Source organism: Rhodococcus sp. NPDC055024 (assembly GCF_053608585.1).
This window is the reverse complement of sequence record NZ_JBSGVT010000011.1, coordinates 1-230,686: the sequence shown is the minus strand read 5'-3', so window position 1 is coordinate 230,686 and position 230,686 is coordinate 1. Positions and strand designations below refer to the sequence as shown.

At 59.5% G+C, this 230,686-nt stretch carries 183 protein-coding genes and 10 pseudogenes (1 of these 193 cut by a window edge); 93 read left to right on the top strand and 100 right to left on the bottom strand.

Annotated elements, in window-relative coordinates:
- From ACWF6P_RS22800 to ACWF6P_RS22780, 5 genes are all read left to right on the top strand, one after another.
- Nucleotides 1-718: the 3' portion of an alpha/beta hydrolase gene (locus tag ACWF6P_RS22800; protein ID WP_452622591.1), read on the top strand. The gene continues 197 nt to the left of window position 1, outside the view; only the last 718 of its 915 coding nucleotides appear in the window; its start codon lies off the left edge, out of view; the stop codon is at nt 716-718.
- Between the two features lie 542 nt (nt 719-1,260).
- The gene (pabB, locus tag ACWF6P_RS22795; protein WP_452622590.1) at nt 1,261-3,402 is read left to right on the top strand and encodes an aminodeoxychorismate synthase; all 2,142 of its coding nucleotides are present in this window, start codon (nt 1,261-1,263) and stop codon (nt 3,400-3,402) included.
- A 1,031-nt stretch (nt 3,403-4,433) separates the two neighbouring features.
- Entirely contained in the window at nt 4,434-5,390 is a 957-nt protein-coding gene (locus tag ACWF6P_RS22790; RefSeq protein ID WP_452622589.1) for an AraC family transcriptional regulator, read from the top strand.
- Between the two features lie 194 nt (nt 5,391-5,584).
- Nucleotides 5,585-6,742, top strand: a complete 1,158-nt coding sequence (gene solA / locus ACWF6P_RS22785) for an N-methyl-L-tryptophan oxidase (protein WP_452622588.1) — start codon at nt 5,585-5,587, stop codon at nt 6,740-6,742.
- A 47-nt stretch (nt 6,743-6,789) separates the two neighbouring features.
- Nucleotides 6,790-8,271 (top strand): amidohydrolase family protein, encoded by a 1,482-nt coding sequence (locus ACWF6P_RS22780; RefSeq protein WP_452622587.1) that lies wholly within the window; start codon nt 6,790-6,792, stop codon nt 8,269-8,271.
- Nucleotides 8,272-8,403: 132 nt separating this feature from the next.
- Here the strand turns inward: ACWF6P_RS22780 and ACWF6P_RS22775 are convergent, their stop codons facing one another.
- The 20 genes from ACWF6P_RS22775 to ACWF6P_RS22680 form a co-directional block, all read right to left on the bottom strand.
- A complete protein-coding gene (locus ACWF6P_RS22775; RefSeq protein WP_452622586.1) occupies nt 8,404-9,600 on the bottom strand; it encodes a cytochrome P450 in 1,197 nt (398 codons plus the stop codon).
- 63 nt (nt 9,601-9,663) lie between these two features.
- Nucleotides 9,664-10,818, bottom strand: coding sequence for an FAD-dependent oxidoreductase (locus ACWF6P_RS22770; RefSeq protein ID WP_452622585.1), 1,155 nt, complete (start codon nt 10,816-10,818; stop codon nt 9,664-9,666).
- A 5-nt stretch (nt 10,819-10,823) separates the two neighbouring features.
- On the bottom strand, nt 10,824-12,326 hold the full coding sequence (locus tag ACWF6P_RS22765) for an amidohydrolase family protein (protein WP_452622584.1): 1,503 nt from the start codon (nt 12,324-12,326) through the stop codon (nt 10,824-10,826).
- A 63-nt stretch (nt 12,327-12,389) separates the two neighbouring features.
- Nucleotides 12,390-13,400, bottom strand: coding sequence for an alpha/beta hydrolase (locus tag ACWF6P_RS22760; protein WP_452622583.1), 1,011 nt, complete (start codon nt 13,398-13,400; stop codon nt 12,390-12,392).
- A 41-nt stretch (nt 13,401-13,441) separates the two neighbouring features.
- Entirely contained in the window at nt 13,442-14,926 is a 1,485-nt protein-coding gene (locus ACWF6P_RS22755) for an aldehyde dehydrogenase family protein (RefSeq protein WP_452622582.1), read from the bottom strand.
- A 416-nt stretch (nt 14,927-15,342) separates the two neighbouring features.
- Nucleotides 15,343-16,110 (bottom strand): IclR family transcriptional regulator, encoded by a 768-nt coding sequence (locus ACWF6P_RS22750; protein ID WP_452622581.1) that lies wholly within the window; start codon nt 16,108-16,110, stop codon nt 15,343-15,345.
- Between the two features lie 136 nt (nt 16,111-16,246).
- Nucleotides 16,247-17,236, bottom strand: a complete 990-nt coding sequence (locus ACWF6P_RS22745) for a PDR/VanB family oxidoreductase (protein WP_452622580.1) — start codon at nt 17,234-17,236, stop codon at nt 16,247-16,249.
- Nucleotides 17,233-17,736 carry a hypothetical protein gene (locus tag ACWF6P_RS22740; RefSeq protein WP_452622579.1) on the bottom strand — a complete coding sequence of 168 codons (504 nt, stop codon included), beginning with the start codon at nt 17,734-17,736 and terminating at the stop codon, nt 17,233-17,235. Before ACWF6P_RS22740 ends, ACWF6P_RS22745 begins: the two co-directional genes overlap by 4 nt.
- Nucleotides 17,737-17,796: 60 nt before the next feature.
- Nucleotides 17,797-19,032 (bottom strand): Rieske 2Fe-2S domain-containing protein, encoded by a 1,236-nt coding sequence (locus ACWF6P_RS22735; RefSeq protein WP_452622578.1) that lies wholly within the window; start codon nt 19,030-19,032, stop codon nt 17,797-17,799.
- A 163-nt stretch (nt 19,033-19,195) separates the two neighbouring features.
- Nucleotides 19,196-20,608, bottom strand: coding sequence for an aldehyde dehydrogenase family protein (locus tag ACWF6P_RS22730; protein WP_452622577.1), 1,413 nt, complete (start codon nt 20,606-20,608; stop codon nt 19,196-19,198).
- Nucleotides 20,609-20,672: 64 nt separating this feature from the next.
- Nucleotides 20,673-21,527, bottom strand: a complete 855-nt coding sequence (locus ACWF6P_RS22725) for an alpha/beta hydrolase (RefSeq protein ID WP_452622576.1) — start codon at nt 21,525-21,527, stop codon at nt 20,673-20,675.
- A gap of 27 nt (nt 21,528-21,554) precedes the next feature.
- On the bottom strand, nt 21,555-22,910 hold the full coding sequence (locus tag ACWF6P_RS22720) for an MFS transporter (protein ID WP_452622575.1): 1,356 nt from the start codon (nt 22,908-22,910) through the stop codon (nt 21,555-21,557).
- A gap of 49 nt (nt 22,911-22,959) precedes the next feature.
- Entirely contained in the window at nt 22,960-23,472 is a 513-nt protein-coding gene (locus ACWF6P_RS22715; RefSeq protein WP_452622574.1) for an aromatic-ring-hydroxylating dioxygenase subunit beta, read from the bottom strand.
- The gene (locus tag ACWF6P_RS22710) at nt 23,469-24,848 is read right to left on the bottom strand and encodes an aromatic ring-hydroxylating oxygenase subunit alpha (RefSeq protein ID WP_452622573.1); all 1,380 of its coding nucleotides are present in this window, start codon (nt 24,846-24,848) and stop codon (nt 23,469-23,471) included. The genes ACWF6P_RS22715 and ACWF6P_RS22710 overlap by 4 nt, the downstream gene beginning before the upstream one ends.
- 263 nt (nt 24,849-25,111) lie before the next feature.
- Complete coding sequence (locus ACWF6P_RS22705) at nt 25,112-26,044, bottom strand: IclR family transcriptional regulator (RefSeq protein ID WP_452622572.1); 933 nt, start codon at nt 26,042-26,044, stop codon at nt 25,112-25,114.
- 54 nt (nt 26,045-26,098) lie between these two features.
- Nucleotides 26,099-27,301 carry an amidohydrolase family protein gene (locus ACWF6P_RS22700; RefSeq protein WP_452622571.1) on the bottom strand — a complete coding sequence of 401 codons (1,203 nt, stop codon included), beginning with the start codon at nt 27,299-27,301 and terminating at the stop codon, nt 26,099-26,101.
- Nucleotides 27,302-27,344: 43 nt separating this feature from the next.
- Nucleotides 27,345-27,644, bottom strand: a complete 300-nt coding sequence (locus tag ACWF6P_RS22695) for a hypothetical protein (protein WP_452622570.1) — start codon at nt 27,642-27,644, stop codon at nt 27,345-27,347.
- Complete coding sequence (locus ACWF6P_RS22690) at nt 27,631-28,023, bottom strand: Rieske (2Fe-2S) protein (RefSeq protein ID WP_452622569.1); 393 nt, start codon at nt 28,021-28,023, stop codon at nt 27,631-27,633. The genes ACWF6P_RS22695 and ACWF6P_RS22690 overlap by 14 nt, the downstream gene beginning before the upstream one ends.
- A gap of 466 nt (nt 28,024-28,489) precedes the next feature.
- Entirely contained in the window at nt 28,490-29,425 is a 936-nt protein-coding gene (locus ACWF6P_RS22685) for a 3-carboxyethylcatechol 2,3-dioxygenase (RefSeq protein WP_452622626.1), read from the bottom strand.
- 49 nt (nt 29,426-29,474) lie between these two features.
- Nucleotides 29,475-30,323, bottom strand: a complete 849-nt coding sequence (locus ACWF6P_RS22680; RefSeq protein WP_452622568.1) for an alpha/beta fold hydrolase — start codon at nt 30,321-30,323, stop codon at nt 29,475-29,477.
- Between the two features lie 823 nt (nt 30,324-31,146).
- On the opposite strand from ACWF6P_RS22680, the gene ACWF6P_RS22675 reads away from it, so the two are divergent.
- The 6 genes from ACWF6P_RS22675 to ACWF6P_RS22650 all read left to right on the top strand — a co-directional run bounded on the left by ACWF6P_RS22675 (nt 31,147) and on the right by ACWF6P_RS22650 (nt 37,888).
- Nucleotides 31,147-31,452 carry a hypothetical protein gene (locus ACWF6P_RS22675; protein WP_452622567.1) on the top strand — a complete coding sequence of 102 codons (306 nt, stop codon included), beginning with the start codon at nt 31,147-31,149 and terminating at the stop codon, nt 31,450-31,452.
- A gap of 220 nt (nt 31,453-31,672) precedes the next feature.
- Nucleotides 31,673-33,172 (top strand): aldehyde dehydrogenase family protein, encoded by a 1,500-nt coding sequence (locus ACWF6P_RS22670; protein ID WP_452622566.1) that lies wholly within the window; start codon nt 31,673-31,675, stop codon nt 33,170-33,172.
- A gap of 26 nt (nt 33,173-33,198) precedes the next feature.
- Nucleotides 33,199-34,296: an NAD(P)-dependent alcohol dehydrogenase gene (locus ACWF6P_RS22665; RefSeq protein ID WP_452622565.1), complete on the top strand. Its 1,098-nt coding sequence runs from the start codon at nt 33,199-33,201 to the stop codon at nt 34,294-34,296.
- 414 nt (nt 34,297-34,710) lie between these two features.
- Complete coding sequence (locus ACWF6P_RS22660) at nt 34,711-35,016, top strand: AMP-binding enzyme (RefSeq protein ID WP_452622625.1); 306 nt, start codon at nt 34,711-34,713, stop codon at nt 35,014-35,016.
- A 169-nt stretch (nt 35,017-35,185) separates the two neighbouring features.
- Entirely contained in the window at nt 35,186-35,455 is a 270-nt protein-coding gene (locus ACWF6P_RS22655) for a hypothetical protein (protein WP_452622564.1), read from the top strand.
- A 54-nt stretch (nt 35,456-35,509) separates the two neighbouring features.
- Nucleotides 35,510-37,888, top strand: coding sequence for a bifunctional salicylyl-CoA 5-hydroxylase/oxidoreductase (locus tag ACWF6P_RS22650; protein ID WP_452622563.1), 2,379 nt, complete (start codon nt 35,510-35,512; stop codon nt 37,886-37,888).
- Nucleotides 37,889-38,314: 426 nt separating this feature from the next.
- Here ACWF6P_RS22650 and ACWF6P_RS22645 read toward each other — a convergent pair whose 3' ends face one another.
- Together ACWF6P_RS22645 and ACWF6P_RS22640 are read right to left on the bottom strand one after the other, a co-directional pair.
- A complete protein-coding gene (locus ACWF6P_RS22645; protein WP_452622562.1) occupies nt 38,315-38,680 on the bottom strand; it encodes a hypothetical protein in 366 nt (121 codons plus the stop codon).
- 535 nt (nt 38,681-39,215) lie between these two features.
- Complete coding sequence (locus ACWF6P_RS22640; protein WP_452622561.1) at nt 39,216-39,965, bottom strand: hypothetical protein; 750 nt, start codon at nt 39,963-39,965, stop codon at nt 39,216-39,218.
- 1,654 nt (nt 39,966-41,619) lie between these two features.
- Here ACWF6P_RS22640 and ACWF6P_RS22635 point away from each other — a divergent pair.
- On the top strand, nt 41,620-41,814 hold the full coding sequence (locus tag ACWF6P_RS22635) for a hypothetical protein (RefSeq protein ID WP_452622560.1): 195 nt from the start codon (nt 41,620-41,622) through the stop codon (nt 41,812-41,814).
- 76 nt (nt 41,815-41,890) lie between these two features.
- Here ACWF6P_RS22635 and ACWF6P_RS22630 read toward each other — a convergent pair whose 3' ends face one another.
- Entirely contained in the window at nt 41,891-42,355 is a 465-nt protein-coding gene (locus ACWF6P_RS22630) for a hypothetical protein (RefSeq protein WP_452622559.1), read from the bottom strand.
- A gap of 933 nt (nt 42,356-43,288) precedes the next feature.
- On the opposite strand from ACWF6P_RS22630, the gene ACWF6P_RS22625 reads away from it, so the two are divergent.
- The 4 genes from ACWF6P_RS22625 (at nt 43,289) to ACWF6P_RS22610 (ending at nt 46,889) form a co-directional block, all read left to right on the top strand.
- The gene (locus ACWF6P_RS22625; protein WP_452622558.1) at nt 43,289-43,612 is read left to right on the top strand and encodes a hypothetical protein; all 324 of its coding nucleotides are present in this window, start codon (nt 43,289-43,291) and stop codon (nt 43,610-43,612) included.
- Complete coding sequence (locus ACWF6P_RS22620; protein WP_452622557.1) at nt 43,609-44,130, top strand: hypothetical protein; 522 nt, start codon at nt 43,609-43,611, stop codon at nt 44,128-44,130. Before ACWF6P_RS22625 ends, ACWF6P_RS22620 begins: the two co-directional genes overlap by 4 nt.
- The gene (locus ACWF6P_RS22615) at nt 44,123-46,378 is read left to right on the top strand and encodes a hypothetical protein (protein ID WP_452622556.1); all 2,256 of its coding nucleotides are present in this window, start codon (nt 44,123-44,125) and stop codon (nt 46,376-46,378) included. The genes ACWF6P_RS22620 and ACWF6P_RS22615 overlap by 8 nt, the downstream gene beginning before the upstream one ends.
- A gap of 64 nt (nt 46,379-46,442) precedes the next feature.
- Nucleotides 46,443-46,889, top strand: a complete 447-nt coding sequence (locus ACWF6P_RS22610; RefSeq protein ID WP_197940463.1) for a hypothetical protein — start codon at nt 46,443-46,445, stop codon at nt 46,887-46,889.
- A 110-nt stretch (nt 46,890-46,999) separates the two neighbouring features.
- Here the strand turns inward: ACWF6P_RS22610 and ACWF6P_RS22605 are convergent, their stop codons facing one another.
- Nucleotides 47,000-47,368, bottom strand: coding sequence for a hypothetical protein (locus ACWF6P_RS22605; RefSeq protein ID WP_452622555.1), 369 nt, complete (start codon nt 47,366-47,368; stop codon nt 47,000-47,002).
- A gap of 474 nt (nt 47,369-47,842) precedes the next feature.
- Between ACWF6P_RS22605 and ACWF6P_RS22600 the strand changes: the two genes are divergently transcribed.
- The gene (locus tag ACWF6P_RS22600; protein ID WP_234552687.1) at nt 47,843-48,337 is read left to right on the top strand and encodes a helix-turn-helix domain-containing protein; all 495 of its coding nucleotides are present in this window, start codon (nt 47,843-47,845) and stop codon (nt 48,335-48,337) included.
- 173 nt (nt 48,338-48,510) lie between these two features.
- Here ACWF6P_RS22600 and ACWF6P_RS22595 read toward each other — a convergent pair whose 3' ends face one another.
- The 4 genes from ACWF6P_RS22595 to ACWF6P_RS22580 all read right to left on the bottom strand — a co-directional run bounded on the left by ACWF6P_RS22595 (nt 48,511) and on the right by ACWF6P_RS22580 (nt 51,292).
- The gene (locus ACWF6P_RS22595; protein ID WP_452622554.1) at nt 48,511-48,816 is read right to left on the bottom strand and encodes a histone-like nucleoid-structuring protein Lsr2; all 306 of its coding nucleotides are present in this window, start codon (nt 48,814-48,816) and stop codon (nt 48,511-48,513) included.
- A gap of 124 nt (nt 48,817-48,940) precedes the next feature.
- A complete protein-coding gene (locus ACWF6P_RS22590; RefSeq protein WP_452622553.1) occupies nt 48,941-49,942 on the bottom strand; it encodes a 3-oxoacyl-ACP synthase III family protein in 1,002 nt (333 codons plus the stop codon).
- Complete coding sequence (locus ACWF6P_RS22585) at nt 49,939-50,334, bottom strand: hypothetical protein (RefSeq protein ID WP_452622552.1); 396 nt, start codon at nt 50,332-50,334, stop codon at nt 49,939-49,941. Before ACWF6P_RS22585 ends, ACWF6P_RS22590 begins: the two co-directional genes overlap by 4 nt.
- A gap of 541 nt (nt 50,335-50,875) precedes the next feature.
- Complete coding sequence (locus tag ACWF6P_RS22580) at nt 50,876-51,292, bottom strand: hypothetical protein (RefSeq protein WP_452622551.1); 417 nt, start codon at nt 51,290-51,292, stop codon at nt 50,876-50,878.
- 248 nt (nt 51,293-51,540) lie between these two features.
- On the opposite strand from ACWF6P_RS22580, the gene ACWF6P_RS22575 reads away from it, so the two are divergent.
- Nucleotides 51,541-51,879 carry a hypothetical protein gene (locus ACWF6P_RS22575; protein WP_134930169.1) on the top strand — a complete coding sequence of 113 codons (339 nt, stop codon included), beginning with the start codon at nt 51,541-51,543 and terminating at the stop codon, nt 51,877-51,879.
- Nucleotides 51,880-51,924: 45 nt separating this feature from the next.
- On the opposite strand, the gene ACWF6P_RS22570 is transcribed toward ACWF6P_RS22575, so the two are convergent.
- Nucleotides 51,925-52,320, bottom strand: a complete 396-nt coding sequence (locus ACWF6P_RS22570) for a hypothetical protein (RefSeq protein WP_452622550.1) — start codon at nt 52,318-52,320, stop codon at nt 51,925-51,927.
- Nucleotides 52,317-53,279, bottom strand: a complete 963-nt coding sequence (locus tag ACWF6P_RS22565) for a helix-turn-helix domain-containing protein (protein WP_452622549.1) — start codon at nt 53,277-53,279, stop codon at nt 52,317-52,319. Before ACWF6P_RS22565 ends, ACWF6P_RS22570 begins: the two co-directional genes overlap by 4 nt.
- A gap of 901 nt (nt 53,280-54,180) precedes the next feature.
- Between ACWF6P_RS22565 and ACWF6P_RS22560 the strand changes: the two genes are divergently transcribed.
- Complete coding sequence (locus ACWF6P_RS22560; protein WP_452622548.1) at nt 54,181-54,456, top strand: hypothetical protein; 276 nt, start codon at nt 54,181-54,183, stop codon at nt 54,454-54,456.
- Between the two features lie 750 nt (nt 54,457-55,206).
- Here the strand turns inward: ACWF6P_RS22560 and ACWF6P_RS22555 are convergent.
- Complete coding sequence (locus ACWF6P_RS22555; RefSeq protein ID WP_452622547.1) at nt 55,207-55,548, bottom strand: hypothetical protein; 342 nt, start codon at nt 55,546-55,548, stop codon at nt 55,207-55,209.
- Between the two features lie 332 nt (nt 55,549-55,880).
- Here ACWF6P_RS22555 and ACWF6P_RS22550 point away from each other — a divergent pair, with 332 nt between their 5' ends.
- The 10 genes from ACWF6P_RS22550 (at nt 55,881) to ACWF6P_RS22505 (ending at nt 69,943) form a co-directional block, all read left to right on the top strand.
- Nucleotides 55,881-56,828 (top strand): phospholipase D family protein, encoded by a 948-nt coding sequence (locus ACWF6P_RS22550; protein ID WP_452622546.1) that lies wholly within the window; start codon nt 55,881-55,883, stop codon nt 56,826-56,828.
- Between the two features lie 768 nt (nt 56,829-57,596).
- Nucleotides 57,597-57,854, top strand: coding sequence for a hypothetical protein (locus ACWF6P_RS22545; RefSeq protein ID WP_007733695.1), 258 nt, complete (start codon nt 57,597-57,599; stop codon nt 57,852-57,854).
- 4,236 nt (nt 57,855-62,090) lie between these two features.
- A complete protein-coding gene (locus tag ACWF6P_RS22540) occupies nt 62,091-62,873 on the top strand; it encodes a ParA family protein (protein ID WP_007733691.1) in 783 nt (260 codons plus the stop codon).
- A complete protein-coding gene (locus ACWF6P_RS22535) occupies nt 62,870-63,184 on the top strand; it encodes a hypothetical protein (protein ID WP_452622545.1) in 315 nt (104 codons plus the stop codon). Before ACWF6P_RS22540 ends, ACWF6P_RS22535 begins: the two co-directional genes overlap by 4 nt.
- Nucleotides 63,185-63,824: 640 nt before the next feature.
- The gene (locus ACWF6P_RS22530) at nt 63,825-64,799 is read left to right on the top strand and encodes a DUF2637 domain-containing protein (RefSeq protein ID WP_452622544.1); all 975 of its coding nucleotides are present in this window, start codon (nt 63,825-63,827) and stop codon (nt 64,797-64,799) included.
- Between the two features lie 109 nt (nt 64,800-64,908).
- On the top strand, nt 64,909-65,535 hold the full coding sequence (locus ACWF6P_RS22525) for a TetR family transcriptional regulator (RefSeq protein WP_452622543.1): 627 nt from the start codon (nt 64,909-64,911) through the stop codon (nt 65,533-65,535).
- 1,196 nt (nt 65,536-66,731) lie between these two features.
- Entirely contained in the window at nt 66,732-66,968 is a 237-nt protein-coding gene (locus ACWF6P_RS22520) for a YlcI/YnfO family protein (RefSeq protein WP_452622542.1), read from the top strand.
- Nucleotides 66,968-67,267, top strand: coding sequence for a type II toxin-antitoxin system PemK/MazF family toxin (locus tag ACWF6P_RS22515; RefSeq protein ID WP_452622541.1), 300 nt, complete (start codon nt 66,968-66,970; stop codon nt 67,265-67,267). Before ACWF6P_RS22520 ends, ACWF6P_RS22515 begins: the two co-directional genes overlap by 1 nt.
- Before the next feature lie 28 nt (nt 67,268-67,295).
- Nucleotides 67,296-69,146, top strand: a complete 1,851-nt coding sequence (locus ACWF6P_RS22510) for a hypothetical protein (protein WP_452622540.1) — start codon at nt 67,296-67,298, stop codon at nt 69,144-69,146.
- Complete coding sequence (locus tag ACWF6P_RS22505; RefSeq protein ID WP_452622539.1) at nt 69,146-69,943, top strand: hypothetical protein; 798 nt, start codon at nt 69,146-69,148, stop codon at nt 69,941-69,943. The genes ACWF6P_RS22510 and ACWF6P_RS22505 overlap by 1 nt, the downstream gene beginning before the upstream one ends.
- 126 nt (nt 69,944-70,069) lie before the next feature.
- Here the strand turns inward: ACWF6P_RS22505 and ACWF6P_RS22500 are convergent, their stop codons facing one another.
- Nucleotides 70,070-71,140, bottom strand: a complete 1,071-nt coding sequence (locus ACWF6P_RS22500) for a PDDEXK nuclease domain-containing protein (protein WP_452622538.1) — start codon at nt 71,138-71,140, stop codon at nt 70,070-70,072.
- 262 nt (nt 71,141-71,402) lie between these two features.
- Here ACWF6P_RS22500 and ACWF6P_RS22495 point away from each other — a divergent pair.
- Nucleotides 71,403-73,383: pseudogene (locus tag ACWF6P_RS22495) on the top strand (cutinase family protein).
- 544 nt (nt 73,384-73,927) lie between these two features.
- On the opposite strand, the gene ACWF6P_RS22490 reads toward ACWF6P_RS22495, so the two are convergent.
- The 3 genes from ACWF6P_RS22490 to hutI form a co-directional block, all read right to left on the bottom strand.
- Nucleotides 73,928-74,641: an IclR family transcriptional regulator gene (locus ACWF6P_RS22490; protein WP_452622537.1), complete on the bottom strand. Its 714-nt coding sequence runs from the start codon at nt 74,639-74,641 to the stop codon at nt 73,928-73,930.
- A gap of 61 nt (nt 74,642-74,702) precedes the next feature.
- Complete coding sequence (locus ACWF6P_RS22485; protein WP_452622536.1) at nt 74,703-76,136, bottom strand: aromatic amino acid lyase; 1,434 nt, start codon at nt 76,134-76,136, stop codon at nt 74,703-74,705.
- On the bottom strand, nt 76,129-77,427 hold the full coding sequence (gene hutI / locus ACWF6P_RS22480; RefSeq protein WP_452622535.1) for an imidazolonepropionase: 1,299 nt from the start codon (nt 77,425-77,427) through the stop codon (nt 76,129-76,131). Before hutI ends, ACWF6P_RS22485 begins: the two co-directional genes overlap by 8 nt.
- Nucleotides 77,428-77,537: 110 nt before the next feature.
- Between hutI and ACWF6P_RS22475 the strand changes: the two genes are divergently transcribed.
- From ACWF6P_RS22475 to ACWF6P_RS22445, 7 genes are all read left to right on the top strand, one after another.
- On the top strand, nt 77,538-79,172 hold the full coding sequence (locus ACWF6P_RS22475) for a urocanate hydratase (RefSeq protein ID WP_452622534.1): 1,635 nt from the start codon (nt 77,538-77,540) through the stop codon (nt 79,170-79,172).
- 4 nt (nt 79,173-79,176) lie between these two features.
- Nucleotides 79,177-80,136: an arginase family protein gene (locus ACWF6P_RS22470; RefSeq protein ID WP_452622533.1), complete on the top strand. Its 960-nt coding sequence runs from the start codon at nt 79,177-79,179 to the stop codon at nt 80,134-80,136.
- Complete coding sequence (locus ACWF6P_RS22465; protein ID WP_452622532.1) at nt 80,133-81,197, top strand: ABC transporter ATP-binding protein; 1,065 nt, start codon at nt 80,133-80,135, stop codon at nt 81,195-81,197. Before ACWF6P_RS22470 ends, ACWF6P_RS22465 begins: the two co-directional genes overlap by 4 nt.
- Nucleotides 81,194-81,841 carry an ABC transporter permease gene (locus tag ACWF6P_RS22460; protein WP_452622531.1) on the top strand — a complete coding sequence of 216 codons (648 nt, stop codon included), beginning with the start codon at nt 81,194-81,196 and terminating at the stop codon, nt 81,839-81,841. Before ACWF6P_RS22465 ends, ACWF6P_RS22460 begins: the two co-directional genes overlap by 4 nt.
- Nucleotides 81,838-82,536, top strand: a complete 699-nt coding sequence (locus ACWF6P_RS22455) for an ABC transporter permease (RefSeq protein ID WP_452622530.1) — start codon at nt 81,838-81,840, stop codon at nt 82,534-82,536. The genes ACWF6P_RS22460 and ACWF6P_RS22455 overlap by 4 nt, the downstream gene beginning before the upstream one ends.
- Entirely contained in the window at nt 82,533-83,435 is a 903-nt protein-coding gene (locus ACWF6P_RS22450) for an ABC transporter substrate-binding protein (protein WP_452622529.1), read from the top strand. The genes ACWF6P_RS22455 and ACWF6P_RS22450 overlap by 4 nt, the downstream gene beginning before the upstream one ends.
- 103 nt (nt 83,436-83,538) lie before the next feature.
- Nucleotides 83,539-84,867 (top strand): Glu/Leu/Phe/Val family dehydrogenase, encoded by a 1,329-nt coding sequence (locus ACWF6P_RS22445; RefSeq protein ID WP_452622528.1) that lies wholly within the window; start codon nt 83,539-83,541, stop codon nt 84,865-84,867.
- A gap of 303 nt (nt 84,868-85,170) precedes the next feature.
- On the opposite strand, the gene ACWF6P_RS22440 is transcribed toward ACWF6P_RS22445, so the two are convergent.
- The 8 genes and pseudogenes from ACWF6P_RS22440 to ACWF6P_RS22405 form a co-directional block, all read right to left on the bottom strand.
- Nucleotides 85,171-85,536, bottom strand: a complete 366-nt coding sequence (locus ACWF6P_RS22440) for a hypothetical protein (protein ID WP_452622527.1) — start codon at nt 85,534-85,536, stop codon at nt 85,171-85,173.
- 1,429 nt (nt 85,537-86,965) lie between these two features.
- A pseudogene (locus ACWF6P_RS22435) lies at nt 86,966-87,073 on the bottom strand (IS481 family transposase); the annotation flags it as partial.
- A 168-nt stretch (nt 87,074-87,241) separates the two neighbouring features.
- The gene (locus tag ACWF6P_RS22430) at nt 87,242-88,072 is read right to left on the bottom strand and encodes an SDR family NAD(P)-dependent oxidoreductase (RefSeq protein ID WP_452622526.1); all 831 of its coding nucleotides are present in this window, start codon (nt 88,070-88,072) and stop codon (nt 87,242-87,244) included.
- Nucleotides 88,069-89,403: an MFS transporter gene (locus ACWF6P_RS22425; RefSeq protein ID WP_452622525.1), complete on the bottom strand. Its 1,335-nt coding sequence runs from the start codon at nt 89,401-89,403 to the stop codon at nt 88,069-88,071. The genes ACWF6P_RS22430 and ACWF6P_RS22425 overlap by 4 nt, the downstream gene beginning before the upstream one ends.
- A 110-nt stretch (nt 89,404-89,513) precedes the next feature.
- The gene (locus ACWF6P_RS22420) at nt 89,514-90,350 is read right to left on the bottom strand and encodes a polysaccharide deacetylase family protein (RefSeq protein WP_452622524.1); all 837 of its coding nucleotides are present in this window, start codon (nt 90,348-90,350) and stop codon (nt 89,514-89,516) included.
- Nucleotides 90,347-91,495, bottom strand: a complete 1,149-nt coding sequence (locus ACWF6P_RS22415) for a C45 family autoproteolytic acyltransferase/hydolase (protein WP_452622523.1) — start codon at nt 91,493-91,495, stop codon at nt 90,347-90,349. Before ACWF6P_RS22415 ends, ACWF6P_RS22420 begins: the two co-directional genes overlap by 4 nt.
- A gap of 2,043 nt (nt 91,496-93,538) precedes the next feature.
- The gene (locus tag ACWF6P_RS22410) at nt 93,539-93,979 is read right to left on the bottom strand and encodes an acyl-CoA thioesterase (RefSeq protein WP_452622522.1); all 441 of its coding nucleotides are present in this window, start codon (nt 93,977-93,979) and stop codon (nt 93,539-93,541) included.
- Between the two features lie 895 nt (nt 93,980-94,874).
- On the bottom strand, nt 94,875-95,273 hold the full coding sequence (locus ACWF6P_RS22405) for a RidA family protein (RefSeq protein ID WP_452622521.1): 399 nt from the start codon (nt 95,271-95,273) through the stop codon (nt 94,875-94,877).
- A gap of 164 nt (nt 95,274-95,437) precedes the next feature.
- Between ACWF6P_RS22405 and ACWF6P_RS22400 the strand changes: the two genes are divergently transcribed.
- Genes ACWF6P_RS22400 through ACWF6P_RS22390 form a run of 3 tightly spaced genes read left to right on the top strand, consistent with a single transcriptional unit; the run spans nt 95,438 to nt 97,630 of the window.
- Nucleotides 95,438-96,310, top strand: coding sequence for a fumarylacetoacetate hydrolase family protein (locus ACWF6P_RS22400; protein WP_452622520.1), 873 nt, complete (start codon nt 95,438-95,440; stop codon nt 96,308-96,310).
- Between the two features lie 14 nt (nt 96,311-96,324).
- Nucleotides 96,325-96,765, top strand: a complete 441-nt coding sequence (locus ACWF6P_RS22395) for a cupin domain-containing protein (RefSeq protein WP_452622519.1) — start codon at nt 96,325-96,327, stop codon at nt 96,763-96,765.
- 10 nt (nt 96,766-96,775) lie between these two features.
- Nucleotides 96,776-97,630 (top strand): acyl-CoA thioesterase, encoded by an 855-nt coding sequence (locus tag ACWF6P_RS22390; protein WP_452622518.1) that lies wholly within the window; start codon nt 96,776-96,778, stop codon nt 97,628-97,630.
- A gap of 427 nt (nt 97,631-98,057) precedes the next feature.
- On the opposite strand, the gene ACWF6P_RS22385 is transcribed toward ACWF6P_RS22390, so the two are convergent.
- From ACWF6P_RS22385 to ACWF6P_RS22320, 14 genes are all read right to left on the bottom strand, one after another.
- Nucleotides 98,058-98,966 carry an alpha/beta hydrolase gene (locus tag ACWF6P_RS22385; protein WP_452622517.1) on the bottom strand — a complete coding sequence of 303 codons (909 nt, stop codon included), beginning with the start codon at nt 98,964-98,966 and terminating at the stop codon, nt 98,058-98,060.
- A 126-nt stretch (nt 98,967-99,092) separates the two neighbouring features.
- On the bottom strand, nt 99,093-100,190 hold the full coding sequence (locus ACWF6P_RS22380) for an NAD(P)-dependent alcohol dehydrogenase (RefSeq protein ID WP_452622516.1): 1,098 nt from the start codon (nt 100,188-100,190) through the stop codon (nt 99,093-99,095).
- Between the two features lie 37 nt (nt 100,191-100,227).
- Nucleotides 100,228-101,727, bottom strand: coding sequence for an aldehyde dehydrogenase family protein (locus ACWF6P_RS22375; RefSeq protein WP_452622515.1), 1,500 nt, complete (start codon nt 101,725-101,727; stop codon nt 100,228-100,230).
- Between the two features lie 190 nt (nt 101,728-101,917).
- Nucleotides 101,918-103,864: an alkyl/aryl-sulfatase gene (locus ACWF6P_RS22370; RefSeq protein ID WP_452622514.1), complete on the bottom strand. Its 1,947-nt coding sequence runs from the start codon at nt 103,862-103,864 to the stop codon at nt 101,918-101,920.
- Between the two features lie 135 nt (nt 103,865-103,999).
- The gene (locus tag ACWF6P_RS22365; RefSeq protein ID WP_452622513.1) at nt 104,000-104,674 is read right to left on the bottom strand and encodes an RraA family protein; all 675 of its coding nucleotides are present in this window, start codon (nt 104,672-104,674) and stop codon (nt 104,000-104,002) included.
- A 64-nt stretch (nt 104,675-104,738) separates the two neighbouring features.
- A complete protein-coding gene (locus ACWF6P_RS22360; protein WP_452622512.1) occupies nt 104,739-105,551 on the bottom strand; it encodes an ABC transporter ATP-binding protein in 813 nt (270 codons plus the stop codon).
- A 33-nt stretch (nt 105,552-105,584) separates the two neighbouring features.
- On the bottom strand, nt 105,585-106,436 hold the full coding sequence (locus ACWF6P_RS22355; protein WP_452622511.1) for an ABC transporter permease: 852 nt from the start codon (nt 106,434-106,436) through the stop codon (nt 105,585-105,587).
- A 107-nt stretch (nt 106,437-106,543) separates the two neighbouring features.
- The gene (locus ACWF6P_RS22350) at nt 106,544-107,548 is read right to left on the bottom strand and encodes an ABC transporter substrate-binding protein (protein WP_452622510.1); all 1,005 of its coding nucleotides are present in this window, start codon (nt 107,546-107,548) and stop codon (nt 106,544-106,546) included.
- Nucleotides 107,549-107,630: 82 nt separating this feature from the next.
- A complete protein-coding gene (locus tag ACWF6P_RS22345; protein ID WP_452622509.1) occupies nt 107,631-108,635 on the bottom strand; it encodes an ABC transporter substrate-binding protein in 1,005 nt (334 codons plus the stop codon).
- Nucleotides 108,636-109,198: 563 nt separating this feature from the next.
- A complete protein-coding gene (locus ACWF6P_RS22340) occupies nt 109,199-110,059 on the bottom strand; it encodes a carbon-nitrogen hydrolase family protein (RefSeq protein ID WP_452622508.1) in 861 nt (286 codons plus the stop codon).
- A 31-nt stretch (nt 110,060-110,090) separates the two neighbouring features.
- The gene (locus ACWF6P_RS22335) at nt 110,091-110,729 is read right to left on the bottom strand and encodes a GntR family transcriptional regulator (RefSeq protein WP_452622507.1); all 639 of its coding nucleotides are present in this window, start codon (nt 110,727-110,729) and stop codon (nt 110,091-110,093) included.
- Between the two features lie 195 nt (nt 110,730-110,924).
- Nucleotides 110,925-111,266: a DUF202 domain-containing protein gene (locus tag ACWF6P_RS22330; protein WP_452622506.1), complete on the bottom strand. Its 342-nt coding sequence runs from the start codon at nt 111,264-111,266 to the stop codon at nt 110,925-110,927.
- Entirely contained in the window at nt 111,263-111,616 is a 354-nt protein-coding gene (locus ACWF6P_RS22325) for a YidH family protein (RefSeq protein WP_452622505.1), read from the bottom strand. Before ACWF6P_RS22325 ends, ACWF6P_RS22330 begins: the two co-directional genes overlap by 4 nt.
- A gap of 475 nt (nt 111,617-112,091) precedes the next feature.
- Nucleotides 112,092-112,664: a lipid II flippase MurJ gene (locus tag ACWF6P_RS22320; RefSeq protein ID WP_452622504.1), complete on the bottom strand. Its 573-nt coding sequence runs from the start codon at nt 112,662-112,664 to the stop codon at nt 112,092-112,094.
- Between the two features lie 869 nt (nt 112,665-113,533).
- Between ACWF6P_RS22320 and ACWF6P_RS22315 the strand changes: the two genes are divergently transcribed.
- From ACWF6P_RS22315 to ACWF6P_RS22290, 6 genes and pseudogenes are all read left to right on the top strand, one after another.
- Nucleotides 113,534-115,192: an AMP-binding protein gene (locus ACWF6P_RS22315; protein ID WP_452622503.1), complete on the top strand. Its 1,659-nt coding sequence runs from the start codon at nt 113,534-113,536 to the stop codon at nt 115,190-115,192.
- 294 nt (nt 115,193-115,486) lie between these two features.
- The gene (locus ACWF6P_RS22310; protein ID WP_452622502.1) at nt 115,487-117,880 is read left to right on the top strand and encodes a bifunctional salicylyl-CoA 5-hydroxylase/oxidoreductase; all 2,394 of its coding nucleotides are present in this window, start codon (nt 115,487-115,489) and stop codon (nt 117,878-117,880) included.
- 373 nt (nt 117,881-118,253) lie between these two features.
- Nucleotides 118,254-119,105: a PaaX family transcriptional regulator gene (locus ACWF6P_RS22305; RefSeq protein WP_452622501.1), complete on the top strand. Its 852-nt coding sequence runs from the start codon at nt 118,254-118,256 to the stop codon at nt 119,103-119,105.
- 376 nt (nt 119,106-119,481) lie between these two features.
- Nucleotides 119,482-119,727 (top strand): annotated as a pseudogene (locus ACWF6P_RS22300) (amidohydrolase family protein); the annotation flags it as partial.
- Between the two features lie 112 nt (nt 119,728-119,839).
- Nucleotides 119,840-120,364, top strand: a complete 525-nt coding sequence (locus ACWF6P_RS22295; RefSeq protein ID WP_452622624.1) for an IclR family transcriptional regulator — start codon at nt 119,840-119,842, stop codon at nt 120,362-120,364.
- A complete protein-coding gene (locus ACWF6P_RS22290) occupies nt 120,328-120,657 on the top strand; it encodes an IclR family transcriptional regulator domain-containing protein (RefSeq protein WP_452622623.1) in 330 nt (109 codons plus the stop codon). Before ACWF6P_RS22295 ends, ACWF6P_RS22290 begins: the two co-directional genes overlap by 37 nt.
- Before the next feature lie 561 nt (nt 120,658-121,218).
- On the opposite strand, the gene ACWF6P_RS22285 is transcribed toward ACWF6P_RS22290, so the two are convergent.
- A complete protein-coding gene (locus ACWF6P_RS22285) occupies nt 121,219-122,337 on the bottom strand; it encodes a M24 family metallopeptidase (RefSeq protein WP_452622500.1) in 1,119 nt (372 codons plus the stop codon).
- Nucleotides 122,338-122,446: 109 nt separating this feature from the next.
- Here ACWF6P_RS22285 and ACWF6P_RS22280 point away from each other — a divergent pair, with 109 nt between their 5' ends.
- Together ACWF6P_RS22280 and ACWF6P_RS22275 are read left to right on the top strand one after the other, a co-directional pair.
- A complete protein-coding gene (locus ACWF6P_RS22280) occupies nt 122,447-123,058 on the top strand; it encodes a helix-turn-helix domain-containing protein (RefSeq protein ID WP_452622499.1) in 612 nt (203 codons plus the stop codon).
- Between the two features lie 1,026 nt (nt 123,059-124,084).
- Nucleotides 124,085-125,470, top strand: coding sequence for an MFS transporter (locus ACWF6P_RS22275; RefSeq protein ID WP_452622498.1), 1,386 nt, complete (start codon nt 124,085-124,087; stop codon nt 125,468-125,470).
- Between the two features lie 97 nt (nt 125,471-125,567).
- On the opposite strand, the gene ACWF6P_RS22270 is transcribed toward ACWF6P_RS22275, so the two are convergent.
- A complete protein-coding gene (locus ACWF6P_RS22270) occupies nt 125,568-126,326 on the bottom strand; it encodes a FadR/GntR family transcriptional regulator (protein WP_452622497.1) in 759 nt (252 codons plus the stop codon).
- A 989-nt stretch (nt 126,327-127,315) separates the two neighbouring features.
- On the opposite strand from ACWF6P_RS22270, the gene ACWF6P_RS22265 reads away from it, so the two are divergent.
- Nucleotides 127,316-128,485 carry a hypothetical protein gene (locus ACWF6P_RS22265; protein WP_452622496.1) on the top strand — a complete coding sequence of 390 codons (1,170 nt, stop codon included), beginning with the start codon at nt 127,316-127,318 and terminating at the stop codon, nt 128,483-128,485.
- A gap of 400 nt (nt 128,486-128,885) precedes the next feature.
- Here ACWF6P_RS22265 and ACWF6P_RS22260 read toward each other — a convergent pair whose 3' ends face one another.
- Nucleotides 128,886-129,836, bottom strand: a complete 951-nt coding sequence (locus tag ACWF6P_RS22260) for an alpha/beta hydrolase (protein ID WP_452622495.1) — start codon at nt 129,834-129,836, stop codon at nt 128,886-128,888.
- Between the two features lie 446 nt (nt 129,837-130,282).
- On the opposite strand from ACWF6P_RS22260, the gene ACWF6P_RS22255 reads away from it, so the two are divergent.
- The gene (locus ACWF6P_RS22255) at nt 130,283-133,573 is read left to right on the top strand and encodes a protein kinase domain-containing protein (protein WP_452622494.1); all 3,291 of its coding nucleotides are present in this window, start codon (nt 130,283-130,285) and stop codon (nt 133,571-133,573) included.
- 880 nt (nt 133,574-134,453) lie between these two features.
- Here the strand turns inward: ACWF6P_RS22255 and ACWF6P_RS22250 are convergent.
- From ACWF6P_RS22250 to ACWF6P_RS22240, 3 genes are all read right to left on the bottom strand, one after another.
- A complete protein-coding gene (locus ACWF6P_RS22250; RefSeq protein WP_452622622.1) occupies nt 134,454-136,055 on the bottom strand; it encodes an alkyl/aryl-sulfatase in 1,602 nt (533 codons plus the stop codon).
- A 754-nt stretch (nt 136,056-136,809) separates the two neighbouring features.
- Entirely contained in the window at nt 136,810-137,598 is a 789-nt protein-coding gene (locus tag ACWF6P_RS22245) for a gamma-glutamyl-gamma-aminobutyrate hydrolase family protein (RefSeq protein ID WP_452622493.1), read from the bottom strand.
- A gap of 351 nt (nt 137,599-137,949) precedes the next feature.
- Nucleotides 137,950-138,705, bottom strand: coding sequence for a FadR/GntR family transcriptional regulator (locus tag ACWF6P_RS22240; RefSeq protein ID WP_452622492.1), 756 nt, complete (start codon nt 138,703-138,705; stop codon nt 137,950-137,952).
- Between the two features lie 1,376 nt (nt 138,706-140,081).
- Between ACWF6P_RS22240 and ACWF6P_RS22235 the strand changes: the two genes are divergently transcribed.
- The 3 genes from ACWF6P_RS22235 to ACWF6P_RS22225 are packed head-to-tail and all read left to right on the top strand — an operon-like array spanning nt 140,082 to nt 142,726.
- Nucleotides 140,082-140,996: an ABC transporter substrate-binding protein gene (locus ACWF6P_RS22235; RefSeq protein WP_452622491.1), complete on the top strand. Its 915-nt coding sequence runs from the start codon at nt 140,082-140,084 to the stop codon at nt 140,994-140,996.
- 12 nt (nt 140,997-141,008) lie between these two features.
- Nucleotides 141,009-141,950: an amino acid ABC transporter permease gene (locus tag ACWF6P_RS22230; protein WP_452622490.1), complete on the top strand. Its 942-nt coding sequence runs from the start codon at nt 141,009-141,011 to the stop codon at nt 141,948-141,950.
- Nucleotides 141,951-141,973: 23 nt separating this feature from the next.
- Nucleotides 141,974-142,726, top strand: coding sequence for an amino acid ABC transporter ATP-binding protein (locus ACWF6P_RS22225; RefSeq protein ID WP_452622621.1), 753 nt, complete (start codon nt 141,974-141,976; stop codon nt 142,724-142,726).
- A 786-nt stretch (nt 142,727-143,512) separates the two neighbouring features.
- Here ACWF6P_RS22225 and ACWF6P_RS22220 read toward each other — a convergent pair.
- The 12 genes from ACWF6P_RS22220 to ACWF6P_RS22165 all read right to left on the bottom strand — a co-directional run bounded on the left by ACWF6P_RS22220 (nt 143,513) and on the right by ACWF6P_RS22165 (nt 156,033).
- Nucleotides 143,513-143,866, bottom strand: coding sequence for a DUF418 domain-containing protein (locus tag ACWF6P_RS22220; protein ID WP_452622489.1), 354 nt, complete (start codon nt 143,864-143,866; stop codon nt 143,513-143,515).
- A 744-nt stretch (nt 143,867-144,610) separates the two neighbouring features.
- Entirely contained in the window at nt 144,611-145,309 is a 699-nt protein-coding gene (locus tag ACWF6P_RS22215; protein ID WP_452622488.1) for a GntR family transcriptional regulator, read from the bottom strand.
- 823 nt (nt 145,310-146,132) lie between these two features.
- Nucleotides 146,133-146,330 carry a fumarylacetoacetate hydrolase family protein gene (locus tag ACWF6P_RS22210; protein WP_452622487.1) on the bottom strand — a complete coding sequence of 66 codons (198 nt, stop codon included), beginning with the start codon at nt 146,328-146,330 and terminating at the stop codon, nt 146,133-146,135.
- A gap of 138 nt (nt 146,331-146,468) precedes the next feature.
- On the bottom strand, nt 146,469-146,777 hold the full coding sequence (locus ACWF6P_RS22205; RefSeq protein ID WP_452622486.1) for a helix-turn-helix domain-containing protein: 309 nt from the start codon (nt 146,775-146,777) through the stop codon (nt 146,469-146,471).
- Between the two features lie 221 nt (nt 146,778-146,998).
- Nucleotides 146,999-147,160: a hypothetical protein gene (locus ACWF6P_RS22200; protein WP_452622485.1), complete on the bottom strand. Its 162-nt coding sequence runs from the start codon at nt 147,158-147,160 to the stop codon at nt 146,999-147,001.
- Between the two features lie 580 nt (nt 147,161-147,740).
- Nucleotides 147,741-148,751 carry an ABC transporter permease gene (locus ACWF6P_RS22195; protein ID WP_452622484.1) on the bottom strand — a complete coding sequence of 337 codons (1,011 nt, stop codon included), beginning with the start codon at nt 148,749-148,751 and terminating at the stop codon, nt 147,741-147,743.
- A 9-nt stretch (nt 148,752-148,760) separates the two neighbouring features.
- On the bottom strand, nt 148,761-150,269 hold the full coding sequence (locus ACWF6P_RS22190; protein ID WP_452622483.1) for a sugar ABC transporter ATP-binding protein: 1,509 nt from the start codon (nt 150,267-150,269) through the stop codon (nt 148,761-148,763).
- Nucleotides 150,266-151,219 carry a sugar ABC transporter substrate-binding protein gene (locus ACWF6P_RS22185; protein WP_452622482.1) on the bottom strand — a complete coding sequence of 318 codons (954 nt, stop codon included), beginning with the start codon at nt 151,217-151,219 and terminating at the stop codon, nt 150,266-150,268. Before ACWF6P_RS22185 ends, ACWF6P_RS22190 begins: the two co-directional genes overlap by 4 nt.
- An 82-nt stretch (nt 151,220-151,301) precedes the next feature.
- Nucleotides 151,302-152,786 carry an aldehyde dehydrogenase family protein gene (locus ACWF6P_RS22180; protein ID WP_452622481.1) on the bottom strand — a complete coding sequence of 495 codons (1,485 nt, stop codon included), beginning with the start codon at nt 152,784-152,786 and terminating at the stop codon, nt 151,302-151,304.
- Between the two features lie 54 nt (nt 152,787-152,840).
- Nucleotides 152,841-153,701 (bottom strand): alpha/beta hydrolase, encoded by an 861-nt coding sequence (locus tag ACWF6P_RS22175; RefSeq protein WP_452622620.1) that lies wholly within the window; start codon nt 153,699-153,701, stop codon nt 152,841-152,843.
- A gap of 54 nt (nt 153,702-153,755) precedes the next feature.
- Entirely contained in the window at nt 153,756-154,856 is a 1,101-nt protein-coding gene (locus ACWF6P_RS22170; RefSeq protein ID WP_452622480.1) for an NAD(P)-dependent alcohol dehydrogenase, read from the bottom strand.
- Between the two features lie 73 nt (nt 154,857-154,929).
- Nucleotides 154,930-156,033: a cupin domain-containing protein gene (locus ACWF6P_RS22165; RefSeq protein ID WP_452622479.1), complete on the bottom strand. Its 1,104-nt coding sequence runs from the start codon at nt 156,031-156,033 to the stop codon at nt 154,930-154,932.
- 327 nt (nt 156,034-156,360) lie between these two features.
- Between ACWF6P_RS22165 and ACWF6P_RS22160 the strand changes: the two genes are divergently transcribed.
- The 6 genes from ACWF6P_RS22160 to ACWF6P_RS22135 all read left to right on the top strand — a co-directional run bounded on the left by ACWF6P_RS22160 (nt 156,361) and on the right by ACWF6P_RS22135 (nt 163,222).
- A complete protein-coding gene (locus ACWF6P_RS22160) occupies nt 156,361-157,380 on the top strand; it encodes a carbon-nitrogen hydrolase family protein (protein ID WP_452622478.1) in 1,020 nt (339 codons plus the stop codon).
- 51 nt (nt 157,381-157,431) lie between these two features.
- On the top strand, nt 157,432-158,334 hold the full coding sequence (locus ACWF6P_RS22155; protein WP_452622477.1) for a fumarylacetoacetate hydrolase family protein: 903 nt from the start codon (nt 157,432-157,434) through the stop codon (nt 158,332-158,334).
- Between the two features lie 2 nt (nt 158,335-158,336).
- Nucleotides 158,337-159,098 (top strand): maleate cis-trans isomerase family protein, encoded by a 762-nt coding sequence (locus ACWF6P_RS22150; protein ID WP_452622476.1) that lies wholly within the window; start codon nt 158,337-158,339, stop codon nt 159,096-159,098.
- Nucleotides 159,098-159,799 carry a GntR family transcriptional regulator gene (locus tag ACWF6P_RS22145; RefSeq protein WP_452622475.1) on the top strand — a complete coding sequence of 234 codons (702 nt, stop codon included), beginning with the start codon at nt 159,098-159,100 and terminating at the stop codon, nt 159,797-159,799. Before ACWF6P_RS22150 ends, ACWF6P_RS22145 begins: the two co-directional genes overlap by 1 nt.
- A 13-nt stretch (nt 159,800-159,812) precedes the next feature.
- Nucleotides 159,813-160,424: a flavin reductase family protein gene (locus ACWF6P_RS22140; protein ID WP_452622474.1), complete on the top strand. Its 612-nt coding sequence runs from the start codon at nt 159,813-159,815 to the stop codon at nt 160,422-160,424.
- Between the two features lie 2,213 nt (nt 160,425-162,637).
- Nucleotides 162,638-163,222, top strand: a complete 585-nt coding sequence (locus ACWF6P_RS22135) for a hypothetical protein (RefSeq protein WP_452622473.1) — start codon at nt 162,638-162,640, stop codon at nt 163,220-163,222.
- 11 nt (nt 163,223-163,233) lie between these two features.
- Here ACWF6P_RS22135 and ACWF6P_RS22130 read toward each other — a convergent pair.
- The 3 genes and pseudogenes from ACWF6P_RS22130 to ACWF6P_RS22120 all read right to left on the bottom strand — a co-directional run bounded on the left by ACWF6P_RS22130 (nt 163,234) and on the right by ACWF6P_RS22120 (nt 165,421).
- Nucleotides 163,234-163,592, bottom strand: a pseudogene (locus tag ACWF6P_RS22130) (MFS transporter).
- A gap of 89 nt (nt 163,593-163,681) precedes the next feature.
- Nucleotides 163,682-164,158, bottom strand: a complete 477-nt coding sequence (locus ACWF6P_RS22125; RefSeq protein ID WP_452622472.1) for a hypothetical protein — start codon at nt 164,156-164,158, stop codon at nt 163,682-163,684.
- 759 nt (nt 164,159-164,917) lie between these two features.
- Nucleotides 164,918-165,421, bottom strand: coding sequence for a hypothetical protein (locus ACWF6P_RS22120; protein ID WP_452622471.1), 504 nt, complete (start codon nt 165,419-165,421; stop codon nt 164,918-164,920).
- A 950-nt stretch (nt 165,422-166,371) separates the two neighbouring features.
- Here ACWF6P_RS22120 and ACWF6P_RS22115 point away from each other — a divergent pair.
- Nucleotides 166,372-166,725, top strand: a complete 354-nt coding sequence (locus ACWF6P_RS22115; RefSeq protein WP_452622470.1) for a histone-like nucleoid-structuring protein Lsr2 — start codon at nt 166,372-166,374, stop codon at nt 166,723-166,725.
- Nucleotides 166,726-167,004: 279 nt separating this feature from the next.
- On the opposite strand, the gene ACWF6P_RS22110 is transcribed toward ACWF6P_RS22115, so the two are convergent.
- A complete protein-coding gene (locus tag ACWF6P_RS22110) occupies nt 167,005-167,226 on the bottom strand; it encodes a hypothetical protein (protein ID WP_452622469.1) in 222 nt (73 codons plus the stop codon).
- Between the two features lie 1,033 nt (nt 167,227-168,259).
- Here ACWF6P_RS22110 and ACWF6P_RS22105 point away from each other — a divergent pair.
- From ACWF6P_RS22105 to ACWF6P_RS22075, 7 genes and pseudogenes are all read left to right on the top strand, one after another.
- Nucleotides 168,260-168,946 (top strand): GntR family transcriptional regulator, encoded by a 687-nt coding sequence (locus ACWF6P_RS22105; protein ID WP_452622468.1) that lies wholly within the window; start codon nt 168,260-168,262, stop codon nt 168,944-168,946.
- The gene (locus tag ACWF6P_RS22100) at nt 168,943-169,743 is read left to right on the top strand and encodes a LamB/YcsF family protein (RefSeq protein ID WP_452622467.1); all 801 of its coding nucleotides are present in this window, start codon (nt 168,943-168,945) and stop codon (nt 169,741-169,743) included. Before ACWF6P_RS22105 ends, ACWF6P_RS22100 begins: the two co-directional genes overlap by 4 nt.
- Nucleotides 169,740-170,387: a 5-oxoprolinase subunit B family protein gene (locus tag ACWF6P_RS22095; protein WP_452622466.1), complete on the top strand. Its 648-nt coding sequence runs from the start codon at nt 169,740-169,742 to the stop codon at nt 170,385-170,387. Before ACWF6P_RS22100 ends, ACWF6P_RS22095 begins: the two co-directional genes overlap by 4 nt.
- A complete protein-coding gene (locus ACWF6P_RS22090) occupies nt 170,384-171,298 on the top strand; it encodes a 5-oxoprolinase subunit C family protein (protein WP_452622465.1) in 915 nt (304 codons plus the stop codon). The genes ACWF6P_RS22095 and ACWF6P_RS22090 overlap by 4 nt, the downstream gene beginning before the upstream one ends.
- Nucleotides 171,299-171,370: 72 nt before the next feature.
- On the top strand, nt 171,371-172,075 hold the full coding sequence (locus ACWF6P_RS22085) for a VOC family protein (protein WP_452622464.1): 705 nt from the start codon (nt 171,371-171,373) through the stop codon (nt 172,073-172,075).
- Nucleotides 172,017-173,462, top strand: coding sequence for an aspartate ammonia-lyase (locus tag ACWF6P_RS22080; RefSeq protein WP_452622463.1), 1,446 nt, complete (start codon nt 172,017-172,019; stop codon nt 173,460-173,462). Before ACWF6P_RS22085 ends, ACWF6P_RS22080 begins: the two co-directional genes overlap by 59 nt.
- Nucleotides 173,463-173,873: 411 nt before the next feature.
- A pseudogene (locus ACWF6P_RS22075) lies at nt 173,874-174,737 on the top strand (IS110 family transposase); the annotation flags it as partial.
- A gap of 910 nt (nt 174,738-175,647) precedes the next feature.
- Here ACWF6P_RS22075 and ACWF6P_RS22070 read toward each other — a convergent pair.
- Nucleotides 175,648-176,598, bottom strand: coding sequence for a transporter substrate-binding domain-containing protein (locus ACWF6P_RS22070; RefSeq protein WP_452622462.1), 951 nt, complete (start codon nt 176,596-176,598; stop codon nt 175,648-175,650).
- A 614-nt stretch (nt 176,599-177,212) separates the two neighbouring features.
- Between ACWF6P_RS22070 and ACWF6P_RS22065 the strand changes: the two genes are divergently transcribed.
- From ACWF6P_RS22065 to ACWF6P_RS22035, 7 genes are all read left to right on the top strand, one after another.
- Nucleotides 177,213-178,127 carry an amino acid ABC transporter permease gene (locus ACWF6P_RS22065; protein WP_452622461.1) on the top strand — a complete coding sequence of 305 codons (915 nt, stop codon included), beginning with the start codon at nt 177,213-177,215 and terminating at the stop codon, nt 178,125-178,127.
- Nucleotides 178,128-178,207: 80 nt separating this feature from the next.
- Nucleotides 178,208-178,993 carry an amino acid ABC transporter ATP-binding protein gene (locus ACWF6P_RS22060; protein WP_452622619.1) on the top strand — a complete coding sequence of 262 codons (786 nt, stop codon included), beginning with the start codon at nt 178,208-178,210 and terminating at the stop codon, nt 178,991-178,993.
- Nucleotides 178,994-179,856: 863 nt separating this feature from the next.
- Nucleotides 179,857-181,248 carry an amidohydrolase family protein gene (locus ACWF6P_RS22055; RefSeq protein ID WP_452622460.1) on the top strand — a complete coding sequence of 464 codons (1,392 nt, stop codon included), beginning with the start codon at nt 179,857-179,859 and terminating at the stop codon, nt 181,246-181,248.
- A gap of 78 nt (nt 181,249-181,326) precedes the next feature.
- The gene (locus ACWF6P_RS22050) at nt 181,327-182,448 is read left to right on the top strand and encodes an LLM class flavin-dependent oxidoreductase (RefSeq protein WP_452622459.1); all 1,122 of its coding nucleotides are present in this window, start codon (nt 181,327-181,329) and stop codon (nt 182,446-182,448) included.
- Between the two features lie 7 nt (nt 182,449-182,455).
- Nucleotides 182,456-182,959 carry an NADPH-dependent FMN reductase gene (locus ACWF6P_RS22045; protein WP_452622458.1) on the top strand — a complete coding sequence of 168 codons (504 nt, stop codon included), beginning with the start codon at nt 182,456-182,458 and terminating at the stop codon, nt 182,957-182,959.
- A complete protein-coding gene (locus tag ACWF6P_RS22040) occupies nt 182,956-183,444 on the top strand; it encodes a flavin reductase family protein (RefSeq protein WP_452622457.1) in 489 nt (162 codons plus the stop codon). The genes ACWF6P_RS22045 and ACWF6P_RS22040 overlap by 4 nt, the downstream gene beginning before the upstream one ends.
- Before the next feature lie 95 nt (nt 183,445-183,539).
- Complete coding sequence (locus ACWF6P_RS22035; protein ID WP_452622456.1) at nt 183,540-183,953, top strand: hypothetical protein; 414 nt, start codon at nt 183,540-183,542, stop codon at nt 183,951-183,953.
- An 810-nt stretch (nt 183,954-184,763) separates the two neighbouring features.
- On the opposite strand, the gene ACWF6P_RS22030 is transcribed toward ACWF6P_RS22035, so the two are convergent.
- Together ACWF6P_RS22030 and ACWF6P_RS22025 are read right to left on the bottom strand one after the other, a co-directional pair.
- Nucleotides 184,764-185,420, bottom strand: a complete 657-nt coding sequence (locus ACWF6P_RS22030; RefSeq protein WP_452622455.1) for an SDR family NAD(P)-dependent oxidoreductase — start codon at nt 185,418-185,420, stop codon at nt 184,764-184,766.
- A gap of 46 nt (nt 185,421-185,466) precedes the next feature.
- Entirely contained in the window at nt 185,467-186,126 is a 660-nt protein-coding gene (locus ACWF6P_RS22025; RefSeq protein ID WP_452622454.1) for an SDR family NAD(P)-dependent oxidoreductase, read from the bottom strand.
- Between the two features lie 292 nt (nt 186,127-186,418).
- Here ACWF6P_RS22025 and ACWF6P_RS22020 point away from each other — a divergent pair, with 292 nt between their 5' ends.
- Entirely contained in the window at nt 186,419-188,440 is a 2,022-nt protein-coding gene (locus ACWF6P_RS22020) for an oxidoreductase (RefSeq protein WP_452622453.1), read from the top strand.
- Between the two features lie 96 nt (nt 188,441-188,536).
- The gene (locus ACWF6P_RS22015) at nt 188,537-189,415 is read left to right on the top strand and encodes a PaaX family transcriptional regulator (RefSeq protein ID WP_452622452.1); all 879 of its coding nucleotides are present in this window, start codon (nt 188,537-188,539) and stop codon (nt 189,413-189,415) included.
- 29 nt (nt 189,416-189,444) lie between these two features.
- Here the strand turns inward: ACWF6P_RS22015 and ACWF6P_RS22010 are convergent.
- The 3 genes and pseudogenes from ACWF6P_RS22010 to ACWF6P_RS22000 form a co-directional block, all read right to left on the bottom strand.
- A pseudogene (locus ACWF6P_RS22010) lies at nt 189,445-190,246 on the bottom strand (IS630 family transposase); the annotation flags it as partial.
- Nucleotides 190,247-190,538: 292 nt separating this feature from the next.
- Nucleotides 190,539-191,507, bottom strand: a complete 969-nt coding sequence (locus ACWF6P_RS22005) for a hypothetical protein (RefSeq protein ID WP_452622618.1) — start codon at nt 191,505-191,507, stop codon at nt 190,539-190,541.
- 38 nt (nt 191,508-191,545) lie between these two features.
- The gene (locus ACWF6P_RS22000) at nt 191,546-192,016 is read right to left on the bottom strand and encodes a hypothetical protein (RefSeq protein ID WP_452622451.1); all 471 of its coding nucleotides are present in this window, start codon (nt 192,014-192,016) and stop codon (nt 191,546-191,548) included.
- Nucleotides 192,017-192,389: 373 nt separating this feature from the next.
- On the opposite strand from ACWF6P_RS22000, the gene ACWF6P_RS21995 reads away from it, so the two are divergent.
- From ACWF6P_RS21995 to ACWF6P_RS21975, 5 genes and pseudogenes are all read left to right on the top strand, one after another.
- Entirely contained in the window at nt 192,390-192,818 is a 429-nt protein-coding gene (locus ACWF6P_RS21995) for a hypothetical protein (RefSeq protein WP_452622450.1), read from the top strand.
- 415 nt (nt 192,819-193,233) lie between these two features.
- Nucleotides 193,234-193,527, top strand: coding sequence for a hypothetical protein (locus ACWF6P_RS21990; protein WP_452622449.1), 294 nt, complete (start codon nt 193,234-193,236; stop codon nt 193,525-193,527).
- Nucleotides 193,528-193,529: 2 nt separating this feature from the next.
- Nucleotides 193,530-194,456: a hypothetical protein gene (locus ACWF6P_RS21985; RefSeq protein ID WP_452622448.1), complete on the top strand. Its 927-nt coding sequence runs from the start codon at nt 193,530-193,532 to the stop codon at nt 194,454-194,456.
- A 668-nt stretch (nt 194,457-195,124) separates the two neighbouring features.
- Nucleotides 195,125-195,526: pseudogene (locus tag ACWF6P_RS21980) on the top strand (BPL-N domain-containing protein); the annotation flags it as partial.
- A 3-nt stretch (nt 195,527-195,529) separates the two neighbouring features.
- Complete coding sequence (locus ACWF6P_RS21975; protein ID WP_452622628.1) at nt 195,530-195,916, top strand: hypothetical protein; 387 nt, start codon at nt 195,530-195,532, stop codon at nt 195,914-195,916.
- On the opposite strand, the gene ACWF6P_RS21970 is transcribed toward ACWF6P_RS21975, so the two are convergent.
- The 4 genes from ACWF6P_RS21970 to ACWF6P_RS21955 all read right to left on the bottom strand — a co-directional run bounded on the left by ACWF6P_RS21970 (nt 195,888) and on the right by ACWF6P_RS21955 (nt 203,453).
- Nucleotides 195,888-197,123 (bottom strand): heparan-alpha-glucosaminide N-acetyltransferase domain-containing protein, encoded by a 1,236-nt coding sequence (locus tag ACWF6P_RS21970; protein WP_452622447.1) that lies wholly within the window; start codon nt 197,121-197,123, stop codon nt 195,888-195,890. The two genes, ACWF6P_RS21975 and ACWF6P_RS21970, sit on opposite strands and share 29 nt — an antisense overlap.
- Complete coding sequence (locus ACWF6P_RS21965) at nt 197,120-197,860, bottom strand: BPL-N domain-containing protein (protein ID WP_452622446.1); 741 nt, start codon at nt 197,858-197,860, stop codon at nt 197,120-197,122. The genes ACWF6P_RS21970 and ACWF6P_RS21965 overlap by 4 nt, the downstream gene beginning before the upstream one ends.
- Entirely contained in the window at nt 197,857-201,921 is a 4,065-nt protein-coding gene (locus ACWF6P_RS21960; protein ID WP_452622445.1) for a Pls/PosA family non-ribosomal peptide synthetase, read from the bottom strand. Before ACWF6P_RS21960 ends, ACWF6P_RS21965 begins: the two co-directional genes overlap by 4 nt.
- A gap of 1,316 nt (nt 201,922-203,237) precedes the next feature.
- Entirely contained in the window at nt 203,238-203,453 is a 216-nt protein-coding gene (locus tag ACWF6P_RS21955) for a hypothetical protein (protein WP_452622444.1), read from the bottom strand.
- Between the two features lie 1,169 nt (nt 203,454-204,622).
- Between ACWF6P_RS21955 and ACWF6P_RS21950 the strand changes: the two genes are divergently transcribed.
- Both ACWF6P_RS21950 and ACWF6P_RS21945 read left to right on the top strand, forming a co-directional pair.
- Nucleotides 204,623-205,933 carry a hypothetical protein gene (locus ACWF6P_RS21950; RefSeq protein WP_452622443.1) on the top strand — a complete coding sequence of 437 codons (1,311 nt, stop codon included), beginning with the start codon at nt 204,623-204,625 and terminating at the stop codon, nt 205,931-205,933.
- 221 nt (nt 205,934-206,154) lie between these two features.
- Nucleotides 206,155-206,368: pseudogene (locus ACWF6P_RS21945) on the top strand (transposase); the annotation flags it as partial.
- A 401-nt stretch (nt 206,369-206,769) separates the two neighbouring features.
- On the opposite strand, the pseudogene ACWF6P_RS21940 reads toward ACWF6P_RS21945, so the two are convergent.
- The 3 genes and pseudogenes from ACWF6P_RS21940 to ACWF6P_RS21930 all read right to left on the bottom strand — a co-directional run bounded on the left by ACWF6P_RS21940 (nt 206,770) and on the right by ACWF6P_RS21930 (nt 208,134).
- A pseudogene (locus tag ACWF6P_RS21940) lies at nt 206,770-206,975 on the bottom strand (toxin).
- Between the two features lie 27 nt (nt 206,976-207,002).
- A complete protein-coding gene (locus tag ACWF6P_RS21935) occupies nt 207,003-207,263 on the bottom strand; it encodes a ribbon-helix-helix domain-containing protein (RefSeq protein ID WP_452622442.1) in 261 nt (86 codons plus the stop codon).
- A gap of 511 nt (nt 207,264-207,774) precedes the next feature.
- On the bottom strand, nt 207,775-208,134 hold the full coding sequence (locus ACWF6P_RS21930; protein ID WP_452622617.1) for an alkyl sulfatase C-terminal domain-containing protein: 360 nt from the start codon (nt 208,132-208,134) through the stop codon (nt 207,775-207,777).
- A 798-nt stretch (nt 208,135-208,932) separates the two neighbouring features.
- Here ACWF6P_RS21930 and ACWF6P_RS21925 point away from each other — a divergent pair.
- Nucleotides 208,933-209,544 carry an FUSC family protein gene (locus tag ACWF6P_RS21925; RefSeq protein ID WP_452622441.1) on the top strand — a complete coding sequence of 204 codons (612 nt, stop codon included), beginning with the start codon at nt 208,933-208,935 and terminating at the stop codon, nt 209,542-209,544.
- 425 nt (nt 209,545-209,969) lie between these two features.
- On the opposite strand, the gene ACWF6P_RS21920 is transcribed toward ACWF6P_RS21925, so the two are convergent.
- The 4 genes from ACWF6P_RS21920 to ACWF6P_RS21905 form a co-directional block, all read right to left on the bottom strand.
- Nucleotides 209,970-211,349, bottom strand: coding sequence for a glutamate decarboxylase (locus ACWF6P_RS21920; RefSeq protein WP_452622440.1), 1,380 nt, complete (start codon nt 211,347-211,349; stop codon nt 209,970-209,972).
- 84 nt (nt 211,350-211,433) lie between these two features.
- Nucleotides 211,434-213,419 carry a YhgE/Pip family protein gene (locus ACWF6P_RS21915; RefSeq protein ID WP_452622439.1) on the bottom strand — a complete coding sequence of 662 codons (1,986 nt, stop codon included), beginning with the start codon at nt 213,417-213,419 and terminating at the stop codon, nt 211,434-211,436.
- Nucleotides 213,420-213,422: 3 nt separating this feature from the next.
- The gene (locus ACWF6P_RS21910) at nt 213,423-214,160 is read right to left on the bottom strand and encodes an ATP-binding cassette domain-containing protein (protein ID WP_250888054.1); all 738 of its coding nucleotides are present in this window, start codon (nt 214,158-214,160) and stop codon (nt 213,423-213,425) included.
- A 138-nt stretch (nt 214,161-214,298) separates the two neighbouring features.
- On the bottom strand, nt 214,299-215,579 hold the full coding sequence (locus ACWF6P_RS21905) for a metal-dependent hydrolase family protein (protein ID WP_387482726.1): 1,281 nt from the start codon (nt 215,577-215,579) through the stop codon (nt 214,299-214,301).
- A gap of 170 nt (nt 215,580-215,749) precedes the next feature.
- On the opposite strand from ACWF6P_RS21905, the gene ACWF6P_RS21900 reads away from it, so the two are divergent.
- The 6 genes from ACWF6P_RS21900 to ACWF6P_RS21875 all read left to right on the top strand — a co-directional run bounded on the left by ACWF6P_RS21900 (nt 215,750) and on the right by ACWF6P_RS21875 (nt 222,799).
- Nucleotides 215,750-216,391 (top strand): hypothetical protein, encoded by a 642-nt coding sequence (locus ACWF6P_RS21900; RefSeq protein WP_452622438.1) that lies wholly within the window; start codon nt 215,750-215,752, stop codon nt 216,389-216,391.
- Nucleotides 216,392-216,519: 128 nt separating this feature from the next.
- Nucleotides 216,520-216,756 (top strand): DUF1049 domain-containing protein, encoded by a 237-nt coding sequence (locus tag ACWF6P_RS21895; protein ID WP_452622437.1) that lies wholly within the window; start codon nt 216,520-216,522, stop codon nt 216,754-216,756.
- Between the two features lie 666 nt (nt 216,757-217,422).
- Nucleotides 217,423-219,189: an oleate hydratase gene (locus tag ACWF6P_RS21890; RefSeq protein WP_452622436.1), complete on the top strand. Its 1,767-nt coding sequence runs from the start codon at nt 217,423-217,425 to the stop codon at nt 219,187-219,189.
- Nucleotides 219,190-219,324: 135 nt separating this feature from the next.
- Complete coding sequence (locus ACWF6P_RS21885; RefSeq protein ID WP_452622435.1) at nt 219,325-220,314, top strand: linear amide C-N hydrolase; 990 nt, start codon at nt 219,325-219,327, stop codon at nt 220,312-220,314.
- A 239-nt stretch (nt 220,315-220,553) separates the two neighbouring features.
- On the top strand, nt 220,554-221,513 hold the full coding sequence (locus ACWF6P_RS21880) for an FUSC family protein (protein WP_452622434.1): 960 nt from the start codon (nt 220,554-220,556) through the stop codon (nt 221,511-221,513).
- A gap of 926 nt (nt 221,514-222,439) precedes the next feature.
- On the top strand, nt 222,440-222,799 hold the full coding sequence (locus ACWF6P_RS21875) for a histone-like nucleoid-structuring protein Lsr2 (RefSeq protein ID WP_452622433.1): 360 nt from the start codon (nt 222,440-222,442) through the stop codon (nt 222,797-222,799).
- Between the two features lie 226 nt (nt 222,800-223,025).
- Here ACWF6P_RS21875 and ACWF6P_RS21870 read toward each other — a convergent pair.
- Nucleotides 223,026-223,407, bottom strand: a pseudogene (locus tag ACWF6P_RS21870) (SHOCT domain-containing protein).
- A 666-nt stretch (nt 223,408-224,073) separates the two neighbouring features.
- Here ACWF6P_RS21870 and ACWF6P_RS21865 point away from each other — a divergent pair.
- From ACWF6P_RS21865 to ACWF6P_RS21855, 3 genes are all read left to right on the top strand, one after another.
- Nucleotides 224,074-224,412 carry an asparagine synthase-related protein gene (locus ACWF6P_RS21865; protein ID WP_452622432.1) on the top strand — a complete coding sequence of 113 codons (339 nt, stop codon included), beginning with the start codon at nt 224,074-224,076 and terminating at the stop codon, nt 224,410-224,412.
- A 14-nt stretch (nt 224,413-224,426) separates the two neighbouring features.
- On the top strand, nt 224,427-224,549 hold the full coding sequence (locus ACWF6P_RS21860; protein WP_452622431.1) for a hypothetical protein: 123 nt from the start codon (nt 224,427-224,429) through the stop codon (nt 224,547-224,549).
- Nucleotides 224,550-225,466: 917 nt separating this feature from the next.
- Nucleotides 225,467-226,594, top strand: coding sequence for a wax ester/triacylglycerol synthase domain-containing protein (locus ACWF6P_RS21855; protein WP_452622430.1), 1,128 nt, complete (start codon nt 225,467-225,469; stop codon nt 226,592-226,594).
- 336 nt (nt 226,595-226,930) lie between these two features.
- Here ACWF6P_RS21855 and ACWF6P_RS21850 read toward each other — a convergent pair whose 3' ends face one another.
- The 3 genes from ACWF6P_RS21850 to ACWF6P_RS21840 are packed head-to-tail and all read right to left on the bottom strand — an operon-like array spanning nt 226,931 to nt 229,631.
- Nucleotides 226,931-227,509 carry a hypothetical protein gene (locus tag ACWF6P_RS21850; protein ID WP_452622429.1) on the bottom strand — a complete coding sequence of 193 codons (579 nt, stop codon included), beginning with the start codon at nt 227,507-227,509 and terminating at the stop codon, nt 226,931-226,933.
- Complete coding sequence (locus ACWF6P_RS21845) at nt 227,506-227,847, bottom strand: hypothetical protein (protein ID WP_452622428.1); 342 nt, start codon at nt 227,845-227,847, stop codon at nt 227,506-227,508. The genes ACWF6P_RS21850 and ACWF6P_RS21845 overlap by 4 nt, the downstream gene beginning before the upstream one ends.
- Nucleotides 227,844-229,631 carry a TIGR03767 family metallophosphoesterase gene (locus ACWF6P_RS21840; RefSeq protein WP_452622427.1) on the bottom strand — a complete coding sequence of 596 codons (1,788 nt, stop codon included), beginning with the start codon at nt 229,629-229,631 and terminating at the stop codon, nt 227,844-227,846. Before ACWF6P_RS21840 ends, ACWF6P_RS21845 begins: the two co-directional genes overlap by 4 nt.
- Between the last annotated feature and the right edge of the window lie 1,055 nt (nt 229,632-230,686).

Here is a 230,686-nt window from a genome sequence, read left to right as displayed (position 1 = left end):
GCCGCTCGACGCCCGCCAGCTCCCCGTCCTCGTGTATTTCCACGGTGGTGGGTGGTACATGGGCGACCTCGACATCGCAGATACCACCGCGCGTGACATCGCTTCCGCAAGTGGTGTGGTCGTAGTCAGCGTGGATTACCGGCTCGCGCCCGAGAATCGGTTCCCAGCAGCGCTCGACGATGCGCTGAGCGTAACTTGCGCGGTGTTGAGTGGTGATCTGGACGACGTCGATCACACGCGAGTGGCGGTCGGCGGTGACAGTGCCGGCGGAAACCTGGCCGCGGTGGTGGCGCAGGAACTGCGAGGAGAAGAGGGCCTGCGCCACCAGGTGTTGATCTACCCGGCGACACGCACCGATGTAGGGGCGACGGAGAGCAGTCGCCTGTTCGCCGAGGGACACTTCCTCACCGCTCGCGATATGCAGTTCTACATCGACACCTACGCCGGAGACGCGGATCGCTCGGACCCTCGACTCGCTCCGTCGGTCGCCAAAAACCTGAGCGGCCTCCCCTCCGCAACCGTGATCACTGCGGAGTTCGACGTGCTGCGAGACGAAGGCGAGGACTACGCGCGGGCCATGCGGGAAGCGGGCGTGCCGGTCACGCTTCGTCGTTTCGAAGGTCAGGTACACCCGTTTGTCTATATGGCCGGTGTCATCGATGCGGCCGCTGAGGCAAGATTATTCATCGGGGAAGAGCTTAAAGCTGTACTGGAGTGAGGCGTCCCTCCGAAACCCGCGGCGACCCTGGTGGGGTGCCACCGGTCAAGGCGCGGGGGTGAATGAGCGCGGATGCATACTCCCCCGCGTTGGCCTCAAAATTTCGTCTCGTCGAAGTCGCGGAGGATCTGTGGTTGCGGCGTTCCCGTGGCAGAACTGCGGGACCGCCGGCGCTGTGTCCGCAGGTTATTCGTGGCTGGACGTCGGGCCTGACCTGTCGGGTCAGGCGGTGTCTATGAGCTGGTTGTGGTAAACCGTCCTGGACGAGGGTGGAGCTCCTGATCCACCAAGAAGAATGCTGGTCGGGGCCGCGCTCCCGCGCGGCTACTTCGCGCTGCGGTGGCCGGGCGAAACCCTGACTGAGCACTGGGCGAACCTCGCTGGTCCGGCCCACAACGTACTCGCCCAGCAGTCCGCCGTGCGACGTCGCGCCCGCCTACTACAGCGAAAGACCTAGCTGTTAAATAGTTCGAACTCCGGCCAGGGACCGCCTTGGTTCGCCGGGATGGATACCACGTCGGCTGAGGAGTTCCTCGACCGACTTGACCGGATCACACCCGGCCTACCAGTGGGAAGTGAGTGAGCCTGTGCGCACACTGCTCATCGACAATTACGACTCCTACACGTACAACCTGTTCCACCTACTCGGCCAGGTAAACGGTGAAGCACCCGTCGTCATAGCCAACGACACAGCCGATCTGCCCGACCTCCACGCCTTTGACAACGTGGTGATCTCCCCCGGCCCCGGGCACCCTGCTTGCGCTCGTGACTTCGGGATATCCGCCGACTTGCTGAGCAAGTCGGCGGTGCCTGTACTCGGCGTCTGCCTCGGGCATCAGGGCATCGTGATTTGCGAGGGCGGCGAAGTCGTTCGAGCGCCTCGGGCACAGCACGGGCAAGTGGCCCGCGTGACTCATACCGGCGATCCCCTATTCGCGGGTATCCCAGAGGAATTCGGCGCAGTCCGCTACCACTCTCTGAGCGTCGCCGAGCCGCTGCCGGACGTCCTAGAGGTCATCGCACGGGCCGAGGACGGCGTCGTCATGGCGATACGGCACAGGAAGCTGCCCCGCTGGGGTGTCCAATTCCACCCCGAATCCATCGAGACCGAGCACGGACTACAGATGATGGCGAACTTCCGAGACCTCACACGCGAGGACCGGGCCCGCACTGGTCGGCCCGCGGCCCGTCGCGCCGCAGGACCCGTCAACCAGTTGATCGACAGCGACTCCCACAACGTACAAGTGCATTACACAGTCCAGATGCGTGAGCTGAACCATGCAGTGGACACTGAGGCCGCATTCGCAATGTTGTACTCGAGCTCCACTGCTGCGTTCTGGCTGGACAGTTCACATGTCGAGCAGGGCTTATCACAGTTCTCCTTCCTGGGGGACGCCAGCGGGCCGCTCGCTGAGGCCGTACGCTACTCAGTCGAAGACGGTCTGGTGACGGTGTCGTCAGCGACGCCTTCGACACATCGCGAGTCAGTGTTCGACTACCTCCAGAGGGAATTGAGCCGCCGCATCATCGACGCACCCGAGCTACCCTTCTGCTTCACCGGCGGCTACGTCGGTTGGTTCGGCTATGAGCTAAAAGCCGACTGCGGCTCGCCGAACAGCCACGCCGCCGAAACTCCAGACGCCGTTTGGCTATTCACGGACCGTTTCCTCGCAGTCGACCATGAGTCGGACCGCAGTTACCTTCTCGCACTGAGCGACGGTCCAGTCACCGCCGAGGCCGCGAGCCGATGGCTAGACGACACCGAGGTCCAGATCTCCAATCTCCACCCGCTGCCAGCACCCGATGCTGTCGAGCCCGCATCCGTCGAGCGCTTCCTGATTCGGCAGCGTGACGACTACACCCGCGACGTCGTCACCTGCCAGAACTACCTGCTTCGGGGTGAGAGCTACGAGATTTGCCTCACCAGTTTCGCTGATATGCCCGGTGGCGACATCGGCTGGGACGCCTACCGTCGGCTGCGCCGACTCAACCCGGCGCCGTACGCCGCCTATATGCACGTCAACGACATCGATGTGGCCTGCTCCTCCCCAGAACGGTTCCTCAAGATCGACGGGCAAGGCCTTGTCGAGACCAAGCCGATCAAGGGCACTGCCCCTCGGGGATCCACCCCGGATGAGGACAGAGCTATCCGGCAGGGGCTAGTTTCCAGTTCCAAGACCCGCGCTGAGAACCTGATGATCGTCGACCTTCTCCGCAACGACCTCGGGCGGGTCTGCGAAATCGGCAGCGTACACGTCCCGGTCCTGATGAACACCGAGAGCTACGCCACCGTCCATCAGCTGGTGTCAACCGTCCAGGGCCGCCTCGCCCCGGGCAACGACACCATCGACTGCGTACGTGCATGCTTCCCCGGCGGATCGATGACCGGTGCGCCCAAGCTGCGCACCCTGGAGATCATTGAATCACTCGAACAGCGCGCCCGCGGCATCTACTCGGGCTCGCTGGGCTACCTCGCCTGCAACGGCAGTGCCGATCTCAACATCGTGATCCGCACGATGGTCCGTACCGCTGGTCGCTGGCAGCTCGGCGCAGGTGGCGCGATCGTTCTCGACTCCGATCCGGACGACGAGTTCGACGAGATGCTCCTCAAGGCCGCCGCATCCGCCCGCGCCCTGGGGGTGCCCGCGGTCCCTACCGTCTCGCCTGCCGAAGTACGGAAATGAACCGCTATGACCTTCTGATATCCATAGATGCGCCTTCCTTGGTCAGTGCGATGACTCTGCGCCAAATTCCGAGGAAGGTGCCACGCGATCAACGGCTAGCTACTCACCTGCAACGACTACATCACCACGACATTCTCCCGAGACTTCGTCGCGGAAGGTATCGCCGAAGATGCGTCGAAACGCACCCATCGGGGTGAAGATCAGTAACCGGGTTCGTGCGTCTAACGTGATCGGGCCGTTTCCCTAACCCGTCGTCTCGAATCCTCCTCCGCTGAAAGGCACATTCTCCCTGCGTCAGGTCAACGTGTTCTCACCGGGCCAAGTCCGTTGACCACCGCGAATCGCTACCGAAGGCGCGAGCCACACGGCATCAGTTCAGCGAGGCCGTGCTACCAGGATTGGGAAGGTTCGAACGTGGCGAGATGGTCTTCACGGTGCTGTGCTTACGCAAGAAGGTGACAGCGATCTGGACGTCATCCCCGACGGACAGATATGTCAGCTGTGCATGATCATGGTCTGGGTGCGGTACTGCGGCCGCCCCTGCGCCGTCCGTTCTCCTTCGTCGAGCCCGCATACCAATGCGCGCACATGGAGCATGTGTTGGATGCGAATCCTCACCTGATCAGAGACCACGCAAACTCTTGCTATCGCCCCTATGGCGATACCGTCACCATTGAGACATACTCAAGACTTGTCCGGAGACATCCGCACGATCCCTATCGCATCTCTGACGCATGGATCCCTGTAGCTGCCCGCACCGTCGTCACGCGGGCGAGAAGGAGCTCGCTTCAAGCGTGTGCCGCCCGGCCCACGCACCACCTTCATTCGCTTGGCGCAGCCTGACATTGATATCGGCGTACTCGGTCCTCGGAGCTGAAACGGTCAAACTTTCGCAAGGAGGTCGACGTTCTCACGGTAGCGGCCATCCGAGCCACTGTCGGCGCCACATCCGTTCCCAAGCGATACTGCAGGCAAGGCTTGCACCCACCCTGACCAGTCTTCGTCAAGGAGTAAGCAAAAAAATGATCTGTGTGGACACCACTGACCCAGACGAGGCAGTCGCCGCCATGACACAGCTACTGTGCAGCCACGAGCTTTCCGTCAACACGAATAGTCGATTCGTCGCGCGCCTCAGGGCAAACCCCCGGCCCGCGCTCGCAAGTCTAACCATGGGATGCGGCGCGCAAGTTGCAGTGGATGCAGGCACCCTCGACAACGTAGCCCTAGTCTTCCACGCAGTACAGGGGTCGGCGGCAGTTCGCCAGCGAAAAGGTTCAACAACCTGGTCCGATAGGCAAACCATAGTCGTGTCGGGGAACCTGCCGACCACATTCACCTTCGACCCCCGCTCTATCCAGTCCGCAATACGGCTTCGCCCGGATCACATCCGGCAACGCTGCGAACAGCTGGTGGGCAGACCGGTCGACCGTGACGTCCGGTTCGCGCCCCTCCCTTTCTCGCCGGAGCTCGAGTCTTCCTGGGCTCAGATCTCTGCCCTCTCGTCCGCCCAAGATCGACTTCCCGCCCCAGCACTTGAGCACCTGCAGAAGCTGGCAATCGATCTCCTACTGCACCAATGCCATCACAATTACTCTCATCTGGTTGCTGCAGCGGGGGTGCCCGTTCCTCGCGTCGCATCCACCGCGGTCGACTATCTGCAGTCACTTCCCGACTACGAGCTCCCGACAGTCTCCGATGTTGCGTCGCGGCTCGGCGTGAGCACGCGCACCCTCGAACGTGCGTTCCGCAACGCATACGGCATCGGGCCCGCCGAACACATGAGAAACATGAGGCTGGACCGCGTCCGCCGACGGTTTGAGCTCCACGAGCCCGGCGTCACCGTATCCGAGATTGCTGCAGCACATGGGTTTTACCACGCTGGCCGGTTCGCCAGATACTACAGATCACGATTCGGAGAGCCGCCCTCGGCGACGTTAGGGGTGGCGATCCGCGACGACGCCACGCCGGCCAAACATAGCCCCGGATGACGACCTGTGAGAAGTGTCGAATTCCGGATGGTGTTGACGCGGAGTGGATAGCCCCCCGCACCCGGAGGGTGCAACTATTCCTCCACTGATGCAACGCTTTTCGGGGTGTCCTGCATCGGCTCGTTCGCGACGGTTGCGTACTCCCTGAGCGCTACCTGCTGTCGCATGCCGAATCAGGGCACCAGGAGGATTTGATGGACGCTGACGTTATCGTCGTGGGCGTAGGAACCATGGGTTCGATGGCAGCATGGCAGCTGGCGTCGGCTGGGGTGGACGTTATAGGCATCGACCAGTTCGGTATCGGTGATCGTCGCATCGCAGCTGGGGGCGAGTCCCGTGGACTCGTCCGGTCACTGATTCACCGGCCCGGATCATTCACGGTCTCCGCCCGGGCGATCGAGCTGTGGCGCCAACTGCAGGAGGAGTCAGGCAAGTCCCTGTACGTAGAATCGGGCTCACTACTGATCGGGCACAAGTCCGCCGCGAGGATGCAGCAAGTGATCGGCATGGCGCGCACGGCGGGCCCCGACTTCGAAGTCCTCGATCACCGGGACCTCGAACACCGCTATCCGGCCCACGTCGTCGGTCCCAGCGACGTCGGCGTCTACGAGCGCGAGGGCGGTGTTCTCCGATCGGATCTCGCTGTCATCGCAGCTGCGCAGCGAGCAGTCGACCTCGGCGCGAGGATGGTGACCGGGCACGCCGTTGACCGAATCGAGTCGGACAGCACCGGCGTGACAGTCGAGGCGGGAGGCACCACGTACCGCGCACGCAAGGTCGTGGTCACTCCCGGACCGTGGACCAGCGCGCTGCTCCCGGAGCTCGCCGCCATCGTCGCCACCTACCGGATTATGATTGCGTGGTACTCGGTGAACGAGCCCGCACTCTTCACGCCAGAACGCTTCCCGTCGTTCGTGCGCGGGGATGACGACACCACCGGATCCCAGGGAGTGCTCGGCGAGAACTACTTCGGCTTCCCGTCTCTCGACGGGGGCTCGATCAAGTTCGCGAAGCTCAACGTGTGCGGTCCGGTGACTCCGACCGACCGTCTGGACCAGTACGTCGAGGACGAGCTCATCCGCGCCGACCAGGAGCGCCTGCGCGCCACCCTTCATGGGGTTCATGACCACCCGCACCGCACGCTGATCGCGATGGAGGGTTTCACAGCCGACAGCAACCCCGTCATCGGATCGCTGCCGTCGAGGGAGAACGTGATCGTGGCTGCCGGCTTCTCCGGCAGCGGGTTCGGCTACGCCTCGGCCGTCGGCGAGATCCTCAAGGACCTCGCAACGACCGGCAGGCAGCGTGAGCACATGGCAGAGCTCGCCGTCGACCGATTCGCCACGGCGTAAGCGCCACTGACCGACACACCACACCACACCACAGGAGATTCCGCACATTGAACGCCTGCCTCATCGCCGATGGATTCCTCTGTACCGCCGACCCAAGCGAGACCGTCGTACCGCGCGGTTCCGTCCTAATTGTTGACGGTGTCCTCACCGCTGTCGGCCCGTCGGCCAACGTCGCCGAGGAGGTGGCCCGGCTTCCCGAAGACGTGCGCGCGACAATGGAGGTCATCGACGCCCGCTCGATGATGATCCTGCCCGGCTTCGTCAACGCGCACTGGCACGACATGTACGCCATGACCGTGCCGATGCGCCTGCTTCCCCCTCCGTCCGACCGGAACGACCCACCGCACATGCTCGCGTGCGGGGGCGACATGTCGACCGTCTCGACGATGTTCGACTCGTTCGACGACATGATCGACAAGATGCTGCCCGACGAGGCGTACGCGATCGCGCAGTACTCGATGCTAGGACAACTGCGCGGCGGCGTAACGACCCTCGGGGACACCGGGTCGCTCGGCCGACCGGAGTCCATGGTGTCCGCGGCCAGGGACCTTGGCATCAGGTTCAGCGCGACAACGTGGGCGTCGGACGCCATCTGCCCTGCGGATCAGAGCACTTTCGTGCGCACCCGCGACGCGGACGTGGTTCTGGCCGGTATCGAGGACCTGCTCGAACTCTGCGGCAAGGACACCACCGGGTTAATCCGGTGCCGCCCCAGCATCGCCTACGTCACCAATATGACGGACGAGCTCGGTGCGGGTTTCGCGGAACTGGTCGCCCGGCACGGGACAGGTCTGGCCACCCACGTCGGCGCGGTCGCGAACGAGCCCGACATGATGACGACCTACTACGGCACCACCGGACTGCGGCGCCTCGACGCCTTCGGTCTCGTGACCGACAAGACCCTGGCAGCGCACTGCTCATTTGTCGACCCCCACGAGCAGGAACTCCTCCTGTCGCGGAAGGTGCACGTCAGCCAGTCCCCGGCCAAGTACGGAGGGTCTGGTGAAACGAGCGTGTCCGGCTCGGGGGTCATCCCCCACCTGCGTCGTCGCGGTCTAGAGGTGTCGCTGTCGACCGACGGTGCCGCTGGCCCTCAGGCCGGAATGCCGGAGGCCATGCGCGCGGCATGGCAGATGTACAACGAAGTGGTCGGCGACAACACCGCACTGCTGCCCACCGACGCGCTGGCGATGGCGACGCGTGTCGCAGCCAAGGGCGCGCAGTGGGACGACGAGGTTGGCAGTTTGGTGGCCGGGAAGAAGGCCGACATCGTCCTGGTTCGCACCGACTCCTGGCGTTACGAACTGAACTCGAGGCCGCTGGAGGCGTTCCTCTGGCTGGGTGGATCACACGACGTGGACACGGTGATCGTCGACGGACGCGTGATCATCCGGGACGGCGACGTCGTCGGCACCGACGCAGGAGAACTGCGCAGCCGCTACCTCGACGCCTTGCGGTCGTTCAGTGCGCGATGCCTCGGAATTCCCTCCGAGGCAATCGATCACGCCCTCGGCACGACAACTCACTGACCGTCCGCTCCCAATCGGGCGGCCTGGTTCCCCAGGCCGCCCGTTCGCGTCTTCGGAAACCGATCCGGAGTTCGCGTAGCGGCGTGCGCGGAGCGGCCGGGTGTTCCGCACGCCCGGCCGCTCCGGTTTCCGTCACCAAGACACGGGCAGGCGGTGCACTCCGTAGACGGCGGCGTTGTTCTTCATCGATACCTGGTCCGCGGGCACGGCAAGGCGCATGGTGGGGAACCGCTTCAGCAGTCCCGCGAACGCCAGCCGCAGTTCGGATCGCGCCAACTGCTCACCGATGCATCGATGGATTCCGTGACCGAACACGAGGTGTCCATGCGCCGCCCGGGTCAGGTCGAGGGCGTCGGGATCGTCGAAGCGTTTCGGATCCCTGTTGGCCGCGGGCAGCGACATCAGCACCGACTGTCCCTTCCGCACGAGATGTCCGTCCACCTCGACGTCCTCAAGTGCGGTGCGTTGGGGTCCGAGATGCGTGATGGTCAGGTATCGCAGCAGCTCGTCGACGGCGTTGTTCATCAGCTCGGGCTCCCTCCGGAGCTTCTCCATCTGATCGGGATGCTGGAGGAGCGCGAAGGTTCCGAGGCCGAGTTGGTTGGCGGTCGTCTCGAATCCGGCGGCGAAGAGACTCAGCCCGATGCTCGATAGTTCCTGATCGGTGAGATCACCTGCGTTGACGAGGTCACTGAAGAAGTCATCCGTCGGCTGGCTGCGTTTAGCCGCGATGAGTGGAGGAAAGAACGCGTACATCGTCCCCATCGCCTGCTCCAACTCGTCCTTGGACCGGGTGGTGTCCACCGCCGCGTCCACGGCGAGCTGAAAGTCGTGGCGGTCCTCGTACGGGATTCCTAGCAGCTCGCAGATCACCAGCAGGGGAATCGGTGTCGCGAAGTGTTCGACGAGATCGACGCCGGGACCCTCCTCCTCTACGACGTCGAGCCGTTCCACCACGATCTGTTCGATCCAGTCCTCGAGTTCCTTGATCCTGCGGGCGGTGAACTGGGTGATCAGCATCTTGCGGTAGCGGGTGTGGTCCGGCGGGTCCATCCGCAAGAACATTCCAGGCTCGGCAGGCTGCCCGGCGAGGTCTTCGGCGATGGAATGCCCGAGAGCCAGGTGCGCTAGCTCGCGCCGATTGCTGAACCGGGGATCGGCGAAGATGGCCCGGCAGGCGTCATAGCCGGTCGCCAGCCACCCTACGTGTCCGTCGACGAAGGTCATCGGGGTCAGTGAGCCCTCCGCCCGGAGCAGGCCGAAGACCTCGGGCGGGTCGAATGGGGTGGTTCGCGGGTTGCGCGGGTAGGTGATCGGAGTACAGGCCATGTCGGTTCCTCCTTGGTTCAAGGGTGCACGAGATGTGGTCCGGGTTTCCGGCACAGGGGTGGGTCACGCGGCGGAGAACCGCTTCGGGGACAGCTCCGAGACGATGGGCGGGGCGTCTCCCGAGACGACCAGATTCGCCAACACCTCGCCCCATCCCGCGGCCGGTCCGAACCCGCTGCCAGAGAACCCGGTCGCGACGATCACGTTCTGGTCACCAAACATCGGTCCGATGATCGGAAGCCCGTCCGGTGTGAAGCCCTCCATCGCCACATGGGTGCGGTGAGGATGGTCATGTAACCCGGTGAGGTAGGCGCGCACCCGCGCGGAGTCTGCCGCGACGAGTTGGTCCTCGACCAGCTGGCTCAGCGGTTCGGTGGGGGTGACCGTCCCGCACGTGTTCAGCTTGGCGAACTTGATCGACCCACCGTCCACCATCGGGAACCCGAAGTAGTCGTCGCCGAGCACCGCCTCGCCCGTGGTGTCGCTGGACCCTCGGACGAACGACGGGAAGACCTCGGGGGTGAACAGACTCGGATCGCGCACCGCCCACCAGGCGATCATGATTCGCTGGGCGACCACGTACGGCGCCAGTTGCGGGAGGAGGGCGCTTGCCCACGGGCCCGGCGTGACGACGGCCTTGCGGGCGGTGAACACACGGCCACCAGCCTCGATCTCCACGCCTTCCGCCCGCGTCTCGATCCGGTCGACCGCGTGTCCGGTCACCATCCGTGCGCCGTGGCGCTGGGCCACCTCGGCTGCCGCGATGACGGCGAGGTCCGACCTGACCACGCCTCCCGCGCGTTCGAACAGGCCCACGTCGTCAGGGCCGACGAGATGCGCAGGGTAGCGTCGCCCGATCTCGTGGTGGTCGAGGATCTCCATGGCCAGGTGGCCACTCTCGACGGTGTCGATGAGCTGCTGGGTCCGGGCCGACGACCGCTTGCTGATGAGCAGCGATCCGGAATCGACATAGAGGGAGCGGCCCGACTCGGCCTCCAGGTGCTTCCAAAGGTCGATCGAACGGTCCACGATGGGACCGAACTCGGGACGCAGGTGCAGCGCCCGCACGACGCCCCGCGACTCACCGCTCGCTGCCGTCCGCTGGTCGCCGATCTCGAACTGGTCGAAGCACAGCGTGTCGACCCCCGCTGCCGCGAGGCGCCACGCTGTCATCGATCCGATCGAGCCCGTGCCGATGACGGCCACGTCTGCATCCATGATGTTCAAACTCCTTCGAAGTCGTTGTGACGTACGCCGGCATCGAGGACACCGTTCACCACGTCGGAGGGGATTCCCAAGCACCGCGACGAGAAGGAACCGATCGCGTCGAAGCACCGGCTGCGGACGGCGTCCAGGTCAACGACCGCCGTCTCCTTGCCACTGATCAGCACCTCGCCGTCGACGATCACGGTATCCACGTCGTGTGAACCACCAAGCCACAGCAGGCTTTCCAGGGGTCGGGCACTCAACTCGAAACGCCAGTCGTCGACCCTGACCAACGTCAGGTCGGCCTTCTTGCCGACCTCGATGCTGCCGATCTCGTCGGCCCACCCCAACCCGTTCGCGGCAGTCCGTGTGGACATCGCGAGGGCGTCGGTGGCGCGCACCACGGTGTTGTCCACTTCTGCCTCGTTGTACATCTGCCACGCGGCCCGCATCGCCTCCAGCATTCCCGCCTGAGGCCCGGGGGTGGCGTCGGTCGACAGCGACACCTCGTGCCCGTCGCGGTGCAGCCGAGGCACGACACCCGTCCCGGTCACGCTCGAGACTCCCGACGGACCGTACGACGCGGGCGAGTGGCAGATGTGGACACCGCGGCCCCGGATGATCGCCTCCTCCTCGTCATCCATGAAGGAGCAGTGCGCGGCGACGGTGGAGTCGGTCATCAAGCCCAATGCCTCCTGCCTGCGAATCCCGGTGGCGCCGTAGTAGTGCAGCACTCCGTCGGATTCGTTCGCGAGCGCGCCGACGTGGGTGGCCAGACCTGTCCCGTGACGGGCGACCAGCTCCGCGAAACCCGCACCGAGCTCGTCCGTCATGTTGGTGATGTAGGCGATGCTCGGCCTGCACCGGATGCGCCCGGACGTGTCGCCGGCGCAGAGGCGAACGAGGTCTTCGATCCGAGCCAGCACCGCGTCGGTATCCCGGGTCCGCAGGAACGTGTCGGCGCCGGGCGGGCACACCGCGTCAGCCGCCCAAGTAGTTGCGCTGTAACGAATTCCGAGATCACGGGCCGCTGCGACCATCGCCTCCGGTCGCCCGAGCGACCCGGTGTCGGCGAGCGTCGTCACTCCGCCCCGCAGCTGTTGCCACATCGAGTACTGCGCGATCGCGTACGCCTCGTCCGGAGTCATCTGCTCGATCAGGTTGTCCAGTGAATCGAACATCATCGTCACTGCCGGAATGTCGCCCCCGTTCGCGAACATGTTCAACGCGTCGCCGCGGTCCGAAGGGGCGAGGAGGAGCTTCTGGGGGACGGTCATTGCGTACATGTCGTGCCAGTGCCCGTTCACCAGCCCCGGCAGGACCATCATCGATCTCGCGTCGATCCGGCGGAGTGTGTCCCGGACGTCCGAGGGCAGCAGGTCCGCGGCTGCCGCGACGTCCGCCGCAGGTCCAACGGCGACGATGTGTCCGTTCACCGCCAGCACAGAGGTGGACGGCAGCACCGAGTTCTCGGCATCGGCCGAATACACGAATCCGTTCTCGATCAGTAGAGCACTCAAGGTGTCAACTCCTTCTCGGCAGCGTGCAACTGCCGTCGTGTCCGTGTGGACGGGATGTAGTGATCAGCCGAGCTCGATGCGACGCTGCGCCGGCGGTCTGGCCTGCTCGATCTGCCCGGCGGTGCGCGTCTCACCGAGCCGACCCAGGATCGCTCGCGCGATGGGCGGCCAGGCCGGCCCCCACGGATCTGGGTAGTCGAAGTGTTGAGCGCCGTTCATGACGGTCAACGTCACGGTGTCGCCTGCGGCTGCTGCCGCGTACGCGTACCGCTCGCTGTTTCCGGGAAACGCACCGGTGCCGGTGACGATGTCGATCGGAACGCCGATCGGGAGCAGCTGCGTCGGGGAGACTCCGTCGGCCTCTATCCGCTGGACCGCGTCTTCCGGCGTCGTCGCGCCGAGGAACTCCATGAGCCAGCTGCGCTGAGCGCTGTGCGAGTCGACCTCGTTGGCCATGTCGTGGTGCATGTCCAGTGCCCACGGGTCCAGGGCGACGACACCGAGGACGGGCAGGGGATCGGGAGCGTGCAGTGCGCTGCTCTCCGGGAGTTTGTGGCGGGAAGCGATCCACGCCGCCAGGTGACCGCCCGCGGAGTGGCCGGACACGACCACCCGACGGGGATCCAGGGGCAACGCGGTGGCGAGCCGGCGAACGAAGTCGGTCGCGTGCGCCACGTCCAGCGCGGGGGTGGGCCATGCGCTGCCGAACTGGCCGGGGCGTCGGTACTCGATGCTCCAGGTGGCGAGACCCAGCCTGGTGAGCGACTCCGCGAACGGTTCCATGTAGTCGCAGCTCCAGTCCGAGGTCCACGCGCCCCCGTGGATCACGACGACAACGGGATACCCGTCGGGCCCCGGATCGGTCGACGGCAACCGCAAGTTACCGAAGGTGAGGCCGGTAGATTCTTCGATTGCGCTGCGGTCGTATGCGATTCGGTAGTCCGGCGGGTACACCGGAAGCCACTGCGCGGTGGCTCCGATGGACGGATTTCCGAACGCTTCCTCGATGTGCACGATGTCCGGGGCGGCGTCCGGACCGGTGCGGACGTCTAGTGGTGTCGATGGCTGGTTCATGCGTCTGCTCCCGTGTTGTCGAACTTGGATCCTGCTGCGATTCAGGCGTCGAAGATGCCAAGCGGGCCTTCATCGAGAGCCACGATCACGCTCTTCGTCTGGGTGTACGACGCAAGGACCTCGTGGCTGAACTCTCGCCCGAATCCGCTTTCCTTGCGTCCACCCAAAGGCATGTTCGCCATGAAGTTGTAGTAGCGGTTGATCCAGACCGTCCCGGTCTGGAGGTCCCGCGCGATGCGGTGCGCACGGGTGAGGTCCCGCGTCCACACACCGCCCGCGAGTCCGTAGACCGAGTTGTTGGCTTGCTCGAGCATCTCGGACTCGTCGCTCCATGACAGGACCGTCGTCACCGGCCCGAACACCTCCTCTTGGGCGATTCGCATCCGGTTGTCGACATTCGTCACCACGGTCGGCTCGATGAACAGTCCGTCCTCCAACCCGGACACCTTCGCCCGGCATCCCCCGCGGGCGATCGTCGCGCCTTCGTCGCGGGCGATGTCGAAGTAGTCGAGGATCTTGTCGGTCTGCTGGCGTGATGCCTGGGCTCCCAGTTGGGTGGCGGGATCGAGGGGATCGCCGATGCGCACCGAATCGAGGGTCCGCACGAATTTCTCGAGGAACTCGTCCAGGACCTTCTCGTGTACGAACACGCGACTACCCGCGAGGCACACCTCGCCCTTGTTGACAACGGTGGACATCGCGGCGCCCTCGACCGCGGAATCGATGTCCGCATCGGCGCAGACGATGTTCGCGGACTTTCCGCCCAGTTCCATCACCTGCGGGATGATGTGCGTTGATGCGTACTGCATGATCTTGCGAGCAGTGGGGCGGGAGCCTGTGAACGAGACCTTGTGCACCCTGTGATCGGTGACCAGCGGCTCACCCACATCGGGCCCGTAACCCGTCACCACATTGACCACGCCGGCGGGGATCAGGTCCTTCATCTCGTCGAAGAACTCCAGTACCGACAGGCAGGCGATCTCGGAAGGCTTGAGCACGATCGTGTTTCCTGCGGCAAGGGCAGGGGCGATCTTGCTCGCCAACGCCGTCATCGGGGCGTTCCACGGAATGATCTGCGCGCACACACCGAGCGGCTCGCGCAGGACTATGCCGAGTTGTGTTGCGTTCGAGCGAGTCTCGCCCGAGATTGACCACGCGGCGCCGGCGAAGAGGTCGAACTGCCCGATGACCATCGGCAGGTCGAAGGCCCTCGCCTGCGTGATCGCCTTGCCGCAGTTGAGAACTTCGTACAGGACGTAATCGTCGATCCTGGCCGTGAGTCGCCTGCTGATCTCCTGGAGGATGGCCTGTCGCTCCTCCGGACGGGTGGCTGCCCACGACGGAAAGGCAGACGTCGCGGCGGTCACGGCCCGCTCCACGTCGCGCTTGTCGCCCGCCGCGATGCGGGTCAGAACCTCGCCGGTGGCGGGGTTGTACAGGTCGATCGTATCGGCGGATGCGCCGGGCACCCATTCGCCGCCAATGAAGTGACCGTACTCCGGGCGAATTCTCAATCCATTGCTCATTGCTTCTACCGCTCTTTCGATCCACGCGATCCCATTCGGGTCCGTGGCCTGGTTTCGGTTGCGGGACGGGTGATACCGGACGTGTGCGAGCAGTCGACGGAAGGCATGGAGACAACGAGAGGGTGGCGACGACCCCGGTGGTGACCGGGGACACTGCTCGTTTGATCAACTGCGAGGTGGCGCAATCTTGGCATCGACGGCGACGCAGTGGCTATCCGAATTACGACAATGTTGGCCGTAATCCGGTGTGGCGAAACACCGCAACCACAAACCATGCAGCGGAAGATCGCGGGGTGAGTTCCGCGCGGCCGCCCGGGCGACGAGTCGCGGACCAACTGCGTCACGCGGGGCTACCGACAGAATGGTGCGGATCGCCTCGGAGGACGAGAGCCGATGCAGCAGGCAGCGCCGAATGCTCAGCCCTGGGCGAGTCGTACGGGTGTCAGGGCGTTGGAGACGTCGGCAGCACCCTTGCGAACAGATTCGACGATCGCCTGCTTGCGCTCCTCGTCGAGTCGGAAAGCCGGACAGGGCGTCGAGAGGGCCGCCACCACGGTCGAGCCCTCGTACACGGGTGCGGCCGCCGCCCACACGCCGTCGTCGATCTCCTGATTGCTGATCGCCCAGCCGCGAGCGATGTCCCGTTCGATCTCGGCGAGGAAGTGCTCACGGCCGCCGACCGGCGGGGTCGCCCCGAGTGCCAGCGCCTCGTCGACGTACCGTCCGCGCTCCGCCGGACTCATCGCGCCGAGGAGCAGCCGAACGCTGCCGCCGCGCAGGCGTGGGGCGGGCTGCCCCTGTTCGAACGAGACGCGGAACAGACTCGGCATGTCGACCCTGTGCATGCACACCGGTTGTCCCTGCACCATCCGCATGAGCATCACGGCCTCGCCGATCTCGTTCGCGAGCAGTCGCATGTGCGGTTCCGCTAGATCGACGATCGGCGTCGCCTTGCGCGCCGATCGTCCCAACGCCGCGGTGCGCATGGTCAGGTGATACCTGCCGGTGGCGCCCTCCTCGACCAGACCCATCTCCCGCAGCATTGCGACGTACCGGTGCGCGGACGGCACCGGAACGTCGAGCGCGTCGGACAGATCCCGCACGGACAGGTTCGGGCGCTGCTCCGTGAATGCAAAGAGCATCTCGATCGCTCGTCGGGCGCTGTCCGGTCCGGTCTTCTTCACGACCTTCCTCTTCCCTCGCGTGCGTCGGGCCGGTCCCCCTGCGGCTCACGACCCACCATAGCCTCCGGCCACGGTGTTGCGGTGGGGTACGGGCGGCAGCACCTCGCCGGGGGCGGTCGTTCGGACACGGCAGCCGTCAGAGATCGAGTACAAGGCGAGGCGACGCACAGCCGCTCACACAGATCATCATCGTGGCGTTCTGTTCCTTCTCCCTGAGCGACAGGATGCTGTCCCGGTGCACGGGGACACCGTCGAGGACCCGCGCCTCGCAGGTGCCGCAGAAACCCTCCTCACACGACGACATCACATCGGGGACGGCCGCGCGCACGGCCTCGAGGATCGTCTGGCCCGGACTCACCATAACCGTGACACCAGCCTGGGCAAGTTCCACCTCGAAGGTGCCCGCGTCGGCCCCCGTTGTCACGCTCGCCTCCGACGGCTCGTCCGGCGTCACCGCTGCGGCGCTGAACCGCTCGAACCGAAGCGGAACGTCCGGGCGCTCGTGTTCGACCAGCTCCGCGAGCGCCTCCAACATGCCCCCTGGGCCGCAGGCGTAGATCACGGCCCCGTCGGCTGCCCCCGACACGATGTGCTTGAGGGGCAGCGGTCCTTCGACGTCGTCGCTGTAGGTGCGCAGCTTGCCGCGCCAGGAGCTCGCCAGTGCCGCGAGCTCGCCCGTGAACGCGAGCGAGTCGCGGGACCGTCCGCCGTAGTGCAGCTCCCACTCGGCCCCCCGGCTCGACGCCTCCCGCACCATCGCCAGCACGGGCGTGATACCGATACCGCCGGCGACGAAGATGTATCTGGCTGCGTCGTCGAGAGTGAAATGATTTCTCGGACCGGCAATCTGCAGCACCCGGCCGACCAGGGCGGTGTCGTGTATCTCCGCTGACCCGCCGCGGCCCGCCGCCTCGCGCAGGACGGCGATCGAGTAGTCGGACGAATCGTCAGGACCGCACAGCGAGTACTGCCGGATCGTCCCCGAGGGGAGCACCACGTCCAGGTGGGCGCCCGCCGTCCACGAAGGCAAAGGCGCACCGTCCTCCGCCCGCAGGGTCAACCCGAGAACGCCGTCGGCTTCCCAGCGCGCCTGCACCACCCGTACCGATCGCTTCTGTGTGGTCATCCGGCCCACCCCATCACGTTGTCCTCGATTGTTCCGCCGCGCAGCACCTTCAGGAAGGGAACGACCGACCGGTCGTCCGCGGGCAGGATCACGTTGTCTGCGGCCTCCCGGATCGACGCCAGCGAGCGCAGTGCCGCGTGCTCGCGCACCGTCGCCGAGTCGTGCAGCACGATCGCGGCCACCAGCATCCCCGACTGCCGGGCGAGGGCACCGAGCATGTTCACGTCGCCACGGTCGCATCCGCCCGGGTCGCGGGTCAGGAGCACTACCGCGTCGGCGTCCGGCCAGGCCCCCCGCACCGGCGTTCCGCCGCCGTCGGTCGCCGGGCCCTCCCGGCGCGGGCCGCCCACCCCGTCGAGCACGCTGTCCATGTCGGTGACCACGATGCCGTCAAGTTCACTCGCATCGAGGGTTCCGAGCCACGTCTCCGTTCGCTCGTCGAGTGCTATCAACACCACCGTGGCCTCGTACGAGGCTCGGTTCCAACAAATCTCGGCCATGGTCGGCAGACTCCAGTCGGCAGGTAGGACGGGTGAGTGGGACGGAACGCTGCGAGCCGGTCAGATGGAAACGAACGTCTCACCGGGCCGGACGACCAGCGCGTCCTCGGCCCCGGTATCGAACGGCACCTCCTTGGGCAGCAGCACTGACGCAGAGCGGACCCGATGGTGTCGAGCGTGGTTGCCAGGAAGCGAATCGGAGTCCTCCGACAGGGTCTCGGCGGTGGCGAGCAGGCGTCGACGAGCGAAGATGATCGCGGCGTCGCTGGTACCCAGCCTCTCCTTGGTCCGATCGGCGATCGGACCCATACTCTCCTGGAGTGAGAAGTCCTGCGCGGCAACACCGGCGACACCACTGAAACTGCGCTTCTCGCGCTGGGCGCGTCGATCGATGAGGTAGTCGTTGTCCTTGTTCGCACGGGTCCGGTAGGTGCCGGGAATGTACTCGCAGTGGAAACCCTCCCCTCTTCTCATCGAGTCGAGTTCGTCGGGCTCGAGATCACGGACGGGGTGGTAGTTGATGCTCCAGGCCCAGCACGTCTCGTCGTCGATGGGAACCCAGGCGTGTGCGCCGAGGGGGTTGTGCGTGCCGAACGGTGGGATGATCGTGTACCACGGCATGATCCACTGCGTGATACGCCAGTAGTAGTGCTCGTCGTCGACGGTTCGGCGCGCGCCGATCAACAGACCGCCCTCCGACTCGATCACTTCGAATTTCGGCCGAGTGTCCGCCTTTAGGTACTCGAGCCCTCCGGTGCCGGAGTGCATGGGATCGTCCTCAAGGCCGTACCGATGAGCGAACGAGACGTGGCTGGAGTCGATTCCTCCCTCCATCGCCTGCATGTAGTTGCTCTCCTGAACTCGCTTGGAAACGAACACCTGCGATGGCGGCAGGGTTGCCCATTCGAGCTCGGGCGGATCTGGCATCTTGTCGGCGGGACCCATGTAGGTCCAGATCACGCCTCCGCGTTCGACGCACGGATACGCGGTCTGCTTGACCTTCTCCCGGAACCGGCTCTCCGGCGGCTCCGACGGCATATCGACGCAGTTTCCTTCGACGTCGTACTTCCATCCGTGATACGCGCAGCGGAGACCGCACTCCTCGTTCCGGCCGAAGAACAACGATGCCGTGCGATGGCTGCAGAACTCGTCCAGGATTCCGACCCTGCCGGTGGTGTCGCGGAAAGCGATCAGCTTCTCGCCCATGAGTGTCAGTCGCACCGGAGGGCAGTCCGGTTCGGCGATCTCCTGCGCGAGCAGCGCCGGAATCCAGTACCGACGCAGGAGTGTGCCCATCTCGGTGTTCCTGCCGGTTCGAACAAGCCGTTCATTCTGTACTCGGGTAAGCACAGTTCTCCTCCACTGGTCGATGATGTGCCGTACACGGGTCATGCTGGTGTTGTGCTGCCTCGGGCACGACGTTCGTTCGCGCCGACGCGCCGCCACCCACTCGTTTTCTTCAGCCGATCGCCTGGTACTCGAGAAATTCCTCGATCCCGAACCGCCCGTTCTCGCGCCCTGTCCCCGAGAGCTTGAAACCACCGTGCGGGGCACGAAGATTCACCGGGGAGCCGTTGATCCGAATGCGTCCGGTCCTCAGTCGCAGTGCGGTCTCGCGGGCATAGGCGGGGTCGGCAGACCACACGGCGCCCGCCAGGCCGTAGTCGGAGTCGTTCGCGATGGCGACCGCGTCGTCTTCGTCCTCGAAGGGCACGATGGTGACGACGGGGCCGAACACCTCTTCCCGCGCGATCCGATGGTGCGGGCTGCCGACGAACACCGTCGGCTCGACGAAGTATCCGCGGTCCAGGCCTGCCGGCTGGTCGGGGCCCCCCGCGATCAGTCGCGCACCCTGATCGATGCCGGACCGAATGAGTCCCCGGATGTGATCGCGTTGGCTCCGGGTCACGACCGGACCGAGTGTGGTGCGGTCGTCGAAGGGATCACCGAGAACGTAGGTCGACACCTTGGCTGCCGCGATCTGTTCGGCCTCGGCGAGGCGGTTCCGCGGAACCAGGACCCGAGTCAGGCCTGCGCAGTACTGCCCGCTGTTGCGGAGTGCGTCCTCGATCCCGGTCGTGACGCCACGCTCAAGGTCGCCGTCCTCCAGGATTACGTTGGCCGACTTGCCCCCGAGCTCCAGCGCCACCCGTTTCACGGACGCGGACGCCAATTCCATCACGCGACTCCCGGCACGCACGGATCCGGTCAGCGAGACCATGTCGACGAGGGGGTGGGTGGCGATCGCCTCACCGACCTCGATACCGGTGCCGGAGACGAGGTTGAACACCCCCGGCGGGAGACCGACCTCAAGCGTTGCCTCCGCGAAGAAGTAGGAGCTCAACGGTGCCACCTCGGTACCCTTGAGCACGACGGTGCAGCCGGCTGCGATCGCAGCGCCGACCTTCATCGCGATCATGAGCAGGGGGACGTTCCACGGGGTGATCGCGCCGACGACACCGACAGGCGCCCGGTGGACGAGGGTATCGCCCACGTGGGTGTCCCAATCGACCTCCTTCAGCGCATCCGCTGTGTCCCGCAGGTGCCCTACTGCGGACAGCGTCTGATGTCCCAATGCAATCGACATCGGCTGCCCGATCTCGGTGACGATGGCCCTGGTGATCTCGTCTGCTCGACTCTCCAGCGCGTCGGCCAAGCGGCGCAGCACGTCGGCCCGATCCTCGAGGGAGGAGTTCCACCAGCTGCCGAACGCTCTCGATGCGGCCGCTGCAGCGACCCCCACGTCCTGTGCATTCCCGCGTGCCACCGCGCCGAAGACCTCCTCCGTGAAGGGGTTCTCCACTTCGATCACACCGCTGCCCGACGACGGTATCCATCTTCCGCCGACGAGTATTTCTCGACGCTCGATCACAGCACTCCTCGAATTCGAATTCCGGGCCGACGGCCCGCCACACGTGATGGTCTGCGCAGTCTCGTCAGTCGACGAGTTGCAGAATCCACTCCCCAATCAATCCCCCCGGATCGGACAGTTCCTTGACGATGTCGTAGTGATTTCGCTCCAGCACGAGCTCCTCGACCTTCGTGCCTGCTGAGCGGCAGGCATCGGCGAAATCTATGCTCTGCCTCTGGAACTCGGCACTCTCCCGGGTGCCGTGAACGATGAGAACGCGCGCATCCGCCTCCGGCGGTGACAGAACCGGGCTCAGCGCCAGCGCCTCGCTCGCGCCCAGTTGGAGGTGGGGCGCCACGAATGTGTACGGCAGCGGCCGAAGGTCGTAGACACCGCTGATGCCGACGGCGCCGCACACCACCGTGTCGGGTAGCTCATAGTCCGACCAGGTGGTGGCGAGCACCTCCATGACACCGTGTGCCCCTGCGGAGTGACCCACCAGCACGACCCGGGTGGGATCGATGTCCAGAGCGTCAGCGTTGCGCAGTAGATGGGTGACCAGTGCGCGATGCTGTCTGACGATTTCCCCCATCGTCACATTCGGGCACAGGGCGTAGTCGGACACGACGACGCTCACCCCTTGGGTGACGAGATGATCGGCGACGAAGCTCCACTCCTCCCGTGCCCCGGTGTACCAGTACCCACCGTGGAGGAACACCACGACGGGTCGCCTGATGCCGTACGCCGGGAAGAAGTCGAACTTCTCGGCGGAGGTCGGCCCGTACCTCAGCCCGCCGCGCCAGCCCGACTTCTGCCGTGTCTCGGCGCTTCGCAGGGTGTACTCCTCCCGATACTCCTCGATCGGAACGGATTGGTGGATCGCGTATTCCGTGTCAAGTTCAGCGACGGTCGTGAAGTCTCGATACAGCGGACGAGCCATTTGGGTACCTTTCACCGAGGAGGGCCGCTACGTGTTTTCCGTGGCGAGTTGCGGCTTCTGACCGCTCGTGGCGACAGCCGACGCCTGGGTGGTGACCGGCGATCGGGGAACGATGGCGACGATTACGGCACCAATGACGCCGAACACGCCGAACAGCACGAAGACTCCGGTGGACCCCATCGAGGACGCCACGATCATCCCGACGAGGATCGGCCCCAGGATGCCGCCTAGGCGTCCGAGCCCCATGCAGATGCCCAGGCCCGTTCCCCGGATGGCCGGCGGGTAGTAGACGCCGGTGAAGCTGAACACGACCGACACCGTCGCGATGCAGAAACCGACGAGGATCATCAGGGAGAAGACCACCGCCTGGGGAGGCCGCACGGCGAGGATCGCGACGGAGACCGCCAGCAGCGTGAACCCGACGGCGATGACCCGGCGCGGGCCCAGTCGATCCGCCGTGTAGTTGAGGGCGAGCATACCGACGGCGCCACCCAGATTCATCGCCACGAGGAAGCTCAACGAGGAGCCTAGGTTATATCCGGAGTTCCGCAGGATCTGCGGAGCCCAGGTCTGGAGTCCGTAGGAGGTGAGGAGTCCGCAGAAGGCGATCAGCGGGAAGAGGATGGTGGCCATTCGGTAGCCGGGTGACAGCAGCTCCTTCAGGGACGAGCCCCTGGTACGGCCGCCGGGGTCCTGATCGGCTGCCGCCAGCGCGATCGCAGATTCCGAGTGTGCGACGACGTCGTACTGGGCGGCGAGCCGGTCGACCTCGTCATTACGCCCTCGGGACCTCAGGAACGACATGGATTCGGGGATGAACCGCCAGGCAACCGCGAGCAGGACGACACCGAACAGCCCGGCGAAGCCGAACAGGGGCCGCCAACCGAATGCCGGGAGAACAGGAATCGACACCAATGCGATCAATGCTCCACCGATGCCGAGACCCGCCGACACGATGCCGTTGTAGAACTGGCGCCGATCCTGCCGGACGTACTCCATGGTCAGCGCCATAACGGTCGGGAGCGCGCCGCCGAAACCGAGCCCGGCGAGCAGACGGAGAACGGCGAAGACCTCCATGTTCGGTGCGAACGCACACAACCCGGTGAAGATGCTGAAGGCGACCACGCAGCTGAGGATCACGGGACGGCGGCCGACGATGTCCGTGACGTATCCGGCGAGCAACGCGCCGAACATCATTCCGATCAGGGACAGACTGCCGATGAAGCCGGCCTCCACAGTGGTCATACCCCACTCACCGCTCTCGAGCAGCACCGGAAGCACGGCCCCGAACATGAGTAGGTCGAAACCGTCCAGGAGGGTGATGGCGAAGGCGGTGGCAATAATTGTTCGCAGGCCGGGGGCCAGCGTTCTCGACGAGGACAAGGCAACTCCTTGAGTTGGTGTGCTGTGAGTTCGAGCTTCCTGTTGGCTGTCAGAAGAACGTGGAGATGTTGCGAGAGGTGAGCACCGCCTGAGTCAGCACCACTTTCCTTCTCGCGATGACGAATCCGCCTGCGGCACGACGCACGACGTCGAAGCGCCTGCCGTAGTAGTGGTCCTCGTCCGATTGCATGCGGGTCCGGTAGAGGTGGAAATTCGACTTCACCTCGAACGCGTCGGGGCCCGCCGCGTCGACCAGGACGTTGCTGATGATGCGGCAGGTGCGGGACGGCGGGGACTCGGCCCACGCGTTGACCGCGTCGAGGCGCTTGATCCGCTGCGACAGGGTTGTCTTGGAGTCGTTGAAGTATGCCGACTCTTGCTCTCCTCCGACACGGTTTGAGGTCCGCGATCGCACGGCGTACGTTTCGACGACGGGCACCCAGTACTGCAGGTCGTCGGCGAGGAGGTCGAGCCACTGCTTGTAGTTCTGTTCGTCGAGCAGATCTGCTTCTTGGAACAGGAACTGCTCGATCTCAAGGCGGGTGAGAAGACTCGGGTTCATCGCTCGGCCTCCACGAGATCGTCTCCTCCCGGCACGAGCCGCTCGACTCCGTGTGCACCGTTCCCGGAAGCGGTGTGCGACTGCTGCGCGTCGCGAACAGGCTCACCCGTCGCGTCGGGCGCTGTCATGAGGTCTCTCCACCTCCGGTAGAAGGCCCGCTGGTTCAAGTCACTGTGCTTGTGGTCCACGACCCCGGGGAACCGGTCGTCGCGGTGCTCGAAGCCGTTGCCCATCTGGTAGTTCGCGAGGACCCGGCGCGCCGTGGGCTGTGTCGACGACCGCGTCACCTCGGTCCAGTTGTCCATGTCGTCCTGCTCCCACGTGCCTGCGGGACCCTGCCTGCGCATGCAGTGGTCGCGCACGAGATCCTTGACCTCCGGCGGAGCGTTCCGGTCGACCAGCGTCAGATCCCGTACCTCGGTCAGGCCGGGGCCGCGTGGGTGCCAGATGTGCAGCGAGCTGAAGTTGAACTCGATCGAGAAGTTCGGAAACACGTGACCGTGGACCGGACACACCCGATCGGCCCGCATCTCTCCCAGCCGGGACCGGATCTCGTCGGAACGCTCCCGGAGGTAATCGTCCACTCCTGGCAGCTGCCCGTAGCCGGGCACCGCCTGGTGGTCGGGTGCGAACCAGATGCCGACACCGTGCCCGTCCGCCGGAGAGACCTGGTATCCCTCGGAGTTGTCGAGTTCCGGATGGAATCCGAAACCGTCGAGTCCCATGACCGACCCGTGTGTCGGAGCGCCGTGATAGGCATCGCCGACGAAGTTCTCCGCGGCGTGCTTCCAGTTGCACGGGATCACCCAGCGGCGACTGCCCACCACCAGTTCGGTCCCGCCGTCGACGCGGTCGAGAATGCAGTCGAGGTACCACCGCATGTCGCCGAGGAACTCATCGAGCGGTTCCGAGTCCTCGTTCCAAGTCGCGAAGATAAGGCCCTTGTAAGTGTCGATCCGCGCCACCGAGACGAGGCCCCACTGCGTGAGATCGAGGCGGTCGTGGTAGCCGACATCCAGCGCAGGCACTCGCGCGAGCGATCCATCGTTCTTGTAGGTCCACGCGTGGTAGGGGCAGGTAAAGGCCTGCGCCGTACCACGATCCGTGCGGCAGACCGCGCCGCCCCGATGCCTGCACATGTTCAGCATCGCGTGGATCGCGCCGTCCGCGGTTCGGGTGACGATCACCGGATCGGCCCCCATCCACGTGGTGATGAAGTCGTTGGGTTCGGAAATCTCGCTCTCGTGTCCGAGTAGCAGCCAGCTCTTCCGGAAGATTCGCTCCATCTCTGCGTCGAACACGTCCGAGTCGGCGAAGATCCGCCGGTCGATGAGTCCCTCATCTATATCAACCATCGCGGCGAAGTCGATCGTCATCTTGTCTCCTGTTTCCTGGTCGTTCCGAATCTCTGCGGTCTGCGGCGTCGTTGGCGAGCGCGGTCGGCTCGGTTGGGGAACGACGTACTCGGCCACGGGCCGCGGCGACGAACATGTGGTTCGTCCAATTCGCCCCGGACGCTGAGGCTGGCGGACTGAACGCTCGGATGGGTGTACACACGGAAAATGCGGGTGGCCGATACGCTAACGAGACGGAAAGCGGTCGTCAATGGTCGTCTGCTCTCGGTGCATCGCGGTTTCAACTACTGAAACCTAACGGCGAATTCGTTCCCGGAATGATCAAGGGACACAACCGAACCCACTCCCATTCCTGGATGCGCAGAAGCGTCGTCCACTCCGCCGGTACGTCCGGCGTGGGTCGACAGCGCGTCGAGCGAACGGCCGATGTTCACTGCGGCCCTCCGGACTCGGATGTGAATGCGGAGAGGGTCGAATCCACTCGCGGAACCCGCGACGGACACCGCGGCGACACACACGCCGCGATGCAGAACGGGTACCGCGGCGCAGACCAAACCTTCCTGTGCCTCCTGGAAGTCGAACGCAAGGCCGCCGTCCTCCCGGATCCGGCGGAGACTGTCGATGACGTCGCCAGCCGTGCACAGCGAGTACTGCGTCATCGGCCTCAGGTTGCGGATGGCGTCCTCGACGACCCCGAACTCCCCCTGGGACAGCATCGCCTTCCCCACAGCCGTGTTCGTCGCCGGGATGCGAGCACCGATGCGCGCGGGACTGTTCACGCGGCTGTGCCCGTAGAGCTTCTCGACGTACACGACGTCGGTGCCGTCCATCGCCGCCAGGTGCACCGTCATCTCGGGATGCCGCAGGTACAGGTCCTGGAGGAAGGGCATCGCAGCCTCCCTGAGATCGTCGCAGGGTGAGGCGATGCGGCTGCGCGCGGCGATCAATCCGAGCGACACCAGACCGTCGCCGAGCCGGTAGACGCGGCCCTCGCGACCGATCAGTCCGCCGCTCCGCATGGTCTTAAGCAGCCGCAGTGCGGTCGCCTTCGACAGCCCTGTTCGCTCCGCCAACTGAGTGAGGGTCAGTTCGCGGGCGTCCGGTCTGAACGAGTGCAGCAGCGCCATCGCTCGGTTTACCGAGTTCGTCTGACCCGCAACCGACTCCGAGAGTTCGGTGGTGTGCACAGACACAGTGGTGTCGCGTGTGGATGCCATTCGCCCCTCCGGTGGACGCTGTGTTCCGACATTCGGCCGAGAGTTCCGGACTCGTCAGAGCCCAAACAGCTTGCGGGCGTTGCCCCCCAGGATGTTCCGCTTCGCTGCGTCGTCGAGGAACGGAATGCTCATGATCCTGCCGGGCAGATCGAAGTCCCAGTGCGGCCAGTCCGAGGAGTACAGCAGCGTGTTCTCGGCATCCATCGCCCGAAGCGTGGACTCGAGCAACGCCAGGTCGGTGATCTCCATGGGCTGGGACGTGTAGTACATCTCGCGCATGTACTCACTGGGGAGTCGCTTCAGCAAGGGCGCCTCGGACTGCCGCATCAGGTACTCGTGGTCGAGGCGCTGCATCATGAACGGAATCCATGCCAAGCCGCTCTCGATCCAAATGGTGCGCAGGTTGGGGAACCGTTCGGGAATGCCGTTAATGATCCAGTTGGTCAGATGAGTCATGTTGCACGTGACGAAGGACATCGCGTGCACCGACAGGAAACGGTTCATCGTGGAGGTCATCGAATCCTCCCACGACGGACCGGCATGGAATCCGAGCGGCATTCCGCGCGCCTCCAGCTCCGCGTACACCCGCATGTACTCGTTGCGGTGCACGCCGGCGTGCCGCTGGCTCGTCACCAGGAAGCCGATGACACCGGGGTGGTCGGCGTACGCGCGAATCGTCTCGATGCACGCGTCGGGATCCTCGAACGGCAGTCCGAGCATCGTCTTGATGCGCGGGTCGCCGGGAAGGATGTTCTCGACGAACCACCGGTTGTACGCCTTCATCAGCTCGACCGCGATGGCCGGGTCCGGATGCAGTCCGATCTCAAGCATCGGCTGCGGGAAGACGACCTGGACGTCGATGCTCATCGCGTCCATCGCGCGCCTCACCAATTCGACATCACGAGGGGACTCGGAGGCGGGCACCGTCTCCGCAAGTCCGGACTGGTGCGGGATGCGGGAGGCCGCGTCCTGAAACGCCAGACCTGCCTTATAGTTGCTCAGCGCGAGCTGCCCCGCCTGCGGGCGGTTGGCCATCATCTGCCGTGCGGTGTCGCGCAGCACCGGGTCCTCGACGTAGCCGATGATGTCCGGCCACGAGTTGAGTTCCGCATGGTGCGAATCGACATCCACGACGAAGATGTCGTCGAGTCCGTACTTCTCGGTGTCGTGGCGAGCATTCGCGAGGATTTCCGCGGTGTGGGTCTTGGTGGTGATCTCCTGGGAGCGCACCGGTCGAACTTCGGTCGTGTGGGACACAACGGGCCCTTTCAGAATTCGAATCATGTTGTCGCGACTCATGTCAGGACCGCGAGTACCAGAGCGCGAGGTCAAACGGATTGAGGTCGCGGGAGCGGAGCAACCCGCAAGCGAGTTCTACTGCCTCGGTTGGGCTCGCCTCCTTGTGAAGGGGGTCGACCCGGCCGACCGTCGCGCAGTGATGGGCGTAGAGGCGGGTCGCCGAAGTGGTCAGCCGTTGCAGCGTGGCCTCGCTGACCACGTCGGCCGAGGCGGACGACAGCAGTGCGTTCACGGCGCGTTCGAGGTGTACAGCCACGTCGTCGATGTCTCCGCGGCCCGTGGCGTCGTCAGATGGTGACACTGATCGTTCCTTCTGTTTCGGTGACCTCGAAGGATCGGAGGTGGAAGCCGGGCGCTCCGGGATGCTCACCCGTGGTGACACCGAACTCGAAACCGTGCCAGGGGCAGACGATGTGCGGGTCGTCCTCGTCGAATGTCAGACCGAGACTTCGCCGATCCTCGGTCAAACGCTCGCGCACCCCGTTCACCAGTCGGCCCTGGCAGACGGGGCCACCCTGATGTGGGCACCTGTTCTCATAGGCATAGAGCGCGCCACGGACCCGGAAGAGGCCGATCTGGAAATTGTCGTCGAGCGCTACAACATAGCGGCCACCTTCGGCGACATCGGAACTGGCTGCGACGACAACCCGGGTCTTAGGGTGTGGAGCGCTGATTGTCATGGATTCGGCCTTTCGTGACTGGTTTGGTACCGCTGCTGAATCCGGAGACCCTGGGTCCACAGACATCGACTCGCCCCCGGCGCAGCCGGGCCGTGCCGATAGTGACATCCGGTCCTATTACTGTGCGATATCGACTTATCGCTTGTCGATACTCGGAGCCTAACGCCGATCGCCGCTCCCCGTCAACGAAGTTTGGTCACCTGTTCTCGTGAATCTTCATTTCCTGGAACGGATTTGCGCGTGTACGTGCTGCGGGCGACGTCGTGGCCGCCCGAAGAATCGCCGATATGACGAAGCCGGCGACCGGATGTCCAGGCGCCTGCTTCGTTGGTGCGTGAAAGTAGGTCGTTCGTTGTTCGAGAGGCGCTGCACCACTGGAGGGATACTCGCACCGGGACCCGACGGGGGCTATCCGGTCCGCGTCAATGCGATCCGGAAACCGACAGGCGACCCTGCCGTCGACGGATCAGGACGAGCGTGCGATCGTGAGGCCGAAGCCAGCGATCAGCTCCGGTATCGCCCGGTAGTACGAGTGCTGCACCTGGTAGGCCCCGGCCGCCGACAGTGCGCTGTACGCAGCGATCCAGGTTCTGACCTCCTGTGCGGAGCCGCCCGCCTGCCGAGAGATGTCCGCCGTGGCGTATCTGTCGAACGCTGAGACGTCGCCCCGCTCGCACACCCCGATGAACTCCCTGTCCCACTCGGGACTGAGTTTGTGCATCTCCGGCGCATCACCACGAGCAAAAGCGGCTGCGGCAGCCCGGACTCTCGTCTCGCGTTCGATCCGGGCTTCCCGGGTCGGGTTCCTTCCGGCCAACAACATCGCTCGCTGACGTTCGGTCGCCGTCTCAATGCGCGGGACAGGAGGATCGTGGGACAGTCCACCGGAGCCGATGACGAGTACCTTGCGATCGAGAGTCGACAGGTAACTGCCCACCGCCTCACCGAACTGCCTGACCCGCCGGATCGGGGCTAGCGGCGGAGCCACCGCGTTGACGAACACGGGGATCACCGGTTTGGCTGCCACCGACCCGAACAGCAGTTCCAGCGGCTGAGCAGCGGCGTGATCCACCTGCATCTTCAGGGAGAAGGCGGTCTCGACGCCACTGTCGAGCACATGCTCGGTGAGCTCGGCCGCCGTGTCGGCCTCGACAGGAAAGCTGTCGGTGCTGCTGCCGAAGTCACCCACACCGCTCGCGGCATACCCGATGCAGAACTGCGGCATCAGATCGTAGAAGAAACCGTTGTAGTGATCCGGAGCGAACGACACGACGAGATCCGGGTCGTAGTCGGCGGCGAACTCCCGGGCTGCCGCTATCTCCTCGTGGAGTTCGGCGGTCACCTCGTCGGGCAGCACCCCGTCCTCCAGCATCGGGCTATGCGACAGGCAAACCAGTGCCATCGATGTCATCGTCAATTCCCAACCTCGAGCCCCACCGACGGGGGCGATGTCATGCCGACACGAACTGCACTACCGTGCGGTTGAACTCTTCCGCGTGCTCCAACTGTGCCCAGTGCCCGCAGCGATTGAGCAGCAGCAGGCGCGAATCCGGGATCGCCGACACCAGACGCAGGCCGTTCTCCGCCGACACCACTCGATCGTCGCGGCCGTGTACGACCAGCGTCGGCGCCGCGATCGAGGCAAGCTCCTCCATCGTGCGCGCGAAGTACGACGACGGTGCCGGACGTCGTAAGAAGCTCTCGAGGTGCTCGGGATACCGCAGCGCGGCCTCCGATCGCATCCCCGCCAGTTCCTCCGTCGCCCACCTCGGGTCGTAGCACATGATCGAGACGAGTCGGCGCATGTTCTCGGGTGAGGGTTCGGCGTATGCGGCCCGCAGCATCTTCAACCCCTCGGACGGACCGTCGCCGGCGGAGAAGTAACTCCGTCCTGGAGCCGGAACTCCCATCGTGACGAGGTGACTCACCCGGTCGGGTGCGCTGATCGCGGCTTCGACCGCCGTTGCGCCGCCCATCGAGTTGCCGACCAGCGCCGCGCGATCGATGCCGAGTTCGTCGAGCAGCTCGAGCAGGGTACGCAGGTGGTCGTACCCGGTCTGGTCGGTCTGTGTGTCGCTGGCACCCCAACCGGGCATGTCGACGGCGATCACACGATGTGTACGCGCGATAACGGCCATGTTCGACCGAAAATTGCTCCAGCCGGTGGCCCCCGGTCCGCTGCCGTGGAGGAGCACCACCGGCGCGCCGGACCCCACGTCGTGGTAGTGGACCCGGAAGGTCGACAGGTTGACGAATCTACCTCCGGCTTGCTCGCCGACTGATGCGGTACGGGCACTCATCTGCGCAGCCCCTCGACTCTGGCGGTCAGAAATGTTGGGGTCAACCGATTCCCCGGATGCGAGTGTATTGGATTGGGCGGCATCGACACTCACGAAAGTTTCATCATGCAAAACTCCGCCATCCCGACGCTCTGCGGCAGTTCAACGAGATCAGCGGAATGCTTTCTGAAGCGGTCGCTCACACCGCGCAAGCCGAGAATCGACCGCGCCATTTCGCCCGCGACGATGCGATTGACTGGAAAAGTTCGACGCCGGCGATAGCGGGTGCTTACATCTGCGCAAGGCGCAGGGCCGTCTCGAACGACTCGCTGACGGTCGCGCATTGCCTTGGCGCAGAGCTCTTCGTCCTGCATCACTAGTGCCGCGACCAGGTCCGAGTGCTTGTCGGTCCGACCGGCAAGGTACCCAGGGTGCAGTAGTTCTGGTATCACAGCCTGAGCGAGCCCGAGTTGATCCTCGCGACGGCCTCGTATAACCATTCCGCCAGCAGAGCGCGCCGAAGCTGATCACGAGTTGCTGCAACTCGTCGAGTTGGTGGCGAGTTATCCGCTGGATGCTCCGGCGAATCGCGGACACCTCCATTGCCGATCTCGCTTCATGAAGGCGATATGGACATGGCGCGAACGACTGCCGGCTCGTCCGTGCTCGCAGGCATGGCGCCCGGCGCGGCGGCTGGATCACACATACGCGCGGGGTATCGCGCATGTCGCCGGTAGGTTCGGCGACCGGTACAGCAGGCGCAAGGTCCTGGTGCGGAGCATGGCGCTGTGGGGTGTGGTGTGGCGAGCCTCGCGACCGCCTTTCCTGGGATCAGCACTCCTTCATGGCCTTCCGGTTCATCACAGGTCTCGGCCTCGGCACCGAGCTGCCCGTCGCCTTCACGATCCTCGTCGAGCTGATGCCCGCGAACCGGCGTGCACGGATGACTGGCTGGATGGTGGCCGTCGGTTCCACCAATAACTACCCGGTGTGGATGCGTCGTCAACGCATGCGCCCAATCCGCGCCTTCATCCAGATCGGGACGAAGGAACTGAACATCGCGCTCGGCGATCTTCGCCTGGCCAGCGAAGAGATGGCCTCCGCACTCAAGTACCGCGACTACGGCTCCCTGACGACCGGCGAGCGATGACTCACGCCTGAAGCTTAGTGACAGGATTGGGTGGTGCGAGGCGATGTCCTCGCACCACCTCCTCGCAGACGCCCCTGCGGAAGGCCTCGCCCACGTAGTTGAATCGATAATTGATTTGTCAATTCCATATATTGTCTCTAGAACTACCGTCAATTTTAAGTCATACTCAAGTAGGTGACCCTGCCCGGCGCGGCAGGCCAATCCGAAAGGGAGCACACACATGACCATCACGGATCCCTCCGTAACCCAGACCAAGCTCGCCGGGCTGTACAAGCCGCTGATCGGCGGCCAGGAAGTCTCCGCGACCTCCGAGACCTTCCCCGCCATCGACGCCTCCACCGGAGCGCACCTGGCGGACATCAGCCGGGGCGGCAAGGAGGACATCGACGCCGCGGTCGAGGCGGCCGAGCGCGCGTTCAAGACCTGGTCGCGGACGAGCCTCGAAGAGCGATCGGCGTTACTGCTCAGGCTCGCCGACCGGATCGAGAACGAAATCAAGCGTCTCTCCGTGATCGACGCGATGGACATCGGTCGGCGCGTCGGCGAGACCGAGATCGACCACCGCATCGCCATCGGCCAATACCGGTACTTCGCCGCGGCCGCGCTCACCCACACCGGCTGGAACCGTCCGATCGAGGGCGGCATCGCCATCGCGACCCGCGAGCCCATCGGTGTTGTCGGACAGATCATTCCATGGAATGTTCCCGCCATCATGGCAGCGTTCAAGCTCGCGCCTGCACTGGCCGCTGGTAACACCGTCGTCCTCAAGCCCGACGAGAACGCCTCGCTCTCCACCCTCGAGCTGGGCAAGATCATCTCCGAGATCTTCCCCCCCGGTGTCGTCAACATCGTTCCAGGTTTCGGTGAGGAAGCTGGCGCTTCACTGACTGCGCACCCCGGTGTGAAGAAGCTGGCCTTCACCGGCAGCTCGGAGGTCGGCCGTCTCGTCGCCGCTGCCGGCGCGAACCGTCTCGTTCCAGTTTCGCTTGAACTCGGTGGTAAGAGCCCGAATATCGTCTTCCCAGACGTCGGGGACAAGATCGACGCCGTCGTCGATAACGCCGCTTTTGCCGTGACTTACTGCAACGGGCAGTCCTGTCTTGCCGGCACCCGACTGTTCGTCCACGACGACATCTACGACACGTTCATGACGAAGCTGGCCGCTGGTTTCGAGCGGATCCGGGTTGGCGGTCCGCTCGACCCGAACACCGTGATCAGTGGCCTAGTGTCCGAGGAGCAGGGTACGCGCGTCATGAATTACATCGACATCGGCAAGAACGAAGCCGAGCTCGTGCACGGTGGCCGTCGCCTCGAGATCGAGGGTAACGAGCATGGCTGGTTCGTCGAGCCGACGATCTTCGCGACCGACAACCGCTCGCGGATCGCCCAGGAGGAGATCTTCGGACCGGTCCTGTCTGTCATCCGCTGGAACGACCACGACCAGATGATCCACGAGGCGAACGACGTTCGTTACGGTTTGGCCGCAGGTGTCTACACCAACAACATCGCCAATGCGATGAGGACCGCGCGTGAGCTCAAGAGTGGTTCGGTGTGGGTCAACAAGTATTTCAACTTGGTCGACGGCTCGCCGTTCGGCGGTGTCAAGGACAGTGGCATCGGCAGCGAGTTCTGCTCCGAGACACTAAACATGTACTCGCATCTCAAGTCGATCACGCTGCTCGACGAGCCGGCCCCGGCCTTCTTCCTCCCCCAGTCCTGATCCGACCAATCCGAAGGACACAGCACATGGAAACAACCACAACAGCGGCAGTGGTTCCTGCGAAGGACGCGCCGTTCGACGTCCGACAGGTGACGCTGCGCGCCCCTCGCGCCGACGAGGTCCTCGTCAAGGTCGCTGCGGTCGGAATCTGTCACACCGACATCATCATGCAGGAGGGGTTCTTGCCGGTCACCTTCCCCGCAGTCTTTGGCCACGAGGGCGCCGGTGTCGTGGAAGCCGTCGGAGACTCGGTCACGAAGGTTAAGGTCGGCGATCACGTCGTCCTCGGTTTCGCGTCCTGCGGCAACTGCCGCAACTGCCTGCGCGGCCTTCCGTCGTACTGCCTGGACTACCCTGCCTGGAACTTCAGCGGCCGTCGTCTCGACGGAACGACCTCCATCACCGATGGTGACACCGAGGTGGCTGCGCACTTCTTCGGGCAGTCCTCGTTCGCCAACCACGCGATCTGCTACGAGCGCAACGTGGTTCCGGTAACCGACGAGGTGCCATTGGACATCCTCGGCCCCCTAGGATGTGGCATCCAGACCGGTGCGGGTGCCGTGCTGAACTCGCTGGCCGTCGAGGCTGGCTCGTCCATCGCGGTCTTCGGCTCCGGCGGAGTCGGCTTGAGCGCGATCATGGCCGCTAAGGTGGCGGGTGCGACGACGATCGTCGCCGTCGATATCTCGCAGTCACGGCTGGACATGGCACTGGAGATGGGTGCCACCCACGGCGTTCTCGCGGGCCAGGACGCCAACGAAAAACTCACCCGCATCGCACCGCGCGGATTCGAGTACACGCTCGAGACCACCGGCCGCCCCGAGGTCCTGGCCCAGGCGGTCGACCTGCTCACCATCACTGGTGTGTGCGGCACGATCGGCGCCTCCCCTATGGGAACGACGGCTCCGATCAACATGAACAACCTCATCTTCGGGCGCTCCATCCGGGGCATCTGCGAAGGTGACAGCGTTCCCGAGATCTTCATTCCTCAGTTGATCGAGCTGTACCGACAGGGTCGGTTCCCGTTCGACAAGATGATCACCTCGTACCCGTTCGACAAGATCAACGAGGCCGCTGCGGACGCGAAGGCCGGCCACACCATCAAGCCCGTACTCACATTCTGATCCCAGCCAGTTCACCAGAGTCGGGTGCCGGGCGCGGCTGGCTACTGTGCCCGGCATTCGTGACTACTTAATCGGCCTCGCCGGGCAGGGGTAGGTAGCTGAGTTCGTCGTCGCTCGCCTGCCCTCAATCGCCGTATCGAGGCAGCGCCGCGAGGTCGGCGGTGGCGAAGTAGGTGGGTAGCTGGCGCGCGCGAACCTCCTGCCCGATCGACAGATGCGTGTTGCTGATCGGGCAGAAGGTTCGCCGCTGTCTCGGGATAGACAGCGGCGCTGCACCATTCGTGTTCAGGTCTACGGTCGACGCCGGGTGCGACGTCGTAGTCGAAGTCCTCGACCGAGGTCGGGGCCGGCAGGCACGCCACCGCTGTCCGGCCAGGCGGCCGGCTGTGATGGTGTCGACCTTGATCGACGGAAATTTGCAACATCGCGGCACCCGAGGTCGAGTCGGCCATCAATCACTACCCGGATGTGGTCGAGAGCGCAGTGGTGGGCCTGCCCAATTCCGAGCGCGGGATGATTATGCACGCAGCGATCGTGCTCGACTCCGGCGTCGTCGGTAACGCGGAGAAGGTCAGGGAGATCCAGGACTTCGTGAAGCAGATCGCGGCTCCGTACGAGTACCCCCGCAGCATCGCGTTCGTCAAGGCTTTGCCCCGCACCGAGACCGGGAAGATCCAACGCTTCCGGCTTCGCGCCGTGCCGTCCTCCTCAGCGTCATGACGGGCACGCATCGGGCGGCGAGTGTCGTCGTCGACCGGAGGGTGGAATGGCCGGACAACGACGCCGCAGGCCACTACCACCATTCCACGGTCATCCGCTGGGTCCGAGGCCGCCGAGGCGGTCCTGCTCAAGCGCCTCGGGTTGGCGGGCCTCTTCGGGACGATTCCGGGTGCGGTACGAGGTCGACTACACCGAGCGCCTCTCGTTCGGCGACATCGCCACCATCGAACTCGTCGTGGCATCGATCGGACGCAGCTCGGCGCGTTACGACTTCACCGTGACGAAGGACGACATACGCGTCGCCTCGGGGTCGCTCACCGCGGCCAACACGGCGACGCACGCTACCGGTTACGCCCCCTGGCCCGACGATGTGCGGACCACGCTGAGTACAGCAGGTCGAGTGCGCGGCGAGCGGATAGTCGCGCACCACAGCATATAGCGCTACACTCATTGTCGTCACATAGACGACATAGAACAAGATTGGAGGATGGCGATGCGCATCGGAGTCATCGGCGGTGGCCCGGGAGGCTTGTATTTCTCGGCACTGGCCAAACAACTCGATCCCACCCACGAGATCACCGTCTGGGAGCGCAACGCCCCCGATGACACCTTCGGCTTCGGCGTGGTGTTCAGCGACGAGACGCTGGGCGGGATCGAACATGCAGATGACCAGATCTACGCCCGCATGGCCGACCAGTTCGCTCGCTGGGACGACATCGATATCGAGTATCGCGGCAACGTCCTGACCTCCGGCGGCCAGGGCTTCGCGGCGATGAGCCGCAAGGAACTCCTCCGCATTCTCCAGGAGCGTTGCGCCGAGCTCGACGTCACCGTGCACTTCCGCACGAACGCACCGGATGTCGCCGACCTCAGCGCCGAGTACGACCTAGTCATCGCAGCGGACGGCATCAACTCCGCCGTCCGCTCCCGCTACGCCGATTCGTTCAAACCGAGCCTCGACCGCCGCAAGAACAAATTCATGTGGCTGGGAACCGACAAGGTCTTCGAGGCCTTCGAGTTCTTCATCTGCCACACCCCGCACGGCATCATGCAGATCCACGGCTACCCGTTCAGTAACCAGGGCAGCACCTTCATCGTCGAGATGCACGAAGACGTGTGGCGCAACGCAGGTTTCGACGTCTTCGCCGACCGCGAGTTCGCCCCCGGCGAGAACGACGAGAAGTCAATCGCGCTGATCCGTGAGCTGTTCTCCGACATCCTTGACGGCCACGAGGTCATGGCGAACAACTCAAAGTGGATCAATTTCACCACCGTCCGCAACGAGAGCTGGCGCCATGAGAACGTCGTCCTGATCGGCGACGCCGCACACACCGCACACTTCTCCATCGGCTCCGGGACCAAGCTCGCCATGGAGGACGCGCTCGCGCTGGCAGCGTGCCTGCACGAGCACCTCTCCCTCGACGAGAGCCTCGTCGCGTACGAGACCGAGCGCCGTCCCGTGGTGCTCTCGGTCCAGCGCGCCGCACAGGCCAGCCTCGAGTGGTTCGAGGAAATCGCCCAGTACACCGACCAGGAACCCGAGCAGTTCGCGTTCAACCTTCTGACCCGCAGCCGTCGCATCACCTACGACAACCTGCGCCTGCGTGATCCGGGATTCGCCGACAACGTGGACCAGTGGTACGCGAAGGCCCAGAACGCGTCGGCAGGCGACGTCCGCCCGCCGATGTTCTACCCCTACACCATCAAGGGCATCGAGATCCCGAACCGGATCCTCGTCTCCGCCATGGACATGTACTCCGCCGTCGACGGCGTGCCCGGCGACTTCCACCTCGTCCACCTCGGCAGCAAGGCCCTCGGCGGAGCAGGCCTGGTGATGACCGAGATGGTGTGCGTCTCCCCCGGAGGTCGCATCACCCCCGGCTGCACCGGTCTGTACAACGCGGAGCAGGAGGCGTCGTGGAAGCAGATCGTCGACTTCGTCCACACCCGGTCGCAGTCCAAGATCGGCGCCCAGATCGGCCACTCCGGCCGTAAGGGCTCGACGAAGGTGATGTGGGAAGGCATCGACGACCCGCTGGAGTCCGGCAACTGGGAGACGGTCGCACCGTCAGCACTGCCGTACGGGCCGAAGAGTCAGACGCCGCGCGAGGTGACCGAGGCCGACCTCGACCAGATCGAGCAGCAGTTCGTCGCCGCCGCCGAGGCCGCTGCCCGTGCCGGTTTCGACGTGCTCGAGCTGCACTGCGCGCACGGCTACCTGTTGTCGTCGTTCCTGTCCCCGCTGGCGAACACCCGGAACGACCAATACGGCGGATCGTTCAAGAATCGGCTGCGTTTCCCCCTGCGGGTCTTCGACTCGATTCGCGCCGTGTGGCCCGCCGATCGACCGTTGTCGGTGCGTCTCTCCGCGACCGACTGGGCCGAGGGCGGCAACACCATCGACGACACCGTCGAGATTGCGCAAGCCTTCGCCGAGCACGGAGTAGACATCATCAATGTGTCATCGGGCCAAGTCGTCAAACACGAGACGCCAGCCTTCGGACGCAGCTATCAAACACCGTTCGCGGACCGCATCCGCAACGACGTCGGCGCCGATTTTCCCGTCGCAGTCGTAGCTGTCGGCGCAATTTCGTCATACGACGACGCAAACTCCATCCTGATGGCGGGGCGTGCGGACTTCATCGCCATCGGTCGAGCTCACTTGTACGACCCGCACTGGACGCTGCATGCCGCGGCCGATCAAGAGTACTTCGGCGACGGTGCCGAGTGGCCGAACCAGTTCAAGGGCGGAAGCTGGAAGCCGCCGTCAGGTCGCACCGATGGGCCCCCACCGCGTCTCGAGCTCATTCGCCCACTCAAGACCGAGGCGAGCACGCGCCGGCGTTGGACACCACAGTCCACTGAAGCCTGAGTCGCGGAAGCCCTGTGATTTGCCCGATGGCGACGCCCTACCGGGCATACTCCAGCGAGACGGTTATGGCGGTGCGAGATGTCTCTCACCGCCATAACCGTGACTGTCTTCGGTACACCGCTCCCTGACGGGGCCGACTACTTCCCGGAGGGTGCCCCAGGGTGACGATTGACTGACCGGCTTCACCCCCGAGTATTGGACAAGTCCGGAACTCATCGAACAGGTCGTGAAAAACACACGTGGCAGTGTCGCCCGATTCCCGTAGAGCTGGCCACATGAGGGTCGATGCGGATGTCTGCTCCGTCCCACCGCCCTTCGGTGTACACAAGGCATGCATCCTTGCCGGGGACAACGACCACCAGGAAGCGGGGACGTGCCATCTCCGCACGTCAAACGCAGTTTCTCCGCATAGCGCAGCAAAACCAATCAGAGGGTGGTGATCCAACGTTCGACTGCAGTCTGGGCTGCAACGTCGATGTCGGAAAGATTAACGGCGACAGCCGCTTCGACACCGCCGAAGTGCTTCCATTCACCACCTTCGACATCGGGGCAAATGTTCGTGGTGGAACAGATTTCGAAGGTGACATCACCTCCTTCGCGGGCAGTAAGACGCAGGTAGGGGCAATATCCGGGGAAATTGTTGGAAAGGTAGATGCGTTCTCGCGCGGCGTCGACGTACAGGTCGAAGTCGTCGGCGCCGCTGTTTGCGGCATTTGCAGCAGCGATGAATGCGTACTCAAACTGTTCAGGGATCGTAAGTATCGCCATTGGAACACCTTTCGTGGAGGCCACGCCCGTTCAGGTTTGTAACTACACAATGCTTTTTTGCATAGCTACAACCTGGTCCGAAGATCAGCCAGACAGATCTCGCGCAGGAGCGCATCGAGAAGGTCCTGGCCGACATCACACCTGAAGGCAGCAACATCATTCAGAAAATATTCAATTGAGCCTCTGCATCGACGCCCCCAAATATAGCCCGGGCAGCATCGTACAAAGGTTGCCAGCGAAGGCCAACTTATTCCCATGACCTACAGATGCATCAACCCTGCATCTCCACGTAAAACAGTCCATTTGGTTCAGCAGGTAGTCCGCCAGCGGCAGAAGCAGCGACGACTTTCCTCCACCACGCCGACCTCATGAACAAAAAGACAACTATCGACCACCACGCAAGTTCACAGGTCGCCCCGTACGGCTTGGCACCGACGGTTGAGCAGTTTTCCGACCGCTGTCGCAATGAGCAAGCTTGTCCCAGATCAACGATTTTCCCGACGATGAAGTGTCGCAACCGATTTCATCCACCGTAACATTACTAACAGACTCGCCCGCACTAATCGCGTCGCGCTCGTCGACGAGAAACAAGATCGCCTGACCTGTATCTGTCCCGTAAGACTGACCAGACAAAGCTCCCGCCCTTCACCACAGGTGCCGGCTCGTCGGGAAACTGCTGGCGCAGACGAACGACTTGTTGAGTGATGGTCAGCTGCCTACCGCGCGGTTTAGGCACCGAAAACCTGTGTGTCGGGACAGCAGTCGCCGGCGTTGCTGTTGTGAGAAGCCCGCCAGTCGTGAAGTGGACATTTCCGTTCTCTCGGACGACGCTGGTCCGTGCGCCGAGCGTCTTCAGTGCCTCTTCGACAGGGCCGTTGCCGAAGACCTTCGCAACCCGATGATGGAGCGCGACCCTACCCTTGGTCTCCAGGAGGAAATCGGTGAGGTCTCGCTCGACCGCCGCTCTCCACCCTTCGAATTTCAGACGCCGATTCTCGTACTCGTTCCATTTGTCGGCAAAGTTCTCGCCGCGACAGGCAGGGTTCTCTACCCAGTAACGACCGTCGCGCTTTTCGATGTGTTCAGGCATCCGCTGTACTGCGTTCATGGTCGCTTCGACGAGGTCGATTTCACCCTCGTATGCCTGACCGGCAAGGGTCGTGATGAGGCTCGATGGTGGCCGATCGTCGAAATCGTCAGCGAAGTAGATGCCTCTGTGTCGGTTGAGGATCTGCACGACGCGGTGGAGCGGCGTGCGCACTCTGTGCTTGGGCACCGCGTCGACCGCGCCGTAAGAACTGGCAAGCATGGCGCGTTCTTCCTCGAACTGCTTGACGCACTGAGTGCGAAACCACTCGACGTAGGCCAGCGGGTTGAACTTCCGCCAGTTCCGTAGGTTGCGGTCCGTGAGCTCATTGTCACACCACTGGTGATGCAAATTGACCTAGCGAATACTTCGTAGGCGAATCCCGCGATGAGTAGGACCGCGCTGACAATCATCGGCGGACTACCGAGCATCTTGGCTCTCGTGACCAGTTGGCCCGCTTCGATCGATCCGAGACTGGTACCGAACAAAGGCAATCGTCCGTTATGTTCCTTTGACGCGGTTGCTCACTGCTGCCGCTCCGCACCCGTGCGGATTCTGCGTGAAAGGCCGCACCGCCATGGCACTACACGATCGCCGCCGACGACCACACCGCAGCCGACACCGTCGAGGGGCTCGTAGCTCTGCTGACCTCCGGAGCGCTAGCTCTCAATACCAACTAGAAGGAGAGTGTGGGCTGTGAGAACACGATTGGTTTTCGTTGCAGTTGCCCTGTCACTACTTGCCGGCTGCAGTCAGAATGAGGCCCCGCAAACACCCACCACACCACCCTCATCACATGCGACACCGAAATCAGCCTTACCCACGACGCTGCAATCATCGGCCCCACCAACCACCGGGGTTCCCGCGCCGACCACAGAAACCGCTGCCGGACCTATCGCGGATCAGAAGCCGGAACTGGTGATCGTGTCCTGCCAAATGGGGCTGGGACCCATCGAAACGTACTGGTCCGATGGAACACAGACCGGATGGTCACAGTACTGCCAGAACCAGCACGACACCGTCCTTCAGAACGAGCGCGAAGCCAACCAACCACGAGAAAAGCAGATCAGCTGGTGCGGAACCGACAAAAACATCTACAACCGCGGTGAGACGTTCTATACCGATGGGACATCGACATCATGGACCCAGTACTGCGCAGAACAATTCGAAGCTATCAACAATCCACCGCGGCCGCCCGGAACCAACGGCGGAGGTGGCGCTGTCGCAGGACCATGTGAAGCCGCCCAACAAGGTGTCATCACGTACACCCCAGACGGACGGAAACAGCAATGCTCGAACGGCCATTGGGTGTACATCGCGTAGGCAGCAAGTCACGTGACGTGACCAGTGGCTCGATATGGGAGGCCTCTCTCTTACTGCTCGCTGGCAGGCTCTTCGCAATCCTGATTTGGTACGTCTTAGCCCGCAGATGATCCCATCACGCGTTCTGGGCTCGACACGGCTGATCGCTCAATTCAATACCGCGACAGTCAACCTCGCTGCAGGATCGACTCTGTCCGCACTCGGCATTTTCCCACTAGCACTCTCGACGCCCCTGCGAGGGCGCCATCGAACTAGTCGGACTGAGCCTCAAACGGTTACAACTCCGCAGGGGACTGCAGAAAGACAGCAGAAAGACAGCAGCACCGGCATGGTGGTCTGGGGCTACTTCCATGACTCCTTTACTTGCCACTCGGGCTTGCTTAGCGGCAACCGCGCCAGAGGCATCATTCGATTCTCGTGTATAGCCAGCGGTGGGCCGTACGTTTGTTCGTAGGCACCTCGACCGTGGGATATGTCTGGGTATCTCGATTCGGGAGCAAGCAAGGGTTTTTATCACCTTCGAGTTCATCTCGCCTTTCACCGGCCGTTCGCGATGACTGTACTCATGGGTGCCTACCTGATCGCTCTCCGAACCGTCGTCTATGAATGGGACGGCGTCATGCCGGGCGGTCCGAACTACAGGCCGGTCATAGTCCTCGAACCAGGAACGACGGACCGATCACTGACGTGCTCGCATGATCAGGTGGTCTCCTCGGTCGACATCCCAGCTAGGACTTGCACGTCGTGAGGTCGAGAGCTGGTGAGGTTTGACTCAGCCATGGCTGCAGTCGGACTGAACACGCAGCCGCCCGGCAGCGGGGCGACTAGTCAAGGCGCCGGATCTCGACTACCGGCGTTGTCACGCGAGTCGTCGAGGTGCAGTCGGGATCATCCGAGATGTCGCGCAAAACCAGATACGCCGGTCGACCGACCTGGATCGGAGGATCGATAAGCCCGCGCAGCGGCAGCGGCTCCCCGTCGCGTCGTAGCCGCTGCCTTCCGTCGGGGTACGAGTGCCCATCGTCGACGGTCAGCCGAATGACAGTACGTTCGTCAGCGTCGAGCTTGAGCAAGTAGTGCGAGCCGGACTTCGTCGAGATAATCCAGGAGCCGCCCTCAGCGAACTCGAGTCTCTCGCGAGTCTCGGTACGTCGGGCGGTCGAGCACGCCGTGGCCTGGTCGTCGGGCTTCTCGCCGAGGAGGCGAGCGATGGTCGCGCGCTGACCGGGGCTGAGCTGCTCGGAGTCGTAGCCGTCCACCGCGACCGCCCACCACACGGTTGCACTCATCGGGCACGAGCCACAGGTGCGTGGACTGATCACGCCCCACTCACCCATCCGCGGAGGGAAGTCCCAGCCAGCCCGATACGCCTCGGCCGAGGTAAGCACCGCGGTAGTGCCGCATACTTCGCACCAATGCTCGAACGCCTCCACGGCGTCGACTCTAACTTGGACGCGTCAGCGGCGGCTGAACGAACGAGCGCATGGCTCACCCGCTCGACCTCGATGAGATCCGCAATCCCTTCGATCTCATTCGGGCAGCGACGGCGATCGCTCGAAGCCCTCGACAATCGCCACACCGAGATTGAGAGCATCATCGGAGAGCCCGCAGCTCATAGGCTCGCGTCGTATGCTCCTGCAGGCCCGCGACGCCCCGGACCCGATGTGGCGGATCTACGCCGCTGCGGCGAAGATCGAACGCGCTCGGGAACTCAGTTGAACTGCGACGAGATCGACAAGCCCATCGACCTCGGTCCAAGGCGCCGGAGCACTCAATCGCCCCAACTCCGGCGATGACCGCGCCGTCGACAGGGCACCCGAAAATGTGCGCGGGTACGTCCTCGAACAAGAGATCCCCCGGCCGTAATGCTCGACGAACTCTCCTACCGGCTGATCGATCAGTCCTCTCACGACGTCTCTCTTCCTCGCCCTAACTGGCCGACTGCCCGACCCCGGTCCTACGCGAGCAGCGAAAACGACTCTCTCAACCACCTCGGTGCGACTCGGAAATTCGCCGAAAACGTCGGCGGTGACTTTCTAATACAGAAAGGATCAATCTGCACACCGCTCAGTAAAATGAGAAACCTCAAAAACGAGGTTTTCCGGCGATATAAACCGCATGATATGCACGAAAAATGCAGTTTACTTGTAAGATATACCAGTAATGAAAACTGGTGAAGTTCCACTTATCTGCACGATGCAATATCCTTGGGAGGTCACTTTATGCCGCGGTACAGGTCTCGTACGCCAGAGGAAATCGCGATCGGTTTGGTGCACGCTCAAGCGGCTTTGGTGCGGTCGGCACAGGAGTTGGAACGCTGCGCCGCCGCCGTCCAGAAAGCTGTCGATCCGCTGCGGCCGTTCGCTCCCGGTCTCGCGGTCGAGGCCTACGAACTTTTCGCCACTGCCGAGGAAACGTCCACGACTGTCCGCCGGGAAATCACCCTCGCTCTGGCCGCGATCTACCCGCACCCGAAAATTGCAGCCATCGTCGGGATGTCTCAGTGGTGGGTCGGCAAGGTCATTCGAGAGGCGGGACGGCCATGAACCAGCGCTCCGCATTCGAGGAGGTGGACGAACTAGGTCTTGAGGGTCTGCGTCAGCTCGCGAGAGCCGTCGGGCTGTGCTCGTGGACCGAGCCGCCGGAGGTCGGCTTCTGGGAGAGCGTCTTCAACGGACTGCCCGATCGCACGTACATCGGGTGCGTTCCGATCGCGTACCGACGGATGACCGGGGACACCGATTCGGTCATTGTCGAGTGGGAACTGATCGGCGCGCGAACGCACGCGAACGTGCTTTCCGCCGTGGCCGATCAGATGCTGACAAGCCTTCGCATCAACCGCGTCCTCAAACAAGAACGCGTGGATCGCTCGAACCGCGTGATCCAAATTTTGACCAACGACTGCATCGTTCATCACCCGCCGGAGATTGTCGTCGACCCGGAGACGCCGACCCGATCGATCGAGCTTCGCTCACATCGAACAGCGCGACCGGCCCAGCTTTTCCGAACCGAGGCGGGGACGTGGCATGTGCGTCTCAATAGGAAGGAGTCAGCTCGTGGATGACGACGACATGATCGCCGAAATTCAGCGACGCAAAGCAGAACGGCAAGCCCGACGCTCGAAGCCGCCAGCCGAACAGCCGCCAGCCGAACAATCGCCGAAACCGCAGTCACCGGATGCCACGACCGCGATGGAACCGACGACCGTGCCGGCCCCCACCCCACCGGAGCCGGCCTCCCCCCTCGAGCTACCTACTGAACAGGCTCCCGAGACACCTGAACCACAGATCGAACCCACTCCGGAAACTGTCAAGAAGGACAACTCCGAGGCCGAAGCACAGGCCCAGGCTGCGGCGGCAGCACTGATTCAGCTCATGCGGGCGGCCGGTGGATGGCGGAAGCTCGGCGAGGACGTGACCGGGACGCTCCATGAGCTCGGAAATCGGATGCTCGCAGACCCCGCGCGGGCATCGGCCCCTGCTCGAGCGGCCTGCCACACCATCACGACCACCGCACTAGACAAGCTCGAGACACGGATCCATGCTGTGGCCGTGGCATGGGTAAGCGGGGTCGAAGGCACGATTTTGACGACTGACCCTCTGTCAGATATTGCGACGACGATGCTTGCCGAAGCGCTGTTACCGGCAATCGAGCAGGCGCAGGGGATCGTGGATGCGGTCGGCGCGCTCACCTCGAGGGGAGCCGCAGCACATCCAGTTCTGGCCGAACCGTGGAAAGAAATGACACGGCATCTGCGCGGTCGGCTTGCCAGCCTCGCCGCAGCCGCGGAGGACGCCGGGAAGCGCGGATCCCCAGCTCACAAGCTCGCACGGGCACATGCACACGCACAGGCAGCATTGGCCGCGATGACACCGGACGAGCGAAAGAAGGCTGCGCGAGAAGCCGCCATCCGCAGGATGAGTCCCGCGGACGCCGCCACAGCACGGGAAGCGGAGGCCGCAGCAGAAGCCGCAGCACTGGAAGCAGCCGCTGAAGCGGCAGCCGTGGATCAGTGGCGCGTCGTCGTACCGGACCTGGTGGCGCGGTATCCACTCGTCGCTGCGATCGTCCAGACCGGACATCTCTCGGTCGTCGAGATGCTTCGCGCTGCTGGCTTGGGAAAGAAAACCATCTCTACCAGGAAAAATTCTGACGGTTCAACCACGAAACTCGTGTCGGAAGAACTGCCGACACTGGCCGCGATCGTGGAAACCGATCAGGGCATCGAGCTCGAATTCGAGCCGCTCCGCGGACAATCTGTGATCAATTGGCAGAGTGCTCTCGGCGTACTGGGAATCGAAATGGGATGTGCATCGCTGACCGCGGCCCAACGCGGTCAATACATCGCGATCGCCACGAACGACGCACCCGTTCCCGAACCGCCGAAAATTCTTCAACTCCCGGAGCCCGTCGCATTCGATTCGGAACACGGGCGCTCCTACCTGGGGAAAAACGCGACAGGAAAGGATATCTGGCTCACTTGGGCCGATAAGGCCGGAGGTGTATTCGGCGGCGTTCCCGGCTGTGGCAAAACCGGATCGTTGCTCCCGATCGTCGCGGGGCTGGCTGAACGCGCCGAGATTCACATTTTCGACGGAAAAGGAGAACATGACTGGGACCCACTCAGACGTATCGCCCGAACCTTCGACTCCAGCGGAGAAATCGACGGGCCGATCGTCTCCCGCCTCACACAGCTCGAGAAGCTCCGCCGCGCCCGCGCTGCTGCGATCTACGCCGTGACACGGAGATGGATTGGCCCGGGACCCGACGACTACGAGAACGAGAACAATTTCTGGAATATCCCGGTTGAGCAGCGCGAGAAACTCGGGCTGTATCCCGTTTTCGTCGTGATCGACGAGTGCCATACATGGCTGGACAAGAAGGAGGCTGCAGACAAGGAGGAGGCTGCGCAGATCGTCGAAGTCACGCGGCTGCTGACGAGGTTTGCCAAAAAGGGCCGATCAGCAGGACTGGTGACGATTCTCGCCACACAAAAGCCTGAGGTTGAGAGCCTGCCTTCACCCATCCGCGACAACCTTTTACTCAAGGTCTGCTACCAGACCACTACGGATCCTCAAGCCAAGACCATTCTCGCGACGCTGCCCCCCGACGGCCCGACGCGCCCGAAGAACATCGGAGATGACGAGAAGGGACGCTGTGTCACCAAGGTGGGAAAGCAATTCGCTCTGGTGCAGTCCCTGTTCGTTTCCCCGCGAGATTTGGCCGCGGCCATGCGCGGGAAGACTCAGGTCCCGGATCAGTTCACCATCGCTACGGAGCTGGCTGGAGGTCTGACGCTCCCTGAAGACTGACTGATACTGAGGGTGGGCCGATACACGTGCATCGGCCCACCCCGTTTCAAGAGGAGTCCATACGATGCCCGAGCAAACCCCACGCGAGCTGACCGACCGATTGATCAACTCACTGCACGTACCCAAAGATGCAGGCGAAAACGCTGACGGATTGCGGCGGATCCTGATGCGGATACCTGACGGCTGGGGCCGGTGGATCGGTCACCGTAAAGGCTGGTACCCGCTGGTCATCCGACTCGACGAAGCCTTGGCTGCCGTCGATCCGAACTACGAAGTTGACCAGGTCAAAGAAAAATACGGAGCCCTGAGGTTCTACTTTTCCTCGGAGATCGACAGGGAGGACGGCCGGCAGCAGTGGCAGCAGATGGAAACACTGGTCGAAGCAGCCGAATCAGAGTCGACAAAGATCTGTGAAGAGTGCGGATCCCGCACCGACGTACGTCAGCGAAAATTCTCCTACCGGATCGAGACCCTCTGCGAGCTGTGCGCCGCGACATATTCCAGCGACTAACGGCCGCAGCGACCTGCCATGGTGTTCGCTGGACCCTGATTCACGTGACGTTGCGCACGCAAGACCCCCACACCTGTGGATCAGGGGTCTTGCTGCTGTTGCACCGCAGTTCAGGACAGACGTGCGGCTGTCTGCCGTGCCAACCTCACGACCAGCGCTACGTCACCGCTGAAGAGCGCTGCACGTGGTGTTCTTCCGGTCAACTCGATCTGCTCGGTCGAGAGCCACGAGGCGATCGTCCACGGATCAACATTGGCCAATGCATGCAGTGCATCGTCGATCCCCGGGAGAGGGATAGACGGTCGGGGGCCGATCAAACCATGCGACCAGTAACCAACTGCTCCATCCGCAGCGCACATACGCAGCACCTGCCGCTGGTCGACCGCTGCATCGAGAATCTCCGCGGACCATCCGGTGGCGTCGAGCATCTGCTGCTCCGTAAGGATCGGGCCGACGTGCTTCCATGCCGATGTGCCCATAACCGGAGGACCCCCTGATCCGTTGTGAGATACACCGTTCCCATGATGGGCGACGGCGGCATCGACAACCCGGACCTGGCCGGGAATACCGGTCGACTCTAGCCGGATCCGCACGAAACTCCTGGACAGTCTCCGGACCTATACCAGGAATTGAGGCAGCTCAGGGACCACTCTCGTCTTCATCTAGTCTCGGCTCCGACTGAGAGAGCGAGCAACGTCTTGGGGGCCGTAGCTGTCACCAGAGGTCGGACCGGCTGTCAAGACGAATCCCGAGGGCCGATTCCTTGCCCGCGACGAACATATCCCCACTTTCGTCTGCGGGCGTGCACGCGAAGCGGGTTGCGCGGATCTAATTTCCTATAAACGGGAGATATCTTCCGTTTAACGGAAACTACCCGCGTAATGGCCCTGCTGAACGGAACGGGGCAGCCGGGGGACGTTGACCACAGCGACTGAATGTATAGAATGAGATACATGCCGTCCAAGAATCCCTCCATATCTGAGCCCAGCCAGGAGTTGCTGATCGCTATCGGCGCGGCCTTGAAGGATCGTCGACGACAGCTAGGGGTTAGTGCGGCCGTTGCAGCGGAGTCCGCTGGAATGTCACGAGTAACGCTGCATCGAGTCGAGAGCGGCGCGGCATCAGTCACGGTTGGAACGCTGGTGAACGCCGTCGAGGCGATGGGTCTGCATCTTCAACTAACCGATGCTCGCCCGCAGCAGAAGGAAAGCGGCGCGGAGGAAGCAGTGAACACCGAAACTCCCGAGAACGTGCGAGTGGGTGACTACCCACTATTGAGCGCCGCAGCTTGGCAGCTCGATGCCGATAGCCGCCTTGGCGGATTCGAGGCCTTGAGGACCTACGAGCGCAATTGGCGTCACCTCGACCATGCCGCTATGGGCGACAAGGAAAAAGCTCTGATCCAGGCTCTGGCGGACAAATACAGCAAGGGAGTTCTTCTTGTTTAGCAGAGACCATCACAACCTCATCGAAACTGTTCTCAAGTACCGATAGGTCTCACGGCGCAGCTATGCCAGAATGCAATGGAGACAGCATAATTCGCGCAAATCAGAATTGAAAACACTAGGAACGACGATGGTCCGAGTCCCTCACGGGACTAGGACCATCGTCGTTTCTGAATCTATTGGTGGGCCTCCCGGTACTGCGCCTCCAGTCCCTTCCGCATTCGGCCTCGAGCGGACACCTCGATGCCTTGCTTCCTCGCCCACTCACGGACGGCTGATTGGTCCGCACGCGCTTGTACGAGCCTGGCCGGCACGCGTCGGCTTTTCGTGATGAACGGCGCCAGCGCCTCGTACAAACCGTCCACGTTCTCCGGAGAGAGGTCGATTTCGTACTGCGCCCGTGCGATGGAAAATCGGATCGTTTTTGCGCCGTCCGAGCCATCGAGGTCATCGACAACTTTGGTCCTTGCCACGGTGGCCATACACTCTCCTCTCAAATGCCCAGTTCAGGCAGGTGCTGACTCAAATTTCTTCGTGAACCCGAACACGCACCACGGCGGATCAGTTTTTGCAGCCCAGCCGTGATTGATCAACTTCAAGCTGCCGCTACAGAATCTTGGGAAGCCTCAAAACCTGTGCGCAGCCGGTCATTCCAGCGCCAAATCCTGTTACAAGTGCGAGCGCGTTCACTGGCACATCGTCGCGCCCGATCAGACTCTCCATTGCCTGAAAAATCGACGCAGACAAAGTGTTGCCGATCCGTTCGATCGTTGTCGGCTGAACCCGATCTTCAAAACCCAACTGCTTCGCCACAACATCGATGATTTTCCCGTTGGCCTGGTGCGGGATAAAGACCTCAATGTCGCGCTCCGCGACCCCCGCTCGGGCAATCGCCGAGCGGCACAGATCCGGCACATGCTCGCGCGCCCACCTGTACACCGCCCCGCCCCTCATCGAGACCCTCGGCTGCTCGCGGACACCCTCGCTGAGCTCGCTGAGCTGTTGCGTTGTGTGACTCTGTATTACGTAATCGAAAGCCTCACCATCAGAGGTCCACGCGGCTGGAAAAACTTCGCTCTCGTCGCTCACTTCAAGGAGTACAGCACCTGATCCGTCACCGAAGAGTCCAGCGGTATCCGGATCATTCATATTGAGAAACGGACTCAGGTGCTCAGCCGCAACCACGACAGCCCGATCCGTCACCCCCGAGGCGATCGCGCTTCGTGCAAGTTCGATTCCGTAACTTCCACCTGCACACGCCGCGTTGACATCAAACGCGCCGGCTCCCTCAATGCCTGCAAAAGTGGCGAGCTCAGGAGCGATGGGAGGGATACTTCGACTGGTCAAAGAGCTTGTGAAAATCACAAGCCCAATCGTCCTCGGATCAATCCCAGAACGATCGATCAACTTTGCTAGCGACATCCGAGCCTGTTGCAACGTGTCTTCGGTACTGAACTGCCGCGATTCGATCCGCGTACGCCGCTGAATCCAACCCGGACCAACAGCCATTCGCACAGCCAAATCATCGGACGGCACACCAACGCCCGGCCGGTAACTAGACACCGCCCGCAGCGCCACACCACGACCGAACACGCCACTTGTGGTCATTCGCTGCTCGCTTCCGTCAACGCGGTGAGCAGCGGATGAGTCGGTCCGTCCGCGTCCGCCTGAGCTTGTTCCCTCTCATCCTGCTGTGGATCGAGAGGGCGATCGGCCGGTCCGTCTTGCAGCTGGAACTGCTCGGATGCCTCTCGAATTGTCTCCCACCGCTCAACCGAATCGGCATCGAAATTGACATTCCAAATTCGCTTGTGGTCGACCATGAGGGCCGTTGTGTACGCGGGGAGGATGACTGTGCGGATGAGGTTGTCGACAGCCTGCTGTGACCACCATTCGCGGCCAGCCTCGTCCTTTCGGCCGGGGCCGAGGAGATGCGTTATGTACCGGCTCCGAAATCCCTGGCGGATGAGGTCGGCTCTGTCAACGAGTGTGTCGGACATCTTATGGTCCTTTCAATTGGTTTTTGCGCAATCGCACGTGTCGAAGCGTAGGTGTAAGATCGACGAAACATTTACTGGCAGAGTCGTTTTCAGCGGGGTGTATCAGCGTCATCGATTCCGGTGGGTTCGGTCTCAGCGGCATTGGGCCAGCAGTCAACGGGATACGGCGACGATTCCTCGAATCTGTAATCACGGAGGGTATCGAATCGGTTGTAAAACCGCGCTTTTTCGATGAGCCAGCGAAGCCTCTGCAGCTCCCGCTCGTCACGGGAGTGACTAACTGTGCAATTGAAAATTGCCACCTCGTCAGGCGTCATGCAGGTCACGATCGGCGGGTCTGACAGCCTTTTGATGCACGGCGGGTTCTCGGGGTCAGCCCAGTCCGGTATGGGTTCGATTGATTCCAACATTCGGTCCACAGGCTCCATCGTGTACGTTGTGTCCTGTTGCGCCACAGGGGGTTCAGGCTCTGATTGGGCGCTGCAACCCACGAGTACGAGCAGAGTGGTCGCGGCTATCGCCGGTCGGAGCAAGCGCTGCATCATTCGTCTCCCAATTTTTGGTGCGCGTCACGCACAAGATCGTCGAAAAGTGCTTGATCTGCACCGCGTTCGGCTGCGGCGGCGCGTTCGGCAACGGCCGTACGGTCAGCGGCGGCGGCGCGTTCGGAGGCAGCCACCCCTTCGCGGTCGCGTTCGGAGGCAGCGGCCGCTGCCTCCCTGGCCGACCGGCCCGCTTCCCACGCCGCCTTTCTGGACGCTTTTTGGTACGCCTCGGCCGCGATTCGGGACATAGAAATATAGATGCCGATCATCCACGGCGCCGCACAAAAAAAGAAAAGCGCGATTGAGGGCTCGGCTCCGCTAATCGATGTGATCACGGCGGTGGTAAATAGTCCTGGAATTGCGGCAGTGGCAGCGGATAGACCGATCCGGCTTAACGGCGATAGCTCGCTCATCGTTGTCTCATTTCTATCGGAGGGGATTTTGGAAAAACCCTAACGAATTTCTGACGGCCATAGTCACTCCATTTTTCGATCCCACGAAGCTGTAAAAACTGCAACCATTCGGTTTGTAAGCTTCCAATGTAAACATAGTTACCAATGGTTGACAACCTTACGATAGGTGAAAATGGAAACTTTTTTGACAGAATCAACGAATGAGCACTTCATCCCGACAGCGATTGCAGCAAATGCAGGAGCTAGCCATGTCTGAGCTGCGCAAGAGCACGGTCGATGAGATTTCGCAGACATGGCGGGAGATGAGCGACGCCCACGACCGCACCAAAGACGCCATGTCAGTCTTCGACTCGGAGAGCGTCCAGGATCTGAGCGAGAAACAGCTCAAGCGAGTCGCCGAATCGTCCTTTGAACAGGCGTTACGTGATATCACTCATGCCATGGAGCAAGCGGACGAACTTCGGAAGCTCCTGGTCAATGTGTTGGTGACGGAATATTCCCGCAGCAGTCGCGCTATTGCTCCTCTCGCGAAAATCTCGCACACGACCGCCCTCAAGTGGCTCAAAAGCGACGAAAATGACGACTGAGTGCAATGCAGATTGTTAGCGACGGTAGTAAGCGCTCTGGCATTGCTAAGCATCTCTCACCAGGCGCAGCCTCGGGCGTCCATCGTTCGCAGCAACCTCGGCAGCAGCTAGCTCGGCTTGCACGAGTGCGTTCCGTTCCATCTCTGAGTCGATTTCGACTGTGCGCTCAAGTACCGCTCGGTCCTTGGCGTAGCGGGCTTGCCGCTGCTGCTCGGCGTTCTCTGCGATCAGGGTTCCTCGCCACGTCGAAAGCCAGCTCTTGCGACGACGCCTCGATTTCGACATGACCTCGATGAATCTCAGGGTTTCGGCGTCGACGTCGATCGCCGTGTACCGCTCGCGAGCCTGTGTCAGCTGCTGCTCGCAGGGCCACCAGTCTGCGGGCAGCAATTCGGGCGTGATGAAAGCTCTTCCGCCGTCCTCTGCCGAGGCTGCGCTCATGCCACCCTCCCCGCCCGACGAGCTGCGGCGTCGGCGTCGTCAATTGCGCGCATAATCGCGTATCGACTATGTCCGTCGACAGCCAGCGATTCGGCAAGCGCGACCAAATCGGGGGTTCGGCGCGCCCACGATCGACCCGAGAGCGCAGCCTCGGCTTCTCGATACGCACTAACCTCCGTGTTAGCTTCAGAGGCGGGGGAATTCGCGCCTTCGTCCACAGGTACCGCAGCCTGAAGCGATCGGAAGGTTCGGTCGACGATCGCAGCAGTCGCCATTTCGGCCGCAGCCGCGTCGACCGCCGTAAATGTCCTCTCAGCGAGGCCCTCGACTTCGGCCCGCAAGTAGGCCATGAACGTCGCACCCCAATTCTTGCGCGACTCGCCGCTCGCCGTCATGCCCTCACGAAATCTCGCGGCCACAGCGTCGAGGTTCGTCCCGAGCCTCAAGGCCTCGGCCAGGTGCTGTGCATTCGGCTCCCAATCCACAGGCAGGGTCATCGCGGTCGACCGAGTGGTTTTGCCTTTAGGTATCGGGTTGTGGATCAAGGAATCTAGATCGTGTCCCCTCTGGGGGACTCCCTGAGTCCCGGGGGCGGGACCCCCAGCGTCCCTTGAAAGGGACCCCATACGACCTGCGATGATTGTGTAGAGATTCGACCCCTGGATCGTGTGATCGGAGTCTTTCGTGGCGACCCAATCACGCCGATCGACCTTCGAGCACCACCGATCACTGACCCCGATCAGTCCAGCATCTGCCAGCTCGCGCGTGTATCGGTCGACGCTCGCAGTTTTCCTCAGCCCGAGGTATCCGGCCAGGCGCTCACGCCCGAGCCAGGTTTCGCCGGAGCGATTGTCGGCGTGCCTGCGCAGCGCGAGGTAAAGCGTGATGGCCTGCGGTGTAAGGCCGGCGTCGAGGATCGAGGCGGGCACCATGACGAACGGCGCTGTCGTCGGACTCACTAAAATCTCCTGTCGGGTTCTCAACAGTCCAACCCGCGCATTACTTCCGAGCCGACACGCCGCACGTGGGGGGTGCGCACTGGGGGCGTGCGGCTGTAGGATCAACCCTGCGAAGAGGTTGAATGCGCAGTCATGGCTGCTTTCAGTTGTTTACGGAACCCTCGGCCCTGGCAGGCCGAGGGTTTCTGTTTGCACGCAAAGGGGCTGGCACCCCCGGATCGAGATGCCGTAATCCTATGTGCGGGCAACCGCCGCTTCCCGCCGACGCGCCGAATCCCCCGATTCCGGCAAAACCTTACATTCGTACGAATAGGCCCTATCTTCGAATATCGCGCGCACTCTATCGAACGAAACGACACGCCTCACCCGACCGAATCGGGACCTTTCCCGTCAATTGGCTCCCTTTTGCGCACTTTGGCGTACAGCCGACCATGGTCGGCAGCATCCTGACCGGGTCAGGCAAAGCCACGTGGCACCCAACGCAGTTTCAGCGCACCCTTGACGGCCGCGAACCACCGAACTGGTGCTGATTGAAGCAATGGGGACCAGGCTGACCGCCAGGTGTTAGACGACGCTCAACTGGTCCGGAGCTGGAGCTCGTGCCAGTCTGGAGTCGGCAAACCATCGAATCGATCGAGACGATTCGGTGGTACTACACCCGTCTCTGACTGTGGCGGGAATCTTTCTCGGCCGCGCACTTGCTCCAGGAGTTGAAGTGTTGTACCGGGCGGGCGAAGTACGAAATCACTACGGCACCTGGTGTTGCCGCTCGCCGTGCCTCGTGCGACGGTAACCGAAGCTGCCGGTGACCGCCGGCCGATTCATCAAGTCCGTCCCGCAGTTCCTGAAATCACAGCAGCTTCCATGCCACATTTGATCGAATTCTCGGAGGAAGTGTCTAATGGCAACCAGCAACAAGAAGCCGTCAGCCTTCGCGCCGGCCGCACCGAAACAGTCGGAGCAACCACCCGCGAAGACGTACCCGTTCACGCCTCAACTAATACGCCAGGCGGCCATCGCTCCGCCGGTTCTACCGAAGGATGCGAAAGTGATCGCATTTGCCACACGGCTTCCGCCGGATATGCAGCGAATGGTGAAAATGGCCTGTGTTGAGCGCGAAATCAGGATGCAAGATGCGGTATACGAAGCGTTGTGGCAGTGGCTGAACGCGGAGTAGTAGATGCAAACTACTGTTTCTAACTTCTATCTTCTTTGAAACAGCCCTTTGCTGTGTTGTGCCTCGAGTGCGGCCGAACATCCGCCGAAAGGCATTGATGCGGTGTCTGCACACATCACCCCAAAATTGACCGACACGGAAAAAGCTCGTCTGCAGGCGAAGCAGGCAATAGGAGACTCTGCATCGGCGACTGCTCGGCACCGAGACATCCAGGGTATCGTGGTTTCCGTCATCCGGATGAGTCAGATCGACTTCGACGGGGCTCGGTACAAGAATTCTTTGCACATATACCCCAAGACGCAGGTGAGCACGCGGACCGGTCGAGGTGCATCCTTCTACGCACACCCGATGGCTGGGGGCGGTGGATCCGTCACAGTAAAGGCTGGTATCCCCTGATTGTCGACCTCGACACAGCACTGTCCGAGATCGATCCGAACTATGATGTCCTCCAGGTCAAAGAGAAATTCGGAGTCCTGAAGTACTATTACGATCCGCACATTGACAGCGCGGAACTGCGCCAACAGATGCGGGCGCTAGTCGATGCAACCGAATCAGAATCGAAAGCGATTTGTGAAGAGTGCGGGTCCCGCACTGACGTACGCTTGCGCAACTTTTTACACCGGATTCAGACCCTCTGTGAGCCATGTGCAGTGGTACATCCGAGTCATTGATCCCTTCGGTACCACCCAGCCAGCGACAGAAAGGGCTGTTTCTAACTTTCCATCCAGTTAGAAACAGCCCTTCGTTGTCCTACTTCAGGATGGAAAATTTTTCGAGACGGTCCAGCGCAATGAGCAGCGTGTGCCGCGATCGGTATACCTCATCGGGCTCACGGTAGCTCTGGTCAGGGGCTGGGTAATGGACGGCCCACTTCGGACCTGCGCTATCCCTCATGGCGACGATGGTGAGAGGGCTGGGGGCGCAACGAAGACAATCTCGGCGATACCGATCCGGTGTAGCAGCGGGCAACTCCCACAGGTAGTCAGCCGGTACGCCTTCGTCCTGCCATCCGGAAGCCCGAGCGGCTAGTGCCTGCCCGAGTTCCGGGTCTGTCGTATCGAATTCGGCGATCTGTTCAGCGGTCTTGCCCATCGGGTCGTGTGCTCCTGTGATTCTTTCGATGTTTTAGTGTGCATCAGCAAGTCTGTTCCTTGGATATGGAAATCAACAAAAGCGCAGTTAGTAACTACTTCTAACATGTTATCTAACAAGCATGTTAGAAAAGCCGCATGTAAGAGTCGATCAATCATCATTAGGGGCGCATCAGTCCTGGTCGAGGGCACGGAGACAGAGTGCTACGCCAAGCCCCGACTGGTGAATGTCGGCGTCGACATGAGCTCACTGAAACCGGTAGAAGTCGCGACAGAGTTGTCGACTTGATCGGCGTGATTGATCGGGGCCGATACGCGCTACCGTTCTAGGTTATGGGGACCAACTTCCACGGACCGAACCCGTGGCCACACATCACTCGTGCGATCCGAACGCGAGGCCCGCGCTATGCCGCTGTCCCCTATCTCGGACACCTTGCGCCCGAACTACTTCCACTTCGGGGTGGAGACCTTCTGATCGTCAATGCTTCTACCGCGGCGATCCGCGCCCACGCCACTTCACCTGCCGTTCTTGCGCACTACCTCAGCAAGGGCGTTCGCATCCTGTCGTCGTCAACACTGCACGCCAAGGTCATCGTGACGAACCAACGAGCCGTAATCGGCTCGGCGAATGCTTCGGAGAATTCCACATTCACCCATGAAGCGGTCGTCATTTCCGATGACCCTCAAGTGGTTGCCGACAGTCGCGCGTTCATCAACGATATCGACGAAACCACTGCTGTAGACCAGATATTCATCGACAACGCCGCGCGCGAATGGGCAATCGGGCGTGCCGTACCCATACCTGGCATCACTGGCCGAATGCAGAACCTTGACAACGACTTTCTTCCGACTCCGACCAACCGAGTATTTATCAGGCAAGTCAGCGATCACGAAAGCCGTCCTCCCGTGCGCATCGCAGCTGTGAAACAGCTTTCAACGGAGCATCTTTCGATCAATCCGAGCGTGAGATATCGACTCGAAACATTAAGACTCGGAAAACCAAGCAGCATGGCACGTGGGGACGTCGTCATCCGCGTCTCCACGGACAACGAATTGTTATTGCCACCCGCTGTCGTGATATCAAACCAGGATCGAATACCGGATTCCCCCAGTCAATTTCAGTTCTTTCTCCGCGTTCGCAACGACCTGCTACCGCTTCCTGTGGCAGACACCGAGAGGTATCTCGTCGATGTCGGGCACCCCAGCGCACAACTGCGGTCCAACCACTACGTTCGCTCGCTCAGTCTTCGGGCCGAACTGTTGGCGTTGTGGAACCTTTGAGTCCTGAGAAACGAATGTTGACGGAATGCGAAGCATTCCTTCGAGTGCGCGAACAGCGCATCGTCAATACGTCGATCCGAGCAATGTACTCACGGAAGTCGAACGACGCACGACTCGAATGTTCGAATCCGGTGAACGAAATCCTCTGCGCAACTGCGATAAAGAGCATTCCGCGTGACAATATACGCGGATAGACCTCCCCCAACCGAAGTCCCGTCACGATTCGCAGGCGAACACGAAGGCACAAACCCTCCCCGCTGGAAACCTACGTTCGGCAGCTGACAGGTTAAGGTTCCTTTCCGGATCTTTCAGGTGCTCCTCTTGACACGTGACCCGAGCCATCGAGCTCGCAGACGCACCATCGACTGTCCACAGACCCCCGTCTCCATCCATCTCCACGACACACGGCAGCAGTCTGCGGAAGCGCCGTCCAACACGCGGGTTACATAACCCCTCCCCTGCGTTCAGTCACACATGAACCTCCCCGACGTCTGACAGCATGAGAGCCAAGCATCTCCATCCGCTCCCGAAGAATCCAACCCGATTCCGACGCTAGACCCATCATCGAACCGCTAACGCACCCAAACTCCAGCTTCAGCGAAGCCGCAGAGGTGGTCCGTCAAGCCCCTCCCTGGCCGGGCCGGCGGCGGGCTGTGAGGCGGGCCGCCGCGAAATCCCTCAGAACTCCATGGCAACATCAACCACACGCGACACACCGAACAAGCGCGCCTACCCGTATCAGTTACAGATTGGTTCTAGTCTTTCCTCATGGCACAGCACAACAAGGGACCTCGCGGACACATCGCGACTCGCGCTCCCCTCAAGCAGCACAAGGTGTACGAGGATCGGGCCGCCGAACTCGGAATCCCTGCTGGGGACTACTCCGTGCTCATATTGGCCATCACCCACGGACTGGACATCCCGGACTACATCATCGACAAACTGCATCCGGACCAGCTGAGACTTCTCGAGGTCGAGGCAGCTGGATCACTGCGTCGCATCGAACAACTTGCGGTCGGCGCATGAACTATCCCTAGACAGCGAACAACCCCCAGGGCTTGGCGGCATCGGGGGCTGTCCGTTTATGCGGTTGTGGGAGCTTCCCAGCTCCCTGACCACCACTAACCCAGTGAAGGAAGAGGCGGTGACCACCACTACCTCGAAAGGAAGAGGCGGTGCTTACTCGATGATATCGCAGAAACGCAATTCCGCCATACTCGCGGACGTGTTCACGGTGTCATTTTTGGCACGTCCAGATCACATTTCAGCGTTCATGGCGACCGGATCACACTTCTGCATCCCGAATGTCCTATCCGAGCAAGCCAGCACCGTACCCATAGCGGTACCGATGTGCGGCCGCCGGATCGAACAGACCTCCCGAACAACCGCGGCCGTAACGCACGTACAGCGGATCCGCACACAGGGAGGCCGCCCCTAGCCGACAACGAACGAAATGCCCCGATACCTAACTAAACAGCGCAGACCTCTTGAAAAACACAAAGGCCCCCGAGGGGGGTGAGTGGGAGCGGACCGCATCGCGGCGAAATAAGGACTGGCAGGTCCTTGACGTCGACTGAGAACTGGCAGGTTCTCCGACATCTGTTCTCGAACATTCTCAAGAGGTGAGCTTCGAAAGTTAGCGCTTTCTCTGCTCGCACTGCATCCCCTGGAAGGGACTTACCTATGGCAGGTACGTCTCAGGGTAGCGCATACCCTGAATACACCCCAACTCATTCCATATCACCAACCTTCGGCGTGTCGCACATCGGCACCCAATCCACGGTCCCCCAATCGACAGAAGTCGACGAATGGCAAGCGGCAGTCGACGATGCTCTCTCACGTATCGCTCGCCTCGAAGCCGCCACACGGCAACTCAACGAGTCCACTGACCAGCGAGGACGCTCGTGGTCCCTACCTGTCGAACCAACGGAACAAGCACGCGTTCCAGTGTGGACATCACGCAGGGAATGGCTCCGCCAATTCCGGCATCACACCACCAGCCCGGCCGGCAAGGCGCTGTGCGCGCGCAACCTGATCAAGCCCGACAAGGCTTACGCAGTGGCACAAGCTCACGCACATTTCGCCGAATCCCACACCGGCCGCGGGGTCTCCGCAGCGAAATCAACGATCGCTGCCCGCGCCAAAGTCAGTGAATCCTCTGTCAACCGCGCCAGACGAGTGCTCATCGCTCTGGGAATGGGCATCGAACACGCCCGGGGACGAAACCTCAAAACCCTGGAATTTCTGGCTGCTGAAGCCCATCACGGGGGTCAACAGCACCGCGCAGCATCGACATGGTCACTGTCATCACCTCGAACAATCGTGGCAACGACACCTCACCGCAAACTCGCCAAGACGCGACCGTCTCGCGCCTCTGAAAAAGCAACCCGCCACAGAGCTCGCAACTCTCTGAGGCCCGACGTCAATCGCGTCGATCAGCCCCACAGCAGTCGACCAGGGCCGATAGGAACTGACACCCTATCTAGTGTTGGTTTTTTATCTTTCGAAGTTCTTCCGTTAGGAAGAACTCACCAACGCGCGCACGCGCGAGCCCAGCTCACAACAAAAAAACGAAGCACTTCTCGGATCACACCCCGGCCTCTGGCACTTCAGAGGACTGCAGCCGAACTCGTCAACCATGCGCCGGCTCTCAGACCGACCGGACATATCGGGGCGATCTGTGATCTTCTCCGCGATGTCAAGATCGATACGATGCGATGGACAGGACGTGACATTGCACAGACGCTTTCCCGAGACACAGCAGATCGGGGGTGGATCTGGCCAACAAGATCAAGCCTGATCTCACCGCTGGCATACCTCAGACGCAGGCTCGATGGAATCGACTGGACCGGAGAATCACCCAGTGAACAGCGTAAATCGGCCGACCTGGCGCGAAAGAGGGAACAAGAATTACTTGAAAACTCACATGTTCAGCGTACGAAAATGGCAGCGAACCCGGAGCACCGCGCCAAGATCCTAGCCAGCATTCGGGCACACCTGACATGCAAGCAGCAACATTGAGGCTTTCCTGGCCCCAATTCAGCCAAGCAATACGCGTCCGAAAAACACGCCTCACGACGATCGACCTGCGTTGCTGAGAAGTGTTGTGGTCCGTGGCACGGCACCCTGATCGTCACGGGGTCCAAATACTCATGGCGAGGTTGATCGGGACACAAAGATCCAGGAGATCAACATTTTGATCTAATGCGCGGAGCTCACAGCCATCTTCGGAGAACTGACCCTGCCCGAACCAGTCAATGGCGGGCTGGCGGTCCGCTTCTCTGCGCTTGAAGAACACTGCGTTGGTACTGGTTCAACATTCGAGAAGAGGTCCAAACGACTGCCGTTTCCTCCAATGCAGACGCGTCCGTAGGTATACGGACGCGTCTATCGGTCATATCTCTCCGAGACATTTGCCTGACTGAGAAACTTGATTTGCGCAGGTAAGCGGCTTTTTGTGCAGATAAGGATGGTGCGATCACAGCGTGTGACGCATGCTTTGCGAGGCATTCTGGTCGCGCATGCAATACATGCAATGCGTGCGTTGCAAGGCATGCATTGCATGTATTGCAACGCTGTTGCGTGAAACGGTGGGCCACCTTGTGTCGTTCGTAGCCGTCGACACGGCAGAGCCGGCGTCCTGCACGGGATACTTGTAGATGGGAACCATCCCCTCCCCCACTCGGTCGAGAAGTGCGTGTGTTTGGGCGTAGCGATTCACGCGTCGCTGTATTCGACATGTGCCCAACCAAAAGTTTTGCGCGCAAGGCGGCGAAATCAAGCCTGATGGAATTGATTCTTCCCACCCGATCCCTAAGCCTAATTTCGTCACTGTGACGTAAAGTTAATACCTGCTCGGACTCGCTTCGGTCATTCCACCTCGGCCGAACTTCGACTGATCCGGATCTCGACACGTCCCTTCCCTTACACCTCAGGGTTCACACCGCGACCTACCTTTCGCGCAGAAATTTCGTTTCACCGCGGGCCCCCGTTGTGTCCTGAGATGATTCCGCAATGTTTTTCGTGAGTTAGATGCTTACCTCGACTTGCAGTGAATCGGCTGTATCTCTCAATAGAATTGGGCCCCCTCGCCCTCGATCAGTGCGGTTGTTCGGCCCATGCATGACTCACTTCATGATCCGTGCGGTTCATGTGAGTCCTACTGGCCTCGATGTTCGGACCCTGATGGAATGAAATATGTTCTGGCCTTCAAAGGGGTCTTCCATTGACGTGCCCCCGGCGCGGACATCAGAAGGTTTCTGAAGTGGCAGGCTGTTTTACCTGCCTCGCAAGGTTGGCCCGTTCCTTCCATCCCTGCAAGGGCGATGCATTGGCGGATGGCTTGGCAAGACCGCTCGCGACGGTTGTGCAATTTTCTCTGCGCGCACATCGGAGATTGCCGATTTCGATATATCCGCCTTTAGTCAGTTGGCTGCCCAATAGCGTCCCTTCGACTTCCGCGAAAATCTGACGGAGACGGACTGTCACACGTTTCGATTCGGTGTCTGGAACGTCGCGCTATCTGGTAATCGTGGCAGCCAAGCTGCTCTCGGTCGGCCGAGTTTTCGCAACAATGTGTGTCGCGCGCGGGTGATATTTCGATTCGTTCGATGCCAGTGAGTGCATTGACCTGCTATTTTGCGCGTTCACGCAGTGCGTGTATCGCGCGCACTGCATGCAAGGCGTGTTCGGCTAGGGCTGCGTGGCATGCGTGCATTTCGCATGACGCGCGGTGCGTGCTCTGCGTGCGTTGTGTGGACTGCGTGCAGAGCACCGCGTGCGTGCGGAGGAAGCACCGCGAGCGGTGCGTGCAAAGCATGCCGTGCGTTGCATGTAATGGGTGCTTGGAGTGCGAGGTGTGCATTGTGTTCAACGCACGCGGGGCGTGCGGGCGACGCATGGATAGCGTGGCGAGCATGACATGCACGGGTTGCAACGAACGCGAGGTGAGCATAGCGCGCGTTGAACGCAAGGAGTGCAATTGATGCAACTCGTGCATGGCACGCACAGAGTGCGTGGCTTGTATGTCACGCATGGCATGCGTGTTATGCTACGCGCGCACGTAATGCACAGTGTGCGTGTTTCGCGAGCGGAGCAGACTTAGCATGCAATGCTTGGATTGCTCGTAACGCACAGTCTGCATGCAGCCCACGTACAGCGTGGATTGCGCACGCAGCAAGCAATGCACATATTGCATGCAGTGCGTGGATTACACGCAATGCACGCCTAGTGCGTGTCAACGCCCTCGATGAAAGGTCCGCAATGCAGCCACGCAAAATCGCACTCGGCAACCAGAAGGGTGGCGTAGGCAAGACGGCCTCCACCCTCGGGCTTGCAAGCGCCATCACCGCGGTCGGCGGAAAAGTACTTGTCGTCGACATGGACCAACAGGGCAATACGACCGGCGGCCTCGGCGTCACTCTCGAAGAGGGCATGATGACGGCCTACCACCTCATGAACCAGACCAGGGAAGGCATCGCAGCCGAGGCCATCATCGCCACCCCATGGGATGGCGTCGACCTCATTCCCGCAGACGAAGAGCTCGGCAAAATCGAATCGGATGGGTCGAATGACCTGGTGTTTCGCCTAGACGTTGCGTTCGAAGGGCTCGACCTTTCTCCTTATGACGCCGTGCTTTTCGACTGCCCTCCCAATATGGGCAAGGTGCTGTTCGCGGTTCTTATCGCAGCAGATGGTGTCGTCGCCATCACTGAACCCACAATCGACAGTGTCGGCGGCGTTCAGAAGCTCGAAGAGACAATCGACACCGTTCGTAAACGGGCAAATCCGAAGCTGGAATTCGACAAGATCGTGATCAGTCGTAAACGATCCACCGGCGAACATGAGTTCAGAGAGAGCGAGCTACGGGAAACCTACGGCTCACTCGTCGCCAAGACATCGATCCCGGAACTCGCGGCCCGCCAGGACGCGCACTCGAATCGCACTCCGATCCACCAGTTCAAGGGCGGGAAAGCATTGACGCTGCAACTTGCCTACAGTGACTTGCTCGCTGAGTTGCCCATCGTGATCGGAGCCCCGGCATGAACGTGAAGCGGGAACCTGCCATTCGTAAGACACATCCGGCTGAACTCATCCCGGAACGTCCGCCCAGGGGAGACGCGACCCCTGCGGCACCCGCAGCTACGCCACCGTCGCCTTCAGCGGATCTCAGCGCCCGCAAAGATGAGGAGGAGAAGCTGTCGATGACCCACAACACGCGCATCAAACCATCAACCAAGGATCGCCTCCGGCGTGGCGTCGACAAATTGCGGTACGAGACTGGCGATCGCGAAATCAGTGAGGCATCGATGACCGAGGCTGCGCTGGACGAATACTTGAAGGCCAGGGGACTGTAGAAGATTGCGTGCATGGCATGCACTGCGTGCACGCAATGTTGGATTGTCTTTAATTCTTGATTGTGGAGTTCTGTCACGGGCTAGGGCATCTTGTGTGTCGGCTGGAAGACCTAGTTAGAGGCGCTTACCGCGACGGCCGAATAGGCTGTGCACGCGGGAGGCATTCCATGGACCTCGATATTGAAAGTGGCAGGCCGTCGGGTGCGGGGGGAGGCGAACCGCCCCGGGTGGGAAGTCCTTGATGGGTGCGCGCAATGCCATGTCCCTCTCATCTGCTGACATTCCGTTCTGTAGAACTTGGAAGCCTTGGCAGCGCAAAGCCTCGAGCAAATTGCGTGAACATTCCGCTGCAGTTACGCAATTCACACGCAAAATTGCAGACCACCCCACGTCCCTCTGAGATCAACACGCACGCAGCTGGAACGACATCCCCGACGTGTGCTTTAAGTGCGACGCAAAAAGCATTAGTCGACGCTCGGATGCGACCGCTAGAAATCGCTGTCAACCCTCTCCGTGCGCAACGCGGACGAAACGCAGGAGTTCAACCAGAAGAATCTTCCGAAACCAGGAGGAGTCCCGCCGGCGGCAACCAGCGGGACTCCAGACCGAGAACACCCCTTGTAGGAAGGAAAACCCGATCATGGGCGATTTTAGTCTGCGCGCAGCGCGGATCCAGCTTGGAGCACTGATCGCCTCACTTCTCATCGCGATTTTCATCGCGATAGGGATCACCGCCGGCGCATTTGTCCTTTCCTTTGCAGTTCAGCGGGACCTCGCGCGCCAAGGAACCATCCCCGAAAACCTCGCGTGGATCTTTCCCGTCATCGTTGACAGTGCAATCTTCGGATCCACCGTAGCCATCGTGATTCTGAGCAAACTGAAGATGCATCGGCGCGACAAGTACTTCTACGTTGCTGTTGCTGTTGCGGTGGTCGCGATCAGCATCCTCGGGAACGCCTACCACGCGTTCCACTCTGCAACAGTTGCGCAACAGGCCGTTGCGGCAGGTCAGAGTATTGGCTACTCGCCTCTCGCCCCTGCCGTTGCAGCCATGATCGCGGTCATCCCGCCGGTGCTCGTACTCGCCTTCACACACGGTCTGGGAATCCTGATCAAAGCAACGGGTATCGCATATTCCGACTACAAGGTCGAGATCGACAATGCCGCTGCAGGCGTGGGCATGGTCGCTACGCAAAGCGTCGTCATGCGAAACGAAACAGCCGGAGCAGTCCAGCACTCTCTCGGTGTCGTAGAAACGCGTCACGCGCCGGAAAGCGCTCCGCATCTGAGCCCCTCCGAACAGACGAGGTCCTCAGTGGACCCGGAATCGTCGAACGACGAGGCGGCCGCGCACGCCGAACTGGAATGGTTCATTGCCACATCGGACCTGCCCGACGCTGTCAAGGACACCGCACGACGCAAGCTTGCAGACCCGACTCTCACCTGGGAAATGATCGCTCAGACGTCCGACCCGCCTGTTGCAACATCGACGTCGTGGCGCCGGTACGAAAAGTTCGATACCGCGGCCCGAGCAGCTGGCTTCGAGAACCCTCCGCTCATCGACATGCGAGCCTCCGATGTTCACTTCACCGACCAACTCGTCACCACAGCGTGAGTAGCGCCGCAACCCAGCAACGCCACAGTCTCCAAGGGGCAGGAAACGCGTCATCATTGAGGGGATGGCCCCGCGAAGTCCCCACAGACTGGCAGGTAAGGAACCCGCATTGACTGACCCAGGCGACCGACTCCACTTGATCGTTCCGTCCGGACAACGCCAACGATCCCGACAACAACGAGCGCACGACACGAAGGCCAAGATCCTCAAGGCAGCTGCACGCTCCTTCTCGATCGATGGGTACGCCGCCACCTCATTGAACGACATCATCGAAGAGGCCGCCTCCACGAAAGGAGCCGTGTACTTTCACTTCGACTCCAAGGAAGCGATTGCGCAAGAACTCATCAACCACTGGTTGACCGCGCTCCGCCAAACCCAACAATCAACCGACAAATCAGCAATACCAGCGATCGAGCAGTTGGCTGTATTCTTCAGCGGTTCAGCGGCGCTTATAGCTGACGATGCCCTGGCCCGAGCCGGCCTCAGGCTCACCACAGAAGCAGGTCTCGATACCGCCCCACTCGCATTCCGCAAGTGGGTGGAACTCGTCAGCCGACTCGTCGATACTGCGATCGCAGGCGGACAACTTCCCGCCTCCGCCGCCCAGCGCCTGGCGGCGAATCTGTGCGCCGGATTTATCGGCGCAGTTCAAGTCATACAGGTACTCGGCGACCCTGGAGATTTCACTTCGCGCATCGACGACTTAGTGAACGCGTATTTGATCTCAGATGCGTAGTCCGCGCGCAACGCAAGGTCGTAAGCAGGGGAGAGGCACCGGACCAAATCCTCGCGGTGACCTCGTGCAGGTCAAAGACGCATCGAGAAGACCGCGACCCTGGTCGACCAAACTGCTCTAGCGCTACGGCACGCAATTCGTGCCAAGAGGGAGCTTACGCAGTAGGCGGTCACCGATGCGACCGCGCAGGCGCAGCGAGCAGAAGGCACAGCTGACGGGATCGTTGCGGGCTCCGTACGCGATAACGCCGTCACGATACCGAAGCTCGCCGACGGGGCGGTCGCGAGGGCGAAGACCTCACCTGGCGTGCCGACCTCGCTCGACGGGGTGGCTATGTCGGTGCAGGAGGATGACCCTCGCCTGACCAGCGATACAGATCCGGACGAACATTTTCTTCTGGAAGCTACCGCGTGTCTGGCGCTGAAAACAGGTACCCCTTTGGGTCATTTGACGCACGTACGGACCGCATCCAGGTGTCACGATTCTTTGTACCTACACAAAGGGATCGGAGGTGATGATGACTCTTCGAGATCAACTGGACGATTGTCGGTTTTTGTTGGCGCGAGCTCGGCTCGCAGGTGACCGTGATGCAATCCAGCGGTACTCCGAGCATCGAGACGTGCTGGTTAAGCAGATAGCCGGCATGAGAACTCACCTTCGGCTGGTGTAGGTGCGCGCAGTCGGGCCGTCCTCTGCCGGCCCGACTGCCTCCAAACGAGGTCGCCCCCGGCGAGTGGCAGCCGGGGGCGGACCAGCGCGGCGGGGCTCGCGCCCACGAAGTCGCCGCAGCAAGCGTGAGATGCCCGTGTTCAGGGCGGCGCGAACATGGCGACGACAAAACCCCCAACCTGGTGAGGCTGGGGGCTTGCGGATGGTTCTAGATACAGGTCAGTTCGACTTTTCGAATCCTTGCGGACAGGAGGAGCGAAGCCGAGTGGTTGTCGCCGAGTCCGTGCGTAGTACTCCACTGGATCCGACATGAGCAACTCGATCGACTTCGGGTTGAGAATAGAGAACACCAGATATAGGTCAACCCGATGAAGGCAGCGGAAACCGCGTGGGTGGGAAGGTGTGCCGCGTCGGGGCCGCTGGGTACTTTATCGGCCTTGCCTCCCGTTGAAATGATCGGTTCCAGGTTCCAGAACTCGCACACGATGGTGGTACCAAAACGAATCCCACTTCGGTACCATTAGCGTATGAGCACGCAGATTGCGGTACGACTACCGGACGAGATCGTGGAATTTCTCGACGACGAAGTCAGGGGACATCGCGCCGCCTCGCGAGCCTCACTAGTGTTGCGCGCTCTCGAACGGGAGCGTCGCCGTCAGATAGCCGCACGAGACGCGGAGATCCTCTCGGCCGCAACATCCGAGCATGATTTGAGCCCCCTCGCTCACCACGCCGTGAATCGACTGCCAACAGGCTTGACCTGATGCGACCAATTCATGAAGCCAACCTCGACACAGTTCGGCCGGTCCTCGTACTCACCCGAGAGATGGTCCGTCCACATCTCGGGACCGTCACGGTAGCGCCCATCACCGGCGAGATCCGAGGACTGTCCACTGAGGTGTCCGTCTGCGCCGCTAACGGACTATCCGCCGACGCGGTGGTCAGTTGCGACCACATCACGACCATTCCCGTCAGTGCACTCGGCAACATCATCGGTTATCTTCTTCCAGCGCAAGAGGAATCACTGTCCATAGCCGTGCGCGCCGCCTTCGATCTTGAATGATGACGACAGTGAACGGAGAGGATGAAACATGGTGCTGAAGAAAGGGGAGCAGTTCACGCTATTCGAGCTAGTAACACCAGAATCTGCTACTCGTTCGGACGAAGTTCCCGAACCCGATCAGCCTTCTTTGTTCGACGTTGACGACACCGCTTGTCTCGAAACGGATTCCGGGGTTGCGGAGCACCCCCGGACCGACGATATCGTCACCCCTCCGGATGAGCGCTCCAACGAAGTGGAAACGGAACCCACCCAGGCGTCCGAACGGGGCGCAACCGAACCGGCCGCCCTTCCCCCCGCCGGCGAGGCAGCAGACGGCCACGCCGTCATTGTCACAGCAGCCGGCACCTACACACCGTCTGGCCACACACTCACCGGCCCAGTCAATTCCATCGAAAAACTCGACAAACTCATCAGATGGGCAACGCTCACCCCGCTGGGCGCACCGGCACAGATCTGGATAGTCGGAATCGAAGCCTGCGAAATGCTTGGATGGATCATCGACCCAGGCAGCGAAGACGACGTCGACGACATGGAAATCCTCCGCACCCGCGCTGCCGAAGAACTCACCGCGGTCCTCCACGCCACGCTGACCCCAATGCTGACCGCAGGATGGGAACTCCGCGGAGAACCCGGCCACGTCGTTCACCTCTCCCGCACCACCGGGAACTTCACATCCATGGTCGACATTTTCATCGAACCCTACGTGTGGACCTACTGGAACAAAGACTTCGGATGGGGCAATCGCGTGGGGGACATGGGGATCCTCGGATCGCCTACCGCCGGAACCTACCTCCCCGACGACGACCTTTCCGCTGCGCAGGAACTGGGACGCCGACTCGCCTGGTGCGCACAACACCTCGGCGTGCTACCCGGCCCCACCCCAGCACGCACCGGCGCCGCCATCGTCGACAAGATCAAACGCGACCGCACCCGCAGCGGTAAAGGAATCGTTGTCACTGCCGGTGGACCGGTCCCACCGCTGGACGGCGAACCCCGCGGAGATCTCGAACCTGCAGTCGGATGGACCCGCATCCCGGACCTCGAAGAACTCTCCGACGCAACACAACTGGTATCGATAGACCAACGAGCTGCGTACCTCGCTTCCGCTGGCATGCTCGAATTCGGCTACGGAAAACCTCGACATCTTCGCGGTGAGGACGCGCTCGATGCCGCCCGGCAATCGAAAACCCCGTTCGGGCTCTGGCGTGTAACCCTCCCACCCGGTGACATGCTGGCACTCCCACCCGCTCTACCGTTGCCTCACCCACACATGCTCGCCGACCAACCTGTGCAGACCTGGATCACCACCGTCAGCCTCGACGCACTTCAAACGTCCATTGCCGATGGCGGAATCGGCGCAGAACTCGACGACCTCGACATCGCAGAAGCATGGGTCTACCCCGAACACGGTCGAGCCCTCGACAAGTGGGCGAAAATCTTGAGAGAAGCCCGCAAAGTTGCCGTCGACACAGGCGACACAGCAATGAAGCGGTTCATCGGCGCCTGCTACAAAGGCTACATCGGCCGAATGGTCAACCCCGACATGTGGACCGCCAAACAAATGCAACACCACCACCAACCGCTCTGGCGAGCAGCGATCATCGCACACTGCCGCTGGCGAGGCCGCCGCGTCGCGATGCGCATTGCACGCGAAACCGGGCGTTGGCCACTGCGCACGGTCACCGACTCCTGGGTCTACCCACTGCCCCCGGGCATCGACATCGCAGACGACAGTGACGCACTCGGGAAAATGACTCTGGAAAAGCATGCCCCGCTCACCGAGGACATAACCGTCATGCTGACCGACGCCCGCGACACCCACGAGATCAACCTCGCACTCAAAGCTGCGTTCACCGACGAAGATGAAGGAAACATATAGTGGCCCTGCATCTTCCGAAACCACGATCTACCAAACCTGCACAGAAAACCGTCGGCTTGGACGGCCTCAACGTATCCGTCTCGACAGCAGCGACCAGCGGGATCGAAAAATCCAAATCGGTCAAAAGTGGGGGATTGGCCGGACTCACCAGCAAAGTCTCCGTACGCCAGATCCGTACCGAAATCGGCAAAGAAGGCCTACGGCAAGCAGCTGTCGACGCCGGAAGAAAACCCCCCTCAGACCGAACACTGCGCCGCTGGGCGCAACAAGGACGAATCCCACACCCCGACGTCACCGAACGCGCACAACGGCGAGCCGCCATCGAACGCCTCGGCGGAATCGACGCTGTCGCAAAGAAAATCGGCCGTTCACGATCAGCGGTCTCGCGCTACCGTTCCGGCGAAACGAACGAGCTGCGCGCCGACGCGAAAAAGAAGCTCAAGAACGTCAAAGCCCGCGACATCATGGACCGCGCCGGCGTACTACGACGCGACGGACAACCCAAAAAGGCCACCATCCGAGTCCGCGGGGGAGTGTCCGTCCGCAACGGCTCCGAAGAAGGCTACGACTACCGAGTGCGTACCCTCGACTTCGCGAACTCCGACAGCCCCTTCAGTCTCGACGAAACACGGGAACTCGCCATGGCTTTGGCCAACGACGATCATGCCCGGGTGGTTGCCATCCTCGAACGTCACGCCACGATGGACTACCCCGAAAACAAGGGATTCGACCAGTACGGCGACACTTTCGGATTTCACTTCGATTCCATCGAATCCGTCCACATCGACTGGACATAGAACTGTCCTGTCTTTCGGTGTGCCGGACAGGACGGGCAATTCCGTTCGCGGACCCTAGGACCGAACACCGATATCGATCTCTCGCCCATGGATGCGTCTGCCAGGTCTGGAATCGAATGGCGCCCCTCAGCCGGAGGTGTCAGGTCTGGCAGGCAGGTGGGAGTCGAGTTCGGAGACCGTGGCTTCCACCGCTGCCGCGATCTCGTCGTCGGTAGGAACGAGAGCGCGAACCTGGGAAGGGAGAGTCTCATAGGTATAGTCGGCTACCGCGAGCGGTGCAGTTGTCCCGGCAAGCGAATACCGGACGACGTTGTCATTGCGGCCCGCGCAGAGCAAGATCCCCACAGTCGGTGCGTGGATGTCCTTGTTGCGGAGGTTGTCGTCGATCCACGAAACATAGAAGCCGAGCTTCCCGACATACTCCGGCTCAAACCTGCCTACCTTCAACTCGACAACGACGAACCTCGCTTGCACCCAGTTGAAGAACAGCAAGTCGATATAGAAATCCTGATCACCGACCTCGAAATGGTACTGGCGTTCAACAAAAGCGAACCCGTGTCCCAGTTCGAGGAGGAACTGCTCCAGCCGACGCATCAGCGCGGACTCCAGCTCCCGCTCCGCGACACGTTCGGTGATGTCGAGAAAATCGAAGACGTACGGGTCACGCACCAACTGTTGAGCGAGATCGGAATCCTCGGACGGAAGATGGTCCTGAAAATTCGACGGTGCCGCACCGATCCTGCGGCGTAAACCGCTGTTGATCTGATTTTGCAGCACATTGCGCGACCACCCGTGTTCGGCAGCCGTTGATGCATACCAGTCGCGGTCGGACTGGTTATCCAGCTTGTCGAGCAATACCGTCACATGACCCCACGGCAATTGGCCAACAGGTTGTTGGCCAATTGCATCGCGCCCCCAGATGCTCGCCATCCGCCGCATGTACTTCAGATTGGTCCGCGACAACCCACGCATGTCGGGAAAAGCCGATCGAAGATCGACGGCGAGCCTGTCGATCACTTTTGAACCCCAGCCCTCTGCCTCTTGACGCTGCACGATCGCGTGCCCTATGTCCCAATACAGGCTGAGCAATTCGGTGTTGACGATTCGGGTGGCACGAACTCGTGCTTGCAGAACTTGCGACTTGAGATGATCGAGGAGCTGGGCGTAGTCGGCGGGCAGTTCGGCTGGAGCATTCACCCATCCATCTTTACCCAGCGCTGCTGGGAACGCCCACCGGACATGCCCCCACTGGACACCTCAGCCAGTAGGAGCGGCGGCTCGGGCGTGGATGCGCACTCGACCAGGATCCCCGGCCCTCGCACAGCTCAGCTCTTCACAGGGCGCACTGATCGGTGTCAATCCGTCCAGCACCATACGTCTCTCACCTGAAATCGGGCGCTTCTGACCCGTCCAGCGCGCAGGGACAGGTGCAACGTGCCCCCAGGTAGACGAGGTTTACATGCAGCTTCCACATTCGACCACCTATCGCGCCGTCAGCCTGCTGGTAACGACCTCAGTCGCCGTCAGCGTATTCGTAGCGACCGCGCCGGCCATCGCCTCCGCCGCGCCCTCGGGTTGCCCGTCGACGTTTAACCTCTTCATTCCTGGGACCTGGGAAACTGCAGAAGACGCCGATCCCTCGATCCCGATCGGGATGCTCAAGCCAATCGCCGACAGCCTCGCGGACAAGCACGTGGTGCGGCGCAGATCTATATGTTGCCGTATATGGCGCGCGCATTCGACAACGGAAAAACCTACGCAGACAGCAAATCTGATGGTTTGACGAGGGCGAAGGACCTTCTCTCCGGCATCGCAGCGAAGTGCTCCGACACCAAGTTCACCATCACCGGGTACTCGCAGGGTGCGGACATCGCAGGTGATCTTGCCTCTGAGATCGGCAACGACTCCGGCCCCGTCAAGGCAGAGCAGGTCCTCGCGGTCGGGCTTCTCGCCGATCCTGGTTCCGGAACTGACGGTGAAGCAGTCGTCGGGCCGCAGCCGTCGGGAAAGGGGATCGCCGATCCGCGGCCGCAGGGTATGGGGAAGCTGTCGGGTCGGGTCGCGTCGATCTGCGATCCGAAAGATCTCTACTGTGCGATCGACAAAGGTTCGAGTCCGCTGCTCGGATCGCTGGGTTCGGTGCTCACCGACGCCCCGAGCGCTGGAGGTGACAGCCAGGTCGGCGGTAATTCGCGCCTGGCCACCGCGCTGGCGTCGGATTTCTCCCACGCTGACTTTCCGAGCCTCGCCACCGCAACCGGCAATTTGACCAGCGAACTGTCGAAGACGGACGGCACAGTCGACCTCGCGAAGGTCGCCGCCAGCGCGACAACTCTGGCGAACACCATCCGCCCGCTTGCCGACCTACTGGGCTCCGGCGCCGCTAATCCTGCGGCGAATGGGCAACTCGCTGCGGCTCCCGCCGGGACAGCCGAAAACAATGCCGGCCAGGTTCTGGACCAGGCCGGCCAATCGGATCTCAGCAGTGCGCTCTCGACGGTGACCGCGATCGCCGACACCGCGAGCACGCTCGCCAGCAAGGGCTCCACGACGCTGCCGGTCGCATCTTCGGACCTCGCCATCGACTGCTGCTGGCACTCTCGATAGTCAGATCGCGCCGCTACTGGCGACACCGAGCGATGTCCTCGGGTCAGCCTCCGGAGTACTCTCCGTGCTCAAACCCACTGTAGTCGTCAACCAAATCCTAAACTTCGCCACCGGTGTCGCATCCCTGGATATGCCCGCGATCCTGGCGAACCTGAACCTTCTCCCGTAGAAGGTCGCTGCGCTTGATGCGCAGGGTGCCCATAAGGTCGCAGGGGATCTGAACAACCAGTTGTCGCCGTTGGTGAAGATGGCCGCAGGTGTCGATTTGAATTGGGTCTCGCAGGTTCTGGCGGTAATTCCGGATCCGTCCGGCTACTCGCAAGTCGCGGCGCTCGTCGCGTCGATCCTGGGAGGCGTCGACATCATCAAGTTCGCAAACCTCGTCGGCCAGGTTCAGGAAATCGCCTGGGCCGCAGTCGAGAAGCTGCTACCACCGCCTGGACAGCTTCCCGACCCGCTCGGAGCCGGGGCTGCTATGACCGGCCTCGTCCCGGTCGGACTCGAACTGGCTTCTGTCGCGGTCAACATGCTCTCCGGCAAAGTTACGAAGACTGATCCGACATTGCTCGGCAAGCAGGCCTTGACGGCCACCACCGCTACTCAGACACAGAATCTGGACCTTCCAGCACTGGCGGATTCGTTGACCTCGATGTCCCGCACGCAAGGCGCCAACGACCTTGCATCGCTGCTAGGGGAGGGGCTCAGCGCAGCGTCATTCTTCGCATCCGGAGCCCACCAGAACTACAAACTCCCTCGTCGTCGACAACGCCGGCCGCAACGCGATCCAGTGGATCTCGGACTGGCTCAACCTGCAAATCGAACGCACAACATGAAACCAATCCGCGTCACATCTCTCCATGCTGCGGGTGTGTGACCACGACTGTCGCCGCGTCGCCTGGTCCATTGATCATCTCGCGCACCCGCGGAGGAGGTCGCCGTGTGGGTCGGAGGGTCGGTCACCGGCGAAACGAAGAAGGCCTGATCCAGCTGGAGGTGGCCGTCTTTGGTCTTTCTGCTGATATGGAAAGTGAACCGATAGTTGCCTTCCGTCAGTCACTAGTGATCAATTGGGTGCGCGTTGTTGGCACCCGTATGGCTGGAGGCGTTGAGTAAATGGCTATCGTGATGGGCAACGTGGGAATGGTCGGCGGCTTAGGGCGCGCAGACATTGATTCCTGGCATCGAAGTTCGCGGGTTTTTCCAGCGGCAACCCTTTGCGCGTTCAATGGTGGAAGGCGTATTGGAAAGCTGCCGCGCCTCCAAGGGTACTGGTGATCTGGAGGGTCACTAGGGTCTCTTCGGGGCTTAAGGCCCATGGAGAGTCGCATCGTTACTTGAGACGTCATATGGCTTGCTAGAGAATCATTGGTGCCGTGACTAGGGAAAATCCGCCGATTGAGAGACAGTGTGGTCGACCTCTGAGATACGCGCTCCGAGGCGCTGCGACAGTGCGTCTGCATGATTCTTCGTTGCTTTGCCATATTGTTCAATCTTTTTTTCTTGCAATCGAAATGATGGACCGACAATGCTGAGGGATCCGACTATTCTGCCCGAGCTGTCGCGTACGGGCGCCGCAACCGCTGTGGCGCCCTCGGTTAGCGTTGCCCGCTTAACCGAATATCCGTCTGGTCCGAGACGCCCGAGAAGTGCGTTTCCGGCAGCGGAGCTGGCAAGGGGAACGCTACGTCCTACCCATCCCACGTGCCTGATGTCCAAGGGGCTTTCAACCTGCCGCACATAGATCACGTCGCCTGCGCCGCCCATCACTCCGAGGTAGCTTGACTCCATTGTTTCGTCAGTCAAGCTCTGAAGTGCCTTACCGGACTCTGCAACGAGATCCGGACGGGGATGCCGATGGTCCTGGGGTGGAGCGAGTCTCCTTCCCGCTACATAGTGACCGTCGTCATCGCGGTAGATGTATCCGTGCTGTTCCATTGCCCCCAAAAGGCGTTTGGTTGTGCTTACGGGTAATCCCTGATTTCGGGCAAGTTCTGATAGTGAAACAGGCCCTTCATCCGCTACGTGAGACAGTAGGGTGAATGCGCGATCGACAGCGCGCGTTCCGCGTGGTCCGGAATCATCGTTGTCCATCTAATCTCCTGACGGTCACTATGTGGCAATCAACCTTCCATATTGTGGCATTTGCTCGAAATTAGACCAGAGTTGGGACTGCCAGGTGAGACACAATCCGAATGGCTTCACGGATATCAGGTGTCAAGTTTCGGTCGGACAGCCCGGAACTTGAGGGAATCATGGCAGTCATAGTCGGGGAAGATGTCGGATCTTTCAACGCCAAAAGGCGTGAAATCGCAACCAGCAGACAGGCTGCCATGTTTGTGTACGCCTGGTGTGCTGCTGAGAGCCTTCGGATGGCAAGCGGGGTGAACGGTGCATGTTCTTCAGCCCCTTGAGAAATATGAATGCCGTAGGAGGCGGTCGAGTTGCAAGTGGTTCGGATTTCCGCCAGCGACGATGCGGCGCTGTACTCGAGCATCATGGCTCCGCTTGCTCCCGGTGTTCCGTCAGTGAGGTAGTCGTCGACACCTGTATACCGACCGTCCATGGACAAACTGATCCTGTTGAGCAACAGACTGCCTTCGTGGGCAAGTGCTGAGCACAACTTCTCGGCTGCGAGTGCCAGTTCGATCATGTAGAAATTGCCGACGTGCCGCACATCGACGGGGTCCTCTGTCAGTAGGGGGTTCTCGTGCGCACCGTTGACTCCACGTACGACGGCGCCTTCGGTCTCGCGCCATGCATCGACAACAGTGCCGAGGGACTGAGGCATGAGTCTGAGACAGAACGGATCTTGAATCCTGGTGGCGCTACTTTCCCTGTCGGACTTGGAGTCGCGTATCGACGCCGCAACCTCTTGGACCCCTCGCGTCTGCCCTTGGAGTCCGTCTGCCGAGATATGCTCGGCGTTTCCTCCGAGCTCAGTGAACAGAATAGTGGACAGCCAGATAGCGGCGTTGATCGATCGTCGCATGTCCTGCAGGGTAATTGCCGCGTCGGCCAGCGTGAGCGCACTCGAGCTCATGAACGGTAGTGCGTCATTTGGATTGAAGGTATTCAGATTGACTGAGGACAGTTGCGTTCCCCGCTCTCCGACCAAGTAAAGAGCCGTCGTAGAGAGAGCTGCGAGGTCGGCCGTGCCCAAGGACGCACCGTAGGTGACTGCGGGCAGTTCATCGGCAAGCAGCACCGCGAGTAGTGCGTCGGCAAGTTCCACACTGACTCCGGCTCCACCCTTCGCGATCTGGTTTGCCCGGATTGCGAGCATGGCGCGTGTTCGCCGAATATCGACTGGAGCACCGACATTCAGTGCGTGACTGCGCCACAGTTGTAGGCAAGAATTCGTGTCACGTCCGACCGAGATGAATCGTTTTGCTCCGACTCCAGTCGAGAGACCGTAAATAGGGCGAGATCGCGATACCCGCAGCAAAGCGTTCTGTGCCTTTTTGATTCGACGTCGTGTGTTCTCGTCGTATCGCGCTTGGGTTCGGCGTTCAGCTAGCCGCTCGAGCGCGACGAGCGTTAGACCTTCACCGGTCAGCAGGACCGTATCTTTGACATCATCAGACACTTGTGACGACCCGCCCTCTGTCTGCAACCTTGATTCCGTTTCGGAAAACCTCGCGCGCGAGGTTGGAGCCGAAGCGATAGATCACCTCGCCGTGGGTGGGAACCGACCAGACGATGAAGTCTGCGCGTTTCCCCACCCGCAAGCTTCCGATCTCATGTTCCATTTGCACAGCCGCGGCCGCATTGATCGTGGTCATGAGCCAGATCTGTGCAAACGACCACCTGTACAGGCGCGCGGCCAGCTGCATTACGGTCTGCATCGACGTGGATGGAGCTGTCCCGGGATTGAAGTCTGTCGACATCGCGATTGCTGCACCTGACTGAATTATGCGGTGGGCCCACGCGGCGAGATCTTTTGCAGGCCTGCCATTTTCGTTGAGCGAGTCCGTCATGTCCAGCATGTGAAAGTTTGCTCCGGGGAATACGACGCCGATGGTCGAACTTTTCGCGAGGTTCGCCAACGCAGCATCGCTTGTCGCATCCAGGTGGTCAACCGAAATTGCTCCGAACTCCACCGCAAGATCGGTACCGCCGGCGTCGCCGGTTTGGTCCGCATGGAATCGCAACGGAAAACCCAGATCGCGAGCAGCTTGTGCGATGACGCGGCACTCAGCTTCTGTGAATGAAATCGGATCGCACGCGATATCGCAGTAGTCAGCCAGTTTGGCAGCCTCAGGAAGCGTCTTGACTACGCTGTCGACGTATCCGCCGCGATCATGGAGATATTCGCCGGGAACTGTATGCGCGCCAAGATAGGTTGAAAGAATCTGAACGGGGTGGTCGAGTTCTCGCGCGAGGCGCAGTAGCCGCAGTTCGGTGTCGACGTCAAGCCCGTAGCCGCTCTTTACTTCGACGACTGTTGTTCCCTGGCTCAGCATCTGGTCCAAGTCGTTGCGAGCCTGGCGCAGTAACTGCTCGTCGGTGGCTGCTCTCGTGGCGTCGATCGTCGTTCGGATTCCTGTATCGATGTTCGGCGTGGCTTGCTCGCGGACTTTGCCTTCCCACTCGATATGGCGAGTACCGCCGTACAGCAGGTGCGTGTGCGCGTCGATAAAACTTGGGGAGACCAAACATCCGGACGCGTCGACGACTTCCTGCGCAGTGAACTGGGCAGTCAGTTCGTCCGTCGTTCCTACGGCGAGGATGCGGCCTCCGTCAATGGCTATGGCGCCATCGGTGATGATCTGCAGATCATTCAAGTTCGCGCCTCGTGCCGGCGCATCGTGGGGTGTGTCTGCGGTGACGAGCTCAGCCGCGTTGATCACCAGCAAGTCGATTCCCTGTGTAGGCACTGAGCCGATCTCCGTTCGTTCTGGATTCAAGTTTCTTGAAATTGAGGGTACCCCCGACTTCCGTATGGTGGTAACTTTCATTTCCACAAGATGGCAAACGGAGGTTGAAAGTGGAACGCATTGTCTCGGCTACAGGCTCGGCGCTCAGGTGCAACGGATGGCGGCAGGAGGGTGTACTGCGGATGCTGGAGAACACCCTGGCAAACGCCGAACGCCCCGATGAGTTGGTGATTTACGGCGGCATCGGTAAAGCCGCTCGCGACTGGCCGAGCTTTCACGCGATAGTGCGTGAGTTGAAGCAGCTTCGAGATGACGAGACGCTGATCGTGCAGTCCGGCCGCCCCGTAGCAGTGATGCGAACCAACGCCTCGAGCCCGACCGTGCTCATCGCAAATGCGAACTTGGTGCCGCGTTCGGCCACCGCACAGCGGTTCTTTGAGCTCAGTGACGCGGGGCTCACGATGCACGGTCAGTACACCGCGGGCAGTTGGGCGTACATCGGTGGACAGGGCATCGTGCAGGGAACCTACGAAACCTTCGCGGCAGTTGCGACCAAGTACTTCGATGGTTCACTTCAGGGTCGTGTCGTACTGACGGCGGGAATCGGGGGTATGGGCCAAGCGCAAGGGCGTGCTGTTCGAATGAACGGTGGAGTGGCTCTGATCGCCGAAGTGGACGAGTCTCGAGCAAAGGCGCGTTTGGAATCGGGCGCAGTCGATGAAGTTCTCCACGACATACCCAGCGCGTGGCACCGTGTCCGAGAACTTGCAGAACAAGGGGCAGCAGCTGCGGTGGTTGTTATCGCGAATGCGGCTGACGTAGCCGAAACCCTGCTGTCGAACGGGTGGCTACCGGACATTGCGACGGACCAAACGAGTGCTCACGATCTGTTGCGTGGATATGTGCCGAGTGGGGTTACCTTCGCCGAGGCAGACACCCTTCGAGTCGCATCGCCAGATTTATATCTCGCACGCTCGGAGGAGACATTGAAGCGCCATGTCGAATCACTGTTGGCGATGCGTGATCGCGGAACTGTGGTCTTCGAATACGGAAATGATCTCCGACATGCAGCAGTACGCATCGGGTGCACTCAAGCATCGTCCATTCCGGGATTCGTTCCTGAGTTCATCCGTCCCTCGTTCGCGGTTGGCCGGGGCCCCTTCCGGTGGGTCTGTTTGAGTGGTAGCACCGAGGATCGTGACTTGCTCGATCGAACTGCCCTACAGCTCTTCCCCGACGATCAAAAGCTGAGTACTTGGCTGGCGAAGGCGTCAGAAGAAACGCCGGTGGAAGGTCTCCCTGCGCGCATCTGTTGGCTGGGCCACGGACAGCGTCAACGCATGGCACTTGCAATCAACGACTTGGTTGCCGCCGGAGCATTGGCAGGTCCTGTCGCTATCACCCGTGACCACCTCGACTCGGGGTCATGTGCGTACCCGACGAGAGAAACCGAGGCCATGCCCGACGGCTCCGACGAGGTCGCGGACTGGCCCTACCTCAATGCGATGCTCAATGTGGCCGGTGGCGCGGATGTAGTAGCGATTCACCAGAATGCCGGCATCATCGGAGGCTCAGCATCGGCAGGTATGACGGTTGTCCTCGACGGGACCGAGTCCTCAGCTGATCGCGCGCGTGTCTGCTTCGAGAACGATCCAGCGATCGGAGTCATCAGACACATCTCCGCAGGCGTGCCCGAAGCCGCTGCCTACCTGCCGGCCAGTGGCATTCACGCAGTGGAGATCTGAGCGCATGGACGCCATAACTGGATCGCTCATCCGCCCAACGTCGCCGTTTCTCGGATCGGCAGTTATAGACGACATCGACAAGCTTGATGCAACCTTCGCCGTTGTCGGGATACCTCACGGCTCTCCATATCAGATGAGTGGCGTCCATTCGGATGCCGCGAACGCGCCGCGGATCTTTCGAGAGCGGGTGAACGCAAGGTTCGCTGGGCATGCGGACCGGCATGACTTCGATTTAGGCGGAACGCTTTTCGGTGAGACCAATTGCACCCTAGTCGACGTCGGAGATGTAGATGCAGATCCACGAGATCTGCATGGAAGCAGCGTCGCGGCGACGGAGGTCGTCAAGAGCATGCTCCAGCGCGGAACAATCCCCATAATCTTGGGTGGAGACGACTCGGTGCCCATCATCTGCGCACGGGCGTACGAATCCGAAAATCCCGTGATCAACGTCCTCCAAATCGATGCGCACATCGACTTTCGCGACAACGTCAACGGTGTCAAGGACGGGTACTCAAGTCCCATACGACGGATGGCCGAAATGCCCTGGGTCGGTCAGATCGTGCAGGTAGGGTCGCGTGCGACAGGCAGCGCTCGCGGCGACGACGTAGTAGATGCACGGCGTGCCGGGAACGTCATCATCACTGCAGACGAGGTGCACAGACAGGGCGCCGAGGTCGTTTTCAGCGCGATGAACGCAGATCTACCTTGGTTCGTCACCTTCGACGTCGACGGCCTGGACCCGACGATTGCCCCTGGAACAAGCTGTCCGCTTCCCGGTGGCCTAGATTTCCGACAGGCGAGCGAGATCCTGAACGAAGTCGGCAGACGATTCGGTCTGGCGGGAATCGACGTCGTCGAACATTTCCCCTCCCTGGACTTGCGGGACATGACTTCTTTGACCCTCGGTCGACTCTTGATCTCGTTGATCGGCAACGCTGCACGGAAGGAAAGCGAGGACTCATGATCGAGTTTCGAAACGTCGAGAAGCGATATCCGGACGGAACGCTCGCCGTCCAACGTCTCAATCTCGAAATCCCAACGGGCAAAACAACAGTCTTCGTCGGACCGAGTGGATGTGGAAAGACCACAAGCCTACGCATGATCAATCGGATGATCGAACCGAGCGATGGAACGATCTGGATCGACGGGGTGAATTCAACGACGTTGGACAAGGGCGCACTACGGCGGAGCATCGGGTACGTCATTCAAAATGCAGGGCTGTTTCCACACCGGACGGTCGTACAGAACGTGATGACGGTGCCGCGACTCAATGGTGTTCCTCGCAAACGAGCTGAAGCACGAGCACTCGAACTCCTCACGACGGTCGGCCTTTCCACTGAAATGGCCGCCAAGTTTCCCGCTCAACTCTCCGGTGGTCAGCAACAACGCGTTGGAGTAGCCAGAGCATTGGCCGCAGAGCCTCGCGTTCTTCTGATGGACGAACCATTTTCGGCGCTCGACCCGGTAGTGCGCAGTGAGCTGCAAGACGAATTCATGCGCTTAGGGCGTGAACTGGGAACGACGATCGTCTTCGTCACTCACGACATCGACGAAGCAATCAAGCTCGGCGATCGCATTGCCGTCTTCGAACGCGGAGGGCACCTAGCCCAATTCGACACACCTGAAAAGATACTGGCCAACCCTGCCAACGAATTCGTATCCGGATTTGTCGGCCAAGACCGAGGGTACCGCGGTCTGTCGTTTCTGACTTCGGAGGACCTGCCGCTGCGGGCCGTGCGGTCCATCACCGTAGATCAACACCATGCGGAGACCGGGTGGTGCGCGCTCGTCGCCCGGGACGGAGCCTTTCTGCGTTGGGTCGAGGACTATGTCCCAGATCGGGCGAACCCGACTCAGTCGACTAGTGGATCGTTCACGGAGGGAGCGAGCCTGCGTACAGTTCTCGATGCCGTCCTGACAAGCCCATCCGGACATGCGATTTGCGTTGATCGGAACGGGCATGTCCAGGGGCAGATCGGAATGCAAGACATCGCGAGTAGTCATCGCCCGGGATCAACGAAATGATCGACTGGATCATAGATAACGCGGACCGGGTCAAGTCTTTGACGATTCTGCATCTCACGATCGCAGCGTCAGCGACATTGATCGGCCTGATTCTAGCGGTGCTCGCGGGATCGGTGGCCGCACACCGACCTAGACTGAAATCGTTGACGCTGCCTGTGAGCGGGGTTCTTTACACCATTCCGTCGCTGACGCTCTTCATCTTCATCCCCATCATCCTGGGCACGAAGATCCTCGACCCGATGAACATTGTCGTGGCTTTGACGATCTATACATTTTCCATGCTCTACGGGGGAGTGATCGAGGCTCTGCTCTCTGTGCCCGACGAAACCCTGCAAGCAGCAGAAGCTATGGGATACAGCAAAATTCGGTGCTTGATTGGAGTCGAACTACCCATGGCGATTCCAATCATCGGCGCGAATCTGCGCGTCGCGGCCGTATCCAACGTGAGCCTCGTGAGCATCGGTGCGCTGATCGGGGTGGGAGGTCTGGGGGACCTGTTCACAGACGGGTTCCAACGAAACTATCTGATCCCCATCTTCTGGGGGATCATTCTCAGCGTATCCCTAGCCATTGCAATTGACTTCATTCTTGTGTTCATCGAACGGATACTTACGCCGTGGGTCAAGGCAGGTGAGCAGCGATGATTCTCGAGCAGACTTGGTCATTTCTGACGAGCTCATGGTCTGGACAATCCGGAATCGGGGCGAGACTTGTCGAACATCTGACATACACGGCCATTGTCGTGCTGATTGCCTTTGCGATCGCGGTTCCGTTGGGCGCACTGATAGGTCACACGCGTCGCGGAGTTTGGCTGGCCATCAATGCCACTAATGCATCCCGCGCTCTTCCTACGCTGGGCTTGCTCGTTCTGATGGTGCTGTTGATGGGGCTTGGACTTGGGCCGGCGATCATCGTGCTCGTCGTGCTGGCGCTACCGCCGATGCTGACCGCTACGTATGCGGGTGTTCGGAATGTTTCCCCCGTTGTCGTGGATGCCGCCCGCGGAATGGGTGTTCCGGAATGGAAGATCCTGTTGACGATCGAACTGCCCATTGCGTTCACCGTCATCCTCAGCGGTGTCAGGTCCGCCACCTTGCAGGTCGTCTCCACTGCGACAGTTGCTGCCTATATCGGCTTGGGAGGGCTAGGACGGTTCTTGATCGATGGACTCGCGCTCCGAGATTACGGCCAAATGGCGGGCGGGGCCGTGCTCATCGCGCTTCTGGCAATCCTCTGCGACATGTTGTTCGGAATCGTCAACCGGCGAAGCCGCACGCGATCACCGTCGCTATCGAGCTCGAAATCCCGTTTCGCAGAAAAATCGAAAGGTGTCCAATGAAGAAGATAATGCTCGCCCTGGTGTCTGCCTCTCTCGTTCTGGGAATCACTGGCTGCGGAAGTGGTTCCAGCTTGAGCGGCGGGGGAAATTCAGACCCGAACACCATCTCGATCGGATCTGCGAACTTCTCTGAAAGCACACTGCTGGCCCACATATATTCGACAGCACTAGCAAATGCAGGATTCAAGACTACCGTCAAACCAAATATCGGCAGCCGCGAATTGTACATCCCTGCGCTTGAAGATGGATCCATCGATATTATTCCGGAGTATACGGGTGCGTTACTTGCGTATGTGGACCCATCTGCGACAGACATCTTCACATCCGATTCCATTTACTCGAAACTGGTAACTTCAATTCCAGATTCATTAAGAATCTTGGATAAATCCGGCGCCGAGGACAAAGACACCGTTGTAGTAACTCGAGATACCGCAGAAAAATATGGACTTCGCAGTCTGGCTGACCTCTCCGATGTTGCTCCCCGTATGGTTCTCGGAGGTCCCCCCGAAACAGCAGAACGTCGAGCTGGTGTCCTAGGTCTTCGAGATCTCTATTCTGTCGAGTTCAAGGATTTCAAAGCAGTCGACCTCGGAGGCCCCCTCACCGTCAGTGGTCTCAAGTCCGGCAATCTCGACGCGGCATTTATGTTCACAACTCAGTCTGCAATTTCCGAAAACGGATTCGTAGCGCTTGAAGACCCCAAGTCGATGGCTGTGGCCGAGAACATCGTTCCCCTTGTTAGATCCGACAAACTAACTCCTGAGCTTCAAGACGTCTTGAACAGAGTTTCTGCCGTGCTGACTACGGACAGCTTAATCGAGATGAACCGTCGCGTGGAGGTGGACAAAGAAGAAGCTGCTCGGGTAGCCCAAGATTTCGTGAAAGAAAACAATCTGTGAGGATTTTTTCTTCAATTTATAGTTTATCTCGCATCGGTTAACTATCTTATCTTGACGAATCGCCGATTTTTTTCGGCGTATCGTTATTGGCAAGTGACGATGCTTGCAGACGTATGGCTATATTTCGATCTTTCTAACACTATGGAAAGTAGCGCAAATCGTGACGTCATTAACTCGCAGCGGTATCTTTCATTCCAAACCGTTGGACGAAGCTCGTTCGCAGTTGGCTCTTGCGGCACAGGTTTTAGGTCTCGACGCAGGGATGCTCGCTATGCTTTCACACCCGCGTAGGGAAATCACTGTTTCCATCCCGCTCCGTCGAGACGACGGAAGTCAGGACTTGTTTATTGGTCACCGAGTTCAGCACAACTTTTCGCGCGGTCCGTCAAAGGGAGGACTACGGTTCGCTCCTGACGTGCATCTGGACGAGGTCCGTGCGCTCGCGATGTGGATGACATGGAAATGTGCACTCGTTGACGTCCCCTATGGCGGCGCCAAAGGTGGCATTAGAATTGATCCGCGCCAGTATTCGAAGGGTGAGCTCGAACGTGTCACCCGCCGATACACGTCCGAAATACTCCCGATCATAGGCCCGGAACAAGATATACCTGCCCCGGATATCGGGACGGATCAGCAAACAATGGCATGGATGATGGACACGTATTCGGTGAGTCGGGGGCACACTGTGCTGGGATCGGTTACCGGAAAGCCTCTCGCGCTGGGCGGATCTCTTGGACGAGCCGATTCTACGTCGCGCGGTATCGTACACGTCGCGCTGGCCGCGATGGCCAACCAGGATATCGCTGTACAGGGTGCTACCGCAGCGGTACAGGGCTTCGGTAAAGTTGGAGCCGCCGCAGCGCGATTCTTTGAACAGTCGGGGATCAAGGTCGTAGCGGTCTCTGACCAATATGCATCAGTGCTCAACACCAACGGACTGGACATATCTGTACTCGAGCAACACGTCCGTTCCGCAGGTACTGTCAAGGGCTTTCCGGGAGGGGACGAGATCGAAGGCTCCGCTCTCCTGGAGTTGGAAGTCGATCTTCTTGTGCCGGCAGCGGTCGAGGGGGTAATAACAGCCGACAATGCCGAACGAATTAAGGCAAGAATTGTTGTAGAAGGTGCAAATGGACCAACTACTGCAGACGCCGACGAAATCATGAACCGCAACGGAATCACTGTAGTTCCAGACATTCTTGCGAATGCGGGCGGTGTGATCGTCTCATACTTTGAATGGGTTCAAGCTAATCAAGCTTATTGGTGGAGTGAACGTGAGGTAGAGGCTCGACTTGAAGAACGCATGCTGCGAGGATGGAACGATGTTCGTAACTATTCGCGAAGGATGGGACTGACACTGCGCACCGCAGCAACAGCGATGGCGGTTGAGCGGGTTGCTGCCGCGCATCTGCAGCGCGGTCTCTACCCCTAGCCCCTAGCGCACTATGTGTGAGGCGTTCGGTTGCGAGGGAGTCTTCCATGCGCTCCCTCTGTGCGCATCGAATCAGCAATTATGATAGCGCCCAAATTTTGAACGGGGGTGCGAGGGTCGATGAATGGCTTCCTTGATGTCTCCAGAAAATTCTCTCACACCGTCTTCAATGGGCTGCCTGTTAAACACGCCATTTCTCGCTGGGAATCACAAGCTGGCCGCGCAGAATTCGAGATGTCCGCGCGGCCAGTCATTCGCGCAATTTCTTCTATCAGAGAAGAAATTCGTCGCCGTGGCGACAGGTCAATCTGAGTAGTAGTCGCTGCCGCGAGAAAACTCCACGAATGTACAAGGAACATCCCCAACGGACCAAGCGTCGTGACCCGGCGGTAACAGCATCACATCACCGGCAGAAAATTCCGCGTACTGACCATCGGTCATCTCCACACCAAGTGTCCCGGCGATAACCAATGCGACATGAGGTAACTCGCAGAGATCAGTACCCGCGTACTGCTTCAGATCATTCGACCACCGAGCCCCTTCTCTGAATGTTACCTGAGTCACGCTCACGCCATCCAGCTCGGCTGTTTTTTTGGAAATGAGACCGTGAGCGTCGGAAGGGAGGGCCTCTAAACTAGCCTTTTGCATCTTGGTGTTGTATTTTTTCACGTTCTTGTCAACTCCTTGTTGGGCACTGCGCCGAGAAACGAAACCGTGTCGATTGATTATATTTCAACTTGGCTGTCACATGGAAGAATGTGAGGGGTCTGTTTTCGCGTCGCGCAACAATGCAACACGATTCGGTGGGATATCGGACGGATTTGTATCGGGGCATGTGAACAATGCGCATTTGGAGACGATGTTTCCACCGGTGAGACTGTTGACATTGTAGTCTTCTGCGTCCTCGGTGCCAGTCTTTTCTCCGGCGGCTTGGGGTAAGTCTCGTTCAAGTAATGTACGACAACGAAAAAGATCCGGTTTCACTCATCGTCTGAAGGTCCGACAGCTTGACCGACGCGCCGGTCATGTTGAGTCAGGGCGAGGTGGGAGACCCGATTCTCGCGTTCGATCCGCCGCTTGGCACCGTCGCGTCACGCAATTCGCTGCAATAGACGACGGTTTAGGGTCATCGGAATGGCTGCCCCACAGTCCCAGGTTCCGGTTGGAGGAGTGGGCAGGACCCCTCGGCACCCTTGGCCCTACAGCTTCGACGCAGAAGCAGTCGTCCAGGTCGCGGTGACCATCTCAGAGGGGATCTAGGACATACGTGAATTATTGCCGGCCAGAATTCAAGGCGACAGGTTTGGTCCGTCGCGTTTCCCGCCACATTGAGACACCGTCTCTGCGTGCGCGGTTCACCGTTACCCAGGGTCGGATTGATCACCGAGCCGGGGCGTCGTATGGATGTTGCGGTCTGTGGGATTCGCACGACCCGCCGGGCTACGGCGCTAGTATCTAGGTAGGCCATCTCAGGCATGTGTTCGACGCTGTGCGCGGATTGACCGGAAATCTTGAGGCTATTGTCATCAACGGTGAGTGGCTGGCGCGCCCTCGAGAATCCGCCTATCAGCTTTGACGCCAGATTAGTTCGCCGAACAGTTCTCGATCCGAAGATCAGTACAAACTGGTTGATGCCTGCAGATGTTCCGGGGCCCGTTGGCGGAATCTGTCAGCCATGCTCGATCCTCCCCGTCGTCCAAATGCACTATATGATCTACCCGGTCCTGCAGAAGAATCGAGATCACTTTTACCGCAAGCAGTTTGGTTGATTCTGGAAGGGGTGAAATGGACTTGTCCAGCGCGCCGGTATGTCCGAAATGGTCCTCAGGATGTCCTGATTATCGAACAGAGCGCTGACCGGAAACAGCTGATGTCGGTGGAGACACCTGACATAGAAGGGACGATCAGCGATGCCATTCCGGACCATGGGTCAGTCGAGTGCGACTCAGAGCCAGATCGAAAGGGTCAGGGCCCTTTAGGTTTCGATCAAGTTGGGAGTTCGTTGGTTTTGGGATCGGTCGTGGAACGTCTACGCGGATCGCCGAGCGTATCTCGCCGATTGGTACGCGGTCCGGTAGAGGGCTTGAACGATCGACTTGACCCATGTGGAGGCGCGTTGCCGAACGATACCCATTTCAGCAGTGGCATGCGCTACCGGACGAGTTTGATATCGTTCGACGAGTCGCTGCTTTCCCTCCACTGTCATCGGAGTATGACGTTGTGTCACAGGTCTGGTCCTTTTTGGTTGAGAACGGTTGTGTCGCAACTCCCATTCTCGCGCTGAGGACCAGCTCGCCTACTAACTACTTCAGTCCCGCGTCAGCAACGCCGATACGCGCAACATCTAGCCGAGAGTTGTTGCAGGAATAGCCACTTATTCTGCTGGATAAGTACTTTCGGTCTTGTTAAGTGAACGAATATCATCGAAGGTAGGGTTCTGACGGTTTAGTATGCAGTCCGTGCGGTAGCGAATCGCATCGTCATACGAGTTTGATGTCAGGACGTACAAGGTGCGATTTTCAACGGCATCGACGAGCATGTCCGCCACGGATTCTGGGGACATCACAGCCGACGGAGCCATTTTGCTTCGCACAAGTCCAGGTAATAGAGCGGTCACCCCAATGTTTGCATTTTGTTCGGACAACCCGGCATAGAGGGCTTCGGTCAGGCGAACGAGTCCGTGTTTCGCAACACTGTACGGAGCTGACCACGCACCGCTGACGAGCCCGCCGATTGAGGCTGTATTGACTATGTGTCCAGGTGCCCCACCCTCGATCATTCGTGGAACGAAGCTGCGAAGACCGTGAACTACCCCCATCAAATTGACATCGATCGAGGTCTTCCACTCATCCAACGGGAATTCCCAGACTGGACGAAACCGGTCGGGTAGTAGAATACCGGCGTTGTTGCAGAGGAGGTGTACGGCACCGAACTCGTCATAGACTGCGCGCGCCATGTCTTCGACTGCATCAGGGTCAGCGACGTCGACGCTAAGTCCGAGAGCGGATCCGCCCACGCGGTGAACCGAGTTCACCACCGTGTCGATAGCACCGTTATCTAAGTCGCACACTACGACTGACATACCTGCGGTAGCTAAGCGCTCGACTATCGCGAGTCCTATTCCGCCAGCCGCACCAGTAACCACAGCTACACGGCCGCACGGGTTGTCCCACACCGTCTCAACACCCGAGAATGCAGCATTCATGCCATGGTCCGATCTTCGACAGGAGTCGTGGTGCGGTTCTGGCCTTCGACGAGTAAGGCGAGTCGGGCGCGGTCACGTTCAGGGCGCACGAAGATGGCAGCAAGAAGCCCACCTACGATGAGAAGGAATCCGGTCAGGATCATGACCACCAGATATCCAGTGGTCGGTGAGGTGTATAGCCCGACGAGGTAACCCGTCAGAGCTGGCGCGATCACGCCGGCGATCGCGTAAACAGCTGCATACGCGCCTAACACTCCACCTCTTCGATTGGTAGGGCTGATTTCGGAGGAGGTAGTTTGACCGATTGGAATGATCACCGATCCGACTCCGAAACCGATTCCAAGCAAAGTGATCTGCAACCATCCGTCGTCCACGAAAGTCACTGCGGCGAGCAATGCCACACCTGATCCTGCAACACATGCTCCACCGAGCAGGCCTCGCGCTCGTCTGCTTGAAACTCCCCGCCGCAGGAAGTACTGCACACTGAGACCCTGTACGACCATCGCGATTGCCATTACACCCCACAGAATTGTGACGAGATTGCCTGTCTCTTTGATGCTGTACCCGTGCACCTTGACAAGATACGCGGGAACCCATGCGACCAGGACTGTCACCGACCAATACGCGGCGAATGCGGCTGCGACAGACCCCCACCAGGTGCCCGTTCGCATGATCTGCCATGTGGTCGGGGATGAAGCCTCTTCTGATTCAGTCATCGTGGTCTCGTCTGGGGAATCACACTTGACGCTTGCCGCCTCCTGAACGGCATCGACAACCGGACCCTCTTTACCGATAAAGAACCAGATCACTGCCCAAATCAGACCGATTGCGCCAGTGACTCCGAACGCTGATCGCCACCCGTGTTCTTCGATGAACCAGCTGAGTGCTGGTGCTGCGATCATTACGCCGATCGGAGCGCCGAGCCCAAAGATGGAGCTGACGACGCTACGGTCCTCATTGCGAAACCACTTGTGCGCAGAGTGATTTCCGATTGGCGTCAGAGGACCTTCTGCACCGCCAAGGATCACGCGGGTGATCAGGAGGGTCCAGAAGCCAGCAACCGGCAGCAGAATTGGCAGCTGAGCGACCGACCAGAGTAGCGCCATGACAAGGAGTATCCATTTGGTCGAGACACGATTCGTCAGCAAACCAACGCATAGTGCGGCAATGCTGAACAAGGAGAAGAAGGCGGTCGACAGCAGTCCGTACTCTGCCGGAGACAGACCCAGTTCGTCCATCAGTGGAATCGCGGTCAAGCCTAGAACTGCTTTGTCGGCAAAACTGATGACTGCCAGAGTAAATAGCATTGCGACGATGCCCCACGCGCGCATTTTGCTTGAATTTGAGGTAAGAGGTTGTGCCACAACGAACTCCGTTTGGTAGAAGGTAAGGAATGGCCAAGACTTGAGGCCGCGCCAGCGATGTGGGGGAGTGAAACCTGTTAGTCGACAACCCGCTCGTATATGTCACTCAGTCCGGCAAACCAAACGTCGCCTGTGTCGACCATGTGCTCGAGTAGACGTTCGAGCATCAACAGATTGTGCGCCCGCCCGATCGATTGCGGGTGCACGGTGTAACAAACGATTCCGCCTGTCATTCGTTCCCGCGCAAAGTCGAAGTGATCCTTCCACCTCTGAAAGATCACTTCGGTCGAACCGAGTCCGGTGTTTCGGCCAGGAATGTAGTCCGTTGCGACGATGTCATCGAGGTGCCACGAGACCGGGAACTCAACGACTGAACTGGCCTTCCCATGAGTTGACCCCGTTTCCCAATTCACGTCGACCGGGCGCGGGCGGTACGGCTCGAAGTCGCGCCCCATAAGTGATGAGTCCCAGTCGAATCCAAATTCTTCAAGGATCGAGAGCGTGGACTCGGTGTAGTCCCATGATGGCGAGCGGTAGCCGCGTGGCTTCACCCCGACGAAGTCAAGGTGCTGCTCGATCTGACGTTCCATGAGGCGGCGCTCTTCGTCGCCAGAGAGCGTCGCCAGCGACTCGTGGTAACAGCCATGTGCTGAGATCTCATGTCCGGCTTCGACGACCTGTGTGAACCTGTCCGGGAAAGTGGCCATCGTGTGACCTGGTGTGAAGAAGTTCCCCGTCACACCATAACGCTCAAATGCTGCGAGGACTCGAGGGACGCCGACCTCGGCGTCGAATTCGCCGCGAGAGAGAAATCCGGGACTCGTCAAGCCCATGCCCATCCAACATGCGTGCGCATCGAAGTCGACGCCGAAGTTGACGGCGACTTGTTTTCCCTGGGGCAGTGCAATTCTCATCGATCGACTCCTCTGAAGGGCAGTTTGCGTTGCGTAAGCACCGAAAGATCGAGTTCTTCGTAGTTGGTGATGCAGGGTTGGCCAGGAGCCACCCACATACGTTGATGCGTAAGGTCCATGACCATTGACATAACCGTGACCATGTTGACCAGTTCGTCGGGGCGTTCGGGAAGATGTGCGCAGACAGAAAAGGGGTAGTCCTGATGGGAGCGCAAGCCATTCTTGACGGAATCGACCGATACTCCGGACGTGATCTGAAGATCTCGACGGATGCTCTGAAGGCGGAAGAGGCTGTCCGTGTGGGTTGGCAACAAGACATCTGATTGGCGGAACTGGGGGGAAAGGAAGTGGTTGGTGTGTGCGATGAACCCACTTTCAGGTGAGATCGGTGCCATCCCTTTCGACTGGCCCGGAACGCATTCGGCGTCGATGGCAAATCCATCGACAGATGCCAATATGTAGTTCGCAGAACTTGCCCTGCGCACACGGGAGAGTGTGTTGGTAGCTTCGGCCATGCTGGTGCAACTCAGCAAGCTTCGGAGCATCATGTGGTACGGGACACCCGCGGCGCCGATATCTGAATCGGATACCAATGCGTTGGTCACCAATCCGATTCCACTGTCATTCATTCCGCTCTTGGCTAGTAATCCGGCTTCGACGACGGTCACGAAATTTGGCCCGTCCGAGTTCTCCACTTCCAACACCACTACAGTTTCGGTTGATGATTGCAACCAGTCCCAGTTCTGGCCGATAAGCACAGCGTTGTCGACCGTGCGTTCGGGAAGCGCTGCAAAGGTAGTGCACTCGTTTGGTAGCGCGCTGGTTTCACCACCGAATACGGTGTTTTGATCGAGGCTGGCGAACATGATTTCGGTGCGACAGTTCATCGCTAGGATATCCAAGTATTCGAGTTCCGCACCGTCTGCTATTCCTTGCATCTCTTCGATGAGTCGCGCATCGAGAACGCGTGTTGGCTCCTCATAACGAATCGAGAGCACTCTGGCTTCCTGCCAGGTGATCCCCGCATAGCGCTCGAAAACAAGGCTGTAACTACGCATCGAACTCGCGATGCGGTCTTTGGCGATGCGACCGTACTCGTATCCTCGCCTGTACGGTGATCCCGCCAATCGGATCACTGGATACATTCTTTGTGTCTCCTCGCGTAAGTTGTGAATGCCTGGGACGAGCGTTCGCGCGACCGCCGTCATGTGTGTGGTGTGCGGAGTACTCATGAAAGCGATAGCCGTGAAGTAAAGTTCGGCCCTACGCACCAGGGGTACTGCACCGACGAAACGAAACAATGGACGGCGTTCGACGATCCCAGTCGACGCGACATCTGACGATTGTCAATCGATTGCAAGTGACACTAAGCCGCGGAGTCTGGCTGCGGCTACTGTTCCGTGTCGGAGTTTGGCCGGGGCGATGCCGACACTTGGCGGGATCGGCAGTCAGCTTCGTTTTGGCGATTGGATAAAAGGCGCCAACCGAGGAAGCCGGTCTGTACGCGAAGGCGGCCAACGGGATCGGCTAGTGATACGCCGAGCAATTTCTCCATTCGACCGATTTTCGTGGCAATGGTGCTGTGGTGGAAATTGAGGTCGGTCGCAACGGAACGCAGACTCCTCGCCCAAATCATTTCCTCGAGGATTGCAAGCGCTTCGGACCCATGGGATCTGGCGGTCAAGGCGCCTACCGCGTGGACATCGGGGTATGCGGCGAGTTCAGCGGTAGGCACCGAATCCAGATGCAATAAACCCGCAAGAGTATCTGCGGCGTAGTGTCGACGGCCTGGACCCTCCGACGCTGTAAAATTGAAAGCGCGACGGGCGGTATGCGCACTGATGCGGATCGCTGTGACAGGCCCCCACAATCCGATACCTACTCGTGTGTTGCAGGTGCTCAACAGGTTTCGAGTGCCCCAGTCTTCCTCGCGTACTAGAATTCGGCGGAGACCGTCGTGGCCTAGGAGTGTAGGAAGGTGCCGCGCCCGCATGTCAAAAGGCTGACTGTCCGTGCAAACAGAGATTGCGACGCGCGTTGCGTCGGGTATCGCCAGTCGCGTTGCGGCGCTGCGGCGCTGATCGTCGTCTGCGCTCGGGCCAAGGAGTATCCGCAGCAGGCCCCCTGAGTCAAGCGTTCGCTGACCAGGATGTGGTGTGTTCGCGCGACGTAGCAGCAATATCTCGGCAGCAGACGCGAGGCAGTCGAGTGCCAGCGTGTGTAGGGGGTTGGTGCTATCGCCGTCGATCAGCCAAGCTGATCCAAGTGGGCAATCGCGAGGGCCGAACTCTATCTTCAGAATGGTTGCGTCACCGCAGGGGCTGTCGTGACGGCCGGTGCCGGGTGACCACTCGGTGAGAATGCGACCTTCGTCGTCACTGACGCCGGACGCGAGCATAACGAGGGCCCCCACAGTGGTAGTTACCTCAGCGAGCGAAGCGCCGCGCGACCGTAGCAGGTCGAAAGTGTCGAGAATCTGGATAGCATGATCAACGGATTCACTTCCATTTTCGATCTGTCTCAGAAAAGTGCGCATCGGCCAGGCTTCCTGACGTCGGGTTAGTGTCCTGACCGAAGCCGAAGTGAGCTGTAGTCGTGATTCGGTGATGGCGGGCACTGAGTGGTGATTGGCTAGCGTAGCGCGACCACATTCCCCTTTGGGGTGCATTCGTTGCTACCGTCACCAATGGGGCACGAGTTGTCAAGGGTGGTTGTACGTGCGCTCGTCGTGTCAAGAGGTGCGGGGTCGATTCCGTAGGCACCCAGATATGTACCTTTGCGCCACGGCACTTACGGGCGGATGCCGTCGAAGTGCGTATTCGATGCGTGCAAGGATAGGTCAACGTGGAGTTTTAGCAATCCGTCAGTGTGCTTCTTAGATGTACATCTACGCCCGTTCGGGTAGGTGAGCGGGCGCGCTTCGCGCGGCGACCATCGACGACACCTGTCCTTCTTTCGGTCCGGGGCAACCTATCGAAGAGGAGAAGGCTGAGTGGTGCTCTAGAAGTACCCAAGTTAATGTGGCTCTCGGTGACTTGAGTCGTTGGTCGAAACAGCCGTCAACTGGGAGGCCTGGCAGCCATACCGTGAAGGGGCACAACACCCTCGAATCCATCCTGCGGTTGTTGCGGGCCTGGCACTTGGGTGGTGATAGGGGTGGACGTGTTGTGTTGGCGCATTGCAGATCGTCATGAATCTGGGTGTGCGATCATTCGTTCGCCGGGGAGGCGTCCGGATTCACTCAGCGCGGTGCGAACGTGCTCGGGCCAAGCAGCGGCGCCGGTGGCGTGAGTGGCAGTATGCACCGCGGTCAGGTTCCCGGTAGCAACGGGTTCGCCCTCTCTGGTGACGGTGAAAGCGTAGCGAACCGAGGAATTTCCGAGGTGCGCGACGGTGAGTTCGGTGGTGGCTATGTCTCCGAACCAAAGTCGTTCGGAGTATTCGACTTCGTATCGCACGCGGGGGATGGTGCCGAAAAGTCCAGATAGGTTGAGTCGCGCGAGTAGCACGGCCTCGGCAGCTTCAACCCATCGAATCACAGTCGAATGGTGATAGTGCCCGGCAGCGTCCGTATCGGGCCATTCCACGCGACGGTCAACGGATACCGTGGCTGGTGCCGGTAGGATCATGATGCCGCCGCTGACGATGCAGCCTGAAGCCGGAATTGCTGGGGTTTAACGCTCTCAGGCTTCGTGAGATCATCGAGAGGTTGTGGTCGTCGGAAGTGTTTGTAAAGCGGCACAGCACTTTTGATGACGGCGAACGGCTCGGGGCCGTTCAGTTCAAGTGGTGCGAAGCGAAAATCCGAACGGTCTTGCTCTGAGTGCAGTTCACCGTGGCAGGATCGATCGAGACGAGCCGTCGGCAAAAGCATGATTGGGGCCTTTCCGGAGTAGCGGTTCGAGTGAGTATGCACCCATCCTTTTGGTGAGCGAATACGCGACATAAGGTCTGCGGCGAAGACTGTTCGGTGGGCTGGATCACCACCCTCGGCATCTGACGGGCTCCACAGCTAGCGGTGTCGGTCTGTGGCGACAATTGCTAAGTCCGATACAGAGTTTGGGTGACTTGTTATGCGAAGGCTGGAGTAGACGGTTTTTCCACGTTGTGGAGTTAGTTTGCAACGTGTGGTCCTGAGAATCGGCCCAGGCCCGGCCCGCGGTGGTTGTCCTCTTGGTTGAACGCGGGATGGCCGCGTTCGCGGGAGCGGGTGCATGCCCCCTTGTGGTTGTACTTGCCGAATCCATTGATACTGGTGACGCCAAGCGTCCGGTGAAGTGCAGGCGCGGTTGGCTCAGGCCTTACGTCGGGCTCACCGAAACGACCGGAAAGCACTGCTTAGGATCGTCGACGGAGGGTATGAGTCCCTACGTCGACGATCGTTGTGTGAGTGACAACGTCGACCGATCGGTGGTGTAAACCATCTGCGATACAGGTTTCGAACCCTCTTCCGAGGGAAATTGGCTGTCGCTCATCGGGGCTCTGTGTGCGAATATGAACAGGTGTGGGCAACGCCTGCAGGCTCTATTCGCCGGCGATGACCGCTACTGCCTGAATCTCGATCAGTGCGTCCGACTGCCACAGTGCGGTTACACCGATTCCGGCCAGGGCTGGATAGTCGGAGCCTGCAAGATCGCGCCAAATCTGTCCGATCTCGCGACCGTGTGCCTGGTAATCCGGGATATCGGTCAGATAAATGGTCACACTGGCAAGATCGGCAGGGGTGCCACCGGCCGCTTCGAGGGCTGTGAGCACATTCGTAAACGCCTGCCGGAACTGAGCCACGATTCCTCCCTCGACGATTGCGCCGTCTCTGGTCAGTGCGGTTTGGCCGGCCAGATGCACTAGATTTCCGGCGCGGGTGGCATGGGAGAAGCCGGATGGCTTCAGCAGTGACGAGGGATTGATCTGGGTTATTGGCATCGAAGTTGTCCTTACTGTTGGCCGCACGGGTCGTGCGACAGGGGGGCACTTGCCGCGTTCATGAAACTCATGCACGACATTACAGGTATATAGTGCTACGTTTATTGTCGTCAGCGCAACACGATATGCGCAATTGTTGTCACTCGACTCGAGGAGCCAGTCCAATGCGGCTATCGACCGTTCACCTAACCGAGGGTGGAACCAGCGCCGCCGTTCTCGATAGCGGCGTGTGGATTCACTTACCCTTCCGCGACGTAGGCGGTCTGTTGCAGGTGAGGGGATGGCGTGAGGTCGTCCGCGATGTGCTCGCGCAGAACCGTGCCGGGATTCCGGTGACTTTGGAGACTGACGCGGAAATCGCGCCCGTCGTTTCGTCTCCGAACAAGATCTTGTGCTGCGGACATAACTACCGTGAACACATTGCCGAGATGGGACGACCGCAACCGGAATACCCCACCTTGTTTGCCAAGTTCGCCGATACTTTGACGGGAGCTTTCGACTCGATCGAACTCCCTGAAAGTGCCACGCAGTTAGATTGGGAAGCAGAGCTCGCAGTTGTCGTAGGCTCACCGTTGTACCAGGCGAGCGTCGACGAGAGTGCGGCAGCGATCGCCGGCTACACAGTAGCAAACGACTACTCGGTTCGGTCGTGGCAGCGTCGCACCCCTCAGTGGCTGCAGGGCAAGGCTTTTGATGCAACTACTCCGCTTGGCCCTGTGCTTGTCACGACGGATGAATTCGATCCTGCGACCGGCGCCACGATTACATGCCGTGTGAATGGCTCGGAACAGCAGCGCGGGACAACCGACGACCTACTTTTCGACCCTGCGACACTTCTCTCCTATATTTCGTCCTTCACCAGGCTGTGTCCAGGCGACGTCGTGCTCACGGGGACACCTGGCGGCGTCGGCGCCGGCGCCACCCCACCCAGATTCCTCGCCGACGGCGACATTGTTGAAACCGAAATCGAGGGAATCGGCCTGCAACGCAACCGTATCCAAATTGGCGCGGTCGACTTGTCCGCGACTGTTTACTGAGAAAGGAACTCATCATGTCGACAACTCCCGCTTCCGAGAAAGTCGTCCCAGTCGTCACCCGTGAGGGAGAGGAGTACCAGGACACCGCCCAGTCCGGCGGCGCTATCCGCGTGTCCGGGGTCAGCATTCAGCACACCCCTGCCACCAAGATCTGGTACGGAAAGGTTACCAACGAGCCGGGCTACCGCTCGCTGCCTCACCACCACGGCGAAGCCGAAACCGGAGGCTATGTCCTCTCTGGTGAGGCGCGTATCTACTTCGGAGAGAACTACGCAGAGTACGTCGACATGAGCGAGGGCGATTTTGTCTTCGTTCCGCCATTCATGCCGCATGTCGAGGTCAACATGAGCACCACGGAACGCCTCGTATGGCTGACTTCTCGCACCCCGGACAATATCGTCATCAACCTCCCCGATGTAGACGATGCCACTTTGTTGGGCTACCGCCGCGTCTAAGGAGTTCACGATGACCAGTGAGAACAGTAAAGCTCTGATCGACGCGCTCACTCTAACCGAGGTCGACTCGGACAGTTTCGAAGCTTCCCACCAGGTAATTCCCTCGGGACGTGCATATGGTGGGGAAGTGGTTGCACAGGCGGTGGCGGCGACGATTCGTACGGTGCCCGAGGACCGATCAATACATTCGTTCCACGGCTACTTCCTACGAGCTGGCAATGTCGATGAAACCAGCGTGTACGAAGTCGACCGATTGCGAGACGGGCGAGGCTTCTCGGCACGCGCCGTTACCGGACAACAGGGTTCCCGCGTGACCTTCAAAGGTTTGGCATCCTTCCACGTCGACGCCAACGGCGTGCGACATCAGGACCCCCTCCCCAGAGGGCTGCCAGATCCCGAGACGCTCCCCTCTGCCGGCGACGTCCTTGGGGAGTCAACTGTCCGCGACGCCCATTACTGGGCTCACGAACGCAACTTCGACCTCCGGCATGTAGACCCGGCTGTGTACATTAACGCCGCTGGTGAACGTGTCCGCCGTCAAGTCGTGTGGATCAAGTCGTATGAGCGACTCTCTGACGATCCCAATACGCACCGAATCGCACTTGCCTACGTTTGCGATTTCACACTCCTTGAGCCAGTGCTGCGCCGACACGGTGCCGCCTGGGCAGATGAGGGAGTCGTGACAGCGAGCCTCGACCACGCGATGTGGTGGCACAACGACGGGCGAGTCGACGACTGGATTGCGCTTGTCCAAGAATCACCCGTCGCGGGGAATGGCTTGGCGCTTACTCGAGGCGCAATCTTCTCCAAGGACGGAGTCCTACTTGCCAGCGTCGCGCAAGAGGGATTGGTTCAGCTTCCCTGACGGGGGCGCTGAGCAGACTCGATTGTGAACCGTTGGGACGTTTAAGCTTTCGCTCGGCACATTCGTACCGACGACCCCTGCCGGTCCACCACGAAGCTGATTACGCGAGGCCAATCACTGAAAGACGGTTCTTGGCTTGCGTATGCCACGCCGGTCGAGCTGAACAGGAGGTCTGGATCACTCGAGGTGGGCGAAGTTTCCGGGTAGGCTCACGCTGCTCGGTCAGCGGCGCCCAGGTCCCAATCTTCAAACAGGGGCCGGTAGGTTCGGAACGGCGCTGTTCCGAACCTACCGGCCCCTGTACCCCTCATTGAAAGCCGACAGCGGGTCATTGTCGAGATGCTGAAAGATCGCTAAAAGATCGGTGGCGGGGAACATCGTCACCGACCTGCGGCCCCCTTAAGAGAGAGATCGATATTCCCCTTGCTCAACGCGAGTATCGCAACTCCTGATTGCCCGAGACAATACGAGGGTCTGAAGAAGTGGCCCAACTTCGCACCCATTCACACAGAACACCCTCACCATCGGCAAGCGCGTCGATGATGTCGTAATGGTCGCGGTTCAACGGCATGAGCATCGTGTCGAGTCCGTTGCTTCGGCACGCTAGCTCGAAATCCACGCTCTGACGCTGAAACTCGGATGTTTCCTTTGTCCCGTAGGCGATCAACAGTGGGGGCAGGCTGTCCGGAACATCCAACATGGGACTCAGTTCGACGGTCTCGGTGCCTGTGAGTTGCACGTGGGGGCCGACAAACGTGAAGGGAATTGGGCGCAGATCGTAGAGCCCACTGATACAGATTCCGGCACGGACCACATCATTGGGGAGACCGTAATAAGACCAGTCGGTTGCGAGCACCGCTGCCGCACCATGGCCACCGGCCGAATGCCCGGCGACATAGATATGGTCCCGGTCAATGCCCAGTTCGCCTGCGTTGCGGTACAGATACGCGATAAGCGCACGATGCTGACGAACGATCTCTGTCATCGACACGGTAGGGCAGAGTTCGTAATCCTCGATAACGGCGGAGATACCGGAACTGACCAGGCCCTCTGCCATGAAACTGAAATCGGTCTTCGAGCCTTGATACCAGTAGCCGCCGTGGATGAAGACCACTACTGGTGCGAGACGAACCACTGAAGCAGGGAAGATGTCGAATGTTTCAGCGCGTGTCGGACCGTAGGAGACCTCAGAGAACGGCAGGCGGGAACGGACGTCAGCGCTGCGTCTTGCGTAGCTCTCGAGGTATCCGTCGAAATCTTCGACCGACCGTTCGATCGCGTACTCCGCGTCGAGCGCATCGTATGTCGCGAATTCGCGGTATAGAGTTTTTCTCATATCTTGTCTGCTCCCTTTCCGGGAGGGCGATATGCCCGGGAGATGTTGCCTTGTAACGTCTCCCGGGCGATCGGACGTTGTGGTGACGAACCGCGCCGTCGCCACAATCGATGAACTCAGTGATTGTCAGAAAGTAAGAACTGGCTTGATAGTGCGGCCAGCTTTGGCATCCTCAGCCGCTTCGTTGATCTTGTCGAAGGGATAAGTGGTGATCATCTTGTCGAAGGGGAATTTGCCCTGGCGGTAAAGTTCGATCAACTGAGGGATGAAGAGTTCGGGAACGCTATCACCTTCGCAAATTCCTCGGATCGAGCGTCCGAAGATGAGGTTGTTCATGTTGATCGGCGCGGTTGTTCCGACCGGTGAGGCACCAATCGTGCCGCACACGCCCGTGATGGTCAGGTTGTCGACCGCTTGGACCAGCACTTCCGGGCGGCCAGTCGTCTCAATCGTGTATTCGAAACCTTTTGGCGCGATTCGTGCTAGTTCGTCATTTGCCCCTTCGCCCGCCAAAACTGTGTGTGTGGCACCCATTTCACATGCCATATCGAGGCGCGACTGTGCAATGTCGACGGCGGTGATCGTGGTTGCGCCGGCAACCTTGGCCGCCATGATGGCGCTGAGCCCCACACCACCAGCGCCAAAGACGGCGATGGTCGAGCCTGCTTCGACGGCTAGTGAGTTCAGTACAGCCCCCGCGCCGGTTTGGATGCCGCAGCCGAGAGGCCCCAGGATCTCAAGGGGAACCTCGTCGGTAACTGGAACAACATTACGTTCGTAGCAGATTGCGTGGTTGGCGAATGACGACTGCCCGAAGAAATGAGCAGAGACCTCGTCGTCACCATCAGTAATGGACGTCGACCCGTCGCTACGACGACCGCTGAAGTTCCAATCGTAGTAGTCCAAACAATACGACGGCAGTCCCCGCAAGCAGTTTCGGCAGTTTCCACACGATGCGAAGCCGAGGACGACATGATCGCCGACCTTGACCTTGGTGACTGATTCGCCGACCGCTTCGACTACGCCAGCACCTTCGTGCCCGAAAACAGCGGGAAAAGTTACCGGGAAAAACTGTTCTTGCATGATGAGGTCGGTGTGGCACACACCGACTGCGGTGATCTTGACGAGAACCTCGTCCGCTCGCGGTGCACGCAAACTGACTTGCCGGACGTCGAAGGGTTCGCCTTTGGCCGGTACTACGGCTGCGGTCGTGATTGTTTCCATGGTATTTGGATCCTTGATGGTAATGGGAGGTCGCTGATCAGGCCTGGGGAAGGAAGAATGCCGGTGCCGGCTCGTCAAGCAGGGTGATCGACTTCAGGTGTGTGTACATGTTGAGGGTTTCGGCGCAGAACTCGCTGCCGATTCCGCTGTCCTTGACCCCGCCGAACGGGGACCCATCCACCAGGTTGAAGTACTTGTTGATCCACACCGAACCGCTCTTGAGTTCCCGGGCAGTCTTCATTGCGTTGGCGATGTTGGTCGTGTAAATACCAGCGGCGAGCCCATATCGTACGTCGTTAGCGTCGTGCAACATCTGGTCGTAGTCGTTCCATCGGATGACGGATAGCACAGGGCCGAAGATTTCTTCCTGTGCGATCCGCGAACGATTGTCTGTCGCAAAGATTGTCGGCTCCACAAACCAGCCGTGCTCGTTGCCTGGGATTTCGATACGACGGCCGCCGTGCAGTAGTTCTGCTTCTTTCTTACCGATATCGATGTAGTTCATCACCCGTGCGCCCTGCTCTTCCGAGACGAGTCCACTTACGACTGTGGTCGGGTCGAGTGGGCTACCGAGGCGGATGCGTTCGAAGCCCGCAACAAGCTTCGAGATGAACTGGTCGTAGATGTCGTCGTGGACGAACAAGCGAGTGCCAGCCAGACAGGACTGTCCATTGCAGTACGTCACGGCGAACGCAACATTGTCCACGATGTCGTCGATCTTGTCTTCAACATCAGGGAAAACGATGTTCGGGCTTTTGCCGCCGAGCTCCAATGAGACCGGGACCAGACGGTCGGCGCCGGCTGCGGCGACCAGGCGCCCGACCTCGGAGCTGCCAGTGAAGGCCAACTTTCCAACTCTAGGGTGGGCAGTCAGGGCAGCTCCAGCTTCCTCACCGAATCCGGGAACGATGTTGACGACGCCGGGAGGGAAGATCTCCGAGATGATCTTGCCGAGTTCGAGGCTCGAGAGTGAGGCATTCTCGTCCGGCTTGAGCACGACAGTGTTGCCCGCAGCGAGGGCAGGCGCGATCTTGAAGGCTGCCATAATTGCGGGAACATTCCACGGAATAATTTGTCCGACAACGCCGATCGGTTCACGGGTCGCGATCGCGATCCCGCCGTCGATCGGACGGTTCCAACCAGTGTGGGTGAGTGCCGCCGCTGCAAAGAAGCGGTACTGACCGATGGCGATCCGGTGGTCGATCGCGGTTTCACCTACTCGACGGCCGATATCCATCGCGTCGATCAGAGACAATCGATCGATGTTCTCCTCGATCTTGTCCGCAAGCTTGAGCAACAGAGCCGAGCGCTCCTCGAGGCTGGTCTTTGACCAGCTCTGAAAGGCGCGCCCTGCTGCTTCGACGGCAGCATCAATGTCGGCGGAATTTCCGCGGGAGATGTCCGCCAGGTGGGCACCGGTGGACGCATCTACGGCCGGAAAAGTCTCCGCCGACGAGGCGACCTCACGGCCACCGATCAACGGCTTGTAGAGCCTTGCAAGGTTGATTTTCGCCGCAGTGGCGTCAGTGAGGGTCATGGGTTGCTCCTTCGTTGAAGTCGTCGATCTCGGCATGATCAACAAGTTCAGTATGTCCTACATTTTACGACGATGTTAGAGGCGACATAAAATTGGTGCTGGGCTGGCGTCCGATCGAATTTCTCTCCATGCTGCGCTGCGTGAGCAACGTTAGGGCGGCGGCGGACTTACACGAGGCTTGGCCCCCTTGTTATCCGAGATTGGGAGCGACGAGTGAGAATGCTCCGGTGAAGGTGTCCATCAAACCGAATAGACGTTCGATATCGTCCGGATTTCCGTCGACAGTGGCCGCGGCGCTCTCGATTGCGACATCGAGACCGATTGTGCCGAAAGCGAGTTCGGCAAATGTCCGCTTCGTGGTGCGCAATGTTGTTGGGGCATCCGATCCAGGCGCCAGGCGCCGCAGTGTGCCGTTCTCGACCGAGAGGACCGAGTCACTGCTGTCTGGTTGAGTGTCTGCGAGGTGAAGGCCAATGCTGAGTGGTGTGCGACCGGCGAGCGGACCGTTCAACCTGACCGCCATGTGGTCGATCAGCATATCGACCGTCATCCCCGCGACGACGTCCGGTGCAGTGGCACCACCCACTCGGCCGGCCGGTTCGCCAAGTCGTAACTCTTTGGCTCCTACGAGATAGAAATTGCGCCAGGATGCACTTTCCGCTTGGTAGCCGAGTTGTTCAAACACGTCGGCCTGTGCATGGCGGACTTCGCGGTTGTCAGGATCTGCGGCGATTGCGTGCTTGAGGACCTCCGCTGCCCAACGATAGTCTCCCTTCATTGCGGCTGAGCGTGCGAGTTCCAGTGTGGCTTGGATGCCCCCGAAGGCCTCGACATATCGACGCCCGGCCTCGGATGGAATAACTGGATTCAAATTCGCCGGGTTCCCGTCAAACCAGCCCAGGTAGTACTGGTAGACGCCTTTGGCGTTGTGCTGAACAGTTCCATAGTTACCGCGGATGTCGAGACTCGCCTCGAGGCTGTCTGGGAGCTCGATCATTTCGGCAATTTCGAGCGGTGTGAAGCCGTGATTAGCCAGCCGTAAGGTCTCGTCGTGAATGTAGCGGTAGATATCGCGGTGCTGTGCCATCAGCGTGGCGATTCGCTCCTGTCCCCACGTTGGCCAGTGGTGACCATGGAACACGACTTCGGTCACGTCCCCGAACAGGGTTAGTGCTTCGTCGATCGCAGCTGACCAACCGCGAGCGTCGCGGATGGGTGCGCCCCGAAGCGTATAGATGTGATGCAACTGGTGGGTGACGGTTTCCGCCATGCACAGTGCCCGGAACTCGGGAAGGTAGAAGTTCATCTCCGCGGGAGCCTCGGTGTTCGGCGCATGCTGGAACACGAAACGTACGCCGTCAAGAATCAGCTCCTGGCCGGTGGTGTCGATAGTGACAGTCGGTTCAATCAACGTGGCAGTGCCTATTGCGAGGCCTGCGGACATGCCGACGGTGCAGTGACCACGCGGCCCTCGCGGCAGTCGGCCTGCGAACATGAAACCGGATCGTCGCGCCATGATGGTCGGAGCTGCGACAGGGCCCTCCACCGCATGCTCGTAGAAACCGAGCGGTGCGACGAGAGGCACCTTGCCTGCCTTTACGTCAGCCTCGTCGACTACGCCTTTGACTCCGAGGAAGTGATCGCCGTGGCAATGCGTGATGACGATCGCGGTAACGGGACGGTCCCCAAGGGTATCCCGAACGAGTTTAATTGCTGCGCTAGATGTTTCAGTGCAGTTTAGTGGATCGATGACGATGTACCCGTGCTCGCCGACCACAATTGTCATATTCGCTGCGTCGTATCCCCGCACCTGGTAGACGCGCTCGGTAACCTCGAATAGACCGTGTATCTGGGAGAGCCGTGCCGCTCGCCACAAGCTCGGATGCACAGTGTCCTCGGCAGGACCCTCCACAAAGCTCCACTCAGTGAGATCCCACAGCGTGTTTCCGGACGCATCGCGGATGATCGGTGGCTCAATCGTAGCGAGCTTGCCCCGGTTCGCATCATCGAATGCTTGATTGTCAGTCCACGAAAACTGTTCGGTGGCGTGCTTCCAGCGCTTGTGGGTGGCAATCGACGCCGGCTGTTGGAGATTGAATCCTCCGGGGTCGGCCAGTGTGTTGGAGTTATTCGACAAAGGTGTTGCCTCCTGAAAGAAAATGCCGATGCCCGAGCTCGCTGAATGCCCAAGCGCTCGTGCTTGGCGTGAGATGGCCGTGTCGCCGGTCAAGATTGCGATGAGAAACTGCAGGTACGCGTGTCGTTCCGCCGGTTACGCGGTGGCGGCGACAACCTTCTCTCTGGAAGCGAACAGCTTCTCTGCACCTGAACAGTCCGACAATAGAGCTCCGGTAGCAAGCTTGTGTTTCAAACCAGGTTCGCCAGCTTCTCGCTCGCGCAAGATATCCGCAAGTTCCAATGCTTCTTCGCGTGACACCACAGCCAGTCCGTCCGAGTCGCCCATAATGACATCCCCTGGATTGATCACCGCCCCGCCGACTGTGATCGGAACATTGATCTCACCTTCTATTCCGAGGAGTCGGGTGGTATGCGCAGAAACGCCCGAAGAAAAGACGGGGAGGCCGAGTTCAAGAATTTCTTCCAGATCGTTGATCGGACCGGACAAGACTGCGCCTACCGCACCTCTGAGGTGCGCAGTCAGCGAGACCATGCCACCGAAGCAAGATCTCGTATCGCCAGACTGGTCGACCACTAGCACGTCGCCCGGTTGAAGGCTGTCCACAGCGACGTGCAGCGCGGTCGAATCAAGGTGTGGCAGTCGCACAGTCACAGCTGAGCCAACGAAATTGACAGGCCGCGTCAGCGGAGAGAGGCCGCGTGGAAATCCATAGTCGCGGCGATGGCCGAGAGTTGAGGTTTGAACCGCGGAAAGCGCCTTCACGATCGCCTGATCGAGCGGAGCTGCGGACTTGTTACGGACGAACACGTCGAGACCTTTCGTTACGTTTTCGATATGACGAGCTTGGTTGGATCCCGCTCAGACAGGTACCTCAGGTGAGGATGAGGTCACCTGCGAGTCGGTCGTACAGCTCTTGGTACTCACGCATTCCGAGCAGGTCGCGTTGATCTCGCGGACGGTCGAAAGGCACAATGACGTCGGTCAGGATCTTTCCGTGCGCGATCGTGACGATTCTGTCTGCCAGAACGAGTGCCTCGGACAAGTCATGAGTTACGAAGAGTACTGTTTTTCGTTGGTCCTCGTCGTCCCAGATTTCGAGGAATCCGTCCCGCACCGATGTTCTGGTCTGTGCGTCGAGTGCAGCGAACGGCTCGTCCATCAGCAGCAGTTCTGGACTCGTAGCCCAGGTCCGGGCGAGTGCAGTCCGCTGCCGCATCCCTTGGGACAGCTCGGCAGGGTACTTGTCCATCGCGGGACCGAGATGAACCTTTTCAAGCAGAGCTGTTGCGCGATCTTTCCTGTCTTTTCGTGAAACGCCACGGATTTCGAGCCCTAGCTCGACATTCTGACGGGCTGTCCGCCACGGCAGCAACGCGTCGCGGGCGAACATGTAGCCGACATCAGCGCGTCCGACCTGAGGGGGACGGCCGAACACCGAGACGGTTCCGGCGGTGGGAGTCATTAGGGCTGAGACCAGATTGAGAATGGTGGTCTTTCCGCAGCCGCTCGCGCCGATGAGTGCCACGAACTGTCCCGATGGAGCCTCGAATGTCAAGTTGGACAGAATTTTTCGGGAAGGTGATCCCTTCTGGGTGAACACCAGATCGACGTTGGTCAGTTGAACGGCCGGACGGCTGAGAGGCTGAGCTGTTGCGTCAGCGGGCGTGTAAACGCTTGTAGTCATCTCGAAATCCAATGCTGGGGGTCGGCGGTCGGGTCAGCTTTGTTCGCCGGCGTGCTGCCAGCGCAGGAGCGAGTTCTCGAGAGAACCGGCAGCTAGCGTGAGAATCGAAGCGAAGATGGCCAGGATGATCAGCGCGGCGTACACATATGACAGAGATAGGGTGGCGGAGTAGCTCGCGATGATCTGACCCATCCCAACGCGCGAGGCGATGATCTCCGAGCTCACTACACCAAGTAGCGCGTAGACCATTCCGAGTCGGAACGCGGTAAAGATCGCGGGAATTGCCACCGGTATGTACAACTTCCGAAACAATTGCAACTTAGAGGCACCGAGCGTCACACACATTCTTCGATGCTCGGAGTCGGCACTCATGACACCGGCGCGAGCATTCATCATGAAGATGAAGACTGCAATGCTGATACCGAGTGCGATCTTGGAGCCCTGGCCGATACCGAAGACCACAATCAGTACGGGCGCGAACGCGATGCGGGGCATGCTGTTAAGTGCATTCAGGTAGGGGCCGAGTACTGCCCAAGTTCGGGGGAGCATCCCCAACATAATTCCGAGTGGCACACCGATTGCCGCGGCGATGGCCAGGGCGATGATCGATGCTTGGACCGTCGACCAAAGGTTCGTCCACAATTCGCCGGACCGGTGGAGATCCACCGCTGCATCCCACACTGCACTCGGACGGGGAAGGAGAGTGCGGCTAGCAAGCTCGAGTTCGTACGCTCCTTGCCAAAGTAGGATCACGATAGGGATGATCGCCAACCGCCACAACCACATTGAAATGTCGAGCTTCTTGACCCAGGACCGGGGTTTTGGCGGCATTTGGTCCTCGTTGTCGCTGGCCGCAGTTGCTGCTCGCTCATCGAGAAGGCTCATCGTTGTGTCCATTTCTGTATTGTTGAGGCCTCAGACGCTGCTAGCGATCTGAGATGGTGCCCTCGAGACGTTTGGCGGTGGCCGAATAGGATTCGACTGCGGTCCAATTACGTGTGCGCACACGCCCCCTCGACAGTTTCGGAGTAGGCCGGAACGCTGCGTCCGTTTCCTGTGAAGTGACCCTGCTTTTCCCAACGATCCTCGTCGAGAGAAGGGATCTCAAGTACCGCTGTGCCGTACTTGGACCACAGCACATCGGCCTTCGCTTCGTCACGGGCGATTTGTAGATTCACTAGAGCTCGCGGCCCCGCTTGAGGGTCGGTAGCGAGCGTTGTGTATCCCCGATCTATGGCCTTGCAGAATCTGGTGACCAGTTCCGGGTTCTTCTCAACCCAGTCGCAGCTCGCGACAGCGAACGCGGGGAAGTAATCCGCCAACGGTCCATTCGGATCGCCGAGGAGCGGAAGAATGGTGTCGTAAGTTCCGCCTGTGTCGAGGGCCGACTCGAGCTGTGCATTCTCCAAAGTCGCGTCAACCCTCCCGGTGGACACTGCAGTTGCAGCTGCAGCGCCAGCGCCAATAGCCACAAAGGTCACGTCTTTCGCAGGATCAAGTCCGGCATCGGTCAAGAGCATTGTCAGTAGCGACTCCGGCCCGCCGCCGCGCGCAGGCACACCGATCGTCTTGCCTTTGAGTTGAGCGATAGCTTCCTTGTAAGGCAGGTTGGTCTGTAGGCCCAACTCTTTTCGCGCGATGAGATTGAACTCGCTACTTTCCAACGGGCGCAGCACTTTCAAGCACGAGCCGTTGTCGATCGCACCGAAGACCACAGAGGTCACTCCAGTTGCGACATCCAAATCGCCGCTGACGACCGCTTGCAATTGAGCTGGACCGGAGTCGCTGTAGAGTGTCGAGTATGTGATGCCCTCGTCGGTGAAATACCCGTTCGACTCGGCCGTCGCCATCCCCGCGTTAGATAGACTTCGAAGCGCACCGAAGCGGACGGTGTTCGGATCTGTACCACCATCCGAATCGGACCCACATGCTGAGGCGGTGATCGCAACGAGAACTAGGCCGGCTCCAAGCAATGACTTGTTGAATGCGATTTTCATGTCGTGCTCTCTCTTGGGGGTGCGGAACGGTCGTGTGCAACGTGTGGATTTCCGTAGATCGGCGCGAGTAGAGATATCCGTGTCAGGCTGTCGCGCAGGAGGGCTCGGCATACTTGGAGTAGTCCGGCACGGTGATACCACTGCTAAGGAACTGACCCTGTTCTTTCCAGCGCGACTCATCCATTACTGGAACCGCCGTAATTGCTTCTTTGTGCGCAGTCCATAGCTTTTCAGCAGTATCAGGGTCCGCGGTAACCTGAAGATCTATCAAGGCTTGAGGGCCGGCCGCTGGGTCTTCGACTAGGGCTGCGTAGCCCTTGTTGACGGCACGGCAAAACTTCTGAACCAGATCGGGATTGCTCTCAACCCAACTGCACGAGGCGACGGCAACGGCGGGGTAATAGGTGGCCAGCGGATTGTTGATCTGGCCGATCAGAGGAAGGATTACGTCATAGTTTTCGATGCCGCCTAGAGCTGATTCAAGTAGGGAATTCGACAGCGTCGCGTCGACCCGACCGGTGGAGATAGCAGTCGCGGCAGATGCTCCGGAGCCGATCGCGACAAAGGTGACATCCTTCGACGGGTCCAGTCCAGCGTCGGTCATCAACTTGCGGATGACGGCTTCCGGGCCGTCTCCTCTTGCTACGACTCCAATGAGTTTGCCCTTCAATTGTCCGGCGGCCTCGGGTGCTGTCAGGCCTGTCTGGAGATTCAGGTCCTTACGTGCAATCAAACTGAATTCGCTGCCCAGCATTGGACGCAGAACCTTTAGACAGGTTCCATTCGCGATGGCGGAGAATGCAGGGGGAGGAGTGACAGTTGCGATGTCGAGATCGCCGCTCACCACCGCTTGAAGCTGGGCAGGTGCGGTATCGCTGAACAGTGCGGAGTAGTTGATGCCTTCTGCATCGAAGAAACCCTTTGACTCTGCTGTGCTGACGCCTGTATTCGACAAGCTTCGCAGGGCGCCGAACTCGATCGCATTCGATTCTTCGGGGTTTCCTGACCCGGAACTGCAAGCCGTAGAGATCAGCGTGGTGAGGAGTGCTCCGACACCCAGGACAACCTTGGTGCGTGACGGTTTCATTGTTGCTGCTTTCTCGTGGTGTCCGCTGCGCGAGTTCCGGACGAGTGCTCATCGACATCCGGACGCATGGAATGACCTTGGGATCGATACTCTTCGCGGATTACCGATCGGTGTTCGAATCGATGCAGTCGCACTGGCCGCCGCCGATGAGTTTGGGTAACGTGTTTCGAACGGTGCCGTGAAGGCTACTGACTAGGCCATTCGCGTCTGCGTGAATCGTGGCCGCTCGACTGAATTATATCTTCTAGCAACGAGTTTGGCTAGATCCTGCAATATCTTGCGATGGAAGATCATGTCTGCGTACTGCTCGTACCGAATGAATGTGTTTGGGGCATAGTAGAACTGAGAGTCTTCGAGCAGCTGAGAAGCGTGTTCGATTGCCGGATACTGTGCGAGCTGCCGTGCATATCTCTTTCAAAGAGGTTTAATTGCAATGTGATTGATAAATTCATGGAATCATGAGTTGGTGCTGAGGGATCTGTGTGGGCGGCTCGTGGGCGCTAATCGGGTTGCGTAGACCAGACCAATCTGTGGAGGAGTCAAAGCAGGTTGTGAAAGAAGGGTCATGACGCACTAACCTCTACCTGATGACGAGGACCCGATTTATGTCGGTTGCCGGTCTCTCGTGCGGTTACGGCGAAACGACGTAGGTCGAGTGCGGGGAGTTGGCCACGGACCCGATCGATAGTGGCGCGATTAAGGTTCGCGAGTGCGCGGCCGGCGTGATTTCCAACATCCGAGATTACAGTGCCCGACGGATCGATGATCATGGCGCACGCCGCGCCCTGCGGTGGCACCTGGTCGGATGCCGCGACGTAGACAGTGTTCTCGATTGCCCTCGCGCTTGCGAGTGCCCTCAGTTGGGATTCCTTTCGGGGTCCGGGAAGCCATGCTGTTGGCAGTAGAACGACATCTGCGCCGGCTTCTGCGATCCTGCGGGTGACCTCAGGGAATCGGACGTCGAAGCAGGTCTGCATTCCGAATCGAAGCCCACTCACCTCGAAGAGTTCAGGATCTTCGTCTATCTGACCGGCTTTGATGTATTCAGATTCTTGAAAACCAAAGGCGTCAAAAAGATGCAGTTTGCGGTAGGTCGCGACAATTTCGCCGGAGGGGTCCACGGCTACCAGTGTGTTGGAAACGTGCTTGTCATCGTCGGATACGGCTTGGGTCATTCCGGCAACTACTGTGATCGTCTGCTCGGACGCCATGGCACGAAGGAGCGTGACAAATGGTCCGTCAAACGACTCAGCCGATTCGAGTGTGTGTGTGCCGAGTGTAGGGGCGTTGTACATCGAGAACTCAGGTAAGACAACAAGTTCAGCGCCATCGGTGGCAGCATCGCAGATCATCTTAGCGACGAGGGTTCGATTGTCGGCTTTGTCTTGCCCTGTTGAGAATTGGGCAACGCAGATGCTTGGCATGTGTGAGTCTCGCTTTCCGAAGCCTCTTGGTTCAGAGCCTCTCGAGTCGAATGCTCGTCTCGATAGACTCGGTGATATGAATTTGAATGGCTTTCGCCGCTGCCTCGGGGTCGCGGCAGTCGAGTGCTTCGACGATGTCCGTGTGCTTGTCGGTTTCGTCCGCGAGATGTCCTATACCGCAATAGTTTCGGTACCAGAGACGTAGTGAGCTGGAGTTCATTCGGTCGATCGCGTCCACGAGATACTGGTTGTCCGAACCCGCTGCCACCGCATTATGTATAGCGAAATCAAGTTCGACAGCTTCGTAGATATTTCCGTTTCGAAGTGCTGTTTGAAGCTGTCCGGTCAAGCTGTGAACGGCGTCCAGTTGCCTGCTGGTTATGCGCTGTGCGCTCAGGCGAACCCCCGCGTCCTCGAGGACGAGTCTGGATTCCTGAAGGCGGTAAATATCCTTCAAGGTCATCTCTCTCGCGGATGGCGGCGTTCGAGGATGCCACACGATGAACTGCTCTTGGGCCAAGCGCTTAAGGGCTTCACGCATCGGTGTCCTCCCATAGCCGTACCGTTCCGCAAGCTGCGAGTCGTCTAGCGGTTGGTCACTTCCGATGTCTCCCACGACGATTGCGCGCCGTAGCAGTGCGTAGGCCTGGTCGGCCTTGGTGGTCATCATGGTCTCAACTCCACAAACAGTAGTAGATCGGCGATGTATGTTCAATATATCGAAGATATTTTCTTGAATCTATTTTCGATCGCATCTACGCGAAGCTGCCGGATTCCAGGCGTTGCTGGTCCGAGGAACGGTGAAGTGCGGCCACCGTCATCTGTGCGCGACACCAGTCTGACGTCGAATCGGCACGAACCGTAGTTAGATCAACACGATTGCCAACAGCGGCAAGCTTCCCAGGCAAATGAGTACCACCAGGGCCAGATTCAACGCGCCACTTCGCCCCAGCTTTTCCATGCGCTGATGACTTGATCGTCTGTAGCGGTGACGACTCGATGCGAAGATCCAGATCGTGACTGCAGTAGCGAAACCGAGGGTGAGGATTGCCCACTCACGCCACTCGTGAACGGTTAAGCGAGCAATGACAGAGGCGCATGCAAGGACCGATAGTGACGTCCTCTGCCATGCAAGGGCCGTGCGCTCGTTCTGTAACCCGGGGTCGTCGCCAGCTGCGGTGAGTGTGGAGCTCGTTGTGGATTTCACAGGGCGAGTGCCATGGTTGCGGCAAGCACGACGATTGTTGCAACCAACAGCACGCCGAGTCGCGAAGATGGAAGCGGATCTCCTTTACGCATCGCTCGTTCCGCTCGTGCCCATCGCGCCCAAGACGCGCCTGCGCAGACGATTCCAAGTCCCACCAATGCGGCCGAAAGGCCCCGCTTTGCGAGGTCGGACAGTGCCAGATCAACTGCATGGACGGCGATGCCACCTGCAATCAGGGCAACTGATGTCCGGATCCAAGCGAGGAAAGTGCGTTCGTTGGCGAAGGAGAATCGGTAGTCCGGTTCGGACCCGGTAGCGAAAACCCACCTGGGCCATCGATTGTCGTTCACGAATGATCTCCTGATGTGGTCGGCGGGTGGTAGAAAGCTTGTGCGATTCGACTGATTCGCTTGGCTATGGGAGCCCTGGCAGATTGACCATTGCAAGAATTGCTTGTGACAGTCGTTCGCCGTTTGAAGGATTCCCCCAGAAACTGCGTTTTGCTGAGGGGAGTGTACGCATGGACGAAATCATGGGGGGAGAGGTGATCTGCAAACTTCGCAGGAAGCTGTCGGGCGTCTTGCGTTGGCAAGTCGAGCATCTTGCGTTGTTCATGCGCTGCGAGTTTGGTCGTTCTCGGTCGCTGACTGACGGTCGTGTTGCCGAAATGGTAAGCGACGCTGTCGATGCCCAACTCTACGGCTGTTGCCGTAGATCCCTATACAGGTAAAAACAATTGCGTGAAGTGCCGGTTCTCAGATTTCAAGACCGAGGAGGTCCGATGGCCAACTTCGCGGACAACCTCGCCCCGACGCGGACCGGTCGCTACGTGTAAGGCGCCAGGCGCACCCGCCAACTCCACCGGAATTCAGTACGCCGCAACGCTGCCACCGTCCACGCAGCCTGTCCTACGATGCCGATCGTTGTTCCAATGCGCAACACGAGTACCTGTGCGGTGGTCATCGTCGACGGAGGTAAGGTCACCGGCCGGCGTACAGCAGTCAAAACCACGGATATCGCGAGCACGATCAGGTTGTTGACCACCGACCCACAGGCCGCCGGCGCATAGCTGTCGCTTACATTCAGCACGGCCGTCGCGGTCGCTGCGATCGCGTAGAAGAAGATCTCGGGTAAACAGCAGGTAATGCCAGCACGGTTGCCAACGGCGACTGTTCCGAATCCGACACTAGACCCGCTACGAGCAACGGGGCGCACGCCTAGCGCAATGGCGGTGATGACAGCGGCGCCGAGGACAGTCGACCGCAGTAGGCGTTTGGCGAATATCGTCGAATAGGTCGGCCTGGGATGCAAAGAGGCCGTTGGCCACAGTCCGCCACCAGTGTGATAGCGGCGCCTCACTTTCGGTGAGGTCCACCACCCAATTCGCGACGCCGCCATCCGAGAGGCTTAGTGCATTGTCGATCAACTCGGTCAGTTCGGCCTTATCGTTCGCGGATCAAAAGGGCGCTCGAAGATTGTCGTGGGTGCGGCCTTGCGCCAACTCATCTAGTTGAATATTGCAACTCAAGGGCTCGGTTGATGCCCCGGCAATTCGTTCCGACTCATCGGTTTCCATGCTCAAATCGATCACCCAGGACTGCAACGGCTCTCGCGCTTATGGCCAGAGGCGCCACGACATTGGTCGTCACTTCCCGGAGTGCTTGGGGAAGTGAGGACCAATGCTGAAACCAGACTGCTGATCAGCGAAAGGTTGAGAGGTGCCGGGATCTGAAACGGGATCCCTCTCCGTACCTGATGATTTCGTGAAGTGGCGCCATCGTTTCATTCAGCATGGGTGCTGACTATCCTCGAATCGACATTACTGGCCGGTTTTCGACATCCAACACAATTGAGGCACTCACTCGCCGCCGTTCAACCTTCGCGGCACGGCAGGGCGTCTATCTATGTCATTGTCGCCGAACAGGTTCGATATCAGGGTGGAAGGGGTTTCGTGTTCTATTGCAGCGATTAGATCGGCTGTGGCGATGGCTGCTCGGGAGACTGGACATTCGATATTTCGAATCGGGGCCTATCGCCAGGGCTGGTGTACAGGGTGGATTCCCGAGCAGTAGCCCCAGAGGCAATGCCGACTGAAACAACCAATATGCCGGTGTGTCATGGGCCATTCGCGCTTTCCAGGATGGCGGGGTGGTTGCGCAACGGACCGGGTAGTCCGTTGGTGCCAGGTTCTGCATGGTGGATGTGGGGGTTGTCCGCATACTCTGACATTGCAATTCATATTGCATGGGTGACGATCGTCTGCATCCATGCATATACTGATGGTGTTGGCTCCCTCACTTGAAAGGTTGAGCATGACGCTCTCACCCTCCGCCCATCTCGATACGTTTTGCCGCGACAACCTCCCTCCGGTTGAACAGTGGCCAGAGTTGCGGTTCGACCTTCCCGAACTCCAGTACCCGGAACGACTGAACTGTGCGACGGCACTCCTCGATGACGCCGTCGACCTGTATGGACGTGACAAGGTCTGCTTCATCACTGATTCTGGACAGTGGACGTACGGCGAATTGCTGGATCGGGCCAATCAGGTCGCTCGCGTATTGACCGAGGATCTTGGGGTAACGCCAGGAAACAGAGTTGTGCTGCGCGGACCGAACAATCCGTGGTTCGTGGCGTGCTGGTTCGGTGTCGTGAAGGTGGGGGCAGTCGCTGTCGCTACGATGCCCATGCTCCGAAGTCCGGATTTGCAAAAGATCATTGACCTGACCAAGCCAGCCCTTGTGCTGTGCGACCACCGATTCCTCGACGACGTTCACCCCGCAGCGGATGGACTCACTGTGGTCGATTTCGGCGGACCCGAGAGTGGTTTGGCGAACAAGATTTCAGGCAAGCCGACAAGCTTTGCGAATGTCGACACTGCAGCGGACGACGTGGTACTCCTCGCGACGACGTCCGGCACGACCGGTGTTCCAAAGGCGACGATGCACTTTCACCGTGATGTGCTCGCGATTGCCGACACTTTCTCACGTCATATCTTGCAGCCTACGAGTGACGACATTTTCATCGGCTCGCCGCCAATCGCTTTTACCTTCGGTCTTGGTGGACTGGTGGTGTTTCCGATGCGGGTCGGCGCTTCGTGTGTACTTCTTGAGCGTGCAACTCCTGACCAGTTGATTGACTCGGCCGAGCAATTCGGCGCAACGGTCTTGTTCACCGCCCCCACTGCCTATCGGTCGATAGTTCGGGCGGGCAAGGGCGAGTCTCTGCAACGCTTTCGGCGCTGCGTTTCGGCGGGTGAGCACCTGCCCCGGGCGCTGGCGGAGGAGGTTCGCGCAACGCTTGATGTGAAGATAATCGACGGAATCGGGTGCACTGAGTTGCTGCATGTGTTCATTTCGGCGTCTGATGACGACATACGTCCTGGCTCTACAGGTCTGCCCGTCCCTGGGTTCTTGGTCGAGATTCATGACAAGGATGGACGGCAAGTGCCCGACGGGACACCGGGTCGACTTTCAGTGAAGGGGCCGACTGGGTGTCGGTATCTCGCTGATCCCCGGCAGGCGACATACGTCGCTGATGGGTGGAATTACACCGGGGACACCTACATCAGGGATTCAGATGGCTACTACTGGTATCAGGCACGTAGTGACGACATGATCGTGTCCTCGGGCTACAACATTGGAGCTCCTGAGGTTGAGACGGTCCTTGAGATGCATCCAGATGTATCCGAATCGGCGGTAGTCGGGATCCCTGACGACGAGCGCGGAATGATCGTGCATGCGGCCGTGGTACTCGCTCCTGGCATATTGCCTGGCGACGAAAAGGTTCGTGAGTTGCAGGATTTCGTCAAACAGAACACCGCTCCCTACAAATACCCTCGCAGCATTGTCTTCGTAGACGCTCTACCGCGGACTGCGACAGGAAAGATTCAACGGTTCCGACTGCGCGAGACCGCGCAGACCCGCTGACGGTCAACAAGTTTCGCTCATCAGTACCGCAAGAACGTCATTGCGATTTGGATTGTGGGTGCTGAGGCCGCGAGGACGCCATTCGATGGGAGACGTCCGGATTGTCTGCGATTCCTTCGTCGATTCTTGTGCTCAGTTGCAGCGCTCGTCGGATGGATGCGTTCGGAGTGCTGTTCAACCCTCATCTCCCGGACGATTTTGCCGATTCGGTGCGCTAGCCCTTGAGTTGATATCCAAGTATATATATCGTTAGAGAAACGCTCGTCACAGGCACGGCATATATGGAGGTGCGCAATGCGGATCGCAGTGGTAGGTGGAGGGCCCGGAGGCCTGTATTTCGCCGGACTTATGAAGCAGCTCGATCCCCGGCATGAAGTGACAATCTGGGAACGAAACGCGCCCAGCGACACGTTTGGGTTCGGTGTCGTGTTCAGCGACGAAACGCTGGGCGGAATCGAGCATGCGGACCCAATTGTCTACCAGTCCATGGCCGAACAGTTCGCCCGTTGGGATGACATTGACGTCACATACCGGAGCGAGCGGCTCACCTCGGGTGGCCAGGGATTCGCTGCGATGTCACGCAAGGAACTTTTGAAGATCCTTCAACAGCGATGCGTCGACCTCGGGGTCGTGATCCACTTCCAGACAGTGGCACCCGATGTCGATGCCCTCAGTCGCGAATACGACCTCGTAATCGCGGCTGACGGCATCAACTCGGGCATCCGAACCCGATACGCAAGCACTTTCCAGCCATCCTTGGACGTGCGGCACAACAAGTTCATGTGGCTCGGCACCGACAAAGTTTTCGAGGCATTCCAGTTCTTCGTCTGTGACACACCGCACGGAGTGATGCAGATTCACGGCTACCCCTACAGCGACAATGGCAGCACCTTCATTGTCGAGATGCACGAGAATGTCTGGGAAGCGGCAGGTTTCAAGAACATTGCTGCGGGCAACCTGGCTCCGGGGGAGAGCGATGAGAAATCCGTCGACCTGATACGCGAATTGTTCGCGGAAGTTCTCGATGGGCACCAGGTACTCACGAACAACTCAAAGTGGATCAACTTCACAACAGTTCGTAATGAGCGGTGGCGGCACGAAAACGTCGTACTACTGGGCGACGCCGCGCATACCGCTCACTTCTCGATCGGGTCAGGAACCAAGCTCGCAATGGAAGACGCGCTCGCCCTGGCAGCGTGCTTGCACGAAAACGCAGACCGCGAAGCAGGACTCTCCGCGTACGAGGCCGAACGTCGGCCGGTCGTCCTATCAATCCAACGTGCTGCGCAGGCGAGTCTCGAGTGGTTCGAAAGCATCGGACAGTACACGGATCAAGAGGTTGCGCAGTTTGCGTTCAACCTCATGACCCGAAGCCGTCGTATCACCTATGACAATTTGTGCCTTCGGGATCCGGAATTCGTCGCCTCGATTGACTCCGCATTCCGTGATGCCGAGGGCGATCGGGGCAATGGCGCAAACGTGAATGAAACGTGTCCCCCGATGTTCTATCCTTTCCGCTTGCGCGACATGGAGTTGAATAACCGGATCGTCGTGTCGCCGATGGATATGTACTCCGCGGTCAACGGAGTTCCCGGAAACTTCCACCTAGTTCACCTCGGCAGCAAAGCACTTGGCGGTGCCGGTCTGGTGATGACCGAGATGGTATGTGTCTCAGAAAAAGGCCGAATTACCCTTGGCTGCTCTGGGCTTTACACGCCGGCGCAGGAGGAGTCGTGGAAGGAGATCGTTGACTTCATCCATACCTACAGCCAATCTAAAATCGCTGTGCAGCTAGGGCATTCGGGCCGCAAAGGTTCAACGAAGCTCATGTGGGAGGGAATCGACGATCCTCTGGAAGCGGATGGCTGGGAAACGGTGGCACCCTCGGCGATTCCATACGGACCTGTGAGCAAAGCTCCACGGCAGATCACCGAGTTGGATCTTGATTTGATTACGGGACAGTTCGTCGAATCTGCCAGGGCGGCAGCGCGCGCCGGGTTTGACATGCTCGAGCTTCATTGCGCACACGGCTACCTGCTCTCATCATTCCTCTCTCCTCTGACGAACCAGAGGACCGATCAGTACGGCGGATCGCTGGAGAATCGCCTACGCTTTCCGCTCCGGGTCTTCGATGCCATCCGAGCTGTATGGCCGGCGAATAGCCCTATGTCCGTGCGTATCTCGGCAACAGACTGGGCGGAGGGTGGCAACACAATCGATGATTCGACCGAGATCGCTCGCGCCTTCGCTTCCCACGGTGTCGACGTAGTCCACGTTTCATCTGGGCAGGTAGTCAAGCATGAGAAGCCCGCATACGGGCGAAGCTACCAAACTCCGTTTGCCGATCACATCCGGCACGAGCTTGCAAAGGAATTCGGCACGGCCGTCATCGCAGTGGGTGCGATCTCTTCCTATGACGACGCGAATTCCGTTCTCCTGGCAGGGCGCGCCGACCTGGTCGCAATTGGGCGTGCCCATCTGTACGATCCACAGTGGACCCTGCACGCCGCGGCAGATCAAGAGTACAAAGGTCCTGGCGCGCAGTGGCCTGACCAGTTTGCAGGCGGCAGCTGGAAGCCCCCGGTTGGAAGGACGGACGGCCCGCCGCCGCGCCTGAGCCTGTTCCGCAATGAGTCAACAGCAGATACGCGTCATATGCGCTGGACGCCGCGCAAAGCAAAAGAATGATCTGAACTGAATGGCCTGCACCGAATGGCGGCCGGTCAGGTGGGGTGCGTGTGGTTGTGGATAACCACACGCACCCTTTTTGTGTTTCTGAAAGTGTGCATTCTTGAATCGCGTGTATCACCATGCTTCGTGCGCCAGCCACTTTGAATCCGCTGCTTCTAAGGCATTCCGGGGTATGGATGTCACTGCGAACTCGCATGGAAACCTGAAAGATGACTTGGGCTGAACCTATCTCGTTCGGTGCTGTGCGCCCTGCAAGTAACTGAGTCCAGTGCGAGGGTGGTGACGAGATCGCCAGTGGGCATTGAATTGGCAACCCGAACCAGCCGCGACACGAGGAAGGCTTAGTCGATGCTTGGTCTATGGTGGATGGATGACGATCGCGATGAATGAGGTTGAGGAATCGGTGTTTCGCGGTGACGAACCGCAGCCGCGCCAACTGATCGTGACGTTGTTCGGCCTCTATGCCCGCGGCGAGGAAAACTGGCTCTCTGTCGCATCAGTGGTTCGAATGATGGACGACCTCGGGATCGAGGCGCAGGCAGTACGCTCATCGATTTCGCGACTCAAACGTCGAAATATCCTGATCAGTGCAAAGCACGACGGTGCTGCTGGATATTCGTTGTCGGGGGACGTCTTGAAACTCATAAACGAGGGAGATTCGCGCATCTTCGGACGGAGTCGCGCGGCAATCGACGACGGTTTCCTGGTGCTTGTATTCTCGGTCCCTGAGTCAGAGCGGGAGAAACGGCACGCGCTGCGAAGCACCCTGACGAAGCTGGGGTTCGGCACGGTAGCACCGGGAGTTTGGATCGCCCCCTCCCAACTCGAACGAGAGACTCGGGAAGCGCTCGAACTCCGAAGTCTGGCGAGTTATGTCGATATGTTCAGTGGTCGCCACCTCGCATACGGTGATTTGCGGACGAAGGTCCGGTCATGGTGGGATCTCGATCAGCTGTCTGCGCAGTATTCCAACTTTGTCGATTGCTATCGACCAGTCAGCGATACGGCTGCTAATGGCGGCCTGACCTCGCGCGAGGCGTTCGCCCAGTACCTTCCGATGCTCACGACCTGGCGCCGGCTGCCCTATCTGGATCCGGGCCTTCCGTTGGCTCTGCTACCTCACGGGTGGAACGGTGTGACCGCCGAAACCCTCTTCGCAAAACTCAATCACGAGTTGAGTGGTCTCGCGAGGGAACGTGCGACTGCACTTATCCATCAGTGACAACGAAGTGGCTGCGACGCCGGAGTCGAACGTCGTCTGTTTATGGTTTCCTCAGTGACTTCGTAGCGTCGTCATATAAGCGAGAATCCTCGTTTGGTGTGTTTCGCCAGTGAGACTTCTGCGACGTGGACCCGGCGCCGGCCCGTCATGGGAAGACTCGATGACGTCGACCATCAACCGATTTCTGTCCGTCCACGCCATGTCATTCGTTACCTGCAATATGACCCATATGACGAACTGGATTGTCAACGGATTGCCCGAGCGCTTTCCCGGTCTACGTACAATCTGGATCGAGAGCGGGTTGGCCTGGATACCCTTTATGATTCAGCGACTCGATCATGAATACCTCATGTGACAGTCCGAGGCGCCGCTACTCAAGAAACTTCCCAGCGAGTACGTGCGTGAGATGTACTACACATCTCAGCCGATGGAGATCACCGACCTGGCGCCGCTTGAGTTGACGTTCCGGGCAATGGACGCAGAAAACACGCTCCTGTACTCCTCGGACTGGCCACACTGGGACTTCGATTTACCGGGCCGCGTAATGGGCATCCCCTTTCTCGGCGAGGCAGCGAAGCGGAACATTCTTGGGGGTAGTGCGCGAAAACTCTTCGGGCTCTGATCTCGTCCACACGGCGCGGCGGCTGCCAAAGGCGTTCGAACTCCTAGAACCATCTCACCGGCGGCTGCCGAAACGAGTACACCACGACGACTGGGTTAGCGCTGGAGGATCGATGCCGACATCCCGGATCCTTGACGAACTCGACTCCGGCACAGAACAACACAAGAAGTCACAGCAGTGTGCGGGCCTATACACTTCCGTGAATCGAGCCCTTGCGCTACTGAACTCGTTCGGCCCGGAAACCAGAGGATTGAACCTCACTCAGCTCGCTGAACGAACTGGACTCTCGAAGTGGACAGCCTTGCGGATTCTCAACAGGTTGCGGCGCGGGGGATACGTTGGGCGAGATGGGATGGTTTACGTGTTAGGAGAGCGACTGGTCACGCTCGCTTCTGCGGTGACGTCGACCAGCGTGAGTGTTCGAAGCGACGAACTTCGGGAGGTAGCGATGCCGTTCCTCCAAGACCTTTACGGCCAATGCGGACAAATGACTGTGCATCTCGCCGTACTCGACGATCTGGACGTGGTCTATGTGGAGAAACTCTTCGGCCACCGCAGAGTGAACAGTCCTTCGCGCTTAGGTGGACGCATCCCGGCGATCTGTACAGCAGTGGGGAAATCGACGAAGCCGTTATAGACAATGTTGTCGAAAACCTGAATCCGATGGCGACGTACTCGCTTTCGCCGCCTGCAGAGGTCGAGAGGAGCTTGCGGGCGATTCGCGACGAAGGGGGACTGGCGTTGGGCTGTCAAGAATCTCGACTTGGGCTGACATGTGCGGCCGCACCGATCCTGACAGATGGCGCGTGCGTTGCCGCGGTCTCCGTCGCAGGTACCGTTGGGACCAATGATCCGCGCCGATTTGGCTCAGCAGTCAGGCGCACTGTGATCAACGTGGGCCGTGCGTTGAATGTGATGCCTTCGAACTGATACTACTTTCCCTGCTCTGCGATTCGATAGGTCGCATACGGCGGTTGTCAGGATCCTGAACGGAAATCGGGCATTGGTGGTGGGTCAAAACATGATGAGGGTTCGATCGCAAGTCGGTCGCACGACCCGACCAGACGAGACACCTGCCTTCACTCGTTTGGGGTCCCTTGAATTCCCTTGAAATGCATTGTCCCGCAATAATCCTATCTCTGTATTTCGCTTACTGGTTTCGCCCTTTCGTAGTAGCCACTTGGCGACAGAGTTGACCTAGCGGTCGGTGATACAGATTGCCCGAATAATACTGGGCTGCAAATGCTTTCATGGATCAGATTTCGGTGCACGGAAGCGGTGTGAATCGCAGACAAGTACTGTGGGAATGGCCTGGCGGGGTCGCGCTCCCTGTCTGCCTACCGGACCTGGTGAAAGTGCAGGATGTCGAGCCCGTCGACGCCGGATAAGTCGACGCCACCGCAGAATCGGGCAATCTTCAGCATCGGGCCCAAGGTGCCACCGCTAGTCTTGGCGCAGAATCGCAGCGCTGGCGAAGGGCTCCGCCGTTCATCAGACCATGATCAGCTCGCGGGGGTATGTGGTCAGGCGTTCATACCCGGATTCGGTCACAACGATGGTCTCGCTGATGTTGATTCCAGCTACAGTCAGGTACGCATGCCACGTCGACCCCGCCTCAAACTGGAAGTCGGTTGTTCGGTCGACTTGTTGGGGCTCAAGGGTATTGGGGTCAAGGAGGAGTCCGACGCCGTAGAATGTTTTGTTCGGATAGCTCTCGACGAGCCCAGTCGCAGCCACGCCTTCGCGGCAGATACGGTCGGGGACCCGGCACGATACGCCGGCTCTCACCACTGCGAGAGCCTCGTCTTGGATCTCGATTACTCTTCTGGCCAAATCGACGAACCCCTCCGAGGGTTCCCCGACGACGACAGATCGCATAAATCGTGCATGGTAGTGATGCACGTGTGCCATTATTTCAGTAAACAATAAGTCATCATCTTCGATGATTCGATCGGAGTAAGGTGCATGTATCTCGCGTGCCGCGGGACCGGATGAAATCGCGCCGGGGAATGTCCAGTCGCTGCCGAATTGAATTGCTGCGCTGGCGATCTCGGCAGTTATGGCACGTTCCGTGCGTCCGGGGCGGATGGCATCCACGGCGACCTGCATCATCCGTGTAGTGATATTGCCGGCCTGACGCATTAGGTCGAGTTCGGCAGTGGACTTGACGAAACGGATGCGGGAGAGGTTCACTCCCACGTCTACGAGGCTGATGCCGGAAAACTCAGCAGTGATGGCGGCGACTACGCGGGCGTTAGCTCGCCAACTTCCCATCTCGATGCCGACGCGCCCGGTTACCCCGTGCTCCTTCAAGACTCTAGTCGTGATCCCCTCGGGTTCCTCGCCGTCTGTCCAGTACTGGGTCGCTTCCGGGTACGCACTGCTCCGCTCGGCCCAATACTTTTCGACGATTCTTGTCACGACCACGGGATCTTGATCCTGCGTCAACAGCGCGAACTGGTACGACATCGGATACCCCTCGGTGAAGAATCCCGTCAGATACGTGACGTTCTCCGGATCCAAGACGATTAGATAGTTCAATTCGTATTCGGCCATCAGAACGCGAGCTGCGGCGATTCGGTTCTGGTACTCGTCCATGGTGAACAGCACGTGGCCTCCTGAGCTATGGTTGTCACGCAACATTTGTTGCGCGGCGCGTTACGTTAACATACATCGTTCAAGGCTGCGTTCTCGCAGCAGCTGAAGGGAAGGGGATGTGGTGGCACGCATAGACGTTTCTGCACCACCGGTTCCACGAATTGGCGCTCGCCTGAAGGCGATTCGACTCGCTCGCGGTACAACCCTTGAGCAGCTCGCCGAGATTACCGGCCTGAACAAAGGGTCGATCAGTCGAATCGAGAATGACGCTATGTCGCCGTCTGCTGCAACCCTTTGGTCCTTGTGTAGCGTCCTCGACATTACGGTCGGGTCTTTGTTCGAAGTCGCGGATAGTGATTTCGTCCGGCGGGGTGAATATGCGATCTCGCCGACGAATGTCGTTGGCGTTGTGGAACATTTGCTGACTCCGAGGCGTCAAGCGCAATTGCAGCTGGTGCATGCGGTGATTGCACCCGGAGGCTCTGCGGGTGAAGGCCTCTACACGATCAATTGTGATGTTCAGGTCGGATACGTGCTGGCAGGTGAGTTGGAAATCCGGTTCGCCTCAGGGGTGAGAGCTTTGGTAGCAGGCGACGCGCTTACCTTCACCGGTCGAGAGCCGCACAGCTATATGAATCCCAGCTTGTGCCACGATGCAGAGGTCATATGGGTGCTGGTTCCTGCGATCTGGGCGGCCGGGCCTGTGAAGGAAATCCACCCGCCGGACGCGTGAGCGCGATTGTCTCTCGCGCTGGACGTCTCGGCTCGTCTGGGTGGTCGAACCAACGGCTGTAGGCGAATCTCGTTCGATTGCAGGCATATTGGATCGTGGGTGCTGCGAACGTCGAACGCGTCCGACCGCCCCTTCCATCAACTTTCTTGACAAAATGCTTGACAGGGACTGCGCTGCCGGTGCTTTAATGTATAAAGGTTCAACCTGTATACCTTTAAAGTTGTGGAGGTCACTACTCGTGAGCAACTGCACGATCTTGCTGACGCCTAGCATTCAGGAAGGGCGGAACACCTGTTCCTGGGTGGCGAAGGGTGAATCTGTAGCGTTCTTCGAGGAAAATCTAGGTGCTAACCGAACGGTAAGTACGCATCGTCTCGTCGTTCGCGATGGTCCGTGCACGACTGTTGACGAGGTGGTGCCGACCGATCGGGCATTCATCGTTCTGGATGGAGGTGATGTTCATCCGTGAAGCTGCAGAGCGTCGAAGCTTCACTGAGATTGATATCGACGGTGGGCGGGATGCAAGGAAACCGCCACTAGCTTCTCGGGGGTCCGATCGATGTTGCGACTGGTAGTGGCAAATCCGCGCCGTCGTTTGACCTGACGACTGAACACTGAACTACCGAAGATTGCCATAGGGCACGGCTCGTTCCTGATGTATAAATCGGAGCTGACTTGGCCGTGTAAGGTTCCCGGCCGGCGAGCGGAATCGCACTGTTCAGCCGCCGGATGGGTAATCGTTCTGAACCTTCCCTGTCGCCGACACTACATCGACGCGACAGGCGCTGGGGTTGCATGGCCGCAGACATTGCAACAGAAGAGCCGTCGAATCTGGGGTGCTAGGGGTCCACGGCACCAAAGTCATACGTCCAGATCTTCGTTTCCGGACTCCCACTGTCGAGTCTTGTGCGGCGGTAATTCCTCTGACTCATCGCGTAGAGACCGTGGGATCAAAATCTTCGAAATCCACACTGCTGCAGAACAACTGCACAGACACTGTTATAATGACACCTTGGAGTGCCTACGATGAGCAAGCACAGCGATCCACCAATTTTGTCCGCGAAGCAGGTCAATAGATCCGTACGCGCGACAGCACTCGGAAATGTTGTCGAGTGGTTCGACTACGGTGTCTATAGCTACGCCGCAACCACGATTGGGCTCCACTTCTTCCCTTCGGAAAGTCCGACCGCAGCTGCGCTCTCGTCATTCGCAGTCTTGGCATTGTCATTCCTCATGCGCCCAATCGGAGGATTGGTGATTGGCCCGCTGGGTGACCGTTATGGCCGTCGAGCGATGCTCATGCTCACCATTGGTCTCATGACTTTGGGTACCGTGATGATCGGTGTTTTGCCCACCTATGCTTCGGTCGGAGTCTTGGCACCCGTCCTGTTGGTGCTAGCACGACTTGTGCAGGGTTTCTCGGCAGGTGGGGAGTACTCCGGAGCGAACATCTTTATGGCGGAGATGGCGCCACCAAACCGCCGCGGGCTATTCGGGAGTCTCCTAGAATCGGGCGTGCTCATCGGCTACATTACCGGTGCGATGACAGTTGTTGGCCTTTCTTCGTGGCTCGGCGACAGTGCCTTCTTCGAGTGGGGTTGGCGCATACCGTTTTTGGTCTCGCTGCCGCTGGGGATTCTGGCTTTCTTGCTACGGCGGGATCTTCCCGAGACACCGATCTTCGAGCGGATGAAGGCTTCGGGTGCGACCGTACAGAAGCCGCTCGTCAACTCGTTTCGGCGAGCACCGCGCCCGATCGTTCTGACCATCCTGATCGTTGCGCTTGGAAACGGCGCTTACTACGTTATTTTGACCTTCCTGCCTACCTATCTTGAGTCGGATCTCGGCGTCAGCAGCGCGACAGCTCTCGCGCTTGGAATCGTGACGATGCTAGCCATGATGGTTGCAACTCCGCTCTTTGGAATACTGGGAGACAAGCTGGGGCGGCGTCCGCTGCTTGCGACCACGTGCGTGGCCTACTTCGTATTCGGAATACCCTTCGTCGCACTGCTCGATACCGGCAACGTGGTTCTGCTGGCATTAGCAATGGTGCTACTGGGTGTGATGCTCACCCCGATGAGTTCGCAGACGGCTCCCGCGTTACTCGTGCTGTTCCCGCGAACCATTCGCTATACCGGCTACACATTCGCATTCAATATCTCGACCGCGCTCTTCGGAGGTACTGCACCGCTGCTCGTTGGTTCTCTGCTGAACATCACAGGGAACCACTACGTACTCGGCATTTACCTCATGGTTTATGCAGTCATCGCTGTCGTGGGAGTGGCCTTGATGCCCGAAACTCGCACCCTGACAGCCGATCACGACATGAATTTGGCCGAGATAGAAAGAATGACCAATCAGGTTGTCGAAGTACGCGAGACCGCTGTCGACCGAAAAGCGCGCCAACACTGACGGCACGGGCGTGCAGAAAGGTCTTCGATGGGGAGTTGATGTCTGTGTTCTCAACTTCGTGGACACAGGTTCAAAAGTAAGAATTACAGAAGACATACTACGGGGTGGAGAAGGTCCCCATGTCGCTGATAAGGAGACCGACTCTCTCCACTGAGTTGCGGATGTGGTCGGTCATAATTTGACCGGCCACATCCGAGTTCCGAGCGTCGATGGCATCGACGATCTCTTTGTGCAGGTCATTCGCATGTGTATCTACGGTGGTGAAAACCGAACCGACCGGCTTGAGCATGTTGAGCCTGGCTTTTCGAGTAGCGTCAACGAACCAATCGTTTTGGGAAGCAATCGCCACTCCGATGTGAAATTCATGATCAAGTGCCAAGTGCCAAGTGCCAAGTGCCAAGTGCTTTGCAACGACGCGACTATCTTTCGAGCTGGTGTCAATGAGATCGTCCATCTCGTACGTCAGTCGACGAAGTCTTTCGATGTCGGACTCGCGCCGCCGTTTAGCGGCGGCAGCGGCAGCGGCGGACTCAACGGCGACCCTAAACTCATATACCTGCCGTAAGCGCTCGATGCTATCAAGGACCGATTCAGAATCAGCTTCATTGAACAGATATGGACGGGTCAAAAATGCGCCACCACCTCGTCCTCTACGAATCTCCAGCACGCCCGCATCTGCGAGGACGGCTAAGGCAGTACGTACCGTCACACGTGATACCTGAAGCATCTCAGCTAGGTCTCTCTCGCGAGGCAATGCCTCACCAACATCGAAGCGACCCAACGAAAGCGCCGTGCGGATTTGATCGAGTGCAAGTTCATGCGCAACCTGCTGGCGGACTGGCTCGATTGGTGCCACGTTACTCAATTCTGACTTCACCATCCGTTCGATTGGCCGTCGTCGGCGAGAAGCCGTAGTAGTGGCGAGGACAAGTGTAGGCGTGTGGCTGGATCGGGCAGTTCAGAACGCACAATGCTCGTCCGCAATACGACCGGGGCACTAAGTCAACAGGAGGGTGGCATCCACATGATCGGCCCTTCAGGTGCCCGCGAAGAAGGGAACTGGCTGTCGGCGGCGATTTTCACCCGTGTGGAGGTCTGCGGGCGGTTACCGTCATCCGGCCAGCTACCCGGATGTCGAGAAAAGATGTGCGCGTCGGATCGACTGATCGAATGTGTCGCCAGTCTCACGAATTCGCATGCCCCGCAAAGACGTTTCGGTGCTCAAGATGACTTGGCGACTGGTTCTGACGACGTGGTGCCCGAACAGACTTCAGCGGCGCGACGATGGTTCGAAGCGATTGCCCGCCCCAGAGGGTGACGAGATTGAGTCGACCAGTAGTAAATTCAGCCGGCATTGTTTGGAAACTGAATTGCCTCTCCTGTGTGTTGGTGATTCGAGTTCGAATGTGTGGCAGCGATCCCAGTTTGTCATGGCCTCGGTTACAGCAGAAGTTGCTACGAGTGGCGCTTGGGCGAAAGCAGTGTCATGCGTGCGGTGTCAAAGAGACGCTCGTCAGGTGAACTGTGTTTTTGCAAGCGCAGTCGGAAATTGTCCTTCGAGAAGTTGTTGGCCGTTAGTTCCCGAGACTTCCTGTATTCTCTTTGACGCTATAGCACGTAGGCGTTCGGTTGCGCTGCACTCGGTGATGACGGCAGCTTCAGCGGATTGCTTACCTCAAAATTTCGAACCAAAATCGGTGGGCTCACACTAAATTCACGCACTGACGTAACGAACACCAGCACTCCGGCCGTCGATATGGGTGTTGGTGAGGGCTGTTTGCGCCTATTGGCTATGAGAAATCACAGTGGACATAATTAGTCCTGGAACGGTGGAAGGATACATCCGTGGCAATCGCCAGCGACGCATCGGGAACTTGGGCGGGTACTGACTGGGGGCAGCGGAAAGAGATGGCCGGTGGAGCTGCGTTGCAAGCCTTTCGTGTCGCATCAACGCAAGGTGTGACTCTTGGATCGCCCGTCGAAGACCTGGACCAAAGTTGGTACTTGGGTTCACACCAGACGGAGGGTGATTGTGAGTCGGAGATTCCGGAGCATTTGTCCGATGGCAATACCGGATATGCGCGACAGCCAGGTGAGTACGTGCGCCCGAGTATCGAGTGTGTACTTGGGGGATGGCTGCGAACGTCCGTGAGCAAAGTCTACTTCGCTCGTGAGGTGCTCCACGGGGTGGCAGATAGGCGAAACATGTTGTGCGAGTTGGTTCCTGAGCCGGGAAATTGGTTCGATTGTGAAGCTGTCGCAGTCGATATCGACCAGAGACGTGTCGGCTATCTGAATTCCTCGCACGCGCACATGTGGCACGAGATCGTACGCCGGCTGAACGCGAGGTCTTTGCGGATAATGGTTCCGGCAGTGATTACCGGTTGGACCAATTCGATTGACCCCATTGCGACGATCGGGATCGATTTGTTCCTTCCGTTCTTCGGCGAACGTCGGCAGCTTTCGCGTGAGTTGGGCATTGCAGCAGAATGTGACGCTCTCCTCTCGGTTATGCCGGAGAACCTACGAAAGATGTTGATCGAAGGTCGGGTCGATGAGGACTGCCGCACGGAGTTGCGCAGATTCGGTCACTGGATGCCGTCCCTGCCATGGAACAAGACCGGAGCGTACTCTCGCAATGATGGGGTTCCTTCAGTTGTGGCTCAGCATGTCGATGATTTTCGATTTCAATTAAAATCCCAGTGGAAATGTGAGGGGGATGCACGGAATGCAGTTGAGAATGAGTGCGAAGGAGACATGCAAGGCCGAGTCCTTCGGGAATGCTATGCGCGGGTAGTCGAGTTGAGTGAGGCGGGTGCCAAACGCCCGAAGATCGCAAGGGAAGTAGGCGTGCACCCAAGAAACGTTATTGTCCTGGTGGACGAAGCTAACGAATTCGCGAGATCTGCTGCAGTGGGTGCAATCGGAACGGCTGTCGCGCAGCGTGAGGTTTCACGTTTGGAGTATCTTCAGCACTCGGAACAAGCTGTCGTGAAGAACTCTTGGGCTCGATAACTGTAATATTCGATCCCTCGATTGAGTGACTGGGTCGTTGCGACCAACAGGCAGGCTGTCGGTGTCGCGACATGCCGCGGCAGTCAGATGCCGCTGGTCACGGTCTCCGGACTCCCTATCTATCGATTTGAGAATCAATCTATGCGCAGTAATCGCCAACGATGTGATTGTGGTGCACGTCCAAAGTGTTTATGTTCCAACATGTTCCACTAACCACGTGACGAGAATGTAGGATCGGGTTGCGGCGGCGTCGAGTGGTGGGGTCTGGGCGTTAAACAAAGTCTCACATGGGATCGGAGACCGTCGTCAGTGCCGAATCGGTCACCTTCCACCGATGACCGTCGAAGTTGACGTCTGCAGCTCGTCGTCGGGTCGCTCCGAGATCGATTTGTCAGAATGTTCAGATACCTGTTTGGTCGACTACCGTCTCGGTTGGCGGATTCATTGCGTTTCGCAGTGCTCGGCCGATGAATTTTCTAGCTTCAACAGCTGCTTCGATGATTCCTGCCATGTATACGAACGGGTGGACCTGGCCATCGAATCTACATACTTCTACTTCGACCCCCGCAGCTGTCATTGCCCGAGCGTAGGCCTCGCCCTCGTCGCGCAGAATGTCGTACTCGGCAGTCACGACGGTTGCAGACGGAAGCCCGACGAGATCGGAGTTGGCGGCGGGCGCAAGTCGCGGATCTGACCGGTCTGCCCCCTGGGCGTAGCTGTCAATGAAATACTGCATGTCGCGGTTGGTAAAAAACGGCGGTTCGCCGAAGAGTTGACTGCTCTGGGTCACGCCCACCTCCATTTGCATTACGGGGTAGATGAGAACTTGGTGTCGAAGCCCAGCTTCATGCCGTAGTTGCTGAGCGACGACGGCTGAGAGATTGCCCCCCGCACTGTCGCCAGCAATGGCAACTCGCGTTGCATCAGTGCCATCGAAATGTCCTGCGAGTGCTGCAGTCGTGACAGCCAGTGCGTCTTCGAGCGCGGCGGGGAACGGGTTTTCGGGCGCAAGGCGGTAGTCAACGCTGACGACTACGAGTTCGCCGTACACGGCTAAATCGCGGGCTGTTGTGTCGGCTATGTCGAGATTGCCCAGGACCCATCCCCCTCCATGCAGATAGACGACGACCGGCAGTAATTCGGAATTGCTGGGACGGTAGATGCGAACACGGACGGGCCCTTGAGCCCCGACCACCACAGTGTCTTCAATACTGTGTACGACGGTTGGAGGCCCGGTCAATTCAATGGCTTGGTCGAGATTCGCTCTGTTTTCTGCAGGTGAGCGTGTGTCGAGCGCAGGGGCGCCAGCAATCATATCCATAAACTGCTGTGCCTGCGGGTGTACTGCCATCGTATGCTCCTCATCGTGTGTCAGGTCACCTCGTCACCCATCATGCATGAGACTGGTGGTGGCTCAGCGCTTAAAGCCGTCCAAATTTGTTTGACTTCAATCTTTTCGGATTGCAAACGTAGTATTCTGAATTTTTGACGATCGTATATCAAAGGCGATAAACCTGTCGCAGTATTGAACGGGTTGATGAATTTCGATTCCTCGATGTCGAGGGACATGGGGCGGAGCGCCCGCAGGCGCGGCCGTCAGAGAGTGTGGCACGAAAGGTGTTCCTGGCCACCATGGTCGGACAACTGCTTCAGCTCGCGAGATCCGCCTTGAGGCATCCGTTCGGACGATCGACCGTCCAGTTTGAGGCACATGTTCCACAGAGCGCCCCAGGTGCACTCTCGAGCGCGCTACCGCATACCGCACATCTCCTCGAGGCAGGAGACATTGGGATACCCTTGGATAACAGCGAGACCTGCAAAGAACTGAAGCAAAGCGCGACGATGAACTTCGATCCATTTGAGACTCAACACGATGTCGGCGACGAGGTCGTCGCCGAGTTGAGTGCGGCCGGATTCGATAATGCGCAGGAGATCGGACGAGGCGGTTTCGGTACCGTATATCGGTGTCGGCAGACCAACTTGGACCGGACGGTGGCCGTCAAGATGCTCACCACAGACCTCCACGACAACCGTGAACGCTTTTATCGCGAGCAACGTGCGATGGGGCAGCTCACTGGCCATCCGAACATCGTGGGAGTGATGCAGGTTGGCGAGACGACGCCGGGTCACCCATATCTGGTCATGCAGTATTACCGACAAGGGTCACTTGACGCTCGAATCCGAAGTCGAGGGCCGCTCACGGTGGAAGAGTCGCTGGGGCTTGGGGTGAAGATTGCTGGAGCGTTGGAGTCTGCGCACCGAATCGGGATCATTCACCGCGATGTCAAGCCTGGAAATATACTGTTCACCGACTTCGGGGAGCCGTTGCTTGCCGATTTTGGGATCGCTCGCAGCTCTGGGGGATTTCAAACATCGGCCGGAATAGTGACCGGATCGCCGGCGTTCACCTCCCCGGAAGCGTTGGACGGAGAGGCCCCCACGGCCGCCTCAGATGTGTACGGACTCGGGTCCACACTGTTCTGCGCGCTCACCGGCCACGCAGCGTTTGAGCGACGAAGCGGAGAAAATCTGGTGGCGCAGTTTCTGCGAATCACCAAGCAAAATTTGCCAGATCTACGTCAGAGCGGATTGCCCGACGACGTCACCACTGCGGTCGAAGCCTCCTTGCATCGAAACCCGGCGCAGCGCCCTACTGCGGCGAGCTTGGGTCAACACCTTCTCCGGGTGCAGATCGATCATGGCTTCTCGCCGAGCTCAATGGTGCTGCCACCTGGCCCGGACAATGACAGCGCTCCGCGCAGACGCAGCAGTTCGGAAGGAAAGGAGGCGGTCGCTCCCGAAATCGGCAATCTTCCGATCGATGTGACGAGATTCGTCGGGCGGCGTGCACAGCTGTCCAAAGTGAAGAACGCATTGCCAGGGACGAGGCTGGTGACATTGACCGGGATGGGCGGAATGGGCAAGACTCGATTGGCACTTCAAGTCGCACAGAAGGCACGTCGTTCTTTCGCAGGTGGGGTGTGGTTTGTCGACCTCAGTGAATTGCGGGACGCGGCGCTTCTCGTGGATGTTGTGGCCTCTACCTTGGGTGTTCGAAACCAGGGCGCAAGACCGACGCGCGAAGTCTTGGTGGACTTCCTTTCGGTCCGGCAAATGTTGCTCATCCTTGACAACTGCGAGCAAGTTGTGGAGGCAGTTGCGAATCTTGTTGAATCGTTGATTCGCCTGTGCCCCAGGATAACTGTACTTGTGACGAGCCGCGAATCCTTGTCGATTGCCGGGGAAACCTTGGTGCCAGTGGCGCCCCTGACATTCCCGAGCCCATCAAACTCGCCGTCGTATCATGAGCTGGCTCAGTATGATGCCGTGACGTTGTTTGCCGAACGGGCTGCAGCGGCGGTGCCTGGATTCGAGTTGACGAAGGACAATGGATTGGTCGTGGCTCAGCTTTGCGCACGACTAGACGGGTTGCCCCTTGCCATCGAGCTTGCCGCGGCGCGGCTACGGACGATGTCTCCTGAACAGATACTGGCGAGATTGGACGACCGCTATGTACTGCTGTCCCGCGGCACTCGATGTGCACCGACGAGGCAGCAGACTCTGAGTTGGTGTGTGGGCTGGAGTTACGATCTGTGCACTCTGCCTGAAAGGCAGCTGTGGGTAAGGTTGTCAGCTTTTGCCGGGGGCTTCGAGATGGACGCAGTGGAGTATGTGTGCGAAATCGGACCCAATCTCATGGATCTGTTGTCCGGACTCGTGGAGAAGTCCGTATTGATTCGAGAAGAGACAAACGGCGTGATCCGATTTCGGATGCTTGAGACTGTGCACGACTACGGCAGCGAAAAGGCAGTGAGTGCCAGTGGCTACGGTGAATGCAGGCGTAGACACTCGGAATGGTATCGACAAATGGCTGTGGACGCGGAAGTTGAATGGATCAGTTCGCGACAACTCGAATGGATTGCGCGCTTAGAACGAGAGCTATCGAACATCCGAAAAGCGCTGGAATTCGCGATGTCTGAGGAAAATCCAGACTGCAGAAGCGCAGCCGCTGCTCTCTATCCGTTCTGGCTCGCACGCGGTCGATTCAGCGAAGGCCGATACTGGATGAGTAGAGCTCTGGCCTGTCCGCCCGATGAGCCCAGCCTCGATCGAGCCAAAGTGCTCCATACCGACGCGTTGCTCGCTGCCCATCAGGATGACCTGCCCATGGCGATTACTCGACTCAAGGCGCTTCGTGACGTCACCGCTTCACTCAATGAACCGGTCGCAATTGCGGTTCTCGACATCACTGATGGGTACACCAGCCTTCTGCGGGGAGATTTTGAGCACGCTGGCGTACTGCTCCAGCGTGCTGTCGATGGGCTCGGCGAGTCAAACGAACACTTACTGAGACTGCGAGCTCAGCTTTCGCTCGGGTTCGCGCTTATTTTAGGCGGGAACAATCGAGAGGCGTTCACCTGCCTTGAAGGGGTATTTTCCTATGCAGAGGCGAATGGCGAGACAGTGAACCGTGCTGTCTCACGGTGGGCCCAGGGGCTTTGCCTTTGGCAGCAAGGTGATTACGGGCAGTCGGGAGATTTTGTTACTGAGGGGCTGCGGCTTGCGGACGCGGCAGACGACAAGTTCACAGCAGTCCACTGCCTCGAAGGATTGGCCTGCATTGCGAGGGGCAAGGAAGAAGCCCGGCGGGCGGTAGTGCTGATGAGCGCAGCAGATCAACTCGGTCGTGCCATGGGCAGCCCTTCCATTATGTTTCCTTCTCTTCTCATCAGCCAGCGCGAGGGTGAAGCGAAACTAAATCATGTGATGGGGAAGCGAGCGTTTGATGCGGCCCGTGCGCAGGGCAGTTCCATGAGTCTGTTTGAGGCAATTAGGTTCGCACTCGATGACGATCATCCATCTGATAAGCCGCTGACGGGTGAGCCACTCGCGAAACTCACTCGCCGTGAGTTTGAGATCGCGAGCTTGGTCGCTGATGGATGCACAAACAAGGAAATCGCCGCACAGCTATTTATCTCGCCGCGCACCGTACATGGACACGTTTCCCACATCCTTGAGAAGTTGATGTTCACCTCGCGAGCCCAGGTTGCGGCATGGATAGTAGGTCAGACACAGAATGACGCCTGAGTATCGGACTGTCAGGGTAAGCCGCTGAGTACGCCACTCTGCCGCGTTCACGCGTTCGCCACGAGAGTCGGAACTTCGGTGCGTACCACTGGGAGTGCTGGGCCAGCGCGGAAGTAGTCACCGCCGTTGAAGATCGGGTATCGGCGGAATGGTTAGAAGCTCGCTGCCGAATGCTGTCGGTACAACCCCATGTGGCACGGTCTTTCGGTCCAGCGAGGTGTTGCCCAAGTGGACTTGCGATACAAGCGTGCACTCGATTACTTGTTGTTTCACAACGGCTTTCAAATATTGTCAGTGCTCGAACTGTTGTGTGGCTGGATCCAATTCTAACCGAGGGTGGAAGGGTTCTATTCAGATCCGTCGTCGTCTCGGACTGCTCCTCTCGCGGGGAGCAGCTTGGTTGCGGCTGCGCGTAGATGGGGGTCTGGTCTAAATTAATTGGGATGCTGAGAAATTCGTGAACTCGCGCTTGAGACTGAACTTACAGTAAGTGTTGTCAGGTTCGATGAGAACCAGTGCTCGGCACTACCAGGCAACCTTGTAGATGCCGAGTTTTTTCGTGGCGGAGCGATCAGTCCTCTTGGGTCTGCGAAGGACTGGCATTGTCGTTGCTGGCGAACTGGGTGGGCGCACTTCGTTTCAGTGGAATCTGCAGTACGAGAGCCATTCTGGTGTTCCGGAACTCGCGCGACTTCCCGATGACCTATGCGCGGGTCGAGGGTATTTCTGATGGGGCTGTGTTGCTGAAACAAACCGTATTGCAGTCGCCGTTAGGGGGTTTGGCCGGGCCGCGCGGCTATAATTGTGAAACCGGGAAGTGCGAAAGAGGTACGCCGGGAGCCTGATTCAGACTCCCGGCGAAATTGCCGTACATCCCGGGTCAACGCAAATTGGGAGTGACCAACGAGAATGCGCCGGTGAACGTGTCGAGCAAGCTGAAGATCTCGTCTACATCGGCGAGCGGTCCGTCGACCACTACCTCTGAGCTTTCGAGTACAGCAGCGAGATTCTTTGCTCCGAAAGCGAGTTCGGCAAACATCTGACGCGAGATGCGCAAGGTAGTCCGCGGGGGCATTGAGTCGGGTTGTGCGAGTCGGAGCGTGCCGTTCTCGACAACCAGAATGGAGTCGCCTTCTTGCGCGGCCGAATCAGTAATGCGGAGGCCGACGCGAAGCGTTTCCTTTTTGCCTGCACGCGGGCCGTTTAATCTAACGCCCATGTGGTCCACCATCATGTCGAGTGTCATCCCAGCGACGAGATCGGGTGTTACGAAGCTGCCCGTTCGGGCAGCGGGCTCACCGATACGCAGTTCCCGAGCAGCAACCAAATAATAATTGCGCCACGATGCGCTCTCCGCTTGGTACCCCAACTGCTCAAACACGTCGGCTTGCATATGACGTGCGTCGGGATTCTCAGGTTCTGCGGCCAGTGCGTGTTTGAGTACTTCCGCTGCCCAGCGGTAACTACCCTCGTCCGCAGCAGACCGGGCTAGTTCAAGGGTGGCTTCAATGCCTCCGAAAGCAGCAACATATCGGTGGCCTGCCTCGGATGGGATGACCGGATCCAGATTGGCGGGGTTGCCGTCGAACCAGCCGAGATAGTACTGATACACGCCCTTGGCGTTGTGACGGACTGTACCGTAGTTGCCGCGCACGTCGAGACTCGATTCGAGGCTTTCCGGAAGCTCAATCAGTTCGGCGATTTCAGAGGGTGTATATCCGTGATTCGCTAGGCGCAGGGTCTCGTCGTGGATGTATCGATAAATATCGCGGTGTTGAGCCATCAACGTCGAGATCCGTTCCCGCCCCCACACTGGCCAATGGTGTCCATGAAAGATGACGTCGGTCTCGTTCCCGAACATAGTGAGCGCCTCGTCGATTGCACCTGACCACGCACGGGCGTCACGGATGGGTGCGCCACGGAGCGTGTAGATGTGGTGCAGTTGGTGTGTAACGGTTTCGGCCATACACAGTGCCCTCATCTCTGGAAGGTGAAAGTTCATCTCTGCAGGTGCCTCAGTGTTCGGTGCGTGTTGAAACACGAAGCGAACTCCATCGAGGACGACTTCCTGGCCGGTAGTGTCAACTGTGACAGTAGGTTTGATAAGTGTGGCTGTGCCAAGCGCAAGTCCGGCGGACATGCCGACGGTGCAGTGACCGCGTGGCCCCCGCGGAAGCTGACCTCCGAACTGGAATCCAGACCGACGAGCCATAATGGCAGGTGCAGCGACAGGCCCCGCTACTGCATGTTCGTAGAATCCAAGGGGAGCTACTAGGGGAACTTTGCCTGCCGTAACATCATTTTCGTCGACGACACCTTTGAGGCCCAGGAAGTGGTCTCCGTGACAGTGAGTGATGACCACTGCGGTGACGGGGCGGTCGCCGAGAGTTTGTCGGACGAGTTGAAGTGCTGCGCTCGAGGTTTCGACGCAGTTCAGCGGGTCGATGACGACATACCCACGATCGCCGACCACGACAGTCATGTTCGCTGCGTCGTATCCGCGCACTTGATAGACACGTTCGGCTACCTCAAAGAGTCCGTGTGCCAGGTTGAGCTGTGCTGCTCGCCAGAGGCTCGGGTGGGTGGTATCGACGGCAGGTCCGTTAACGAAGCTCCATTCCCGCAGGTCCCACAGTGTCTTGCCGGAGGCGTCCCGAATTATGGGAGGCTCGATGGAGGCAATTCGACCGCGTTTGGCGTCATCGAAGGCTTGTTGGTCGTCCCATGGCAACTGCGTTGCGGATCGTTTCCAGATCTCTAGGGTCGCCGCTGACGCAGGTTGCTGACTTCCCGGAATTTCGGGCGCCGAAGATCTCGTGGTTTTGTTGGACATTAGTGGGGCCTCCGGACTGGGTGCGTGAAAATCCTTGATGAATGGGGTTGTCTGAACACAGCTAAGTGAGTGAAAAGTGCGGGAGAGGTACTCCGACAACCGACAGTGAATTTGATCGCCGATCCCGATCTCTCAGGTGACCTTGAGTTCGTGCAACCGGAATCAGGGACCGTTTCTACCACAGGCCGTACCCCCCCGGGGGCTATGCCGCGTGCATCCGAGGATGGAACCAGGTTCAGTCGATGCCCAGGCGTGCAGCGCTTATCGTGTACGAGAGACGTCTTCTGGCATTCTGCGGAGTGGTTCCGAAACGCCAGATCCCTTGTGGAGCAACGGATATGTAAGAATTCGTTGTTTACGATCCCGGAAGTCCGCGGCATCGATACAGCCCGAAGACGTCGTATCAGCTGGCGGTCCTCTCCGGATCCGCAGGGTACGGCGAATTCAAGCTGACGCGCTGTGCTTGCTCGACGAAGGCCGTGAAGACCGGGAGGCGAAGCTCGGCATCAGGGAAGTCTCGCTCCGGATGCCATTGGATACCGAGTACCCACAGCGATTCCTCGTTACGCTCGATTGCCTCTACGATCCCATCCGGGGCGACTGCACTCGCGCGTAGTCCTACCCCAAGCGAATCGACAGCCTGGTGGTGGCCTGAGGTTGCGTTGATCGCTCGCACATTGCCGTAAGCAGTTGCGCATCGTGTCCCGGGAAGGAGAGCGATCTCATGCGTACTCATCTCGAGGCCAGTTACAAGGGGAACGGAGTGGTTGACCGGACTCGATTCCAGGTGGACGTGAAGTGTTCCTCCACAAAATACGTTGAGGAGCTGCATTCCTCGACAGATCGCCAGAAGGGGTCTCTCATTTTCGAAGGCGAACCGCATGACCGCCAGGTCGAACTGATCTTGTGTGTCGTCGATGCCGAAGAGCATCGGATGATCCGTTTTCTCCCCGTAGAGGGCGGGGGAGATGTCTCCGCCCCCTGGAATCAAGATGCCGTGGCAGGTTGCGAGTACTTGCTCTATGGATTCCTCTGTTCCAGGCTCCACCAGAACGGGGAGAGCGCCTGCCTCTCTCACGAGACCGGCGATAGCATCGACGAACAGCTCGGATGCAGCAACGATCGGATCTGTCGCTGGACCGATAATTCGGACAGGTATCGCGATGCGAGGACCGGTATCCGTGGCGGTCATGTCAACTCCTTACATTGCTGATCGAGCGTCAGCAAATATTTAAAGATATAAGATCCATAGGTTATATCATAAGGGTGTAGTGGACTCGCATGACCCCGGGTGTGGTGGGACTGCCACCGGTCGCGGCCGGGGCACTCGCATCGGAGTCCGGTCGGCTGACGAACATGTTCGTTCCGGGTGCGTGCATATACGTTCTGACCTAAGTACAGGGCGTTATTCACTGGCCTGGGACGCTCGACCTGCGGTTCGTGACCACGAAAATGTTCGATAGTCGCGTTCAGCAACCGCCCTCACGCGTCACGGTTGACCCCGAAATCTCGCCTCATCACTTCGGAACCGATCTGAACCGAATTAATGAAGGTGAGCCGACTTGTGCCCAAGGATTCGATGCAGTTCATCCCGAGTGAATTCAATGTGGATGCGCATGGCGGTGCTAGCCAGATCTGGATTTGCGTCCCTGATCGCTTGGTAAATATCTTCGTGTTGTTCAAGGTCTTCTTCGCGCGGCTCGGGGTGGTCGAGCATGTCGGTCGGACTGAAAAGCTCGCCACGCGCAGCTTGAATCGCTTGTGCTAAGCGTGGGCTGTTGGCAGCTTTGGCTACCGCATGGTGGAATCGCGCATCGGCGAGCCTGAACTCGGCCCTGTTCTCGGCTTCAGCTTCCTGGTGTATCGCCGTTTGCATGGCCGCCAGGTCATCGTCGGTGCGATTAACTGCCGCGAGGGCTGCGGCATGACATTCCACAGCGACCCTCAGTGTGGTCACATCATCGAGTTCACCTTCCTGTCCAAGCAAGGTCTTGCGCCACTCTTCGACCGGCTGGCGCAAGGATGAGACAAATGTTCCACCGGATTTGCCGCGACGGACGGTGATGTAGCCGTCTTCGCGAAGTCGCTTCAAGGCTTCGTGGAGGCTCATGTAGGCGACGCCCAGTTCTTGCGCGAGCTGGCGTGCGGGGAGAAGCTGATCCCCGGGCCCCAACTCCCCGCGACGGATCATTCCCTTGAGGTGTTCGGCGACTCCTTGGGGAACCGAGACCGTGGTGACCTCGCGTGCTATATGGCCTAGGCCAGGGACATCGGCGGTTGGCTGATTCCGGCGCTCCATGGTGCCCCTTCACTTTGTGCTCCCGCGATCTCGTCGCGAAACGGGTTGCCGGAGCGCTTGGCAGGTATCTGCGCTGGTACGGTGCGGTCACTTTTGAATGAACTTACATGTAGATCATTGATCCTAGCGAATGCCTGAGACCAATCTCGACCTCTATCGTCGAGGTGCAAACATGTCATCGTGGGCCTTGGAAGCCGCCATCCCTTGCCTGCGTGGGAGGCAAGGGTCGATAAGTTTGCGTAACTGTGGTGCTCGGCTGAAGAGAAGTGGTACCGCCCGCTCGTCAATCTTCGTCTGGGGTGGACGATGCTGGAGGTGAAGCACAGGTGAGTGCTGCGGGGCACTGCATAGGTGATAGGCAGAAGATCGTTTCTGCGACAAATGTCAGACGTGAGGGCCCTGTCCGCGAATCTTCGGGGCACGCTGGTGCGGTCACGGGCACCGAGCAGGTGTTGGCACGCAACCTTGTCGAAGATTTCCGACTTGTCGAGCTTTGGGTGGCGAAAACTGGGGCGGAGGCCGGCGCGTCCATGGTCGTGGGTCAGTTTGGTCCATCAGTCTGCGTTCGCGTAGAACCTGACGAGATTGTCAAGCCGGAGCATTCACTGTCATACAAGGTCAACGAGGGGCTTCATGGAGTACTTGAACGAATCAATGCGCAGTCTTGACAACGCGCGCCTGTTGCGTGTTTCATGTTCAACACGTTCAATGGTCTAAGTCACAGATCATTGAATTGTCTGACCCTTTAGTGCTCGACGCGGCATCAGGAGCAACCATGACATCGAAGATGTAGGTCCCGCATCACCGTCCCATTCGCAAATTTGGACCGCAAAGACAGAATGCTGATGGGATGGCGTGCCTGCGGACGCGGCCCGACGCGCTGACTGCTACCACGGAACTACATGGACGCAAGCGTTTCTCACAAGACCTTGCCGCATCTAACTATCGCGGCTAGGCACTTGGGCGGTAATCAGCAACCGTTATCGAAATGGTTCGTTCTGACTTAATCTGTGAGCGGTCGCCATCGCAATGAGGGGATGGCGACCACGAGGCCGAGTATTCACAGCGGATCGACCACAGAAGGCATCTCGGGCGCAGAAATAATGACGTCAGCATTCGAATTCCATCTGCCTGATCTCGGGACGGCCCGAAACTTGGCTATTCCGGATCACGCGCAGGAATATGAAGTTCACGTTCTTGGCCTGACCAGCGAGCAAGATTTTAAAGATCAGAGCTTCTGAGCACTTTCAACCGTCAGTGCGTATATCGCAGAACTTCCGACGGAGACAAACACGGGATCTGATACATCTGAAACTCAGCGCCCGCGTGCGACGCAACCCGACTCGAAAGGTATTACTATGTTCTTCAATCGAAAGATGAGCTCAGTTCTCTTCGTGGGCCTGTTGGCGGTCACGGCAAGTGTGGCCTGTACTAATGTCTCGGACACAGAAAAATCTGACGACGGTCAGGCGGCGCAGCAGTCCGTGGCACCAAATATTTTGGAAATTAATGAAACTGCCCGCAACCTACTTCCGGAAGAATTTCGACAGAGTGGCGTTCTAGTAGTTGCGGGAGGTACAAATTCTCCGCCTGTAGCCTTCTTTGACACCGATAATAAGACCGTTATCGGATTCGAAGTTTCAATGGTTGAAGCAATTGGGCAAGTTCTTGGCCTTAAAATTGACCGCCAAAATGCAACATTTGACAATATTTTTCCTGGGCTAGCCTCCGGAAAATTCGATCTCGGAGTATCGGATATCTCGATCACCGAGGAGCGGAAAAAGAATCTTGATTTCGTCCCTTACACTCAGGCCGGCACCGGCCTCGCTGTCGCGGCAGGAAACCCGAAAAGCATTTCAATAAAATCCGGAACGTTGTGTGGAAATAAGATTGGTGCTCTCAAAGGAGGAATTTCGGCTGTTAAATACCTTCCATCCCTTTCTGAAGAGTGCACCGACAATGGAAAACCTGAAATTCAAGTAAGCACTTTCCCGACTAATGCAGAAAGTACGCTTGCGCTTACCTCTGGCAGAGTGGACGGTATCATGTCTCCCGCGATTGCGCTCGTGTACCAAGCCAATAATTCCGGAAACAAGTTCGAACTCTCCTCAGACGGATTTTACGAGCCGACGCCGTCGGGAATTGCCCTAACGAAAGGCTCTGCCTTGGAACCGGCTATCCGAGAAGCGGTCAAGAATATCGTATCGTCGCCAGCATATGGGCAGATGATCGATCGATGGGGATATCCCAAGGACTCTGCTATCTCGATTCAAGCTGTGGACGCAAGGTAAGGGGAGGTAACTGTGACCACTCCAACTGCCCCTCTCATTCAAACCCAACCTCCTAGTCCGGTCGAGTACACGATCGCTCACAAACGCCACGTATGGCGATGGACATCAGCCGTAGTTCTTCTGGCCTTAGTCGCCTTGATGCTGCAGTCTGTTTTCACGAACCCACGTTTCGGCTGGGAAACCGTATGGATGTACGCGCGGGATGTATCGATCCTCAACGGACTTCTTGTGACGTTGGGTCTGACGGCGATATGTATGCTAATTGGCATTCTTCTCGGAACAGTAATTGCTGTTATGCGCCTTTCTTCGAATCCAGTGGCGCGCACGGTAGCTTTCGGGTACGTGACATTCTTTCGAGGAATACCCGTGCTTGTGCAGTTGCTGTTGTGGTTCAATCTCGCCGCCTTGTATCCGACTATCAGTTTCGGAATTCCAGGTCTTCATCTGAACTCCAATGAGATAGTTTCTCCTATGTTGGCGGCGATACTTGGGCTCGGCTTGAATCAAGGTGCGTACATGTCGGAAATTGTACGCGCGGGAATTCTCTCTGTCGACGAAGGTCAATCGCGCGCAGCTGCTGCCTTGGGAATAACCCGACTTCATGCAATGCGGCGGATCATTCTTCCGCAAGCGATGAGGGTCATCATTCCGCCAACAGGGAATGAAACAATCGGTATGCTGAAAACTACTGCGATCGTCAGTTTTATTGCAGTTCCCGATCTTTTATACAGCACCCAGATTATCTCCGCCCGCACATTCGAGACGATTCCTATGTTGATGGTTGCGAGTATTTGGTATTTGTTGGTCACATCGATCTTGGCGGTGGGGCAAAATTATCTGGAAAGAAAGTTTAAGAAAGGTGCGCACCGGGCATCTTCATCGTCGTCAATGGCGATGCTCAGCAAGTTCACCTTCTTCGCCAAATCTCGCCCGACGGCCGGAGGAATCAAGTGAGTAATCGAATCGGTGATAACCCGATGGTTCGCGTGGAGTCGATTAGCAAAAGTTTCGGAAAGATTGAAGTACTCAAGGGTATCGACTTCCGAGTCTCGGCAGGTGAAGTTGTTTGCCTGATTGGACCGTCCGGGTCAGGAAAAAGCACGCTTTTGTATTGTCTCAACCATTTAGAAAAACCGGATAGTGGATGCATATGGATTGACGATTCCGTTGTCGGTTATGACGTTCGTGGAACGAAGTTGCATGAACGCAAGAACTCGGCAATCTGTCGTAGCCGAGCCGATATTGGAATGGTTTTTCAGCATTTCAATCTATTTCCTCATATGACTGTGCTTGAAAACCTTATCGAAGCACCTTGTCAGGTATTGAAAATCGAAAAGGAAATCGCGGTCGAACGAGCCATGAGGCTCTTGGGTCGAGTTGGTCTGACGGAAAAGGCATCGGCTTATCCTCGCCAGCTCTCAGGTGGGCAACAGCAGAGGGTTGCAATAGCGCGGGCGCTATGCATGGAGCCGAAGTTGATGCTGTTCGACGAGCCGACATCGGCACTCGACCCTGAATTGGTGGGGGAAGTCTTGGCGGCAATGAAAGATCTGGCCCAGTCAGGAATGACCATGGTAATTGTCACGCACGAGATGAATTTTGCACGGGATGTGGCAGATCGCGTCGTTTTTATGTCTGATGGTTACATCGTCGAACAGGGGCCCGCTCGGGAAGTAATTACCAATCCCAAGGAAGACAGAACCAAGGCATTCTTGGCATCGGTTTTATAAGCGGTGCGACCTCGAGTCAATCCGCTCCATCACCCGATTTCAATGCCGATCTTCGCCTTGACCGCCTTTATTGCTGTGTCTTGAAAAGTCCATTCGTCGACTTTCTTAGGACGTTATCATATGACTCGTCGACCCCCTCAATTGAATCTAAGTACCCTCAGGTATGAGCATTCCGGCGAAGCGATTGATGTATACAGGCTGCTTGGCATCGCTGTGTGAATCAGTCCATCACAATCTTGTGAATTTCGTGACCGCGTGCCTATGTGCATGTTCTTCGCTACTTTCGAGGCGTGTGGCCCGACAATCGCGCTAGAAGTAGTGATGAATCGCGAATGCGACGTAGACGAGTCCCGTCTCTGTTCGGCAAACAGGTGAAATCTTTGGTTCAAACGCTGTTCGGAGCTTCGGCGGTGTAGTCGCAAGCGGGGAAGGCATGCGCCCGCAGACTGTCTTCGCTACCCGGGTTGTAGTTCGTGCCGCCGGTTCCCGATCGCGCTGTCGAGTCCCGTCGCGGTTTCTCAAACGGTCGATGGTGCAGGTCGCGACTCGATGGATTTGTGGCACGGGTAGGCCGTCGCTGTTCGATAGCCGTAGGTTCTATTTCGGTGCCGACTGTCGCTAATTCTGGACACCGGATGACTTCGTGAGAAGTCGATCTGCATCTGGGATTAACACCGGTCGAGCAGATCTAGGGGTACTCAAACGTGCCGTGACGGCGGCCTCGAGAAACTGAGGATTGTCGGTGGCTCCCTAAATTTGGTGCAATAAAGATCGACAGAGACGTGGCTAGTTTTGTGTGATTGTCGCTGATTTATGCTGGGTATCAATATATTTGACATTCATTCGCGGAGTGCTCGTGTTCGGGATGTCGGCTCGGTGGTGTCCCCAGGTGATAGTGCGCCATACCTTTTCGAGTGGGCCGTGGGAATGTTGTTTCAACCACCATGTGGAGAAGATCCACTGGGCTGTAAGGATCGCTGCGCACAATCCCATCGCGTGTGTCCATGTGGAGGCGGTTGCGGTGTCCAGCCCTAGCAGTGGTCGCAGTGGCATCAGCAGCCATATTGCGGCAGTGGCGCCGAGGTAGTTGGTCAGAGCCATTCGGCGTGAAGGTGCAATGGTTCGCACGAGTGGTGGCATCGAACGGAACCTCTGGCGCGCGCCGGGTCCACGCCGAACTCAACCTTGGACACTGTATTGCTGTGACGCACTGCTGTACCAAATGTTTGATGAGAACAGCTGGGGTGAAAGGACTTCCGGAAAAAGCGTGTGCGTTCCAAGCATCAGACCCGACCGCGAGCGATCTTGTGGACCGTCAATTCACCCGCGACGAGCCGAACGAGCCTTGAGTCACGGACATCGCGGAACATCCGACGCGTGAAGGTACGGCTAACTGCGCCGTTATCTCGGATACGTTTTCGAGGCGGGTCACCGGGTGGTCGATTTGACAGTTCTCAAACGGCGGCGTTGGTAACTAATGCTCTGGGAATGGCCATTCGAATCGGGGCCCTACGCCCGGCACATTGATTTCATTCCGACCACGGAGTGCAATTCACATCGTGGGCGTTCATCCGCCGGGGCCCACGACTCGGGACTGGTCCCGTCGATGGGGGCCAGGTGTTGCAACCACTGTTAGAACTCGTCTGTTAGAACTCGTCTGGGTCCAACCGAACCCACCGCATCTCGACAATGGATCGTGGGAGTTTACCCAGTCGCAAAGTTGAATCAGCTACTGGTCCCTAATATTTGAACGCGCAGCGAACACTGGATGAACGTGCAGCACGGTAGCCCTTTCTTCCGAAGGTAACCGTTAAGGCCGCTTTCGAACGACGGCGGCCGATGGCGCGAGGCGCCACTCTGATAGTGGGGTTTCACAATTGATTTCTACAAGCATGCCCCGGTCGTGACTATGTCAAGACGCTTGGCCAAGCTCTTGTCCAAATGTGCAACGGTACTGATCAGGTGTGTTCGTAAGGCCGATCTAGCTTGTGCCGGTTGGTGAGTGACGCAGGCCCGCAGCATACGATCATGTTCGTCGCGTCGAAGCGTGAGTTGATCTCCGTCCTGTTCACTCGCTATCCGGTAGCGCTCGCTATTGAACCAAGTCAATTCAATAGACCGCAACATCCACGGCGACCCCGCCGCACGGTAAACCGCATAGTGGAAGTCCTTGTGCGCAATCCGCGCTCCGGAAACGTCACCTGCTTCCAGAGCAAGTCGTTGTCTTTCGAGCGCCTCAATCGCCACGGCTTCGTCTGCGGCATCGAAGTTTTCCGCCGCTCTACTGCAGAGGATGCCTTCGAGTGTGATCCTCGTCCGGTAAGTATCGATGAGATCATCAGCGGAAATTTCCCGGACCTTGGCACCTTTGTGGGGTGTAATCTCGATCACTCCGATGGCTTCGAGCTGCCTCAAGGCTTCACGAATGGGCATCATGCTCATTCCAAGCTTGTCCGACAACTCTTGCAGCCGAAGCGGAGCGCCGGGCGGGATATCACCGGAGAAGATGGCCTCAAGGATTGCGTTGTACGCTTGTTCGAGGGTGGTCGTGCGCTTCGGTTTTGGCACTCCGGTTGCCGTCATCGGTAACTCCCATTCAATAATTCGCCGGCGTTCGGAACGTACCGTGTGAGTCCAAGTTCTCGAAGTAGCTGATATGTGGTTGCCACGGGAGCCGACACTACCGGTTTACCGATGCGATCCTGTACAACTTGTATCGCTGCGAACGATTACATCGGGACGCACGCCGACAAACCACTACATCAGCATCAGTGATCGAGTTTGTCCACGATATCGACGAGTGCCATGGGCTCGCGAGAACCGCCTTCGAGGTTGCTTGGGATCTCCGGTGCGGTGAAGCCGCCAAACTCGAACCCTTCGTCCGAATATACTCGTCTACCTTCTCAGTGAGTGGCCTCATCTACGCTCGCAATGAGCGCAACCTTCTTCGCTCCGAGAACTCGTACACCATCGGCCAGAGCACCTGCATTTGTGACTACCGGCGCTGCCCCGTCGTTGTCGATCGTGATCTGTGTATACGCTTTTCGGACGTGCGATAGTAGGCAGATCCGCGGGTCAGGATGGCGACCAGACACGTGTGCCCGGGAACGTCCACGCGGTTCGGGTAGCTCGATTGCACAGCGATCCGACCCATCATCGATCGACTTGAGCTGTACTGTGGTCACCTCTTTCAACCGCATTCGAGACGAGTGAAGTGTGAACCGCTCGGGTTCGACGTCTCCCGAGAGCGGAACATTACCGGGACCTCTGTCTCCATCGTGATGGTGGACTCGGGACGATCTGACCCGATTCGGTGGACCCGATTCTATATGTTCATGCTCAGATCGTCTTCACGAGATTGGACAGCGTGCGTGCTGATTTGTCGATGGAAGCGGCTACTACGTCATCAGGTTTCAGAAACGTGGGGCAGCGTCATCGCTACGCCATCTCCTTGCGGAGATCCTGTGGCAATGACGTCGCCTGGTTCAAGGGTTAGCCCGGAGCTTTTGTCGGCGATGAGCTGTGAAACCTTGAAGAGAATGTGCCTGCAAGATCTACCGCAATCCCGGGCAGGTGATGCGCACGCGGTGGGAGAAGGCGTCACCGGCGGCGCGGGCGCGTGGGCATGCCGGTAATCACCGCCTGCATCATCGGCGGGAGCAGTCGGGTGTGACCTATCGAGGGCCTGGATCTGAGACTTCTCATCGACACAGCGCGCGATCGTCTTCTCGGGTGGATCGTGTTATAAGCCAACAACATCGACCATTCTCTCGACGAACAGCGGGTCGGTAGACAGTTTGAACGAGTCCTGCGGGTGCGATTTGAGATCGAACTTGCGTCGTATCCGGCCGATCGTCGATTTCGAGAGAACGGTCTTCTCGGCCATCGACGTCCGGGACCAGTGGGTGTCCTTGCCGGGCTTCGATTCCAAGGTCGCGATGATCACGTCCTCCACCTGATCGAGCAGGATTGACGGCGGCCGACCTGACTGGGGCTCGTCGACCTGTCTGCCGAGTCGGTGTGTAATGAAATGTTGCCGCCACCGGTTCACCGGTCGACTCGTCGACCCCGAGGTCGGCTGCCGCCAGCTTTTTCGTTCCACCTACGGCACAACACAGTATGATCTTTGTCCGCATCGCAAAATACTGAGCGAGTTCGCTCTCCGTGCCCATGAGGTCAGCTGCGTTCGATCGTCCTCGCTAAACACCAAGTCTGCCTTCGGGCGCCCGCTTCGCCCGGCATCGTCGAGTCGTTCGAGTCGTTCGAGGCGAACTATCGCAGCCATGTTGCTACCGTCGCCACCGCGAGATCGAGTTCGCGTGCAACACCTGCATTCGACGCACCTTCGGCGCAGACGAACACGATGCGGGCCCGCTCCGCCTGCCGCCGACCACCCGATTTGACTCTGTGTGTCAGCTCGGCACGTTCAGTCACGGACAACGTGATTTCAACAGCCGAAGGTCCACGACGCGAAATGAACCGATAGTAAAATAACTAGCCTAATTCTTGGTGCCGGATACAAACGGGGAACGCAGCGCTCGAATCGCTGCGATGCCTGGTGAGCTCACAACCCGCTGTCGGCGCCATGCGGCGGCACTCGCCGAACGAATTCGTGTGCCGTCGAAATCACGGTGGGTCGCTTCTCGCTGTCTCAATCAACGGAGGTCTCCTAATTTCTGTAGAAGCCAATGAGGCCCTCGACAACGCTTGATGGCATCGAAGATCGGCCTCTGCAAGACTTAGCTGGTCAAGCGGACTTTTGTCATCATCCTGCCGAGTCCAGGCGGAGCGGGGAACTGCCGAGTGGGTCCGCTGGTTCAAAGCGGAGCGATTGCATTCGTCGATCGACTACAACACGCGCCACCGTGACCAGCGCCGCCTCGGTCCGCGAGTTGGCCTGAACGGAATCTCCACGCGATCCAGGGCAGTTTTACGTCGCCGTTGCGCCAACTGAATATTGTCGCGGAAGATCACAGAATGATGTTGTGAATGTTCGCGACGTGCTGGATCTTGCTCAAACGCGAGAAGATCTGTCCAGCTTTCGATCGAGGAAGACCAGGCCAGCGGCGAGAATCAGGATCAGACCTCGGATGAGGTTGGACCACGCGGTGTCGACGTTCATCAGGATCAAGCCGTTGGCCAGAACACCAAGGAACAGGATGCCCAGACCAACCCGCGCGAGCGAGCCTCGCCCGCCCTCGAATGCAACGCCTCCGAGGAGCACCGCGGTAAGGACGTCAACCTCGTATCCGATCCCGAGTGATTCGGCAGGGGTGCTGCCCAGACGGCTGGCGAACATGACCCCGGCCAGACCCGCGGCGGCGCCGAGGCAGGCAAAGATCAGGAATCCGCCGCGCCGGATGCCGACACCCGACAAGAAGGCCGCGCGCTTATTAATGCCAGTGGCGTACACGTGCCGGCCGAAGGGTGTCCAGTTGAGGATGAACCAACCGACGGAGAAGACCAGGAGGGCGATGATGACCAGATACGGGATGCCTACTAGGCGCGACTGTGCGATATCGGTAAACCCTTGGGGGAAGCCGAAGATCGGGTCGGGGCCGATGGCCAGTGCCAGACCTCTTCCGGCGGTGAGGGTTCCGAGGGTGACGATGATGGTGGAGAATCCAAGCACAGCGATCAGGAACCCGTTGAGCGCGCCGATGGCGGTACCGACCAGGATCGCGACAAGCACGGCCACCGGCCACGGCACGTTGGCGACCATCAGCTGTCCAGCCACCACGGCGCTCACCGCAAGTGTTGAACCCACCGATAGGTCGAGATATCCGCTGATGATTACGTAGGTCAGCGGAACCGCAATCACGGCCAACGGCGCGACCTGGATCAGAATGTCGGTGAGGTTGTTGCTGGTCAAGAAGTTCGGTGCGGCGATGGTGAAATACGCCGCGAGTCCAATCAATGCCAGCAGGTTGATGTTCTCCACGAGCAGCCGGACCCAGCGGTTTCGCGATGACGTGATGGTGCCATTACTCGTCGAAGTGGGCGTTTTGAGGGTTGTTGAGGTCATGAAATATTCCTACGAGGACGAGGTGGGTAGAGACTCGCCCATATGGGCGAGCGAGAGTAGTTCGCTTTCGAAGTCGACGGTCCGCTCGACGATTCCCACCGGGCTTCCGCGATGTAGCACGAGTACGCGATCGGCAAGCTCGGCCAACTCCTCGGTTTCCGACGCCGCGACAAGTACCGCGTGACCAGTCTGTTGCGCGAATCGTCTTATCTCCCGATAGATCTCAGAGCGGGCGCCAATATCAACACCCTGAGTCGGTTCATCGAGAAGTAACACACGGGTTTGCGAGAGGCCGTTGAGCCACCGTCCCAGCATCAGTTTCTGCTGATTTCCGCCGGAGAACCCGGCGGCGGATAGGTCGGCCAGCGGCGGGTAGAGCGACATTCGGATGGTACATTCGTCGAATATCTTGCTTTCGAGTCCTTTTCGGCGGACAAAATGCCTACGCGCGGCCTTGTGGACTACGGAGATGAGAACGTTGTCGCGTGCAGACAGGTGTGAAAATAACCCTTTGTTCGTTCGATCAGAGGTCACCAGTCCTAACCCAGCTTTGATGGCGGCTCTGGGGGAAATAGGATGGTATCGGTTACCGCCGAGGGTGATTCGACCTGTGGTTGGTCCTAGGCCGAACAACCCTTCGAGAAATTCGGTGCGTCCGGCGCCGAGCAGGCCGAACAACCCAAGTACCTCGCCCTCGTGAAGGGTCAGGTGAAGTGGACCGACCCCGCCGACTATCGCGTCATCGAGTTGTAGCAGCGGAGTCGTGCACGGCGCGGGTTCCACCTCAGCCGATGAATGCGAGGGCGCGATCTCTGCTACGAGCGCGGCGCGGTCGAACTCGGCGATCGAGCCTTCACACACCAAGACCCCATCCCGCAGAATGGTTACTGAATTTGCAACACGCAGTACGTCATCGAGCAGATGACTGATGAAGATGATGCCCAAACCGGTTTTGGCCAGCGCTTCGACGCGCTGGAGCAGTTGTTCAGTTTCGGCGATGCTTAGCGCGGCCGTGGGTTCATCGAGGATGAGCAGACTCGGTGCGTGCAACAACGCCTTCGCGATTTCGACAACCTGACGCTGGCCCGCACTGAGCTGACCGACAATCGCATCGGGGTCCACATTGAGATCGAATGCCTCGATCAGGTCCATCGTCCGGGCCCGCTGACCCTTTTTATCGATCCTGATGCCGCGCTTGAGCTCGGCACCGAGAAAGATGTTGTCGCTCACAGAGAGTGAATCAGCGAGACTGAAATGCTGGTAGATGACCGCAATTCCCAGCTCGCGTGCCTGCGTGGGCGTCAGAGAGCTGACTGTCTTGCCAGCCACTGTGATCTGACCCGAGTCGGGCACCACGGCGCCGCCGAGCATCCCGATCAGTGTCGATTTTCCCGAGCCGTTCGGGCCGAGCAGCGCTCGCACCTCGCCAGCGTCGACCGAGAGGTCAACGCTGGCGAGGGCCTGCACACCGGCGTAGGACTTTGTCAGACTGGTGAGGCGGGCAACAGTGCGGGTCACCGGAAGCCCTTCATCAGTTCGTCGATCGCCGTGGCGTTACCAGCTTCGACGAGGCGCGGTTGCACCGTAACCGTCATTGGCTCCTTGCCGTCCATGCAGTTCGCCATCACATCGACAACCGCCTTGGAGACCTCTACGACGGGCAACGCGGCGCTGGCCTTGAGGTACGAGTTCGGATCCTTGAGCACCTCGAGACCCTGCTCGGACCCATCCTGCCCGATAACGAAGACCGACTTGGGGTCGATGCCGGCGTTCCTCATGGCTTGCGCGGCACCCAGGGCGCCGTCGTCGTTAAATGCCACCACTACACGTACGTTCGGATGTGCCTTCAAGACTGATTCGGTCACGGTCAGGCCACTCGCCTGGTCCACGGCGTCCTGCACTGCGACAATATTTGCCTTGGTATTGGCCTTGATCGACTCGATCGGGATGCCCGTTCTAGGTGCGAAGTTGCGGTCGGCGGAGTTGGTCAATACCAGGACCTCCGTCTGGGGCGCATTGGCCGTGATCCATTCGATGGTCCGATCGGCGACCATTGTCCCGCTTTGGGCAGGATCAAGGCCGACGAATCCGTCCGAGCCCTCCATCTCGGCGCCATAAGTGGTCCAGCAGATGCCCTTTGCCTGCGCCTGCGATTGCAATGGCGCAAAGGAACCGGGGTCGATGGGCAGCACGTTGATCGCGGCGATTCCCTGAGTGACCCACGACTGTACGCTGTTGAATTGCTTTTCCAGCTTGAGTTGCGAATTGTCGGTGAGGACCTGCAGACCGGCTTCTTTGCCGAGCAGTGTGACCTGTGCCTGCTGAGCAGTGACGTAGGGGACCTGAGTGGCGGGGTGACTGAAGCCGACGGTGCGGTCCTTACTTGCGGAGTCGTTGCTGCTGCACCCGGCGGCAACTAGGCAGGCTCCACCCACAACGACGGTTAAATTTCGTAGTGTCTTGCGCATGATGACCTTTCAGGAGATCTGCTGAGCTACCCATCGCCCGAGTGGCGACCGGCAAATGGGTGCTGCGGCGTTGGGCGGAGGGTTACGAGGCGGCCGGCGGGCGGGTCCGCAGGGTGATCGACTTGAGGTGAGTGTAGAGATTGAGGGTTTCGGCGGCGTTCTCGCTGCCGTGGCCGCTCGACTTGAAACCGCCGATCGGTGAACCGTCAACGAGGTTGAAGTACTTGTTTATCCACACCGATCCGGCTTCGAGGCGATCGGCGGTCTCGAGCGCATTGCCGATATTGGAGGTGTAGATACCAGCTGCAAGTCCGTAAACGGTGCCGTTGGCTTCCTCGATCATGGTGTCGGAATCGCTCCAGCGCAGGACCGAGAGCACCGGCCCGAAAATCTCTTCCTGAGCGATCCGCATGGAGTTGTCCACCTCGAAGATGGTCGGCTCAATGAAGTAACCGTGCTCATGACCCGCGACGGTCACCCGGTTACCGCCGGTCAGTAGCTTGGCGCCTTCGTGGTGACCCGCGTCGATGTATTCGAGGACGCGCTCTCCCTGGCGTTCGGACACCAATGCGCTGACGGAAGTATTGGAGTCGAGCGGATCGCCCAGGGTGAGGCTTTCGAACTTCTCAACCAGCTTCGCGACGAAAATGTCGTAGATCGAGTCGTGCACAAACAGGCGGGTTCCGGCCAGGCACGACTGGCCGTTGCAGTAGGTGGCGGCGAAGGTGGCGTCTGCGATCACCGCGTCCATATCGTCGATATCGGGGAAGACAATGTTGGGGCTCTTGCCGCCGAGTTCGAGGGTTACCGGGATGAGACGTTCACCAGCAGCAACACCGACGAGGCGGCCCACTTCGGGGCTGCCGGTGAAAGCGAGCTTGGCAACATCGGGATGCGCGAGGATGGCGGCACCTACCTCTTCGCCGAACCCGGGGACGACGTTGACAACGCCAGCCGGGAAGATCGAGGCGATGTGGGTGCATAGTTCCAGGGTTGAGAGAGAGGCATTCTCATCGGGTTTGAGCACGACGGTGTTGCCAGCGGCCAGCGCCGGGGCAAGCTTGTGCGCGACCATGATCGCCGGAACATTCCACGGGATGATCTGACCGATCACACCGAGGGCCTCTCGTTTGGCGATGGCGATACCATCCTCGATCGACCGGTTCCAGCCACTGTGCGTCAGTGCGGCGCCACCGAAGAAGCGATATTCACTTAGAGCGATGCGGTGGTCGATCTCGGTCTCACCGACGCGTCGTCCGATGTCTGTGGCGTCGATTGCGGCCAGCCGCGCAATGTCAGACTCGATGGCATCTGCAAGCTGATGCAGCATGGCCGAGCGTACTTCCGGTGAGGTACGCGACCAGGTGGCGAAGGCATCCTTGGCAGCGGCAACTGCCTGGTCGACATGCTCGGGCGTCGACCGAACGATATCGGCGAGATGTTCGCCGGTGGTCGCGTGCACGGCCGGGAACACCTCGGCGTCGTCAGCGGCGATGAACTCGCCGTTGATGAAGGGAGCGTAGCGCTCGCGCAATCCTGCGGTACTGGGAGAAATATTTGTGGTCATCGGGTGTTCCTTAAAAGATCGTGGTGTCTAGGTGACGCGACAGTCGGGGAATGGTCAGTGTTCGGTGGCCCACTGCACCAGGCGCGAGCACAGTGCGCCCTCGCGTTCGGCGAGGTCGTCGAGGATGTCGTAGTGGTTGCGCGGGAGTTCCAGGTACTGCGCCGGTAGCCCAGCCCCCGTCAGTGCGTTCGCGTAATCAACGCTCTGACGGCAGAACTCGGCAGTCTCATAGGAGCCGTGGGTGACGAGAACCGGCGGCATCGTCGCCGGGATGTTCAGAATCGGGCTCAGGTCTTGGGTTTCTTGCCCGGTGAATTGCAGGTGGGGTGCGACAAAGGTGAAGGGCAGGGGCCGAAGGTCAAAGAGTCCGCTGATCGCGATCGCGCCGGCAACCGCTTTTTCGGGCAGCCCGTAGTACGACCAGTCCGTTTCCATCACCGAGGCTGCCGCGTGGCCGCCCGCGGAATGCCCAACAACGTAGATGCGCGTAGGGTCGATTCCCAGATCGGCAGCGTTGCGGTGCAGATGAGCCACCAAAGCCCTGTGCTGCCGGACGATTTCGGTCATCGATACGTTCGGGCAGAGCTCGTAATCTTCGACGGCCACCGCGAAACCGGCGGTGGAAAGTCCGTCGGCGACAAAGCTGAAGTCGCTCTTGGAGCCGAGATACCAGAAGCCACCGTGAATAAACACCATTACCGGTGCGGCAACGGCGGGGGCCGGCTCGGATTCAAAGAAGTCGAAGGTTTCAGCGACGGTGGGGCCGTAGCTTATCTCTCGGTACACCAACCGATTTCGCGTCGCTGCGCTGCGCTGCGCATAGCTGAGCAGATATCCGTCGAAGTCATCGACGGAACGATCGATGGCGTACTCGACATTGAGCTCGTCGTAGGTGGAGAACTCGTGATAGAACATGCGTTTCACCGTGGGATCCTTCCCGGTGGAGCCGTCGGAGCAAAGCAGGAGGGGTCAGAACGTCAGGACCGGTTTGATGGTCTTTCCGGTCTTCGCGTCCTCGCACGCCTGGTTAATCTGCTCGAACGGGTACGTTTTGATCAGTCGGTCGAAGGGAAATCGGCCTTGACGGTGCAGCTCGATCAGAGCCGGGATGAAGAGTTCGGGCACGCTGTCGCCTTCGCAAATCCCACGCAATGAGCGGCCGAAGACCAAGTTGTTCATATTAATTGGGGCCGTGGTGCCGGTGGGCGATGCACCAATGACTCCGCATACCCCGGTGATGGTGAGGATATCGACGGCCTGTGCCAATACCTCCGGACGTCCGGTGGTTTCGATAGAGTAGTTGAAACCATGCGTGGTCGCACCTGCGAGTAGCTCGGCTGCGTCAGTGCGGGTGGCCAAAACTGTTGCGGTGGCACCAAGTTCAGTGGCCAGTTCGAGTCGTTCGGGGGAGAGATCGACTGCGACGATTGAAGTCGCGCCGGCCACTCGGGCAGCCATCACAGCGCTCAACCCCACCGCGCCGGCACCGAAGACGGCGATGCTCGATCCGGCCTCGACGCTGAGTGAGTTGAGAACCGCGCCGGCGCCGGTCTGAATCCCACAGCCGAGCGGTCCGACTAGCTCAAGGGCTATATCGTCGGCAACGGGGACCACATTGCGCTCGTAACACAGCGCGTGCTGGGCAAATGACGACTGTCCGAAGAAATGGCCGGAGATCGCGGTGTCGCCGTCGGTCAGCGAGGTGGTCCCGTCGCCCTGGCGGCCGCTGAAGTTCCAGTCGTAGTAGCTCAGGCAGTACGAGGGCAGACCCCGCAAACAATTGGTGCAGTCGCCGCAGGAGGCAAAACCGATGACCACACGATCACCGGCCTTGACGCGCGTGACGCCCGGCCCCACAGATTGGACGATGCCAGAACCCTCGTGGCCGAAGACGGCGGGGAATTCGACCGGATAATATTGCTCCTGCATCACCACATCGGTGTGGCACACTCCCACCGCGGCGATTTTGACGACAACCTCGCCGGCTCCCGGTTCACGCAGCGTGAGCTCGCGAAGAGTAAAGGGTGCGCCCTTGGCATCGACAACCGCGGCGGTCGTTCGGATGGACATCGGCAACTCCTTGGTCGAAAGCGTCGAATGTAAGTGACTTTCAGCGGTCCGAGGTGACGCTGATTGGGCGCTCTCAGATCTCTTGGCGGCCATCGGCCTCGGCGTATGCCTCCTCGACGTAGAGATCGAGCGAGTGCATGACCGGGAAATCGTTGAAGGAGAACAGGAAAGCGTCCTCGGAGTTACTGGTGTTGACATGCTCATGCCAGGCCCAGGACGGGACGCAGAAGATGTCGTGTTCGTTCCAGTCGAAGCGTCGACCGTTGATGAGGGAGTACCCGCTGCCCTGCGCCACATGGTAAATCACCGAACCGGTATGACGGTGTGCCAGCGTGTGCTGTTGAGCCTTGAGGAGCTGCATATGGGCGCCCATCGTCGGCATCACAGACCCACCGGTCATCGGGTTGATGTACTCCATGATGATGCCGTCGTAGGGGGTGCCGTCACTCACCTTGGCCTGGGCGGTCAACGCATCGCGCGTCTGCTCCCATGGGTAGGCGAGCAGCGGGGAATAGCGGCGTGACCAGGTCTTGTCGACCGGCCGCAGGATTCCAGATCCGTACCTGTGCAGCGAGGTGTTGACCACTGCGCCGGGCTGTTGGTGCAAGTCGCTGTGGACCTCGTAGAAGTTGGCGTCCAAGGTGTTTATCAGAGGGATGTCAAGGCCGTCCTGCCAGATGACCGGGTTGTCAGAGGCGCCGTTGCCGTGTTCATGCCATGTGCCGCTGGGGGTGATGGCAAAGTCGTTCGGGCCGACTTCGAGCCGGTCTCCGTCCACAATCGTCCATGCGCCGGTGCCTTCGATGACAAATCGAAGCGCTGCGGCCGCATGCCGGTGCGCGGTCATGGACTCGCCCGGGTTCATGATCTGCAGGCCTGTGTACAGAAGACCCGCTGCCGCGCTGAGTTCACGACGGCCTGAGTTGACCAGCATGATGACTCTGCGTCCGGCGTCGTCGGCAGTCACCAGCTCGGCGGCACGTTCGAGATGAGGGCGTAGCTTCTGGTACTGCCACAGCATCGGCACCGACTTCGGCTGCGGATACCAAGGTTCGATCTCGTTGGCCACCGTCCACAGTGCACCCGCATCGAGTTCTTCCAGCTCGGCGTAGAACGCCTGCAGGGCTTGATTTTCGGTGTCGTTAACGCGGGAGCGGCCGATTACGTCTTCACGCACAGGGATTCCTCTCAAGGATCAAGTCGAGTGACCTGGCTAACAATCAGGATCACGGTAGCTCAGTATTTGATCAAATGCTAGATGTAATTTGGAGCTTCGCGGCGTAGGTAGCCGAAGCTTCGTAGAGAAATGTGATGAAAATCCATTTGAAATGCCATTTCTCCGGAGTGCTGGAAGTCCGTATGTGGCGTGGAAGTGGATCACGACCTTGCTTCCGCCTAAAAGATTTGATCAAATAAGGGCACTGGGTGTGGCCCGATACGCGCTGCATCTGGCGCAAGTTGCGCGCCGGAACCACTCGCTTAACCTCATGAAAGGACTGTTGAGTTGACCCGATACCCGCAGTTCCGGGCAGCTGCCGTACAGGCAGCCCCGGAGTTCCTCGATACGCCTGCGACCGTGTCGAAGGCATGTCGACTCATTGCCGAAGCCGGTGCGCAGGGTGCCGAACTTATCGCGTTTCCAGAAGTCTTCATCTCGGCATATCCCTATTGGAACTGGACGATGACGCCGGTGGAAGGCAGTGAATGGTTCAAGAAACTGTTCTTGTCCGCCATCGACATCCCGGGGCCTGAGGTCGACGCGCTGTGCGCGGCTGCCCGGTCGGCCGGGGCCAACGTCGTGATCGGCGTCAATGAACGCGATCGGTATTCCATGGGCACTCTCTATAATTCTGTACTGTTCATCAGCGATGAGGGTGAACTGCTGGGCGTGCATCGCAAACTCGTTCCCACCTGGGCTGAGAAGCTGACCTGGGGCGGCGGCGATGGCAGCTCGCTGCGGGTGTATGACACCTCCGTCGGGCGTCTGGGCGCTTTAGCCTGTGGTGAGAACACAAATACTCTGGCGCGCTTTGCGTTACTCGCCCAGGGCGAGCAGGTGCACGTTGCCAATTACATCGCACTTCCGGTGGCACCGGCAGATTACGACATGGTCGAGGCAATCAAGACCCGTGCGGCCGCCCACAGCTTCGAGGGCAAGGTGTTCACCGTCGTCGCGTGTGCGGCGATCACCGACGACATCATCTCGGCCGTCGCACACAACGATGCCTCCCGGGCTTTGCTGGAGCGCCAGCACTGCGCATTCAGCGGCATTTTCGGTCCGGACGGGCGGCTGATATCCGAGCCCCTGATTGATGACGAGGGCATCGTCTACGCCGACATTGATCTTTCGGCGTCGATCCAGCCGAAACAGATGCACGACATCATCGGTCACTACAACAGGTTCGACATATTCGAGTTGACCATCAATCGTAAGCAGCAAACTGGCCTGGTGTTCGGGGATGCCTCCACACGCCAGCCTGCCTTCACCCCGGCGGATCCGGCGAACTCGGCCGAACTCCTTTAACCCACCAGTTCATTCGACTTCCATCATCTCATCTCGATCCTAGGAGATTTCATGCGTTTGATCAGCTTTAGCGATGGCACCGATGGCGATCGCCATCTTGGTGTGCTCCTTGACGACACCTTGGTGCTCGACGTGGTATCCGCACTGGCCGAAACGATTTCAGTGCCCAACGATCTCCGCGACTACATCGCGGCCGGATCAAGCCTGCACAATCAGGTGACAGAGATCCTTCAGCGTACGTCGACCTGGCCCGAGGCTGTCGTTCGGCAACTCGACGAGGTTACACTGCGGGCGCCGTTCCGGCCGGGCAAGATCATCGGTGTCGGTTTGAACTATGTCGAGCACGTCGAGGAGTCGAGCAGGTCGCTGGACACCGACGAGAACCTGCCCACCAGGCCTGTTCTCTTTAGCAAGCCGGGCACTGCGGTTGTCGGACCAGAAGAGCCGATCCTGCACAACGCTTCCATGACCGCAGAGCTGGACTGGGAATGCGAACTGGCCGTTGTGATCGGTGATGTCTGCAAGTCGGTGCTCGAAGGTGAAGCACTGGATCACGTATTCGGATACAGCATCGTCAACGACATCAGTGCCCGCGATCAGCGACGGTCGGGGCAGTGGTTTTTCTCCAAGGGACAGGATAGCTACGCACCGTTCGGCCCGATGGTTGTCACGGCCGACGAAATCGGTGACCCGCACGCGCTACAGCTGTCGCTGACGGTCAATGGTGATCAGCGGCAGAACGGCAACTCCAAGAACATGCTGTTCAAGATCCCGCAACTCATCGCCGACGTCACCTCCGGTATGACTCTGGAACCGGGTGACGTGATCGCCACAGGTTCGCCGCAGGGTGTCGGAGCCGCGATGAATCCGCCCACCTACCTGACCCCGGGGGACGTAGTCTCTGCCACCATCGAGAAAATTGGTACGTTGTCGAACCCGGTGAAGTCGGTCTGACTATGGATTCTGCGACGAGTACTTTTCGCATCGGACAGATCGTCCCGAGCTCGAACATCACCATGGAAACTGAAGTGCCAGCTATGCTTCGGGCCCGCGAAGCCGTCGAGCCTGAGCGTTTCACCTTCCATTCGTCGCGCATGCGGATGAAGCAGGTCACCAAGGAACAGCTTGAGTCGATGGACGACGAGTCCGATCGCTGTGCACTAGAACTGTCTGACGCTGCCGTCGATATCCTGGGCTATGCCTGCCTGGTGGCGATCATGACGCGTGGCGCCGGTTACCACCGTATCTCGCAGGAACGCCTTCATCAGGTCACCGTGGCCAACGAGTCGGCGGCACCCGTAGTCACCAGCGCTGGTGCCCTGGTCGAGGGACTTCATGCGCTCGGCGCGCGCAAAGTTGCAATCATCACGCCATACATGCGTCCGCTGACAGACCGGATTGTGGAATACATCAGCGGCGAGGGGATTGAGGTAACGGATTCGATCGCGCTGGAGATCCCCGACAACCTGGCCGTGGGGGCGCGTGATCCGATGGCTCTGGTCGATATCGTCAACGATCTCGACCACAGCCAGGCCGATGTGGTCGTGTTATCGGCGTGCGTGCAGATGCCGTCCCTAGCTGCGCTGCAGATTGTCCAGGACCGGATCGGTAAACCAGTGGTGTCGGCGGCAGCGGCGACGGTATACCAGATGCTCAAACATCTGGAGCTGAAGCGATACGTGCCAAACGCAGGTGAATTGCTGAACGGCAATCACTGATGGCTGCAACCGAGGTGGCGGGCAGTAGAGCGTCGACAACCCTTGACCGGGCGTATAACGCTATTCTCGATGCGATCTGCAACGGCGATATTCCTCCAGGCGCGCCGCTTCGGTTGCACAAGCTCTCGGAGGACCTCGGGATGAGCGCCATGCCGATCCGTGAGGCGCTTCGTCAGCTCGAGGCAGTTGGCGTGATCGAGATGATCCCTCACAAGGGGGCACGGGTCCGGGAGATATCGTCCGACGATCTCGTCGATACCTACCGAACCCGCATAACATTGGAAGGGATCGCCTGCCATCGGGCGGCCGAGAACTTCGGTCCCGAGGACGAACTCGCGGCGCGATACGCGCTCGAAGAACAGCGGTGTGCTCTGGAGGCGGGCGATGTTGCCGCAGCACGATTGGCGCACAAGGAGTTCCACTATTCGATCTATCGTGCCGCCGGTTCGCCGTGGATGGTGCGCTCGATCGAACTGACATGGTTGAACAGCGAGCGGTACCGCGTTGCAAGTGAGCAGGACGGTGACCAGTTGACGCTGCGACGGGAGGAACACGACCTCATGCTCATGGCTTGCGTGGCGCATCAACCCGACCGCGCTCGCTTGGCTCTACGCGGCCATCTGATCAGTACGGTCGCGCATCTCGACAAAAGCTGCGCGAAGCGCCTAGAGATATTGACCGCCCCTCGAGCATGTTGTTGAAACGGAGGGTGTCATGCCTGAGAAGACCGATACACCGAGCGCACTTACTCACTTCGATCCCAATGCGATGTCGGCCGGTGCGTTCTACCGGGTGCTTGCCGCCTCTGTGGTCCCACGCCCGATCGCGTGGGTGTCGACACGCTCGGCAGCGGGAGCGCTGAACGTCGCCCCCTACAGTTTCTTCACCATTGCGTCCACCAATCCACCAATCCTGCAATTCAATTCGGTGGGGCACAAGGATACGTGGCACAACGTCGACGAGACCTCGGAGTTCGTTGTCAACATTGGCACCGATGTATTGATCGAGCAGATCAACGCCACCTCGATTGAGGAAGGCCGCGATTTCGACGAGTTCGTCCACGCTGGGCTCACGCCAGAGTATGGTGGCGTGTTATCGGTACCACGAGTGCGTGAGGCCCCCATCGCCTTTGAATGCGTCAAAGAAATGATCATCGATGTGGGCAACTGCTCGCTGATCTTCGGCCGGGTGGTCCGCGTGAGCATCCGTGACGACATCCTCGGTGATGATGGATTGCCTATTTTCGATAGGCTCGCGGCTCCGAGCCGACTCGGCGGATCGGAGTGGGGCATGGCACCCTCGACCGTTGTGCATCGTCGCCCGTAACTCTGAGATTGAAGATTCGTGCGTATGTACCCGGTCATCCAGGTCCACGGCAAAAAAGTCCTTGAACAGATCAAACTCGTTCGGCCATACCCGATCGCAGAAGTGCTACCCATCGATCAGGGCGCTGATAATCAAAGGCTGCTTCGCGCAGTGAGGTATCGAGGGAGCTGTCCGCGTCCAGGTTCGTAGGTGCGAACTTTATGCGCCGGAGGGCGAAAGCGACGCTTGAAATGCCGAGTCGGCACTTTCACGGACCGATCGCACTGGACACAGTCTCGGCCGACAACGCCGGAATTGATTCGAGCAGTGACGACCGCGCGTTCGTTGCTTAGGATGCAGCGGAGCAGCAGGCCGATTGGAACGGTGCCTACTTTGGCGGCATCGCCTTAAACATCAGACAAAGGTTGCGCATCCCGATCTTTCGAGGCTCAGCGAACTTCCTGCTCAGTTCGTCGATGTGCCGACCACTTCCGGCGCGGCCACCGGAGGCTGTCGGAATCGACAGGTTCTGGCGCTGCACAGCGGACTCAGCCAGCGGCGTCACACTGGAGACATCGCGAGCTTTGCTGGCCTTACCTATCAATTTATCATCTCCCGCAGTATCAGCGTCGATGACCGATTCTGCGGTAAGCGGTTAGACAAGTTGATTGAAGTCAGCAATCGCGGCCGCCATATGAACGCTTTCATGCAGCTAGAGATACTAACGCAACGGATATAGTAATAATTGGTAAACCTTGACTGCAATCTGGCCTCACAGCCAGGGATGCGGGCGGCCTGTTGACTTCGTCGCCATCGATCGGCATGTCGTTCCGGCACGTACGGCCTACCACATCATGGAATGGGCGGACCACTATGACTGTGTACACACTCTGATCGGTGATCTGCACGCATGGCCCGCCGGGTGGCAGTCGGATGTCGCCCCGGTGAGCCGCCAGGGCTGCGCATCGAATCATGCATCGGTCCCGATGCGCACGGCACATCCGGAAGGTAGTCATTCACAACCCAGTTGGGCCACACAAACGCGAAATGCCTAGCCGAGCGAAGTGAATGATCGGGCGAAGCGTTTCGCCAAGGTCTGCAGCACATGCTGCCGATAGACTAGGTTACGGCAAGGTTTTCCTGGGGGTTGAGAGTTCGTCCAAGCGCGACGGGCCCGGCCGAACTTCTGTAAGCAGTGTTTCGTTCGGATTTGTTCCGTTTGAGCGTTGGCGTCCGTCCCGTTGAGTGCTCAAGTCTTCTTGCCTATATCGTTGCGACACAGTCGATATCGAGGAAAGTCAAGTCTTCGACAAACGGACTGATCGAGAATTCTTCTGCCACGTCGCCGAGCAAGTCGTTCACCACGTCCGATACTCAATAGTGATACGCCGGCTACGGCTCTGGACGAGCGTATCCACTGCAACAACACCGACGCATCTCCACAAAGCTTGACGCCCCGAGTTTGACTCCGGGCGCCTTCGAGAATTCGTGTGACGATTGGCTGCGGTCCACTAGTGGCCATCCGTGGATGAATGTTTGAATCAGTCGTCGGTCAGGGTTTGACCGCCTGTGCATGATGAATTCGGCAGCTTCCTTCGTAGGTGATTCGGCGTCAGGCTTGCTGCGCTTCCACCGACACAGCGACGGGGTCCACTCGTAGTGTTCCGAGGAAGGTGAATGCTTCTCAGCGAGCGCCACTTAGTCTCGGCCGACTAGGGAACGCCGTTTCCTGTCCTTCCGGCTTGGGGTGAGACCACGTTGTTCGGCTTCGAGTCGTTCCGCTTCCTCCCCAGCGATAGCCTCGCCGTGTGCAACGAGTCCAGCGAGTTTAGAGAGAGGAATCTGCTTGAGGAACAAGGCAAGTAGGAACGCGACAGCGATGAATGGAAGCAAGATCCAGAACACCGGGGTAAGCACATCTGCGTAGGCGGTGACGACGCCTGCTCGTATCGTTTCCGGCAACGTGTCGAGCATCGCAGGGCTCAGCGTTGCCGATCCGTCGGCGGCATCAGCATCGGAGGCTCCGGCGTCGAGAAAGACTGTTCGGAGGTTTTCGGTGAGACCTGCTGTGAAAATCGTTCCGAATATTGCTGTCCCGAGCGCGGCGCCGACTTCGCGGAAGTAGTTATTCGTACCGGTCGCGGTTCCGATCTGCTCTGCTGGGACTGCCTTCTGAACAACCAGTACGACAATTTCTATGATAAGGCCGATGCCTGCTGAACACGGTCAAATAGATGCAGATCAACAAGATCGGGGTGCTCGACGTGAGTGTGGTCAGAGCCACCATCGACGCTGCCGTGACCAGCGTGCCGACGATCGGATATATCCGGCAGCGGCCCGTCTTCGCGACGGCAATGCCGGAGGAGATCGAGGTATCCAGGAGACCGGCCATCATCGACAGCATCAGCAGACCGGATGCAGCGGCGGAGGTTCCGGCTGACATCTGCAGGAATGTAGGCACAAATCCGATCGCTGCGAACATTCCAAGGCCGAGGGCTAGGCCGATAGCCGTGGCGTTCACGAAGACTAGGTTGCGGAACAGTTCGAGAGGGATGATCGGGTCTTCGGCGCGAGTCTCGGTGATCACGAACGCAACCGTCGCCAGCAGCATCCCGAGAGCCCACCCCCATGTCTGCGCTGACAGACAGCCGTGCGCCTTGTCACCACCGAAGTCAGCGAAGAAGATCAGACAGGTTGTGGCAATGGAGAGGAAGAGTACGCCGAGTACATCGATGGGTCTGGTGGCCTTCTTGGTCGGCAGCTTCAGAGCTGCACATGCAACAATAAACGCGGCGATGCCGATCGGGATATTGATGTAGAACGCCCAGTGTCAGGTGAGGTGATCGACAAAGAATCCACCTAGCAGTGGGCCTGCAACGACCGAGAGCCCGAAGACTGCACCGAGAGGGCCTAGGTACTCTCCACGCTCACTCGCCGGAACGATGTCGGCGATGATCGCCTGGGACAGAATGATCAAACCGCCGCCTCCCAGTCCCTGAACGGCCGCAAGATCACGAAGGCCCAGAAGTCATCAGCGAATGCACAGCCAACCGAAGACACCGTGAAAAGTGCTATGGCGAAGAGGAATAGCCGCCGTTGCCCGAGCACATCGCCGAACTTGCCATAGATCGGCATCCCGATCGTGGTTGCGAGTAGATAGGCCGTGGTGATCCAAACCTGATGCTCCACGCCGCCGAGTTCGCCCACGATCGTTGGCGCTCTGAGTTTGGGACAGAGCGTACTCCCCAGTGATTGTGACTACTGTTTGGCGTTCGTCGTCAGTTGTCGAGAGTGAAGTGGAGGTCTCTGGCGGACCGGTAGGGGGGCTGCTGATGTGTGAGGTAGACCGCGGCGGTGATGTTTGATCCGGCGATGTCCTGCCATGGATTCGAGCTCGTGTTGGTCCAACCGGTAGGTGGTGTTGCGAATAGTTGGACGGATCCGCCGCTGAGAATTGCATTCACAATCGCAGCGCCGATCTGGAGGCAGTAGCGACCGTTGGCATCGGTGGAGACGGTGGGGACGCCGGCGCTGGAAATAGTCACGCCTGCAACGCCTTGGGCGCCGGAGGGGGGTGCGCCGAATTCTTTCCACGGATAAGTGCCGTTGTCGTTGTCCCAGACGGTGCCGCACAACTGTTGGTCGGCGGTCGCGCTGGCGCGGGTGGCGGGGGCGGCGTGCGCGGTTGCGGTGAATGCGAGTGTTGCAGCGCCAGCCAACGCCACTGCCGTGGCGGTGATTCGTGGGATTCCCACAGTAATACCCTCCTTGGTTAGGTGTTGCCAGGTGTGGTAAAGCCATGTGTGCGAACCGATTCGGTGTTCACGTGTTTGGTGACGGAGCAAAGAAGATTTTGGACGGGCTTGTTCTACGGAACTTCAGACGGGCGCCGCACTGGGGGTCAACGGTAGCCGTGTGGGCACGGTCGTGCTGTCGTGCTGTCGTGCTGTCGTGCCCACACGGTGAGTTCCTGAAGCTAATGGTGTGCTCGGACTATTTTGCGCTTGCCGATTCGAGGCTGGACCAGCCAGCTCCTTCGGCGGAGGCAGTGAACAGCCCGAGTATCACCACGTTGCCGAACGCGCTCATCAGGTTCACGAGACCTGCCCAATAATCTGATGACACTTGTTGTGCCCCTTTCTAGGACAGTGCGGTGAGGAATTCGCGGAGTGGATCGACGGTCTCGAACCATGTCGTGGCGATTAACGTCACGAAGTCCACGGACAATGCTTGTAGTGACATGTTCGTGATCCTTTCTAGACCTTGAACCCGATGGACAACTCAAGTGGAGTTTTGATCAGGAGGGCGAACAGGGTCGGCAGCATCTGCGTGACCGTCTGTCCCAATGATGCTGTTGACTCGGCAATTGATCCCACTGCTCAGCCTCCGTTCGAGTAGTCGTTAGTCGACAGCGTGTTCAGGCCGTCGATGGAGCCCCCGAGGGGGGCGGCGATCGCGTTGACGAAATTCTGCAACGCTCTCAGGAACTCAACGGACACGTGCGTGCTCCTTTGTTAGTTTCCGACTGTGAAGTGGAAGTCTCTTGCGGACTGGTAGGGGAACTGGATGTGGGCGAGGAAGGTTGCCGCGGAGATGCTGGGCCCGGACGCGTTCGCCCACGGACTCGGGCTGGTATTCGTCCACCCTGCAGGCGGTGTTGCGAACAGCTGTACGTCTGCTCCGCCGATCACCTGGTCTGCCAGCGTGTTGTTAGCCTGGAGGCAGAAGCGTCCGTTGGCGTCGGTGGGGTTGGTGCTTCCAGTCAGCGGAGTGATTGCTACTCCACCGACAGTGCCCGAAATAGTCACCCCCGCAACACCTTGCGCGCCTGAGGGGGGCGCGCCGAACTCCTTCCACGGCTTCGCTCCGTCTTCGTCGTCCCAGACCGTGCCACACAGTTGGTAGCTCGCGGTCGCCGCTGCGCGTGTCGCGGTCGCTGCGGACGCGGTGCCTGTGAAAGCGAGCGTTGCTGCGCCGGCCAATGCCACGGATGCGATGCCGATTCGTTTGATTCCCACAGAAATACCCTTCTAGGAACTTGCATGGTGAAACATGATGAATGCGTATGTGCGGCAAGGGGATATCGCCCCTGTGACGATGTGCACGCCCGTGTCGATTCGGCGTTCGAAATCTGGCCAGAAGATGTTTTCGCCGAGTGACAGTGGTCACTCTAACCATAGATTTAGAACACGTATCAACAATTTGATAAATGTTTTTCCATTGACGGCTATCTGCGGAATAACTCTTGCGAGAGTGTTCGCAAATCGGAAAAAGTGCATGTCTACCTGGGGTTCGATGTTGCAGTTACGTGAACTGAAGACGGTGCGAGTTATCCCACGCTACTACTTTTGATGGCTCTATCCTACTAAAGTGCTATTCCGAATTAAAATCCATGGAATATTACGTTAGTTTCCTGATCTAACGAAATTGTTCGTTCTGGGTATTGCCATATTTCTGTGGGTTTTGGAGTTTCAATTGATCTCCCTTGATGGTATGATTCGTGCATTCGAGACCACCCAGTTCGGAAGTAACAATTGCCCGAGTTTGACGATCAAATTGAACCCGACGCAGTGCAGGCCAATTCGACACCGCGGCAGCAGTAATTGTCCTCAGTTGGATTTCGAAGTTCTGCGAGCGCGCGTGTGTGTGTTCCCACGATTAGGCGCTGCTCCTCAAGGTGCTTGCGTAATGTCACGCTCGCTCAATGTAGAGCGGAGTTGATTCGATGGCTGCTCGGTCCCGAGCGACGAATTCGGTGCGTATCTGTCTCCGATTCTCCATGTATCACTTCAGGTCAACGGATGCGTTGTGCCCGGCCTCATTCCAGATAAAATCTGGATTGGTTGAACCGGGGTCCTCCTGGAAGGTCCTTGGTGCTGATGTATGGCGGATGGCGGGATGCTCCGGTATACATGATCAGGCGGATAGGATGACGCAGATTGATTAGACTTAAACGAAAGGATCTTTCATGGCTGAAATAGTCATTCGCGAACTCATCGATGATCTGGATGAAAAATCGATCGATGTCGGGTTTGGGTTTGAAATCAACTTCGCCTATCGCGGCGTCGATTATCGGATCGACCTTCGGCCAGCAAATGCCGACAAGATCGACGCGGCGTTCGCTCCGTTCATCCAAGCTGCGGAAAAGATCCGCTGGGCCAGCAAGGTGCGCGCGAAATCGACTGGCGCGGTATCGCGGTCCGGCCGATCACCTGAGCAGTTTGGAGCGGTCCGCGAGTGGGCAAGCATGAACGGTTTCGATGTCTCCAGGCGGGGGCGAATTAAATCCGAGGTACTCGATGCCTTCGATGCAGCGAACTAACTCTCAGCATCTCTGGTAAGTGCAGTGCGTTAGATCGGACTCGTGTGTACTAGTAGTCGCATCGTGTCGCACACCGAGTTCGCGAAACTGCGCAGGGTCCAACAAAACAGCGATGAACTTGAACCTTCAGGTCACGGTCCTGAACGGTATCGACATAAGGCGATCAGCGAGCTTTGGTGAAGTATCTCGAAGCCTGCCGGAACGGCGTAGTGGGATTCGATGCCGCCGCGGCTGCTGGCGAATTCTTTCTTCACCGGGTACATAGTGAGCACTGCCGACTCAAGCGGCGACGAGCAAGGACTCTTGGGCGCTGTGTTCGTGGTTATTGCCGGCAGGAGATAGTGTCGGAGGGGAGCGGTCCTCGTCGACGGTGAGTCCGTGCTCGGTGATGACGGCGGACTCAAGCTCCTTTGTCGCGGCGAGGGTCCCGGTCATATATTCATCCAGGGAGACCGCCACACGCAGGAAATGCACGGCGATGGGCACCTGATCGAGGTTCACTTGGAAACGGTGCAGCCGGATGAACGGAACGACCGCGCGCGTCGGTGAGGGTCCTTTCGACACGCCTATGGCGTAAGTGCAGGCGGCCCGGATGAGCCTCCATTCGTTCTCCTCCTCCTCGGAGAACGCTGGGGCCTTGAACGAGCCAATTCAACAATACCGGCGATGATTGACGAGATGCCCCGATCAGGGTGGACGAGCTCTCTGGCAGCGGCATCCAACGCTTCCTCATCCATCCCGTATATGACCCTGTCGCAGAATAGAACCTCCGTAGTATCCGACCCCATCGTTCCATGACTGTCCGAATGGGGAGTTCAGTTCTTGCAGGGCTTCGGTGCGAACTCCACGGAGAAGCCGCCACCGCTCATTCTTATAACGCAGCCAGTGACTGAGAAGGTCACCGTCTCGGCAGAAGCTTGTGACATACGCGGTATGCATTGCTCCCTCTTCGAACCCCTTCCGATGAATTCGGTCGCGCGAAGCCTCGTTGCCACAGTCCAGATTTCGAATGGCCGTCTCGTCGCTGACGTGAATTGCTGGGAGGCGGAAGTGCCTCAATCTTTGTCGGCGCTTGCTGGGGCAGAGTAGCGGAGGTCGGTTAAGTCGTTCACAGTCCGGGCATCGCTGGCCTGCAGGTGCGGGATCTCCTCCCGCGTCATTGGGGCTGCCCGAGCTTTGGTTGACTTGGCTTTCCGCAGAATTCCTTACCTATGCTTCGGGGTCCCGTCCATCCCCGTCTGCCGATTGAGGCCCGGCAGACGAGACTTCCGCGGGGACTTGTTCGCAGAAACTGGTATCGGATACTTCGCGTCTGTCCGGACTTCGCAGAACCGAATGTCGGCGACGGCTACTTCGATGGTTCTAAGCACAGATGCAGCGGACGGACTCGTCTTTGCTGGCCAGAAGTAGTAGGCAGGGTCGTCGGTTCCTGTGCCCGGACTGCTTGCGCGCTCGAGCCTGTTTGTAGTCGCAATAAATCGGTACCTAATCGCTTTCGTATCAGCTGCATTCAGTGTATACATTGGATATGAATATGGGTGACAAGCAAGTCGAGGACGGTGGCGATCTGACGGTGCGGCTGCGGACTGCTGTCCTTGAGGGGGTTTACCCGCCCGGATTCCGAATGGTCCAAGAGGAGTTGGCCGACCGATTCGGGGTCTCCCGGATCCCGCTGCGGGAAGCGATTCGCACCCTGGTGGGGGAGGGGTTATTGCGGACTGTCCCCGGCCGGGGGACGTTCGTGACGGAGTTGGATCTGGCCGAGATCGACGAAATCTACGACCTGCGCCGGCTCATCGAACCGAGTTTCGCCGAGCACGTAACCGAGTGGACTTCTCGTAAGGACGTGTCCCGGTTCGAGGCGATGGCACACCAAATGGATCACGTGCACGAGATCGGTGCGACTGAATGGTCCCGGATCAACCTGGCTTTTCACCTTGACATGTATCGACTCGCACGCCTGCCGATGCGGTATGAGGTCATCACCCAGACCTACCACAGGGTCGAACCGTATTCGCGGTTCTATGTCCACGGCACACCGGCCTACCAGCGAGTGCAGGAGGAGCACAAAGGGATGGTTCAAGCACTCGCCGACGGCGACGCCGAAGCGTTCGCGCGCCACATTGTCGCCCATATCGATGGTGGTCAGCAGGGTCTGCACCGAGCATGGGAACAATCCACTGGGGCCGTATCACCCTACTGGTTGGAGTCGTCGTCGTGACCAAGAAGACCGCGATCAACACGGATGTAGGCGAAGGCTTCGGGGTGTGGCGTATCGGCGACGACGAGGCTCTGCTCGACCACGTGACGGCAGCGAACGTCGCCTGTGGATTCCACGCCGGGGATCCAGATATCCTTCGCGGAATCTGCGAGTCGGCATCCCGGCGCGGAGTGTCCATTGGGGCGCAGGTGTCCTACCGGGACCTCTCAGGGTTCGGACGCCGCTTCATCGACGTTCCGGTGCCGACGCTGATCAATGACCTGCTTTATCAGATGGGGGCTCTGAGCGTGTTCGCCCGAATCGCAGGGGCAGAAGTCGACTACGTCAAGGCGCACGGAGCGCTGTATAACACTGCGGCAAACCACGATGGCCACGCTGAAGCCATCGTCGAGGCCGTCCGGTTGTTCGACCCATCACTTCCGATTCTGTGTCAGTTCCGAACTGCGCTGTGGGACAGAATTGTCGAGGCAGAATTGATCCCGTATGCGGAGGCGTTCATCGATCGCGGATACACCGGTGAGGGCACCCTCGTCGCCCGTTCGCATCCCGAGGCACTGATCACCGATCCACACCGTGCGGCCGATCGAGCGGTCGAGATGGTGGCGACGGGAACCGTCACTGCGGTCACAGGCGAACGTATCAGCCTTGTCCCCGAGGGTCGGTCCATCGATGCTTTGTGCGTGCACAGCGACACACCTGGGGCGATCGCCATCGCAGAGATGACGCGGTCTGCTTTGCTGGCCGCCGACATCGCGGTTACACCGATCGACACTGCCGCCGCCAGGTGCCAGACATGAGCACCACTCACCGCACAACACTGACGATTCTGCGCCGGGCCGGCGACCGGGGATGGCTCGCCGACCTCGAAGGAGCGGACATCGCGGCTACTGTGCGGGCACTGTCGTCCGGGCCGCTGGTAAGGCTGATCGATGACATCGTCCCCACCGCCGAGTCCGTACTGGTCATTGCTCGAGATGGCGCCGATATGCCGGTCCTTGCCGAGGGTATCCGCGAGGTGCTCCGCCAAGCTCACGCTCGCACCAAGTACTCCGCTGCGCGGACTGTGGTCATCCCCGTCTGCTACGACGGGCCGGATCTTGATGCGGTCGCCGACCGGCTGGGCCTAGGCCGTGACGACGTCATCGCCGCGCACTCCGAGGCCCAGTATCGTGTCGGTTTCTTCGGATTTGCGCCCGGATTCGCTTACATCGATGGCCTCCCGGCTCACCTGGATCTACCGCGGTTGTCGACGCCCCGGGCACGGGTGCCGGCTGGCACGGTCGCGATCGCCGGATTGCAGTCCGTGGTGTATCCCGGCGGAACCCCCGGGGGATGGCATCTGATCGGGTCGACTCCGGAAGTGTTGTGGGACATCGATTGTACTCCGCCGAACCGGCTCAATCTCGGCGATCACGTCGTGTTCGAGATGATTGACCGATGACACTCGCCCCGATCCCTAACATACCCACAGCGCCTACTGTCCCCGCCATCGAAGACCACGTCCGGGTCGTCGATCCGGGTACGTTGACCACGGTGCAAGACCTGGGCAGGCCTGGATATGCACATCTCGGGGTTTCCTCGTCTGGTGGGGCGGATCGTGCCAGCCTGATGTCTGCCAACCGGCTGGTCGGCAACTCTGTGAGCGCCCCCGTGTTCGAGACCACCCTTGGTGGGTTGACATTCGAGTTGTCCGACAGTCGCTACATTGCTGTCACCGGCGCGCCGGTGACGGTGTGCGTGAACGGTCGAACAGTTTCAGAGTCGGCACGGCTCTATGTCCAGACAGGTGAGCGTGTCCAGCTCGGACGACCTAGCTGGGGTCTGCGCACCTATGTGGCGATCGCCGGCGGAATCGGTGCCCCCCGAGTGTTCGGATCGGCGTCTCGCGACACCCTCGCCGGACTCGGGCCGCCGCCGGTACAGCGGGGAGACGATTTCCCGCTGCCCCGTCCGTCTGCGCCCGTAACCGATTGTCCCCTTGAGAATGTGGTCTCCCGCGTACCCGTGCGTCACGCCGAGATCACATTCCGGTGGGGGCCCCGCGAAACCTTGTTCACCGACGCCGACCGCGCACGTTTCACCCGCACCCGTTGGTTGGTCTCCTCCCAGACCGACCGCGTTGGCAGCCGCCTGACCGGGCCAGCTTTGACCATCGGCGTCATCGATCTTCCCAGCGAAGGCATGATGCGCGGCGCGATCCAGGTACCCCCGTCGGGTGAGCCGATCGTGTTCCTCGCCGATCACCCCGTCACCGGCGGTTACCCGGTGATTGGCGTCGTCATCGACGCCGACATCGCCCTGCTCGCCCAAGCCGCACCCGGCACCACCGTGCGTTTCACCCCAGCCGCGTAAGGAGACCACGACCGCGCACATCGCGCATCACACGCGAATCCCCTTCACCAGTAACTCTCCGAGTGGACACTCGTGATAAGCACCACGCTGGCCCCCTTCCACCTGGCCATCCCCGTCGATGACATCGATGCCGCCCGCAAGTTCTATGGCGGTGTGCTCGGTTTCAGCGAGGGACGGTCGGACACCCGTTGGATCGATTGGAACTTCCAAGGCCATCAGCTCGTCACCCACCAGGTTGGCGACGGCACCTTGGCCGCTCGCGACGGGGTCGCCGGCACCAACCAGGTGGATGGACACCAGGTTCCCGTCCCGCACTTCGGACTGGTTCTCAGCGTCGACGACTTCAAGAATCTCGCTGCCAAACTCGAGGCAGTGAACACTGGGTTCGTCATCGATCCCTATGTCCGATTCGCCGGCGGACCCGGCGGGCAACGCGCTCGAATTCAAGGCCTTCGCGAACATCGACCAGTTGTTCACGAAGTAATCTCACATAGTGGACGGCTATCGCCTGGTGGCGGCGGCGATGGCCGTCCGCTTCCACCTCGGACCGCACCACCCGGATCGCTCACCACTGTTGTCCCCACACCGGGTGACTGGTCTGGTTCCCACCCGTACCCGGCCAATCCGGCGGGACCGCTCCGTTTCAGCATCAGCCGCTGTCGCCATACGCTCAAGTCCCGAGAATGCGGGACGCCCACCCAACCCAGAGGAACGTCACATGAGCACCTCCGTCGAGGTCACCGAAGCGGTTGCACGCCCCACCCGCCGCGAGCATGATCTGCTGGGGGACCGGAACGTGCCCGCGGAGGCCTATTACGGAATCCACACCCTGCGAGCGAAGGAAAACTTCGCCATCAGTGGTACCCCGATCGGCAAGTTCGGTGACCTCATCTCGGGTCTGGCTGCTGTCAAACAAGCTGCGGCAGAGACCAATCGGAAACTCCACCTCCTTGACGACGAACGGGCCGATGCCATCCTTTCCGCCTGCAGGGAAGTTCGAGCAGGAAAATGGAGCGACCACTTCATCGTCGATGCCATCCAAGGCGGCGCCGGAACTTCCACGAATATGAACGCCAACGAAGTGATCGCCAACCGGGCACTGGAAATTCTCGGGTATGCACGCGGTGACTACACCGTCTTACACCCCCTCGAACACGTCAACTTGAGCCAGAGCACGAACGACGCGTATCCCACCGCCGTCAAGATCGCGCTCATGAATGCCCTGACGCGGCTACAAACCGCGCTGACCGCATTGGGTGCTGAGTTCGCCGCGAAAGCAATAGAATTCGCCGACCATGTCAAGATGGGACGTACCCAGCTGCAGGACGCAGTGCCGATGACCTTGGGTCAGGAATTTGGCACCTACGCCGTGATGATCGGTGAAGACGCGCAGCGGCTGATCGAGGCCGCGCAACTGGCCCGGGAGATCAACCTCGGCGGCACCGCCGTGGGAACAGGTATCAACTCCGACCCCGGATACCCGGCGATCGTCTGCGCCGAACTCCGTGCCATCACCGGACTCGACCTGGTCACTGCGCCTGATCTCGTAGAGGCCACCCAGGACGTCGGCTCCTTCGTACAAATCTCGGGGACCCTCAAACGGTGCGCGGTCAAACTCTCCAAGATCTGCAACGATCTTCGGTTGCTGTCCTCGGGGCCGCGGGCAGGACTCGGAGAAATCAACCTGCCCGCGGTGCAGGCGGGCTCGAGCATCATGCCCGGAAAGGTCAATCCGGTCATACCGGAAGTAGTGAACCAGGTCGCGTTCGAAGTCGCTGGCAACGACGTCGCCATCACCATGGCCGCCGAATCCGGACAACTCCAGCTCAATGCTTTCGAACCCCTTATCGCGTGCAAGCTATTTGAATCCATCACTCACCTGACCGCCGCCTGCTCAACCCTGGCTACCCTCTGTGTTCCCGGGATCACCGCGAACGTCGAACACATGCGCCGCACCGTGGAACAATCCATCAGCCTGATCACCGCGCTAAACCCGCATATCGGTTACGACGCGGCGAGCGCGCTGGCCTCGCAGGCACTGGTGTCCCAGCGCAGCATCATCGAACTCGTAGTCGAGTCAGGGTTGCTCACCCAAGGGCAACTCGAGACCATCCTCAGCCCGGATAATCTCGTCCGCCCGCGTGCCATGACAGCCGAGAACTGACGCGCGGTGCCACTCTTCGAAAGGAACTTGATGACCGATCTCACTGCGCGAGCCTTTGTCGTCGTTGCCCCCACCCGACTGTTAACCCGCCCGCCACGGTGGACGCCTTCAGCGTGACAGCTGCCGACATCGCCGATCTTGAGGACGGGATCGCATCCGATGACAGTGGTCACCTCGGAAGGACGGTTACACCGACCACGCCATATCGCCTGATCCCGAGTCTTTACCCGCTTCGGCTGAGGCGTGAGCGGAACCGCTGTCCGTGATGCCGAATGCTGTTCGCGCGAATGCGACAACTTGGCGGTATGTAGGTCGGCCCGTTCTGGGGAGGGGGCTCGATTGCACGTTGCTGTGGGTTGTCGGGTGGGGGGAAGCCTGGATCGGTAGTGCCTACATGTGCAGGAGGCCCCGGTGATTTATCGGCGTACGAGTGTTGGCTTGGACGTGCCTGCGCTCTCGGTAGTGGCGTGCGCGATTGACGGTCAGACGGGTGAAATGCTCGAACAACGATTATGTCCGGATCACGGCAAAATTCTCAGCTGGTTGTGTTCGCTGCCGCGCCCGGTGAAAGTGGTCTACGAGGCTGGACCGACCGGATTTGGTCTGTGCCGAGCCGTGATTCAGTCAGGTGTGAGTGTGTGGTGGTCGCGCCGTCAAAACTGCAGAGACCTGCTGGTGACCGGGTCAAGACCGATGCTCGTGACGCCTTGCATCTGGCAAGGTTGCTCTGGTTGGACGAGATTGTCGAGGTTACTGTTCCGTCGGTGGAACAGGAGGCGGCCCGTGATCTGGTCTGTGCCCGTGAGGATGCTCGTGGGGATCTGATGCGATGCCGACATCGCTTGTCGAAACTTCTTCTGCGGCAGGGAATTGTCTATTCCGGTGGTGCAGCGTGGACCGGTGCGCACGATCTGTGGCCGTGTAGTCGGCAGGTTCGACCAGTCTCCGTTGCAAGCGACATTCGACTCGAACTACGAGCCGATGCTGCTGACCCGAGCCGCCGTGACCGACTCGATGCGGCGATCGAGGAGATGGTGGAGAACAGTCCCTACACTCCAACGGTGCGCCGGTTGGAATGTTTACGCGGAATTTCGACGTTGACCAGATTCGGGTTGGCGGTCGAGATCGGCGACTGGCAGCGATTTTCGGGGCAATCACCGCCTGCATCATCGGTGGGAGCAGTTCACCGCCCGTAAGAAGCGTCCGGTGATCGCGAATGTCGCCGTCGCCCGAAAACTCGCGGGATGGTGCTGGTCGTTGGCGGTCGTCGACGACCAGCACCTGAGGTGGTCCCTTTCCCCTAGATTTCGGTCGGTAAACACCGTTACGGTGTGGTGGCAGCCGTTACTGAGGGTGATCGAGACCTTACGGCAGCCTGGAATCACCCATCACAACAACGTAGGGAAGGCGAGCTCATTGTGGGAGTTCTGGGCGGATCGGCGATCGCGTCACTAGTCGAACGCTCCTCCCGCATCGTGAGGCTCGGGCACGAACGACTGCCGGTGCAGTCCGGCTCCCTCATCGCCGGCGTCCGTCACCTGTCGCATCGCTGCGCGGAACATTGGCCCGGGATCAAGCGCCAAGATGGTCGGACACGGCGTTCATCACCGCGACCAACTTTGTAGACGCGGGCGCCTTGACAGTGCGGCGGTAACGAGAAAACCAATAGTCTACTCCGCCAATACTTCCCGAGTGGCGTCTATAGGCAAGCGCACAGCATCGATAAAATCTTGACGGTGGGAAGGACGCCCAGACCTCGAGAATCGCTCGACTGGGACACCCTTGCCGAGCGCTTGAGTGCTTTTCTGGAAGTCTCTTAATCGTGAAGGTTGCGACGACTGCTGGAATCCCAGCCGATACCGGAAAGCTGTGCCTATGCGCGATCAAGGACAGGATTCTTGAAACCGCTACGTGTATTCGAACAAGATCGTCGGATACACGATCCGACGAGGGCGTCGCTGGCGGTGAACGCCCTCCATCAGCGGCGTTCGCTGCCTAGAGGTGTGGTTCGCTTCCATGCGATGACGGCGATCTCGTGATGTTGCAAACTTTGTGCGAGCTACTCCATGATCAAGTCACAGCTACCTGAGGGTAATCGCGTAGTGCTCGGCGGGTCAGCGCCAGGATGCGAAGTGTTGGGGCGTTCCCACTCGATGCATCCTGGCGCCTCGTGAACATCGGCACGTCAGCCTTGTGCAAGGTCCCTGGGATCGAGCTCGTTCACCGTGATGTGCTGCAGTATTTCGTTGCTGGTTCCGTACTTCTCCAGTATGGGAAGGTACGCGCCGCTGTCGACGAGCACTTGCATTGCGGCCTGGACAGCGGCTTTAAGCTGGTCGTCACCCTTTCGGACCCCGAATCCGACTGGAGAGTACACAGCGCCGCCGATCCCCTTGTGATCGATGACTGATTCGAATGTCGTACCCTGCTCGACGGTCAACGCGACGTAGTTAGTGACGCTCGAGGCCTGGGGGAAAGCATCGGCCTCGCCAGACTTCACCGCGAGAATCGCGGCGGGTTGGTCCCGGTATTCACGCCACGCGATGAGAGGCTTGCCCTGAGGTTTGCAGGTGTCCTCGTTTCGCGCTTCGATGAGGTCGAACTGGGTGCTGCCAGCTACCACGGCGACAGTTCTGCCACAAAGGTCCTCGGTTCCGCTGATGCCTTTGGGGTTTCCCTTCGCGATCAAGATTCCGTAGGGCACTTTCCCGACGAGAATGAAATCGGCGGCTTCCGTTCGTGTGGGAGTCGGGACCAGATTCCCTGTGATGTCGGTACGTCCAGAGTTCAGCGATGGAACAACCGACGTGAATGGCAGCGGCGTGAACTCTGCGCGCAGTCCGGCGAGTGCGGCTACTGCGGACAGTGTGTCGTAGTCGGTCCCTTCTGCGACTTTGTTGGCGACAAGCATCGCGGCGGGAGGGCTTGGCGCGCTCAGGCCGACCCGAAGCACTCCACTCTCCAACATGGACTCGGGGAAGAGTGCGCGGATTTCCGGCTTCATTTCGACAGTCGCGTCCTTCGTTCCCGAGTCGGATCCAGCTAATTCGGGGGATCCGCATGACGCGGCGAGGAGCATTGCTGCAACCGCAAGTCCGGCTCGAACGCCGCCGCGGGAAACGTATCTTTTATTCAACGACCTTCACTCCTTGGAGGAATCGGCGCGGGGGCTCACACGAATTTTCGTTCGGAACCTGCGATCCATTCGTTGCCGAGCGGTCCGCCGCTTGTTGGGTGGTGGAGACTCTACTCGAAGATTTGCGACCGTCAACCCCACGCAATAGATTTGATCTAGAGGTATCTCGCTGTCGCCCGTCGCTGAATGAGTCAAGGGGTCGGTCAGGGTGGTTGGCCACGCGCCTCGACGGCCGACATGCTGGGAGTCTGTTGTCACTTCGCCGACTGTGAATCACTGTGTTCGAGGAAATGAAGTGAAGAATGCTTCCACCTCGTCGCGGAGCGGCGCACGACTTGTTGGTATGTCGCGGGGTCTTGTCGATCGTAAGAGAAACGACTTAGACTGCTGAGGCGTCGGCCGGGAGAATCTCGAGATCTCGGCCTGAGAGGGCACCGCCCAGCGGCCTCCGGGCCCGCGCGGAGGGTGTTTGCGATGTTTCAGAGCTGGATCGACCGGTGAAGGACAGAAGCGCGTTGCGCTTATCTCTCACAAGCGCATCTTGCCGCGCTGCGTGGACAGTAACCCTGCATGCTCGGAAAACCCGATCTATTTTTACGTCGCTGGAGGAATAAATGGCTGCACCAACAGCTCTACTCAGCTCGCAGTTCGAGCGGTTTGGGGAACCAGTACCTACGCTCAAACATCGGACGAACTACGCGCACTGGATGGGGGTGGCGGTCTTCGCCCTCGTGGTGGGAGCTGTCGGATACTCGCTCGTGACCAACGAGAACCTGGAAATTCCAGTGATCGCCGAGTATCTGTTCGACAAGTCGATCCTAATGGGAGTTGTGACGACCCTGGAGCTAACCGCGATCTGTATGGTCACCGGATTGCTTGGTGGCCTTGTTTTCGCACTTATGCGTACGTCCTCGAATCGAGTGCTTTCGACGATCTCGTTGATTTATGTGTGGATCTTTCGCTCGATTCCGCCCATCGTCCAGCTCATATTCTGGGCCTTCTTCGCTGCGCTGTACCCCCGGCTCGAGGTAGGAATTCCTCTTACCGGCATCAAGCTGTTCTCCGCGGACACTAATGCACTGATATCACCCTTCATGGCGGCGGTTATCGGCTTCACCTTTATCCAGATTGCTTACCTCGCGGAGGTCATTCGAGGGGGTCTCGCGAGCGTCGACCCCGGTCAATACATGGCGGCACGTGCGATCGGTATGGGTAGGGGACTCACTCTCCGCGAGATCATTCTTCCTCAGGCCATGCCGTCGGCGGTCCCAGCGTTGGGAAACAATCTCATCGATCTTGTCAAGGGTACCGCGCTGGTTTCCGTAATCGGTGGCACAGACTTGATGACGAAGGTTCAGCACGTCTATAGCCAAACCTTCCAGGTAATTCCACTTCTCTGCGTTGCAGCTATCTGGTATCTGGTGATCACGGGCATCATCACAATCGGGCTCGCGGCAATCGAACGACATTACGGCAGGGGCGCAGCGACACAGCGACCGCTGAAGTCACCGAAGGCGACGAATGTATGACGACGGCCCGAATCACCTCAATCCACACCACAAGGAGCGACATGATAAACGCGGACATCGCGGCAGCCGGACCTTCGAAACTGGACGACGTGGGATCTGCAGCTCCAAGTCGAGTAATCGTGGCAGACAGGATCTCGAAGTCTTATGGGCACAACGAGGTCTTGAAAGGAATTAGCCTTTCGGTGGAACGAGGGAAGACGCTGTGCTTGATCGGACCCTCTGGGTCGGGTAAATCCACGGCTCTTCGTTGTTTGAATCAGCTCGAAACAATTGATTCGGGACGAATATTTTTCAACGGGAGAATGCTGGGGTACCGAGAGGAAAACGGACACCTCATTAAACTTCGGGAATCGGAGGTCAACAGGCAGCGTGCCGACATCGGTATGGTTTTCCAGCACTTCAATCTCTTCCCTCACATGACCGTGCTTGAAAATATCACGCTCGGTCCCACACGGGTAAAGGGTGTCCCGCATGAAGAGGCGAAAGTGCGTGCGAGAGACCTCTTAAAGCAGGTCGGCCTTCCGGACAAGGCCGACGCCTACCCATCGTCTCTCTCTGGTGGTCAGCAACAGAGAATCGCCATCGCGCGCGGCCTCGCGATGGAACCTGAATTGATGCTCTTTGATGAACCTACTTCGGCATTGGACCCAGAGTTGGTCGGCGAGGTTCTCCGTGTGATGCGGCAACTGTCGGAAGACGGAATGACGATGGTGGTTGTTACCCACGAAATGGCGTTTGCGCGAGAAGTCGCCGATGAGATCGTGTTCATGTCCGACGGTGTTGTGGTCGAGCAGGGACCGCCGAGTGAGGTGTTCGGAAACCCTCAGCACCAACGAACGCAGTCCTTCCTTGAGCGGTTCCTCTAGCGGATCTCTAAACCTCTACGGCCTTGGGTTCGCCGATGGCTCCGTCGTCCAATCCTTTCGCTGAAGAGGCATCTCGGTGGCCCGCAGCGTAGGTGATCCACCGGACAATCCATCGTGCAGTTGTGACTGTCGCGCCGCAGGCATATGACTAACGCAGTACTTGTCGGACAGATGTGCAACGAACGGGTGTTGAGGGAGGCGGTGCCGATCGTCGACTCGTTTTCGGGGCCCATGAAGCGATCAAGCCTAGAGTTCGATCGGAGTTGATCAGCCCCGCCTCGCGCTGTTCTCGTCAAGTGTGTCGCGTTGCCTGAAGGTGGCATGTAGATCAAAAATGTTGGTTCAGTTCACCTTTGAAACGGACCGGGCTTGACTCCAGGGCGAGACATGCGCGCCTGGTCGTGGTTCGGGAATCCAACTCTTATCCACCCCCAGGCCCGGCGTCGGTGGCCGAGCCTTTTCCGACGCGATCCGTCGCGCCGCAACGACTTTCAGTGCTCACCCCTCATTGATGTGCCGTATCTCTTGCGGTCGTCAGTTAGACGCGTTATTCTCGTTCTGGGTCGGCCGGGTTCGGTTGGACGTTGTTTTCAACTCCGTCGTCGTCCGATCAACAGGCGTGGCGTACTGATTCATCGATGTATATCGCGAAGGGTATGAACGACTAGTGATTTCTCGACAAGCTTTCCATTGCGCACTTACATTGACGACTCGTGCTGAAACTGATCGGCGAGAGATCGGCGCCCATTGGCGCCTTGCGGGCAAATGATTCTCTATTGCGGCCACATGGTCCGCTGACTGAACGACGACTCGAGCATTCGGCAACCAGGCCGATATGCTGCAGGCAGCAGAGATGGGAAAGTATGGACATCGATCTGGTCATCGAAAACGGATGTGTCGTCACCGTGAACCCGGAACGAGAAATCCTGCGGTCCGCATCAATTGCGATCAATGGCGGCGTCATCACTGAGATCGGTGATGCTGCCGAGCTGCGCGAGAAGTACCGGCCCACTAGCCGCATCGACGCCTCCGGGAAGCTGGTGCTCCCCGGATTCATCGATTCGCACAATCATCCGAGTCATTTCCTTAGCCAGGGATTTTCGGACGATGCCCCACTTTATTGGCGGCTCTCGAACCGTATCTGGCCATTCGAGCGTGCGATCTCACACGACGAGGCTTACAGCGGATCGTTGGGAACATTCGCCTCAATGCTGCTCATGGGGACGACTTGCTTTGTTGATCCGGGTGGGAGCGCTCCGGAGGCTGTCATCACGGCAGCGCGAGATATCGGCATCAGGGGGTTGGTCGCGCAGTCTGCTCAGGATCGAGGCACGGACTCCCTACCGATTCCTGATGAGTACAGGATGTCAGCAGACGAAGCGGTCGCTTCAAGCTTGGACTTCTACTCGAAGTGGAATGGCTCTGAGGACGACCGACTTCGTGTCAGCTTCTCGCTTCGGGACGCCCAGACCACCTCCGATGCGCTGTGTCAGCGGATGACGGAGGTGGCACGCGAGCGTTCGACCATCGTACAGATGCACCTGATTACCAATCGAGAAGTCGATGAGAAGAGTCGCGCGATCTGGGGTCTGAGCTCGTTCGAAAGACTTGACAAACTGGAGATGCTCAGCGGAAACATTTCCTTGGTGCATCTCGGCCATGTCAGCCTCGAAGAAGCCTCCCGTTTGGCGGAGACAGAGACGAGAGTTGTCCATTGCCCGTCAGCGAGCATGCTGGGCGGCATGGGTGCCATTGGTTCGGGTGGGTTCTTGAAAATGTTCAATGCCGGCGTCCTCGTCAGCATCGGCACCGATGCAGCGGCTGTAAGTCGATTTCTGGACATGATTCGCGTTATGTATCTGGCTGCGACTGTGCATAAGGACATCGCGGTGGATCCGCTTGCCGTGGGGGCACACAGGGCACTTGAGATGGCCACCATCGACGGTGCACGCGCCATCCACCAAGAACACCGGATTGGGTCGTTGGAGGTTGGCAAGCAGGCCGATATCGTGGTCCTCGACACCGACGGGCCATCGTGGCAACCCGATCCGTTTTTTGATCCAGTGTCGAACCTCGTATACTCCGCCGATGCCTCCAGCGTCAGGGACGTTGTCGTACAGGGAAATGTCTTGGTCCAGAATCGGAAACTCGTGCATATGAACGAGATTGGCATTTGGAATGATGCCCTCAAGGCGCGGCGCAGTGTCATGAACCGTGCTGGGATTGAACTTACCCCGAAGTGGTTTATTCGATAAGCGATCTAATTTGTGCTCAACAAGAAAACAAGACGTACTCGTCGTCTACTTCCGTTCACCTTCACGAAAGGTTCTGGTATGAACACCTCGCCTAATTTCATCGAGGCCGGAGTCTTCCTGCCCACCAAGAGCAGTGGTTGGATTCACTCCGTTAACGTACCGCACACGCCCGGCACGTACGAGCACGTTCGCGATGTTGCCGTTCTCGCGGAGAACCTGGGATTCGACTTCATTCTCAGCCCCGCGAACTGGCGCGGGCGCAAGGGCCCCTCCCGCAATTCTCAGGAGTCTCTGGAATCGCTAACTGCATCGGCGGGGTTGCTCCAAGCGACGAGCCGGATCAGCGTGTGGGGCACCGCTCACGCGACTGTTTTCCCGCCGGCGATTATTGCCAAGATGCTTTCCACGCTCGATCAGATCGGCCCGGGTCGGGTCGGCCTCAACGTCGTCACCGGTGGTAGCAAGACGGACCTCGCGCATCTAGGTATGTGGAACGACGTACTGAATCACGACGAGAAGTACGATCTCGCCGAGGAGTGGATCACCGTCATCAAGGGTTTGTGGACGAAGGAAGTTCTCGACCATGCCGGTTCCTACTTCTCGACCGAAGGCGCGACCATGGGCCCGAAGCCCTCCAAGATGCCGACGCTCATCAACGCCGGTGCATCGACGCGCGGGTTGCGCTTCGCTGCGGAGAACTGCAATGTTGCCTTCGTCGCTGCCGGCGACGATCCCAAGGCCATCGAGACGGCACGAAATGTCAAGGTAGTTGCAGAGTCTGTTGGGCGCCCAGAGCTTCGATGCTACGGTGTCATCTCGCTCATTCCAGGTGAGACGGACGCCGACGCGCAGGCTCGGATGGAGCACCTTGAGGCAGGTGCGGATCGTGAATCTCTCCAGGACGTGAAGTCCGGTTACGAGCAGAACAAGGACTTCTCGAAGCTCAGCGCAGCCTCGCTTGCTGTCGCAGGGGGAGAGAAGATGAGCCCGGTTCTTCCTGGGACGCTCATCGGCTCGTACGAGACGCTCGCTGAGCGGATTGCGTACGTGGTTAAAGAAGGAAGGATGGACGGAATCCTGTTGACCGTCCCCGACTACATTTCCGATCTCGAAGCTGTTGCTACTCGCACAATTCCGCTGCTTCCTGAATTTGGTGTCACTACGAACTTCGCCGCGCGTACCCCCGTAACGGCGCAGTGAGGCCCCAATGAAGTCAACCGTGGTAGTCGGAAATCCTAGGCCCAGCTCACGCACTCTCGATGCTGCACTTTTGGTTGCGGCTTCCCTAACGGGATCGCAGCCTACCTCGGTGGTCGACGTGATCACCCTCGGCCCCGCTCTCCTCGGCTGGGGTGATGAAACTGTGGCCGCTGCTGTGGATGTCGTCTCTTCATCCGATCTGGTGGTCTTCGCCAGCCCCACTTTCAAGGCAACATATACGGGTGTTCTGAAACTGTTCCTGGACAAGTTTGCGGGCGGTGAAGGACTGCGTGATGTGACGGCGGTGCCGGTCATGCTCGGTGCGGGGCCAGCCCACGCGATGGCTCCCGACGTGCTTCTCAAGCCGGTACTCGTTGAAATAGGGGCCACTTGCCCGGCCCCTGGTCTGTATTTACTTGACTCGAGTTACAACACCGACACCCGGATCGCGGATTACGCGGAGCGCTGGGGTTCGGTCGTTCGGTCGACTGTGGGAGCGAAGGAATCATGACAATCGACATTTTCGACAGCGCTTCACTACGTGGCGCGTTCTCGCAAATTCCGTCCAGTGTGGTCGCCGTGTGCGGACACGATGGCCGAGCACCTATAGGAATGGTCGTTAGCACATTCGTACCGGTTTCACTAAACCCACCGCTTGTTTCGATCAGTGTGCAAAACACTTCGTCGACGTGGCCACGGCTTGCTGCGCTGTCGCAGATAGGGATAAGTGTGCTGAGTTCAGAACATCGCGAGGTCGCCCGTGCTCTGGCTTCGAAGGATATGGACCGGTTTACAGGTATCGAAACTGAGGTGCACGGCAACGGCGCCCTGTTCATATCAGGCTGTGGCCTTCGGCTGGATGTCTCTGTTGAACGTGAAGTGGAAGCCGGCGACCATGCTGTCGTACTTCTACGCGTCGACAAGATAATCGACGTGGGCGGGCCGACAGCGAAACCAATCATATTTCACGGCAGTAAGTTCAGGAATCTCGCCTAGCACACAGACGTCTGCGTGGGGCATGCCCCACGCAGACGTCAATAGGTCGCCCAAACAGGAGCGGTGTTTGGGCCATGAGGACCCAGGACAGGTGGGTGGAAATCTCGAATGCAGAAACCCGGGAGACGGAAATGGACACGGTTACGATTACTGCCACCGACCTCGAAGTTCTTTCCCGGAAGGTGAAGCAGGTGCGGCAGGAGCACCGGGGAGTCAGCGTCCAAGTTTATATAGCTGCAGCGATTGCCCGCGAGGTGTCGGTTGCCCGGTCCTGCCTGGTGGCTGGCAAGGTGGCTGTTCCAACCGACGTGATCCGGTACGTGGGGACTCCTCGGGGACTGGTCGGCTTGCTCAATGACATGCACACGTTGAGCCTCGCCGACAGCGTAATTATCAGGCCGTTACTGTCCATGCCTGAGGGCGATGACCTGTTCAGTTCTGACGTTCTCCCGCTGATGAGGGCACATTTACCCCAATTTGAGGTCCTACTGGTAGACGGCAAGGCTTGACTAGCAGACGCCCACCAACCGCGATCAGGGCTTCGTACTGTCGGAACTTCTGTAACGCTGAAAAACGGACGTAACTTGGCCCTTCCGTCGGGCACCTCACGGTATTTGTTGCCGCTCTGCTCGACTCGCTTCTCTTGATCAACGGTGCGCAGGCGACGGGTTTCGAGTAAGGAGGCAGCGCGCCTTTAGTGCACACGTCAATACCGATACTGCAGCGCGATCGTCGCCGCAAATACCTCAACGAACTGATGTTTACGGAGTGTCGACGTTCAGGACTCCGTAGTTTGGATCGGAGTGAAACTTTTTGCGGGACATATTGTCCTACAACGTCTATGGCGTAGGGGGTGGCCTAAATCCGATTGGATTTCGAGAGACTGCCGGTGGGCGGAGGCATACCGCGGCCTACATTTCTAATCCGGGGCGGACAATGGTGAAGTAGCTACCCGCTCATGTTCGTCGGACCGTCGTCGAGCTAGCCAACCGATGCGTCAACCGAGTGCAGTTCCGAACGAAAACCCGTATGGGTGCGGGCTAGAAAAGAGTTGTCGACCGTCGACGCACGCTCACGACGCGAGATGGGCTGCGCAATTTTTTCGGCGGTTGACGCGCAGCGGATACCGAGTGGCGTGAAGTCAGTGCCAGCAAGTGGGCAAAATTAACCGGCGGTGCACACTCGATATTTTTTGATAGTTTCGAATGGACGATGGCTACACGGACAAGGCGTAACCGAATCCGTGTAGCCCCGAGCGAAGCCGTGGGTGTGAAACCCACGTCATTTGTCCGAAGTGGTCGGACAAATGACGTTAATCTTCACCAACCGCCACTCACCGGAACCAGGGCGCCGCTCATGTAGGACGACGCGTCACTCAGAAGAAACTTGACCATCGAACCGACTTCATTGGGCTGGGCAGGTCGCCTCAACGGAATCGATGAGAAGTCGCCTTCTGGGTCTTTGTTTTCTGTCGAGAGGTTCACCCAGCCGACACACACGGCGTTGATGCGGATTCCCTGCGGGCCGAATTCGGCGGCGAAGTGCCGAACCAACCCATTTGTTCCCCAACGGCTTACGGTGTAGTCGATGCCCGCGTATGCGCTGTGATCGAAGCCTGCTGTGGATCCGACGACAACGATGCTCGACGAATTTGTCATTTTCGGCAACGCACGGCTGATGATCACGAAAAGGCTAGTGAGATTGTAATTGAGGGTGCGTCGCCATTGAGTGGACGTCATCGAGTCGATGGCGCCTGGATCACCGATACGATGTGCAAGGACGAGGCCGTCGATAGGTCCCTCGACTGCGTCGACAGCGCGTGCGAGCGCCTCGTGGTCGGTCATATCGACGATGATGTCATTGGGCGCGGACCGTTCGGAATCGATGTTGATGACATCGTCGAATTTGTCTGTCAGTCCGGCAGCGATCGCGGCACCTATGATGTCCGAACGGCCGGTCATGAGAAGGCGAGGCACAGTATCTCCAGGTAAAGTAGTTGTCGGGTGGGGTTCGGGTGACGGGCTACAGCCAGCCGCCGGTTACCGGGATGATCGCCCCGGTAATGTAGGAGGCCTCATCACTTAAGAGGTATTGGACCGCACCTGCGACTTCCCGTGACTCTGCACCTCGACCCAGCGGAATCATCGAGAAGTGGGCCTCGTACTCCTCATCGGTCCACGCCTCACGGCCCGTCGGATTGTCCACGAATCCAGGGCAAACCGAGTTGATCCGTATTCCTTGTGGACCAAGTTCGTGAGCCAAGTGACGCACCATACCGTTCACGCCCCACTTGCTGACGGTGTAGTGAACGCCATTGGTGGGGCTTCGGTCCATGCCGGCCGTGGACCCAATGATCACAATGCTCGCATTCTCGGCGAGCTTGGGAATGAGCTCGCGAATGGTCACGAAAATGCTTGTGAGATTGACGTTTAGCAGGTATTCCCAGTCGGCTGGCGAGATGGTCGCTGCCGTGCCGGGCCTGCCGATGCCGTGAGCAAAGACGACAGAGTCGATAGGGCCTTCCACTTTGCTGAGTGCTGCGACGAGCGCGTCGTCGTCGGTGAAGTCCGCGACGATGTCATCCGGGGCGAACTGCTCGTGACTCAAAGATACGACCTCGTCGTATGTGCCTTCGAGTGCAGCGTTGATGCCAGATCCGATGCTCCCGGATCGGCCGGTCATGAATAACCGAGCCACTGATTACGTCCTTTCCGCCCGTATCGCCGATTCTGACGTAGCGATACGCCTGTTGTGGGTTCGTGTCGATTGACAGATCTGAAGTTATCCGTATCTGTTGCGACCGTCAAGAGGACGCGATAGATGTTCCGGCGGGGGCGTGACAACATGCCATCCATCGCGTATCTTTGACGATCGACACAGAAAGGCGTCAACGCACAGCGGACGTCCGGCCGATTCGTGCATCTGTTAACTACGAGGAGTCATTGGCATCATGAGCCTTCGCAGGATCGATCCGTTGTTGGAACCGTTCGATATCAGGAATATTCGTCTGCGCAACCGAGTTGTGAGCACGTCCCATGAACCCGCCTACTCGGAGGGGGGGTTGCCGCTTTCCCGCTATCGCGCTTACCACGTTGAAAAGGCGAAAGGCGGCATAGGGATGACGATGATCGGCGGTGGTGCCATAGTGGCTCCCGACAGCCCACCTTCCTTTGGGAACCTTGCCCTATATCGCGACGAAATCGTGAAGCCCATGGCGGAACTCGTTGATGCCGTCCATGAGCAAGGTGCGGCGGTCATGTGTCAGGTCACTCACCTCGGACGCAGGACTTCGTCCTATGGCAACGACTGGCTCCCCGCGCTGGCGCCGTCTATGGTCCGCGAGCCAGCGAATCGCGCCTTTCCTAAGGTGGCCGAAGGATGGGATATCGCCCGGATCATCGACGCTTACGCGTCGGCTGCCGAACGTTGCAAGGCGGCTGGGCTCGACGGGGTCGAACTTGAGGCGTATGGGCATCTTCTCGATGCATTCTGGTCGCCGCTGACAAATCGCCGCGATGATGAGTGGGGTGGGGATCGCGAACGACGGCTACGCTTCCCGCTCGCGGTCATTCGCGCTGTCAGGGCCGCAGTCGGCCCGGACTTCGTCGTCGGCATCCGGATGTCGGTCGACGAGGATGCAGAAGGCGGAATCGACCTGCTTCAAGGCATTGAGATCGCGCAGCGAGTAGTTGCCGAAGGTATCGACTTCATCAGTGTCATCAAGGGATCTATCGGGAGTCATCTGGCTCAATCGAAGGTGATCCCTCCGATGGGCACTCTGACGGCACCGCACTTGCAGGTAGCCGGTGAAGTGCGTAAGGCGGTCTCGGTCCCCATACTCCACGCTGCGCGAATCGCCGATGTAGCTACCGCGCGGCATGCGATTAACGATGGGCTGGTCGACCTTGTCGGCATGATGCGCGCCAATGTTGCAGACCCGTATCTGATGCGAAAAGTTGCTGCGGGAGAAGAAGATACAATTCGTCCCTGTGTTGGTGCAAGCTACTGCATCGACTCCGGATACAGTGCCGAACATGCGATGCTCTGCATCCACAACGTCTCCGTCGGGCGCGAAGAATCTCTTCCGCATGTTGTTGACAAGGTTCCCCACCGAAGACGAGCCGTCATTGTCGGCGGTGGGCCCGGTGGACTCGAAGCGGCGAGAGTGCTAGCGGAACGCGGGCACTCTGTGGTCCTGTTCGAAGCCTCCGACGAGTGGGGTGGCCAACTCCGTATCGCCTCACAGGCGCCTCGACGCGGTGATCTGATAGGGATCGTTGATTGGCGAATCGCTGAGTGCAAACGACTCAGAGTGGACATGCGACTCGGCCAGTACGCAGAAGTCGACGACGTTCTGGCCGAGTCGCCGGACATCGTTGTGATCGCCACAGGCGGCGTTCCCAACATAGACTTTCTGCCGACGGGGTCACACCTGGTATCTGACACCTGGGACGTGCTTACCGGTAGTGTCCGCCAGGGTGGGAGTGTTCTGGTCTACGACGATAACGGAACCTACCCTGCTCTCGACGCTGCGGAGTACTTGCTCCGAGGAGGGAGTGCCGTTACCTACGTCACCGCCGACCGTACCTTCGCGGCGGAAGTGGGAGGGGTGAACTATCCAGGATATATCGCCGAGTTCGACAAGCGCGAAGTGAATGTCGTATTTAACACCCGTCTGGTTGGGGCGACGCGGAGCGAGGGGCGCGTCGTTGCGCATCTGTACAACGAGTACTCCGGCCGGCACTCCGACGTCCTCGTCGACAATGTGGTTGTCGAACATGGCACATCTCCCGTCGACGATCTGTACTTCGATCTGCTGGAGGGGTCGAGCAATCAGGGTGAGGTCGACCTGGAAGCGTTGGCGCGTGGGGGCGAGCAAACGATCAGACGCAACGAGAGTGGCAGGTACCAACTTTTTCGTGTGGGCGATGCAGTGGCGAGCCGGAATGTTCATGCCGCAATGCTCGATGCTTACCGAATCGCGCTCGCGGTCTGATGCTCGAGCCGTGCAGGTCCGGACACGGAATCTGCTTGCACGGCTCGAGTATTGTTCCCCTGTGACGAGCGGTGATCGATCGATATACTCACGACCATGACGCAGCCAGGCGCGAATCAGCCATCTCACCCAATCGAGTATCCACCCCGTGCTCTCATCGTCACCATTTTCGGACTGCACGCGCGTGAAATCGGCGGATGGATCAGCATCTCCAACCTTGTGAAGATGATGGCTGCGCTGGCCGTCGATGAGCGAGCAGTCCGCTCTGCGATTTCTCGCCTCAAGCGCCGAGGTCTGCTGCTCCCCGCCTCAATGGAGGGAATAGCAGGTTACACGGTCACCGAGGAATCAAACCGGGTATTCGTCGAGGGCGACAGACGGATTTTCGACCGTCCACGCGCGGTCTCGACCGACAACTGGTTGCTGGTCGTTTTCAGTGTGCCCGAGTCTAAGCGTGATGAGCGGTATCAGATCCGGTCGCGACTGACTTGGCTCGGATTCGGAACGGTCAGTTCGGGTGTTTGGATCGCTCCGCGCAATGTCGAGTCCGAAACCCGTTCAATGCTTAAGAATTCCGGGTTGGAGAAGTACGTCAACCTCTTCAGCGCCGACTACTTGGGATTGCGTCCAGAACCCGAACAGGTCACGCAATGGTGGGATCTGGATGCATTTGAAACGATGTACAGCGACTTCATTAGCGTGTTCCGTCCGGTTCTCGCCCGCTGGCGTCGACGACGAACCCGAGATCCGGCTGCTGCGTTTGCTGATTTCGTTCGGATCCGCACCCATCTGTGCACCGTGCCCTACCTGGATCCGGGACTGCCACCAGAACTCTTGCCCAATGGATGGCTAGGGGTTCAAGCGAATGAGCTTTTCAGCGAGCTATCAACGCGTCTGGAGCCCGCCGCCATGGAATTCGCTTGGGAAATTTGCGAAGGCAGTCGACAACCGCACGAGATGGTTAACGCCACGTAGCCTCGTCGGTCGCAAGGCTCGCCGGGAAACTAGGTGTTGTCGGTATGAGCGTTGCTGACGCGGGACTGAAGTAGGCGGGTTGGTCCTCTGCGTACGAATGGGAGTGTTCGGCTTTTGGCGAGGATTTGGTCGGTGGTTTTCGTCCAGACGAACGGCTGCGCCCGCGGATTCCATCCGTTGATAAAGTCCCGAATCTTGGTGGTGAGTTCGCGGACGTTGCGGAATGCGCCGCGGTGGATGGCTTGGCGTTCGATGAACCCGAACCAGACTTCGACGAGGTTCATCTACGATGCCGAGGTCGGGGTGAAGTGGACGTGGATTCGCGGGTTCGCTGCCAACCAGTCCCGCACTTCCTGCTTTTTGCGGGTGGCGTAGTTGTCCATCACGAGGTGCAGTTCCTGGTCTGGATATGCCCGCGCAGCGTGTTGAGGAACACCAGAAACTCCTGGTGACGGTGCCGGGGCCGGCAAATCCCGGTGACCTTCCCGGTCGCGATCTCCAACGTAGCGAACAAGGTGGTCGTGCCGTGACGGACGTAGTCGTGGGTTTGCATCTCGGGGATCCTGATCTGCATCGGCAACGTCGGCGCGGTCCGATCCAACGCTTGGATTTTGCGATTTTTCGTCCACGCACAGCACGATCGCGTTCTCCGGTGGCTCCAGGTACAAGCCGACGATGTCGGTGACCTTCGCGATCAACTCCGGATCGATGGAAAACTTGAATGTTTTACTGCAGCCAAGGCTGCACACCGTACTCACGCCATGCCTCCGCGACAGTGCTGTTGCTGATCTTGAGTCGATCGGCCAGCAGTCGGGTGCTCCAATGGGTCAAGTATCGCGAACCCAACTGTCTAAGTATTTATCCCACGCCGCACTAGCGTTGTTGGGGACGCGATCAAGTGGACTGGACCTGCTCAGCCAATCGTCAGATGAATGGGTGTGGACAGGGGTACTTTGCTGACCCGGTACCGCTTTACAAACACCAGCGGCAATGTGCAGATTTGAACTGGTATATCAGTCGGCGCCCTGCTCGCACAATCTAGGTGCATTTAATGCTCTGAATGTGCGAGTGGGAGCGACCGAAAATTCGCTGCTGGCAGGACGGGGTTCAGCGAGGGAGGATCTCAAGATCCGAACGGCGCGGGAATTCGATCGAGAGAACCGACTGCCCCGACGCCCGAGTGGGCGAGCGTGGTTGCGCCGCGCAAGACGAACAGCGGTGGCAAGGCGCCGCCGTTCGCTTCCGAACCGCTGATCAGATCACCTTCCGGGGTGAACGCGATCGCCTCACCCTGCGGCTGGTTGGGTAGCGGGACGTGCACCGGAGTGGTCCTCGTGAACGCGGACGCGATGTCTCCGTCCGGGGCCGAATAGAGGTACACGTCAGAGTAAGTACGTAGTGCCGCCACGGTGCCGTCGGCGCTGACGGCACCGCCTGTCACGGCTTTGCTGCCCTCCGTGCCCTTGTAGCCCCCGGGCGTCGCCGTTGGCGCGATGGTCACTGACCCGACTTTGCGGAGCGCTGTGACGGTATTGACGGCAAGCTCGGAAGTGGTGAGAGCATCTGCGGGGGTATAGATTCCGGCGGTCCCCGAGAAGTCTTTGGTCACGATGATCGGTGTTTCGGCCCGAGTCAGCAGGAGTGCCTCGGCGTTGTGGGCGCCGTCCGGATAGGACAGTCGACGAGCGCCGGAGGTGACACCCGCGGGTGTCATCGGAATCAGGGCGACAGTAGAACGCTTGGCCTTGTTGTCACCGATGTCGGCGAGCCAGAGAGTTCCATCGGTGGTAGCCGCGAGGTCCTCGACGTCGACTCGCGGCACAGGGACGGGTATCCACCGCCTCACGCGACAGTGTGCATCCAGTTCTGCCACACGGTCGTCGGAATTGCTGTCACCGATGGCATACATATTTCCGCCGGCGACGGTCAAGCCTGACAACTCCTCGAGTCCCTCGTCGGTCGGAGTGCACAAGGCCCTCCACGAGGAAGCATCGACGGCGGTGCGCTGCGGGCTCGGCGTAGCTTCCGCCGTCGGAATCAGGGCGAGGGCGCCCAGCGTCGTTGCTGCTGCGAGCGCGAGCGCTACCGGCATCGATTTCACGAACAGTGTTCCTTTTCCGCGGAAGTGGGTCAGCTCTGGCTGAGCTTGCCGAAGATGGATTCGAAGAACGATCCGAGATCCGCAGATCCGGTGCTGGGGTTGGTTGTGCCGGGTTCGGTTGTGCCGGGGTCGACGATCGGTGCTTCGACCACCGAGACGGGAATATTCGTCTTGAACTTCTTGCCCGGAATTGTTTCGCACTCCGACTTCACGACGTAGTCGCCGACTGCGAGCGGGCCGAAGGAGATGGGGCCGACATCGACACCCTCCTTGATGTACTTGATCTTCTTTTCGTCGACCGTCTTGTCTGCAGCGTTCTTGACCTTGAACTCACATTCTTTCAAGCTGTTCTCGTCGGCGGTCGGGTTCACGGTGATAGTGAGGTCGGGATTTGCGATGACGGTGATGGCGGGGTCGGCCGAGGCCAATACCGGTGTCAGGAGGAACAATGGCACGGTCAAGCCGGCGATAGCGGCGGTACGGATGGAAATGCTTTTCATGTTCGGGTGTTTCTTTCGTCCAGCGCTTCAAACGAGACAGGTGTACTCAGAGTCCTCGCGAGCGCGAAAGTGGTTGGTGCCATGTGGATTACCGCATCTCGGATGAGCGGCTGTGCTGGACGATAACACTAAAGCTTCTCGAGATGGTGAGCTACGTCCGTAGCTTTGCTGCAGTGCTGCCACTTGAAATGTAGGTCGATATCTGGCTTCACGTCACCTCAATTGATGACCCATCCGGGTAAAATGTAGCCCAACTACTGCCAAAGAATCTCTGCTATCTTTCGATCTGATTCGCCCGGTCCTGTACTGCGTCGCGTGCGGAGAACCATGAACTGAACTGTCCCACTTGGCTTTCACTCCAGATAGAGGATTCATGAACCGAACACTTTTCCGTGCATCTGTTGCCGCGGCACTCGCCGCACCGGTTGTTCTGCTTCCGAGCGGTGTCGCAGCCGCAGCACCGACCGTCGGTGTCGCCGGAAACGGCGATTTGACCATCACCATCACGCCGACTGCCGATTCAAACGGATTGCGCGAGTGTGAATTCAAGATCTACGACTCGTCCGAGACTCGGGTGGCGAAGAAGGAAGCGAAGTACAAGGACGGTGCTGCCGTCGAGTCGATCACCTTCGGTCCGTACGCAGCAGGTCTCTATTCCGTGTCTTGGGAATGCAAGGACAACAACAAGACGAAGTTCCAGAACACAGTCTCGGTGCGTGTGGGTGAAACCACCGTGGTCTCGAGTGTCGAAGATCTGCTGGGTCCGCTGCGTGCGCTGCTTGGTGGTTTGAGTCTGAGTTGATCGATATTCGACGACCGGCCGAGGGGCGTGCGGAGTGGGATCTGCTGCGAACTCGGCTGACAGTAGTTACTAACCTGTAGACGGGCCTGTCAGACAATTGTGGTTCGCCGGGGCCTCCTTGATTCGCGAGCTGTGCCCGTTTTAACGCGCTCGAGCGTTGATCGACCTCTACCGTATTGGTCCTGCTGAGGCCTGCCCATTGCAAACCCCAGCGTCTCGACCGTATTCCGCAACTGTCACGAAAACGGTCCTTCGCGATCACGGGCGGCAAGATCAGCGGTGTGCTCAGTGCCAAGAACGCTCAGTTCCTCGGGTTGGGCATCAAGCGTTCGGCATGCTGTCTTGCTTTCTGGCCCCGATTATTTCAATGCTGATTGCCCGCGAGGCGATCGCCTGACTCGGCGGCGCGCTTCTCGTGCCCAACGCGTTGGCGATTCTAGGGCAGGAGTATTCCGGTCCACAGCGGACCGTTGCGGTGGCGGTCCTGGCGGGTGCCGCGTTTGCTTTGTTAATTGGCGGTCTGCTCATCCAAGCCCTGGGATGGAGGGCGCCCTTCGCGCTGTTGCTCGCCATCATGGCAGGGACAATGGTCATCGCATCACGTTTGGTCTTTATCTGGATTCAATTCCGTGGGACCGTCGACAAGACGAGTATCGCGTTGTCAGCCGTCGGGGTGCTGTTGTTTATCGCCACCATCAAATGGATCTGATCATGGGGCTCGTTCTCGCCGCCGAGTCCGCGCCGGTGAGTGTGCTCGGACTCACATCTGTGCTCGCGTTGCTGGTGATCGGCGGCCTCGTCCTGCAAATGTTCGTCGCCTGCCAGCACTTGTTGCTCCAGGGCGAAGGAACATCCTTACTCGAACCTTCGGTGTTCGAGTCTGATCTCAACCGAGCATGTTTGAGTGGGTTGGTCGCGGTAAACCTTTTGATGGCCGGTGTGAGCTACCTGCTACCGCTGTACACCCAGATGGTGTTGGGGACGAGCCCTTTGGGCACGGCAATGATGTTGATACCTATCCCATTGACCGCACTCGCCTCCGCGTCGGCAACACCTGCACTGATGCGACTGCTTGCGTGCCAAAGGCTCCTGACATGGGCGCATGCACTCGCCGCGGCGTCGGCGATTCTGTTGGAACTGACTCTCTCGAACCGATGGTCCGGTGCATGGATATTGGTCAGCGAAGTTTGCTTGGGTATCGGTATCGGAGTCGGATTGAGCGCGGGCAGTGCGCTTCTCATGGTGACCAACCCTCCTGTTATCGCTGGCGAGATCGAAAGTGCTCGGGAAATGGCGAACTCTCTCGGCCTCTGCACCGGCACCGTCGTCGCCGGGGCGATCCTGATGTCCGAGCTCGCACAGTCCGCTTCGGTCCGAATCGCGAACTGCCCAAATCTACTGTCCAGCAGCAGTATCGACGTAACTGCCAGTTCGGTAGGTTTCGTTGCTAACGATGACCTCCGCGCCAGTCTCGCCGGGATAGAACTGACCTCGACGCAACTCGATCAGGCGGTGGAGATCAACGTCGAATCCAGGCTGGTCGCGCTACCGGCGAGCCTCTCTGCGCTCGGGTTAGCGGCGCTCCCCCCGATCGTGACGTTCCGTCACCTGCCGAATCGCTGGAAGGAGGCGGATTGACAAGATGTCGTCGGTTCTAGATCAACCACTACCACCGAGTCGAGAAGCGAAGTGGCCCCGGTGCCTTTCAATAGGAAGAGCTTTCGTTCGGACGCAATTGATGTGGCTCGGCAACGCGATGTTGGCGACCTTGCTGAATTCGGCGAAGAATACGAAATGAGTACTCTCGTTGGCGCCCCGGCGACCTCAACACCGCCCAGCCGATCAGAGATTCGACCGTGGTTGGTAGCTGCGAGAGCCAGGGGCCAACTCGCGCCGACAACCTTGCCAGTGCAGCCGACGGCTGTGCCTTACCTCATCGGAAGTTGCAACCGCCAAACAATTTTCGTTAGTTTCAGAGTTGACAGATCGCCCCGAGCGTCCCGAGGAAGTGTTTGGTGTACTGGTTGTTGGCGGCGCGAGTGTAATGGGCAAGCGCATGTTTGACACTGGGGAGGGCGCAGGTCGGAGGATCCATCGTTCCACACGCCGAGCGCATGGTCAGATTGCCGATGGCAGCGGAGGCTTAGTTCGACCCCAGCGTTGCGTCTGTCTGTCCAGGAGAAGGTCTCGGAACCTGGTTGAACGGGGGGACTCGTCCTGTCATGCCAGCCGGAGCAGACCGTGCACTCCGTTTGGCGACGTTGACGGACACTGCAGTGCGGGAGCGTAGTTCGATAGGGTGAGCCGTGACGGTGGAGATCGTTGATGAGGTTTGTTCAGTGAAGCGCCGAACATTTGTTCTTTCCGCTGCTCTGGCTGTCGTGGGGGCGCGAGTGTTACGCCAGCCGATCCCACTCGTGTGCCCTGTGCGGCGTGCACTTGTATATCGGGGCCCGGCGTCGTCGCCGGGGTGTCCTGAGGCTGTTGTGCGGTTGTTGGAGTCTGCGCCGGACCCGTACGAGGTCACTTTTTGCGGTCCGGCTGAGGAGATTCCGCTGACCGCGGCCTCCTTGGCAACTGTGTCGCTTTACGCGCAACCAGGCGGCGGGGAGCTCGCATCGGCGTGGGTCCACATGGAACAACATGCAGAGTCGATTCGCGAGTGGGTTAACCCCGGCGGGCGTTGTCTCGGGTTTTGTCTAGGCGGTTATTTGGCAGGAGTCACACCGGGTTTTGGGCTCCTTCCGGGTGACACCGCGCGGTATATCTCGTCCCGGAACTCGGAGATCGACACCACCGGCATCACGGCGGTCGAGGTGGGTTGGCGGGGCGAGGGGCGTTCGATGTTCTTCCAGGACGGTCCGATATTCGTGCTGCGTGACGATGCTTCGGTGGAGGTCTTGGCGAGGTACCGAAACGGGAAAATTGCAGCGGCGACGGTCGGCTTCGGGCGCGGTCGCGTGGGTGTCGTCGGACCGCATCCGGAAGCCGACCAACCTTGGTACACGAACGGTCTGACGAATCCGGACGGGATTTGTTTCGACCTTGGCCACGATTTGATCGCTTCGGTCAGCCATGTCCCTGGGCAGAGCGCGTGAGTGCCTGTTCGGTAACTGCTCGCTTACTTCGATTGGCGACCATCGTCACGAACGCTTCCAATGGTCCGCGGCCAGTAGTGAGCCTCACGAAAATTCCGATCGCGAACGCGGTCATCGCCTGCAGAAGGTATCCCGTCCAGGCGCTGTAGGTGTCGTAGTTCGAGTTGATGAACCAGATATGGAGTACGTACAGCGTCAATGTCATCGAGCCAGCCGCTGCCAAGGGCATCATGACGAGATTGGTCAACTTTCCCAATCGTGTGCCTGCGAGATGACCGAGGAACAGCATTGCTCCGATGACTGCTGTCGACGAGCCGATCGTTCCTAACAGATCCAATGGTGTGCTGCTGTGAGGGCCGTCGACGGCGAGCCACCACCACGTCGATCCGTAGACCGAGCCGTCGGCTCCGTAGGAGATGAGGTCGAGGATCTCCTGGCGCGGCAGTTCGCTGCTCGCGACGAGGCTTTCGAGTCCGCCGAAGTGAAAGATGAGGATCTCGGAGAGAATGCGGGCCCCGACAGCGAGTGCGGTACCGAACATAAGCAGGGAGCCTGCAACCGTGGCTGAGGTCAGCCGCAGGCGTCCGATGACGATTCCGGCGCAGATGTATGCCGTCCAAGGCAGAGCCGGGAATTCGCCGTTCAGCAGGAGTTCGGTGGCCCAGCCGGCCGGGTTCTCGATGATGCCGATCAGCGTTGGGTTGTCCAGACTCGGTGCAGGCAGTGATGTTCCGAAGAATTCGATGGCAGCTGGTACGGCGACCGCGATCAGTAGCCCGAGGGCGGCGAGGGTGCGGGTGGGGAGGAAGACCAGGGGGATTGCGAGGAGGAAGAGAATCGCATAGTACGGCAGGATGACCACGGCGTACTCGGCGTCGGTGTATCCCATGATCAAACCGATAGCGCCGACTGCTGCTGCTCGTGCTGCCAGTGACGCGGCGGTAGCTCCACGGACGCCGCGTTCTACTCGGGCACGGCTGGTGGTGAACGCGATTCCGACTCCGGCCAGGACCGCGAACAACGCTGATGATCGACCTGCCGCGATGCTGTAGGACAGTGTCGGTGATCCGTTGTCGCCGACTGCGACGAGGGAGTGGACGGCCATCATGCCGAGCAGTGCGATGCCGCGGGCGGCATCGATGCCGAGAAGGCGCTGTTTCGTTGCGGCGGGGATGGCTTCGGTTGGTGCGAGCGGGCTGGCGGTCATCGGGTCATCACCGCGTTGATCAGGCGGTGACCCAGATCGGTGGCGACATGGTGTGGCGGGACTAATCCGTCGTCCGTGTACCAGGATTCGTCTGCTTCTGGATGCGGTCCGACTACTCCGACGCGCCCTGTTCCGTAGTCGACCTTCAGTGCGGCGATGCTTCCGTTCCTGTACCGGGCGAGAATGTCAGCCTCGTTGGCGTAATAGTCCCGGTAGCGGTGATCGAGCGAGAAGTACGGTCCGTCCTGGAAGTACATCTCCTCGATGTGGCCCCGCCAATCAATTTCGAGGACAGTGCTTTTGGTGTCGTGCACTTCGGCGCTGCGCAGGGCTACGTATTGGTCGGCATCGCCCGGTAGCAGTTCGAATCCTGGGCTGCGGCCTGCGAGATAGCCGCCGAGGCAGAATCCCAGGTAGCGTCCGCCGGCGCGGATGAAGTGTTGTATCGCGGGCACGTGTCGGCGTAGGTGTGTGAAGGCGCTGTCCAGGTCACCGCCGCCGGGTTGGGCATAGAGTACTGCGGAATGGAGGGTTTGTTCGTCGATCTGCAGTTGTTCGTCGGGTCCGACGAAGTGCACGTCGAAGTTCCAGGCGCTCGACGACAACAAATCAGCGACAGCTTCCGGGCATCCGGGGAGTGATGCGGGGCCGCGGTAGACGAGTGCTCGTGGGTGGGGCCGGGTGCTGTAGTTGCCGCGAGCGCGGGATTTGTTCCCGGACAGTGATACCCATTTCATGCGGGTACTCCTTCGGCGACGTTGATGACGGTGACGTCGAAGTGATTCGTCGACCTGTCCGCGGGGGGATGGGTCGTGTCGGCGCGGATCCCTTCGGCAGGGATTCCCCGCCAACTCGTCTTCGGTGGAAGCTCCTCGCCTTTCATGAGGAGCGACAGTGGACTCAGCGAGGCTTGTTCGCCGATGATCGTGTCGTAGAGGATGATCGACCGTGTCCCGATGCTGGCGCCGGCTCCGACGGTGATCGTGGACATTTTCATGACGCGGTCCTCGAAGAGGTGTGTCTGGAGCGAGGCTTCAGTGCCGATGGTGGCGTCGTCGCCGACGTGGACGAGGTCGAATTCGGTGAGATACGTGGTTCCGAACCACACGCGCTTGCCGATCGTCGCACCGAACCAACGCAATATCATCGGCAGGAACGGTGTGCCGACGAGCATTCCGACGCCTATCGGCACGGCTGCACTCTCGTAGAGTCCTGTCGCGAACTCGGAGCGGCGAACGAATTTACTCCACAACGGTTCCACGCGGGGTCGATAGCGCCCGACCGTGTTTCGCTTGACTGCGGCGCAGAATCCGATCACTGCGAGGCTGGAGGCCATTGCGACGAGCGGTGCCACCAGTGCCGGTACGGCAAGCTCACGTCCGAACGCCAGCGAGGACAGGACCAGCAGATACAGGTAGAAGCTCACGCCGAGAACTGTGGGTGGCAGTGTGGCGCGGAAGAATTCGATTACGTAGCGATCGCGCACCACCTCCTGTGGGGGTGTGTAGGTGAGTTCGTCGTCGTAGTCGCCGCTGTCCTGGCGGTTCGGCAAATAGATGGCCGGTGACCCGAGCCATGACGTACCTGCAGGAACGCCGTTGACGGGCGGTACCGTCGCGACGCCGATCAGCGCATTGTCGCCGATGTCCATGCCGGACGGGACGACGGCTGCATTGCCGATGAAGGTGCGTTCACCAATCGTCGTGGGCTGAAACATTATCCGGCCGTTCGCGAAGCTCGCACTGCCGACGCTGGCCATGTCGGCGACGAAGCTGTCCTTGCCGATGGTGAGCATGTCCGGGTCGATGTGCGAGACGGTGGAGACTTCTGCGCCGCGGCCGATGTTCGCCCCCAGTAGCCGCAACCATGGTGCGGTGTACAGCGTTGCGTACAGCGAGTTCGTGAACAGCAAACTGAATTCGAGCAGTTTGTCGACCATCCACTTGCGGATGCCGAGACCCGAGCGGGCGGGATGCATCCCGGTGGGAGCAATGCGGAGAACGAGATACTTGTTCACGGCGACGAACACGCAGACCGAGACCACGAAGACCGGTCCGCTCAGCAAGGTCGCCACTAAGCCCGCCAACACACCCCATGCCAGCAGGGCGCCCCAGACCAGCGCTATGCCGGGAACTATCAGAGCGATGGCACCCACTTCCAGGGCAGTCAGGCCCACGAGCGCGGCCAGGATGTGCCGCACTTTCCAACGCGCCCGGACACTGTCGGCGCGCATCATGGTTTCCACCGCCGGATCCATTGCTTCGGTGGGTGCTGCTGGCGACCCGGCCCATCTCGCTTCCTGCGGCACGATGTGATCGGAGGGCAACAAGGACTGATCTCCGAGGACCGCGCGCGCTCCGACAGTCGATCCCGGTTCGAGGACGACGTTAGCGCCGACGAACGCCCCTGGTTCGATGACGATCTTTCCGACCACGACCGCGCCGGATTCCACGCGCCAGGGTCTGATGGTCGCGCCGTACCCGATCGATGCCCCGGCGCCGATGTCGACCAAGGTCGGCAACGATATCGAGGACGTCGCGATGGTCGTGCGATGGCCGACCTTCGCGCCGAGAATACGGAGATAGATCGACATCAGCGGTGATCCGCTGACTACCGGCAAGGCGCCGATCGCCAGGAGTAAGTCGAGGGTCCACAGTCGCAGATATGTCGGGCCCCAGAGCTTGTACTGTCCCGGCTTGATTCCGGCCGCAAGTGGCCGCGCGCTGAGCACCGGCAGGAGCCAGCGCACACAGAGGTACGTGAGCATGATCGCTGCCAACATCTCGAACAGGACCGGCACGGAGACGAAACCGTCGTTCTTCGTGTAGACGAACGAGACAGGGAGCGTGGTGATCAGTAGGAACACATAGATCACCGCCAACTGGATGCCGCCCGCGCGCGCGACGTCCGTATCGGCATGTGTGACAGTGACGTTCGCGTCGATCGGTGAATTAGAGTCGTTTGCTGCAAGCTTCGCCGTGATCGAGCGGATGGTCGGGTGGCTGTACAGATCGCGGATCGAGGGAGCAGCACCGATTCCGCTTTCGCGAAAGGCGGATACGACGGTGGCGGCTAGCAGCGAGTGCCCGCCGAGGTCGTCGAAGAAGCTCGCTTCGACCGACAACTCTTCTGTCGGCACACCGAACGCCTGGGCCCAGATCGCGCGGATCTGGGCCTCCGGCTCGTTGCGAGGTTCGACTACCGGCCCCTTCGGTGCCGAGAACCGCCGCCGGGTCGGATCCGGAAGCTTCGACCGATCCACCTTGCCGCTAGGCATCACCGGCAGCTCGGAAATGACGTCGACAAAGGTGGGCGCCATGTAGGCAGGGAGTCGTTGCGAGACTGCTCTTGCGAGTTCCCCGACAAGGTATTCGTCTTCGATCGGGTCGACGAGGACGATGTAGGCGCACAATTCCGACGGCGTCGCCTCGCCCGATACGGCCGGTACGAGTGCCACGACAGCCTCCGATACCGACGGATGCTCGAGGAGGACGCTCTCGATCTCGCCGAGATCGACACGGTGCCCACGAATCTTGACCTCGGCGTCCGCGCGGCCCAGATATTCGATCTCACCCTCGGTCGTCCATCGGCCGAGATCGCCTGTCCGGTAGAGCTTTTCGCCCGCAGGCACCGAAAAATGATCGATGAACCGATCTGCTGTCAGGTCGGGGCGTCCGACGTATCCGCGGGCGACTCCGCGCCCGCCGATGCAGATCTCACCTACCTCCCCATGGGGAACAAGCCCACGAAATTCGTCGAGAATTACCACGGAATACGTCGGCAGAGGCCGCCCGATCGTCACCGCACGGCCCGGCAGAAGCTCACCCCACGTCGCGGTGACCGTTGCCTCGGTCGGCCCGTACGTGTTGAGGATCCTGCGCCCCGGACGCGACCACCGTTCGACCAACTCACGCGGGCACGCCTCACCTCCGACCAAAAGATTCCGAATCTCGGGTAGGTCGCGTGGGATCGTGGCAAGCAAAGTCGGCACGCAGTAGAGCGTGGTCACGGCGTTTTCGTCGAGGAAATCCGCCAACTCGCCGCCGAGGCGACGACTGTCCGTCGGCCCGGCGACGATCGTCGCACCGCGAGCCCAGGTAGGCCAAATCTCCTCGATCGAGAAATCGAACGAAATCGTCATCCCCTGGTAGACACGGTCATTCGGCTGAACGTCGTACACGTCCGGGACCACGTCGAGGAAGTTGCAGATACTCGACTGAGCAACCTCGACCCCTTTGGGGCGACCACTCGAACCCGAGGTGTACAGGATGTAGCACGCGGGATCCGGATCCGATCGCGGATCCAAAACCGGACGCTGCCGTCCGTGGGTGTTCAACTCGTCTATAGCCGCATCCAGCGAAAGGCACTCGACCGCGCATTCTTTGGTCCTTGGCGCCAGCTCGGACGAGGTCAGCACGAGCTGGACCGCGGCGTCCTCGACAACGTACGCCACACGGTCTGACGGCGCGCCGGGGTCGATCGGTACGAACGTACCTCCGGCCTTGAGGACACCCAACAAACTCACATACGTATCCATCGAACGATGCAGGAAGATCGCAACGCGGGAACCCACCCCGATCCCTCGCGTGATCAACAACTGCGCCAACTGATTCGATCGCTCGTCGAGCTGGCGGTAGGTGATTGCGACACCATCACACTCGAGTGCAATAGCGCCTGGAACCGAGTCCGCACTCGCCTCGAAGACATGATTCAACCGGCGAGGCCGCGACGACCGAACACCGTGCCGGGTATTCGACCCGGCCCAGGTGTCAATCCACAGACCGTTGTAATCCGACATGACGTCCCTTTCGCGGGATCCGTCCCGCCGTTCCACGGCGTGCGCTACGTACATCAGCGCACGCAGCTCTGTGCTTCAGAAATTAACTAGCTGAGTGATTGCAGTGGGGAACGCTACGTCGTTTCTCGGGAAAAACCTAGCGCGCGAATCATCTGAATCCGCCCACCGACCATCTCCGAAATTCGGTTGCTGCCTAGCGGCAAACGTCCCTATTGTCGGGAAATTCCCGCTGCCAGCATATTTGCAGGTAATTGTCAGGTAACACGCGTAGCAAACTCCGGGAGAGTGGACGAAATTTCGCAGTCGCGGGAAATGTGACTTTAGTCCCATTGTGCATGTTTGCGTTCCGTGACGACCGTCGAAGACTTGATGCATCACAGGCTCCACACATCCGAGACATGGATATATGTGCAGCACAGCGCATCATTTGTCCGAATTTCAGCTCTCACGTCGGGAATTTTGAACGACGCCAAAGGTCCCGACGCAGAGCTCGCAGGGAACCGAAAAATGCGGAAACTCCGAGCGATACATCCCTCGTCCATTGCCTACCGTCGAGCACCCGAGGGCAATGGACAAAAGCCAGCGACCCCCGGCCTCCGGCGCAATCGACCGTAGAAAATTGCCCAATGAAGAGCGCGCAGGACGACTGCCCTCTCGTGTTCCTCTCACCATTCCCGATATCGAGTGGTGCTGCGGAATTGATCCTTACCGATTGGTAACTATGTAAGTCTGGACTCAAGCACGGAGCCTGGGTAGGTGGCGGATGCATCGATGATCGAGTGCCCGGAATCCGGTCTCAGGCGTCGAGCAGACCGATTGTCAGCGAGCTCCTGCGCCCGTGATGACGGGTCTGTGTTCCGCCATGCCTCTGTTGCTGGGAAGTTTTCGCAGGTTTCGACGACGACGATGTGGGCCGCGAGATCGTGCTCTCCCGACCGTAGGGAGTCGATGTGCGATGGATCGTGTAAGGGATCAGCGGTGCCGGCTGTTTGAGCGAAATTCGGCGGGCGCAGGCTCAGAGCCGAGGTGAGGAGACGGGCGCCCGCCTCCGTTGAGTGACCAGGCGGTCGACGGGCTCCCAAATACTACTGAACTCTGAACTCGTCTTCTGCGAAAGGCGATACCCACGAGGTATTTACACGTTCTGCTGCGTAATTCCGGAAGTCCAGCAATCGGGACCCGCCACCCCCATCGCCATGATCTCGCGAAATTGCGATGAATCCGGCTGGTCGAGATAGGGAGGTCTCTTCAGACTGCCCGCCAGACGAGGGCGATGGCGGGTGTGTTGCAGCCGAGGACGAAGGCAGTTTCTACTGTCATGTCGAGCCATCCGCGTTGCCGTGTCCGGCGGGTGTCGAGCTGGTGGTGAGGTCATGGTGCGGGGGAGGGGTGGATTGGATTGGTGCTTCGAGTCGGATGAGGCGTTCTTCGAGGACTCCGGTTATGGCGAGGAGTCCGAGCAGGGTGTGTTCGGCAACGTCGTTGCCGAACTGGACGTGGCTGAGCCGCGTTGTTCGCAGGAGTGAACACATGGGAGCGTCGTCGTTAATGGGCAGTTGTTCTCGAGTTGGCGGTCAGCCGCTCGGTAGGGAGGCCGCAGCAGCTCCTGCACGTGCGGATCATGCAGACAGACGGAAGAGGCGGCTTCCTGCCTGGTGGGGTGGGTGATGGGCTGGCACCGAGGTGGAAAGCAGCGCTCCACCGTCGCCGATGTTACTGCGTCATCGCTGACCGGTCGCTGCGCGGGACGAAATTGTGGCGCCACTGCCTGCAGCAACCCCGGGTTGCCGGTGGTGACCTATTTCTTTCCCTGTTCACGACAAGTGCATCGAACTGCACAGAAAGTCGCCGTCATCGGGGTACCACCTGCCGCTCGGGCCCGTTTCGCGGTCGATAGGTTCGCCCGTGCCGGCTACCTGCGTAGGTCGGCTACCCAACCCCATAACCGAAGTCGGCAGAGCATAGTCTGCAGCGTCATCTGTAAGGTGGTGCGACAGTTCCTTCCTTCGGTCCGGAATCTTCTTCCTTGCAGTCGATTTCGTCGAAGTTTGATGATTTGACCGACAAATGTTAACTCTACGATTCGTCTATGTGGCCCGATTTCGCCTGAATGGATCGGGTAACTTGGACTTCAGTGAGGTACTCGCGGGGGTGAGCTTGACCCCGATGAGCGACGTAATGCTCAAAGGGTTCGCTGGCACCGTCTCTGTAGAGGCGAGAACAGCTGGCTTTGCCGACCAGTTTCGATGGGCGCACGTCCGCCGGTGGGGTTGCCACCCGATCGGGCGGTCGCTCTTGCCGATCGACATCGGCAATCGGCGGTCGTGGATCAATCGATGAGGTTCCGCCGACACGCTCGACTGCTAGCGGGGTTTCACGGTACGTCCGGTCCCATTGTTGACGATGATCCGTTTCGAAACTACCGCCAAGGAGGACCAACCCGGCTACTTCAATGCAAAATGTGCGATGACTGGCGGATCGCTCGATGGTACGTCAGCGCGGACACGCGGAAGGGTCATCGCCGACTACACCGATCGGATAACCGGGACTCGTTGCTCACGATGCGGACCGTTCAATCCGAACCCGCCACCGCAGTGCGCTATCGGGAAGTGCCGACTGTGCGGTACCAGAAGTGGCATTGTTCATTCGAAGTTGGAGGGACGCGGATACAACGCGCCCTTGAGATGAAAGGCAGGCGCAGATGCACCGAGTCAGACTGAAGGCCGCGACCGCCGTGACCGCCCTGGCCATGGCGACTCTGGCCATACTGGCCGGTCTCGCGGCAATCGTCGTCGCGCCATCGATCGCCTCGGCCGGAAGCACGCACGGCACCGGGATGGCTTATACGGACCGGACCTTTCAACCCTTCACTGCGTCGAACGGTCTGTCGTCGAAGTACCACGTGTACGCCGCCGGCATCCCCCAGGATCACGCTGCCGGTTTGGTGCTGCAGTTCCACGGCGACGGGGCATACGAATTCGCGAACCCCACCTCGTCGTACAGCCTGGGCGGTTCGTCGGGCATCGTGGCCCAAGCCCGTTCGAGGGGTTACATCACCGTCGCGATACGCACTCCAGACTCCACGGGGGACATCACCTGGTGGGAAAATGGGAGCGCAAACGCCGACTTTGTCGCCGACCTACTCGACACCCTGAAAGCGGGCTACAACATCGACACTGAGGACATCTGGCTCGTCGGTTACAGCGGAGGCTCTCAGCTGATCACCCAGTTCTTCCTGCCAAAATACTCGAGCAAGATCGACGGCGGCGGGACTCTGGTCTTCGGCGGCGGCGGTGGGCCACGTGTTCCGGTTCAGCCCTTCGCCAGCGGCCTGGTCGCCGGCCTTCCCATGCACTGGTACACCGGGGGCGCCGACAACGGTACCAATGTCAGCGACGGCTACAACGCTCTTCTGGACGCGCAGAAAGGGTTAGCTTGGTATTCGGCACAAGGCTTTACGGTAGATCTCGAATCTCCCGCAGGCCTTGGACACAACCTTTCCGGCACATTTGGCACAGTTCTGGCGGGGCACCTCGATAATCATGCGCCGAACATTCCCACTCTCACTACCACGGTCGCTGCCACTCCCGGGCCGACCGCGACCCAGGCAACCACAATCCCCACAACCACGCAGACGACGACCACGACAGCAACGACCCCAGCCACAACAACGGTGCCGGCCCCGGCAACCACCACAGCGCCGCCCCCGGCAACCACCACAGCGCCGCCCCCGGCAACCACCACAGCGCCGCCCCCGGCAATCTGGAATTACACACTCACTCCGACGAGAATCGGCGCAAATGTGGTCGTGCCCATTCCTGCCGGCATTAGTCGAACGACGTTCCGAGTCACAGCTACCCAAGGCCCGTTCTACGTATACAACTACACAACCCTGACCGGATTTCGGACCCTGAGCATCGTCTCCAGTCTCGCGCCGAGTACGGCGTACAACTACACTCTGGAAGCCGATGGCATGGTCGTCGGATCGGGGTCATTCCGAACTCTTCCCTGACCGCTGGAACAAATTGGACCACCCCGTTGCTGTCACTTGCTCGGTGACTGCCGAGAAGACCGCCACCGCTCTGCCCGTCGAACCCACTCGACAGGGAGACCATCGGAGTTTTCGTTCAAGCGCAGGCCATCCCGCCCAGTGATCCGGATGGGGCGACACGCGACTTCCCAACGAGTCGTCTTCTATAGCGCCAAGTTTGCTGGGCCTACTGGTCGACGCCACGAGTTCTCTTCTCTACCAATGCTATTGAATCACTGCATGCCCGGTATCGGAGGGCTGTGAAAGCTCGTGGGCACTTCCCCGCCGAGGGCGCTGCGCTGAAGTGCCTCTATTTGGTAACGCATTCACTGGCCGCGACAAGGTAAGGGCTAGGCGCGATGGACAATGAGGTGGAAGCCTGCTCTGAACGCGTTCGCGATCACGTTCGCCAATCGTGCCAACGTACTGATGGAAACCGGCCGAAACACCTACATCGAGATAGGCCCAGTTTCGCCGACAATCAACAGTACGAGGTGGTGGAATGCGCTTCCAGACTGCCCAAAGCGGGCGGTTGTGGTCGGGCATTTGCCCGCGGCAGGGTTTATTTCCTTAGTCGTCAGGGTGAAAGTCGCCATGCCAATATCTGTACTTCGTTCGGGTGGTGGCGGACGCTGAGTCGGTGCACGAGATGTCACGTCCGGTCATCGAGTTGCGGATCGGCGTTCAACGCCACCTGTCGAAAGGCCGGGGCACAGTTCAGTCCTGTCGATCCACCGGGCAGGTGGTTCGGTTGCAGGGCGACGGCAAGACTCCGACGCGACAGCGACGGGTGTCGCCTACGCGGTGATCGGCACGGGTCATGCCAAGAGGTCGAGGTAGTGGGATCGGGCTTTCATAGCGTGGATGAGCAGTCGGTCTCTGCTGTCTAAGCGCAGGACGACTAGTTCGAGGAGGCGGCCGTCGGGGTCGAAGCCAGCCTGAATTGGCGGGCAGGGTTGTCGTCGTCAAGATCTGCGATCCACACGTGGTGCTCTGGCGCGTAGATCCCGGCGTCTTCGCTGATTCCGTGTTTGAGAGCGGATTTATGTCTTCACTCGATCTGGGTCCAGGCGCGCACTGCTTCTCGGATCGCTTCGGATCGGGAGACGTGTTCTTGTTCTGCTCGCGCGTTCAGCGCTTCGAGCAATGCGGCGTCCATACGGACGGGCACTACTGCCCCGGGGCCGGCGCCGATGGTGGGTCGGCCTCGTTTGCGCAACTTTTCGGCGTCGTAGCCGGTCTCGGCTTCGTGTGCCCATTCTTCGATCATGTTTTCGGTGACAGGTTGACCGTTGATCGTTTCGTCAGTCATGAATATTAGTGTAATACGAAATTAGCGGTTGAGGGCGGTGGGTCCCAGCTGCAGGGCAGCCAGGGCCGGTTCGTCCAGGGAGGGGCCAGCGTGCTGAATATCTGTGATTCTGGCGATTCCACGACCACAGGGGATCGATCTCGTTGAAGACGACTGGTTACGGGTGCGATGGATTCTTGCGCTGGATATGTTGTCGGCGACGATTGGAAAGTAGTCCAGAAACGACGGGGCGGGTTCTAGTCATCGTTGCAACAGTCGACATGGATTGAGGTTCACCGTGGCTCGAATAGTTTTGTGGGAGTGAAGTCTTGGATAGTTCGGCGGGTCGGTGATGTTGTTATCGACCGCCAGGAGATGTTGGGGCAAGTGTGCGCTCAGGTCGGTGCTCGTGGAGAGGTAGTCCCGCAGCAGTCCTTTTGATTTTTAGCCCGCGAAGCGGTCCGTCGAGGAGAACACCGATTGAATTCGCTGCGGTGCTCTCCCGGCAGGTTCAGGATTACCTGGCGTGTTGTCAGGGTGTGACGATGTTGAAGTGGGGGTCGAAGTCTTCGACGATGTCGGCGAGTGCGTCGAGAACGGCGGGGTCTCCTTCGGTGCTCAGGCCGAACTTTTCTATTGCGGCCTTGGCGTTGTGCGGTTGCAGCAGGACCGCGGCCAAGGCCGGTTTGGGGCCGGCGATGGTGAGTTGGGCGTCGGGATGGTGGGCTCGGCGCGCGTTGAGGACGCCGTTGCGGACCCACATTGTCCATTCGTCACCGATATCGGTAAAGGTCGTGTTGATGCGGATGTCGACTGTCGCGGCGCGTTCGCCGACGATGTGGATTCCCAGGTAGTCGAACCCTGTCGACGGTGGATCAGTTGGATGCTCCAGTTGACCTCACCGTGGGGCTGTTGCACCTCATCCGTTCCGGGTGAGCGGGTTTCAGGCTGATGTTGTTCGCGGTGGTACTCGCGGGCGGCAGAGACAGCGCCGCAGTGTTCGGCCACGGCGCAGCACCTACGCCGACTCGATGCCTCATGACTACAGCGGGCCCGCGCTAATGCTGGCCTACGAGACGATCCCGCAAAGCGCTACCACCACAGACAGGATTGGGCTGGACCGTACAATTTCTGGTTGGTGCCGGTATGTTGATAACGTACCGTTCGATTCCCTTCGAGTAAGATGGCCTGTATTGATGATTCTGCTGTTCATGTCAGATTCAAGTTGTAGGTTCTTCTAAAGATTTCTTGTCGACATCTGGAATCCTTGCTCGCAAGTGCCGTATCTACGGCATCTCGAAGATCGGCACCGTGCATGGGCATAAATAGTATGAGCACGAGCAGTACGTCGATGGTGCGATGGGTGTCGGGCCTGCTCCTATGCTTCGTTCCAATGATTTGTATTTATCTGATTGGGTGGAGTTCGTACGCGCCGTTTATCTACCTTGGACTTCTTCCGGCTTTAGTGGCCCTTGAATGCGGGGTACGCGTCGCAGCGGTAACCGCGGTACTGACTCCGATTTCGGTGTTCCTCGGCCTTGTAGTCAGTGGGTCCGCTTGGCTCTCGGGCGTGTTCGTTGCCGCGATATGTGTAGGTGTTGCATGGTCGTACACCAGAGGGTGGGAAGGAGCCGCGACGTACATAGCAAGCCAAGCCGCTTTGGCAGCAATCGCGGCTCCTGGCGCGCGCTTGGCTGATTCTGCACCGAACTCGCTTGCTTCTGCAGCGGTGGTGACGGGTTTCGTACTGTTTGGAGGTGCATGGGTTGTCCTGTTGGGTGTCCTGCTTCTGGATGATCTCCCACACAAGACCCATGACCAACCGACTGATGAGGACCTACGCCGGTTCACGATCATGTTAGTCTGTCTGGTTTTTTTCGGGACTCTTGCCGCCAAGCTCTGGCTACCAGGGGGCCATGCGTGGTGGGTGGTACTGACAATCCTCGTAGTACTTCAACCTGGTATCGCTGGAACCAGTAGAAGAACCCTTCATCGTGTATTGGGAACTGTGGCCGGTGGGTTCGTCGCTGCATTGTTGGTCAACATCATCGGTATTAACTCTGTCACTACGGCGATTGGGGTGTTCGTGGCAGTCCTCAGTGGAATCGCATATCTGAAAGCGCCGTACTGGGTCTTCGCCGCTCTTCTCACTGCTGCGCTCATGTGCTTGTCGTTCACTCCGGAGACGGTAATGCTCGGATATGCTGAAAGAGCAGGGTTTACGCTACTCGCCGCATCAGTAACGGTATTAGTTCTGAAGATATCCGACATGGCATTGAGGCCTGTCGCGAATAATCGATAATCGTCCAACTGTTGGATACGTTGAGGGTCGGCGTAGGGAAATCATAGATCAGGCATGCGAGGATTTCCGCTACCAGACATACTTGCTGGCCGGATTAGCCGCCCCATTGTATCGAATGCTTCACATGCGGGGTTGATTTCAACAGTTCAGAGCAGTACCGGTAATAGCGGATAAACCCCAGGATATCGGGCCCTCGCTGTTTTCGACGTGATCAGGAAAGTTGAACAGCTGCACTCAACCAACTGGTAGCGGTGACACTCGAGGCGACGATCCCGCAACGACAACGGCCCACACAACCCCGTATTTTTGGTGAAATAGCAGGCAGGCTATCGAGAAACGCGTTCACTCCGGTCTGACCCAAATGTACCTCGGACCGGAGTGAACGTTGTTGAGGGAGCGGTGTCGTGGATTCCCCGCAACCGCGGTCAGTGGGAGAAGGCAGTCCTTTGGGGTCGATCGGCGTTGCTCTTGCGCAGTTGTTCGACGACTTCGTTGATGGCGGTGGCGAGTTTGTATGCGAGATCTTGGCTGAAACCTTCTCGTAGGACGATCCGCAGGACGGCGACATCTTCGGCGTCGGCGGGCATGGTGTAGGCAGGTACTTGGAATCCGCGTGCTCGGAGTTCGTGGGAGATGTCGAAGACAGTGAAGCCTGGGTCGTCGACGACTTCGAAGGACAAGACCGGTATAGCGGTGCCGTCGGTGATGATCGCCATGTTGTCGATCTTGGAGATTGCAGCGGAGAGCATTAGCGCGGTGTCACGGAGCGATTCCATGATTTGGGTGTATCCGGCGACGCCGAGGCGGATGAAGTTGTAGTACTGGCCGACGACCTGGTTACCTGATCGAGAGAAGTTGAGGGTGAAGGTCGGCATGTCGCCGCCGAGGTAATTGACTCGAAACACCAGATCTTCCGGCAGATGTTCTTTCGAGCGCCAGACAACGAAACCGATGCCAGGATAGGTCATGCCGTACTTGTGGCCACTGACGTTGATCGAGACCACACGTGGAACCTTGAAGTCCCACATCAGTTCTGGGTGCAGGAACGGGACGACGAAACCTCCACTGGCAGCGTCGACGTGGAGGGGGACGTCGGGACCGCCGTTTGCGGCGATCTCGTCGAGGGCTTCGGCGATCTCGGCGACGGGTTCGAGTTCGCCGGTGAATGTCGTGCCCAGGATAGCGACCACGCCGATGGTGTTCTCGTCGACGGCGTCACGGACCTGTTCGGGAGTGATGACGTAGCGGCCCTTCTCCATGGGGAGGTATTTCGGTTCGACGTCGAAGTAGCGACAGAACTTTTCCCAGACGACCTGGACGTTGCTGCCGAGGATGAGATTGGGCTTCGTGGTGTCTTTACCTTCTTGTTCGCGGCGCTGGCGCCAGCGCCATTTGAGTGCGAGTCCGCCGAGCATGACAGCTTCGGAGGACCCGACCGTCGAAACCCCCGTCGCGGACGCAGGGTCAGAGGTCAGCCCTTCTGCATGGAAGAGGTCGGCAACCATGTTGACGCAACGTGTTTCGATCTCCGCTGTCGCGGGATACTCGTCCTTGTCGATCATATTTTTGTCGAATGTCTCGGCCATCAGCTTGTCAGCCTGAGGATCCATCCAGGTAGTGACGAAAGTTGCCAGGTTCAGTCGGGAACTGCCATCGAGCATTAGTTCGTCGTGGATAAACCGGTACGCCGCTTCAGGATCCGACTCGGCCTTGGGCATTCTGAGAGCCGGAATCGGATCGGTACCGAGCCGTCCCGTGTACGCAGGTGCGAGGGTTTCGGTGGGAGCTGCAAAAATATCTGACATCTTTCTCCTCCAATAGTCGAACGAGCGATTGCGGATCAGTCGGACAGTCGAGTATCAACTCGAATGTTGTTGTATTGCAGTGAATTACACTTCGATTGACGGATACAGGCGTTCCATGGTGTAACGCCTGTTGCGGCGAACCGAGAGTGCGCTGATAGTTATCGAGACGAGCAGAATGCCGGTTAGGACGGCGATTGCTGTCCAGAGTCGCGAATCGACGTGTTCGGCGGTGATGAGTTGGCGCAGTCCGTTCACGGTGTAGGTCATCGGGTCGAAGGGATGAATGTATTGGAAGGGTGTAGCTGTAGTGGGCACTGGATAGATTCCGCCGGCGGAGACCAGCTGCAGCATCAGGAATGCCAAGGTCACCACCCGGCCGACTGCGACTCCGAAGAGAGCATTGAACATCTGGATCATCGCCAGGTAGGTCGCCGAGACCAACATCAGGAACAGGATCGTTCCGGGAACGTGTTTGACGTCCAGGCCCACTCCTATGTGTACTACGGCGTACATCGTGATCACTTGGAGGATGCCGATGAGCAGCGCCGGCCAGTACGAAGCCAGAACCGTTCGATAGAGGCCGAGATTACTGACAATTGCACGGGATTGTAACGGGGTCAACAACATCCAGGTAATGATGCAGCCGACGAACAGAGCCAAGGAGAGGAAGAACGGCGCGAATCCAGTGCCGAACGTGGGTGCCTCGTTCGTGTAGTCCTGCTTGAGTGCGACTGGTGTGGACAGGGTGTCCGCGGTAGCGGTGCGTTGCTCGTCGGTCCAACTCGGGACTTGTCCAGCGCCCTTTGCGAGTGCGTCTGCCAATTCGCCCGAGCCCGATTGCAGCTCCACCATCCCCGAAGCTAACTGATCGGCTCCGCTCGCGAGCTGGTCGCTGCCGTCGGTCAACTGGATGAGCCCGGAGTTCAAAGTCGTGGCTCCGGAACTGAGCTGGTCGGCGCCGTCGCGTAGTTGCCGCACGTCCGAGGCGAGTCCGCCGTTTTGCAGCAGAGCGAGTCCGGATTGCAGGGGACTGGATGGATCCGTCAACTGGTATTCGAGCGCGCGTGCATCATCGCTGAGTCGCGCTATCTCTGCCTGTAGTGCGGCAGTGTCACTTTGGGGCTGTGCAACCGCGAGAGGTGTGAGAGCTGCGACGGCCTGTTGTGCGAGCGGGTCGGTGCTGGGTCCGAGAAGGTCAAGCACCCGCTGGATTGCCGGGGAGACCGTAACTTGTGGCAGTTGTGGGAGGCGATCTCCGAGCGCAGTCAGCGATTGCCGCAGCTGCCCCGCTTGGGCTCCGAGGTTGGGCACGTTACCGGAGTCGAGGGCGTTGAGCAATGGATCGGCGACACCGTCGATCGCCGTGGCGAGTTGCCCGGCCCCGGCTGCGAGCTGCGCTGAACCATCGCGTGCGGTGACCATGTTGGTGGCGAGTTCGCCTGCGCCGGAGCTGAGTTGATCGGCCCCACCTTTGGCTGTGTCGATACCGGCTGCGAGGGTCTTCGCTCCGTCGGCAGCCTGGCCCAGGCCCGAACCGGCGGTCTGCAAACCTGTCAGGACCTGGCCGACGCCTTGGGCGCCGATGGTCGAGTTGACCTGGTTGATGACCTGTTCGGACGCGTCCTGCCCGATGATGGTGGCCAGATAGTTATTGGCGTCGTTGAAGGTGAAGGTGAGATCGGCCTTCTCGGGGTCGTCGCCGTTGGGGGACTCGACAGCGTCGCTGAAGTTCTCCGGCAAGGTGATCGTGAAATAGTACTTGCCGCTGGAGAGTCCGGCTTGGGCTTCTTGATCCGAGACCTCTGCCAAGTCAAGTTGTCCGGAGGCGATGAGCGATTTGACGACTTGATCGCCGGCGTCGACTTGTTGGCCTGTCGATGTTCGTCCCGAGTCGTTGTTGACAATCGCTGCGGGGATCTTGTTCACTTCGCCGAACGGGTTCCAGAACGCCCACAGGTACATGGCGCCGTAGAGCAACGGTAACAAGATGATGGTGACGATCGCGATTCGTGGCAGGGTGCCGCGGGAGTAGCGTTTGACATCACTGCCCAGAGATATACCTGCGAGCATCAGTTACTTTCCTTCGGTCATGACGCCGATATCTCCGGCCCCGAGCAGTCCGTGCATGTTCACTACTGCGTTGACGCCGGTATCTGGTGGAAGTGTGTTGACGTCTGCGGTGATCACCGACTGGTGCTCACCGAGTGCGACAAGCCGCTGCAGCAAAACGGCTCTTTCGAGATCGTCGGCGAGCTTGTCGACTCGGCCCACCACCAATAGCGGTGGGCGTTTGGTGTTCGCGACGGCGATCCGCAACAACATTTGCTGGATCTCCGGGAGGTCGTCGACGAAGGCATTGAGCGGTGGTAGGTCGACGTCACCGAATGTTCTCGCACACATGTCTGCGACTTCTGTCTCGCTCACGCGGGGAACGAATTTGTACCACGGGGAATCCCATCGCAGTTGTTCGGTCACCATGTCGCGTACGGTGACAGAGGGCCGGACTTCGTCGAGCTCGTTCAGACATGCGATCGCCGAGATGGCCAGTATTCGGCTCGGATTGTCGTAGCCGTGTACCGCTAACGTCCCAGCGGACAATCGCATTCGTCCGCACAGTGCCATCAGCAAGGCGGTTCGCGCCGCTCCGGCTTGGCCGGCAAGAACCGTCACACCACCGGCGTTGATGTCCAAATCGAGTGGACCGAACACGTGCCCCCAGGGCCCATGCACTTCGATGCCCCGGGCCGAGATCAAGGTCCCCGCAGCGGGTTCTGTGGGTGTCTCCCAACTCTCGAAACTAGTTTCAACCAACTGAGGCCTCCAGCCCTGAATGCTGCACGGCGCCACTATCCCTACGCCTATGCGAGACAGTCCCGTTGCGGAATCCGACCGCAGTGGGATCGTCACGCGTTGATATCGCGCCTCGACGAGAGATGGCGACGAGATGTGTCACAGAGTGTTTTTTACGACCTGGCCGTTCTTGACAATGACAGTCAGGCTCTTGTTTGGATCTGCGAGCAGGCTCAGGTCCTCGAGCGGATTGCCGTCGACGAGAAGTACATCCGCCCAGGCACCCTCAGCGATTACTCCGAGTGGCGCCTGTCGGTAGGGGTCGCGTTCGCCGGCGAGGCGGAAGAGTTCAGCATTCCCGGAGGTGAGCATCCGAAGGGCGTCGACATTGCTGTAGTGATCGCCGAGTCGTGCCGCCATTTCGCTCTGCCGCGGTGCGAGTTGCGGCTCGAGCAACAGGTCCGTGCCCCACGCTGTTTTGACACCGTGTTTGCGGGCCCAGCCGTACACATCATCTGTGCCGGTGCAGATTTCGCGATCTTTTTCCGCGCGGCCGGGATCCGGATAGTGATGATCTCCCAGCGCGAAGGGCTGCATCGAAAGCCAGATGTCCTTCTCGGCCATCAGCGCGATCGTCGCCTCGTCGGCGAGATGACCGTGCTCGATGGACTTCACGCCAGCCTCGATCGCGCGGCGAATGCCGGTGACGTTATAAACGTGTGTGGCGACGTAGGTGCCGTAGTCGGTGGCAGCGTTCACTGCCGCACGAAGTTCAGGATCGGTGAACTGAACCGTGTAGAGGGGGTCGTACATCGACGCTGCGCCGCCGCCGACCATCATCTTGATCTGGGATGCGCCCTTTTTGAGTTGTTCGCGAACCGCGGCGAGCACGCGCTCGGGACCGTCTGCGACGCGCATGAAACCGATCTGCTCGGCGCGAGACTGGTTGCCGCCCAAAGCGGTGGGGCATTCGTAGACGAAGCTGAAGTCGCCGTGTCCGCTGGTTTGGGAGATGGCGGCTTGGGAAGGGTAGATGCGCGGTCCCTCGAACAGGCCTCGATCGATGACCGATTTGATGCTGCTGGTGTCGCCGGCCATGTCCCGGACCGTGGTGAACCCGCGGTGCAGCATGTTCTTTGCTTCAGCTAGGCCGTTGAGTGCGATGTGGGCTTCACTACCGGTCACCATGTCGACGTACGAATTCGCGTTACCGACAAGGTGAACGTGGGCATCGCTCATGCCGGGCATGAGGACTCGATTCCCGCCGTTCACGACAGTGGTCTCGCGACTCGGATCGTCCCCGACAGGCGACTCCGACACCGCGACGATCGTGGTGCCGTCGATCAGAACGTCCCCGGCAACAAGGGACGAGGAGGTGCCGTCGAAGACGCGGACATTGCGAAACAGCAAACGATTTCCAACTCGAGGATTGGCTGTCATAAATCGGACATTAGCACCCAAAGCGGAGTCATGCTTCGGTAAAGTAAAAAACAATCAGATGGTTTGAATTTGTTGCTGTATACCCGCCATGGATGAATCGAAATCAGTGCCTGATGACCTAGGTCCCGATTGGAGGACTTTCTATACGGAATCCAAGTACACTGCAGCACATGCTGATTCACCCGACCATTCGAATGCAGTCGTGGGGATTCGTGATCGGATCCGCACTCTTCGCGCTCGGGTCGGCACCCCTCCTGTCGGTCTTCTTCGGTGCCGCACTCGCCAACAGTTTCTTCTTCGCGGGCTCCTGGTTCTTTACCTGCGCGGCGTTCGTTCAGTTGGTGCTGGCGGGGCCAGCAACCACCACCGACTCTGGCCGTCCCGCGATCCGGGCGGTCTGGCTGTCCGCGGCTGTGCAGTTACTCGGGACGATCTTGTTCAACGTCAGCACCGGGGCTGCGCTGCACGCGCTGACGTTACGAGGCGAGATGCACTTGGTCTGGAATCCGAACGCGGAGGGCTCGATAGCCTTCCTCGTCTCGAGCGGACTGGCCGTCCTCATCCTGCTGAGGGAAGGAACTTACTGGGCACCACAATCGAAGGAATGGCAAAGCGTGTGGCTCAACACGCTTGGATCCATCGCATTCGGAGTCTCCGCTATCGGATCGTTCGTCCTGCGCGACGGGAACACATTAGACCCGAACATGGCAAACATCGGAACCTTTGTCGGTGCGGTGTTCTTCCTGCTGGCCTCCGCGGTCTTCCTCGGAAAAAGCAGCCGACCGGCGCCTTCTCTGGCAGAAGCAGTCTGATCGCGCCACGCCCGCACTCAATTTGAGAAATTCTGTAGCAACGGGGAGGGATTGTCGACTCACCCTCCGGTATCTCCTCACACAAGAGCTTCGATCCGTATCACTCGGCATGAATTGGGGCACTCTCCATGAGTTCGGAAACCAGGAATAGATCCGCACGATCGCTGCTCACCTCCCGTAATCGCCTCGCCTCGCTGTTGGTGGTGCTGTCGCTGATCTTCATCCTCCAGAACCGCGCCGCGACCACGATCCAATTGTTCTGGGTATCTGTGCAGTCCCCGCTCTGGCTCACCCTCGTCGTGATCCTCTTCCTAGGCTGGATTGCTGGCTTGTTGACCACTCGGCGCGCGAAAACCAACACCTGAACCTCGAGGATGGACAATGGTCGCAATCCGGAAGGTCAAAGTCCTCTGTGCTGGTGCTTGGGGATCACAGATCGCAGCACGTGGACGGGATTGGGAGTTTTCGAGGCGTCCGAACGCGATGTCTCCGGGGCTACTGACAGTTCAGCCTCCGCCGCCGAAAGTATCCTATTCACAGCAGTTCTCGACGCTTCCGTGACCGACGTCGATCTTCTCTCGCATCACACTTCGCTAATCAGGTGTGGCGATTCAATTCTGTCGAAATTTGGGGGAACCGCTGAGACCGATACGGCAGCCTTCGCCGCTATGGCCGGTTTCGCGAGTGTCATCGGAATGGCTCCGATCAAGCTGCACAAGGAAAAGGGTGGTCGCATCCTGAACTCGCTGCTCGTGCCGTTCCTCAATGCGGCGGCCGCACCAGCGGCCGGCGAATATGCGGACCTGGTTGCGGTGGACCAACGTCAAAGATCGCCACCGGTGCCCGCTGCGCCCTCTTCCAGATCTACGACATCAAGAGCCTCTGCCCCCGTACGACATCTTGGCTCGCGGTGTCACTGCATCGCAGGCACTTTCGGCGCGGCCGAAGTATAACTGCATCACCAAGAGAAAGCTCGGCATCTATTCCGGTGAAGCGTTCTGTCGCTATACCTCTAAATGAGATGGGGAACAATGTATTACAGCAGTGGAAATTACGAAGCGTTCGCACGGCCACGCAAGCCTGACGGGGTGGACGGCAAGACTGCATGGTTCGTCGGATCGGGGCTTGCATCGCTTGCCGGTGCAGCATTCATGATCCGCGACGGTCGGATGGCGGGAAACAGCATCACCGTCCTGGAGCGGTTGAAATTGCCAGGCGGTGCACTCGACGGGATCAAGGAACCGGAGAAGGGCTTCGTCATTCGCGGTGGTCGCGAGATGGAAGATCACTTCGAATGTCTGTGGGACCTGTTCCGCTCTGTCCCCTCGATCGAGGTCGAGGACGCCAGTGTGCTCGACGAATTCTACTGGCTGAACAAAGACGACCCGAACTATTCGCTCCAGCGCGTCACAGAACGTCAGGGCGAGGACGCGCATACAGACTTCAAGTTCAATCTGAACCCGAAGGCGCAGAAGGACATCATGAAGGTCTTTCTCACTCCGCGTAGCGAACTCGAGAACAAGCGCATCAACGAGGTGTTCGGCAAGGATTTCCTCGCAAGCAATTTCTGGTTGTACTGGCGCACGATGTTCGCGTTCGAGGAATGGCACAGTGCTCTCGAAATCAAGCTGTACCTGCATCGATTCATCCACCATATCAAAGGCCTGCCAGACCTGAGTACCCTCAAGTTCACCAAATACAACCAGTACGAGTCTCTCGTGCTGCCGCTGTACACGTGGCTGCTCGATCAGGGAGTGAACTTCCGGTTCGATACCGAAGTCACCGACATCGACTTCGATATCACAGGTGAAGTCAAGCGGGCCAAACGCATTCACTGGAAATCCGCGGGTGTGACGGGTGGGGTCGACCTCGGTGACGGCGATTTGGTGTTGACTACCATCGGCTCGCTCACAGAGAACTCGAACAACGGAGACCATCACACGCCGGCGAAGCTCGACGAGGGCCCTGCTCCAGCGTGGGATCTGTGGCGCCGGATAGCAACGAAAGACCCCGCATTCGGGCGACCAGACGTCTTCGGTGGGCACGTCGCAGAAACCAAGTGGGAATCGGCGACAGTGACTACATTGGATGCCCGAATCCCGGAATACATCGAAAAAATATGCAAGCGTGACCCATTCAGTGGGCGCGTAGTTACCGGCGGCATCGTGACGGCACGAGATTCGAAGTGGTTGATGAGCTGGACCGTAAACCGGCAACCGCACTTCAAACAACAACCCAAGGACCAGATCGTCGTCTGGGTCTACTCACTATTCGTCGACGTCCCCGGTGACTACGTCGACAAGCCGATGCAAGAATGCACCGGCGAGGAAATCACCCAAGAGTGGCTCTATCACATGGGCGTTCCAGTCGAGGACATCCCGGAACTTGCGGCCAATGCGGCGAAGGCCGTTCCAGTGATGATGCCCTATGTCACTTCCTTTTTCATGCCCCGTCAGGCCGGTGACCGGCCGGCAGTTGTACCGGATGGTGCCGTCAACTTCGCGTTCCTCGGGCAGTTCGCGGAAACGACGCGTGACTGCATTTTCACGACGGAGTACTCGGTCCGCACCGGTATGGAGGCCGCGTACAGTCTGCTCGGTATCGAACGGGGGGTCCCGGAAGTTTTCGGCTCCACCTACGACATCCGCAAACTCCTCCAAGCAACCTATTTCCTCAATGACAAGAAGGAGGAGAGCGTGCCGTTGCCGAAGCTACTGCGCCGTCGACTCGGCAAGAAGCTCGACGAGAACGAGATCGGACAACTACTGCACGAGTACCACATTCTCCCCCGAGAATGACCCAGTTTACTGAATGTCTATGTCAATGAGGGCTTCTGAGAGAAAATGCCCGTTCGGGTGCGGCCGAAGGGTCGCGTCGGAGCTGAACCTCGCGCGAAGATCGAATCTTTCGAATAACTACGGAGGGCAAAATCAATGTGTACCAGGGTGATGTGGCCTGATGCGGCCGGATCTGTTCTTGTCGGGCGGAATATGGATTACCATCGCGACACCGGTACGAACCTGTGGTCGCTTCCGCGTGGGATCAAACGCGACGACGGAGTGGGAGGTTCTCTGAGTTGGAACGCCGAATACGGCAGTGTCGTGGCCGGCGCCTTCGACATGATGTCGGTCGACGGTATGAACGAAGCGGGGTTGGCAGGTCATATTCTGTGGCTCGCGGAATCGGATTACGGTACCCACGATGCGTCGAGACCGGCTCTGAGCATGGCGGTCTGGTTGCAGTACTTCCTGGACAACTTCTCCACTGTTGCCGATGCCGCCGCGTGGATCAGCGACGTCGACGTTCAGGTTGTCCCACTGGGTGATCCGGCGACCGGCGAAGTGCCTGCAGTTCATCTCGCGTTGGACGATGCGACCGGTGATTCGGCGATCATCGAATACCTGGATGGCAAGGCCACCGTCTGGCACAGCCGCGAACACCTCGTGATGACCAATTCCCCGGCCTACGACAAGCAGATCGAACTTCTCAAAGAGGTCGACGGCTTCGGGGGCGCTAATCCTCTGCCCGGCACCACACTCGCAGCCGACCGGTTCGCCCGCGCCGCATACTACGTAGGCCGGCTACCCCAACCGCAGAGTGAAATCGAGGCTGTCGCGGGGATCTTCAGTGTCATCCGAAATGCGGCGCAACCTTTCCGTATCCCCGACCCGGACAAACCCTATGCGTCGCAAACAATTTGGCAGACGGTGGCAGACCTGACCAACAAGCGGTACGTCTTCGACTCGACCACCAGGCCCAATGTCGTCTGGGTGGATCTGGACAAGTTGAACTTCAGCGAGGGGGCGTCTGCGGGCAAACTTGATCTGATGGGCGATACATCCCTCGAAGGAGGGCTTGCCGGCAACGTCTCTCGCCGATTCGAGAAGACAGCCGCGATGCAATTCCTGACCCTGCCGACCTGACCGAAGTCATCAGTTCGCAGAGAGGGTGGCCACCCACGCAGGTGGCCACCCTCGCTGGCACAGTTCGTGACCGAGACACAGTCACATTGGCGAGCTGGACGGGCGGCAGGCAGCACAGTCGCACGCCATTGGCCTGTCAATGGACCAGTGTTGCAACGATTGATCGTCGCTAACCAGCATGTTTCTAACGCAGTAAGCAACTTTTCGAACCGGGCCGTACCCGGGAGCACAGGAGTGAGATGGCTGACGTTCAGGCATTCGGTGTTTCACGCAAATCGGTGATGTCGGCTGCCGGTCTCGTCCTGACAGCGGTCATCGTGATAGGCAGCATTGCGTTCGTCGGCGGACCCCATTTCGCAAATGCTGCCTACCTCGGAATGATGTTTCTGGTTCCAGCGATTCGTCGGCTGTCCCGACGTCAGCAACTGCTCGCCGCACTGTGGGCCAGCGCGGTGAGTTTCCTGGGCGTCCAGATGGCCGGCAGCGACAGGTGGTTGATCCTGGTCGTCCTGATCGGCGTGTGCCTCGTGCAGGGCGCGTTCGCGAGTGGCAGCGTGGCCGCGATCTCGGGGTCGCCGGTGAACTTCGTAGTGTTCAGTGGTTTCGAGCCGGGCTCGTCGCCGTGGCAGGCCGCGGTGGGGACCTTGCTCGGTTCCCTGCTCGTCGTCGCGGCGGCATACATTGCCCGCGTGGCCCCTATCCGGCACGCGTTGCCGGTACGGCAAGCATTCGAATACGGAATTCTGCTCGCACTCGGCTGTGTCGTGATTGTCGGTGTGATGGATCTGCTCGACCTGCCCAGAGTGACCTGGGCATTGCTCGCGTTCTGCCTGATCTTTGTTCCAGATCCACACGAGCACCCAGGACAGATCAGTGAACGCATCCTCGGGACTGCGATCGGCGCTGTGGCCGTCACGGCATTGGCGTCGTTTCTCCCGACGCCGCTCGTGGTGGCTCTGCTTCTCGTCTGCGCGATACTGACGCTCGCGTATCTCGAGGATGACAAACGGCTGCTCTACATCTCGTTGCTTACACCGACCGTGATTCTGATGGCTTCGTTAACCGGATCGTCGAGGGTGGTCGATCTGGGCGCACAACGCGTTGTCGCCGTCCTTGTCGCCGGTGCGGTCGCGGTCGTGCTGTATTTCGTGCTCCGCAACTATCATAAGTGGCTGTACCGGGATCACACCCGCACGTAAAGGTGAAATAAGGTCGGCATGATCGGGCAGGCCTGCACAGGAATCCGACCCAAGACGATCGAGTTGGGGACTGCAGTCACTTTGATCGACTCGTTGATCCGGGATCGGCGCGCACGATTCCGCTAGGAGGCGGTTTCAGGCTCTTGATTGCCCTGTTCAGAGCGTTCCCAGGATTCCGTCGATTCGCGGTAGCTCGTCGCGCGGATTCGAAGACGGGCTACCGAGAATGGATCGCCGAAATATTGGACGCCTTCAAATGCTATTCGACGGCCGGTGCTATTTCGACACCGTGTTCGCAACCATCGACTTCGCGTGCTACTAGTCCGCCGCCGGCTTCGCGCACCCGGTGGTTGTCGATGTCGTCTTCGCTGGGGTGCAAGAATTGGGTGCTTCCCGGTATTCCCCGGGTTCGTCAATTCTGCTGAGTTGGGCCAGAACAGGAAGCCACTGGGAACGCCGAGGCCGTTGTATTTGTTTTAGATCGCGCCGCACACCTCAGTACTGGTGAGGGTCAGTACACCTGGCAACCTGCAGTCAGGCGGGATATCGAGATTCGCGCATCCACGGTCTCGGCATAGTCGGCATCGGTCGTGTGAAGGGCTCCGGGATTTCTTCGCGGTCCGAACGCATATGACCTACAACGATACTCGATTTGAGATTCTCTGTTGGAGTTCACTCGCCGACGGGAACCTTCTGCGACGGAGTCGACGACGTCGGAGCATCTGCTGACGTCCTAGAGAAGGTGCCACAGCCGGGGTAGTCGTCGCCGGCGCTTTCTACTCGGGAGTAGTTGTCGCGGAAGGTGTCGACTCGAGGTCGACTGCACGGCTAGTGGTTCGCAGGCGACAGTAGGGGAGTTTTGGATTATCAGATACTGTGGATAATATGAATGCGGTATTCGCAGCATGTAACGAAGAGGATTCCCTGTGGCCGAGATATTTATTCGCCAACTTATCGACGATCTCGACGGAAAACCCATCGAAAGCGGATTGGGACACGAGATCACCTTCTCCTATCAGGGAGCCGACTATCGGATCGATCTTCGGCCCACCAATGCCGACAAGATCGCGGCGACGTTCGCCCCATTTATCAAGGTCGCGGAGAAAGCGTCCCTTGCCGGTGAGGTGCTTGCGAGAACGTCGACTGTGGCCAAAACGTCAGGGTCTGGACGATCTGTCGAGCAACTGAAGGCGATCCGTGACTGGGCCGGCAAGAACGGTTTCGACGTCTCCCCACGTGGACGGATCAAAGCCGACGTCATCGAAGCTTTCGACTCCGCACACTGACCTATGAACAGGTTTTCTTCTCATTGACGTGAACGAGTAGGGCACCTACATCCGGTGATCTTTTGTCAGTAAGAGAGGTAAAGATTCAGGCGAGTTCGAGACCACACTTGGCGAAGCCGTCGATCATGATCCCGACCTGCGGCTCGGTCTTTCCGGACTGAGCCGCAGGTCGGGATCATCGGTCTTCCGGTTTTCCGGTTGTTTCTCGGAACGGACTGGATCGGGGTCAGCTCAAGGCTTTCGCTTTGAGCGTCGCGAATTCCGCGGCGTCGATCACGCCAGCATCGAGAAGCGTCTTTGCTTCGGAAATCTGTTCCGGTGCAGATCTTACCCGCAACATCCCGAATGTACTCGTCTGAGGCCTTCTTGGCCGCAGTGTGGGCTGTTGCCTGACGCTCGGTGATTCCGCGTCCGCGAGTGATGATGTAGATGAATGCCGTCAGATAGGGGAACACGACAAGGAAGATGATCCACAACACTCGGACGAAACCCGACATCGAGCGGTCACGGAATAGGTCACCGATGATCTGAAACAGCACCAACAGGTACGCCACGAACACGAACACAGTCAGGGTGTACCAGAAAATATCCCACATAGAATCAAACATGTACAGCGCTCCTTGAATAGTGAAATAGGCCGCGGACACGGTTATTGACGGCCGATGTGACAGTTTTATCAGAAGACCGCAGTCGCACTACGCATCACGTGGATCTCTCGGCGGAGCCACTGTGAGAGGTGCTCGGTTCATCGCTGCGCGTTTACCCCGCCCACAGCGTTGGTGCGGCACATCGAGTTCGGGAAGTCCGACGGCAGCGACGCCTATCATCATGCCAACTGTCATTGCCGACTTCGTCATCCGGCTGCGCAGGAATTGAGAACCTGTTCTTCCCCTTAACATGGGCTATCCCCAGTTGAGTGAGTTGGGCAGCGATCGCATTCGGGTCACCTTGGCTGAAAGTGCGCATGTCAGCGCTCTTTGTGCAGGTACTGACCAAGGAGTCCGCTACCGGCCAACTCAACTATTCGCAATATGTTCGTTCGTAAACAGTTAGAGAGCATTCGAGTCGCCGAGTCACCGACACTGTGCAGGGCTTTACCGAGTTGTTAGCCATTGGAGACCGACGAGAAAGGTCCCTGATACGCATCGGCCCTCGCTACAGGGTGACGACGATGACAAGAAGGCTTCTCGCTGATCACTCCTAGACATGGTGGGGACGGGACAGCTTGCGCGGAGGTCGAACGCCTGCCTGGTGAATCCGAGGCGGAATACCGTATGCGCGAGGTGTGTTATCTGCATATGACTCGGTTCGTTCGGATCCTGCTGGAGCGTAAGGATCGTCTGTCGATGGCGGTCGGCCTGGAGGTTCGGGTGCCGTTCTGCGACCATCGTCTCATCGAATACGTCTACAACACTCCGTGGCCGGTCAATACCTTCGACAGCCGCGAAAAGAGCCTGCTGCGCCACGCCACGAAACGTGTGCTTCCGCAATCGGTCCTCGATCGCTTGAAGAGCGGTTACCCCCTTGGCGCAGGGCCTGGCCTAGGCGACGAATCTGCAGTAGCTCGCGAAGGAGATCCTGGTCTGAGACCAATTCTCCGTTGTTCAATCTGATCGATTGAACCTGGATGCAACAGCTGACCGCACTGGATCCGATGCGGATGGATCCGGCCACTCGGTCGGATCTGGATCGCACTGTCGATATCTACAGCCGGTTGGACCTCTACAAGCCGGAGCTGCAACTGAATTGAGCCCGCATGTACGCCCACCGTTGATGTGGCGTTGGTGGGCCTGCGAACCTTCCACGCCCTCGTTTGATGTGTCACACGAGTGTTTTCCACAGTTAGGTGGCATGTTTGCTTACTCAGCCGTGATAGCTGACCCCACCACGAGCGAATGGACAGCGAGTGCCAGAGCCGCGGTGTCCGGATCACACACGAAATCGGCCGTGGGGCTAGGAAATCACCAGAAATGACAGACTCGATATTTGTGGTATTGCACAAGTTCAGACGGGTGTCTGAGACCCGTTGCGATCGACAACTCGTGCAGTCGATTCTGCGCCGAAACCGGTTTCTACCGACCGTTGAGTGTTGGCTTGTGATCTGAACGCACTTGTCAGTGACACGGTGTCTCAGCTTCCGGTGCCTCAGAAACGATCTTGGTCTCAGCAGGTCGACGCGTCCCCGAGGATAACGGATCTTGTGCATGCACTGACGCAGCAAGCCGTTCGCGTTTTCGTTCGCCTCGCATCGCATCGCCACGGATGGTGCGGCGCGTAGAAGTAGACGGGCAGGTTGAGGGCTGCGGTGATGCGCTCGTTTCGAACAGCATTTAGGCCTCCACCGACTTCAGCAACTCGGCGGACCGTGTGGCAATGGCAAGCGCGGTCTCAAGCTGAGCGATGCGGCGGCGGTCGGCGGTCGGCGGTCACACAATCTTTTGTGACGGGTTACGTGTTCTTCCCGGATGAGCCAGGTGCCCCGAATCCGGGTAGGGACGCCATTGTGCAGTGGCTGTCCGAACGCGTCGACGGGCTACCGACGTTACGGAATCGGGTTATACGTGTTCCTTTCGGTCTTGCGGTACCGCGGCTGTATCCGGACGGGGAGTTCGACATCGACAGGCACCTCGTCTTCCACGACGTTTCGGACTGGGATGACTGCGCGCCTTGTGCCCCGAATTAATCGCCCGGAGAATGGATCCGGCGCATCCACTCTGGAGGATTCACATCGCGCAGGACGTTCGTGGGGTCCTGGGGCGCTCCGACCCAGCTACGGTGGTGATGATTCAGTTTCATCACGCGATCGCAGACGGTCAGGAAAGTGTGCGGATAGCCAGACATCTCTTTTCTTCGGTTTTCGCTCCTGAGATCAAAGTCTGCCCTGCGCTGCCAGTGCCAGTGCCTTCCCGCATCTCCCTCGCTCTCGAAGCGTTGATTCGTGTGCCGTGGGTTCTGATGCGTTTTCTTGTCAGCCTCCGCGCGATCGGGGCCGGGAAGCGAGTGGCCCGAGAAGAACGTGCACGAGGGGACTATCAGATCGCGGTGCGTGAGCCCTTCGCGACGCCCCTGAACGGCGCATTGGGACCGAATCGTCGATTCGACTGCGTGTTCATTCCTTTCGCCCAGGTGAAGGACGTCAGAGCCGCACTCGGAGATGTCACCATCAACGACATTTTCCTCGCCATCGTCTCGCTCGAGCTCTCGCGTTACCTCAGCGGACGGCACGTGCGCTTGCCGGGTTCACTCGGCGCGACGGTTTCGGTCTCGATCCGCGGAATCACACCAGCGCAGACGTCGGTCAACCAGTTCGTCGCGTGTGGAGTCGATCTGCATACCGATGTGTCCGATCCGATCGATCGACTGCGGCGGATCCACGATTCGGCCCGCGATTCGATCACCGCGGTGAAAAGCCCTGGGCACATGATGATCTTCGGTGCGTTGGCGTCGGTGCCCGGGTTCATCTTCCGGAGATCCGTCGCGTTGATCGAGCGGCGTCGACACCGCAGGCCGGTCACGTCGTTTCACACTTCGGTCTCGAGCGTGCCAAGGGGAGAGGGCGATTGGAGCCTTGGCGGTGCCACAGCAGTGGGAAGTTTCGGGATGATCAGTTTGGAAGGGATCGCCGGGGTGGGACACAGGATCGACACCCTCGGTGAGACTGCGACGATCAACATCACCGTCGATCCGGGCTTGTTCGGTGACATCGGGCGATATCGCGAACTTCTTGCCGACGCGTGGAATGAGATCCGCTCCGCGGCAAATACTGTCGGGGCGGACACGATCGTGTGTCAGTAGCGAACGCGTGAGCATCTCTGACGTGAATGTGATTCGATCAGTTCTGCCTGGCATGAATTCCGCCGACTGAGGGGGTGGCTTTCACCTGCTGTACCCGTTCCAGACGATACGAATGGCCGCGACGGGCCCGACTCACGGTTCATGCAACGTCATGGCAGCTTTTCCCCACAGTTACGCGCTGTCGGCCTTTCCTCGGCGGTGCGGCAAAGTTGGTGTTGGGTCTTGGAGTCCGACACCGCCGCAAACTGACGCTGATCTCACCGCTGTTCTGTCACGGTCATACCGGGATCGCAACGAGACTTTTGCCGACGAGGGGGTTCCAGGCAAAACTGGCAATCACTCGTGGAGCGGAATGGTGTGCAGCGCGTGCGCGCGTCGATGTAGGGATGCCCAGTACGTCGCGAGAATCGTTGCACTGATTCCGAAGACGAGCCACGTGATTGCCGCGGCGACGACTCCAGTGACGAAGAACCCGAGAAGCAGTCCGGCTACCACGTTCGCGATGATTAGCACGGCAGAGCCGACAGATCCGAGGAAGGCACGAATCGGAGCGAATGCGATAGTTCGTGCGACTGCCTTCGACGGTCCAACGGCGGCTGCCGACAAGACAGGCAGGGAAATCAAGGCGACGAGCAGAGGCAGAATAGGGTTCAGAACTCCCGCGACGATCCCGCACAGCACAGTGACTGTCACCGCCAGCAACAACCGCGGAGAAAATCGGCTGTCCGTGTGCGCAGCGAAACCCATCGTCAGCCAGAGCATGAGGATCAACACCAACACCGAAGCCAGTACTCGGACGGAAAACCACCACGATGTCGTCGGGACCGGCTCGCCGAGAACCAACAGGGCTTGAAACACCGCGCCCACCAAAATGATCGGCACATACGTGAGGAGAGCGCGCGGCAGGCTCTTCACGGCGCACCGACCGTCCCGTTGCGATCGAGGACGGATTGCACGTCTCCCGAGTAGAGCGTCTCGGTGCCGACAACCAACTCGAACGTGCTCTCGTCCTCGGCTGTCGACGTAGCCGTGATGGTCTCGCTGTTGACGGTTTCGCCGGTGCAGCGCAGTTCGAGACCTTCGCCGGAACATACCGGTGCCACCAGGATGTCGATGTTCTTCTCGAGCAGCACTTCGTTGGACGCGTAGCGCATGTCTGCGATTGCGGCCCCTCCCACGGGCGCGAGGGCGTCGACCTGGGAGCATCCGCCGAGCGCCACCACCAGTGCGAGTCCGGCGACGAGCCGCTTCACCGTGGTGCCCGTTGCTGATACGAGAGCAGGCGGGCATGCTCGTCGAGGTGCTGCCGTTCGAGCGATCCGTCCGTGACGGCTTCCATGTCGAACGGTGCGGGCAAAAGGAGTTCGGTGTTGCGGTCCAAGGCCGATCCTCTTCTCATCAAGGGGTTCTCAGCCCAGTCGTTGGCGGCCAGTTCGCGGCTCTGTGACGCAAGATCGAGGTAGCTGCCGGAGGGGCCCGGAGTGATCGGAGACGCATGATCGAGAACTGTGGTGAACAGCGACAGCGTTCCGTCGCGGTTGTCGACGATCTCGACAGTTTGCTGTTGTTGTGGGAAATCGATGCACGACGCGGTGGTTATCTCCCAGAATCCGCGGTCGCCGCCTCGGTGCGCCAGGATTTGGTTCTGATGTGTGTGCCCGTTCAACCAACCGATCACTACCGGATACTTCAACAGCAGATCGACGAATTCCTCAGCCCCGTAAAGCTTCTTGTTCACACCTGGACGCTGAGCGCGGTTTTCCAAGGTCAGACTGTTGTGGTGGGTGAGGATCAGAACGAGCTTCTTCTGCGTCTGTGCTAGTTCCAATTGTTCTCGGAGCCAGTCGAACTGATCCTCGGGTACGGCGCCGTCGGCGCCGGCGACCGCGTTGCAGGTGTCGAGTCCGAACGCTCGAACATGTGGCGTCATGTCGGTCGACCACCAGGTTTCGCCTGAATCCAGGTTGTGTTGGGTGAATCCGTGTCCGATGGGGCCTGGCGTATCGGCGGTATCGAAGTGTTCTGCCATGAATTCGCGCTGTTCGAACAGATAGCGCTGTGGATCGGCGGTCACCCGTCGGAATCCGGGTCTGGTTCCGGTTTGTACGCCCAGGGCGTCGATCATCCGTTGCAGTGGGCTTGCCGTCGAGGCATAGCCGGCGAGCGCGGATGTCGCAGTCGCCTGCAGTGTGTAGGACTTCTCGGATCCGACTGCAAGGGAATGCAGTTGCGAAGACAATCCGAACGTGCCGAGTAGAAGGGTGTCGTGGTTGCCGTATACCGCGTACCACGGCACCGGCAGTCCTACCGATTCGACGGGCTTGGCGATGGCGTCGCTGAGCAGTCGGGGCAGCGCCGGAAATCCGTATTCTCCGAACGATCCTCCCGACGGATCGTCCGGCCTGTATGCCCAGTGCGCGTCCGGCCAAGCCTGGACACCCTCGAACGTCGTCGGAGATCCACTGTTCGGTGTGACTGGAACGCCGTCGAGAATATCTATGTACCAACGTAATTCGAGGTGCGAGTGCATGTCGGCGCTGTCGCCGGTTATAGTCGCTGCGCCGAGCGGCGCACCGGTGACGTAGCTGATGGTGTTGTCGGCGAACGCTTTGACCATCGCAGCGGTCACGTGAACGGTCAACGGATCTTGTGGGTGAAATGCAGAACCCCATGCCGAATGATCTTGGATGATCATCGGTTCGATTCGCGCCGGTGACTGCGCATCGATGACGTGCATGTCCGAGAGATGGCCGAGGTAGAGAATCGATCTCCGGGATTGCGTTCTGGCCTCGGCCGGCGCTCTGCGCAAAATGTCCAGGCGCGGAAGATGCTCCTCACCCGGACCTGCCCTCAATGTCCGATACGAATGCGAGTCTCCCGCAGCACGAAGAATCGTTTCGGTCAGCGTCGACGAGGCAGCTCCAATCGGAGTCTGCGCAAATGCCACGCGGTTGCCCAGCATGGCGGGCGCTACACCCCAAAGCGCAGCCGACGCGGCCGTCAAGCTCATGAACTGACGACGAGACAATCCGGACATTTAACTCCTCGATTTGGCTAGCCGAAGAATATAACGAGGTGTCAACGGTTGATGTGACCCCGTATCGACGGAGTGGAGCAGGCGTCGATGCTGATCAGTCGCCCTCCGCGCGTTTGTCGGACCAATTCAGCCTGTTCATGTGTCGTCTTACATTGAAAAGTATATTTCGACCAGAAAGTCGACGACCTGGGGACCGCATGCCTGGTGAACGGCAGACTCACGTCAATCTCCAGGGGACAAATTCATTCTCCACGAAACAATTCGCCGCTGTGTTACCAGCCGTCGATCTAGCTCGCCGTGAGCGCGTCCCGTGTGAAGAGCACGGCCCCGGCTGCAGTGGCGGGATCGGGGCCATTCTCCGAGCAGCTGAAGACGATCCAGGGGTGGCCGGGATGAAGGGATTCCTTGTCTTCCCGGGTGGGCTGATCAAGTCCAGTGTCATCGGTGCTTTCGATGCGCCCGTTGAAAGTTGTCCTGCATACGTGGTCACGGCGACCCGTGATCGACGAGGGGCATTGGTCGTCCTATGTGGAGGCTGGGTTCGTCGCCTTATTGAACGTCATCGCCGCGTGCCAATATGTGCTGGCGAATCGCCGCCTAAACGCTTCGTCGGTGCATGTGGCCAGGCGTCGATATGTGTGAGTAGTGACGCGAGCAGCTCGCAGCAGACAATGCGGCGCACAAGACGGATCGTCGCGCCACCATCGATGGGGATGACGGGCCGACAGTCGAGCGGTTGAGATCGTGCGCCGGGAACGGTACGCACCTGTGCTTTCGGAAACACGAAAGTAGGTTCGGCTTCTTCGAGGCCAGTCGCCGATATCTCAATCGACCATGACGATCTATGCCACAGAAGGGATCGCCGTCTGCTCGGATCGAACGCGCCTCAATCCGAGAGTGTCTGGCTCAGGCACCCCGTGAGAACGGCGACTACTCAACACGAACCGAGTCAGGCCTCGACAGAAGCGGCGAAGCCTGTTTCCGGAGATCAACGGTGGAGCAAGAGTCGAGATGGAACCGAGAGACACGAGCGGGCCGCACCGAAGGGTGCGGCC

Excerpts from the sequence above, each read along its gene's own strand:
- ACWF6P_RS22315 (WP_452622503.1), top strand. The coding sequence starts at position 113,534 with ATGCATATACTGATGGTGTTGGCTCCCTCACTTGAAAGGTTGAGCATG.
- ACWF6P_RS22570 (WP_452622550.1), bottom strand. The coding sequence starts at position 52,320 with ATGAGCGCAGCCTCGGCAGAGGACGGCGGAAGAGCTTTCATCACGCCC.
- ACWF6P_RS22155 (WP_452622477.1), top strand. The coding sequence starts at position 157,432 with ATGCGTTTGATCAGCTTTAGCGATGGCACCGATGGCGATCGCCATCTT.
- ACWF6P_RS21905 (WP_387482726.1), bottom strand. The coding sequence starts at position 215,579 with ATGACAGCCAATCCTCGAGTTGGAAATCGTTTGCTGTTTCGCAATGTC.
- ACWF6P_RS22235 (WP_452622491.1), top strand. The coding sequence starts at position 140,082 with ATGAGCTCAGTTCTCTTCGTGGGCCTGTTGGCGGTCACGGCAAGTGTG.
- ACWF6P_RS22430 (WP_452622526.1), bottom strand. The coding sequence starts at position 88,072 with ATGAATGCTGCATTCTCGGGTGTTGAGACGGTGTGGGACAACCCGTGC.
- ACWF6P_RS22760 (WP_452622583.1), bottom strand. The coding sequence starts at position 13,400 with ATGAACCAGCCATCGACACCACTAGACGTCCGCACCGGTCCGGACGCC.
- ACWF6P_RS22630 (WP_452622559.1), bottom strand. The coding sequence starts at position 42,355 with ATGAGTGCAACCGTGTGGTGGGCGGTCGCGGTGGACGGCTACGACTCC.
- ACWF6P_RS22140 (WP_452622474.1), top strand. The coding sequence starts at position 159,813 with ATGCCTGAGAAGACCGATACACCGAGCGCACTTACTCACTTCGATCCC.
- ACWF6P_RS22350 (WP_452622510.1), bottom strand. The coding sequence starts at position 107,548 with ATGAAAATCGCATTCAACAAGTCATTGCTTGGAGCCGGCCTAGTTCTC.
- ACWF6P_RS22415 (WP_452622523.1), bottom strand. The coding sequence starts at position 91,495 with ATGTATCCAGTGATCCGATTGGCGGGATCACCGTACAGGCGAGGATAC.
- ACWF6P_RS22625 (WP_452622558.1), top strand. The coding sequence starts at position 43,289 with ATGCCGCGGTACAGGTCTCGTACGCCAGAGGAAATCGCGATCGGTTTG.
- ACWF6P_RS22170 (WP_452622480.1), bottom strand. The coding sequence starts at position 154,856 with ATGTCCATCCGAACGACCGCCGCGGTTGTCGATGCCAAGGGCGCACCC.
- ACWF6P_RS22250 (WP_452622622.1), bottom strand. The coding sequence starts at position 136,055 with ATGACTGTCGTGGTCGGCGATCGTGGGTATGTCGTCATCGACCCGCTG.
- ACWF6P_RS22410 (WP_452622522.1), bottom strand. The coding sequence starts at position 93,979 with ATGATCCTACCGGCACCAGCCACGGTATCCGTTGACCGTCGCGTGGAA.
- ACWF6P_RS22305 (WP_452622501.1), top strand. The coding sequence starts at position 118,254 with ATGACGATCGCGATGAATGAGGTTGAGGAATCGGTGTTTCGCGGTGAC.
- ACWF6P_RS21890 (WP_452622436.1), top strand. The coding sequence starts at position 217,423 with ATGTATTACAGCAGTGGAAATTACGAAGCGTTCGCACGGCCACGCAAG.
- ACWF6P_RS21900 (WP_452622438.1), top strand. The coding sequence starts at position 215,750 with ATGCTGATTCACCCGACCATTCGAATGCAGTCGTGGGGATTCGTGATC.
- ACWF6P_RS22095 (WP_452622466.1), top strand. The coding sequence starts at position 169,740 with ATGAGCACCACTCACCGCACAACACTGACGATTCTGCGCCGGGCCGGC.
- ACWF6P_RS21960 (WP_452622445.1), bottom strand. The coding sequence starts at position 201,921 with ATGTCGGATTACAACGGTCTGTGGATTGACACCTGGGCCGGGTCGAAT.
- ACWF6P_RS22335 (WP_452622507.1), bottom strand. The coding sequence starts at position 110,729 with ATGATGACCACCAAGGCCGACCAGGCCTACGCACTGCTACGGCGCGCA.
- ACWF6P_RS22345 (WP_452622509.1), bottom strand. The coding sequence starts at position 108,635 with ATGAAACCGTCACGCACCAAGGTTGTCCTGGGTGTCGGAGCACTCCTC.
- ACWF6P_RS22080 (WP_452622463.1), top strand. The coding sequence starts at position 172,017 with ATGAGCACCTCCGTCGAGGTCACCGAAGCGGTTGCACGCCCCACCCGC.
- ACWF6P_RS22600 (WP_234552687.1), top strand. The coding sequence starts at position 47,843 with ATGCCGTCCAAGAATCCCTCCATATCTGAGCCCAGCCAGGAGTTGCTG.
- ACWF6P_RS22015 (WP_452622452.1), top strand. The coding sequence starts at position 188,537 with ATGACGCAGCCAGGCGCGAATCAGCCATCTCACCCAATCGAGTATCCA.
- ACWF6P_RS22745 (WP_452622580.1), bottom strand. The coding sequence starts at position 17,236 with ATGACCACACAGAAGCGATCGGTACGGGTGGTGCAGGCGCGCTGGGAA.
- ACWF6P_RS22385 (WP_452622517.1), bottom strand. The coding sequence starts at position 98,966 with ATGAGAAAAACTCTATACCGCGAATTCGCGACATACGATGCGCTCGAC.
- ACWF6P_RS22515 (WP_452622541.1), top strand. The coding sequence starts at position 66,968 with ATGCGACCAATTCATGAAGCCAACCTCGACACAGTTCGGCCGGTCCTC.
- ACWF6P_RS22225 (WP_452622621.1), top strand. The coding sequence starts at position 141,974 with ATGGTTCGCGTGGAGTCGATTAGCAAAAGTTTCGGAAAGATTGAAGTA.
- ACWF6P_RS22675 (WP_452622567.1), top strand. The coding sequence starts at position 31,147 with ATGGCCTTCCGGTTCATCACAGGTCTCGGCCTCGGCACCGAGCTGCCC.
- ACWF6P_RS22470 (WP_452622533.1), top strand. The coding sequence starts at position 79,177 with ATGGACGCCATAACTGGATCGCTCATCCGCCCAACGTCGCCGTTTCTC.
- ACWF6P_RS22575 (WP_134930169.1), top strand. The coding sequence starts at position 51,541 with ATGTCTGAGCTGCGCAAGAGCACGGTCGATGAGATTTCGCAGACATGG.
- ACWF6P_RS22620 (WP_452622557.1), top strand. The coding sequence starts at position 43,609 with ATGAACCAGCGCTCCGCATTCGAGGAGGTGGACGAACTAGGTCTTGAG.
- ACWF6P_RS22535 (WP_452622545.1), top strand. The coding sequence starts at position 62,870 with ATGAACGTGAAGCGGGAACCTGCCATTCGTAAGACACATCCGGCTGAA.
- ACWF6P_RS21915 (WP_452622439.1), bottom strand. The coding sequence starts at position 213,419 with ATGCTCGCAGGTATATCTCTGGGCAGTGATGTCAAACGCTACTCCCGC.
- ACWF6P_RS22490 (WP_452622537.1), bottom strand. The coding sequence starts at position 74,641 with ATGGACAACGATGATTCCGGACCACGCGGAACGCGCGCTGTCGATCGC.
- ACWF6P_RS22710 (WP_452622573.1), bottom strand. The coding sequence starts at position 24,848 with ATGACGATCGACTTCGCCGCGATGGTTGATATAGATGAGGGACTCATC.
- ACWF6P_RS22610 (WP_197940463.1), top strand. The coding sequence starts at position 46,443 with ATGCCCGAGCAAACCCCACGCGAGCTGACCGACCGATTGATCAACTCA.
- ACWF6P_RS21970 (WP_452622447.1), bottom strand. The coding sequence starts at position 197,123 with ATGACCGCCAGCCCGCTCGCACCAACCGAAGCCATCCCCGCCGCAACG.
- ACWF6P_RS22725 (WP_452622576.1), bottom strand. The coding sequence starts at position 21,527 with ATGGCTCGTCCGCTGTATCGAGACTTCACGACCGTCGCTGAACTTGAC.
- ACWF6P_RS22640 (WP_452622561.1), bottom strand. The coding sequence starts at position 39,965 with ATGCTTGCCAGTTCTTACGGCGCGGTCGACGCGGTGCCCAAGCACAGA.
- ACWF6P_RS22400 (WP_452622520.1), top strand. The coding sequence starts at position 95,438 with ATGCGGCTATCGACCGTTCACCTAACCGAGGGTGGAACCAGCGCCGCC.
- ACWF6P_RS21950 (WP_452622443.1), top strand. The coding sequence starts at position 204,623 with ATGCACCGAGTCAGACTGAAGGCCGCGACCGCCGTGACCGCCCTGGCC.
- ACWF6P_RS22685 (WP_452622626.1), bottom strand. The coding sequence starts at position 29,425 with ATGGCACTGGTTTGCCTGTCGCATAGCCCGATGCTGGAGGACGGGGTG.
- ACWF6P_RS21860 (WP_452622431.1), top strand. The coding sequence starts at position 224,427 with ATGCAACAGCTGACCGCACTGGATCCGATGCGGATGGATCCGGCCACT.
- ACWF6P_RS22420 (WP_452622524.1), bottom strand. The coding sequence starts at position 90,350 with ATGAGAATTGCACTGCCCCAGGGAAAACAAGTCGCCGTCAACTTCGGC.
- ACWF6P_RS22705 (WP_452622572.1), bottom strand. The coding sequence starts at position 26,044 with ATGGCATCCACACGCGACACCACTGTGTCTGTGCACACCACCGAACTC.
- ACWF6P_RS21840 (WP_452622427.1), bottom strand. The coding sequence starts at position 229,631 with ATGTCCGGATTGTCTCGTCGTCAGTTCATGAGCTTGACGGCCGCGTCG.
- ACWF6P_RS22105 (WP_452622468.1), top strand. The coding sequence starts at position 168,260 with ATGGGTGACAAGCAAGTCGAGGACGGTGGCGATCTGACGGTGCGGCTG.
- ACWF6P_RS22390 (WP_452622518.1), top strand. The coding sequence starts at position 96,776 with ATGACCAGTGAGAACAGTAAAGCTCTGATCGACGCGCTCACTCTAACC.
- ACWF6P_RS22530 (WP_452622544.1), top strand. The coding sequence starts at position 63,825 with ATGGGCGATTTTAGTCTGCGCGCAGCGCGGATCCAGCTTGGAGCACTG.
- ACWF6P_RS21965 (WP_452622446.1), bottom strand. The coding sequence starts at position 197,860 with ATGAAATGGGTATCACTGTCCGGGAACAAATCCCGCGCTCGCGGCAAC.
- ACWF6P_RS21985 (WP_452622448.1), top strand. The coding sequence starts at position 193,530 with ATGGGGCTCGTTCTCGCCGCCGAGTCCGCGCCGGTGAGTGTGCTCGGA.
- ACWF6P_RS22455 (WP_452622530.1), top strand. The coding sequence starts at position 81,838 with ATGATTCTCGAGCAGACTTGGTCATTTCTGACGAGCTCATGGTCTGGA.
- ACWF6P_RS21920 (WP_452622440.1), bottom strand. The coding sequence starts at position 211,349 with ATGTCAGATATTTTTGCAGCTCCCACCGAAACCCTCGCACCTGCGTAC.
- ACWF6P_RS22175 (WP_452622620.1), bottom strand. The coding sequence starts at position 153,701 with ATGTTCTATCACGAGTTCTCCACCTACGACGAGCTCAATGTCGAGTAC.
- ACWF6P_RS22135 (WP_452622473.1), top strand. The coding sequence starts at position 162,638 with ATGCAGATCAACAAGATCGGGGTGCTCGACGTGAGTGTGGTCAGAGCC.
- ACWF6P_RS21885 (WP_452622435.1), top strand. The coding sequence starts at position 219,325 with ATGTGTACCAGGGTGATGTGGCCTGATGCGGCCGGATCTGTTCTTGTC.
- ACWF6P_RS22650 (WP_452622563.1), top strand. The coding sequence starts at position 35,510 with ATGCGCATCGGAGTCATCGGCGGTGGCCCGGGAGGCTTGTATTTCTCG.
- ACWF6P_RS22150 (WP_452622476.1), top strand. The coding sequence starts at position 158,337 with ATGGATTCTGCGACGAGTACTTTTCGCATCGGACAGATCGTCCCGAGC.
- ACWF6P_RS22380 (WP_452622516.1), bottom strand. The coding sequence starts at position 100,190 with ATGGAAACAATCACGACCGCAGCCGTAGTACCGGCCAAAGGCGAACCC.
- ACWF6P_RS21995 (WP_452622450.1), top strand. The coding sequence starts at position 192,390 with ATGAACCGAACACTTTTCCGTGCATCTGTTGCCGCGGCACTCGCCGCA.
- ACWF6P_RS22740 (WP_452622579.1), bottom strand. The coding sequence starts at position 17,736 with ATGGCCGAGATTTGTTGGAACCGAGCCTCGTACGAGGCCACGGTGGTG.
- ACWF6P_RS22775 (WP_452622586.1), bottom strand. The coding sequence starts at position 9,600 with ATGGCCTGTACTCCGATCACCTACCCGCGCAACCCGCGAACCACCCCA.
- ACWF6P_RS22770 (WP_452622585.1), bottom strand. The coding sequence starts at position 10,818 with ATGGATGCAGACGTGGCCGTCATCGGCACGGGCTCGATCGGATCGATG.
- ACWF6P_RS22680 (WP_452622568.1), bottom strand. The coding sequence starts at position 30,323 with ATGAGTGCCCGTACCGCATCAGTCGGCGAGCAAGCCGGAGGTAGATTC.
- ACWF6P_RS22320 (WP_452622504.1), bottom strand. The coding sequence starts at position 112,664 with ATGGCGGCGTCGCGAATTGGGTGGTGGACCTCACCGAAAGTGAGGCGC.
- ACWF6P_RS21865 (WP_452622432.1), top strand. The coding sequence starts at position 224,074 with ATGCGCGAGGTGTGTTATCTGCATATGACTCGGTTCGTTCGGATCCTG.
- ACWF6P_RS22545 (WP_007733695.1), top strand. The coding sequence starts at position 57,597 with ATGGCACAGCACAACAAGGGACCTCGCGGACACATCGCGACTCGCGCT.
- ACWF6P_RS22025 (WP_452622454.1), bottom strand. The coding sequence starts at position 186,126 with ATGACCGGCCGATCCGGGAGCATCGGATCTGGCATCAACGCTGCACTC.
- ACWF6P_RS22055 (WP_452622460.1), top strand. The coding sequence starts at position 179,857 with ATGGACATCGATCTGGTCATCGAAAACGGATGTGTCGTCACCGTGAAC.
- ACWF6P_RS22540 (WP_007733691.1), top strand. The coding sequence starts at position 62,091 with ATGCAGCCACGCAAAATCGCACTCGGCAACCAGAAGGGTGGCGTAGGC.
- ACWF6P_RS22465 (WP_452622532.1), top strand. The coding sequence starts at position 80,133 with ATGATCGAGTTTCGAAACGTCGAGAAGCGATATCCGGACGGAACGCTC.
- ACWF6P_RS22520 (WP_452622542.1), top strand. The coding sequence starts at position 66,732 with ATGAGCACGCAGATTGCGGTACGACTACCGGACGAGATCGTGGAATTT.
- ACWF6P_RS22450 (WP_452622529.1), top strand. The coding sequence starts at position 82,533 with ATGAAGAAGATAATGCTCGCCCTGGTGTCTGCCTCTCTCGTTCTGGGA.
- ACWF6P_RS22040 (WP_452622457.1), top strand. The coding sequence starts at position 182,956 with ATGACAATCGACATTTTCGACAGCGCTTCACTACGTGGCGCGTTCTCG.
- ACWF6P_RS22405 (WP_452622521.1), bottom strand. The coding sequence starts at position 95,273 with ATGCCAATAACCCAGATCAATCCCTCGTCACTGCTGAAGCCATCCGGC.
- ACWF6P_RS22195 (WP_452622484.1), bottom strand. The coding sequence starts at position 148,751 with ATGACCTCAACAACCCTCAAAACGCCCACTTCGACGAGTAATGGCACC.
- ACWF6P_RS22145 (WP_452622475.1), top strand. The coding sequence starts at position 159,098 with ATGGCTGCAACCGAGGTGGCGGGCAGTAGAGCGTCGACAACCCTTGAC.
- ACWF6P_RS22220 (WP_452622489.1), bottom strand. The coding sequence starts at position 143,866 with ATGCCACCACTCGTGCGAACCATTGCACCTTCACGCCGAATGGCTCTG.
- ACWF6P_RS22735 (WP_452622578.1), bottom strand. The coding sequence starts at position 19,032 with ATGGGCACACTCCTGCGTCGGTACTGGATTCCGGCGCTGCTCGCGCAG.
- ACWF6P_RS22665 (WP_452622565.1), top strand. The coding sequence starts at position 33,199 with ATGGAAACAACCACAACAGCGGCAGTGGTTCCTGCGAAGGACGCGCCG.
- ACWF6P_RS22425 (WP_452622525.1), bottom strand. The coding sequence starts at position 89,403 with ATGCGCGCGTGGGGCATCGTCGCAATGCTATTTACTCTGGCAGTCATC.
- ACWF6P_RS22275 (WP_452622498.1), top strand. The coding sequence starts at position 124,085 with ATGAGCAAGCACAGCGATCCACCAATTTTGTCCGCGAAGCAGGTCAAT.
- ACWF6P_RS22215 (WP_452622488.1), bottom strand. The coding sequence starts at position 145,309 with ATGACGGCAACCGGAGTGCCAAAACCGAAGCGCACGACCACCCTCGAA.
- ACWF6P_RS22670 (WP_452622566.1), top strand. The coding sequence starts at position 31,673 with ATGACCATCACGGATCCCTCCGTAACCCAGACCAAGCTCGCCGGGCTG.
- ACWF6P_RS22550 (WP_452622546.1), top strand. The coding sequence starts at position 55,881 with ATGGGGACCAACTTCCACGGACCGAACCCGTGGCCACACATCACTCGT.
- ACWF6P_RS21935 (WP_452622442.1), bottom strand. The coding sequence starts at position 207,263 with ATGACTGACGAAACGATCAACGGTCAACCTGTCACCGAAAACATGATC.
- ACWF6P_RS22050 (WP_452622459.1), top strand. The coding sequence starts at position 181,327 with ATGAACACCTCGCCTAATTTCATCGAGGCCGGAGTCTTCCTGCCCACC.
- ACWF6P_RS22260 (WP_452622495.1), bottom strand. The coding sequence starts at position 129,836 with ATGGCAGTACACCCGCAGGCACAGCAGTTTATGGATATGATTGCTGGC.
- ACWF6P_RS22585 (WP_452622552.1), bottom strand. The coding sequence starts at position 50,334 with ATGTCCGACACACTCGTTGACAGAGCCGACCTCATCCGCCAGGGATTT.
- ACWF6P_RS22715 (WP_452622574.1), bottom strand. The coding sequence starts at position 23,472 with ATGAACCCGAGTCTTCTCACCCGCCTTGAGATCGAGCAGTTCCTGTTC.
- ACWF6P_RS22555 (WP_452622547.1), bottom strand. The coding sequence starts at position 55,548 with ATGGGCAAGACCGCTGAACAGATCGCCGAATTCGATACGACAGACCCG.
- ACWF6P_RS21955 (WP_452622444.1), bottom strand. The coding sequence starts at position 203,453 with ATGTGTTCACTCCTGCGAACAACGCGGCTCAGCCACGTCCAGTTCGGC.
- ACWF6P_RS22180 (WP_452622481.1), bottom strand. The coding sequence starts at position 152,786 with ATGACCACAAATATTTCTCCCAGTACCGCAGGATTGCGCGAGCGCTAC.
- ACWF6P_RS22295 (WP_452622624.1), top strand. The coding sequence starts at position 119,840 with ATGCCGACATCCCGGATCCTTGACGAACTCGACTCCGGCACAGAACAA.
- ACWF6P_RS22560 (WP_452622548.1), top strand. The coding sequence starts at position 54,181 with ATGGCAACCAGCAACAAGAAGCCGTCAGCCTTCGCGCCGGCCGCACCG.
- ACWF6P_RS22580 (WP_452622551.1), bottom strand. The coding sequence starts at position 51,292 with ATGAGCGAGCTATCGCCGTTAAGCCGGATCGGTCTATCCGCTGCCACT.
- ACWF6P_RS22240 (WP_452622492.1), bottom strand. The coding sequence starts at position 138,705 with ATGGAGCGCCGGAATCAGCCAACCGCCGATGTCCCTGGCCTAGGCCAT.
- ACWF6P_RS22375 (WP_452622515.1), bottom strand. The coding sequence starts at position 101,727 with ATGACCCTCACTGACGCCACTGCGGCGAAAATCAACCTTGCAAGGCTC.
- ACWF6P_RS22460 (WP_452622531.1), top strand. The coding sequence starts at position 81,194 with ATGATCGACTGGATCATAGATAACGCGGACCGGGTCAAGTCTTTGACG.
- ACWF6P_RS22360 (WP_452622512.1), bottom strand. The coding sequence starts at position 105,551 with ATGACTACAAGCGTTTACACGCCCGCTGACGCAACAGCTCAGCCTCTC.
- ACWF6P_RS22590 (WP_452622553.1), bottom strand. The coding sequence starts at position 49,942 with ATGACCACAAGTGGCGTGTTCGGTCGTGGTGTGGCGCTGCGGGCGGTG.
- ACWF6P_RS22245 (WP_452622493.1), bottom strand. The coding sequence starts at position 137,598 with ATGACCGCCACGGATACCGGTCCTCGCATCGCGATACCTGTCCGAATT.
- ACWF6P_RS22755 (WP_452622582.1), bottom strand. The coding sequence starts at position 14,926 with ATGAGCAATGGATTGAGAATTCGCCCGGAGTACGGTCACTTCATTGGC.
- ACWF6P_RS22595 (WP_452622554.1), bottom strand. The coding sequence starts at position 48,816 with ATGGCCACCGTGGCAAGGACCAAAGTTGTCGATGACCTCGATGGCTCG.
- ACWF6P_RS21895 (WP_452622437.1), top strand. The coding sequence starts at position 216,520 with ATGAGTTCGGAAACCAGGAATAGATCCGCACGATCGCTGCTCACCTCC.
- ACWF6P_RS22635 (WP_452622560.1), top strand. The coding sequence starts at position 41,620 with ATGACTGTACTCATGGGTGCCTACCTGATCGCTCTCCGAACCGTCGTC.
- ACWF6P_RS22395 (WP_452622519.1), top strand. The coding sequence starts at position 96,325 with ATGTCGACAACTCCCGCTTCCGAGAAAGTCGTCCCAGTCGTCACCCGT.
- ACWF6P_RS22045 (WP_452622458.1), top strand. The coding sequence starts at position 182,456 with ATGAAGTCAACCGTGGTAGTCGGAAATCCTAGGCCCAGCTCACGCACT.
- ACWF6P_RS21880 (WP_452622434.1), top strand. The coding sequence starts at position 220,554 with ATGGCTGACGTTCAGGCATTCGGTGTTTCACGCAAATCGGTGATGTCG.
- ACWF6P_RS22310 (WP_452622502.1), top strand. The coding sequence starts at position 115,487 with ATGCGGATCGCAGTGGTAGGTGGAGGGCCCGGAGGCCTGTATTTCGCC.
- ACWF6P_RS22185 (WP_452622482.1), bottom strand. The coding sequence starts at position 151,219 with ATGCGCAAGACACTACGAAATTTAACCGTCGTTGTGGGTGGAGCCTGC.
- ACWF6P_RS22340 (WP_452622508.1), bottom strand. The coding sequence starts at position 110,059 with ATGCCAAGCATCTGCGTTGCCCAATTCTCAACAGGGCAAGACAAAGCC.
- ACWF6P_RS22090 (WP_452622465.1), top strand. The coding sequence starts at position 170,384 with ATGACACTCGCCCCGATCCCTAACATACCCACAGCGCCTACTGTCCCC.
- ACWF6P_RS22355 (WP_452622511.1), bottom strand. The coding sequence starts at position 106,436 with ATGAGCCTTCTCGATGAGCGAGCAGCAACTGCGGCCAGCGACAACGAG.
- ACWF6P_RS22605 (WP_452622555.1), bottom strand. The coding sequence starts at position 47,368 with ATGGGCACATCGGCATGGAAGCACGTCGGCCCGATCCTTACGGAGCAG.
- ACWF6P_RS22115 (WP_452622470.1), top strand. The coding sequence starts at position 166,372 with ATGGCTGAAATAGTCATTCGCGAACTCATCGATGATCTGGATGAAAAA.
- ACWF6P_RS22690 (WP_452622569.1), bottom strand. The coding sequence starts at position 28,023 with ATGACAATCAGCGCTCCACACCCTAAGACCCGGGTTGTCGTCGCAGCC.
- ACWF6P_RS22005 (WP_452622618.1), bottom strand. The coding sequence starts at position 191,507 with ATGCCGGTAGCGCTCGCGCTCGCAGCAGCAACGACGCTGGGCGCCCTC.
- ACWF6P_RS22000 (WP_452622451.1), bottom strand. The coding sequence starts at position 192,016 with ATGAAAAGCATTTCCATCCGTACCGCCGCTATCGCCGGCTTGACCGTG.
- solA (WP_452622588.1), top strand. The coding sequence starts at position 5,585 with ATGGACGCTGACGTTATCGTCGTGGGCGTAGGAACCATGGGTTCGATG.
- ACWF6P_RS22065 (WP_452622461.1), top strand. The coding sequence starts at position 177,213 with ATGGCTGCACCAACAGCTCTACTCAGCTCGCAGTTCGAGCGGTTTGGG.
- ACWF6P_RS22510 (WP_452622540.1), top strand. The coding sequence starts at position 67,296 with ATGGTGCTGAAGAAAGGGGAGCAGTTCACGCTATTCGAGCTAGTAACA.